The following is a 230,686-nucleotide window of genomic DNA, read 5'->3' on the forward strand; positions in this document are numbered from 1 at the left end:
AGTCGGTCCACATCGCCTTCACCGCCAGCGAGGTCGCCGCGCTTACCGCCCTCAATCAGCAGCTCGAAGCCAGAACCAAACGGCTGAAAAACCCACATCCCCCCGACAGCCTCGCCTGGGCCGCCTGGATCATCGGCCGCCTCGGCGGCTGGGATGGCTATCCATCATCCAAGCCGCCAGGCCCGATCACCTTCAAAACCGGCCTTGAATACTTCCATGCCGTCGCAGTCGGATGGAGCCTCAGAGATCCGTGCATGCCCTAGTGCGAAAGCAGGGACCCATAACCACAAGCGTTTGTAATGTGCTCCGCTGCAACCGCTTGCTTGCCCCACAACGATCGCCTGTGGTTATGGGTCCCGGGTCAAGCCCGGGACGACGGCCGTCATTGCGAGCGGCGGCACCCTCAAAGGATCGCGTGTGGCAAAAAACGCGACGTGTTGCCCGTGATCGGATTCTCGTCCTCGCGGATCGATAGCCCGCATGGGGTGTGATCGATCAGCCAACTCCCGATCACCGGATATTGGCCTGCGAAATTCGGCAGCGGCGCCAGCGCCTGGCGGATGAAGCCTTCGGCGCCGTAGGGCCCCTCCTGCTCGATCAGCGTGGTACCGGCGCGGACAAGCGCGACATTGGCGCCCTCGCGCGAATAGATCGGCTTGCGGACGAACGAGCTGCCGAGCGTTTGCGCGTTCGGATCATCCTCGAAATAGGCCGGCAGCAGATTGGGATGGTTCGGAAACATCTCCCACAGCAGCGGCAGGATGCCTTTGTTGGACAGGATTGCCTTCCACGGCGGCTCGATCCAGCGCGTCGCCGCGCTCGCGAGCCTGGTGCCGAAGGTGTCGTGAAACATCCATTCCCAAGGATAGAGCTTGAATGCGAGCTCGATTGCGCGGTTATCGAGGTCGACAAAGCGGCCGTCCTCGGTAAGGCCGATGCCCTCGATATCGAGCAGCGTGGTCGCAAGGCCGGCCTGCGAGGCGGTGTCCTCCAGATAGGCCAGCGTTGCGGCGTCCTCGGCATTGCCGGTCATGCCGGCAAGATGCAGGTGCTCGCCGGATGCCAATTTCTTCCAGGCGTCGATCAACCGCTCGTGGATCGAATTGTACTGGTCGGATCGCTTCGGGATGATGTTGCGCTCGATCGCCTGCTCGAGCCAGGTCCATTGGAACACCGCCGCCTCGAAGATCGAGGTCGGCGTGTCGGCATTGTACTCCAGCAGCTTGGCCGGTCCGCGCCCGTCGAAGCTGAGATCGAGCCGGCCATAGAGGCTTCCGTCGTCGCGGCGCCAGCTTTCCGCAATCAGCGGCCAGAACGCTTCCGGGGTCTTCAATCGGCGTAGATATTTTTCATCTTCGGTGGCGCGGCCGACGAGTTCGAGGCACATCGCGTGGATCTCGCCGGTCGGCTCCTCGATCCCACGCTCGATCTCGTCCAGCGTGAAGGCGTAGTAGGCGCGTTCGTCCCAATAGCGTTCGCCGCCTATGGTGTGGAAACTGAAGCCGGCGCGCTCGGCGGTCGCCGGCCAGTCGTCACGTTCCGAACAAGGAATGCGCCGCATGCGGATATCAGCTTCCGCCATACGAAGGGTCGAATTCAACGTCACCACGGGCGTTGAAGCGGCGGGGCGTCCCGCCGAAGCCGCCATAGACCGCGCGGCAACTGGGTTTGCCGCCGGGGCCGGGTGCGGCCGTGTTGCCGGGGCCGCAATCAGTGCGCGGTACCAGCCCCATCGAGACGGCGCCGACCGCAACGCTTCCCATCAGTTTCAGGACGACCCGGCGCGAGCGTTTCATGACGGCAGTCCCGTTCTTCCGCCATTTGCGGTGTGACACCAGTCTCCAACAGCGGCCGATGCCAAGGCAAGCAAAAGCAGTCATTTCACGGTGATGTGCGAAGGGTACGCTTCTCTCAACCACCGGAAAAGCCGAAGGCGTGCGCGAACGAGCCGAAGCCGCCGCGGCTGACATGGTTCGATCCGGAGTCGGATGTGCCTGAGGCGGAGTGGCTCGAGGAGGAGCCGCTGCTGGAGTAGCGCGAGCCGCCGCTGGAGCCGTGGCTGGAGGAGGACGATCCGCGCTGCCGGCATTCGGTGTCGCCCTGCGAAAACGACGGCGCCGGGTCGTTCGGCGGCCGCACGCATCAGCGAGTAGGCGGTGGAGCCAAATCTGAGCAATCGCGCCCCCGATTCGCCCGACAACAGAATTGCACGAGCGATTGGTCGGCGCATGACGATGGCGGGTTCAATCCCCGCTTATGGGTTCGTTTGGCCGATGCGAGCCCCGAAGCAGGCGGAATGCCAGCCAGAAAAACAGGATGACCAGCGCGAGCGCGGCGAGCGGCGCGGCCAGGGCCAGAAGTGCCATCAGCGAGGCGCTCCCGAGTTCGGCCGTTGCGACGGCCGAATTCCCAAGGCCGCCGGTGAAGATGGATGATTTTGCCCGGAGTATCGCGGTCAAACCTTGCGTGATGCCGGCAACGCCTCCTCCCGCGATAATGGCCGCCGTCCATTTCACCATCGGCGGCAAGTCGGTCATGACAGCGGCGGAAACGATTGTCCCCGCGACGACAGCAGCGGGCGTCGCCACCGTATCGAGCAGGTTGTCCACACCGGGAATGTAGAACGCGGCGATCTCGGCTATGGCCGCGGTGCCAAGCATGATGATCGCGGCAGGTGTGCCGAGCCATGCAAAGCCCTCATTCAGATTCGCGTGTCCGGTGTAGGCGGCCACGCTCAGGACCAGCAGCGGCAGGAACAGCCGGAAGCCGGTTGCGGCGGCCAAGCCGATGCCAAGCCCAACCGACAGTGCCAGATCGAAGTTCGACATGTGCCGCAAACTCCATCAGCCCGGTTCGGCTGATCGTAACAGCTTTTGCGAAGTTTCGATTGGCCCCGCCAGGTTGAAGATCGCCATGGCGAACAATATTGCCGACCGGTTTGAGGCTGGCGCAAAATAGAAACCCCGCCGTTTCGGCGGGGTTTTCGTCGGAGCAGCGAGATCGGGGCGATTAGGCCGGGATGCGTTCGTCCGCCTCGTGCGGCTCGCGCAGCACGTAGCCGCGGCCCCACACGGTCTCGATGAAGTTGCGGCCTTCGGAGGCGTTGGCGAGCTTCTTGCGCAGCTTGCAGATGAAGACGTCGATGATCTTCAATTCCGGCTCGTCCATGCCGCCATAGAGATGGTTCAGGAACATTTCCTTGGTCAACGTGGTGCCCTTGCGCAGCGAGAGCAGCTCCAGCATCTGATATTCCTTGCCGGTCAGATGCACGCGCTGGCCGCCGACTTCCACCGTCTTGGTGTCGAGATTGACCACGAGATCGCCGGTCTGGATGACGGACTGGGCATGGCCCTTGGAGCGGCGCACGATAGCGTGGATACGCGCGACCAGCTCGTCCTTGTGGAAGGGTTTGGTCATGTAGTCGTCGGCGCCGACGCCGAGACCCTTGACCTTGTCCTCGATGCCGGCGAGGCCGGATAGGATCAGAATGGGGGTTTTGATCTTGGAGACCCGGAGCTGCTTCAGCACGTCGTAGCCGGACATGTCGGGCAGGTTCAGGTCGAGAAGGATAATGTCGTAGTCATAGAGTTTGCCGAGATCGACGCCTTCTTCTCCGAGGTCCGTCGTATAGACGTTGAAACTCTCGGATTTGAGCATCAATTCGATCGACTGCGCGACGGCGCTGTCATCTTCTATCAGCAAAACGCGCATGCCAGTCCCCTTTAGTCGCCGCTCCTGGGCGTCAGGTCGGCCGCACTTGCGGCACTCACAAAACGCCTTTGCACAACTGATTCGGATCCTGACGAGACATGGTTAACAAAAACTGATTCCCATTCGCAAGGTCCGCGGTGCAATTTTTTTCGAATCGCCCTAAGATGTTGCGCAGAAGCAGCTTTTCTCATCCGTTCTCGTTCAAGCTCCACTTTAAGAGGCCGGACTAACCGACTCTTGCGACTCGCCCTTCTTCTGAACAGGCAAGCGACCTCAGTCACCCAAAGACAGTGACGCAATGATTAATGATGCGGGTAAACACGAAGTTAAGCGGATGCGGAGAAATCGGCGAAACTTAAGGTTTTCGCAATGAAAGCGCTCGCGGAACAGATCGGCGACATCGACGGCGTCAATATTTATGGCCGCGTGGTCGGCGTTCGCGGGCTCATGGTTGAGATCGCCGGCCCCATCCATGCGATGTCGGTCGGCGCCCGCATCGTGATCGACGTTGGCGGCAATCGCTTCATCCCGGCGGAGGTCATCGGCTTCTCCGGCAGCAACGCGGTGGTGATGCCGTTCGGTGGTCTCGAAGGCGTCAGGCGTGGCTGCCGTGCTGTCATCGCCAACGCCGCCGGCTTCGTGCGGCCGTCGGCGGCCTGGCTCGGCCGCGTCGTCAACGCGATGGGCGAGCCGATCGACGGAAAGGGTCCGCTGCCGCAGGGCGCCTCTCCCGTTCCCTTCCGCAACGCACCGCCGCCGGCGCATTCGCGCAAGCGGGTCGGCAGCCCGCTCGATCTCGGCATCCGCGCGCTCAACACGTTCCTGACCTGCTGCCGAGGCCAACGGCTCGGCATCTTCGCCGGCTCCGGCGTCGGCAAGTCGGTGCTGCTCTCGATGCTGGCGCGCAATGTCGATGCCGACATCTCGGTGATCGGGCTGATCGGCGAACGCGGCCGCGAGGTGCAGGAATTCCTCCAGGAAGACCTCGGCGAGGAGGGCCTCGCGCGCTCGGTGGTCGTGGTCGCGACCTCCGACGAGCCGGCCTTGATGCGGCGGCAGGCCGCTTACCTCACGCTCGCGATCGCGGAGTATTTTCGCGATGAGGACAAGGAGGTGCTGTGCCTGATGGATTCGGTGACGCGCTTTGCCATGGCGCAGCGCGAGATCGGGCTGTCCGCCGGCGAGCCGCCGACCGCCAAGGGCTATACGCCGACGGTGTTCACCGAACTGCCGAAGCTTCTGGAGCGGGCAGGGCCGGGGACCGGGGTCGGCGCCATCACCGCGATCTTCACGGTGCTGGTCGATGGCGACGACCACAATGAGCCGATCGCCGATGCCGTGCGCGGCATCCTCGATGGTCACATCGTGATGCAGCGCTCGATCGCCGAGCGCGGGCGCTATCCTGCGATCAACATCCTCAAATCGGTCTCCCGCACGATGCCGCGCTCGGCCGACCCGGCATTTCTCCCCGTTATCACCAGGGCGCGGCAGGTGATGGCGACATATGCTGATATGGAAGAGTTGATCCGGCTCGGCGCCTACCGGGCCGGTTCCAGCCCGGAAGTGGACGAGGCGATCCGCCTGCACGAGCCTTTGGAGGCCTTCCTGCGCCAGGGCAAGGGCGAGTCTGTCAGTTTGGCCGACGGCTATCGGCAACTGGCGCAAATCCTCTCGAATTTGGAAACGGAACGCTAACTTTGTCGGGCCATCATCCGCGGCATGTCATTAGCTGCGCCGGCGGGGTCCAGGGGGAGCCGGCCTTGTCCCGCGTTCGAAATCGGGACTTCTGGGGAGTATGAGTCGATGAAGTCACGTGACACGCTGATCCGCCTGAAGAAATTTCAGGTCGACGAGAAGCGCCGCAGGGTCACCCAGATCGAAGGCATGATCGCCGATTTCCATCGCATGTCGGTGGAGCTTGAACGCGAGATTCAGGTCGAGCAGGAGCGAGCCGGGATCAACGATCCCGCTCACTTTGCCTATCCGACCTATGCCAAGGCTGCGATCCAGCGCCGCGAAAACCTGACCCGCTCCGCTGACGAGCTACGCATCCAGCTCGAGGAGGCCAAGGCGCAGCTCGGCGAAGCCTTCGAGGAACTCAAGAAGGTCGAGCTCCTGGACGAGCGCGACCAGGCCCGCGAGCGCGCTGAAGAGAGCGCCCGGGAGCAGGCCGACATGGACTCGATCGGCTTGATGCGGGCGCGTCTCGGCGTTGCCTGAATCCTGAACCTCTCCACGTTGGATGGGAACCGAACCCGGGCTGCGAAGCCCGGGTTTTGCTTTGGAAAGGTCCCGAATCCATCGGCTGGTGGACCGCGGCCTGCCGAACTATGCTACGAGAAGATAGGATTAATTCCCGGCATCAGGCGAACAGGGATCGCGATTTGGGGGATGCTGAATGCTGACGCCGGCTGAACTGGTCTGGCTGATCGCTGCCGTTGCGAAGGGGGATGAGGCCGCTTTCGAGCGATTGTACGTGGCCACGCGGGCGAAACTCTTCGGCGTCGTCCTGCGTATCTTGCGGCGACAGGATCTTGCCGAGGAGGTCATTCAGGATACTTACGTCAAGATCTGGAACAGCGCGGGACAATTCGACCCGGCGCTGGCGTCGCCGATCACCTGGATGGCATCCATTGCCCGCAACCGCGCCATCGACATGGTCCGCAAGAAGAGCGAAATCTCGCTGGAGGAAGAGCCTGCGGCGATGGAGGTCGCGGCCGAGACGCCCGATCCGCTGGCGCGACGCGAGATGACGGAGGAACTGCGCCGCTTGTTGGAATGCGTCGGCCGTCTGGAGCCGGACCGGCAGAAGCTCGTGCTGCTTGCCTATTACAACGGCTGGAGCCGCGAGCAGCTCGCCGTCAAATTCGAGACGCCGGTGAACACGGTGAAGACATGGCTGCGCCGTAGCCTATTGGAGATCAGGGAGTGTCTTGGGTTTTGAAGGCTTGGATTTTGAAGGCCTGGGTTTTGAAGGCTTGGGTTTTGACGTCGTGTGATGGCTCATAACGAGGACCATATCGCGCTCGCCGCCGAGTACGCGCTCGGCTCGCTCGATGCGGAGGAGCGCGCGCAGGTCGAGACCATGATGGCGATGGACAAGGAGTTCACCGCCCTCGTGCAGGCCTGGGAATTCAGGCTCGGCCCGCTCAACCAGATGGTGGGCCTGGTCGAGCCGCGGCCGATCGTGTGGGAGAACATCAAGAGCGCGATCGCGCAATCCTCCGCACCGGAGGCGCCCTTGGCCCTGCCGCCGGAAGCCCCGTCATCTTCGCCACCGCCGGTCGAGCCGAGAGTCGTCGCCGGGCCCCCCGTCCAACGGGCGCCGGTCGTCGACAACGACCGCGTCGTCCAGCTCACAAGCCGGCTCAGACGCTGGCGCGGCGTGGCGTCGGCGGTGAGCGCGATCGCGGCGGCGCTCCTGGTGGTGCTGGGGCTTCAGGTCTACCGCCCCGATGCCCTGCCTGACGCCATCCGTCCGAAGCCCCGTACAGAGATCGTGGAGGTCAAGACACCGCCCCCGCCGCCCTCGGGACAATTTGTCGCCGTGCTGCAGCAGGACGGCAACTCGCCAGCCTTCATCCTGACCGTCGATGCCGCCACCAGGAACTTCACGGTGCGCCGGGTCGGTGCGACGCCGGAGCCCGGCAAGAGCTTCGAGCTGTGGCTGATCTCGGACAAGCTGCCGCAGCCGCGCTCGCTCGGCGTGATCGGCGCTGATGATTTCACCGAGCGCCCGGTGCTGTCGTCCATCGATGCCGCCACGATCAATGATGCGACCTACGCAGTCACCGTCGAGCCGGAGGGCGGGTCGCCGACGGGCATGCCGACCTCGGCACCGATCTTCTCCGGCAGGCTGATCGAGAGCGTGCCGCCCGGAACCGCTGATTCAAAATAAAAAGAAAACGCCCGTGGGGAGCGGGCGTTTTCGATAGTCAACTTGGGGGTAGTTGGGGGTCTTAATATCCACGTGGCCTTTGGGGGGCTGTAAAGAACCACGTGAATTCCGTAAATTCCTCTCTTGCTCTAGCGTACGAGCGAATTGTTCGATGAGGTGATGGCCACCGGCTTGCCGGCCTTCATCACCCGCGCGGTCTGGTACTCGTCCACGCTGTTACGCGCCATGATGCCAAGGCCGGCCACAACCACACCCGCTACGAGTGCAACGACCACAATCTTCAGATGGGTCGTCCGATCCGCGCTGTAGATCGAGTGGTTCATGGAAGTCTCCTGCCGCCTTCCCTGTCGCTTACTTTTTGTCGGTCGCCTCTTCCGACAGGTTCAACATCCTTGCGCCCTTCCAACATAGGAATCGCCGATTCCGTTCCGTAGAGGCGATCACAAGCCCGTGAACAGACGTGATCCGACGCGATCGAAATCCGCGTTGGCGGGAATATTATTCAGTTATTGCAATGCGTTAGATCGAGAGTGGGGCGCGGCGACGATAAGCTGTTGAAATTAAGCCATTTTCTACAAACAAGTTGCATGTGACGAAAATGCTGCGTCGCTTTGCGACTGATTTGCGGGCCGGTCACACGCTCCCGACGGTCTTCAAGCGTGCCCGCGGATGGATTTCCGCCTGCGACAAAACGGTCGTCTGCGAGCGGAAGCGTTCAACCAGCGAGCGAACGAAGGGCCGGATCGCGGCCGAGGTCACCAGCACCGGCGCTTCGCCTTCGCGCGCGGCCTGCTCGAAGGCGTTGCGGGTCGCGGTCATGAATTCCGACAATTTGGACGGCTGCATCGCAAGGCTCCTGTCCTCGCCCGTGCCCACGATCGATTCCGCGAACGCCTGCTCCCAGCGCGCCGACAGCGCAATCAGCGGCAGGTAGCCGTTGTAGGAAGTGTTCTGCGCGCAGATCTGCCGCGCCAGGCGGGCGCGAACATGCTCGACCATGGTCGCCGGATTGCGCGAGAAGGCGAGCGCGTCGGCAATGCCTTCGAGGATGGTCGAGAGGTCGCGGATCGAGACGCGCTCGGCCAGCAGCAGTTGCAGCACGCGCTGGATGCCGGAGATCGTGACCTGGCTCGGCACGATATCCTTGATCAGCTCGCCCTGTTCCTTCGGCAGTTCCTTGAGCAGCTTCTGCACCTCGCCGTAGGACAACAGGTCCGACATGTTGTTCTTGAGCAGCTCGGTCAGGTGCGTCGACAGCACGGTGGCGGCATCGACCACGGTGTAGCCCTTCAGCGAGGCCTCTTCCTTCAGCGCGGCGTCGACCCAGGTCGCAGGCAGACCAAACGTCGGCTCGACGGTATGGATGCCGGGGATCGCAACCTGGTTGCCGCCGGGGTCCATCACCATGAACTGGTTCGGCCAGATCCGCCCCGTGCCGGCATCGACCTCCTTGATCTTGATGACATAGGTGTTGGCCTCGAGCTGGACGTTGTCGAGGATGCGCACCGCCGGCATCACGAAGCCCATCTCGACCGCGAGCGAGCGGCGCAGTGCCTTGATCTGCTCGGTCAATCGGTCGGTGCCGTCGGGGCCGTTGACGAGCGGCAGCAGCGCATAGCCGAGCTCGATCTTGAGGTCGTCGATCTTGAGCGCGCTCGAGATCGGCTCCTCGGCGGCTGCTGCGGCTGCCGCTGCCGCAGCAGTAGGGGCGGCCGCAGCGGCGGCCTGGACGGCCTTGGCGGCATGCTTCTGCTTGCGCGCGGTCCAGGCTAGCGCGGCGGCGCCGGAGCCCAGCGCCAGGAACGGGATCATCGGAATGCCCGGCAGCAGCGACAGCACGATCATGACGCCGGCCGACATGCCGAGCGCCTGCGGGTAGCCCGAGAGCTGTTTCATCAGCGCCTTGTCGGCGGCGCCGGAGACGCCAGCTTTCGAGACCAGGAGGCCCGCGGCGGTCGAGACGATCAGCGCCGGGACCTGCGTCACCAAGCCATCGCCGACGGTCAGCACGGTGTAGGTGCGCGCGGCTTCGGCAAAGCCGAGGCCCTGCTGGGCGACGCCGATGATGATGCCGCCGACGACGTTGATGAAGACCACGAGCAGGCCGGCGATCGCGTCGCCACGGACGAATTTCGAGGCACCGTCCATGGCGCCGAAGAAGCCGCTTTCGTCCTCCAGCTCCTTGCGCCGTTCCTTGGCGACCTTCTCGTCGATCAAGCCGGCGGAGAGGTCGGCGTCGATGGCCATCTGCTTGCCCGGCATCGAATCCAGATGGAAGCGTGCCGCGACTTCGGCGATGCGGCCCGAACCCTTGGTGATGACGACGAAGTTGACGATGACCAGGATCGCGAACACGATGATCCCGATCACGAAATTGCCGCCCATCACGAAATTGCCGAAGGCCTCGATGACGTGGCCGGCGGCTGCCGTGCCCTCATGCCCGCGCGACAGGATCAACCGGGTCGAGGCCAGGTTGAGCGACAGCCGCAGCATGGTCGAGATCAACAGGATGGTCGGGAACGAGGAGAATTCCAGCGGCGCCTGGATGAACAGGGCGGTCATCAGGATCAGGACCGACAGCGTGATCGAGATCGCCAGGAACAGATCGAGGACGATCGAGGGCAGCGGCAGGATCAGCACCACCAGGATGGTGAGGATGCCGAAGGCGAGCGCGATGTCGCCGCGCTTCAGGATGTTGGTGATGTCGGCGAAAGAGAAGCCGCCGGATGCCGTGCCCTGACCCGCCGTCACGTCGACCATGGTAGCCCGATCCCCCCGCGCCTGCCGGGCGCGGCCGCCAAATGTCTGCGCGGCGGCTTGCGGGCCGCCGCTCCGAAAGTGAGGCACCGCGCTGGCGTCCACGGGGGATCCCCTCCCGTCATCCGCGACCGACGACACTCGACTTCACCCGGCAATTTTTGCCCAGCGTATGGTTAGTAAAGGGTTAACGACACTGTCCTTTCGGGAGGCTGGGGGAGGATGAGGCCGCCCGTGGCCTCGCCCTTCGAGACGACCGCTGCGCGATCTCCTCAGGGTGAGAGGATGGAGCGGAGTGCGTGGCTCTCCACCTCATTCTCGGTGTCGTCCCCCACGAAAGCGGGGACCCATAACCACAGGGAAGTGCGGTGACGCGAGCAAGCGGTTGCAGCGGAGCACACCACAAAGGCCTGTGGTTATGGGTCCCGGGTCAAGCCCGGGACGACGTGGGGATGGGTTCGGATTCAAATGTCAAACAGCGGAGAGAATGTGAGTTCGCGTTCTCGCGGCGCATTGCGTCCGAGGTTTGCGTCTCGTTTCACCCTCCTCGATATCAGAGGGCGCAGGGAAAGCCGGGTGCTGGTTGCACCCGTGGGTCCCGTGCAACAAAAAGCACGGGGGTAGGACCACAGGTTCAACCGAAGCATTCCGGCTTTCCCTGCGCGATGGTGTTACGGTTTCCTTCGTGCTCTCCTCGGTGACCGGGCTTTCTTGCCACCGTCGCTCTGTTCAACGAACAAAACTTAGCGCCAGCGTCGGGGCGCCAGGACCACACGACTTCGCCGTCCGCTGATGCTGCGTTCGTCTATCGCAACATCCGCGTCCACCGCATCTCACCGCAACGTTCGTGACGATCGCGACCCGCCCCTCATTCGGGTGAGACGCGCGGAGTTAAAGCACTGATTTGCCCGACGGCGGAAGCGGAATGTTTTTCGCTACAGGGCTGGACGGGGCAAATCAGGTTGAAATCGCAGGTGAATTTTTCTTCGTCATTCCGGGGCGATGCGACAGCGTCGAGCTATGATGTGCAATTGCACATCAGAGAATCCATTTCTCCGCTCGTGCATGCGGCTAGATGGATTCCGGGCTCGCGCTGCGCGCGCCCCGGAATGACGGAGAGTGAGGCGCGCGGCATCACGAAAACCGGCGCACGGGCCGAGATGCAGACAAACGGATTTGATTCGTGCTCATCAAGCACTCCGCAGAAGATCAGACGCTCCGCACAAGAAAAAGGAAACGACCGACGAGGAGCCGGCCATGCACAGGACACTCGATCCCACTCAAGACGGCCGATACGACAGCGCTCGCGACCGGGCTCTCTCCCTGCCGCTGGAAGGGCTCGATCCCGCAGATCCCGAGCTGTTCCGCTCCAACACCCATTGGCCCTACTTCGATCGGCTGCGCAAGGAAGATCCGGTCCACTACACCAGCGACAGCATGTTCGGCGCGTATTGGTCCATCACCAGATACGAGGACATCATCGATGTTGAAGCCAATCATGCGGTGTTCTCCTCGGCGTCGGCGCTTGGCGGCATCACCCTGGTCGACGTGACACCCGACCTGCGCCGCGAGAGCTTCATCAGCATGGATCCTCCGCGCCATGCCGCTCAGCGCAAGACGATAGCTCCAGTATTCACGTCAACACATCTCGAACAGTTGGCAATCGGCATCCGTGAGCGCTCTGTCGAATGCTTCGACAATCTGCCGACGAGCGAGGTGTTCGACTGGGTCGGCCGGGTCTCGATCGAGCTGACCACGCAGATGCTGGCCGTCCTGTTTGATTTCCCCTTCGAGGATCGCCGAAAGCTGACGCGCTGGTCTGATCTGGCAACGACCATTCCGGGCCCCGGAGGTGTCGTTGCGACCGAGGACGAGCGGCAGGCTGAACTTGAAGAATGCGCGCGATATTTCAGCCGGCTCTGGGACGCGCGCATCAACCAGCCGCCGAAAAGCGATCTGTTGTCGCTGATGGCGCACAGCCCGGCCGCGCGCGACGTGGATCCGAAAAATTTCCTCGGTAATCTGCTGCTTTTGATCGTCGGCGGGAACGAGACTACTCGCAATACCTTGTCGGGCAGCATCTATGCGGTCAATCGGCATTGGGATCAGTATCAGAAGCTCAGGAAGAGTCCTGCCCTGATCGATAGTTTCGTGCAGGAGGTGATCCGCTGGCAGACGCCAGTTGCCCATATGCGGCGGACGGCACTTTCCGACATCGAGTTCCGCGGCAAGCTGATCAGGAAGGGCGATAAAGTCGCGATGTGGTATGTCTCGGGCAACCGCGACGAAGAGGTCATCGAGAAGCCTTACGAGTTCATCATCGATCGGCAGCGACCGCGCCAGCATCTGTCGTTCGGCTTTGGTATTCACCGCTGCGTCGGGCTTAGGCTCGCCGAGCTGCAGCTCAAGATCATCTGGGAAGAAATCCTGAAGCGTTTCGAGCGTATAGAAGTGGTCGACGAACCGAGGCGAGTGTATTCGAATTTCGTCAATGGCTACGAGACCCTGCCTGTTCGGATTGCCAGATAGCGAACACCGGAGTCCGCTCATGGCCCGAGGCGGTGAGTGGCCTTCAGGAACTCGCCAGCACGCTCGCCGATGACGACGCATGGGGCCATGGTATTGCCGGTCGTCACCCGCGGCAGGACCGATCCGTCGGCGATCCGCAAATGATCGAGACCGTAAACGCGCAAGTCGTGGTCGACCACCGACATGGCATCGCGCCCCATCTTGGCAGTGCAGGTTTGGTGCGAGTGGCTGACCGTCGCATTACGGATGAACGTTTCCAGCCCGGAATCGTCGACCGGTCCCGGCACGAGTTCTCTTTTCATGAAAGGTCGCAAGGCCGGTGAATTGCCGATAGCCCTGCAGAACTCGACACAGGTCTTCAGCGCCTTCAGATCGGCGGGATCGTCGAGGCAGTTTGCATCGATCTCGACCGGGTCGTCTGGATTGGGTCCGGTCAGTCGGAGGCAGCCCCGGCTGGCGGTGCGCAGTACCGCATTTGTCAGTGACCAACTATCGGGCGGCAGCGGATCCTTGGCGGCCTGCGGACTGGCATAGGGTGCCTCGACCATGAGCGTCTGCAGGTCCGGCACCTCGAGCGCGGAGTCACTGCGCCAAAGTGCGGTCGCTTCCGTCAAATTGTTGCGGCGTTCAATAGGCCCACACGACTCCCAGACGCATGGTGCCATGAAGTGATCCTGGAAGTTCTGGCCGACGCCGGGCAGATGCTGGACAAGAGGAATGCCGAAGCGTTTCAGCTCGGCCTCATCGCCGATACCGGACTGCATGAGCAGCTTGGGCGTGTGAATGGCGCCCAGCGACAGCACGACTTCGCCAGCACCGATGCGACGCATCTTGCCCTCATACGCGACCTCCACGCCGGTCACTCGCTTGCCGGCCAACGTTAGACGAGTGACGAGTGCGCCTGTCAGGACCGTGAGGTTTGAACGATCCATGATAGGATAGACATAGGAACGAAAGATGGATTGCCGTCGGCCATCGCGGACGCACAGGTTGGTGAGGGCGGCGCCACCATGGCCCTCCATCATCACGCCGTTCTGGTCATCGAACGTCGGAACGCCGACGGTGGCAAAGGCCTCGATCATCGCGGCGGCGAGAGGATGCGGATCAGGCGCCGGTTGCACGAAGACCATCCCCCCGGAGCCGCGGCGGACTGCATCCGGTGCGCCGTGCCAGTCCTCGATGCGCCGATAGATCTGCAGCACGGATTGATAGTTCCAGCCGTCATCACCGGCTTCCGCCGCGAAGCCATCCCAATCCGCTTTGTGGCCGCGCGACCAAACCATCACGTTGATACTGGATCCGCCGCCGAGCACCTTGCCCATGGACATGGGAATGGCGCGATCGTTCAGCCGAGGATTTGGCATCGCGTTGAAGGACCAGTCGTGTTCGCCACGGCGAAGGGCGGGCCAACGCGACGCGCTCATGATGTCAGGCACGTCATCGCTGCCGCCGGCCTCGAGCAGGAGAACGCTGACGTCGGCATTCTCCGCCAAACGCCGCGCCACTACTGAACCCGATGACCCCGACCCGCAAATGATGAAGTCATAGTGGGACTTCAACTCAGCTCTCAGCTTCTGCTGATTGGCCTGAACACGAGCGGCAAGGTCGTCGGCCATGATTTTCCTCTTGCACGATCGCCATCATGGGACGGCGCTTGCCTGATATTCCTCGGCGAATTCTATCAGGAGTCCGAAGCGCCGCTGTTATCGATGAGCGGCATCACCGAAGTGTGTCCCGCCCAGGCAAAGGTTACAGCCGCAACACTTGGTGTCTGAGGACGCGAGAATCCCGGGGTGGGTTGGTCGAGCCACACGCATCGTAACTTCCACGCGTGAGAGTGATGGCGTAACGCACGGGTCAGAGGCGCAACGGATGGCGGATTACGTTTTTGGCTGCACTCGTTGAAGCAACGGAGAACGGGACGCTGGATCATGAACCGATTAGACGGAATCGGATCATGATCTCATCTTTGTTCAAGCATGAGTTCCGTGCAAACGGTTCCCGTTCGTCGGATGCGGAGCGCTCGCCGCTTTAACAAGTTGTAAACTTCTCCCGATCAATTTGACGGACTTCGCCCACATAGCAAGGAGCTCCAAATGTTGCGCCGCGAGCGTAAAGAGTTGGAACAAAAGCTTGCGCAAACCCGAAGGCTGGCACAGGAACCGACCGATCTGTTTACGCTTGAACGGTTGGCACAGCTTATCGAGGACTTGGAGTTTCGGTTGGAGGCCGGTCGCGTCGCCGCCTAGGCATTTTCGGTTCTGATGGAATCAGAACCGAAGCTCTAGATTCTTGTTTTGACGCGTTTTCTTCACGCGAACCGGTGTCCACTTCGCTTGAAAACGCTCTCGGCTCGCGTATCGGAGCGCGATCTTCCGTCCGCAGATGATGCGCTCATCGGTGGCAAAAGCGTTTACCGTATTTCTCAGTCGGCGGCCGTGACGGTGTAGTCGGCGAATTGTACGTGGCTATCGGCCTTCGACCACAGGCCGACGCGACCCGAGACGGGCTGCGCCAATGTGTGCTCGAGATAGAGCTTGCCATCGAGATAGCCCTCGACCTTTGTACCGATGATGCGAACCTTGAGGTCGTGCCATTGGCGCGTGGCGGTCGGCGTGTTGCGCACCCATTTGACCGACGAGCGCTTGCCGTTCTCGAACTTCCAGAGCACGAGGTTGTTTTCCAGACAATTGGCGCGGACGGTCAGGTAGTTGCCGTTCGGCTTCAGGTTGAACAGGATTCCGGCACCCTGATCGATGCGGCCGGACAATCCCTGGAAGCGCACGGTGATCTCGCCGTTGGTGAAGTTTTCGATGTTGGGCGCGATCACGTAGGGGAAGTAGGCATAGGCCTGGACCCGATCGAGGAATTCGGCGTAGCGCTCGCCATAAAGCGCGCGCGCCTTGTCGGCGAGCCCGGCAGACGATTGTCCCTCCTTCCACTGCCGGCCGTCCACCGCAAGCACCTTCTTGCCGCTATCGCTCTCGATGTGCCAGATGCCGACGACCGGCACGAGCGATTTCGGCTCAGTGCCCACGGTTTCGTCGACAAAGTCGATTTTTGTCGGCTGCCCGGCGAGTGCCGGCAGCGCCAGCGCTGCGAGAACCATCGCAGCAGCGATGGGCTTGATGCTTCCTCCTGCGGTCATGATTGGGCTCCTTTGCAGGTGAACAGGGATTTGGCCGGCGGGCGCCGGCTCCACCACCAGGCGCCCGCGATCAACAGCGGGAGTCCGCCGACGAACCAGAACAGTGCAGCATCTGCCGTGGCGACCAGCGGATAGCCCGGATATTCGTCACTGGGTGCGGGCGCGGGCGGTTGCTTGCCGGCGAGGGCATACAGCAGCGGCAGGACTTCGCGCGGACTGGTCGAGCGGCTGACATCCGATCGGGCGCCGTATGAGTATTCGATTTCGCCATAAGCATCATTGGCCGGTTGGCTGGCGGCATCGCGATGGCTGCCGGCGACAATAATCGAGACGTTCGGCATCGCGCGATCGAGCTTTGCCAGCACGTTGCGTTGCAGATCGGCGTAGCGTGGATCCTCGGGGGCGAGATTCACCTTGATGATCAGAGGCAGTCGGAGCGTGGCGAGCAGCCGCTGATCGGCAGCCGGGAAGGAGTTTCGCCGGTCCTCGGTGACATCGACCGATTGCCTGATCTGCGTCGCCAGACCGAGCGCCAGCAAGATGGCGAGCACGCATGGGACAGAACGCATGCACTTGGTTTGCGTTGGGACGCCGGGCGGCAACCAGATGGACGCGAGGGCGGACAGGCCTGCGATTGCGCCGGTCACGCCGAGCACCAGCCCGGCGGAGAGCAAGCCTTGTTCGAACGGGCGCAGCGCCTGCGTCAGTGATAGTTGCGCGACAAAGGCCGCGAGGCCGGAATGGCCGGCGAGGGTGAAGTCGAGCACCCATGATCCGATCGTCACTGCCAGCGCGATGATGGCTGAAGTGGCCGCGCTATCGGCAATGGTCGCGGCGAATAATGCAATCGCGCCCACGAGCAGGCCGTAGAGCAGATGGCCGAACAAGAGGTTCACGGTCTCGGACGCCGCAAGATGCCCGCCCATCGTCGCCCAGATCGCGAGTGCTGAAAGGGCGGGAATGCTTACCAGAATCCAGGCCGCGAGCACGGCGGCGAGCTTGGCAAGAATGAGCGTCGAGGATCGATAGGGCAACTGGACCAACAGGCGCAGCGCGCCCGATTCCTTTTCCTGGCCCAGCGCGCGGATCGCCACGAATGGGAACAGCAGCGTGACCGCGACGTAGAACGCGCCGAATGTCGGCACCAGGACGCCGTCGAGCGGCGACAGGCTTGCCGCCAGTACCGGAGATTGCTGCGCCGACGCGCTCGCTTCGCCATAGAGCGAGACGGCTTGAACGAAGCTGTAGCCGATCAATGGACAGACCAGGAGCAGCATTGTCCAGAGCGCCCGGCCGCAGACAATCTCGGCCAATTCCTTTGCAAGCAGCGGAGCAAGCGGCGCCTCGCGAGCGCGATGTGGTTCAGGTGAGCGCAAGAAAAATCTCCTCCAGCGAGCCGTTCGCCAGCGCGGTTGTCGCGCGCAATTCGCCGAGAGTGCCGATACCGCGTACCTTTCCCCCGGCGAGCAGCAGAAAGCGGTCGCAGGCACGCTCGGCATCCGCGAGCTGGTGGATGGCGAGGATGAAGGTGCGTCCCCGCGCCGCTTCCTGGCGGATCACGTCGATGATGGTGCGCGTCTGCCTGATGTCGAAGCCATCGAACGGTTCGTCCATCACCAGCACGTCATGAGGCGTCAGCAGACCGAGCCCAAGCAGCAGCCGGCGGTTGTAGCCCTTGGACAGCGCATGCACACGCTTGCCGAGGGCCGGCGTCAATCCGACGGCAGCGATCGTTGCGGCCGTCTGCGCTGCCGTTCGCTTGTAGACCCGCGCAAAGAAAGTCATGACGTCGATCGCGAACCGGTCCTGATAGGGCCGTATGCCATCGGGCAGATAGAACAGCGCTTCCTTTCTCCGCGGTGGGGGCAATTCCTCGCCGCACCAGAAAACAGTGCCTTGCTCCGTCGCGAGCAGGCCCACAAGCGATTCCAGCAAGGTCGTCTTCCCGGCCCCGTTCGGACCGACAATGCCAAGGATTTCACCGGCCGCGACGGAAAATGAGACATGCGCGACCGCCGCCTCCTGGCCGTACCGCTTAACGAGGTCTTCCACGCGAAGGAGCTCGCGGGACGTATCGTGAGCAGTAGCAGCCGCGGAGATCATGGACCCGGCCCAATCGCGGCGGGCGTACCCATGGGCGGCCCTCTCACTTCTGCGCCACCGCCGTTTTATCGAGCGCGGCGCGGATGCCTCGGGCGAGCTTTTGCGCGTCGTCGTTGGCCCAGAAATGGATGAAGAACATCCGCGGCTGCTCGTCGAGCATGTGGCTGTGGATCGCGGTCACCTCGATATCGCCGGCGCGCAGGGCTCGGATCAGCGGATTGACCTCGTCGCCGGTGACGAGGAAGTCGCCCGTGATGGCGGCTTTGCCGCCGCCGGTCGGCTGGAAGTTGATCCCGTTGGCACCGCCCATCGCGGGGGTGACCGTCATGCCCGCTTCGGTCGCCGGCTCGCGGCGCGGGATCGTGAACTGATCGACGCCGCCGGTGACGTTCCCTTTGGCGTGCATGATCTCGTCGAGCTTCGCGGTGTCGAGGTCGACGGTGGGCGCAGGGCCGGCGGTGGTCGCCGGCGGCTCGAACGGCGTCTTGCTGCCGGTCGACAGCGCCTCGTGGATCGCGCTAGCCAGCTTCACCGGATCGCCATGTCCGGCGACATGCATGTAGAACGTTGCCGGCGAGGCGCGCAGGATGTGGTTGTGGATCGCCGTGATGTCCAGTCCGCTGTTCAAGAGCTTCGTCATGACTGGCGTGATCTCGGATTCGAGCAGGACGAGATCGCCCATCACCATCGCCTGACCATCCATGGGAGTGAAGGCCACCCAGCCGCCGAGCGCGAGCGCGGGCTTGATCGTTACGCCGTCGAGCGTGACATGCAGATCGGACCGCGGCAGGCCGTAGCGATGGACCTCTCCGCTGACGGTAGCGGTCTTGCCGAGCGCTGTGTCCACCTTTTTCCAATCGATCGACTGCGCGTGAGCTTCCGAGATGAACGGCTCCGCAAAGATGTTCCAATCGACGGGCTGCGCCGATGCGAGGCTCGGTAACAGCAAGGCTGCGGCGATGGCGGCAAAACGAGTTTTCATGGTCATGGGGATTGGCTCCTCTTGTTGGCGTTCGTGTATTCGAGATGCTTGTGCTTGCGACCGCGGCGCGCAGCTCTAGCGCCGCTCCTTGATTTGACCGCTGCTGTCGACGACGATCTGGACCTCCTTGCCGTCTTTGACGGCCTTCACGACGATGCCTTCGGCGGTCGATTTCATCTCACCGACCTGCGAGTAGCCGGCCGACTCGAGCTTCGCGACGAGTTCCTGTTGCGTCAGGGCATAGGCAGGCGACAGCACGCCCGCCATCGTCAGGCAAAGGGCTGCGCCAGAGATCAGTCGCATCATGGTCATTGCTCCCAGCTTGTGCCTCCAGCCCATTGTTTACTGCTATCGTCATTCGGCTCGCCGCCACGTGCGCTTCGGTCAGATGATGCCAGTCAGGCGCCACAGGACGCCGGTGATGCAGGACGCTGCGAGGACGACAAGCATTCCTACATTGAAGCGAAAAATCGCAATCGCCGCCGCGAGCGACAGCGCAAGCGCCGGCCAATCCACGCTGCGCAGTACCGGCGCATCGAAGAAGAGACCGAAGCCTTGCACCGGAAAAGTCTGCCGGAAGATCGTGTGCAGCGCGAACCAGATGGAGAGATTGAGAATGACGCCAACGACCGCGGCGGTGATCGCCGAGAGTGCGCCGGCGAGCGCCTTGTTGCCGCGTAACGCCTCGATGTAGGGCGCCCCGACGAAGATCCAGAGAAAGCAGGGCGTGAAAGTGACCCAGGTCGCGAGCAATCCGCCGAGTGTGCCGGCCAGCATCGGGGACAGCCCGCTCGCCTCACGGAACGCGGCCATGAAGCCCACGAACTGGACCACCATGATGAGCGGCCCCGGCGTGGTCTCTGCCATTCCGAGGCCGTCGAGCATCTCGCGCGGGGTTACCCAGTGATAGTATTCGGCGGCCTGTTGCGCGACGTAGGCCAGCACGGCGTAAGCCCCGCCGAACGTCACCATCGCCATCTTGCTGAAGAAGATCGCTATCTGGCTGAACACATCGCTCGGTCCCAGGGCGATAAGCAAGGCGAAGACAGGAACAAGCCAGAGCGCAAGCCAAGCCGCGCCCACACGCAGGGTGCGCGCGGCATTCGGCCGGACGTGATCCGGCACAGCTTCGCCGAGCATGCTGTCGATCACGGCAGAACTCTTTCCGCCGTGTTCGAGGGCTGCGAACTCCGGCCTTCCGAGCCGCGCGCCAACGAAGCCGGTGATGGCGGCGGCAACGATGATGACCGGAAACGGCACCCCGAAGAAGAAGATTGCGATGAAGGCGATCGCCGCCAACGCAACCATGACCGGATTGCGGAGCGCACGCCTGCCGACGCGGACCACCGCCTGGATCACGATGGCGAGCACCGCCGCCTTCAGGCCGAAGAACAGCGCCTCGACGAAGCCGACATTGCCGTAGGCGGCGTAGATGTAGCTCAGCGCCATGATGGCGAAAACGCCAGGCAGGATGAACAGGCCTCCCGCCACGATGCCGCCGACGGTCCGGTGCAGGAGCCAGCCGATATAGGTCGCAAGCTGCTGCGCTTCGGGTCCGGGCAGCAGCATGCAGTAGTTGAGCGCGTGCAGGAAGCGCGCTTCCGAAATCCAGTTCTTCTCTTCGACGAGGATGCGATGCATCACCGCGATCTGCCCGGCCGGGCCGCCGAAGCTCAGGATCGCGACGCGCAGCCAGACGACGAGCGCATCGGCAAAAGAGATGCCGTGCACCTCGTTGTGCGAAGTGGCCTTCGATTCGGCGGTGAGCGCGGTCATGACTTCACCTTGCTGGTCGGCCAGTTGTGGGTCTCCTTGGTCGCGTCGCGGCACCAGCGGTAGAAGGCATCGTAGAGAAGCATGCCGGCGTTGAGCTGCTCGAGGTCGTCGTCGTACATGCGCGACAGGCCGAGCGAGACCGCGAGCAGGCCCGGCGCCTCCGGAGAAAGATCGAGACGCGCGGTGTCGGCCCCGCGCACCATGACGGCCAGCCGCTCCAGTGCAGGCGTCGACAGGCCGAATTCCTGCACCATCACGTCGAACGTGCAGAGTTCGCCGCGGTGGCTCCAGAACACATTCTCGATGTCGAACGGCGTTGCCGCGAAGCGCTCGCCGACCGCGACGACTTCCGCAGGCGCGACGAACAGGAAGACCGCGGCGGGATCGACGAAACGGCGGATCAGCCAGGGACAGGCGATGCGATCGATCTTAGGCCGCGATCGCGTCACCCAGACAGTGCGCCCGCGTCCGTCACGCTGCGGAATCCTGTTGGCGGGCACGGTGGGCAGTTCCGCCTGCTTCCAGCCGAGATGGCCGCCTTCCAGGATCTCCGCCGCGATGCCGTTGTGACGGAGCCAGGCAGCGGCGCCTTCTGAGAGCTTCTCGCCCTTGTTGCAGATGACGATGGCCGACCGTCCGGCCAGCTCTCGTGCCCAGTCGTTGATGTCGAGATGCGATCGGCGCGTCGCGCCCGGGATCAGGCGCGGGTCCGCGGCGAAGTCCTCATCGAGGCGGACATCGATCAGGACAGGCGCACCGGCGGTGCCGATCAGTCGTGAAAGCTTGTCAGGGGAAATGGATGTGTATGAAGACATGCTGCGTCCCTCATAAGTTAAGGACGCGATGCTTGGGCATGTCGCCTCGCGGGGAGATCGCTTAATCCCCGGAAGACAAAATAAACCCCTTGCGGCCGGCCATGTCAATCGATGGCGCGATGCGTCGGTAGTCCTGACGAATCCTTGATCTGATGGTTCCGACCGGTTCCGCGCCACTCGACGCTCGCGCGGCCAATCTGGCGGTGGCCTGATGCAGCGAACCGGCTCGCCATGCGGTGTCGGCAATACTCTCAATTGTCGGCAGTGTGAGCTAGATCAAAGATACCTCCCTGCCGATCTGCGACACGTAGATTCGCGACGAGGAAATGCGGTGGCCGAAATGCCTTATCTCGACTCTGAAACCCTCGGGTGTTAGGAACTTGATGGGGTGGGGCTGATGCGGCAGCGGTTGCAAAGATTTCTTCCGATCGTTCTGATCGCGCTGGCGGTTCAGGTTCTGGCGCCGATCGCCACCTGCTGGGCCGCGGCCATCGCCATTTCCGATCCGGTCGGCTTTGCTGAAATTTGTCACAGCGATTCAGTCGCGTCGGCAGCGAACGCCAATCGAGATGCCAGCCAGCGCGCGCATGGCATCGCCTGTCTGATTTGCTGCGCGGCCCAGGCAAATGCGTCATTTGATGCGCCGCAGGCCATCGTGTTCGCGACGCCATATCGGCAACCGGTCCGGATGGTCTGGCACGCGCGCAGACAGACCGATGTAGCCTCCCGCGCAGGCTCCAACACGCAGGCGCGCGCACCGCCTTCGATGTCGTAAGGCGAGCCGGCGCCACCGCTTCGACAATTCGTCGAAGCGCGACGCCTTTTCCTTCAATCAACATGCATCGCTCGATCGCTGTCCTCGACGGCGCGCGAAGGCATGTCCCGATTTCGTTTGCCTGTCCGGCCCGATCCGCCGGGCAGGGGCGTCACCCCTATGCGCGGCGATGCCGCGCCACACCCGAGTCCTTTTCATCATGAGCAAGCCTTCGTCCGGCCTTGGCCGATCCACTCTCTACCTGTCCAGCGCCCTCATCTCATCGGCGCTGACCGCCACCATCACGCTGGCGCCGCCGGCCGTGACGAGCGTCGCGGCACAGTCGGCCCAAACGCTTCCCCCGGTCGACGTTGCCGCACCGCATCGACGACATTCCGCGCATCAACGATCGAACGCCCGTCGTCCGACGAGTCCCGCGGCGGGCCATCTCGCGGAGGCATCCCAGCGCCCGGCCGAGTATCCGGTGCAGCCTGCGGGCAACGCGACCGTGACGGCGCGGACCGCGTTCGATCGGGGTCTGTCGACCAGCGATTCAGCTTCGCTCGTCACGGAATTGCCGGGAGGCGCAGTGTGGGGCGCCGGCGGCGTATCGAGCCTGCCCGCGATCAACGGGTCCGGCGCCGACCGGGTCCAGGTCGCGATCAACAGCATGTTGATCAGCCCCGCATGTCCGAACGAAATGAATCCGCCGCTGTCCTTCGTCAATCCCACCATGATCGCGAAGATGCGGGCCTATCTCGGTATCGCGCCGGTCAGCACCGGCGGCGACTACATCGGGGCGCGCATCGATGTCACGACCGCGCCTCCCGTGTTCGCCAACGACCCGTCCGGGTGGCTATCGACCGCAACCGTCTCAGGCTTCTTCCGCAGCAACGGCAACGCCTATGGCGTCGATGCCACCGCAACGCTCGCTGGTCGTGACACCAGCGTCACCTACACCGGCGGCTGGGTGCGCGCCGGCAACTACAAGGCGGGCGACGGCAGCACGATCAAGTCGACGCTCTACGAGACCCAGAACCACGCGCTCAGCATTTCCAAGCGCACCGTCGGCAACCTGTTCACGTTCCAGGTCGGCGGCCAGTTCATCCCCTATCAGGGATACGTCAACCAATACATGGACATGGTCTACAACCGCGGCCTGTACGCGAACGGCCGCTACGAAGGTGACTTCGACTGGGGCAAGTTAGAGGCCAGCGCCTTCGTCCATCAGATCCGGCACACGATGGGCTTCATTGCGCCGGACAAGACCGGCAACATGCCGATGGACACCGACGGGATCGATGGCGGATACGCCGTCAAAGCCACGTTCGCGGCGTCCAACATCGACCTGCTGCGGGTCGGCAACGAGCTGACGCTCAACCGGATTGACGACTGGTGGGATCCGGTTGCGGGCTCGATGATGATGGGGCCGAACAGCTTCATCAATCTCAATGGCGGCCAGCGCGACCGCGTCGGCACCTTCGCCGAATGGGAACGGCACTGGGACCGCAACTGGACCACCATCGTCGGCTTGCGCAACGACGTGGTGTGGATGAACACCGGCGACGTCCATGGCTACAATGCGATGATGTATGGCGCGGATGCCGCCGCCTTCAACGCCCAGGACCGGGCCCGGACCGACGTTCATTTCGACGGCTCCGCTCTGGTGCGCTACGAGCCTGATCAGTCCAGCCATTACGAACTCGGCTTTGCGCGCAAGACGCGTTCGCCGAATCTCTACGAACGCTATGCCTGGTCGACCAACGCCATGGCCATGAACATGATCGGTTGGTTCGGCGACGGCAATGGCTATGTCGGCAATCTCGACCTGGAGCCGGAAAAGGCGCACACCGTCAGCTTCACCGCCGGTTGGCACGATCCGGCGCACAAGATCTGGAGCTTCAGCGTCACCCCTTATGCCAGCTACGTCCAGGACTATATCGACGTCGATCGCTGCGCGACCGGCAGTTGCCTTGCCAACAATCCGGACAACCTCACCGCCACCACTGGCTTCGTCTATCTGCGTTTCGCCAACCACGACGCTACGCTGTATGGCGTGAACCTCGAAGGCCGTCTCGCTTTGTGGGACAATGCGAGCTACGGCCGGGGTGAGCTGCGCGGAACGCTCGGCTATGTGCGCGGCCAGCGGCAGGACGGGATCGACCTCTATCACGTGATGCCGATCAACGCGAAGCTTGCGTTCGAGCACGCAATTGGCGGCTGGACCAACGGCATCGAACTGCAGCTCGTCGGCTCCAAGGAGCAGGTCAGCCAGGTTCACAACGAACTGACGACGCCTTCCTACGCGCTGGTCAATCTGCGCACCGGCTACCAGTGGCAGCACGTCCGGATCGATCTCGGTATCGACAATTTGTTCGATCAGAATTACTACCTGCCGCTCGGCGGCGCCGATCTGGTCGACTACAAGGTGGTCTCGATGATGGGATCGTCGGCAGCCTATGGCTACAATGTCAAAGGGCCGGGGCGCTCGATCAACGGCCGGCTGACGGTTAGTTTCTGAATCCTTGGCGAGGCGATCGGCGACGCGGTTTTCCGCGTCGCCGACACGCATTTCGCGGACGAACCGCTAGAGCATTTTCGGTTCTGATTGCATCAGAACCGAAGCTCTAGATTCTTGTTTTGACGCGTTTTCTTCACGCGAACCGGTTTCCACTTCGCTCGAAAACGCTCTCACGCACGTCTTGTTGACCGCCTCTCCCGATTGACGCCCCAGATTTGTGGTTCGATGTTGGTCTTGAACCTGGCAATGGGGCCGCGATGGAGGTGTTGTGATGAGTCCGGCGAACGAAGTTTCTGGTCCCGTCGTAACTGCTGTTGCGCCCGCCGATATCGAGCGGGCCATTTCCGTTTTGGTGCTTGCCTTCAGCGCCGATCCGGTGACGCGTTGGGCCTATCCGGATCCGGATCAGTATCTCGCATCTTTCCCGGCCCTGGTGCGCGCATTCGGCGGCCGCGCCTTTGAGCAGGACACGGCGCGCTGTGTCGACGATTATGCAGGCGCGGCACTGTGGCTGCCGCCGGGCATCGAACCCGACGAGGCGGCGCTCGCAGCAACCTTGCCGGCCGGGCGAGAGTCCGAGATGGCTGCGGTTTTCGAAGGGATGGCGGCCTATCATCCCAAGGAAACTCATTGGTATCTGCCGCTGATCGGCGTCGATCCGGCGCATCGCCGCAAAGGCCGTGGTGGGGCATTGCTGGGGGACGCCGTTCGGCTGTTCGATCGGGATCATGTCGCGGCCTATCTCGAATCCACCAACCCGGCCAACATCCCGCTGTATCAGCGACACGGCTTCGAGGTCCTCGGCACGATCCAGGTAGGGGCATCGCCGCCGCTGTTTCCAATGCTGCGCCGGGCTCGCTGACGGCGCCGGTTCACCAACGTTAAGTCCAATCCGGGCCACGGCTTCTACCTCATCCCGAGGAGGCCGCACTGCGGCCGTCTCGAGGGATGAATTCCGGGCGAGATCGGGGCCTCATGGTTCTCAAGGCGATGCGAAGCATCGTCCGGAGACGCGCGAAGACACGCTCCTCACCATGAGGGTCTGTCATCGCGCTCGACTGTTTCCCAACAAGAACAAAGAGTAGCTGCAGCGCACCAACCAAAGATTGAATTGTCCGATGACAAGCCGAGGGAAGCAGATGTAGCCTCACGAAAAATCAAATGCACGGGAGGATGGCATGCCAGACGCAATGGTTGCAGCACGTGCTTCTGAGGCGACAAACGGCACGGCGCAACAGGTCGACGTCGCAGTGGTAGGGGCCGGCTTTGCGGGCCTCTATCTCTTACACCGGCTGGCCAAGGCCGGCTTCACGACGGTGGCATTGGAGGAGGCGGGCGACGTCGGCGGCACCTGGTACTGGAACCGCTATCCCGGCGCACGATGCGACATTCAGACCATCGACTACAGCTACACGTTCGATCCGGAGCTGGAACGCGCGTGGCAATGGTCGGAGAAATACGCGACGCAGCCTGAAATCCTGCGCTATCTCGGCTTCGTCGCTGATCGTTATGATCTCAGGCGCCATATCCGCTTTGGCACCAAAGTCACGGCGGCGATGTGGGATGAGTCCATCGAACGCTGGCTGCTCACGACAGACAATGGCGCAGCCGTCTCCTGCCGCTACTACATCATGGCCACGGGCTGTCTCTCGTCGCCCAAGCCGCCGGAGATCGATGGCGTCAAGGAGTTCAAGGGCGACGTCTATTTCACCAGCCGCTGGCCGCATGACGGCGTCGATCTTGCCGGCAAGCGCGTCGCGGTCATCGGCACGGGATCGTCGGGGATCCAGTCGATCCCGTTGATCGCGGAGCAGGCGGCGCATCTCACGGTTTTCCAGCGCACGCCGAATTTCGCACTGCCGGCGCACAACGGCCCTCGGCCGGCTGATCGGCTTTCCATGCTGGAGGGCGATCGCGCCGGCTACCGCGAGCAGGCGCGCTGGTCGCTCACGGGCGTGCCATATCCGCAGCAAACTGTCGTCAGCTGGCAGTTGAGCGATGCCGAGCGGCGCGAGCGCTTCGAAAAGGCATGGGCGGCCGGCGATCTCGTTCACGTGCTCACGCAACTCTGGGCCGACCAGGGCGTGGACGTCGATGGGAACGCGCTGGTCAGCGAACTGATTCACGAGAAGATCCGCGCAGTCGTGAAGGATCCTGATACGGCCGAGGCGCTCACTCCGCACGATCATCCGTTCGGCGCCAAGCGTCCCTGCCTCGATACCAACTATTACGCCACCTATAACCGTCCCAACGTCACGCTAGTGAATTTGAGGCAGGAGCCGATCAAGGAGATCACCGCGACCGGCATCACGACCGACAAGCGCAGCTTCGATCTCGATGTGATCGTGTTCGCCACCGGCTTCGACGCCATGACCGGCGCCATCAAGGCCGTGCATCCGATCACGGGGCGTGATGGAAAATCGCTGTCCGACGTCTGGGCTCAGGGACCGCAGACCTATCTCGGGCTCACCGTTGCCGGATTTCCCAATTTGTTCATGATCACGGGGCCGGGCAGCCCGTCGGTGCTGTCGAACATGGCGGTGTCGATCGAGCAGCACATCGACTGGGTGGTCGATCGATTGACCGCATTGCGCGAAGCGGGCTTCACCACGATGGAAGCCACCGAGACGGCGCAGGCCGGCTGGGCGCGGCACATGGCCGACTGCGCGACGGTCACGCTGCACCGGCTCGCCAACACCTGGTACACGGGCGCGAACGTTCCGGGCAAGGCGCGCGGCGTGATGCCCTATACCGGCGGCGTCGGCCCGTATCGCAGCATCTGCAACGAGATCGTCAGCCGCGGCATGCTCGGCTTCAGGCTCACGGGTCCGAACGTTGCCGAGCAATGCAATGACGGCGAGGTCGTTCGCCTGCAGCCGGATGTGCGGCTGGTGCTGAACATGCTGGCGGATATGAAGTTGCCGCCGATCGAGTCCCTCGGCGCCCAGGGCGCGCGCGACTTCCTTGACGAGTTCAACAAGGGCCGTCCCGCGGGCCGGCCGGTCGGCGAGATCGTCGACGGCACGCTTCCCGGCAATGACGGTCCGCTGCCTTATCGGCTCTATCGGCCGGCGACGCCGGGACCGCATCCGATCGTGGTCTATTTCCACGGCGGCGGCTGGGTGCTCGGCGACGAGCAATCGGACGAACCGTTCTGCCGCGACATGTGCCGGCGCAGCGGAATGATCTTCGTCAGCGTCGGCTATCGGCATGCGCCCTGGCATCGCTTCCCGACGGCAGCGGAGGACGGCTTTGCCGCGACGCGCTGGATTGCTGAGCATGCGGCCGAGCTCGGCGGTGCGACAGGACCGGTGCTGGTCGCCGGCTGGAGTGCCGGTGCCAACATCGCGGCGGTCACCTGCCAATTGGCGCGCGATCGCGGCGGCCCCGAGATTGCGGGCCAGCTCCTGCTGACCCCGGTCACCGACTGCACGTTCGAAAGGCCGTCGTATGCCGAGAATGCGACGGACTATTTCGTGACGCGTTCGCTGATGTATTGGTTCTGGGATCTCTACTGCTCGCCCGGCGACCGCACCGATCCGCGCGCCTCGCCGCTACGCGGCAAGCTGGAGGGCTTGCCCCCGGCCTTCGTGGTGACCTGCGAGTTCGATCCGCTGCGTGACGAGGGCATGGCGTATGCCGAAGCGCTCGCCGCTGCCGGCGTGCCGGTCGAGCAGCTCAACGCGCGAGGTCACTTCCACTGTTCCTTCACCATGGTCGACGTGATCATCACCGGTGTGAGCGGGCGCGTGCGGATGGCCGAAGCCTTGCGACGGTTCGCCGGGCTGGGTGACGAGGGGGCGGTGCCTATCGCTGTGGCCGCGGAGTAGCGGGACAAGGTAGGGCACTTACCTTCTCCCCTTGTGGGAGAAGGTGGTGCGCATGCAATGCGCGACGGATGAGGGGTTGTCTTCGCGAGCGACGGTGCGTGTGGGGAGAACCCCTCACCCAAGCGAGTTCCTGGTTGGCGCCGGAGTAGCCCTCTCCCACAAGGGGAGAGGGCACAACAACTGGCATCGCGCAAGATGGGCACAGTGTGAGCCGCGGATGCCTCCGCTCTTCGAGCTCCGGCGAAAAGCTAATCCGCCTACGGCTCCGTCGTCCGCCTCGATGTGGCGAAGATTTCCCAGCTCACCATGAAGATGGCGGCGATCAACGGGCCGATGACGAAGCCGTTCAGACCGAAGACTTCGATTCCGCCGAGCGTGGAGATCAGCACGACGTAATCGGGCAGCTTGGTGCCCTTGCCGACCAGGAAGGGACGCAGCAGATTGTCCACCAGGCCGATGACGAGCACGCCATAGGCAATAAGACCGAGGCCCTGCCATATGGCGCCGGTGGCCAGGAAATAGATGGCAACAGGAATCCAGACCAGTCCGGCGCCGATCGCCGGCAATAGCGACAGGAAGGCCATCAGCACGGCCCACAAGATCGGCGCGTGAACGCCCAAGAACCAGAACGCCAGTCCGCCGAGCGCGCCCTGGGCCATCGCGACCAGCACGCCACCCTTGACGGTGGCGCGGACGACATCGGCGAAGCGCGTGAACAGCGCGGACTTCCGATCGGCCTCGAGTGGAACGGCCTCCCTGATCCTATCAGCCACTGCCTTGCCGTCGCGCAACAGGAAAAACAGAAGATACAGCATGATGCCCAGGCTGATCACGAAGTCGAATGTGTTCATCCCGATGCTGAGCGCCTGAGGCGCCAGGACCTGTCCGCCCTTCATGAGGCCGGACGTCAACGCTTCGCGCAGGGCCGAAAGATCGCCCAGATTGAAGCGATCCAGCCAGCCGGTCGCCCACGCAGGCAGCGCATCGAAAACCCGCTGGACGTAGGCGGAGAAGTTGTACTCCCCGGACTGGATCTTTGCGTAAAGACCGGCAGCTTCTCGAGCCAGGGAGGTCGCGATGATCGCGAGCGGCAGCAGCACCATCGCGATGATAAGCAGGACCGTGATCGAGGCGGCGAGGGTCTCCCTTCCGCCCACCGATCTCAATATCCTCCGGTTGGCCGGCGCAAAGATGACGGCCACGACGATGGCCCAGAGCACCGCGCCATAGAACGGCTGCAGGATCCAGGCGAACGCCAGGGTGACGACGAACAGCAGCAGCAGGAAACCCTGGTCTTCAATCCTTCGCACGGCCGTCTCGCTTTCACCTTTGCTGCGCCGCTGTCGATACAACGAACCCGGCGCCGACTTTGTTCACGGCCTGTATATTGCTTTATTGCGTCCCGGTCCCCTCGAAAAAATCGCGCTCGCTTGCGCACGGCGTCGCAGCCCGCTGCCATTCTCCCACAAGATGCCTCCGTCCCATTTGCCGGAGATGTCGCATCGTACAAACGCGGTCATAGTCCGCCCGAAAAAGAAACGTGGAGGAAACATGACCGAGAGTGCCGTTGAGACGATAGCGTCGGAGGTCGCGGAGGGCGGGGCGGTATCGCCCAGGAAAGTGTTCTGGGCGACCTGGTTCGGATGGATGCTCGATGGCTTCGACTCCTCCATGTACAGCTACATCCTGGTCGGCGCGCTCTCGGAATTGTTGCCGGCGAGCGGGATCGAGGCGAATCACGCCAATATCGGCATTTATGGCGGCCTCCTGTTCTCGATCTTCATGCTCGGCTGGGCTTGCTCGATGGTGTGGGGCTGGGCGGCTGACCGCTATGGCCGGGTCCGGATCATGTGCTGGACGGTGCTGGTCTATTCGTTGTTCACGGCACTGTGCGGCCTTGCGACCGGCGTCGTCATGTTCGCCCTGTTTCGCTTCATGGCCGGTTTCGGTGTCGGCGGCGAATGGGCGGCGGGCACGCCGCTACTGCAGGAATCCGTGCCCGAACACACAAGGGTGCGGCTCGCCGGCTGGCTGCACACGGCAACGCCGACCGGACTGTTTCTCGCCGCAGCCGTCACGCTGATCGGGGGAAGCCTGCTCGGCTGGCGCGGCATGTTCATGCTCGGCATCTTGCCTGCGCTCTTGATCGCGTACTTGCGCAGAAATATTCCTGAGCCGGCGCACAGCCGCGCATCCAAGACGAAGACCTCGCTTGCGGCGCTGTTCTCGGGCGCGCAAGCGCGCACCACATGGGCGGCAGCGCTGATGATGGCCTGCATCATCTTCGGCCTATGGTCATCCAACTTCTGGGCGCCGACGGTCATCATCACCAAGCTCACCGCGGCGGGCGCAACGCCAGCCCATGCGCAGCAGATGGGCGCGGTGGCCGGTCTCATCACCAATGTCGGCACGCTGGCCGGTTGCCTGCTGATGCCCTGGATCACCGGCTGTCTCGCGAGCCGCCGCCGGACGGCGGTGCTGTTCTTCATGGGCTCGCTGATCTCGGTGGTGGTGAGCTACGAGATCGCCATCGCGCGTCTCGACAATCTCGCGCTGTTCCTGGTCCTGCTTCCCGTGCTCGGCTTCTTCACCAACGGCGTGTTCGGCCTGTTCACGATCTGGCTGCCGGAGATGTTCCCGACCGCCTTGCGGGGATCCGGCTCCGGCTTCGCCTTCAGCATGGGACGCGTATTGGGCGCGGCCGGCCCGACCCTGATCGGCGCGCTCGCCGCAAAGACCGGGAGCTATCCGCTCGCGATCTCGCTGCTGTCGCTGATCTACGTGGTCGGCCTGCCCTTCATCGCGATGGCGCCCGAGACGGCGGGGAAGCCGCTGGCAAGATGAGGTCAGGCGCGCGCTTCGGCTCGCATCATTCGGCCGGCTCCGGAACGGGCGCCTTGCTCACCGTCGCCGGTGCTGCGGCCGGCGGACGTGATTGGTCCGGATCGTCGGAAGGCAGGCCGAAGCCTTTGACGATGCCGAAGATCGCGGGGATCACGATCAGCGTCAGCAGCGTCGAGGAGACCATGCCACCGATCATGGGCACCGCGATCCGCTGCATGATCTCCGAGCCCGTGCCGGTGCTCCACATGATCGGCAGCAGTCCGGCCATGATCGCAACCACCGTCATCATCTTCGGCCGCACGCGCTCGACCGCGCCTTCCATGATGGCATCGCGCAGGTCGGCCCTAGTCAACGCGCGTCCCTCGACGGCGCGACGCTCCCTGATTTCGGCCAGCGCCTGGTTGAGATAGATCAGCATCACGACGCCGGTCTCGGCGGCAACGCCCGCGAGCGCAATGAAGCCGACCGCGACGGCAACCGAAAGGTTGAAGCCGAGCCACCACATCAGCCAGAGACCGCCGACCAGCGCGAAAGGCAGCGACAGCATGACAACGCCCGTTTCGGTGACCGAGCGGAAATTGAGGTAGAGCAGGAGGAAGATGATCAGGAGCGTTGCCGGCACGACGATCTTCAGGCGCGCCATCGCACGCTCGAGATATTCGTACTGGCCGCTCCAGATCACATAATAGCCGGGCGGAAACTGGATGCTTGCCTGCACCGCTTGCTGCGCCTCAGTGACGTAGCCGCCGAGGTCGCGGTCGCGGATGTCGACATAGATGTAGGTCGCAAGCTGCCCGTTCTCGGTGCGGATCGAGGTCGGACCGCGCGCCGGCTGGATCGTCGCGACCTCGCCGAGCGGCACCGCGCCTCCCGCCGGCATCGGCACCAGGATGTCGCTCCCGATCGCCTTCGGATTGTCACGGAGGTCGCGCGGATAGCGCATATTGACGGTGAAGCGCTGCCGGCCTTCAACTGTCGTCGTCACCGTCTGTCCGCCGAGCGCGGTTGCGATCGTATCCTGTACGTCCTGGACCGACATGCCGTAGCGCGCCAGCGCCGTGCGGTCCGGAGTGATCTCGAGATAATAGCCGCCGATGCCGCGCTCGGCATAAGCCGATGATGTTCCCGGGAGTGCCTTCAGAACCTGCTCGATCTGCTTGGCGAGACGATCGATCTCGACCAGGTCGGTACCAACGACTTTCAAGCCGATCGGCGTGCGGATGCCGGTCGAAAGCATGTCGATGCGCGCCTTGATCGGCATGGTCCAGGCGTTGGAGACACCTGGGAACTGCAGCGCCTTGTCCATCTCCGCGATCAGGCTGTCTACGGTGACTCCCGCCCGCCATTGCTCCTTGGGCTTGAGGTTGACGATGGTCTCGAACATCTCGGTCGGCGCGGGATCGGTCGCGGTCGCCGCCCGTCCGGCCTTGCCGTAGACTGAGGCAACTTCGGGGAACGAGCGGATGATGCGATCCTGCATCTGCATCAGCTCGGCGGCTTTTGTCACGGAGATGCCGGGCAGCGTGGTCGGCATGTAGAGCAGGGTGCCTTCATTCAGGTTCGGCATAAATTCCGTGCCGAGCTGTCGCGCCGGCCAGACCGTCACGGCGAGGACGACGAGCGCGAGCAGCACCACCAGCGTCTTGGCACGCAATACGCTCTTGATGATGGGCCGATAGATCCAGATCAGGAAGCGGTTGATCGGATTCTTGTGCTCCGGAACGATCTTGCCGCGGACGAAGATCACCATCAGCGCCGGCACCAGCGTGACCGAGAGCAGCGCGGCGGCCGCCATCGCAAACGTCTTGGTGAAGGCAAGCGGGCTGAACAGACGGCCCTCCTGCGATTCCAGCGTGAAGATCGGCATGAAGGAAACGGTGATGATCAACAGGCTGAAGAACAGCGCCGGCCCGACTTCGGCGGCGGCGTCGATCAGGATCGAGACGCGGGACTGGCCGGGCCTGGCCCGCTCGAGATGCTTGTGGGCGTTCTCGATCATGACGATGGCGGCGTCCACCATGGCGCCGATCGCAATGGCGATGCCGCCGAGACTCATGATGTTGGAGCCGATGCCGAGCAGCTTCATCGCGCCGAACGCCATCAGCACGCCGACCGGCAGCATCAGGATCGCGACCAGCGCGCTGCGGACATGGAGCAGGAACACGATGCAGACGACGGCGACGACGATGCTCTCCTCGACCAGCGTGTGCTTCAAGGTATCGATGGCGGCATTGATCAGGTTCGAGCGGTCGTAGACCGGCACGATCTCGACCGATTTCGGCAGGCTGGTTGCGATCTCCTTGAAACGCTTCTTGACGTTCTCGATGACGTCGAGCGCATTGACGCCGAAGCGCTGCAGTACGATGCCGCTGGCGACCTCGCCTTCGCCATTGAGCTCGGCGATGCCGCGCCGCTCGTCGGGGCCGAGCTCGACGCGGGCGACATCGCGCAGCAGCACCGGCGTGCCGTTGGTGCTCTTGAGCACGATATTGCCAAGGTCGTTGACATCCTTGATGTAGCCCTTGCCGCGGATGACGTATTCGAATTCGGACAATTCGACGGTGCGGCCGCCGACATCGGCGTTGCTGGCGCGGATCGCCTCGCGCATCCTTTGCATGGTGATGCCGCGGTCGCGCATCCGCTGCGGATCGAGGATTACGTTGTACTGCTTCACGAAGCCGCCGATGCTGGCGACCTCCGCGACGCCCTCGGCCTTGGCGAGCGCGAATTTCAGATTCCAGTCCTGGATCGTGCGGGTGTCGGCGAGGTTCAGCTCTTTCGAGATCACGGCGTATTGGTAGACCCAGCCGACACCTGTCGCGTCGGGTCCGATCGTCGGCGTTACGCCGGCCGGCAGGCGCGAGGATGCGCCATTGAGGAATTCGAGCACGCGCGAGCGCGCCCAATAGATATCGGTGCCGTCTTCGAAGATCACATAGACGAAGGAGACGCCGAAGAACGAGAAGCCGCGTACGACCTTCGACTTCGGCACCGTCAGCATTGCTGATGTCAAGGGATAGGTGACCTGGTCCTCGATCACCTGCGGCGCCTGGCCCGGATATTCGGTGTAGACGATCACCTGCGTGTCGGAGAGATCTGGGATCGCATCGAGCGGCAGATGAAGGAGCGCATAGAGCCCGGCCGCCGCGGCGAAGCCGGTGCCGAACAGCACCAGCAGGAGGTTACGTGCCGACCAGGCGATGAGACGGGCGATCATGGTCGTCCTCCCATGCCGCTGGTCGACGATGTCTCCTGCGCGCTGCCACCTTGCGAAAAGCCCTTCAGCGCCGCCTTGAGGTTGCTCTCGGCGTCGATCAGGAAATTGGCCGAGGTCACGACGATGTCGTCTTCGCTGACACCCTCCGTGATCTCGACATAGCCGCCGCCGCGATGTCCGACCTTGACCTCGCGCGGCTCGAACCGGCCGCCGCCCTTGTCGATGATGACGGTCTGCCGGTTGCCGGTGTCGAGCACAGAGCTGTCGGGTACGGCGATCACGGGGTTCTGGCTGCCGACTTCGATCTCGGCATCGACATACATGTCGGGAAGCAGCGCGAGGTCGGCATTGTCGAGTTCGATCCGGAGGCGGACGGTGCGCGTCTCCCGGTTGACCTGCGGATAGATCACGCTGACCTTGCCGGCGAAAGCGCGGCCCGGAAAGCTGCGGGCACGCACGGTGACGGGCTGGCCGACCGCGACGCCGCCGACATCGCGTTCCGCCACGTCGACCACCGCCCAGACCAGCGAGGTGTCGGCAACACGAAACAGCACGTCGCCGGGCTGCGCACGCATGCCCTCGATCGCATTGCGTTCCAGCACGATGCCGTCGCGCGGCGCCGACCATTCGATCACGATCGGGACGGCCTTGGTCTTTTCCATCGTCGCGATGGCGGCTTCCGGCACGTCGAGATTCATCAGCCGCTGCCGCGAGCCGCGGCCATAGCTTTCGATCGTCGCCGTGGTCTTCGAGGTGATGGTGGCGAGATATTCGGCGGCGGCCGATGAGACCGCCGGGCTATAGATCTCCATCAGCGGCTGGCCTTTTGTCACCCGGCTGCCGGTGGTCACATTGGCGACCTTCTGCACATAGCTTTCGGCGCGCATGGCGATGACGGAGACGCGGCGCTCGTCGAGCTGGATCGTGCCGGGCGCGCGCACCAATGTGCTGACGATATGGAGCATCACCGGCTCGGACTTGACGCCGGTGCGCTGGATCCGGCCCGGCGACAGCCTGATCGAGCCGTCGTCGGTCTCCTCGCCGTCGTAGACGGGGATGTAGTCCATCCCCATCGAGTCCTTCTTCGGCGTCGGCGAGGTATCCGGCAGCCCCATCGGGTTGCGGTAGTATTTGATCTTGCGGGCGTTCGCAGGCGCGCCGCTTTCGGCGGCGACCGCGTGCGAGACGGTGTAAGGCGCGAGCTTCGACGGAAGTCCGCCGGCGAAAATGGCAAGACCCGCCGCTGCGAAGGTCGCAGCGGCGGCGCCGATCAGAATCGCGCGGGTCATTTCTGCGCCGTGACGACGAGCTTGTTTTCGACCGCGCCGGTTTCGCCCTGCACCTTGGCGCCGAGCGAAAGCTGCCAGCGGCCGGCCATGCCCAGGGTGGCCTTGAACTTGTACAGTCCTGGCTCGCCGCCGGGCACGGCGGTGACCTTGGTCGCCATCTCCTGCATGCCGTCAGGCGCCATATCCAGCCGTGTGGCGAAGATCACGGCATCCGGCACCGGCTTGCCGGTCTTCTTGTTGACCAGCCGAACCGTGATGATCTTGTCTGCTCCCGCCTGGACGGTCTGATCGACCAGCTGGAATTCGTAATCCTTGATCTCGGCCCGCGCGGTGCCGGCCGTGCCCAGCATGGCCATGCCGATGAGCGCTGCCGAGACGGCGCGCCTGGTGTTGAACGATTTCATTTTTCCATTCCTCGAAGTGCTTTGGTGTTGCTGCTCGCGCAGCACGTGTCATCCGCGCGGCGTCTCAAGCCACGCGGCAGCGCTCGGCGCCGTGACGCCGGTCAGGCCAAAGTTCGAGGGGGCTGGTCGGGAGGCGGGCGCGCCAGCCCGTCTGCGATGATGTCGTTGAGCGGACGGAGCTGTTCGCCCGGCCGTCGGATCACGTCCACCATGCTGGTCGATGGGCCGGCCAGCATGACCTGCATCATGCAGATCGCAACCAGCGGACAATCCTGGCAAGCCGGACTCTTCTCTTTGTCCGGGCAGCAGGGCATGTCCGCCATGTCCTGATCGTCCGCCATCTGCATGCCAGCGGACGACAGCATATGCTCCGCCGCTGCCGGGGTGGCGAGCGGCGCCAGGGTCAGGCTTGCCGTCACCAGCAGCGCGACCAGGAGCTTGAGCAGTTGGCGGATATCCATAAGCCTAGTTTCTCACAAGTGGCCTGTCGCTGGAAGGTCCCGTCCTTCAAAAATTGCGGCGCCGCTTCCGGCCTGTTACGTTCATTTCACTTTCTGCAACTTCGTCACCGTATAGCCTGATGCGGCTTCTTCGGCCTCGAACTGCACCTTCTCGCCAACCTTCACCTGCTTCAGCATGGCGGCGTCCTTGACGCGGTAGACCATGGTCATTGGTTCATCCATGCCAAGGCTTTTGGCCGGGCCGTGCTTGAGGGTGATCTTGCCGGCGCCCTCGTCGATCTTCTTGACCTCGCCGTTGATTGCACCGCTCTGCGCGGAGGCCGCCTGCGCCAGCAGGCTGGTCGCGAATGCCGCCGCTGCGGCCATGCGGATGATCCCGTTCATTGTTGTTCTCCTCTCGTTGCTCATTTCACGGTGATGCGGCCGACCATGCCGTAGTCGCGGTGATCGGGGATCAGGCAGGCATATTCGAAGCTGCCGGCATGAGTGAATTTCCAGACGATCTCGGCCGATTTCTTCGGTGCGAGGCGGACGCCGTTGGGATCATCGTGCTCCATGTGCGGGTGCTTCTTCATCACCTCGGCGTGCTTCAAATTCTCCGTCGTGGTGGCGAGGAGGAATTCGTGATCCTCCTTGCCGACGTTGCGGATCACGAAACGGACCTGCTCGCCGCGCTTGACCTCGATGTTGGCCGGCTTGAACGCCATCTCGCTCATCTCGACCTCGATCGTGCGCGACGGCTTGTTCGGATTGCCAGGTTCGCCGGCTGCATAGGATGAGTGGCCGTGCTGTTCATGGGCGAACGCGGCGGCAGCAGCGGTTGCAAGCGCGATCAGCGCGAGACCAGTCGTGGTGATCTTCTTCATCGGAATTTCCTTCAAGGGTTTCTTCTGGGTGAGACGCCGGCGCATCGTTACATCTTCATGTTCATGCCCTTCATCGGTTTGTTGCCGCCGCGGCGGCCAGTCGGCGCTGCCGTCGCCGGCGATGTCTGCCGTGCGGGCGCGGCGTCGGGCATCTCCACCTCATAGGCGACGGTGCCGGGCGGATGCTGGTAGGGACCGGGATCGCGATAATCGTCGCGCGCGAGCCCCTCGCGGATCTTCATCACCGTGAACATGCCCCCATTTCCAGCGGGCCGAACGGGCCGTTGCCGGTCATCATCGGGAGCGTGTTGTCCGGCGCGGGCATCTCCATGTTGCCCATCGCCATGCCGGTCGAGCCCATCACCATCGCATCTGGCGCGAGCCTGCCGACGGCCTTCGCGAGATCCTTGCGCGACACGCCGATGAAGTTGCGCATGTCGTGGCCCATCGCGTTCATGGTGTGGTGCGACTTGTGGCAATGGAACGCCCAGTCGCCAGGATTGTCGGCGAGCACATCGAATACGCGCACCGCCCCGACGGGTACATCGGTGGTCGTCTCCGGATATTGCGCGCTCTCCGGAATCCATCCACCATCGGTGGAGGTCACGTAAAACTTGTGGCCGTGCAGATGGATCGGGTGATTGGTCATCGAGAGATTGCCGATCCGCACCCGCACCTTGTCGCCAAGTCGCACCGGCAGCGGATCGATACCGGGGAAGACGCGGCTGTTCCAGGTCCACATGTTGAAGTCGGTCATCTCGTTGACCTTCGGCAGGTAGGTGCCGGGGTCGATGAGATAGGTGCTCATGACGAAGACGAAGTCGCGGTCGACGGGACGGAAGGCGGGATCGCGCGGGTGCACCACGATCATGCCCATCATGCCCATTGCCATCTGCACCATCTCGTCGGAATGCGGGTGGTACATGAAGGTGCCGCTGTGCTTCAGCTCGAACTCGTAAACGAAGGTTTTTCCCGGTTTGATGTGCGGCTGCGATAGCCCGCCGACGCCGTCCATGCCCGAGGGCAGGATCATGCCGTGCCAGTGCACGGAGGTATGCTCCGGCAATCTGTTGGTGACGAAGATGCGGACCTTGTCGCCCTCGACGGCCTCGATGGTCGGGCCCGGCGACTGGCCGTTATAGCCCCAGAGATTGGCCTTCATGCCGTCGGCGAATTCGCGCACCACCGGCTCGGCGACGAGATGGAATTCCTTCCATTCGCCGTTCATGCGCCAGGGAAGCGACCAACCGTTCAGCGTTACGACGGGCCGGTAGTCCGGTCCCGAAGTTGGATGGAGTGGCGGCTGCGAGGTCGCTTTGTCCATGGTCGGTGCCTCGGGAATGGCGGCGGCCTGCACGCGGCCAGCAACGGCGCCGGCGCCGACGAGAGCTGCGGTGCCCAGGAATCCTCTGCGTGAAAACATCATTTCCCTCCAGTCAGTGAGCGCCGGCCGTCGGTGCGGCTGCGGAAGCTGTCGTCGTTGGGCTTTCCCTTAATCCCGATCCGCCGCCGTTGATGGCGGTCTGCAGGTCGGATTGCGCCAGAAAGAATGCCCTTTTGGCGTCGATCGCAGCGCGGAGCGAGGCGAGGCGCTGGCGCGCCTCGGTGAGCAGCGCGAACACGTCGACCTGCATGCTGGAGAAGCGCAACTGCATTTCTTCCGTGATGATCTGGCGCAGTGGCAAAATCTCACGCTGATAGTGGGTGGCGATGTCGTAGCTCGAGCGGTAGGTGCGATAGGCATCGCGAGCTTCCGAGCGAACATTGACCGCCCTCTCGGTCAGCCGATTGAAGGCGAAATTGTAGGTCTCCGCCGCCTGGCGGACACGCACCTCGCCGCCGTCGAACACCGGGATCTGGAATTGAACGTCAAAGCCGCGCTCCCGGAACGGCGGATTTTCCGGGTCGCGGGTGCGCTTCTCGATGCCGGCGAGGTCGAGCAGCGTGACGAATCGCGTCGCCTCGGTGAGGTCGAGTGCCTTTGCCAAGGCAATAAGCTCCATGCGCGCGATCTGCAGGTCGATGCGGTGCGCAACCGCGTCGGCTTCGATCGAGGGCAAGGTTTGTGGACGTCGCGGCAAGGCCGGAAGCTTGTCCGGAATCTTGAAGTTGAGATCGTCGTCCCACAGTCCCATCAGGCGCGAAAGCCGTTCGCGGTCGCTTCCCGCCTCCTGCCGTGCGGTGGCAAGGTCTGCCGTGGTCTCCGCGTAAAATACCTGCTCGCGCGCCTGATCGAGCTTGTTGAGCGCGCCGGTCTCGCCGAGTCTTCTCGCTAGTTGCGCGGTTGATTCCGCCGTCGATTTTGCATCGGTAAGCAGGCCGACCATCTCGTTGGCGGCTAGGCTGCGGAAGTAGGCGCGCCGGACATCGGCGGCGAGTCGAAGCGTTTCAAGCGCGGCGCGCAATTGTGCTTGCCGAAAACGCTCACGCGCGATGTCGGAGCGGAATGGCAATGTAGCCAGTGCCAGGATGTCGCCGACCACCTGGCGTTCGACCTCGCTCGCACCGTTGCCGCTGATACGCGAGATCGAGAAGACGGGATTGGGCGGCAGGCTCTGCTCGACGAGGTCGGCCTCGGCGAGTGCCAACTCGTTATAGGCGGCCTGCAGCCCCTTGTTGCTGAGCAAGGCGACCTGCACTGCGGCATCGGTCGTCAATGGGCGCGAAAGCAGGCGGCGGATCGTGCCGCGAATCCGTTCGGCATCATCGGCGGAGCGCAGGGATGCGATATCCTTGCCGATGGTCTGTTCCGTCGCGGTGGCGACGACCGTCATGCCGCTGTCGGGCGAGAAAGAGGCGCAGGCGGAAAGGACGGCCCCGGCCATCAGCAACAGGCCAATCGCAGGACCACGGATGGCAACCTGAATCATCGTTGCGGTTCCTGCCGTTGTCGCGGGGCGACATCCTCGTTGCGCTCGCGCCAGGGCGCCGGCGTCGCGGGACGCAGGCTCGTATAAGGTGCGATCGTCGAGCGGTAGCTGACGCTTGCGACGCGCGCGGCGGGATCGGCCGGGTCGGGGGTAGCAAGCCGCGTTGTCGCAGGCTGGCAGCCCGCGGCTGTAACGGCGATGGCGGCGATGAGCGTGCCGACCGCGAGAGTCGACGGGAAATGGCGTCCGTCCGTCGTACCAACGGCTGCGGACTTCGCCCCTGATAGCGAAGACATCAATGGATTCCTGATCTGTGCATGAATCACGGGCGCGCGCGCGATTCCGCGCGGCGCCTACGTCGTCACGTCAGCTCAGGCGTTGGGTGGACGATAGGGCAGAGGGGGCGCCGTATCGTGCAGGCGCTGGTAGATTTCCGAGACGGAGGTCGATATCGGCTGCGTGGGCTTCGCGATGCTGGGCAAATCGGCCGTCATCGCGGAAAGGCATAGCATGGCGCAACACGGTCCTGGCGAGGTCTTGCCGTCATGCTTGTGCTTGAAGTCGCCGCTGTCGGCCTGATGGGCGGCGTGCGCGCCGCCATGTTCGTGCGAGCCTTGCTCGTGAAAGCCTTGCTCATGAAAGCCTTGCTCATGAAAGCCTTGGCCGGCACCGGCATGCGCGTCGGCGACCGCCAGCGCCACCTCGGCCGGCAGCCCACATGCGGGATTGCCCACCGCAAGTGCGGCCCCCGGCGCAAGCACGCAAAACAGGTAGAGCAGGGCGATCAACCACCCTGCCTTGGCCCGTTGCGGTTTCGTCAAGCGTACGAACATCGTCGGCAAAGTATCGCCAATCGCCGGCTTCGCCAAGGTGCCGGCAACATCATTCTGCGCTGAGCGACGATCCCGATCGCGGTTAAACGCGCTAGATGCCGGTTCGTTGGCTATCCCGGCGGTTTCCGCATGCCCAATATTTCGCCAAAGCGCTTGACCGGGAGGCAATTCGCGACGAAGTTTGGCCTCGCCGTGGAAATTCCTTCTCAGATCAGCCCAAATCCGGACCAGTTCATTCCCGATTCGCGCCAGTCGTGGCTGCGGCTCGCTGTCGCCGTGGTGATCGGAGCGCTCGGCAGCGTCGGCATGTGGTCCGTGGTGGTGGCGCTGCCGGTGGTGCAGGGGGATTTCGCCGCCACGCGAGGGACCGCCTCGCTCGCATTCACCCTCGTCATGATCGGCTTCGGCTCGGGCGGGGTTTTGACCGGCAAGATCACCGATCGCTACGGCATCGTCACCGCGATCGGGCTCGGGATCGGCATCCTCGGGCTCGGCTATATTGGCGCCGGCTACTCGCCGTCGATCTGGTCGTTCATCCTGTTTCATTTCGCGATCGGACTGTCGTCATCGGCGACCTTCGGGCCGTTGATGGCGGAAGCCTCGCACTGGTTCGACCGCTACCGCGGGCTAGCGGTCGCGATCGCCGCCAGCGGCAACTATATCGGCGGCACGATCTGGCCGCCGCTGGTGAATCTCGGCATGCAGCAGTTCGGCTGGCGCGCCACGCATGTCGCGATCGGCATCTTCACCGCGGTCGCGATGACAGTCGCGCTGTTGGTGCTGCGGCGCCTGACGGGCGCGGCGAGCCGGCGCAGCCATCTCAACGCGGCGCCGCCGCGCGTCAATGTGCGGCTCTCCACCAACGCGCTGACGGCGATCCTGTCGCTGGCGGCGATCGCCTGCTGCGTGGCGATGGCGATGCCGCAGGTGCATATCGTCGCCTATTGCGGCGATCTCGGCTATGGTGTGGCGCGCGGCGCCGAGATGCTGTCGCTGATGCTCGGCTTCGGCATCATCAGCCGCATCGGCTCGGGCTTCCTCGCCGACCGGATCGGCGGCATCCGTACGCTGCTGATCGGCTCGGTCGCTCAGGGCACGGCGCTGCTGTTCTATTTGTTCTTCGACAGCCTGACCTCGCTCTACATCATCTCGGCGATGTTCGGCCTGTTCCAGGGCGGCATCGTGCCGAGCTACGCCATCATCATCCGCGAGGCGATGCCGGCCGCGGAGGCCGCCACCCGCGTAGGCATCGTGATCTTCGCCTCCGTACTCGGCATGTCGCTGGGCGGCTATATTTCCGGCGTGATCTTCGATGCCGCCGGCTCCTACGCCGCCGCCTTCGCCAACGGGCTCGCCTGGAACGCGCTCAACGTCACCATCATGCTGATGCTGCTGATCCGCTCGCGGCAGCGGCTGGCGATGGCCTAGGCCTACCATCCTTTCGGATTTGATCGAGCGCAAAGCGCTGTGGCGGCAATCCGCTAGCTTTTCTCCATCAGCCACGGAGAGAAGCCATGACCCTCGATACCATCCTGGTCGTTATTGGCGTGACGGCGATATTCGTGACGATCGCTGCGGCCATCGCCTGGGGCGACAAGCAGACCCGGAATCTGTGAGGCGCCGCGCGGCGTCCGCCAGGTTCAGAATGTCTCAGAATGTCGGTGGGGTGCAGGCGCTGATCACCTCGCAGGGCTTGTCGCCGATGCAGCGGAAGCGATGCGGGCGGCGGCTTTCGAAATAATAGGCGTCGCCGGGATTGAGGATGCGGCGCTCGTCATCGACGGTGACCTCGAGCTTGCCGGAGACCACGATGCCGCCTTCCTCCCCGTCATGCACCAGCGGCACGCGGCCGGTGTCGCTGCCGGGCTCGTAGCGCTCTTTCAGGATCTGCAGGCTGCGGCCGAACAGATTGTCGCCGACCTGGCGATAGGAGATCGGCTTCTTGCCGATCTCGGTCAGTTCGTCGGAGCGGTAGAACACCTTGCGGCGGCGCTCCGGCTCAAGCGCGAAGAATTCCGCCAGTCCCATCGGAATTCCATCGAGGATGCGCTTCAGCGCCCCGACGGATGGGTTCATCTGGTTGGACTCGATCAGCGAGATCGTCGAATTGGTGACGCCGGACCGCTTGGCGAGTTCGCGCTGCGACAGCTTCTGCTGCGCGCGAATGAATCGCAGCCGGCCACCGATATCGACGCTCATGGAGAGAATCCCTGTTGCAGGTGTTGCGCATCGCGCAAATATGCCGCGTCCGCCCCAATGAGATCAATGGGTTGCGGCGGCACAGAAAAGGGCTTGTTGCGCGTTTAGGAGCGTGTTCGGTTCGCGGCGTCAGCAGTGGAGCGACGCCGTGACCGTTCATCAGATTCCGAACACCATCAAGCTCGATTCGTTCTGGATGCCGTTCACGGCCAACCGGCAGTTCAAGGAGACGCCGCGGCTGTTCGCCTCCGCCGAGGGCATGTATTACACCAGCGTCGATGGGCGGAAGGTGATCGACGGCTCGGCCGGGCTCTGGTGCGTCAATGCCGGCCACGGCCGCAAGCAGATTGCTGCAGCGGTCGAGCGGCAGTTGATGACGCTGGACTTCGCGCCGTCGTTCCAGATGGGCCATCCGATCGCGTTCGATTTCGCCGAACGCCTCGCCGCGCTGGCGCCCACGGGATTGGACCGCGTCTTCTTCACCAATTCGGGATCGGAATCGGTCGATACCGCGCTGAAAATCGCGCTCGCCTATCACCGCGCCGCCGGCCAGCCGACCCGCACGCGCCTGATTGGCCGGGAGCGCGGCTATCACGGCGTCGGTTTTGGCGGCATGTCGGTCGGCGGCATGGTGGCCAACCGCCGCGCCTTCGCGACTCATCTGCCCGGCGTCGACCATATCCGCCACACCTATGATCTCGCCCGCAACGCGTTTGCAAAGGATCAGCCGGAGCATGGCGCCGAACTCGCCGACGACGTCGAGCGACTGGTGGCGCTGCATGGCGCCGAGACCATTGCTGCCGTGATCGTCGAGCCGGTGCCGGGCTCGACCGCGGTGCTGCCGCCGCCGAAGGGCTATCTGCAGCGGCTGCGCGAATTGTGCGACAAGCACGGCATTCTCCTGATTTTCGACGAAGTCATCACCGGTTTCGGCCGGCTCGGCACGCCGTTCGCGTCGCAGTTCTTCGGTGTGACGCCCGATCTGATGACGACCGCCAAGGGCATCACCAACGGCACCGTTCCCTGCGGCGCGGTGTTCGCCAGCCGCAAGATCTATGACGGGCTGATGACCGGGCCGGAAAGCCAGATCGAGCTGTTCCACGGCTACACCTATTCGGCGCATCCGGTGGCCTGCGCCGCCGGCCTTGCGACGCTCGACATCTACAAGGACGAAGGCCTGCTGACGCGCGGCGCCTCGCTTGCCGCGTACTGGCGCGATGCGCTGCATCAGCTCAAGGGCTTGCCGAACGTGATCGACATCCGCAATGTCGGCCTGATGGGCGCCATCGAAGTGGCACCGCGCAAGGACGGGGTGGGCGCGCGCGGCTACGACCTGATGGTCGATTGTTTCAATCACGGCCTCTACCTTCGCCAGAGCGGCGACGCCTTAGCGATGTCGCCGCCCTTGATCGTCGAGCGCAGCCATATCGACGAGATGGTGTCGATCCTCGGCGACGCCATCAAGCGCGTGGCCTGACCTTGCTCCAGCCGTTGCGGAGATTATTTGCAGCGGCAAGTCATGCCGCGGCGGGAGCCTGAAAAGCGTGAAAGTCATTATCCTCGGCAGCGGCGTCATCGGCGTCACGTCAGCCTATTATCTCGCGCGTGCCGGGCATGAGGTGACGGTTGTCGACCGCCAGCCCAAGCCTGCGCTGGAAACCTCTTTTGCCAATGCCGGCGAAGTCTCGCCCGGCTACTCTTCGCCATGGGCCGGTCCCGGCGTGCCGATCAAGGCCATCAAATGGCTGTTGATGAAGCACGGCCCGCTGGTGGTTCGCCCGAAGCCCGATCCCGCGATGTGGATCTGGCTGCTCAAGATGCTGCGCAACTGCACCGCGGAGCGGTACGCGGTCAACAAGAGCCGGATGATCCCGATCGCGGAATATAGCCGCGACTGCCTGCGCGCGTTGCGCAGCGAGATCGGCATCCACTATGACGAGCGTTCCCGCGGCACGCTGCAATTGTTCCGCTACGCCGCCCAGCTCGACCACACCGCCGATGACATTGCGGTGCTCAAGCAATATGGCGTTCCGTTCGAGGTGCTCGATCGCGAGGGCTGCATTGCCGCCGAACCGGCGCTCGCCGCGGTGAAGGAGAAGGTCGCCGGCGGACTGCGGCTGCCGCAGGACGAGACCGGCGATTGCCACATGTTTACGCAGGCTCTGGCGCTCGAGGCCGAAAAGCTCGGCGTGCGCTTCGAATTCAACGTCGCCATCGATGGCTTGATCGCCGACGCCTCGCGCGTCACCGGCGTTGCGACCAGCAAGGGCGTGCTGCAGGCCGACGCCTATGTCGTCGCGCTCGGAAGCTGGTCGCCGCGACTGCTCAGGCCGCTCGGCATTTCGCTGCCGGTGTATCCGGTGAAAGGCTATTCGATCACGGTGCCGATCGTAGATGCCAGCGGCGCGCCGGAATCGACCGTCATGGACGAGAGCTACAAGGTCGCGATCACGCGGCTCGGCGACCGCATCCGCGTCGGCGGCACCGCGGAGATTTCAGGCTATTCCGACAAGCTTTATGCGGCGCGTCGGGCGACGCTCGATCATTCGCTGACGGATCTGTTTCCGCGTGGCGGCGATCTTGCCAAGGCGACGTTCTGGAGCGGCCTGCGCCCGATGACGCCGGATGGACCTCCGGTGATCGGCGCGACAAAATACGGCAACCTCCATCTCAACACCGGCCATGGCACGCTTGGCTGGACCATGGCCTGCGGCTCGGGCAGGGTGCTGGCAGACCTCTTGTCCGGACGCAAGCCGGAGATCGATGTGAGCGAGCTGTCGATCACGCGCTACGATCACCGGTTCGGCTGATTTCCCTCCCTCATTGCGAGGAGCGAAGCGACGAAGCAATGCACCTCTTCGCTTTCGGCGCGATGGATTGATTCGCTTCGCTCAATGACGGTGTGCGCGGTCAACGCTTTCGTTTGACTGCCTTCTTCGCCGGCTTCGGCGCCGCCACCGTCGCCTTCTGCGCCGGTTGCAGGCGCAGGCCGTCGATGAACACATCCAATAGCCGCAGCACGGTCGATTGCCAGCCTGCCTGGTCGTGCATGTAGCACAGGCCGATCAGCGCGCGCAGGACGTCCTCGGCGCTGATATCGGCCCGGATCTCGCCGGCGGCGACGGCGCGGGCGAGCAGCGCGGCGATCGCCTTGGTCAGTCGGTCGAGCGAATAGGCGTGAAGCTCAGGCGAGCCGTGCGCGACCAGCGCCAGCGCCGCCGCCATGCCCTTCTTGGTGGCGACGAATTGCACGTTGGCATGCAGCCAATGCCGCAGCGCTTCGACCGGATCGGTCTCCGCATGCAACTGCTCCGCGAGGTCGCCGAGCTGATCCACCTCGCGCCGATACACTGCTTCATACAGTGCTTCGCGCGTCGGAAAGTGACGGTAGAGCGTTCCGATGCCGACGCCGGCGTGCCGTGCCACAGCCTCCAGGCTGGCCTCGGGACCGCCGGCGCTGAACACGGCTTTCGCCGCTTCCAGCACGCGCTCCCGGTTGCGCACGGCATCCGCGCGTGGCTTGCGAACTATTCCTGCGAACTGACTGGCCATCAGATTTGTGATTTCCCCTCCCTTGTAAAACGGAGGATGCCTCCGTATATGCGATGAGTACCCGGCCTGCAAAGGTCCGCCGATCAACACATTGGCGGACGCCGGCGGCGCATTACCACTGTAACAATTCCAGCATAGCACTGATCGGAGCCCTGCATGAATTTCTCCATCAGCCTCACCGTGAACGGTGTGCGGCGGGAGATCGAGCTCGACGACCCCCGCGTCACCCTGCTCGATCTGTTGCGCGAGCGTCTTGATCTGACCGGCACCAAGAAGGGGTGCGACCGCGGCCAGTGCGGCGCCTGCACTGTCCTGGTCAACGGGCGGCGCATCAATTCCTGCCTTGCTTTGGCGGTGAGCCAGGACGGCGCCGACATCCTCACCATCGAAGGTGTCGCGCATGGCGACCAGCTCCATCCGGTGCAGGCCGCCTTCATCGCGCATGACGCCTTTCAATGCGGCTTCTGCACGCCCGGACAGGTCATGAGCGGAATCGGACTGATCACCGAAGGCCAGGCCGGCGATGATCCCGAGCGCGTCCGCGAAGGCATGAGTGGCAATCTGTGCCGCTGCGGCGCCTATGCCGGCATCACCGAAGCCGTGCTTGAGGCCCAACAAACTCTCGCGAACTCCGAACAGAGGCGCTCCGCATGATGAAGTTCGATTACGTCAGGCCCGCCACCATCGCCGAGGCGGTCGCGGCCGCGTCCGAGAAGGGCGCCACTTATCTTGCTTCCGGCACCAATCTGCTCGACCTCATGAAGGGCGGCGTCTGCCATCCGAGCCGGCTGGTCGACATCACGCGCCTGCCGGGGCTGGACCGCGTCGAATATCTTGCCGACGGCGGCGTCCGGATCGGCACGCTGGTCCGCAATGCAGATCTCGCGCATGATGCGGAGTTCGCCCGCGCCTTTCCGTCGGTGGCCGAGGCGCTGCTGTCGGGCGCGTCCGCGCAGCTTCGCAATGCCGCGACTGTCGGCGGCAACGTGCTGCAGCGGACGCGCTGTGCCTATTTCTACGACGCCCCCAGTGCCTGCAACAAGCGCTGGCCCGGCGCCGGCTGCGATGCACGCCATGGCGAAAACCGGCTGCATGCCGTGCTCGGCTGGAGCGAAGCCTGCATCGCCACGCATCCTTCCGATTTTTGCGTCTCGCTGGTTGCGCTGGATGCAGTCGTCGAGATCGAGGGCAAGAGCGGGCGGCGCGAGGTCGCGCTCGAGGCACTGCACCGCCTGCCCGGCGACACGCCGCAGCGGGAGACTTTGCTCGATCGCGGCGACCTGATCGTCGCGCTGCGGCTGCCGGCGGAGGCGCGCGGTTTCGCCGCACATGCGCGCTATATCAAGGTTCGCGAACGCACCTCCTATGCATTCGCGGTTGTGTCGGCCGCCGCAAGCCTGCGGCTGGAGCAAGGTGTAATCCGTGAAGCACGGCTCGCGCTCGGCGGCGTCGCGGCAAAACCCTGGCGTGCGCGGGAAGCAGAGCAGAGTCTTGCCGGCGTCGCGCCCGATGCTGCGGGCTTCCGCGAGGCTGCGCGCATCGCGCTTGCCGACGCAAAGCCGTCCGGCGACAACGCGTTCAAGATCGAACTCGCAGAGCGTATCGTGGTGCGGGCGCTGACGCTCGCCACCGCGGGCACGCCGGCGCGCGTTCCCGCGCTTCCCGGCTCTCCCTTCTCATCAGGAGTGCGCCATGTCGCTTGAGCTCACCCGCGATCCTGCCCATCTCAGGCACGGCTCGAATATCGGCCAGCCGCTGACCCGCCGCGACGGCGTCCTGAAGGTCAAGGGCCAAGCCCGCTATGCCGCCGATAATCACCCGGCGGGCATGCTCTATGCCGTGATCGCCGTCTCCACCATCGCGCGCGGCCGCGTGACCTCCCTCGATGTCGATGCCGCCAAGCGCTATCCCGGCGTCGTCGACGTGATGACGCCCTCGCACAAGCCGCCGCTTGCCGAAGATCCGGACGGCAAGCCCAATCCTTTCGCATTCAAGATGGAGCTCCTGCAGAACGACGAGGTGCGCTATGCGAACCAGGCGATCGCGGTCGTGATCGCCGAGACGCTGGAAGCCGCGACCGAAGGCGCGGCACTGCTGTCGCCGCAATATCACATCGAGTCCGCGCGGGTCGGCCTTGATGGTGCCGAGAGCTATGTGCCGCCGGTGGTCGGTATCGGCAATCCGGCCGAGGTCCGGCATGGCGATGTCGATGCTGCGCTCGCCGGCGCATCGAACCGCATCGAGGCGACGTATGAAACGCCGGCGCAGTATCACAATGCGATGGAGCCGCACGCGATGGTCGCGGCCTGGGACGGCGACAAGCTCTCGATCGATACGCCGAGCCAGGGCATGGCGATGGCACAGATGCGGCTCGGGGGATTGCTCGGCATTCCGCCTGGCAATGTTCATATCCGCAGCCCGTTCCTCGGCGGTGGTTTCGGCTCGAAGGGACTGGTCTCCGGGCCACAAGTGCTGGGCATCATGGCGGCCAAGCTGGTGGGACGTCCGGTCAAGCTCGTGCTGCGCCGTGACCAGATGTACGGCCCGGTCGGCCATCGTCCGCCGACCCGGCAGACGCTGCGCATCGGCGCCGACGGCGAAGGTCGCCTGACCGCGATCGATCATCACGCCAAGGTCACGACCAGCACGTTCGATGATTTCTACGAGCCGGCCGCCGACGCCTCGCACACGCTCTATGCAAGCCCCGCGATCAAGACCTCGCATGAAGCGGTGCGCGTCAATACCGGCACGCCACTGTTCATGCGCGCGCCGGGAGAGGCGACCGGCTCGATCGCGCTCGAGAGTGCCATCGACGAGATCGCGGTGGCGTGCGGAATGGACCCGCTCGATTTTCGCCTGAAGAACTACGCCGAGGTCGAGCCGATCTCCGGAAAGCCGTTCTCCTCGAAGGCGCTGCGGCAGTGTTATGCCAAGGGTGCCGAACGCTTCGGTTGGGCAGGGCGTCCGCTCGCGCCGCGGCAGATGCGCGACGATGATGGTTTCCTGGTCGGGTGGGGCATGGGCACCGCGACCTTTCCGGCGCTGATGTTCCAGGCGCAGGCGCGCGCCGTGATCCGCAGCGACGGCTCCGGCGTGATGGAGACCGGCGCGCATGACATGGGGCAGGGCGCGTGGACCGCGCTCGCCCAGATCGCGGCGGACGGACTCGGGCTCGGCATCGACCAGGTCGAATTCAGGTCGGGCACGTCGGATCTGCCGGACGCGGGCATTGCCGGCGGCTCGGCCCATACCGCGACCGCCGGTGCTGCGATCCACAGTGCCGGCGCGGCCGTGATCACAAAGCTCGCCGATCTCGCGACCAATGACCAGCGCTCGCCGCTGTTCGGCGCCGGCAATGCCGGCGTGATCGCGCGGGAAGGGCGGCTGTTCCGCCGCGACGACGAAGCGCGCAGCGAGAGCTATGCCGACATCCTCACGCGCGCCGGCGTCGCCGAGATCGAAGCCAGCGGTGGCGGCGCGGCCGATCCTGCGGCGCAGTCGAACTATGCCATGCATGCGCATGGCGCTGTGTTCGCGGAGGTGAAGGTCGATCCCGAACTCGGTCAGGTCCGCGTCACGCGCCTGGTCGGCGCCTTTGCCGCCGGCCGCATTATCAATCCGCGCCTGGTCCAGAGCCAGCTCTTCGGCGGCATGATCTGGGGCGTATCGTTCGCGCTGCACGAGGAAGCCGTCATGGACCACCGTTCCGGCCGCATCCTGAACGCGAACCTCGCCGAGTACCATATCCCTGTGAATGCCGATGTGCCGTCGCTCGATGTGCTGACCGTCGACGAGCACGATCCGCATGTGAATGCGCTCGGCATCAAGGGCGTCGGCGAGATCGGCGTCACCGGCAGCGCCGGTGCGGTCGCCAATGCGGTCTGGCACGCCACAGGCGTTCGCCCACGCCGCTTCCCGATCCGGATCGATGATCTTCTGACGCGGCTTTAGAGTACAGCCGCGTCAGCGTCCCTGGAACACCGCAGCCCGCCGCTCGATGAAGGATTGAATGCCTTCGCGGGCGTCGGCGCTGTTCAGGACGCGTTCGCGGATCGACGGGATAAAGGCGATCGCAGCGGCCTCGCCGCCCTCGATATATTTCGCGGCTGCTTCCTTGGTCGCCTGGATGCCGAGCGGCGCGTTGCGCGCGATCGCAGCGGCAAGCTCCATGGCGCGGGCGACCTGCTGGCCCGCTGGCACCACCTCCTGCACCAGGCCGATCTCGCGGGCGCGCTGCGCCGTGAATTCGTCGCACAGGAACAGGTGATACATCGCATTGCCCCATCCGGTGCGCGACAGGAAGCGGAAATGTGCGCCGCCGAGGGGCGCGATTCCGCGCTTTGCCTCCATCTGGCAGAACCGGCTGTCATCGGCGGCAACGACGATGTCGCCTGCCAGCATCAGCTCTATGCCGATCGTGAACACGATGCCTTGGACTGCCGTGACGATCGGTTTCCTGCAGCGCTTGGAAAGGCCGAACGCGTCGACATTGCCCTCCTTGATGTTGCGCTTCTCGGCGGTGGGACCGAAGAATTTCGGCATGTCGAGACCGGCGGTGAAATCCTTGCCTTCGGCGCAGATGACGCCGACCCAATAGGTCTCGTTGTTGTGCAACTCGGTCACCGCGTCGGAGAGCTGCTCCATCATCGCGGGCGAGAAGGCGTTCTTCTTGGCCGGGTTGTCGATGACGATCTTGAAGATGTGGTCGTGTGCTTCAGTCCGGATGCTGCCTGGCGTGGTCATGTACCCTCCCTTTCGTTGTTAGCATTTGTCATCGCGCCACTCTCGTCCGGTCGCCTATGACGCCTGACATAGCTGCATATCGGGGCTGGCTATGTCAAGTGTCATAGTCTAGTCTGGATCGACGAATCCGAGAGGCAAGGATGACTTCCAGTACGAGAGCAAAGATGGTGGCGGGAGCGGCCGACCTCTTGAGCCGCCGTGGCGTCAACGCCACCAGCATGCGCGAAGTGGTGCGCCATACCGGCACGCCGCGCGGCTCGATCAGCCATCATTTTCCACGCGGCAAGCAGCAATTGATCGAAGATGCGATCGTCTATGCCGGCGCACAGGTGAGCAAGCCGCTGGAGCAGTTCACGCGCGAGCGCGGCACGATCGATGGCTTGCGCGCCTTCATCGCATTGTGGCGAAAAATTCTCGAGCGCAGCAGGTTTCAGGCCGGCTGCCCGGTGCTCGCCGTGGCGGTCGAGCGATATGTCTCCGACGCCATGGACAATGCGGGAGCGCCGGACGAAGCCGCGCAGCGCCACTTGCTCGATCTCGCCGACGGCGTGTTCGCGGACTGGCAGCAGATCATGATCGCCGCGCTGCGCCGCGACGGCGTGACGCCGGCCCGCGCGCGGCGGCTGGCCGCGCTGGTCGTCGCCTCGATCGAGGGCGCGCTCGCGCTGTGCCGCGCCGCCCGCAACGCGCAACCGCTCGACGATGTCAGGCAGGAACTCGAAGCGGTACTGTCGGCGGCGATATCGGCTTGAATTGAGCCGATGAGATGAGATCGAGTTGGTGCTATGCGGGAGGTGCAAAACCTCTCCCCATCGGGGAGAGGTCGGATCGCATCGCAAGATGCGATCCGGGTGAGGGGCTCGAGTGCCCATGAGAAACCGTAACCCCTCACCCGGCGCTGCGCGCCGACCTCTCCCGATGGGAGAGGTGAAGAGAGAGACATCAACCTTCCGCCACCGCTTCGCTCCAGGCGTGGAACGGCTCCGCGGCGCCGCTGTTGCTGGCGCCGTCGCGCAGCACGACGCTGGGGCAAGCGAATTTCAGCGGCATCGTCTGCATCCGCGCTTCTTCATAGTCGAACCGTGCGCGCAGCGCCTCGCGCGCCGCTGGTGGCAGCCGCGCATCGCCGATCACGATTGCGCCTTCGCTGGCGTCGATCCTCGGCTGATGGATCGCGGCATCGAGGTTCATGCCGAAATCCATCACGAAGGAGAGAAGCTGCGTCACCGCCGGAAGAATCCGCCGGCCACCTGAGGCGCCGACGGCGAGGCGCCGGCCGTCAGCAGCCTGCGCCACGACCGGCGTATAGTTGGTCAGGCAGCGCTTGCCCGGCGCCAGCGAATTCGGCGTGCCCGGCGTCGGATCGAACCACATGATGCCGTTGTTCATGGTGATGCCGGTCTGTGGCGTCACGAATTTGGAGCCGAAGGTCGACAGCAGCGTTTGCGTCACCGCCGCCATGTTGCCATCGCGGTCGACGACGGAGAAATGCGTGGTGCAGGCGGGCGCGACCGCTTCCGCGCCGAGCGAGCGGCGGCCGTCGGCATCGCCCATGCCTTCCAGGCGTTCGCGATAGGCGGTCTGCAGCGCCTGTGCGTAAGCTGTGTAGGCGGCGGCCTCCGGGGAGGGCGAGGGCTGTACGCTCTGCTGCAGCAGGCGCAGCGTATGCGCGAGCGTCGGCCCTGCGGTCAGTTCGGGCGTCGCATAGACGTAGCCGCCGCGATAGGGGATGCGCAGCGGCTCGCGCACATGGGCGCGGAACGCAGCCAGATCCTCGACCGACAGTGCGCCGCCATTCTCACGGATGTCGGCGGCGATGCTGCGCGCCAGGCCGCCCTCATAGAAGTCGCGCGGTCCTTCGGCCGCGAGCTGCGCCATGGTTGCCTTCAGCCGGTCCTGCGGCAGTCGCAGCACGGACTTGATGCCCCATTGCGCATTCGGCGGCAGGCCGTCCTGCAGATAGGCAGCCGCGCTCGCCGGATAGCGGCGGAGATCGGCGGCTGAGCTTGCGATCATCAGCGTGGTCCACCAGTCGACCAGCAGGCCTTCGCTGGCGAGATCGACGCTCGGCTTGAGCAAGTCCTTCCACGGCAATTTGGCATGGCGGCGATGCGCCTCCTCCATGCCTGCCACCACGCCGGGCACCGCGACCGAGCCGGGGCCATGCAGGTTGCGGTCGTCCTTCACCCGCGCCCAGGGAAACAGGTCGGAAGCGGTGCCGTCGCCGGTCAGCGGATAGTCCTCGATGCGAAGGCTGTTCGGGGCCCGCATGCCGTAGTCGATCACCTCATAGCGGTTTTCGCGGGCGCGATAGAGCACCATCGCGCCGCCCCCGCCGATCCCGCTCATCCACGGCTCCACCACGCCGAGCGCAAAGGTGGTCGCGACCACGGCATCGACGCAATCGCCGCCCGCCGCCAGCACGGCCGCGCCGACCTCGGCAGCCCTTCGCGATTGCGCGGCGACGATGCCGCGCTTGGAGGTGACGGCCGGTTTGCGGATCTGCTGGGTGTTGGAGAACTGGTCGGACATTGCGGTGTTCAGGCCTTCGCAGGGAGGGATCGAGGAGGCCTAGCATGCCGGGCACCGCAGGGTTAGGCAACCAGCCGCCAGATCGGAGGTTCAGGCCGAATCCGCATAGGTGGTGAGCTGTCAATCCTTCTCGGTTCAATCGGTTCGCATCGAGGAGATGCTTTCGTTATTCCGGCCACTTCGAGTTCAGGATGACGTCGCAGAAATTGATCCGGTGGTAGGTCGGGTCGCGCAGCGCCAGCACGTCCGCCTTGACGTTGCCGAAAGTCGTCTGCGGCTTCTTGATCGTGCCGGCCGCAAACGCATCGATGATGCCGTTCTTGAAGTCGTGGCCGCGCGGATGGTGGGCGCAGACCTCATGGCGCTGTGCGGCCGTGAAGGAGTCGAAATCCAGCCCCAACACGTCCATCTCGACGCCGGCCGTCACCAGCGCGACCACAGGCCGCTTGTGCTGCGGAATGCCCGGCGTGGTATGCAGCGCGATCGCGTCCCAGACGTCCTCGACATCGCGCTCATTGATGCGATGGGCGCGGAGGAAGCTTGCGGCGGCATCGGCGCCATCGACCTCGAAACGCTCGCTGGCGCTGGCATAGGGCGCCTGCAAGCCCATGTCGTGGAACATCGCGCCGACATAGAGCAGTTCATGGTCGACCTTCAGCCCGCGGCGCTGCCCGGCCAGAGCGCCGAACAGGAAGACGCGATTGGAATGGTGGTAGAGCAGTTCGGATTCGGTGTCGCGAACCAGTTCGTCGACCTCGCGCGCCAGCTTGCTGTCGGGAACGGTGATACCGGCAATGATCCTGGTCATGATCTGATGTCCTTATGGTCTTGCTGAATTCCTTGCCGACTAACTGATGCTTTGCGCTGGCGCGAACAACGCCGCCGATCCCTGTGAAACGGTCAAAACACCGCGCTTTTCTGCCGATGGCGTTCGTGCAGGAAGCACTTGTCCGAAATGCATGGCTGGCTGGCAGGATTCCATGCATAGTCATGCCCCCATGACACGCGCAGCAACTGGATTGTTGGTCGATGAAGGCGGTCGCGCTGGCGATCTTTCCGGGAGTGCAGGCGCTCGATGTCGCTGGCCCGCTTGACGTGTTCGCGGAGACTAATGCGTTCGTCGGAACGGATCGCGGCTACGTCCTCACGCTGATCGGTGCCGAACGGCAGCCGTACCGCGCGTCGAACGGGATGTCGATCACGCCGGAGATGACGTTTGCCGATGCGGAGCAGGCGTTCGATCTCGCGCTGGTCGCCGGCGGACCGGCGCTTCCGACCACGCCGCCGGATCCGCGGCTTGTCGACTGGCTTGGCGAGAGGGCCTCGCGCTGTCAGCAATATGGCTCAATCTGCACCGGCGCGTTCGCGCTCGGCCATGCCGGCCTGATCGACGGCAAGACGGTAACGACGCATTGGCAGAATGCGCCCAGCCTTGCCCGGCAATTCCCGAAGGCGAAGGTCGAGTTCGACCGCATCTATCTGCGCGACGGGCCGCTGCTCACCTCGGCCGGCGTCACGGCAGGAATCGATCTCGCGCTCGCGATCGTGCAGGATGATCACGGGCCGGAAGTCACTCTCGCGGTCGCCAAGCGGCTCGTCGTGGTGGCGCAGCGGCAGGGCGGGCAATCCCAGTTCAGTCCCTATCTCGTGCCGCCGGCCGACAAGGATTCGCCGATCGCGCGCGTCCATACCCATGTGATGGCGCATTTGCGTGAGCGGAACGGTGTTGAGGTGCTGGCGCAGGTCGCCGGAATGAGCGCACGCAGTTTTGCGCGCGCGTTCAAGCGCGAGACCAATGTGACGCCGGCCGAATTCGTCGAAAGCGCGCGCGTCGATGCCGCGCGCAACCGCCTCGAAGGCTCCGACCTTGCGCTGAAAGTGGTCGCGCATGAAAGCGGCTTTGGCAGCGCCGAGCATATGCGCGTCGTGTTCGTCAAGCGCCTCGGGATCACGCCGAGCCAGTACCGCGCAAGCTTTCGCAAAGTCTGACCCGCCCCGTTCTGCGCGGGTTTCGCAGCCAATTCGGAAGAATGTCCCGAAATCCGTGCGAATCCGAAAGAGTCCGCAGGCTCTGGAAAGATACGCTCTGAGATGCACGGTATCGCAACCGTCGAGGACGGCCCGGAAACGCTGCGGCCGCCGACCAAGAAACAAGGATGGCACGAATGCTCAAGTCCACGCGCCCCGAATTGCAGAGCCCGACCGACCTCAAGGCCGAGGCGACTCGCGATATCTCAGCCGCGCTCAGCGCCCTGCTGGCCGATGTGTTCGCGCTCTATGTCAAGACCAAGAACTTCCACTGGCATATGTCGGGCAGGCACTTCCGCGATTACCATCTTCTGCTCGACGAGCAATCCGACCAGATCTTCGCGATGACCGACCCGATCGCCGAACGCGCGCGCAAGATCGGCGGCACCACGATCCGCTCGATCGGTCAGATCGCACGCCAGCAGCGCATCCTCGACAACGACGCCGACTATGTCGATCCGCAGGACATGCTCGCCGAACTGGGCAGCGACAACCAACAGCTCACGCGGGAGATGCGCCAGGTTCACAATGTCTGTGACGAATATGGCGACGTCGCCACCGCGAGCTTGCTGGAAAACTGGATCGACGAGACCGAGCGCCGGACCTGGTTCCTCTATGAGGCGACGCGGAACAGGAACTCTTGACCTGAGCCGTGTAGCCCGCCGCGAATTCGATGCCGAACCCGAGCTGAGGTGATCATGGCCGCCGATGGTGCTTTCATCGAACGAACCGGCCTAAACTGGCGGGGCGGCCGCGCGAGCTCTTCGTCGCGAGCGGTGGCGGAAGAGACCGCCATCGCGCTGACCTTCGACGGATCGACCTATGCCGTGATGATGGCGACGCCTGCCGATCTGAAGGATTTCGGCGTCGGCTTCGCCGTGACGGAGGGCATCGTTGCCCGCGCTGAGGAGATCAGGAGTCTCGATCTGATCGAGACTGATCTCGGCATCGAGGTCCGGATCTGGCTTGCAGAAAATCGGACCGCGGCCTTGTTCGCGCGGCGCCGTGCCTCGGTGGGCCCCGTCGGTTGCGGTCTTTGCGGCATCGAAAGCCTGGTGCAGGCGAGGCGCGCGGTTCCCAGGGTGAAGAAGGACGCGACGTTCGATGCCCGCGATCTCCTGGAAGCCATGGGTGCGCTTCCCTCGCTGCAGGACCTCAACCAGAAAACCCGCGCCGTGCATGCGGCCGGTTTCTGGCAGGCCGATGGCGGCGTCGGCCCGGTGCGCGAGGATGTCGGCCGCCACAACGCGCTCGACAAGCTCGCCGGCGCACTGATCCGCCACAACAGGTCGGTCTCGAACGGCGCCATTCTGCTCACGAGCCGCATCTCGGTCGAGATGGTGCAGAAGACCGCCATGATCGGGGCGCCCGTCATCGTCGCCGTTTCCGCGCCGACGACGCTCGCGATCAAGACCGCTGACGAAGCGGGGATCACCTTGATCGCCATTGCGCGCGACGACGGCTACGAAGTGTTCACGCATCCCGACCGTGTTGTCTTCGCGCCGGGAATGCGTCGCCGTTCCGTTGAGACAGGCGATGGCTTTGCGACGGCGTGAATGCTTTCGCGGCCTCGGCCAAAGTGAACGTTATCGGCGATAGCGGCAATCGTAGCCGTTTGTACTGATGTGCTTGCGTGCGGTCTTCCGCGCTGGCGCGTCGGTCTTGCTCGTGACGACGGAAATTCGCGTAGATTGTGGCAGCGCGGTGCTGACATGCAATTCCGTAAAAGACGTTCCTTTCAGGAAGCCTGTACGCGACCCTGCAGGTAGGCTTGCCGCAACGCCGATGCTTGCTTTTCGAACCGCGCATAAAGAGAGGCGACCATGAGTGACTTCCGCAAGGAAACCGACAGTCTTGGCGAAGTCGATGTCCCCGCCGATAAGCTCTGGGGCGCCCAGACCCAGCGCTCGCTCGAGCACTTCAGCATCGGCAAGGATCTGATGCCGCGCGAGATGATCCATTCCTATGCGATCCTGAAGAAGGCCGCCGCGAACGCCAACCATGCCGGCAAGCGGCTCGATGCCAAGGTCCACAAGCTGATCGTCCATGTCTGCGACGAAATCCTGCAGGGCCAGCATCACGACATGTTTCCGCTGCACGTCTGGATGACCGGCAGCGGCACGCAATTCAATATGAACGTCAACGAGGTGATCTCGAACCGATGCTGCCAGCTTGCGGGCACGCCGCTCGGCAGCAAGCATCCGGTTCATCCGAACGATCACGTGAACATGTCGCAATCCTCGAACGACAGTTTTCCGTCCGCCATGTACATCGCAGCCGCGGTCAACGTGACGCAGCGCCTTGTTCCGGCAGTGAAGGCCCTGCACGACGCAATCGACGCCAAGGCCAAGCAGTGGGACGACGTGGTCAAGATCGGCCGCACCCACATGCAGGATGCGACGCCGCTGACGCTCGGCCAGGAATGGTCGGGCTACGCCGGCATGCTCGCCGATGACCTTGCGCGGATCGAGGACGCGCTCAAGGGCGTGTTTCGGCTGGCGCTTGGCGGCACTGCCGTGGGCACCGGCATCAATGCGGCGCCGGGCTTTGCCGAGGCCGTCGCCGCCGAGATCGCGCGCCTGAGCGGGTTGCCGTTCGTCAGTGCGCCCAACAAGTTCACCGTGCAGGGCGCGCATGATGCGCTGGTGCAGCTTTCCGGCACGCTGCGCACGCTTGCGGTCTCGCTCTACAAGATCGGCAACGACATCCGCCTGATGTCCTGCGGTCCGCGCGCCGGCTTTGCCGAACTGATGATCCCGGAGAACGAGCCGGGCTCCTCGATCATGCCGGGCAAGGTCAACCCGACCCAGGCCGAGGCGCTGACGATGATCGCGGTGCAGGTGATGGCGAACGACGTCGCGGTCGGGTTCGGCGGCGCCAGCGGCTATCTGGAGATGAACGTCTACAAGCCGCTGATGATCCACAACATCGCTCAGTCGATCACGATCCTGACCGACGGCTGCACGAATTTCCGCAAGTTCCTGGTCGAGGGCACCAAGCCCAACGAGAAAAAGATCAAGGAATATGTCGAGCGCTCGCTGATGCTGGTCACCGCGCTCGCGCCTGTGATTGGCTACGACAAGGCGTCGGCGATCGCGCACTACGCGATGGACAACGATCTCACGCTGAAGGCGGCGGCGCTGAAGCTCGGCTTCGTCAGCGAGCCGGAATTCGACCGCGTCGTCGATCCCGCCAAGATGGTCAAGCCCTATGTGGCCCAAGGCAACGCGCCGGTCAAAGCCGGCACACCGACGAGCTGAAGGAGCGCAGCATGATCAGATGCGTCAGGTTATGGACCGGTGAGGACAGCAATTCGCATTTCGAGGATGGGCTCATCGAGCTCGAGCCGGGCCAGCGCGGCGATTGGCTCAGCAGCAAGGCCGACGCCGTCACCATCTCCTTCCAGGAGACGGCATCGGGCGGCGCGTTCGCCTGGCACACCGCGCCGATCCGCCAATTGGTGATCACGCTCTCCGGGACGCTGGAGTTCCAGACCCGCGATGGCGAGCACTTCCTGCTGCATCCCGGCGACATCCTGCTGGCGGAAGACACTGCCGGCTCCGGACATAGCTGGAAACTGACCGACAATTCATCCTGGCGCCGCGCCTATGTGGTGCTGCGGCCCGGTGCGCATGTGCCGTTCCGCTCCAAGGAGCAGCAGCCCGCCTCGGCGTGAGTCGTTCAGGACAGCGATATCAACCCGGAAGGAGATATCCATGCAGAGCACCCCCACTGGTGAGCCGGACGTCGTCCTCATCGGCGCAGGCATCATGAGCGCTACGGTAGGCGTTTTCCTCAAGGAACTGGAGCCGCAACTCACCATCTCGATGTTCGAGGTCTTGGAGGATTGCGGGCTGGAAAGCTCGGACGCCTGGAACAATGCCGGCACCGGGCACGCCGCCAATTGCGAGATGAACTACACGCCGGAGCGGCCCGACGGCAGCGTCGACATTTCCAAAGCGCTGCAGGTCAATGTCGAATTCGATCTGTCGCGGCAGTTCTGGTCCTTTCTTGTCGGCAAGGGCGCGATCTCGGATCCGCGCACCTTCATTCACCCGGTGCCGCATATGAGCTTCGTATCCGGCGCCGACAATGTCGAGTTCCTCAGGAAGCGGTTCAAGGCGATGTCGGCCCATCATTGCTATGAGGGCATGGAGTACACCGAGGATCCGAAGCAGATCGCCGACTGGGTGCCGCTGGTGATGGAAGGCCGTAGTGGCGACGATCCGGTCGCTGCAACGCGGATCATCACCGGCACCGATGTCGACTACGGCTCGCTGACCCATCATCTGGTTCATCATCTCGTCAGCCAGCCCGGCTGCGCTGTCCACTACAAGAGCGCCGTCACCGATCTCATTCGCGATCAGGACAGTCGTTGGCGGATCGAGGTCCGCGATACCGACACCGGCGAGAAACGGTCGGTCAAGGCAAAGTTCGTGTTCATCGGCGCCGGCGGCGGCGCGCTGCCGCTCTTGCAGAAATCCGGCATTCCGGAAGGGAATGGCTATGGCGGCTTTCCCGTCTCGGGAATCTGGCTGCGCTGCGACGATGCCGCGGTCAATAAGCGTCACCACGCCAAGGTCTATGGCAAGGCTGCGGTCGGCTCGCCGCCGATGTCGGTGCCGCATCTCGACACCCGCGTCATCGGAGGGCAGCACTCGCTGTTGTTCGGGCCTTATGCCGGCTTCTCGAGCAAGTTCCTCAAGCATGGCTCGCGGCTTGATTTATTCGAGTCGATCCGACCCGCCAACGTCGAACCGCTGCTTGCGGTGGCGCGCGACAATTTCGACCTGACCGAATATCTGATCGGGCAGGTGCTGCAGTCCGAGAGCCATCGGCTGGCGACGCTCGACCAGTATTATCCGAACGCTGATCCCAAGGACTGGCGGCTGCAGGTCGCAGGCCAGCGCGTCCAGATCATCAAGCCGGACGTCAAGCGCGGCGGACTGCTCGAATTCGGCACCGAACTGGTCGGCGCTGCTGATCATTCGCTGGTCGCGCTGCTTGGCGCGTCGCCGGGCGCCTCGACCGCGGCCTTCATCGCCATCAGCGTGCTGGAGAAGTGCTTTGCCGGCCAGCTCACGGCGAATGCCTGGCTGCCCAAGCTGAAAGAAATCATCCCCTCCTACGGCATATCGCTGATCGATGATGCGGATTTCTGCCGGCGCATCCGTGCGACCACCGCCAAAATTCTGAAGGTCGACAACATTCCACCGCCGGCCGCCACGCCGACCTCGGCAGCGCAACGGGCTTGAGAAGGCAGGAGACTTCCGATGGATGCCACAGCACTTCTCCTGTCACGATTGCAGTTTGCCTTCACCATCTCCTTTCACATCATCTTCCCGTCGTTCACGATCGGCCTGGCCGCGTGGCTGACCGTGCTCGAAGCGATGCACATGCGTACCGGCAAGCCGGTGTACCGGACACTGTTCGAGTTCTGGCTCAAGATCTTCGGCGTTGCCTTCGGCATGGGCGTGGTGTCGGGCGTGGTCATGGGATTCCAGTTCGGTACCAATTGGAGCGTGCTGGCCAAGATGTCGGGACCGATCCAGGGGCCGCTATTGTCGTACGAGACGTTCACCGCCTTCATGCTGGAGGCGAGCTTCTTCGGCATCCTGATCTTCGGCCGCAACCGCGTGCCGCCATGGTTCTATCTGTTCTCCACTGCCATGGTGGCGCTGGGAACGACGCTTTCGGCGTTTTGGATCATGGTCAACAATAGCTGGATGCAGGCGCCGGTCGGCTATGTCCTGGAGAAGGGACAGTTCGCGCCTGACGACTGGGTCGCGATCCTCTTCAATCGCGTGGTCTGGGTGCGCTTTCCGCACATGCTGATCGCCTCTTACCTGACCGGCGCGTTCTGCGTGGCGGCGACCGGCGCGTGGTACCTGCTGCGACGGACCTATTACGTAGAGGCGCGGGTGATGCTGCGCATGGGCCTTTCGCTTGCGGCGGTGCTGCTTCCGATCCAGCTCTTCATCGGACATCTCGTCGGCGACTACGTCCATGATTATCAGCCGGCCAAATTCGCCGCGATCGAGGCCCGTTGGCACGACGAGCAGCCCGCCTCCGAAGTGCTGATCGCGGTCCCCGATTCGAGCACGGAGTCCAACAAATACGCGATCAGCATTCCCGTGCTCGGCAGCATCATCGGCAGCATGAGCTTGACGTCAAAGGAAGTCGGTCTGACGACATTCCCGCCGCAGGACCGGCCGCCGGTGATCATCCCGTTCTTCACCTTCCGCATCATGGTCGGCTGCGGTCTCGTGATGCTGGGGCTGGCCTGGCTCGGGACCTATGTCAGCCTCAAGCATCGGCTCGAGCGGAACCGCATGCTGCTCTGGGGTATCTTTCTCAGCTTTCCGCTGCCGTGGATCGCGATCCTCACCGGCTGGTACACCGCGGAAGTCGGCCGTCAGCCCTGGGCCGTCTATGGCGTGCTGCGCACGGCTGATGCGATGACGCCGTTCCTCACCGCCTCCGCCGCGTTGACCACGCTGATCCTCTTCGTCCTGGTCTACGCCTTCATCTTTTCGTTTGGCACCTACTACATCTATCGCCTGCTGCGCGCCGGCCCGGCCGGAATTCCGACCACGGAGCCGCGCGAAGCGGCACCGAACCGGCCCATGTCGATGGCCGATCAGCCCCCGGTCGGCGCACGCAGCTACATCAGTGCAGGAGAATAGACATGGTGATGTTCTGGGTAGCGCTGCTCGCAATCAGTATCCTGATCTATCTCCTGCTCGACGGGTTTGACCTCGGCGTCGGCATGCTGTTCGGCTTGGCCAAGAACGAGAAGGATCGGGCCGAAATGCTGCACACGGTCGCGCCGGTCTGGGATGGCAACGAGACCTGGCTGGTCGTGGCTGGCGTGATCCTGTGGGGCGCGTTTTCCGCTGCCTATGCGATCCTGTTGTCGGCCTTCTACATCCCCGTCATCGTCATGCTGCTGGGATTGATCCTGCGCGGCGTGGCGTTCGAGTTCCGCAACAAGGCGCTGGCCTCGCGCTGGGTCTGGGATGTCGCCTTCTCCGGTGGCTCGCTTGTTGCGAGCTTCATGCAGGGCGCGATGGTCGGCGCGCTGGTCGAGGGACTTGAGTTCACCAATGGCGAATATTCCGGCGGCGCGCTCGGCTGGCTGACCGGCTTTGCCGTATTGTGCGGTATCGGCCTTTGCCTCGGATACGCGCTGCTCGGCGCCTGCTGGCTGGTGCGGAAGAGCGAAGGGGCGGTTCGCGCCACTGCGCGCCGCCAGATCCCGGTCCTTGCGATCGCCGTGCTGGTGTTCCTGATCGTCGTCTTCGCCCATGCACTCACCGAGAATCTTCCGATCCTGCAGCGGTGGACCGACAGGCCATATCTGTTCGCGTTCCCGGCGATCGGTGCGGCTGCGGCCCTGGTGCTTGCCACCAGCATCCTGCGCCATGACGATTACTGGCCGTTCCACATGGTGGCGACGATCTTCGTTACCGCCTTCGGGACACTGGCGCTGTCGTTCTGGCCCTATATGATCCCCTCTGTCATCACGATCGAGGAGGCGGCCGCGCCGCATTCCAGCCTCGCCTTCATGTTCTGGGGCGAGGGCTTGTTCGTGTTCCCGCTCATGCTGCTCTACATCGTGATCGGCTACCGCGTGTTCCGTGGTAAGGTCGGTCCCATGACCGATCATTACTGATGCGGCATGAGCTCGATTGAGATCAGCGCGCAGTCTGCCCGATGTGCATAGGTGAGGCAGATGACCAGGGCGGCGTCGCTTCTGCTTGATTGGACTGCGGGCCGGCTTCCCGAAGCAAGACGGCTTGCCGACCGGCTGCGCGTTCCGGCGTCGGCGCTGATGTTTGGGTTGCGCTTGTGGGCAAGCGTTTGCCTCGCCCTCTATCTCAGCTTCTGGCTTCAGCTCGAGATTCCGTCCTGGGCCGGTGCATCGGCCGCGATCGCCAGCCAGCCGCACCTCGGCGCTGCGCTGCGCAAGGGCTGGTTTCGCCTGATCGGGACGACGATCGGCGCTGTGGCGATCGTGGTGCTGGCAGCACTCTTTCCGCAACAACGGGTCGGATTCCTGCTTGGACTGGCGCTTTGGAGCGCGGGCTGCGCTTTCGTGGCAACGCTGCTGCGCAATTTCGCGTCCTATTCGGCAGCGCTCGCGGGCTTTACCGCCGCAATCGTCGCAAGCGACCTGCTTGGCGCCACCGGTGGCGCCAATGGCGAGGTCTTCACGCTTGCGGTGAACCGCGCCAGCGAGATCTGCGTCGGCATCGTGTGCTCGGGCCTGGTGATGGCGATGACGGATTTCGGCGATGCGCCAAGGCGGCTGGCGAAGGAGATGGCTGCGCTGGCGACGGAAATCCTGGCTCAGCTCGTCGCGACGTTGTCGGAAAGGCGAGAGGGATCCCGCCGGATCGGCTTCGGTCTGGCGCAGCGGATCGGTGCTCTCGATCCCCTCATGGATGAGGCAGGCGGCGAGTCCTATGACGTTCGCTATCACATGCTGGAATTAGAGTCGGCATCGACTGGTCTTCTCCGCGCAATGTCCGCATGGCGAAGGGTGGCCGTCCATCTCGATCTGCTGCCAAGCGAAGAGGGGCGGCATGAAATCGGCCAGATCGCCCGCAGCTTTCCAACGGACTTGACGGCGCAATCCGTCGGCGTTGCGACGATCGCACAAACCGATCCGGCGCGTTTGCGCAGGTCATGTGCTGCAGCCGTGCGTGAATTGCTCGCGATGCGATGTGCGACGCCGTCGATCAAGCTGATCGTCGATGAGGCGGCGCGGTCGCTGCTTGCGCTTCGAAGGGCGTTTGGCGGCTTGCTCGTGCTGACTGATCCCGCGCAGCCCGTTCGGGCGCGGCGGCATGAGAGGTTTCCGGTTCCGGACTATGCTCCCTCGCTTCTCAATGCGGCACGGGCATTCACCGCGATCGCCGCGGTCGAATTGTTCTGGGTCGTGACGGCGTGGCCGAATGGCGCGCTTGCCGTCGCCTTTGCGGCGATCGCGCTCACCCTGTTCTCAGCGCGGCCCGATCAGGCCTATGGCATCACCATGCTGTTCATGGTCGGCGCCGCCATCACCACTGTGCTCGCGGCTATCGCCAACTTCGCGCTTCTGCCGCAGATGACATCCTTCGCCGGCCTCTGCCTTGTGATCGGGCTTGTGCTCATTCCGGCCGGTGCGCTGATGACCCAACCCTGGCTGCCGCCGGTCTTCATCGCGCTGGTCGCGACTTTCATTCCGCTGCTCGGGCCGGCGAACCAGATGACCTACAATACGCTCGCCTTTTACAATGTCGCGCTGGCGATCTTCGTGGGACTCGGCGCGGCCGCGCTTGCGTTCCGCATGGTGCCGCCGCTGTCGGCGGAGCTCCGTGTCCGCCGTCTGCTGCGGCGGACGCTGCGGGAACTACGGCGGCTTGCCACCGACCGGCTGCAACTGACATCGGAGGCGTGGGAAGGACGGATCTACAATTACCTGCAGGCGCTCCCTGAAAAGACCGAGCCGACGGCACGCTCTGATCTCCTGTCGGCCCTGGTGGTGGGCAATGCCATCATCCGGCTTCGTCCCGTCGCCGGTCGCTTCGACCTTGATCAGGAGTTCTCCGTTGCACTGGATGCGGTTGCGCAAGCCGATATCGCGGCCGCGATCCAGCGCCTCGGAGACTTCGATGCGAAGCTTGCCGCGGTCGCGCCCACGACGCCGGGATTGCCGGTCAGGGAGCGGGCGCGCGGCAGCATCCTCGTGCTGTCGGAAACGCTCGCACAACATAAGACCTATTTCGAAACATCGCCGCCATGAGCTTCTCGGAAGTCAACCTGTTTGGCGTCTACGTCGCCCCGCTTTCGTTGCTGATGGTGGCGGCCTGGCTTATCCTGGTCGTGTTGCGACGGATGGTGGCGGGCTTCGGCTTGCTGCGCCATGTCTGGCATCCGGCGCTGTTCGTGCTCGCGATTTATATCATTCTGCTTTCATGCGTGGTTTTGGTGGTAGCTGAGGTATAGCGATGTCTGAAGTTCAGACGCGATTGGCGGGCGATGGGAAAGCTCTGCCGCGCTCTTCGGCAGGCGGGGCGAGCCGCAGGATATCGCTCAGTTCCGTGATCCCGGCACTGCTCACGCTGGGCGCTGTCGTGGTGGCGGCGTTATTGGGATGGTTCGCGTGGGACGTCTATATGGGGCGGCCGTGGACGCGCGACGGCATGGTGCGGGCCTATGTCGTGACCGTCGCGCCGGAGATTGCCGGGCGGATCGTCAACCTGCCGGTCGCCGACAACCAGATGGTGCGCAAGGGCGACGTGCTGTTCGAGATCGAACCGAACGACTACCAGATCGCGTTGGACGCTGCCCGCGCCCAGGTTGCGCGCGACCAGGCCGCGCTCGACTACGCGCGCGCCAACGAAGGACGGCAGGCGAAGCTGCGCGGAGAAGGCTGGGTGTCGACGGACGTCTTTCAGCAATCGGCAAGCTCGCTGCATCAACTGCAAGCCGCTGTCGCCGCGGGTCAGGCCATGGTCTCCAAGGCGGAGCTCAATCTCAGCCGTGTCACCGTTCGCTCGCCCGTCAATGGCTATGTGACGAATCTGCTGGCCCAGCGCGGCGACTACGCCAATATCGGCCAAAACCTGGTCTCGCTGGTCGACGCCGATTCCTTCTGGGTCGACGGCTATTTTGAGGAGACGAGCCTCGGAAGGATTCGCGACAATGATCCGGCGACAGTCCGCTTGATGGGCTACAGCCAGCTCATCCGTGGCCATGTCGGCGGGGTCTCGCGCGGCATCACTGTCACCAATGCGCAGCCGGGCCAGGGCGGGCTCGCGTCGGTCAATCCGATCTTCACCTGGGTGCGGCTGGCGCAGCGGATCCCGGTGCATATTCACATCGATCATGTGCCTGACGGGGTGCGCCTCGTCGCCGGCACCACTGCCAGTGTGGAAGTCGGCCGCTAGGCCTTCGATCCCGGTTGGCTATTTTGTCGCAGGCATAGCAGCAGCGCCGCGGGAGCATGGTTGCGTCCTGTTCCGGGTACCCCCGTAGAATTGCGGAGGTTCCGCTGATGTGTTCTAACGTCAGATGTCAGGGATACCCGGAAAATCAGTTTTGAATCCGAAACATCCGTCTGCTGCCGTCCGCTGGAGTTTTTATTCGGCCATTGCATGCGGAGATGGCGCATGAATCCGTTTGCGTCGCCTCACGACCTGACGACGGGCCAGGAGTCAGTTGTCTTCGTCGTCGACGATGACGAGAGCGTGCGACGGGCGCTTGCCAACCTGTTCCAATCGGTGGGCCTGGAGGTGCAGGAGTTCGGCTCCGCCGCGGAATTGCTGCACAGCAAGTTGCCTGATGTCGCGAGTTGCCTGGTGCTGGACATCCGGCTGCCCGGGTTGAGTGGGCTCGACCTCCAGCTCGAATTGGCCAGGGCCGACGTCCACATTCCCATCATCTTCATGACCGGTCACGGCGACATTCCGATGAGCGTCCGCGCCATGAAGGGCGGGGCGATCGACTTCCTGACAAAGCCGTTCCGCGATCAGGATATGCTCGATTCCGTGATGACCGCGATCAAGCGCGATCGCGAAAGGCGCGAGGCTGAGAAAGCCGTTACGGGCTTGCGAGAACATTTCGAGACCCTGACCGACCGTGAACGCGAAGTGCTGGCTTTGGTGGCTGCGGGCCTCATGAACAAGCAGATTGCGGCGCAGATCGGGGTTGCCGAGATCACCGTCAAAATCCATCGCGGGCGCGTCATGAAGAAGATGGGCGCAAAATCGCTCGCCGATCTGGTCAGGATGGCCGAAATGATCGGAATTCGCCGCCGATAGCTGTGGGCGAGAAACCTAAGTATGATTCCCCGGTATCTTGATAGAGCGCATTTTAACGTTACGAGCGTGCGATCCGGGGAAGCGGTGCCGGCTTTTCCGCGCGACAAATGGGGAACGTTTGCGCGGCAGATCGTGTGCCGGACAAGAATCTAGGCGGGCTGACGATTCGAGGAAAAGTCATCGCGCGCTAGCGGATCCTTATTCCCGGTTTCCCCAAAAGGACAGCGATCTTGCCGACAACACCGATGATCTCCATCATCGACGACGATGCGTCCGTCCGTACCGCGACCGACAATCTGCTGAGGTCTTTTGGTTATGGCGTTCTCGCGTTTGGGTCGGCTGACGAATTTCTGCAGTCCGGCGTGCTCGACCAGACCGCCTGCGTGATCGCCGACGTCAATATGCCCGGCACTAACGGCGTCGAGCTCCTGCTTCGCCTGCGCGCCCGCGGCAACGAGATACCTTTCATCTTTATCACGGCTTTTCCCGAGGCGGCCGTGTCCGCCCACGCCGCAAGTGCCGGTGCAGTCTGTCTCTTGACCAAGCCGTTCGAGACCGACAATCTCATTCAAAACCTTGAACAGGCCCTGCAGGGGCGTGATGGGCAAGGTCCGACTGTCAAGATCTGAATTCTTCGGCAGGCGGGTTTTTCCGACCCCGGTCGGTCGCCAGACGGGACGGGTCCCGATGATCACCAAAACCGCATCGCGGCCGCCGTTCACGGCTGGTCCACTCCTGCTACACGGAAATTCAACGGCTCTTGAGTTGGAAGAACGAGTCTTGAGTTGGAAGAACTCTTGCGCGACCGTAAGCAGGGATTTCATGATCGGGCGGCACAAGGAGCATTTGGCATGTATCCGGGCCAGCGTAGCAGCGAAACAGGTGCGCCCGCTTTGTCCGTCGATGCCCCGCGGCCATCTTCAGATTGGCGCTTGGGACTGGCCGATATCGATCAAACGCCTTGGGCGACGTTCTCCCGTTATGCAGTTGCGATCTTGTCGGCCGCTGCAGCCCTGATCGCCTCCAAGGCCGCGGTCGAGTACCTGAACATCGAACCGTACGTTTCGCTGTTCCTCTGCGCGATCATGTTTGCGGCCTGGTTTGGTGGCCTCGGCCCCGGCTTGGTGTCGACTGCGCTTGCAGGTTTGGCGTTCGAGTATTTCGTGGCGACACCGATTGGTTCGTTCGAGATCGATGTTCATCAGATCCCGCGAGTGACTTTGTTCTTGATCACGGCGCTGTTCGTCAACTGGATCGCTTCAGCACAGCGAAAGGCGACGCGATCGCTGGAGCTTTCTCGCCGCGACCTGTTGGCTGCGCTCGAAGCGCAGAAGCGGACCGAGGCCTGGCTGCTGCGGAGCGAAATGTACCTGGCCGAAGCGCAGCGGCTGAGCCGCACCGGCAGTTTCGGCTGGAAGGTGGCGACCGGCGAGATCAGTTGGTCGGAGGAGACGTTTCGGATCTTCGAATGCGATCCGGCCACAACGCCGACACTGGAGTTCGTTCTGCGGCGCATGCATCCCGAAGATCGCGATTTTGTGCAGCAATTGCTCGAGGAGGCCTCGCAGAATGGCGTGGATTTCGGTCACGAAGCCAGGCTGGTGATGCCGAATGGCGCGCTAAAGCATATTCGCACTTTGGCCCATGCCGTGAAGGACGGTCCTGATGGCATCGAGTACATCGGCGCGGTGACCGATGTCACCGCCGCCAAGCAGGCCGAGGCCGCACTCAACGACGCGCAGGCGGACCTCGCGCACGCGACGCGCGTAATCACGCTCGGCGAGTTGACGTCCTCGATCGCCCACGAGGTGAACCAGCCGCTGGCCGCGATCATGTCAAACGGCGAGGCTTGCCTGCGCTGGCTCGACCGCGGCGCGGCAGGCATGGAGCATGCGCGGCGCTCGGTGGAATGGATCGTCAAGGATGTCAGCCGCGCGGCCGACGTGATCGGGCGCGTTAGGGCGCTGGCGCGCAAGACCGATACGGAGCGGGCGCTTCTCGACATCAACGAGGTCGTCAACGAGGCCCGCGTGCTGATGCGGCGCGAGCTCACGAGCAAGCAGATCACGCTGCGTACGGAGCTTGCGACCGATCCGCTGATCGTCCGCGCCGACCGGGTTCAATTGCAGCAGGTCGTCATGAACCTGGTGATGAATGGCATCGAGGCGATGCAGCCGGTTACGGATCGGCCGCGCGAATTGCTGATCCGGTCGCAGCGCAGTTTCGAGGCCGATCAGGCCATCCTGATCATGGCGGACTGCGGCGTCGGCTTTTCCGACGAGAACGCCGAGCGGCTGTTCAACGCGTTCTTCACCACCAAGTCGGCCGGCCTTGGCTTGGGATTATCGATCTGCCGCTCGATCGTTGAGGCCCATGGCGGAAAGCTGTCTGCATCCCGCAATGCCGGGCCGGGCGCGACCTTCCAGTTCACCCTGCCGCTCCATGAGGATGTCGGACGGGCGCAATGAGTCCGCCCGGCTGCGATCATGCCTTGGGCATGATACCCAGGTTCATGCCTTGGGCATGATACCCAGGTTCATGCCTTCGGCATGATACCCGGACTGTTGTCGGGCCACTTGGCAATCATCGCTTCGTCGATGTTGAGATGCTGCGCTACCAGCTTGGGCGGCGTATGCGTGAGCCAGTTCGTCAGCGAGACTTCCTCGTAGCGAGGGGCGCGGAACACGCCGACGAATTGCAGGTCGGTGTCACCGACGTTCTCGACATAGTGCCCGTAGTTCTTCTTGACGTAACCGATGTCGCCCGCGTTGAAGTCCATTGTCAGCGCATTGGGGCCGGTGTTGAACACCGTCATCCGGGCCTTGCCCTTGATGTAGTATTGCCACTCGTCGGCGTTCGGATGCCAGTGCATCTCGCGGACCGCGCCCGGCTTGAGGGTGACCAGCGCCGAGGCCACGGTCGTTGCGACATTGAAGTTGGTGCTGTCGGCAACGTGAATGGTGCCGGCCTCGGACTGCTTGAGCGGGCGCGAGCCTTCGAGCGAGAAGATGAAGGGATGCGGCGGCATCTCTGCGTTCCTGCTCATCGCGGCGCGGTCGCCGGCGAGGTCGCCTGGCACGGTGCCCTGGAATATCCAGAGGTTGTGCAGCGGAATGTTCGCGAAGCTTTCGACCGGAACTCCGAAGTTCTTGGCGAGCACTTCGGGCGGCGTGTGGGCAATCCAATCCGACAGCAGCAGCGTATTGAACTCGTCGGCGTGGCCGTCATCGAAGCAGATCACGAACTCGCAGCCGTCGGGTCCGAGGCCCTGCAGCGAGTGTGGCGTGCCGGCCGGAAAATACCAGAGGTCGCCCGCCTTGAGGTCGCCGACATAAGGACGCCCCTCTGCATCGAGAACAGTCACGCGGCAGGTGCCATAGGTCATAATGGCCCACTCGGCGGCCTGATGCCAATGCAGCTCGCGAATGCCGCCGGCGGCGAGGCGCATGTTCACGCCGGATATTTCCTTCGAGATCGCGAAATCGTCGACCGTGACCTGTCGCGCCCAGCCGCCGTTCTGAATGCGTCTTGCAGCATTATTGAAGGACGCCCAGGTCGTGGGCAGGCCGCCAACGTCGGTCGCGGGCGGAGTGAATGCGGATGGAAACTGTTTTGCAATGGCTGGATTCTGCGGACCGGGATCGGTCAGACTTCCAGGCGACTTGGCGTTGATGGCGCCCTGAGGCGGCTCGTCCGGATTACCGAAGCTTGCCGCATGCGCGGATGCGGTCATTGCGGCTCCGACAGCCGACGCTGCCATAAAATCTCGTCGCGAGAGCATGAGCTGAGACTCCAGAAAGAGATGATCGAACCGGCACAGATCCGCTCATCAGCGGCCCGTTCATCAAGACCTAGGCAGGCGCCGTTGGTTTTGCTTCCGTAATGACACGCTTTTTCTGGAACGCACTGCCGCGATAACAGATGACGCGCAGTTGCGTGAGCACGACGTGCAAGCTTCTCACGCGGCGAGCGGTGCGATTGTGCAAATCCCGCCTCGTTTTGGAAAGACATCGGTTGGACAGCTCTCCTTTACTCAACCGACCCTGGCATTCTAAATAAGGCCTTTGCCGATGACCGTTCGCAAATCCATCCGTCCCTATCATCAGCCGGCCGGCGGATGGGGAGCGCTCAAGGCGTTGAGCGAGCATCTGATCGAGCAGCGCGTTCCGATCAAGGGCGCGACGACGCTGAGCCGGATGAATCAGCCCGAAGGATTCGACTGTCCGGGCTGCGCCTGGCCTGATCCGAAGCATACGTCGTCGTTCGAGTTCTGCGAGAACGGCGCCAAGGCAGTTGCGTGGGAAGCGACGGCAAAGCGCTGCACGCCGGAGTTCTTCGCCGAGCACTCCGTCACCGAGTTGTCCGGCTGGAGCGATTACGATCTCGAAATGGTCGGTCGGCTCACCCATCCGATGGTCTATGACAGGACGTCCGATCATTACCGTCCGGTAAGCTGGGACGATGCCTTCGCGATCATCGGCCGCCACCTCAACGCACTGCCCGACCCTAATATGGCGGAGTTCTACACCTCGGGTCGCACGTCGAACGAAGCCGCGTTCCTCTATCAGCTTTTCGCCCGCGAATACGGCACCAACAATTTTCCTGATTGTTCGAACATGTGCCATGAGGCGACCAGCGTCGGCCTGCCGCAGTCGCTCGGGGTGGGCAAGGGCACCGTGCTGCTCGACGACTTCGACAAGGCGGACTGCATCTTCATCTTCGGCCAGAATCCCGGCACCAACAGCCCGCGCATGATGACGAGCCTGTGGAAGGCGTCGCGTCGGGGGGCCGCGATCATCTCCTTCAATCCGTTCCGCGAGCGGGCGCTGGAGCGCTTCCAGTATCCGCAGAATCCGATCGAGATGGCGACCTTTTCGGCCACCAAGATCAGCTCGCCGCTCTACCAGGTACGCGTCGGCGGCGACATTGCCGCGCTCAAAGGCATCATGAAGGTGATGGTCGAGGAAGATGAGGCTGCGCGCGCAAGCGACAAGCCCGAGCTCCTCGATTGGGATTTCTTCCGTGGCCATACAGCCGGCATCGAGGCATTCATCGCGGACCTGAAGGCGGCGCAATGGCCTGATATCGAGCGGCAGTCCGGTCTCTCGCGCGAGGATCTGGAGCATGCCGCCCACGTCTATCTGAAGGCCGAGCGCGCGATCATCGTCTATGGCATGGGCATCACCCAGCACAAGCGCGGCGCCTGCAATGTGCAGCAGCTTGCCAATCTCGCGCTCCTGCGCGGCCACATCGGACGCGAGGGCGCAGGCCTTTGTCCGGTGCGCGGCCACTCGAATGTGCAGGGCGATCGCACCGTCGGCATCACCGAAGTGCCGACCAAGGAATTCCTCGACCGGCTGGAGCATCGCTTCGGCTTCAAGCCGCCAGCCGCGCACGGCCACAACGTGGTGACGGCGCTCGAGGCGATGCTGCGCGGCGAGGTGAAGGTGTTCGTCGCCATGGGCGGCAATTTCGCCGCGGCGATACCGGACTGGCAGCAGACGCAGGCCGCGTTGCGCAATCTGGATCTCACGGTCCATGTCTCGACCAAGCTCAACCGCAGTCATCTGATCCATGGGCGCGATGCGCTGATCCTGCCGTGCCTCGGGCGCACCGAGATCGATATCCAGGCGACCGGACCGCAATCGATCACGGTCGAGGATTCGATGTCGATGGTTCATGCCTCCGGAGGCCGCAACAAGCCAGCTTCCGAGCATCTCCTGAGCGAGCCGGCGATCATCGCCGGAATCGCATGCGCCACCCTCGGCAACCGCAGCGTGGTGGATTGGGAGGCCTTGGTCGCCGATTACGACCGCATTCGCGATGCGATTGAGGACGTGTTCCCGATCTTCCAAGGCTACAACGCCCGCATCCGCGTGCCCGGCGGCTTCCATCTCACCTCGACGGCGCGCGAGCGCATCTGGATGACGCCGTCGGGAAAAGCCAATTTCCTGCTGTTCGAAGGATTGGGCGAAGATAGCTGTGAAAGCGATCCGGAGATGCTCTGGCTGAGCACCATCCGCAGCCATGATCAGTACAACACGACGCTCTATTCGATGTCCGACCGCTATCGCGGCGTGTACGGTCAGCGCGACGTGGTGTTCCTGAACGAGGCGGAAATGAAGAAGCGCGGCCTTGCGGACGGCGACCGGGTCGATCTCGTCACGCTCTCGACCGACGGAATGGAGCGCAGCGTGCACAATTTCCGCGTGGTCGGCTATTCCTTCCCGAACGGCTGCTGCGCCGCCTATTATCCCGAGACCAATCCGCTGGTGCCGCTCTATGCGCACGATCCCATGAGCTTCACCCCGTCGTCCAAGGGCATTCCGGTGCGGATCGTGCGCTCGGTGAGGGAGCAGAACTAAGCGGGCGCGCTCTCTCCTCCCTCTCCCCGCTCTTACGGGGAGAGGGTAGGGTGAGGGGCTGCTTCCACGGATACGGTGCGAGTTGCACTCGCGGAGGCTCCCCCTCACCCGGAATTCAAGCTTCGCTTGAATTCCGACCTCTCCCCGCAAGCGGGGGCGAGGTGGAGGTCCCGAGATCTGGTCTCGTGCTCCGCTAAAGAGGACTCACGCAGCCGCATTCTCATTCACGCCGAACCGCTTCTCGAATTCTGCGACGTTGACGATGCCGCGGCGGTGGGTGCCTTCGCCGATCTTGCGCTCCTCGTTCCAGGCTTCGACGGCGAACAGGATGTGCCTGGAATCGAGCTCGGTGACGCGGGCGGTCGCGCGTACGGTCTGGCCGATCGGAGTTGCCGCGAGATGGCGGACGTTCACCTCCATGCCGACGCTGACAAATCCCTTCGGCAGCGCCGCTGAGATGGCGGCACCTGCGGCGATCTCCATGTGCAGGATCATCATCGGCGTCGCATAGACCCGCGGCATGCCCGGAACGAAATGTCCGACCGTCAGTTCCGGCGTCACGATGATCATCGTTTCCGCGGTCATGTCGAGCTTCAATAATTCACGTGCATCCATATCCACTTCCTTATTCTGCGGCTGCCGCGACCGCTTTCTTGGCGGGCCGCTTGCCGATACTGCCGAGCCATTTGCCCAGCCTGTCGAGATAGAGATAGACCACCGGGGTCGTGTACAGGGTCAGGACCTGCGACAGCATCAGGCCGCCGACGATGGTGTAGCCGAGTGGCTGGCGCAGCTCCGACCCGGTGCCGGTTCCGACCATCAGCGGCACGCCGCCGAGCAGCGCCGCCATGGTCGTCATCAGGATCGGCCGGAACCGCATGGTGCAGGACCGATAGATCGCCTCTTCCGGGCTCAAGCCCTCATTGCGCTCGACCTCCAGCGCGAAGTCGACCAGCATGATGCCGTTCTTCTTCACGATGCCGATCAGCAGGATGATGCCGATGATGGCGATGACGGTGAGGTCCATGCGCACGGCCATCAGCAGCAATAGCGCGCCGATGCCCGCCGAAGGCAGCGTCGATAGGATCGTGATGGGATGGATGAAGCTCTCATAGAGCACGCCGAGAATAATGTAGATGACGATCAGCGCCACGCCGATCAACAGCGGGGTGCCCGACAGCGACGACTGGAAGGCTTGCGCGTTGCCCTGGAACGACGTCGCGAGCGACGCCGGCTTGCCGGTTTCCTTTTCGATATTCTGAATGCCGGCCACCGCCTCGCCGAGCGACGCGCCGGGCTTCAGGTTGAAAGAGATGGTGACCGACGGGAACATGCTCTGATGGTTGATCAAGATCGGCGCCGGCTTGATCTCGCTCTTGACGAGCTGGCTGAGCGGGACCTGCTGGCCGCTCGCGGAATTCACGTAGATGTCCTTCAGCGCCTCGGGCCCGTACTGGAAGCTCGGATAGACCTCCATCACGACGTGATACTGGTTCAGCGCGGTGAACATGGTCGAGACGATGCGCTGGCCGAAGGCGTCATCCAGCGTGTTGTCGATGGCGGAGGGAAGGATGCCGAAGCTCGACGCTATCTCGCGATTGACTGTGACGTCCAGCATCGGACCGGCGTTCGCCTGATCGCTGGCGACGTCGGTGACGAACGGCAGGCTCCTGATCCGTTCCAGGAAGATGGCCGACCAATGCGTCAGCTCGTTCGAATCCGCGTCGGTCAACGTGTACTGATATTGGGTCTTCGACAGCCGCGCGCCGATGGTGATGTCCTGCGCGGCCTGCATGTAGAGGGTGATGCCCTGGATGTGCGCGAGCTGCGGCCTCAGCCGATTGATGATCTCGTCCGCGCTCGCCTTGCGCTGTGGCTTGGGCTTCAGCATGATGAATATGCGGCCCTGATTGAGCGTTGCGGTCGGCCCGCCCGGTCCGATATAGCTCGCCACCGAATCGATCGCGGGGTCCTTCAGCAGCGTGTCGACCAGCACCTGCTGCCGCTCCGACATCGCCGGGAACGAGATGTCCTGCGCGGCTTCGGTGATGCCGACGATCTGGCCGGTGTCTTCCTGCGGGAAGAAGCCTTTCGGAATGACGACGTAGAGAAATCCCGTCAGCGCGATCGTACTCAGCATCACCATCAACGTAACGAACCGATGGCGCAGCACGACCTTCAGGCCGCGGGCATAAAGCGCGAGCAGGGAATCGAAACCCCACTCGAAGGCGAGGTAGATTCTGCCATGTTTCTTGTGGCTGTCGTCCTTCAGGAGCCGCGAGCACATCATCGGTGTCAGTGTCAGCGAGATCACGAGCGACAGTATCAGTGAGGCGGTGATCGTGATCGCGAACTCCTGGAACAGCTTGCCGACATAGCCGCCCATCAGGAACAGCGGGATGAACACCGCGATCAGCGACAGGGTGATGGAGACGATCGTGAATCCGATTTCAGCCGAACCCTTGAGTGCGGCCTGCATTGGGGTAAGGCCCTTCTCGAGATGGCGCACGATATTCTCAATGACGACGACGGCATCGTCGACGACGAAGCCGACCGCGATCGACAGCGCCATCAGCGACAAATTGTCGAGGCTGTAGCCGAGCACGTAGAGGACCGCGAAGGTGCCGATCAGCGATAGCGGAACGGTGACAGCGGGAATCACCGTTGCCCAGAGATTGCGCAGGAACAGGAAGATCACCATCACCACCAGAGCTACCGTCAGCATCAGCGTGAACTGGACGTCGGCGACGGCGGCGCGGATGGTGGTGGTGCGATCGGCCGCGATCGTCACCTTGATCGCGGGCGGAATGGATGCCTGAAGCGTTGGCAATAGCTTCTTGATGCGGTCCACGGTCTCGATGACATTGGCGCCGGGCACGCGCTGGACCGCGAGGATGATCGCCGGCTGCTTGTCATACCACCCGGCCAGCAGGTCGTTTTCCGGAGCCTCGATCGCCTTGCCGATATCCCGAATCCGCACGGGAGAGCCGTTGCGATAGGCGATGATTAACTCGTCATAGGCGGCGGGATTGAGTAACTGATCGTTGGTGTTGAGCGTGTAGGTCACGCGCGGGCTGTTGAGCGTCCCCTTCGCCAGGTCGACATTGGCGCCGGAGATAACGGTGCGGACGTCCTCAAGACTTATTCCCCTTGCGGCGAGCGCCTGCGGATTGACCTGAATGCGGATGGCGGGCTTCTGCTGCCCGCCGATGCCGACCAGGCCGACGCCGGGAATCTGCGAGATCTTCGGCAGCAGGATGTTCTCGGCATAGGCATCGACCGTGGTCATCGGCAGCGATTCCGAGGTCAGCGCGATCAGCATGATCGGCGTCTCGGCCGGATTCACTTTCCGGATCGTCGGTGGGTAGGGAATATTCTGCGGCAGATAGGGGCTCGCGGCATTGATTGCCGAGAGCACGTCGACGGCGGCGCTGTCGACAGTGCGCGAGAGCTCGAACTGGACGACAACCTGGGCCACGCCGAGCGCGCTCGATGACGTCAGTTGGGTGACGCCGGGGATCTGGCTCAATTGCTGCTCGAGGGGCGTCGCGACAGAAGATGCGATCGTCTGCGGGTCGGCGCCGGGCAATTGCGCCGAGATCTGGATCGTCGGGTAGTTGACGTTCGGCAGTGCGCCGACCGGCAACAGCGGATAGGCGGCAAGTCCACACAGCAACAGCCCGGCCATCAAGAGGACGGTCGCGATCGGCCGGGCGATGAAAGGCGCCGAGAGGTTCATGGAATGGCCTTTTGCACCGAGCTTTGCAGATCGGCTTCGGTTGCGGCCTTGCCGTGCAATTCCTTGACGCGGCTGCCCTGCTGCAATCTGTATTGGCCATCGACCACGACGGTCTCATTGGCCTTGAGGCCGTCATCGATCAGTGCCTGCCCCTGGCTGATCTGGCCGACCTTCACGGAGCGCAATTGCGCGGTCCCATCCGGCGTCACCACGTAGACATAGGAGCCGTTCTGGCCTTGCTGGACCGCGGAAGCGGCGATGGTCAGGCCGTCTTTGCGGGTTTCAAGCAGCAGGTTGACGTTGACGAGCTGGCCGGGCCAGAGCCGATGCGCGGCATTCGGGAATTTGGCCTTGAGCTGGATGCTGCCGGTCGTCTGCACGATCTCGTTGTCGACGAGGAGCAGCTTGCCTTCATCCAGCTTGATCTTGTTGTCCTGACTGTAGGCGATCACCTTCAGCGGACCCTTGGCCATCTCCTCTTGGATTCGCGGCAGATAGCTTTCCGGCAGCGTGAAGATCAGTGAAATCGGTTCGATCTGGGTGACGACCACGAGGCCGTTCGGATCGGTCGGGTGAATGATGTTGCCGACGTCGATCTGGCGCACGCCGGTCACGCCGGGAATTGGCGAAGTCAAGCGCGTGTAGCTGAGCTGGATCTTGGCCTCGTCGATCTGGGCCTGATCCGCCTTCACCGCGCTCTGCAACTGCGCTACCTGCGCCTGCTGGGTCTGGATCAGTTGCGGGGTGGCATAGCCCTTGTTACCGAGCTGGGTGTACCGCGACAGATTGGCCTGTGCGTTCTCGAGCTGCGCATTGTCGCGGGCGAGGTTCGCGGTCAACTGCTCGATCTGCGCCTGATAGGGCCGCGGATCGATCTGAGCCAACAGATCGCCGGCCTTGACGGTTTGTCCTTCGACGAAGGTGATTTGCGTGATCTGTCCCTGGATTTGGCTGCGCACCAGGTCTGTATTGTAGGCGATCACCGTGCCGACGCCGGTCAGATAGATCGGGACATCGCTGCTGGTGACGGTCGTCGCGACCACCGGGATCGGCGCCGGCTCCGGCACTGCGGCGGCTTGCTCTGACGTCAGCGGGCGCTTGAAGTACCAGAACCCGCCGCCCGCCAGCACCACGAGCAGAACGGCCACTGCGATCGCGATCTTTCGCTTCACGGCATGCCTCGTAAATGTGTTTGTCTCAACAGCCGCCTGGTGCCGCCGTCGTTGTTGTCGTGCCATCGGCCGGACAAGGCAGCGCTTCGGCCGGAGGCGAAGAACCTACTGGCGATGACGCAGGTGACGGGAACGACAGCGCCGGACTGAGACCCGCACTGCCCAGTTCAGTCGAGCCCAAGGGAACTCCGATCGGTCCCACGGATGACGATGTCGACGTCATGGGACGCACGATGCTCGTCGTGCCGTGCGCGCCGCAGCCGGCCGAGGAATGTCCCGACAGCCCGCCGCCATCGAAAACCGCTCCCGGTTTGCTGGCGGTGAAACAGTTTTCGTTTCCGAAACTCATAGCGGCGCCGGATTGCGGCAGCACCGGACTCGTGCCGGGTGTTGCAAGTTCGGTGGACCCCAGCGGAATGCCTGCCGGCCGGATGGCGGAACCCGTTGCCGAACCGAGCGGCAAGGCGAGGTTCGGAAATGGCTGCACGCCAGGCGTCGCTGCCTGCGCGGTCGCGGGTTCGAGCGAAATGGATTCGACGGCGAGCCACAGCGAAATGCAAGCAGCGAGTGCGGCGATTAGGGATCGTCGTCCGGACGTGCGCGAAAGCTGGTTTCGCCTCGACCGAAGCGGACCTGTCATAGGACAGCTCTCCGGAGGTTAAGCTCTCCGAAAAGTTACTTCCCGCCTTCCGCGACGGTATTTCAAGAACGCACGCCCCACCCGTCGAACGCACGCGGCAGATACCAAGGTATGATCGCCTTAGCCCCACAATATACGTACGTGAAAACGCCCGTAGAATGGAGCGAGCGGCGGTGCTAGATATTCTCCAAGGCACAAGTCGGAATGCGGCCGCTCCGAGGAGAGACGCTCAAGGAAGAGTGATCTCTCGATTGGTAACGTGTACAGGCCTTCCGGCGTACGGTCACCATGGCGACAGAGAGATGGTACCATGCCGCAGATTCAGCTTCGACGAGATGACAACGTTCACTTCAACGATGGTCTGCCGGTTCACGCGACTGTCCATGAAACACCATATCGCCGCAAGACAGCCGCAGCCGAACGTATCAATGAGCCGACGCAGGCGGGGCTGCTGCCCGGCCGTCCTGTCATCGATGACAGGATGGCGCTTGCCTTTGAACGCCTGCACCTCGTGCTCGCGATCGCAGCACAGGGTCACGCGGAGGGGAATGCCGCTGAGCGCGACGCGCTGCTGAACGCCGCCGGCAGCCTCGATCTCCTCCAGCACAAGGCTGCGATCGAACGGCTCAAGGATCCCGTCATCAAATGCCTGTCGGATGCGCTTGCCGACACCGGGCGGGCCTATGACCGCCATGCCGGAATTCGCGCCGATGCGCTGCGGCTCGCCGTGGCGATCAGGTTGCTTGGGTTGCAGGCCGAGAACGGGTCATTCGTCAATGATCGAGCTGTCACGACGGTTCCTGCCGAGCGACCGGTCGGGGGATTGCAGAAGTGGCGGCTGAAGCGTGTCGCCGAATATGTCGACAGCCATCTGTCGAAGAAGATCACGCTCTCGAATCTGGCGGTCGTTGCGGGATTGAGCCGGATGCATTTTGCTTCGCAATTCCGGATCGCGACTGGCCTTCGGCCGCACGAATATCTGCTGCGACAGCGCATCCGCCGCGCCGACGAACTGCTTCGGCACACGACGATGACGATCGTCGAGGTTGCCCTGAGCGTCGGATTCCAGACCCAGGCTCATTTCACCACGGTCTTCAAGCGGATCGCGGGAAGCACGCCGGCTCAGTGGCGAAACGCGCGCTCCGTTAACGGCTAGGCCTCCGGCTACGCTCGTTTGGCAGCCGCACGCCGTGCGGCCACCTGTGACGGCTCATCGCGCCGCCGCGAGCGCACGTGTGGCCTTGTCGACTTGGGCGTTGCATTGCGCGGCATCCCCTGCGCGATCGGCGGCACGTGCAAGATTGAGCGCATTGAGCACGCGTTGGAGACGCCGCCCATATTTGCCTTCGGTGGCAGCGATCGATCGCGGCGTCGGCTGGTAGTTGCGCGTCGCGTCGAGACTCTCCTTCTGCCAACCCCCGGCGCCGGCGCGTTTCTCGATCGCGGCATCGGCCTGGGCTTGAAGGCGCGCGATCGAGTCCTCGCAGGGACCGGCATGGCTTGGCGGAATCGTCAGAAGCAGGATGAGGATGGCGGCCCCGAACGGCGCGACCTTTTCCATGGGTTCGTCTCCTTGTGTGCGGCCAACTGTTACTTGGTTACCAAATGACAACGTTCGTGACGATGTCTTTCGCAATTGAACGTGCACGCGCAACCATAGGCTTTTCGAGATGACATCGCATCTGCGAAGGGAACAGGGCGTTGCTGCAGCGGTAGACTGTCTCTGACTGTCCGGTTATGTAGGGAGGCTAGGGAGGGGCCAGCCCGTGGAGACGGGCGGCCGAGACGATCATGTTCGAAGGACACGATCCCTATCTCGTCGCGCTGTCGGTGGCGATCGCGATCCTGGGTGGATATACGGGCTTCAGCCTGGCGGCGCGGATTCGCGGCACGCCGGGAGGCAGCAACCGCATCCTGCTCGCGGGCGCCGCCGCGTTTCTGGCTGTCGGCATCTGGACCATGCATTTCGTCGGCATGCTGGCGGCCCCGCTGCCGCCCGACACCGTCTATCTGGTCCTGCCCACGATCATCTCCTTTCTGATCTGCGCGCTGGTGGTCGGCATCTCCCTGTTCTTCGTCAGCATCGGCGAGCCGTCGCTCAGGCGCGTGGCCTCGTCCGCCGTGTTGCTCGGCGTAGGGATCGCCAGCATGCATTATGTCGGCATCCACGGTCTGTCCGGTCATTTCACGATCGAGCACGACGACGCATTCGTCCTGTTGTCGGTGATCGTCGCAATGGTGACGGCCTATGGCGGCCTGCGCGCCTTCCTCGCGCAGCAGGAAGGCTTTCGACTGGTTGTCAGCTCGATTGCCTTCGGTGTCGCCGTCTCCGGCATGCATTATACGGCGATGGCGGGGATGCATTTCGCACCGCTTGCGGCGGGGACGCATCAGCATCTCGGCGGCGGACTTGCTGCGTCGCAACAAATCCTTTCGATCATCGTTGCCGTGCTCTGCTTCGTGATCGCGGCTGGCTTCCTGCTGTCGCTGGTGCCGGATCCGCGCCGCCAGAATCTGGTTCCGGCGATGGCCGGCGAGGTCGCGTTGCCTGCCGATGCGCTCGTGCCCGAAACGGTCGCGGCTGCCGCTGTTGCACCGCGGCTGAGCGTGGCGCCGCTCGGCGGTATCGGCCGGCCGCCCCGTTCGGCGCCCGCGCCGCGGCTGCCGGTGGAAGGCGCCGACGGCACACACTTTATAGATATCGCTGACGTGCGCAGCGTCCGGGCCGATGCGCATTATACCCGGGTGCATGACGGGACCCGGGAGCGCATGTGTCCGTGGTCGATCTCCGAGGCCGAGGCGCAGCTCGATCCCGCTCTGTTCATGCGGGTCCATCGCAGCCACATCGTCGCGATCCCGCATGTCGCCTTCGTCCGCAGGGAGGGCGATGGCGCGATCATCGAGCTCGACGGCATCTCGCCGCATCGCGTCCCCGTCAGCCGCGCCAAGATCGCCGAGGTCAAGGCGCGACTCGGTCTCAGCCGTCGCCATGCCTAGGCCCGGCTCCGGCCAATAGGTCGCTGCGGTTGACGCAATTCGTGTCCCGCCATCCGCATTTCGTGCGAAAAACCCCATTCCGTGCCCGAACGATTGCGGTCGGGAAAAACCGGAGAGACCGTCCTGCCAACGTCCACGCGCCCGACCGGCGCCAAAGGACGATTGGAGGAAACGATGATCCCGGGACCTTTCAGCTATCACCGGCCGGCTACCCTGGCCGGCGCGGTCAAATTGCTGGCCGATCTGGGCGACGACGCCCGGCCACTGGCCGGCGGGCACAGCCTGGTGCCGATGATGAAGCTGCGGCTCGCCACGCCCACTCATCTGGTTGATCTTCACGGCGTCGCTGATCTCAAGGGCATCAGCCGCGACGGCGACACGATCGTGATCGGGGCAATGACAACCCAACACGAGCTGCTGACGTCCGGGGACATCCGGCAATCTCTGCCGATCCTGCAGGAGGCGGCAGCCCTGATCGCCGATCCCCAGGTGCGCTACCTCGGCACCATCGGCGGCAATGTCGCCAATGGCGATCCCGGGAACGACATGCCGGCGTTGATGATCGTGCTCGGCGCAAATTTCCGCCTGAGCGGACCCGGTGGTGAGCGCGAGGTCGCGGCGAGCGAATTCTATCAGGGCGCCTATTTCACCGCGCTCGAGCCCGGCGAAATCCTGACATCGATCTCCATTCCGGTGCCGCCGGCCGGTCACGGCTATGCCTACGAGAAGCTGAAGCGCAAGGTTGGCGATTACGCCACCGCTGCCGCAGCCGTCGTGCTGACCATGGCAGGCGGCAAGGTCGCGACCTGCGCGATCGGGCTGACCAATCTGCACGAGACGCCGCTGCTCGCGACGGACGCTGCGAACGCCGCGATCGGCAGCAATCTCGATGCGGCTACACTGAAGCAAGCCGCGTCCGCCGCGGAAGCGATCATGGCGCCGGCGGCCGACGCCCGAGGTCCGGTCGAATACCGCAAGCATGTCGGTGGCATCATGGTGATGCGCGCGCTGCAGCGCGCCGCTGGCCGTGCGGCATAGAGGGAGAGAACAGATGGCAAAGACGCATGTGACCATGAAAGTGAACGGCGCGGAGGTCGAAGGGCTGGTCGAGCCGCGGACGCTGCTCGTGCACTTCATTCGCGAGAATCTGCAGCTCACCGGCACCCATGTCGGCTGCGAGACCACCCATTGCGGCGCCTGCACCGTCGATCTCGACGGCATGTCGGTGAAGAGCTGCACGGTGTTCGCCGTGCAGGCCGACGGCTCCGAGATCACCACCGTCGAAGGGATGGCCAACCCCGACGGCTCGCTCTCGGCGCTGCAGGAAGGTTTCCGCATGATGCACGGCCTGCAATGCGGCTTCTGCACGCCCGGCATGATCATGCGCGCGCACCGGCTGCTACAGGAAAATCCGTCGCCGAGCGAGCAGGACATCCGCATGGGCATGTCAGGCAATCTCTGCCGCTGCACCGGGTACCAGAACATCGTTCGGGCGATCCAGTATGCCGCCGCCAAGCTCAACAATGTCGAATTCAAGGAGGCCGCGGAATGAACGACATGACTCCCACGCGGGAACAACGCACCGCCGCGCTCGAAGGCATGGGCTGCAAGCGCAAGCGTGTCGAGGACATCCGCTTCACGCAAGGCAAGGGCAACTATGTCGACGACGTCAAGCTGCCGGGCATGCTGCATGGCGATTTCGTCCGCTCGCCGCACGCACATGCGCGCGTCAAGGCGATCAAGACTGAAGAGGCCCTGAAGGTACCGGGCGTGCTCGCGGTGATCACCGCCGAGACGCTGAAGACCGTCAATCTCGCCTGGATGCCGACGCTCGCCGGCGACGTGCAGATGGTGCTGGCCGACGGCAAGGTGCTGTTCCAGAACCAGGAGGTGGCCTTCGTGGTCGCGACCGACCGCTACGCCGCCGACGATGGCATCAACAAGGTCGAGGTCGAATACGAGCCGCTCCCGCCGCTGGTCGATCCGTTCAAGGCGATGGACCATAATGCGCCAGTGCTGCGCGAGGACCTCGCCGGCAAGACCACGGGCGCGCATGGGCCGCGCAAGCATCACAACCACATCTTCGAGTGGACGGTCGGTGACAAGGATCTGACCGATGCGGCGTTCCGAAGGGCCGAGGTCACGATCAAGGAGATGATCTCCTATCACCGTACCCATCCGTCGCCGCTCGAGACCTGCCAGTGCGTGTGCTCCTTTGACAAGGTCAAGGGCGAGCTGACGATCTGGGGCACCTTCCAGGCCCCGCATGTGATCCGCACCGTGGTGTCGCTGATCGCCAAGCTGCCGGAGCAGAAGATCCACGTGATCGCGCCTGACATCGGCGGCGGCTTCGGCAACAAGGTCGGCGCCTATCCCGGCTATATCTGTGCGGCGGTCGCTTCCATCGTCACCGGCAAGCCGGTGAAATGGGTCGAGGACCGGATCGAGAATTTGACCGCGACATCCTTTGCGCGCGACTACCACATGACGACCGAGATCGCGGCGACGAAGGAGGGCAAGGTCACCGGCCTTCGCGTCCATGTGCTCGCCGATCACGGCGCGTTCGATGCCTGCGCTGACCCGTCGAAATGGCCCGCCGGTTTCTTCAACATTGTCACCGGCTCCTATGACTTCCCGACCGCGCATCTGACGGTCGACGGCGTCTACACCAACAAGGCGCCGGGCGGCGTCGCCTATCGCTGCTCCTTCCGCGTCACCGAGGCCGCCTATTGCATCGAGCGCGCGATGGACATTCTGGCGCAGAAGCTCGGCATGGACCCTGCTGAGCTGCGGTTGAAGAATTTCATCAAGCCGGAGCAGTTTCCTTATCACTCGGCGCTCGGCTGGGAGTACGACTCCGGCGACTATCACACCGCCATGCGCAAGATGATGGAGACAACCGACTACGCCGCGCTCCGCAAGGAGCAGGCGGACAAGCGCGCGGCCTTCAAGCGCGGCGAGACCCGCGAGATCATGGGGCTCGGCGTCTCCTTCTTCACCGAAATCGTCGGCGCCGGCCCGTCGAAGAACTGCGATATCCTGGGCATCGCGATGTTCGACTCCTGCGAGATCCGCATGCACCCGACCGGTGCGGGCATCGCGCGCATGGGGACCAAGAGCCAGGGCCAAGGGCACGAGACCACATGGGCTCAGATCATCGCCACCGAGATCGGTATTCCCGCCGACAACATCATGGTCGAGGAGGGTAACACCGACACCGCGCCATACGGGCTCGGCACCTACGGCTCGCGCTCGACGCCGGTCGCAGGCGCTGCGATCGCGATGGCGGCGCGCAAGATCAAGGCGAAGGCGCAGATGATCGCCGCCTACAAGCTCGAAGTCCATGAAGATGATCTCGAGTTCGATATCGACGGCTTCCGCGTCAAGGGCCTGCCGGAGAAGTTCATGTCGATGAAGGATATCTGCTGGGCCGCCTACAACTCCGTGCCGCCGGGCATGGAGCCGGGGCTGGAGGCGGTGAGCTATTACGATCCGCCAAACATGACCTATCCATTCGGCGCTTATCTCTGCGTGATGGACATCGACGTCGATACCGGCGTCTACAAGGTCCGGCGCTTCTATGCGCTCGACGATTGCGGCACGCGGATCAACCCGATGATCATCGAGGGCCAGGTGCATGGCGGGCTCACCGAAGCCTTCGCGATCGCGATGGGCCAGGAGATCCGCTACGACGACACCGGCAACGTCGTGACGGGCTCGTTCATGGACTTCTTCATGCCGACCATGGTCGAGACGCCACATTGGGAGACCGACTTCACGGTGACGCCGTCGCCGCATCATCCGATCGGCGCCAAGGGCGTCGGCGAGAGCCCGAATGTCGGCGGCGTGCCGGCGTTCTCCAACGCCGTTAACGATGCCTTCTCGTTCCTCGGCTCGACCCACATCCAGATGCCGCATGACTTCTGGCGCAACTGGAAGGCGGCGAAGACTCTCGGAGCGGTTGCCTAGATGAAAGGACGTGAGGAGATCACGCAAGCGCTGGCCGCATCGGGTTACATCGCCGATGCGGAGCTGGCGACCGCGATCTCGCTGATGCGATTGCTGCGGCGTCCGCTGCTGCTGGAAGGCGAGGCGGGCGTCGGCAAGACCGAGGTCGCGAAAGCGCTGGCGCAGGCGTATTCGACCGAGCTGATCCGCCTGCAATGCTATGAGGGGCTCGACCAGTCGGCCGCGCTCTACGAATGGAACTACCAGCGGCAGCTCCTGGCGATCCAGGCGCATCAAGGCGAGGATGCCGATGCAGTCGAGGACCGGATCTTCTCCGAGAAGTATCTTCTCGAACGGCCGCTGCTCGCTGCGATCCGCCGCGCGCAGGCGCCGGTGCTGCTGATCGACGAGATCGACCGCGCCGACGACGAGTTCGAGGCGTTCCTGCTCGAACTGCTGTCGGACTTTCAGGTCTCGATCCCCGAGCTCGGAACCGTCTCCGCCGTGACGATCCCGCATGTCGTGCTGACGTCCAACGGCACGCGCGAGCTTTCGGATGCGTTGCGGCGACGCTGTCTCTATCATTATGTCGACTACCCCGATGTCGATCGCGAGACGCGGATCATCCTGGCGCGGATTACGAACGCGAGCCCGTCGCTGTCGCTGCAGATCGCGCGCATGGTGCAGGCGATCCGCAAGGAGGATCTGCGCAAGGTCCCCGGCGTCGCCGAGACGCTGGACTGGGCCGCGGCGCTGGTCGGCCTCGATATCCGCGATCTCAACGACGCGCCGGAGACGGTGCATGAGACGTTGGTCTGCCTGCTGAAGACTCATGAGGATCGCGCCCGCTTTGCACCTGAGGTGACACAGCGCCTGCTAGGGAAAGTCGCATGAGCTGCTGTGGCACCAATCCGGGCTTTGAGGAGATCGACGAGGTCTCGCGGCTGGTCTCGGGTCGGCTTGCAGCCTTTCTCCGCACGCTGCGCGACAACGGCTTTCGCATCGGCCTTGCCGAGGGCCGCGATGCGGCGGCGCTGATGGCTGAAGGCTATGCGGCGCGGCCGGGATTGTTGCGGTCGGCGTTCAAGCATCTGTTCTCGGCGCGGAAGTCGGATTGGGAGAAATTCGACGGGCTGTTCGATGCATTCTGGCTCGGCAAGCGCGTGCGTTCGCGGTCGCGGACGATGGCGTCGGGACAGGCGGCGAACAGCCCGTCGCTGAAGAGCCTGGAGGGCCAACCCGAGCCGGGCGGCAGCCAGTCCCCGACCGACCAGGTCCCGTCGTCCGACGATTCGCCCGAGGGGCGCAACGGCGAGGGACGGATGGAAGGTGCCTCGCGCGCGGAAAATCTCGCCGAGGTCGATTTCCGTAAGCTCGCCGATCCCGAGCAGGTCGCGCAGGCGCATGACGCTGCGGCGCAACTTGCGAAGGTGATGCGCACGCGGCTGACGCGGCGGGATCTCGCGCGGCGGCGTGGCTATCGGCTCGATCTGCGCCGCACTATCCACCGCAATATCAATCATGGCGGGGTGCCGATCAGCCTGGTGAAGCGGCAGCGCAAGGACAAGTCGCTGCGGCTGATCGTGCTGCTCGATGCGTCCGGCTCGATGAGCATGTACACCAGCGTGTTCCTGCGCTTCATCCACGGCGTGCTCGACGAATTCCGCGAGGCCGAGGCATTCCTGTTTCATACTCGTCTGGCTTACGTCTCTGACGCCATGAAGGAGAAGGACGCCGGCCGCGCGCTCGACCGGCTCTCGATCATGGCGCAGGGCGCGGGCGGTGGGACCCGGATCGGCGAGAGCCTGCAGACCTTCAACCGCTGGCACGCTGCGCGCGTCATTCATTCGCGCAGTTGCGTGATGATCGTGTCCGATGGCTATGAGACCGGCGATGCGGCGCTGCTCGGCCGCGAGATGGCACAGCTTGCACGACGTTGCCGCCGCATCGTCTGGCTCAATCCGATGATGGCCTGGGACGGTTATGCGCCGGAGGCGCTTGGCATCAAGGCGGCGCTGCCGCATGTCGATCTCTATGCGCCCGCCAATACGCTGCAGAGCCTGCGCGCGCTCGAGCCCTATCTGGCGAAGCTCTGAAGGAGTCTTCCGATGACCGCTCATGTCGAGGTGATGGACCTGGTCGCGCAGATGAAGTCGGCCGAACGGGCTTTCGTGCTGGCCACCGTGGTGCGCACGGTCTCGGTAACGGCGGCGAAGGCCGGCGCGAAGGCAATCATCGCGCCTGACGGCACCATCGTTGCGGGGTGGATCGGCGGCGGCTGCGCGCGCAGTGCAGTACTGAAGGCAGCGCGTGAGGCGCTCGCCGATGGCGTGCCGCGGATGGTGTCGGTGCAGCCGCAGGACCTGCTCGCCGAGCTCGGCGTCAAGGCCGGCGAGAGCCGCGGCGGCATCCGCTTTGCCAGCAACATGTGCCCCAGCCAAGGTACGATGGATATTTTCGTCGAGCCGGTATTGCCGCATCCCTCGCTCATCATCCTTGGCGCGAGCCCGGTGGCGCTGTCGCTGGCCGCGCAGGCGCGGACGCTCGGCTATCACGTCACGCTCGCCGCGCCCGCCGCCGATGTTGCCGCGGTGCCCGATGCCGACGAGCGGATCGACGGCTTCCAGTTGGGCAAACTGAATGACGCGAAGCGCTTCATCGTGGTGTCGACGCAGGGAAAGGGCGATGAAGCCGCCTTGCGCACGGCGGTCGCGATCGATGCCTGCTATCACGCTTTCGTCGGCAGTCGACGCAAGATGGCTTCGCTGCGCGCCAAGCTGATCGGCGAGGGCGTGGACGCTTCGCTGGTTGACCGCGTCAAGGCTCCGGCCGGCCTCGACCTCGGCGCCATCACGCCGGAGGAGATCGCGATGTCAATCCTGGCCGAGATCACGATCGAGCGGCGGCGCGGCCAGCGCTTGCCGGTTTCCGCCTGATATCATTGAGGACCTACTCATGCAGATGAACGACAGCCAGCGTATCCCCGCATCGAAGGAAAGGGTGTGGGCGATGCTGAACGATCCCGCGGTGCTCAAGCAGTGCATTCCCGGCTGCGAGCGCCTTGAGATGACGTCGCCAACCGAGATGACCGCGACCGTCGTCATCAAGGTCGGACCGGTGAAGGCGTCGTTCGGCGGCAAGGTGACGCTGTCCGATCTCGATCCACCGAACAGTTATCGCATCTCGGGCGAAGGCTCCGGCGGCGTCGCCGGCTTCGCCAAGGGCGGCGCGACAGTGCGGCTGGAGGCGGAAAGCGCCGAGGTCACCGTGCTGCATTACGAGGTCGATGCGCAGATCGGCGGCAAGCTCGCGCAGCTCGGCTCGCGGCTCATCGATTCCACGGCCAAGAAGCTCGCCGGCGAATTCTTCACGCGCTTCGCCGCTGCAGCGGGCGCGACGACGGATGCGGCTCCGGCGGAAGCAGGCGAGAAGAAGGGCTGGATCGCAAGCCTGATGTCGTGAGGGTTTTGCTCACTTTACGGATTCTCTCGCGCCTCGCACCGGTGTCGTCCCCGCGAAGGCGGGGACCCATAACCACAGGGAGGGATTGTTGCGCGAGCAAGCGGTTGCAGCGGAGCACATTACAAAGGCCTGTGGTTATGGGTCCCGGGTCAAGCCCGGGACGACGTGGGGCGAGGTTCGGATTCAAATGTCAAACAGCGCTCCGCTGTCATCGTCCGGCTTGACCGGACGATCCAGTATTCCAGCGGCGGCAGTGCCTGAGCCGAGACGTCGCCGGATACTGGATGCCCCGCCTTCGCGGGGCATGACGGAGGAATTCGTGAGGGATACAAGTTCGCATTCTCGCGGCACGTTACGCCCGAGCTTTGCGTCTCGTTTCACCCTCTCGAAGAACAGAGGGCGCAGGGAAAGCCGGGTGCTGGTTGCACCCNTGGGTCCCGTGCAACAAAAAGCACGGGGGTAGGACCACAGGTTCAACCGAAGCATTCCGGCTTTCCCTGCGCAGGGGAAAATAAATATCCGCATGGGTTTGTAGAGACCCGTATGGAATCCCTAAGTCATTGATCCTCATGAACTTGCTCCCATATGATGCCATGCGCTTCCTTAAGCATTCGCAGACACCATCGCGACACTTCGCGAGAACGGGGCAAGCATCATGGCACGAAAAGTCAGCTTCAGCGCACTGGAGAGTCGCAGCGCTCGCCTGCGACTGAGAATCCGCCGACGGCCGTACAGCGGGCCTTCGCTCGCCCGCGGCATCATGCTGCTCTATCGCCGCAACAAGACGAATGGGACATGGGTGCTCAAGGCCAGCGACGGGCACGGCGCCTACTGGACGAAGGGATTCGCGCTCGCCGATGATTTCGAGGACAGCGACGGAAAGAGTATCCTGACGTTCTACGAGGCGCAGGACGCGGCAAAGCGATTGGCGCGCGGCGAGGACGGCAGCACCGACAACGCACCGATCACGATCGATAGCGCGCTGAAGGACTACAGGCGCGATCTGATCTCGCGCAACGCGAACCCTTACAACGCCGAGCATCCGCGCCTGCACCTCACCGGTGCGCTGTTGTCGAAGCCAGTGGCATTGCTCACGGCCGCCGATCTGAAGAAATGGCGCGACAGCCTGCTGGGCACGATGGCGCCGTCCACGATCAACAGAACCTGCCGTTGCCTGTGTGCCGCGCTGGCGCTGGCGGCGCAGCACGATGAGCGCATCCAGAACCGTCAGGCATGGGAAGTCGGGCTGGCCGGCTTGCCGGATGCGCAAGAGGCGCGCAATGTCGTCCTCTCCGACGACAAGGTGCGCGCATTCGTCCGTGTCGCCTACGGACTCGATCATCAGTTTGGGTTGCTCAGCGATGTGCTGGCGGTCACCGGCGCAAGGCCGTCGCAGGTCGTCCGCCTGCGCGTCGAGGATTTCCACGATCACCCGCTGCGGCCGAAATTGATGATGCCGAAGTCCGCCAAAGGCGGCGGCCGAAACCGCAGCCAGAAAAAGCACGAGCGCTATTCGGTGCCGATCACCGTCCAGTTGGCGGCGAAGCTGAGAGAGGCGGCCAGAGGCCGCGCCAGCGATGCACCGTTGCTCCTGCAGAGCGACGGCAGCTCGTGGGGCGATAATCCTGGCCTGAACTATCATCGTGACGTGGACAAGGTCGTCACCGCCATCGGGCTCGATCCTGCCGATGTGACGATGTACTGCCTTCGACACAGCAGCATCGTCAGGATGCTACTGCAGAACGTGCCGATCAGGCTGGTAGCGTCCCTGCACAACACGTCGGTCGCAATGGTAGAACGGAATTATAGCCGGTTCATCACCGAGCACAGCGACGACATCTCTCGCAGGGCACTGCTGCAGCATGAGGGGCCGCAGACAGCCGTTGCCAATAACGTCGTTGCCTTGGTGAGTTGATCAACCCCGTCAGCTAACCAACTTGCGCCGAGTTAGTTAGTCGGTGATCCGGCGTGATCGTTGATGTCGGACCGGAGATTCATGATATTGCGCGAGCAGATGACAACGCGCTGCGGCTCTCTACGTTGTTAGACCGCGTATTCGGAAATATCGGTGCCAGCTATGCCTAAAAGTGACAACGCATCCGCCGGTCGGCGGCCAGCACCCCCTGCATCGTCGGTCGGCGCGCCGCGAGTCAATTCCGCTGGCGCGACAAGCGTTGTGACATTTACTGCTCTCTCCGAAGCGCAGTGGCAGGCCATTCGCTCGACCCGCAACGGGTGGCCTGATGGAATCGATTGGCGCCATGAGATCGAGGGGATCGGGCGCGACTATTGGGAGGCGCAGGGCACCAGGGAGATGTGGCTTAAGAAACTGCGGGGGAAAAAACCGGCAAAGCAGCGGGAAAAAATCTACAAGGCGTGGATGTCCATGCGTCAGTCGCAAAAGGCGCTTGCAGGACTGGTCGATGATGGTCTGCTCGATGATGATTTCCCCCATCCTGATCTTGAGTCGCCAGAGCAACGACTTGAGTCGTGGCTCTCTGATTATGATGTTTGGGTTCGGCCGTTTGCCGGCCAGAGCAACCCTATCCAGACGGAACTGGAATGGCGATTGATAGACCTCTGGAAGAGGTCGGGCGGGAAAGTGGACTGGTCCAGAAAGAAGGACGATTCCGGTACGCCCTATGGGCCACTGATCAGCTTTCTCACGCTCACGATCAACGCCATCCTCGGCAAGGCACTCCGGCCGTCTGGGATTGCGAAAATGGTCGACCGCCATCGAGGCCGACGAAACAGATATGATCCCTTTCTGATGTACGTGATGAATGCCCGAATCACGGGGCTGATCTGATCGCTCGCGGATATCCGCCACCATGAGCCAGATAACGAAGTGACGCGGCCTTGGCGCAAGGGTTTGAAGTCACGTTGAGATTTAGCCACTTCCCCTATCAACCCTGAACCGACATCGATCGTCGCACTCTACGAAGCAGATCGACCGCGCTTTATTGCCTCCTACACGCAACCACACGAGTAGGAGCAGACAAACCCATGCCCCGTCCCGAAGTTACCGGCCGCAAGTTTGCATCGCTTGATGCCGTGGACGACGCTGATGCATTCACGGTGAATGAATTCTGCGCGCGCCATCGTATCTCGGTGCAGCTCTTCTACAAGATCCGCAAACAGATGCCCCGCACGTTCAACGTCGGTACGCGCGTCCTGATCAGCAGGGAAGCCGCCGCTGCTTGGCGTCGCGAGCGCGAGCGCGCAGCGCAAGCCGCTGAGCGCGCCGCCTAGTCACGGAAAGAAAAGGCGGCCCGCCAGCCGCCCTCTCCATTCTCTCTCATGGAATCCCTTAGAATGTTGGTCAGCAATACCAGCGCGCACACGGGCGTGCAAGCCGGCGACGATTTGTCTAAGCCGGAAACTGCCGGATGGTTCTTCGATCCGCTGTCCGCGCACAGCTACGATCTGATCGTTGTCGATCCGCCGTGGCCGTTCAAGACGTGGAGTCAGGCGGGGCAGCGTAAATCGGCGTCGATGCACTATCGAGTGATGACGTTGGCCGACATCATGGCGTTGCCGGTTCGTCAGCTGTTGAAGGACAATGCGGTTATCTTGCTCTGGGCGACCGGTGCGATGCTTGATCAGGCGGTCGCGGTCATGCAGGCGTGGGGTGTTACCTTCAAGACCGAGATTGCCTGGCGCAAGGTCACGCGCAACGGCAAGGTGCGTATGGGCTGCGGATTCTGGGCGCGGACCATGCACGAGCCCATCCTGCTGGGCACGCTCGGCAAGCCTGGCAAATTCACGCTGCCGTCCTGCTTTGACGGAATCGCTCGTGAGCACAGCCGTAAGCCCGACGAGTTCTATCGCATGATCACGGAGCGCACGCCGGACCTGCGGCGCGCGGACCTGTTCGCGCGTGAGCGGCGCGAAGGCTGGGATGCTTGGGGTGACGAGGTTGGGAAATTCTCCTCGCCTCGTATCGGCGCCGAGCGCGATACAACGCTGATTCGTGGCAGCGAGCCGCTCGGGGTGCTGTCATGAAGGCGCACCCGTTCCCGTTCAACGTTCGCCAGATCGTCGCAATCATTGGCGGCGATGTCACCGGCCGCGACTCCTGCAACGTGCCCGGCCCCGGGCACTCGCGCAGGGATCGCTCGCTTGCCATCCGCATCACGCCCAGCGGCTTCATGGTCCATAGCTTCGCCAACGACGACTGGAAGGATTGCCGCGAGTACGTGCGTAGCAAACTCGGCCTGAGCAACGACTGGCAGACCGACAGGGCACCTCCGCCTGATACGACCGGCGACGATGCGGAGCGCCGCAAAAAGCTGGCGTTGAAAATCTGGGCGGATTGCATTGATCCACGCGGGACGCTCGCGGAACGTTACCTGCGCGAATTTCGCGAGCTGGAGCTGCCCGACAGTGTCGCGTACACGGTGATCCGCTTTCACGCCGGGCTGCGGTATGAGATAGGGAAATATCTTCCGGCCATGGTGTGCCTGTTGCGCGACATTACGACGAACGAGCCGTGCGGCATCCACCGCACGTTTCTCGACCGCTACACCGGCAAGAAGATCGACCGGAAGATGCTTGGCGTCGCCAAGGGCGCGGCCATCAAGCTCGACGCCGAATTGTCATCGGCGCTCACGATTGGCGAAGGTGTCGAGACGGTGCTGGCGGCGCGTGCTGCGGGCTTTACGCCGGCATGGGCGTTGGGATCGAGCGGTGCCGTGCGGTGCTTTCCGGTGCTGCAGAGTCTGAGCGAGTTGACGATTCTGCAAGAGAACGATTCGACCAGCCGTCGGGACGTGAAGAGCTGCGCGCGCCGCTATATCGGATTGCGCCGTCCGGTCAATATCGTCGAGCCCAAGATCGGTAACGACTTCAACGATTGCTGGAGGGCGCGCGGATGAACGCTCCCTACGCCGTGCATCGGTTGATGCCGAACGATATCGTGACTGAGGATAGCGCCGCCCAGCAGTTCGTTGAGCTGCATGGCGACAAGCTCCGCTACTGCCACAATCATGGCAGGTGGTTCCGTTGGAATGGCTTCTACTGGGAGATCAACAACACCAGCCTTGCTTTTCACTATGCTCGCGAACTGGCCCGCCTGCTTGCCGAGAATCAGGAAGATCGCAAGCGATACAAGATCGAAGCCACCAGTTTCGCTGGCGGCGTTGAACGGTTCGCAAAGTCCGACCCCAGGGTCGCGGTCACCATGGAATATTGGAACCGCGATCCTTGGCTGCTTGGCACGCCGGGTGGCACTGTCGATCTACGCTCGGGCAAATTGCGACCCAGTTCGCAAGAGGATGGTATCACCAAAACCACGCTGGTGGTGCCGAGCGCCGACGGTTGCCCGCTCTGGCTGAAGTTTCTCAGCGAGGCGACAGGCAACGATGTCGAGCTGATTCGCTTTTTGCAGCAGTTCTGCGGCTACTGCCTCACTGGCGTAACGCGCGAACATGCTCTGGTGTTCGTGTATGGCCCGGGCGGCAACGGCAAGTCTGTGTTTCTCAACACGGTCACGACGATCTTGAAGGACTACTCGGTCACGTCGGCGATGGAAACGTTCACCGCCTCGACCAGCGACAAGCATCCGACAGATCTCGCGATGCTGGCCGGTGCACGCCTGGTCACCGCGAGCGAGACCGAGGAGGGCCGCGCGTGGGCCGAGGCCCGCATCAAGTCGTTGACCGGCGGCGATCCGATCACTGCCCGCTTTATGCGGCGCGACTTCTTCACGTACGTGCCGACGTTTAAGCTGATCGTGATCGGGAATCACAAGCCAGTCCTGCATAACGTCGATGAGGCGGCCAGGCGCCGCTTCAACATCGTACCGTTCATCCTCAAGCCTGCCGCACCGGATCGCCAGCTTGAGCAGAAGCTGATGCGGGAAGCGCCTGGAATCCTGCAGTGGATGATCGAAGGCTGTCTCGACTGGCAGCAGAACGGGCTGGTCCGTCCAAAATGCGTGATCGAAGCGACGGCCGAGTACTTCGGCGATCAAGACCTGTTTCGCCATTGGATGGAAGAGGAATGCATTTGCGAGCCCGGCAATATGGACAGGTCGGCGTCCAGCAGCTCGCTGTTCAGGTCGTGGTCTGACTACGCCAAGGCGGCGGGGCACAAGCCCGGCACGACCTCGACGTTCAAGGACAATCTGACGGCCGCCGGGTTCAAGTTTTACCGTGGCGCGAAGGCTCGGGAGTTCTTCGGGATTAGCCTCCGCCCGAAACAGGGGTTCGATGGAAGTTACGCATGAGGCGATGGATGGATGACGGCACTGACGGTGCTGACGCGTTTTCCGGTTTATCGCTTACGCGCGCGCGTGGGGCGTCAAAGCGAAAGTGGCGTCAGCCGCGTCAGCCGCGTCAGGGGTCGCCGCCTCATGGATAAGCCAGCTGCGGCGGGATTTCCCGTCGCGCCCGCAATGATGAAGGGACGCATCATGTGCGGGGCCACCCAGGTCCCAAGGATTGAGAACTCATGAGCGCAATGCTGAATAACGACCCGCATATCCTGCTTGAAATGCCGGACGAGGCCGACTGCCGCTTCGTCGGCTCCTGGCTTCTGAAGGTAGCAGAAGCGCAGACCTTCTGGTCCGAGACGTTGCGCGATCCTGCTTTCAAGAACTCGGCGTCCGCTCTGTGTTGGTGGTGTGAGCCGAATCTCGAATGCGCTGCGCTGGAGTCTTTGAGCGCATTGAGGCAGAGGGATCCGCCGTTCCATTCCTACAAGACAGAGCAGGTGCTGGCCGTCGATCTCGACTTTGCCGAGAGTGGCGTTTTCGCCACGGAATTTGCGATCATGGTCCAGCTCGGCTTTTTCGCCCTCGCCGGCGATAGCTATCGGATGACCGTTCCAGAATCCGTGACGCATGATCAGGTGCAGCACGCCCTGTTGAAGGTCGCGTCAACTGAAGTGGACGGCGAGCGCATTCAGCCGGAAAGCCTGCTGCATACACTGCCTCAAGCAGAAGCCGTGCAAGTGGTGGCGCCCAATTAACTGCGAGCTGGTGCCTCGGTTCGGGTCCTTCCCGGACCGGGGCATGCCACGGGTCGCGCCCCCGCGCCCCGTATGCCCAGCGACGAATTCTTTCCTAGGACTACAACAGCAAGGTTCGAAAGCATGAAAAGGCTTTTTTCGATCAACCGGGCCGCCGATCTGCTCGAAAGGGACCGGGCGACGTTGGTCCGCGCGCTGCGGCGCGTCAAACCTGACGGCCATGAGCGCGGCCAGCCCCGCTATACCCTGCGTACGATCACCGACGCGCTGGCCGCCCATGAGACCCGCGACAACGGCTCCTCAGGTGTCGGGCATGATCGCCTTCGATCGCGGCTTGGTGTCATCGCAGATGAGCTGGAGAGGGCGCACAAGGCACTCGACAAGAAGCGCGAGCTGATCAAGTCGCTGCCCACCCTCGACGTGAAGCAGCCGCATTCTCGGGCCGCGATGAAGCTGGTTGAACAGCTCAGTGCTCTCTATCGCGAGGCCAACGCGATCATGCGCGACATTGATCCCGCCACGCTGCTGCCCTTCGTTAGCGGGCCGATCATCGGCACCGAGTTCAGGGAGGTGCTCGCCGCGATCTGGGGGCGTGACGTGAAAATCGACGGCATGCCGCTGTTCCCGCCGGGGTACGATGGCAAGAAGGGGGCGGCCTGATGACTGATCCGAAGGCCCTCGCCGCCGAGCTTGTCCGGCTTGCGGAGCGTATCGAGCAGCTTGAAAACCATGGCGACGTGCTCGACCAGATCGCCAGAGGCGCCCTTCTGACCGTGCAACGGGTGGCCGTTGTCTGCGAGATCAGCGATCAGCAGGTCCTCAATTGGATCGAGGACAGTATCCGGCGAGGCCCCCGGCCGATTGGCGAGAAGTTGACGACGTGGTTGATCTGCACAGAGCGGCTATTCGACTACATCGAAAAGTTTCGTGGCGGTCTCTATGCGCGCAAGAAGGCCGAGAACCGGTTGAAGGAGCTTTGGCCGATCTGGTCGCAGCCACAGGAATTGAACCTGAAGACGCGCGCGGCGGGGTGAGACCTTACGCGAATACGACATCGCTAGGTTCGATGCCCGGTTTTGGGGGCAGACCGGTCTTGCGGACGGGGCGGGTTGAACTTCCGCCCGTGGACCCAAAGGCGACATCGCGGGGTGTATCTGGATTTAAGCGACGTGCCGCTAGCGGATCTGCTCGTGCCCGCTGAGGCCAGAACTATCCGGAGTTCGTTAGCCATTCAATCGATGTGAATTGATCAGATTGGGCGAGTCGATTCTTCACTTCTTCCCACAGGTTCCGCGCGAGAACCGGAACAATATGCGTCTTCGTCAATTACGCTCAACAACGTCGCTGGCACCGAGGTCGACTTTCCGGCCTAACGAGGCGGCGCGGTGCCTGACCGATCAATTGGGCTGACGAGGAGAGCAATCGATGTCGCGCAAGTTGATATGGCTTGCCGCGGCGGCGGCCGTCCTGGGGTCCGCCACGGCCGAGGCCCAAGTGACGAAAAGCCCGCCAGTGGACGCCGAGCAAGTGCTGAGAGTTCCTTCTGTCAATTACAGGACAGAGTGGGTGCAGCTCGGAACCTTCTCCGTGCTCGCCGAGAAGCCGCAGGACGGCGCTAAGGAACTGCACGCCGTCTACACCGAGCGAAAGAACGTGGAGGCCTATCTCAACGACGGCAAGTTCCCGGACGGCGCGGTGTTCGTGAAGGACCTCTGGAACGCCAAGACAGAAGCGCTGCCAACCGGAACTGCGAGCTTCGCCGGTGACCTCATTGGGCGTTTCGTCATGGTCAAGGACGCCGCGGGCAAGCTCGGTTCGGGGGCTCGCTTCGGGGACGGCTGGGGATGGGCGTTCTTCCTCGGCAACGAGACGGTGAAAACTGTCACTGGAGACTACAAGGTAGACTGCCTGAGCTGCCACGAGCCGGTCCGAAAGCAGGATCTTCAATTCCTGCAAGGCTACCCGATCCTGCGCAAGTGAAACGCGCGCCGCGGTATTCTCGCGGCGCGGCCTCCCTTCCCAACTACGCTGCGCTGGACCTCAACATCGCGAATCACGCGAGTGCCATTGTGACGACAAAAGAAGTCGTCGGTTCTATCTCTTCTCTCTGAGCCTTCGAAGCCGGTGCGCCGTACTGCTATTGCTGCAGTGCATGCGTCCGTTTGTGGCCCATCGCAGCCATGCCCGTGGGCGCATCCAACGCCCGCTTTCTGGGATGAAGCGGACATTGTGGTGTCCGAAGCCAAATCGATGGACTTGTGTCACACTTCTAGCCCGTCCCGGGATGCGCGCACGGATCGAACGCGCATCCATCCATCTCAAAAAAATGCAAAAACTTGGTCGCGCCCAAGAAAATCCACTCTGGATTTGGAGCTGACCAAGCGCCGCGCCTTCCGCGAAACCCGCGCGCTGCCATAGACTCCGCCGCATGAAACTATTCGGCAGAACCAGAGTGCAAAAACTTGAAGCAAACATCGCCTCGCTCGCCAAGCAGGCCGGGCAGCTCGCGGCCAAGCGGGCCACGGCGCAGCAGGCGCTCGACAAGGCCATCTCCGACCGCCGGGGAGCGCTGCTGTCGGTCAATCTCGATGACCGGCAGCTCAACAAGTTGCAAGCGGCTGTGGATACGGCCACATCGATACTGGAAGGCATCGACGACGCGATCTCCATTCTGAAGCAGCAGCAGGTGGAGGCCGAACGCCAGCTCGCGGCCGAACGCGATGCTGCCGAGCGGGCTGCCGCGGCCGAAAAGCTCGCCGCTCAGATCACGGCCATCGAGGCGGAGCTGCCGAAATATCTCAAGCAGTCCCGCGCCTTTGCCGATGCGCTGTCGGCGATCGGTCGCTTGCATTTTGAGACGGGGCAATTGATGCATTTTGTCCAGAACGTCGTGGGTCAGATCGAAATTGCTGCAAACTTCGCGCTAGCAGACTTGAAGACGATGCCGATCGCGATCCGCGCGGGACAACAGGCGATCCCCCGCGATGAGCCGAAGCCCGAAGCAGTGCCTGACATCGTCGACCGTGACGACGAGAAGGTGACCCCGCCGTCGGACCTCGCCCCCGTTGTGGCGAGCGAACCGACCGAAAACTTCATTGTGCTCGATCGCTCCTCGGAGAGCCGCACGATCAAGGTCGCAGGGCCGGACTTTTAGCCATGAGCAAAGGACCGCCCGGCTTCGCACCGCACATGATTGTCCATCGACTGGATGGTTGGGTCGGCGACACCGGTCGCGCGCCCCGCGCTGTTGCGGAAATGATCTTCGATGCTATGCCGCCGCTCGGCCGTCGCAGCGCCATTGATCGCATTCGCGCACGCATGATCGCGCGGCAGCACGAATATGACCTCGCTAAAAAGGTGCGCCTTGCGCGTCGACGCGCCTTTAGGCTTGCGAAAGCGCGAGAATGAAGATGACGAACTCAATCTCCCGGCTGCGTTGCGCGGCTCGTAGCAGTGGGCGTGGTTCGTCGGAACGCGGCCAGCTCATTTCGTCTCCAAGGGGGGCTAACCGCAGGGGCTTCACAATGAATGACCGAGCTGAAGAAGAACGCGACGAATATGACCAATTGCTCGTCACGATCGGCCGCTCGGCGGATGACGATTTGAGGATCAGCGTTCACGAAGCCGCGCACGCGATCTGCGCGCGACTGCTCGGTCATCCGGTCGACGGCGTGACGATCAACCCTGGAAGCGGATATGAAGGTCTTTGCTGGGGGGCTTCGCACAAGGAAGCGTTCGCCGATGGTCGTGGCGACGCTTCGAGCGTTCGCGAAACGCTCGCGCCGATGATGCCTGGACTGGGCGAAGATCGCAGTGTGGTCTCCGATATTTTCGTGAATGTGTACGACAAGTGCATTGAGTTGATGGCTGGTCGAGCCGCCGAACGCATGCTGCTAGACGGCGAGCCTGTGGTGCCCACTGACGATCTCCGTCAGGCGCGTGAGCTGGCGATGCTATTCTGTAGTAGCGAAGAAGCGATCGAGGCCTTCATCGGGCACTGCGATATCGCCGCGCGCGATCTATTGTTGCCGCACGGTGATACCGTGATGGCGTTGTCGATTGCGTTGCGGATCAAGCGGACGCTGGACGGCGCCGAGATCGACAAGACGATCAGGATCGCTCTCGCACATAGGGACATTGCCATCGAACGCGCTCGACGTGTGCAATGGCAGCGTACAGTCGAGAATGCTGCAGCCTTCGAAGGGCAATTCTGCCGCTAGGAGCGCTCCCGATTTCGGCGGCGTCTCGCAATGTCCGCTATTCGCCGCTTAGCTGGCCTAAGCCGGACGCTGCGCCTAGTCCGAGTTGGCCCACAAGGCCACTTCAGCATGCGGGCGGTTGTGGGGCAAAAGCGGACGTGGATCATCCATCTGTCCGCTGCGCACGGGACGGGGGCAACCCCAGATGTTGAGATAAGGACTGGATTGCCATCTACTCAGGACGCTGATTTCGCAAGGATTTTTGGCGGTCCGGTGCTTGCCTTGTGTATGGGTCTGTGGACCGGCCGCAACCCCGACTGCGCCTCAAGGCAGATCTTAACCTCACCGGTCAACTCCCTCGTGGATCACCTCGCGGACGGCAGGCAGCGCCCTTTTCCGCAGGGCGATATTCTGTCAGACATAGGCGACCGATAGAATGAGTACCTTCCACTGGGAGCGCCCCTTGGCCGTTGTAGAAAAATCTGATCCTCGCGCGATGTTGCACGGTTTCGATCCGCTCGAAGTGAATTTGGACCAGAGCGGCCTCGAACGGAACATCGCCCAAGACGCGGTGAAGCGAGAGGTCCTCAATATTCTGAAAAGCTACACTGGCTACTTCGATTGTTTTTCGGAGATGCTCCAGAACGCCCTGGATGCCCTGGATGCCCGAGCCGCCGTTGAGAACTTTGAGCCTAAGCTCTGGATCAAGATCGACGTCGGCGGTGGCCGCGTTGCTGTGATCGACAACGGCATCGGCATGAATCTAAACCAGGTCAAGTTCTGCTTCCGACCGAACGTCTCGTTCAAAGCCAGGAAGGTCTCACGTGGTCACAAGGGGGTCGGGGCGACCTTCTTGGCATACGGGTTCTCAGCGATCCGGGTGTTCACCAAGACCGCAGCCGGGTCGATCTCCGGCCAGATGCGCAATGGCCGACAATGGGCTGAAGACCACACGGACTCATATCCTCGGCCCGTGTTCGAGTCATCTGAGTTTAACCCGGCCGAACTCGCGAACGAGAAATCGGGGACGTGCGTTGAGATCTTGATCGGAGATCAAAGACCCCAATTGCCGTGGCTTCTCGCGACAAGTGCAACGCAGTGGTATGACGTGTTGCGTATCAAGACCCCACTTGGTGGGATCTACCTGAGTGCTCCGGGGCGCGAGCAGAAGACGGCCGTGGTGGTTGAAGTCCTTGACCTGGCTGGTACCGCGACCCACTACGTCGGAAAGAATCCTGAGTACTATTACCCACACGAGATGCCGGTTCTTCAGAAGGTGGCCGGCATTTCAGAGATAGAAGCCGCTGTCGCCGAAATCAAAGGTGATCCCAGTACACGTCTCAATCGGCTCAACGACAAGTTCCGCAGACTCGACGCTATGTATGAGGTGTGGTCAGGCAAGGAAGTTCTCGCCGATCCCGTCCTCAGCCGCAATCTCGATGACGATCAGCGAGTGCTCGTCGAAAAGCACAACATCACTGTGTATGGTTGCTTTGTGAGCACCGCCAAGAGCTGGTCTGTTTTCCAGAAAGACTCTCTGAAGGTCCGAGCGAATGCTGTGCTCCTCAGGGGCGGTTTGCAGCTCGCTTCCGATTTCATGCCTCAAGGCGATCTCGCGGTAATCCCGCTGACAAGCACGATCGGCTACCAAGCGAACACACACGTCATCATTCACCTGACGGACGGTAATCCGGACATGGGCCGGAAGGTCTTCCAGCCGGAGATCAAGACTCTCGGCGACGAACTGGCCAGACGAGCGGTCGACGTATTCAAGCGGTATCTCGCACTAATGCGCGAGGACACCGGCATATCAAACATCCAGTCGTCGCGCGTACTCTGGGAGTTCAAGAAACAGCAAGAGGAGCATCTGGCGAAGCACCCGCTCCAGTACAGGAGCGGCGACCGCAAGCTTTCGATCATGTCGGAGCCGCAGAGCGAACAGGACGTCGTGGCATTGTTCCACGAGCTTCTCGGCCTGGGCCTGCTGCAGGGCCTCGGCATCTATGCGACGTCCGAAAGCGAGAAGTACGACTGCATCTTTCAGGCGGACGTTTCATCGAGAGAACAATTGTACTCGGAGAAGCAGCCACTCGGGGTCTCCGAACGCGCGCTTGAGGAGGGCCAGTCTCCGCCCTGGGTGCTAGAGTACAAGTTCGACTCGGATAGCCTTATCGCCGACTTTAGCAAAGAATTGAAACATATTTCGGATGTCAGGTTGCTTGTTTGCTGGGCGATCGGAGCGAAGACGCGGGCGGAGTTCACCTTGAGACCGTATCTTGCGGGGGACGAAGGGTCGACGCGGCAGATTTTTGGCACCACCCATGCGGCGTATCAAGACAGAGAGCTTCGGTTCGACATCATCGCACTCCAGGACCTCCTCGCCTTTGTTCGGGACCCGGACGGTGAATCTGCGCGACAACGGCAGCTCTATCTGTCATGAGCAAAGTCGAACGCATTCGGTTCTTGAAGCAGCAGTTCAAAATTTGAGTGCGTGCCACTTTGGTACTGATTTGTCCGGACGCCCGGTCAGCAGAAGATGAAGCCTGATATCTGTAATGGAGTTCGGCTCACGTGGATGCGGCTTTTGATCACCGGCACTAAAGCTCTTATTTATAATAATGGTCCACACGCCACGGGGATTCAAATTGTTGATGTTTGCCCCCCGATACATCCTCACTGCCATACCGGGATCATCCAGCGCAATCGCCGACAAAATTACAGGCGACCGCGCTGCGTCGTTCCGGGGGTCAAAGAGGTCTTTTGTTGGAGGCGGAAATACCTCGCCTGTCGCCCGAAACACCCTTCGATAAGTATCTCCCGGATTGTCAACGCCCAACGAAAGCGCGACGCCTCTAACCCAAAGCTTTCCAAAAAGGGCGTCGAAGTAATTCGTAAGGTCCACAGTTAAGATCCCGCTCCCAGCGGTCTGCATCGCAGCCGAGTATTCTCCCGTAGATATCAGACGGCTACCGTCCCAAGCAGGGTCAGTTAGAGGGATGATGTGTTCGAAATCAACATCTCCCAGCTGATCGATCTCCAATCGCCTAAGCACCTTTCGAGTCCAAGAAAGCAAATCATCAAGAAAGGACAATACACCCGGCGCCGGCAGAGGTTCATCGATGTCGTAGACGGCCTTGAGGCCCAGATTCGCAGCTATAGCCTTTTGATGGCACTCGAATACGTCCTCACTCAACAGCTTCTGGAGCCTGTTGAGGCGATCTCCAAAGTTCAACGACCCGCCTGGCATCGCGTGTCGTGCTTGCAGATCGTCTTGGTGTTGAGAAAGTCTATTCCATTTCGCCTGGACTTTGTCGCGCCTATCTTCTTCGCCCATTAGGGCAACTTCGCTAGATTGACGACTTCCTTCGGCTGCTTCCTTAAATCCAGGCCCTAGAGGATCGCCTGAGCTACCGAATGCATCACGCGCCTTTTCTTGAGCATCGCGCTCTATCTTCTTCTGGTCGCCAATATAGGCCAGCTGCTCGAGAGCTATTTGACCGTCTAATTGATCTTTAAAGAGCTGATAATCGAGTGCCCAAGTGGTTGCAGCAATATCGAGATCGTACCCTTCTTTTCTATATGAAAAAATTCGGTCTAGCAGTCGACTTACGTCACCAAGTAATTGTTCCACTCTGTATGGGTCGTACGGATTTGCAGAGATCCGAGCCTTCTCAGCAACAGTATCGATCAGGACGTCGAGCGTGACAGCACCGTCAGACAAAACTGGGAGCCAGGCATACCCCTTCGCGCACAGCTCGGCTTTTTTGGTCGTCCATCGTCGGTAACTAATCTCGTGGGCCACAATTAACCCTCCCTGCTGCTTGCGAATCCTTTACGCGTCAAACTCGCTATCTTCACTAGGGCTGGGGAGATCCCTTGCACCACTGTCTCCATCGCCGCGGTCCAAATCTCCATTCGGACGCTCATCATATTTTGGATAGTCCAACTCCGTTGGGGGCGGCTCGATTCTTTGCGGCGGCTCAGCCTCGCCATCCTTAAACATGCTATTCCCAAGCTCTTCACTGGCCTTCATGGCGTCATACATTTTTTTATAAAACTCCGCCAAGTCCTGAGAAAGCTTTAGCCAAGATTCCTTATCCTCGCCCAGGGCGAGACCTGCCTCTATTGCACCAAAGGCTTTGTCGACCGCTTCATACAAAGCTTTTAATTCTGGTGGTTGGACCGACCTAGAAAAGTCTCCGGACAGATTCAATCGCTCCTTCAACGAAGACAGCGCGCTCATAGTCTGAGAGAGCTGATACTTTGCGAGCCCTATCATTGCATAATACGTATAGGTCATTGATGTTGGTTGCTCAAAACCACCTGAATAATACGTGAAAGGCGGTTTGAGGACGTCGGGAGTAATTGAAGGAATAAAGAAAGCCGCATTGACTAATGGAAGCAGTCCAGGGGCAACTCCCTGAGCTATTTCAGCCGCAAGCTGGGCGGTAGTCGTGACGTCTTTAGCGAACAAGAACTTGCTTGCTAAGTCATTCGCGACGCTGGAAAGCGGAGGAACAGCCTTTGGCTCCCAAATGCGAGCGCCTAACAATGTCGGAGGCAACACGGTCCGAGGCAACAGGGTCGGAGGCTGCGTGTACCAATTGTATGATGTGCTGTCCGCCATGGCGGGCCTTTGAAGTTTAATCGAGCGATGAGCGCGCGGAGTCGGCTGGACCCGAGGGACCAGTCTGTTCCCGCTTAATGATCAAGTGCTGAAAAAAACGCCTATACGCTTTGCACGAGTCGTCAACGTGGGTGCGAAGAAGCTCTCCTTCCATCTCAGCCCCATCATCTGATACAGTCAAATAGAGGTGCGTTGGATGATAGAAATTTGCGGCACACGCCGGAGTTTCATCGCTAGAAAAGCGCTGATAAAACACCCCAGAGAGGATGTTTCCGATTACCGTCCCTGAAAAGGCGATGTCCCCAGGCTTGATACCTGACGCAAGCTGCTCGTCGTCGGGCAAGTCATATACCGCCGAAATGTTTTGATCGATCTGCGAGAAGGAATAGATTGCCCCGCTATCGCTCTCCCATTTACCGGAAAGATCAGCAGGAGATCCTTCTGCGCGTGATGTCGCACAACTCAATCCAATTGTGAGCAACCAGAGGACAACGACAACAAATTTTGTCATGATCATCTCCTCGGCTACAGGTTTGAAATCCCTCGAGGGGCCTGACCGAAACCAGTCCAGAATAGAACTGTAGGGAGCGGAGCGTGCGCCGTTCAATCCGGCGACACGCTACCGGAGGAGTAAACTTTCTTCCTATTCAGGAGGCTTTCTAAAGGCCGATGGTGATGCGGCTTTCGGATTGTCACAAACTATCATGTAATGGCTGTAACCACATTTGTTGCCACCATATGTGCTATAATTCTGAATTACGGATGAGCCGCAATGCGCGTTGGCCCATGCTTGAACGTCGTAATAGCAATACTCATAGATGTCGTGGGCTTGGCAATTGCGTTCGTATTCGCCGAGGCACATTCTGTAGTTCACTGACGCCGCGTTCGCCGGACTGGAAATCTGTGAGGCCATTAGGATAGCACTCAACGCTAGCATCAGCCGGAAGCGATTGCTCCTACTCATGACGTCTCTCCCATTGACTAAGAATTAATTTGTTCGAAAAATCGATCCGCTCATCATATTCAAGCAAGGGTTGTAACCCTATTATGAACTCTGAGGTTGTCAAGGGGCTTAAGATCAACTAAGGGGCTTAAGACCAACTAATGCTGAAGCTACACCGTTAGAGGTGTTGCACGCTCGGCGGCCCCGATGAGCCGAAAGTCACCGATTTGCGAAAGCGCGGTATCAGGCAACCGTGCATGACGTTGCCGATTTGGCATGAATGAGGTCGTCGAGTCCTTCGGTGCTCCGTAAGATCGAGCTTGCCCCTCCCGTAACCGCAACCATGGATTTTCTAGCACCAAATATCCTCCAATCCTGGCGGGTTCGTCGGTGGTCTGCAGGACCCAGTGACCCCAGCGGATGGTCATCATCGTTAGAGGTCGAGGGCGACCGCTGGACGATAATGGCGGCTTGGTTGGTGGTGATGTTGTAGATTGCACATGGATCGGACGCCGTCAGATCGATGGGTGCCGCTTCGGCATCACTGTTTCGACCACTCCGTTCGGCGAATGCAACCGTAATCCATACGCTTGCGATGACATCCAACGTAAAAACGTGATCGGCAACGTTCTTGCTCGGCGACCAAAGGCGCTGACTATTGAGATAGTCGTCGGAGAAACCGCATTCGATAGTCGCGCTGCAATTCGTCACGGACCTCGACGATCCTATCAAGAACGGCCGCAAGTTTATGGACTACGTGCCGCTGACGCTCACTAATACATGTTGAGAGGAGCGTTAGGAGCTGGTCGGGAAATTGAGTTGCGACCTGGAATGTCTCGGGATCAGCTGGGTCGATATTGAAAGCTGTCCGAACATCCCAAACCTCGAACGGCTGAAGAAGGCGTAGAACAATATTTACCGCTTCGGAAAAGTGCTCTGTCCCAACACTCGCTGGTATGCGAGCAAAGCTGGTAGCGGATCTTACAGACTGCAGGGCGGGCTCTAAGGGCCATACATCCTCAAAAAACGACAGACCGTGTCTCAACCAGACTTGGCTTGCCCACAAATCGCTATCGTCCCCTTTGTTCTTTGCTTGAAAAATCCTTGCAAATTGTCCTGCCGCTGCGCCTCGAACGTCGTCATTCGCTAGCGACAGAGCTGTGCGCATGCCCGCCGTGTCGACCCGAAAGCGATTCTCTCTCTCCCTGGACCAAATCCAAATCATAACATTCATCTCCGCCAGCCGCCGTTTGGCGTCGGGCGATAGTCTACCTGAGGAGAGTCGCTCAAAGGCGGTCGATTGCAGTTCTCGCCAAAGTTCCGGCGAAGGAGCACGGCTGTACTTTGCAAAGGCCTCCCAAATTCTGTCGCTCTCAGCCCCCTCGGTTGTCATCGGACCGATCACAACGTCGTCAAGCCAGTTCCGGTCAGCGATTGCAAAATAATTCATCTGAATGGCCATGCGATTTGCGAGCAACTCGCCCGCGCGGCCATTGAGCTCCATCAGTTGCCCAATCATGTCGGTTGGTAGCGAGGGTGGCTCCGCCCCTCGCTTGACAGTTGGGCAGCGCCGCAAGAATAGTGTCAACAAGTGGCCAAGCGGCTCATTTAGCGCGGCCGACGTAAGATCAAGTGAGCTATCACCATCGCCAGGAGCCAAGCTATTGGAGTTAGCCTCCGCAGCCGCGAAGGGTAGCAACTTACTCCACAACGGATCGGAGCCCTCGAACCTTGGACTTATTTCATCGCAAGCATCAATCCAATAACTCAGCCGTCCTGCAATGCGTTTGAACAGAGAAGCTGAGAGCTGGAGAGCCAAGGCAGCAACTTGCTCGATAAGCTTTCGATGAATGTCGGGACTATCGCCCTTTATATGGCTGTGGGACAGCAAGAGATTCCAGCCCATTTCCGCCATATCTTCTTCAAGCGAAGGTGCGGATAGCGCTTCCAACAGACGAAACTTTCCCTGCAGGGTTTCGGCGAAAGCTTCAGCGTCGCTGGGAAATGTAAACCGATCCGCTGAGCTTGCGAGATGTTCTAGCAATCCACTTGTCAGAACGTCATTAAACTTTTCCGGACTTCCCACTGGCACGGAAAACGTACCCGATGACGCGAGGCCGACCTCGAACGTGGGCACCAGAGAGGGGAATTCTGGCTCAGCAAGCCGGCGCTTTTCAACCAATTCTCGGAAGAGAGTTGGCACATCAACCCCTGCGTCGACTATGCGAGCCAGCTCGCGATCTCTAATGTAGAGATTAACTCGACTTTCTTCTTCCGCATTTTCGAAATCGTCCCTGCCTGTTGGCGGGCCCGCGATCATTCTAATTCCAAGGGCTTCGCGCTCTACTGGGGGGATATCTCGCCAACGCCTACCGCGCAGTGTCGCAATTTCCGGAAAACGGATGACGCGCCAGAAAGCATCGTCGCCCAGCTCCGAAAGGAACATTCCCACCCTGTTTCCGGTTGCAATTTCGGTGCGCCACATTGCCGTTGCCTGCAAGCGAACAAAGAGCCCGCTTGGTTGCCCTGCCCAAGACTCGAAGACCTTCTTCGCTGCATGCACGTCTCTATCAATTAAGGTCTCAAACGCAGCGGACATAAGCCTGACTATCGGAACGAAGTCATTGTTTGAGTCGTCAGTATCAAAATCCCGCTCGTCCTCATCCATCGCATTCCTGCTCTCCGGCTTTAAAGAAAATACGCGGAGAACAGAGTCGTTGGGAGAGTCCCGGTCCGCACTAAGCCAGCCCACTTCACGCGCCAAGCTCAAGGCATCGAAAAGCGCTTCGGTCGCTCGCGACAAAAGTCTCACCAGCAGGTCGACCGACCATGGCGCCATGTCATTCGAACTAAGTCGCGAGTCGGTGGTACGGTCTGGATACTGTAGCGAAGTCTCAAAAGCCCAGTGAACCCATTGAACGGGATCCTCGCTACGGTACTCGGCTGGGTGTTCCGAGGACGGAGGCGACTTAGCTCTGAGCCGTGGACGCAGGAGATCAAGATACAGTTCAACATCCTGGGCACGAACACCTGGGGCAACGAGCCTAGACCTTAGACTATGAATTGACGCGATGCTGTCCTGATAGACACTTTCCCTCGCCACTATTGCAAGCAGACGCCACAATGACTTGAATTGCTCTGTCAGATCATCCTTTTCGCGCGCGTGCGAGTCTAAGAATTCAAACAGAGAAACGGTGTCCGCACCGAAGCTTCCATGAATGCTTTCTAGTGCGTTGATAGCCCATGTGACCGTATCCGGCTCAGTCAGCCGATCCTGTACCCATAATGAGAGCAAATGCTCTCGATGCGGTAAGTTCCGGTGTAGCATGCTCAAGCCGCACTCAAATCCGTTTTCGTTGCTTCAATCGCCGCGTACACAGCGTTAATCCAACTGAAGTCAACTTTTTGCTTATTTAAGTAAGCTATGGCGCGGGCCAACTCTTCGCGATCTAAAACTGACAGCAGATCTTGAACAAACGCCTGTTGAAACGGCGTTGCGTCCTGATACTTACCCGCAGTGTGCGTTTCGAGTTGCGTTTCGATCCAGTTTGTTGGATCTCTCGCCCAATCGGCCCACATATGGATCGACTCCCATAGTGGAGCGAACGGTGCGGGACCGGCTCGGCGGTGGTAGAAGACGGCGCTTATTTCTTTTGACCGCCAAACAGCCTGCTCTATTCCTTCAATTGAGCCCGAACCAAGATCTGTTATCGCGTAAGGAGTTTTCATGTCATCGAATAAGGATGCATCTTCACCTATCGCATCCATCAAGTAGCGCATCGGAGGATCGTCGGCCGAGTAACCGATCAGCACGAGTGTGTACCGTCTTATCAGGTCATAGATGTAATTGCCGATGACGCCTGAGCGAAGGTAGACTCGGGCGAAATCGCGGCTCGAAAGAATATAGTTCGAGGCGATAGCGCCGCTATCGCTAAGCGCGCCATGTAAATGGATAACTCCTTCAAAATTGTGCGCGCCCGGCCTAGGAGCCATCCGTGCGTCAAAGGAAACTGGGGCTGTTCCGAACTCAAGCCGCCAAGCGTCCTCAAACAGCAAATCAAAGTTCGTAGTAACGATCCGACAGGTTAAGGGGTGAGATGGATCGCGCGATGGGTTTGGCGCAAGCGAGAGTCTAAGTAGGTCAAGATGGCTGCCGCTGTGGGGTTTGCCGCCCAGGGCTTTTTCGACCTTCTCACGAATATGACGAGTCTTTACTCGACCTTTGATGTCCGGATCGTAGCGTTTCTCCAGTGTTGAAAAAAAAACGGTCAAATTGCTTGTCGAGGAACAAATTTGCTTCGACACGTCGATCTGGCGATAGCCGCGCGGCATCCAGCACATTGGCGCGGCCCCTCGCGCTCGTTCGTTTTTTCGCCTCCTTCAGAGTCCCGAACAGAGACTCGTTGAGGAGCTCGTAAACGGTAAGTGCGAGCCCCTCGAAGAGTGGAAGTTGCGGAGCGGAGACGCCCGCCCCAGCTAGAAAAAGAACGCTCCCGTCTCTCCATTTTTGAATTAGTGGATTGGGGATGTCGGGGCCGTCAGGTACGAAACGCATTTATTGCTCTAGAACACTAGCCCTGCATTTAGCGGTGGGAGTCCCGCTGACCTCCTGCTGGTCGGTGCATCGCAAATAGCAATTGCACCACCCAGCCCCCCAATACGTGAGTCGCAGGATGGCACAAGCTTACACTCAGGGGATACCGGAACAGGGGAGTCATCGCGCATTGATGGGGAAAAAATCATTCGAAGGCGTACAAAATTATCGGGTGACGGGCCGCAGCGGATTGAGACACAAACAAAGACACAAAAGCCCCACCCAATTGATTTCTTTAGAGTTTTAGCGCCAATCCGTTCCCTGCGCAGTGGTTTTAACGGTTTCCTTCGCGCTCTCCCCGGTGACCGGGCTTTCTTGCCACCGTCATCTCTCGCGCAAACGTGTTCACGCGAAAAACTTAGCGCCAGCGTCGGGGCGCCAGGACCACACGACTTCGCCGTCCGCGTTACCTGCGCTCGTCAGTCGCACGCATCGCGTCCACCGCATCTCACCGCAACGTTCGTGACGATCGCGACCCGCCCCTCATTCGCGCTGAGACGCGCGGAGTTAAATCACTGATTTGCCCGACGGGTTAAGCGATTTATTTTTGTGCGAAGGTCTGGACGCGGCAAATCACGTTGAAATCGTTAGGAAAAATCGCGGATAGCCGCATCGGTATCTGACGACCAGTCAACACTCGATCGACCAATTCGTGATCGAGATCAAGGCGGCATCGCTCGAAGTCCCGATAAATGGGCCAATGGACAAGGTTACTTTCGTCGCGGCCACGCTGTCGCTGCTGGCAACGCCAGGCCCAACCAATACGTTGCTTGCTACATCGGGAGCCGGCGTCGGACCATATCGCTCGGCCCATCTGCTGGCGGCGGAGCTGAGCGGTTACCTGCTCGCCATCGTTTTGCTGCGATCCATCCTGGGCCCGGTCATCGCGACGGTACCCGAGTTCGGGATCGGCCTTCGGATCGCCGTCGTGATCTATCTCATCTATCTGGCTGCGATGCTCTGGCGTCATGGAGCCCGTCAGGTGGGCGACGCCGCGCCGGTGACCTTTGGCCGGGTCTTCGTCACCACCTTGCTGAATCCCAAGGCGATCATCTTTGCCTTCACGATCCTGCCATCGGCGATCGGTCCGGTCGAGCTGCTGCCCTGGCTTGCAGCGTTGGCGACCCAGATTGTCACGGTTGGCGCCGGCTGGATTCTGCTCGGCACTTCGCTACGCCATGGGTTTGGCGGCAGGGTAGGCCCTGCGATCGGCTACAGGCTCAGCGCGATCGCGCTCGTTGTGCTGGCGGGAATGATCGGCGTGCATTCCCTCGGGATCGCCTGATCAGAAATTCACCGCCATCTCGGTGAGGCGGCGATGGGCATGCTCGCGCGCGATTCGGATTGGTTCGGCCGGGCCGGAGGTGGGTCCGATCGGCACGAAACGCACGCTGCTGATGCCGATGAAGCGGAGCGCCTCGCGCAAATAGGGCGTGGCCATATCGATGCGTCCGCGATTCATGCCGGTGATGAAGTCGCTGCCGCTGGCGAGGATCACGAGCGTCGGCCGGTCTTTGAGCAGCGGCAGATAACCTTGCGACGGATCGAAACGGAACGTCAGCCCGGGCTGGATGATGACGTCGAGCCAATGCTTGAGCTTGTAAGGAATGCCAAAGTTCCACATCGGTGTCGAGATCAGCACGCGGTCGGCGAGAGCGAGACGCAAGGCGATGCGCTCGGCGGCGGCGAAGCCGTCACGCTCGGCATCAGTGAAAGCCTGGCCTTTCAGGCGGGCGTATTTGGCATCGAGGATCGCGCCGGAGAATTCGGGCAGATGATCTCGCCAGAGGTCCATCAGGTCGATGTCCCAGTCCGGCCGCACTTTCCGAAAATAGTCGAGGAAGGCGCGCGCGCCGGCAGCCGATTCCGAATCGGCGCGCGGCGAGCAGGCGAGATGAAGGAGCTTTGGCACGTACTTGCGCCTCTCACTCCAGGGCCTTGATAACGGTGTCGGCGTTGGTCACGACGGAAACGTTCTGCAGCGCGAAGTTGATCGAGGCATTGTGCCAATCCGCATTCATGGTCGAGCAGCAATCCTCCGGCACGATGATGAAATAGCCCTTGTCGGCGCCGGTGCGGGCGGTGTGCTCGACCGACATGTTGGTCCAGGCGCCGGTATTGATGATCATGTCGCGGCCGGTGGCTTTGAGGATGGTTTCCAGCCGCGTGCCCTCCCAGGCGCTCATGCGCATCTTCTCGACGACGAAATCGCCCGCGCGTGGCTCGAGTCCGGACACCGGCGCCGCGCCCCAACTGCCGCGCACCATCGCCTTGCTGTCGACCAGGCCTTCGAACAGCGGCGCATTCAGCGTGACGCCCGGCCCGCCCGGCTCGACGATGAACCAGACGTGGATGATGACGACGCCGCGCGAGCGCGCGACTTCCGCAAGGCGACGAACATTGTCGACGACGCGCTGTTGCCGCGCGTGCGCCGGCGCGCCTGATTCCGCGAACGCGCCGCCGTCCATGATGACATCGTTCTGCAGATCCTGGATGATCATCGCGCAGCGCTGCGGATCAAGCCGCATCTCGCCATCGGTCAGGTGAGGGGCGGGCGCCGAAGAAGCCGCAGCAGCGCTACCGCGCCGGCCGCTCATATAGGGCTCGTGGCGCGGGCCGACCTTGGTCGGGATCGCGTAGACCGAATGGGTCGCGGTCAGATAAAGCGTGCGGAAGTCTGCGCCGCCCCAGGCGAGATTGGCGACAAGCTCGGGCAGGCGCACCTTGCCGAGCAATTCGCCGCTGCGCGAATAGACCCAGACGCCGCCGGGCGCGGTGACCCAGACATTGCCGTGCTGGTCGCACTTCATGCCGTCGGGCACGCCGGGCTCGAACTCGGAACGGATGTTGCTGGCAAAGACGCGCGGATTGGCGAGCGCGCCGTCGGCCTCGACGTCGAAGGCGCGGATCAGCGCCTGCACGGTGTCGTTGACGTAGAGCACACGCTCGTCCGGCGAGAAACAGAGTCCGTTCGGTTGCTCGAACAAATTGCGGTCGACGAGCAGGCGGGGTGCGCCGCCACCAGGCGGCACGCGATAGACGCCCTGGAAGCCGAGCTGGCGTGGCCGCTCGACGCCATAGATCGGCATGCGGCCATACCATGGATCGGAGAAATAGATCGCGCCGCTCGAATGGACACAGACGTCGTTCGGGCTGTTGAGCTCCTGGTTCTCGAAATGCGAAGCGAGCACGTCGCGCCGTCCATCCGGCCGCTCGCGGATCAGCGAGGAGGTGGCATGCTCGCAGACGATCAGGTTCAGCTCCGCGTCATAGGTCATGCCGTTGCATTTGTTCGAGGGGCGCCTGACCTCGACCACGCCGCGCCGCGCATCCCAGCGCCGGCGCACGTCGGCCGGCATATCCGAGAACAGGAGATAATGATCGGTCGGATGCCAGATCGGGCCCTCCGTGAACTCGAAGCCGGTGCCCACCTGGCCGACCGGCGCATAGGGATCGATCAGGTTCTCGAATTCCGGCCGCAGGGTGACGTGCGTCATCGGCTAAAGTCCTCTTGAGCTCACGCCGGGAACCAGTGGCGCTCCGGCAGGCTCTGCACGATCGGGCCGGGGACCTGGTCGTGCAATCGGCCGACCACTGCGCCGCCTTCGATCTTGGCGGGCCGGTCATGCACCGGCAGCAGATAGCGCGAGCTGCTGAGGAGTTTCTTGATCGCGGCCTTCTCGGCACGCTTGGTCGTGCCATGGTTACCGGTGGTGCGCGGCTCCCAGTCATGGATCTCGTTGAAGGGCGTTACGATCTGGTCGTTGAAATCATAGATCACGTCGCCGCAGATCGTGGCGATGCCATCGGCGGTGTGGACGTGGATGTTCATCGAGCCCTCGGTGTGGGCATTGGCGGCGTCGCAATAGACGCCGGGCATCAGTTCGATCGGGCCGGTGATCTCGAGATCGAGGAAGCGCAGCGCGCCTTTGGTGTGCAAGCGGTCGACCAGGTGCTTGATGTCTGGCGCCGGGTATTGCGGATGCATCAGGCCGGACACGGAATATTCCAGCTCGCGGCGGTTGAGAACGACGGTCGTGTTCATCGGAAACAGATCGTCCTTGCCGGCGTGGTCGATATGGAGATGAGTGTGGCAGACGAAGCGCACGTCGCCCATGCGTACGCCGTGACGCGCAAGCTGGTTCTCGATCATGTTCTCGTGGAATTGCAGGCCGCGCATGCCCAGCGTCTCCATGATCTGGTTGGAGCGATAGCCGGTGTCGACCACGACAGGATAGGGGCCGCCGAGGATCAGGAAACCGAGCGTCAGCACGCGCCGGGTGCGGCCGCAGTCGCGCCCGAGCACGAGGAAGCTCGACTCCAGTTCGATATCACCATAGTCCAGGATCTTGATTTCCAGCGGCATCCATTCCCTCCCGATTGATCTTGCTTTGTGCGACTTCGTGCGCCTTCATCCCATACGATAGACGCGCATCGCGGTGGCCCTGAAGATGGCGTCGCGCTGCTCACCTCGAAGCTGCACGGTGGCCGCGCGATAGGTGGCGATCAGTTCGCGGTAGCTGGTCCAGAGTTTCTCGATCGGAAAGTTTGAGCCGAACAGGCAGCGCTCGGCGCCGAAGAGTTTGACGGTGTCTTCAATGATCCCACGGATATGTGCGAGGTCGTTGCGATGGATGAAGGTGCCGAGCCCCGAAAGTTTCGAGACCACGTTCGGGCAGCGTGCGAGCCTTGCCATGCCGGCGCGCCAGGCGGCGCGGCCTTCCGGCGACAGGTCTTCCAGCATGCCGGCGTGCTGCAGGATGAAGGTCACGTCGGGGCAGGATTCGGCGAGGCCGGCGGCATCCGCCATCTGCGGTGCGAACACCTGCAGGTCAAAACTCCAGCCATAATCAGCAAGGTGGCCGACGTTGCGGCGGATCACGGGATCGGCGCAGAGATCGGCGCGCGCGGCGAAACGGTAGAGCGGATTTTCATGCCAGTGCAGTTGCATGCGCACGCCACGCACCAGCGGATAGCGCGCGAGGCGGTCGAGTTGCGGGCGCACGTCGCTGTCGGAGAAGTCGGCATAGGCGACCATGGCATGCGGCCAGCCATGCTCGCCCGCCGTCTGCTGCACCCAGGCCGCCTCGTCCTCGAAGCGCTCAGTGGGCCAGTTGGTCTGGACATAGACCGAGCGGATCACGCCGGTGCCGACGAGGTCGTCGAGATATTCGCGGATCGGATAGTCGCGGCGGATCGGCTCATAGGGGCCGAAGATGCGCGGCTGCATCGGGCCGGACAGCCAGGCGAGATCCGCCTGCCGCCAGATGTGGTGGTGGGCGTCGACAATGTCGGTCATGCGGCTCTCCTTCCTCCGAGCGACAACAGATGCGATATGACGGCGGCGCTCGACCCGCCGTCGGAGAGGTCATCGACGAAACGCTCGATCGCGATCAGCGCTTCGGTCTGCGGCCGGAAGCCGGGCCCGCTCGCCAGCGGCGTCAGCCAGCTCAGCGACCAGGCGCGCCGCGACAATTTGGCGACCGCGTCGCACAAGGCTGAGATGTCGCCGCGCTCCAATCCGTCGGAGACCACGACCACGGCGGCGCCGCGCGCGTAGCCGCCGAACCGCGGCACGGCGAGAAATGCCTGCAAGGCGTCGCCGATGCGGGTGCCGCCGTCCCAGTCGCTGACGAGATGTGCGGCTGCGTTCAGCGCCTGCTCGCGACGCTTCAGGCGCAGCGCGCGGGTGACGCGCGTCAACCGGGTGCCAAAGGTGAACACCTCGACATTGCGGGCGGCCTGCATCAGCCCATGCGCGAGCTTCATGTTCTCCTCGGTGCGCGCCTTCATCGAGCCCGAGACGTCGATCAGGAGCAGAATCTTGCGCGGGCGCAGGCGGCGTTTCAGATGTCCGAGACGCAGCACCTCGCCGTCATTGCGCACGCTGTCGCGCAAGGTGCGGCGAATATCGGCGAAGGGGCCGCGGCGCGCCCGCATCCGCCGGTGGCCACGGCGGCGCGGCAGCCGCCGCGACGCTTCGCGCGCGAGCCGGCGCAATGGGTCGCTGGTGGTGCCGTGCACGAAGCGGCGCTCGACCAGCGCCTCGGTGCGGGCGGCGGCGAGGCCGGATTCGTTGGCCTCGTCGGCGAGCGGCGGTTCGTCCTCGCCGCGGCTTTCCTCCTGCAGGCGGACGATGTCTTCGTCTTCGCCCTCGGCCCGCTCGATGGCCTCAGCACCGCGGAAATGGATATCGAACAGCCGGTCATAGGTCGCGCGCCGTTCCCGCGGCGGCGCGAGTGTCGCGAGACCCGCGCGGCGGATGTGCTCGAGGCTGCGCGGCCCGAGCAATTCGATCGCGGCGAGGAAGGCGGTGGTTTGTTCCGGCGCGACGGCGAAGCCGTTGTGGCGCAGCAGCGCGACGAAGGAGATGAACACTTGTGCGGCGCGCGGCAGTAGCAATTCGTCGGTCACGCTGCAGCCTCCGCTATCAGCGCGTCGAGTCGGGGTGAGATGAAGTGCAGGTCCTCCTCGTCCTTTAGCGCGACGCCGATCGAGCGCTTGAATGCGTCCGGCCAACGCGCGCCGCCCTTATGCAAGAGCGTCGCCGCCTCGGCCCAGTCGACGGCTTCAGCGATGCCGGGCGCCTTGCTCAGCGGTTCGCGCCTGAGTTTTTCGACCGCGGCAACGACGGCACGGGCGGTGGATTCGGCGACGCTGGAGGCCCGCATCATGACGATGCGCGCCTCGCGCTCGGCCGTCGGGTAGTCGATCCAGTGATAGACGCAGCGGCGGCGCAGCGCCTCGTGCAGGTCGCGCGTCCGGTTCGATGTCAGCACCACGACTGGATGTTCTGCCGCGCGCACCGTGCCGCGCTCGGGAATCGAGATCTGGAAGTCGGAGAGGAATTCGAGCAGGAAAGCCTCGAACTCCTGGTCGGCGCGATCGATCTCGTCGATCAAGAGCACGGTCGAGTCAGGCGCGCGCAGTGCAGCGAGCATCGGCCGTTCGATCAGGAAGCTCTCGCCATAGATGTCGATGGTCTCGTCGCCGGCCTGCCGGATCGCCAGCATCTGGCGCGGATAGTTCCACTCATAGAGCGCGGCCGCGGCATCGATGCCCTCATAGCATTGCAGGCGGATCAATCTGCGCCCCAGCACGGCGGCGATCGCCTTGGCCGCCTCGGTCTTGCCGACACCGGGCGCACCCTCGAGCAGCAGCGGCTTGCCGAGCGCGAGCGAGAGATAGGCTGATGTCGCGATGCCGTCGTCGGCAAGGTAGTAGGCTGCGCGCAGCGCCTTCTCCAGCGCCTCTGGCGAGTCGATGCCGACGATGTTGCTGCGAACCGGCATGTGTCCTGACCTTAGCGCCGCGCCTGCGGCCGCGCGCCGCCCTGCGCCTTGATCGCGCGTAGAACCTTTTCCGGCGTAATCGGCAGTTCATCGATGCGGACGCCGACGGCGTTGAAGATCGCGTTCGCCACAGCCGGCAGCACCGGGTTGGCGCACATCTCGCCCGGGCCCTTGGCGCCGAACGGTCCGTCGGCGGCGGGGCGTTCCAGGACCGCGATGTCATGCGGACAGATGTCGCCGGGCCCCGGCATCAGATATTCGACGAAGTCGCGCGGCCCGTGGCTCGGGTCGGGATAATAGGGCTCGGGAGTCTCATAAAGCGCGTGGCTGATGCCCATCCAGGCGCCGCCGACCAGTTGCTGCTCGACCAGCCGCGGATTGAGCGCACGCCCGAGCTCATAGGCGCTGTCCATGCGGACCATCGCGACTTCGCCGGTCTCGTCGTCGACCTCGACCTCGGCGACCAGGCAGGCATGCGCGTAGCATGTGGCGGGCGACATCTCGCCGGTTTCAGGATCGACGTCGGACAGCGGCACCAGGAAGATGCCGCGGCCGGAGATCGTCTTGCCCTGCTTGAACTGCGCGGCGATCGCCACGTCCTTGGTCGAGATGGATCGATGCGGCGCGCCCTTGACGTGGATGTTACCGCGGCCGTCGGTCTCGAGATCGGCGGCGTTGACTTCCAGCTCTTCGGCGGCCGCTTCCATCATCACGCCACGAGCCTCGCGTGCGGCCATCATTACCGCATTGCCGACGCGATGCGTGCCGCGCGAGGCAAACGAGCCCATGCAGTGCGGCCCGGTATCGGAATCGGCGGTGTCGACATAGACGTCCTCGACCGGCACGCCCAGCGTCTCCGCGCAGATCTGCCGCGTCACCGACTTCATGCCCTGACCGAGATCGATCGAGGACAGCGCCACCGTGAACTTGCCGCTGGGATTGGAATGAACCAGCGCCTGGCTCGGATCGCCGCCGAGATTCATTCCGATCGGGTAGTTGATCGACGCGATGCCGCGTCCGCGATGTCTGGTCATGGTCAGCGCCTCCTGGTGCCGAAGACGGAGGAGAAGCGGGCGGCGCCATGCGACGGCGCCTGCGGCCGCGGAGGAGGGGGCGGCGGAGGTGGTGGTGGTTCGCGCGAGGCGGCCGGCGCGCGGTCATAGGTCGTCCGTTGTTGCGACGGCGTCGCGACCGGCGCGTAGGAATCGCGTGGCGTCGGCGGGATCGCGGCGCGGCTGCCGCCGCCCTCCTTGCGCGAGGAGGCGCGCTTGAAGTCCTCGCGGATCGGCCATTTGGCCTTCTCGGCGGCGACCTGGACGCATTCGATCAGCGCGCAGTTCTTGGCCTCGCGGCGATGCGCCTTCATGTCGCCGTCGCGATAGGCGTTGAGGATGCGGAACTCCATCGGGTCCATACCGACGAGATGCGCGAGCTTGTCCATCTGGCATTCGATCGCGAAATCCATCGCGGTGACGCCGAAGCCGCGCATCGCGGTCGCTGGCGTGCGATTGGTGAAGACGCAATAGACGTCGCCGTAAACGTTGGGGATCGTGTAAGGGCCGGGCAGATGCGCGGCGCATTTGACGGCGGCGTAGCTGGAGAGGCGCGTATAGGCGCCGCTGTCGAAGTAGGCGCGGATCTTGCGCGCCACGATCCGCCCGTCGCGCATCACGCCATCCTTGATGTAGATGCGCTCGGCGCCGCGCGGCGGGCCATATTGCATCTCTTCCTCGCGCCCGAACACGTAGCGCACCGGACGCCCGGTCAGCATGGCGCCGAGGATGGAGAGCGGCTCGGTGAGCGTATCGACCTTGCCGCCGAACCCGCCGCCCACGGTGCCGCCGATGAAATGGAAGGTGTTCGAGGGCACGTCGAGGATCTTGGCGCAGGTGTCGAGCGAGAAGAACAGCGCCTGGGTCGAGGTGTAGACGATGTAGCGGCCATTGGTGTCGGGGGCGGCGATCGAGCCGTTGGTCTCGGTCGGCGCGTGCTCGATCGGCGACATCTGGTAGCGCTGCTCCAGCACATGGTCGGCCGCGGCGAGGCCGCGCTCGACGTCGCCGAAGCGCAGCTTCTGGTGATCGTAGATATCGTGATAGATGAACGCGTTCTTCGGATAGGTCTCGTTGACAACGGGCGCGCCCGGCTTCAGCGCATCCTCGACGTCGAGCACGGCCGATAGCGGCTCGTAGTCGATGCGGACCTTCGCGATTGCCTCATAGGCCTCGCGCGGGCTGTCGGCGACGATGGCGACGATCGGCTCGCCCTTGTAGCGCACCTTGTCGACCGCGAGCGACGGCTCGTCGTCCTTGCCGAAATTGATCAGGCTGAGCAGGGTGTTGAGATTGCGCGGCACGTCGCTGCCGCGGATGATCCGGCGCACGCCCGCCGCGCGCTCGGCCTCGCTGGTGTCGATGCGGCGCAGCCGCGCATGGGCATGGGTGCTGCGAACCACCTTCAAATGCAGCATGCCCTGCAGCTTGTGATCGTCGAAATAGGTCGAGGTGCCCGTGACATGCCCGAGCATATCCTGCCGCTGCGTGCCCTTGCCGATTTCCTTCAGATTGTCGTCGCGTTCGTCGGCGAAGATGTCCTTGCGCAATTCCAGCATGGCTCAAGTCCTTCAAGCGCGGGCACGGCCGACCGAGGCGGCGGCGAGCACGGCATTGATGATGGGTTCGTAACCGGTGCAGCGGCAGATATTGCCCGAGATCGCTTCGACGACCTCGGCGCGGCTCGGCTGCGGGTTGCGGTCGAGCAAGGCCTTGGCGGCCATCAGGATGCCTGGCGTGCAATAGCCGCACTGGGCGGCAAAATTGTCGGCGAATGCGCGCTGCAGCGGATGCAGGCTCGGGCCATCCTTGATGCCATCAAGCGTTTCCACCGAGCGGCCGGCGACCGTCTCGGCCAGCGTCAGGCAGGAGAGATGCAATTCGCCGTCGATCAGGACGCTGCAGGCGCCGCAGCCGCCCTGGCCGCAGCCGAATTTCGGCGTCATGTCGCCGATCAACTCGCGCAGCGCGACCAGGAGGTTGGTGCCGCCGTCGACGAAGATCGCGACGTCGCGGCCGTTGTGTCGGAATTGCAGGGCGGTCTTGGCCATGATGATCCTATTCCTGACCGGACAGCAAACGTCTGAGATGAACGCCGACGATCTCGCGCCGGTACCAGCCGGAGGCGAGCGCATTGTCGGCGGGCGAAGTGCCCTCAATGGCGGCCGCGGCGGCGGCGCTGATCGTTGCCCCATCGAGCGTGCGCCCCTCCAGCGCCCGCTCGGCGGCACGGGCGCGAATCTGTGTCGGCGCCATCGAGCCGAGCGCGATGCGTGCGCCGACGATGCGGCCGCTGCTGACAGGCAGATGCGCTGCGAGCGTGATCACGGCGCCGCCCTTCGGCTTGATGCGGGCGATCTTGCGGTAGCGGAACGCGTCCGCGCTCGCAGGCTTCTGAAAGGAGACCGCGAGCACGAGCGTGCCGGTCTGCCGCTCGCGTGTCTGCAAAAATTCCTCGATCGGCACGTCGCGGCTGCCGAGGCCGCCCTGCACGGAAACCATAGCGTCGAGCGCGAGCAGCGCGACGGTGAAGTCGCCATATGGGGTCGCGGCGAACAGATTGCCGCCGACCGTGCCCATGTTGCGTACCGCCGGGCCGCCGATCGAGCGGGCTGCGGCGTGCAGGAAGCTGAGACCGCACTCGGCGAGGATGCGGGCGAAGGTGACACCGGCGCCGATGGTGACGCGGGAGCCGGTCGCATCGATCCGCGTCAGCGCATGGTCGCTGGCGCGCACGATGGTGGAGATCGAGATGTCGCCCTCGTTCAGCGCGCGCATCACCAGCGTGCCGCCGCCGAAATACCGTGCGCCGCGATCGGATGACAGCGCCGCCGCGGCCTCGCCGGTGCTGGCAAACGTCCTTACCGTGACGGCCATGGGCATTCCTCCGCACTCATGCAGCCTCCTTCAGGTGCCGGCGAATGGCGTCGAAGCCGGCCTGGTAGATCTCTTCGGAAACCATCTGCGTGATGCTGGCGCTGTCCTCCAGCCGCGTCGTGAACCGCGATTCCCAGTGCCAGAAGGTGCGGTCGCCGTCGGTGACGGGCAGCAGGCGGACATGCGCCACATAGTTGAACATCGGGATCGGCGTATCGAGCAGGCAGTAGCTGAAGGACTGCTCGAGGTCGGACAGCGCCAGCAACTGCTCGCGCAGCTCCGAGCCGTCCTTGAGCTTGAAGCGCCTGATGCAGCCGATCTTGTCGGCGCCATGCGCGCGCTCGATCGTGCTGGTCGCGACTGCCGGATGCCAGCGGTCGTGGCCGTTGAAATCGCGGAGCACGCCCCACACCGCCTCGGTCGGCGCATCGATGATCGTGCTCTTGACGATATGCGGCACGCTAGCCTCCGATCCATGTCACCTCTCCCCACAGGGGAGAGGTCGGCGCGAAGCGCCGGGTGAGGGGGCTCACGTCCCTCGAGAGAGCGCTCCCCCTCACCCGGATCGCATCTTGCGATGCGATCCGACCTCTTCCCGATGGGGAGAGGTGGGTGATCGTCGCGACAGCGGGCGGACTCAATCGCATCGCGCTAGCCTCCGAAGGCGCGCTTGAGGGCATCGAAGCCGCCCTGAAAGACGCCGCCACCGATATTGCCGACGAGTTCGGCCTCGCGCTCGGGCATGCAGTCGAACTCGGCGGTCCATTCGAGGAAGGTCTGGTCGCCATCGGTGACCGGCGTCAGCCGCAGCGTCGCGACATAGTTCTCCACCCCCATCGGCGATTCCAGGATCGAGTAGGTGCAGAACATGTCGTAGTCCGATAGTCCGAGCAGCTTCTCGCGGATGCGGTCGCCGTTGCGCAGGCGGAAATCACGCACACATCCGATCTTGTCGGCGGGCTCGCCGCCTTCGATGCGGCTCTCGGCGATCGCCGGATGCCAGTTCGGCAGGCCGTTGAAGTCGCGCACGCGGGCCCAGACGCGATCGTTGCGGGCGTTGACGACGGTGGAGACATAGACCCTGGCCATGGCGCGTGCTCACTCCTTCTTGCGCGGCGGGCGTGGCTCGCCCGTGGCGGGACTTGCGGGCGGCTTGGCTTCACCGCTCTTGCGGGTCGTGGAATCCTTGATGCCCTGCATGTCGCGGGCCTCGCGGATCAGGCCGGGCATCTTGGCAAGGCTGCCGCCCTCGACGCCGATGTCGGAAAGGATGGAGTCGATCAGGGGCGCCTGCACCCGGTAGCGCAGCGCGGAGTCGATCACCTCGTCGGTAGCGCTGCGCGACGAGCCATTGCCATTGCCGTTGCCGTTCAGCCCATCGACCTGGAGGATGCGGATGCCCTCGATCTTCTCCATCGGCTTGACGCTCTCGCGCACGATGCCCTCGATGCGGTCAAGCAGTTTTCGGCGGAACAGCGAGTAGCGAGCCTGATCGGTGAGCACGTTCTCGGCCTCGTTGAGCAGCCGCTGCGCTTCTGCTTCCACGGCGGCGCGCACCCGCTCGGCCTCGGCCGCGATGCGCGTCTCCTCGGCCTGCTTCTCGGCGAGCAGCACCTCCACCGTCTTGCGGCGGCGTGCGATCTCACTCTCACGCGCGGTGACGACGCGCTCGGCGGCTTCGGTGGCGCGCACCCGCGCGTCCTCGGCCGCCACCTTGGCCGCCGACTCTTCCAGAGATTTCTGATAAAGGGCGATCGCCTTCTCCATCAAAGCGGTCTCGACGTCCTTCTCGCGATTGACTTCGAGCCGCCGTAGATCGCGCTCGCGGCCGATGCGGGCCTCGTCGAGGCCGCGGTCGGAGGCAATGCGGGCCCGCTCGACCTCCTCGCGGGAGGCGATCTCGGCCTCCTGCAGCGACTGGACGCGCGCGACCTCGAGCTGCTCGATGGCGCGGCGGCGTTCGAGCCGTGCCGCCTCCAGCGCCTGCTCGCGCGAGACGTCGGTGGTTTCGACCTCCTTCCGCGCCACAATCTCCGCCTGCCTGACCTGGCGGTCGGCATCGATGCGCTCGGAGCGTTTGGCCGCAAGCGCGATCACGCGCTCCTCGTCGGCGATCTCGATCGTCTTCTTCTGGTCGATATTGAGCACCTCGCGGGTCCTGGAGGAGGCGATCCGCTCGGATTCCAGCGCAAGCTCCACCCCAATCCGCTGGCGCTCGATTGCGTCGCGCCGCTTGAGGTCGGCTGCCTCGATCGCTTCGGTGCGCGCAATCTCGAGGGCGCGCGTCTCTCGCTCGGCCTGAATGCGCTCGGCGGCAACGGCCTTCTCCTGCGCGATGCGCGCGGCCTCGATGGCCTCGCGCGAGGCGATGTCGGCTTCTTCCACGGCGCGGTTGCGCGCAATCTCCAGCGAACGGATGCGTTCTTCCTGGGCGATACGGGAGGCCTCGGTGGTTTCGCGCGCGGCGATGCCGGCGACATCAAGCGCTCGGTTGCGTTCGATCTCCAATTGCCGCGTATTCTGCTCGGCGGCGATCCGCTCGGCGGCAAGGGTGCGCTCGCGGGCAATGCGCGCGGCTTCCACGGCGCGCTGCGCTTCGATCTCGGCTTCCTGGATGGTGCGGACCTGCTGGATCTCCAGCGCGCGGGTACGTTCGTCGGAGGCGATGCGCTCGACATTGACGGTCATGGTCTGGGTGATGCGCGCCTTCTCGGTCGCCTCCTTCGCAGCGATCTCGGCTTCCTCGACCGTGCGCGTGCGCTCGATTTCGCGGCGCCGGGTCTCTTCCTCATTGGCGATACGGGCATCGGTGACGACGCGATCCTGCTGGATGCGGGCCTTCTCGATCGCTTCGCGCGCCGCGATCTCGGCCTCCTCCACGGTGCGCATGCGCTCGATCTCACGCTGGCGCACCTCGCGCTCGGAGGCGATCCGCGCGGTGTCGACCGAGCGCTGATTGGCGATCCGGGCTTTCTCGATCTCCTCGCGGGCCAAAAGCTCCCGTTCCTCGACCGCGCGCGTACGTTCGATCTCCTTCTGCCGGGTCTCGCGTTCGGAGGCGATGCGGGCCTCCGTGATCGCCTGCTCGTTGGCGATCCGGGCCTTTTCGATCGCCTCGCGCGCGGTGATCTGGGCCTGCTCGGCCTCGGTCTCGCGCAGCGCGCGTTCGCGCGCCACTTCGGTGCGCTGCAGGGCGCGGCGCATCTCGATGTCGCGCTCCTGTTCCAGCCGCGCGGTCTCGCTCTCGCGCTCGATCTCGAGAGCCTGCCTCTCGGCCTCCAGATTGCGGGAGCGGATCTTGATCATCGAGTCCTGCTCGATGTCGTTACGCAGTTTGCGCTTGGCCTCGATGTCCTCCATCAGGCGGGTGAGACCTTCGGCATCGAAACGGTTGGAGGGATTGAAGAACTCGAGGTCGGTCTGGTCGAGATCGGTGATCGCGACGGATTCGAGCTCGAGGCCGTTCTGGGCGAGCGCTTCGGCAGCGGCAGCCTTGACGCGGGCGACATAGTCGCCGCGCTGCTCGTGCATCTGCTCCATGGTCATTTCGGAGGCGACCGAGCGGATGGCGGAGACGAACTTGCCGGAGAGCAGCGTATGGAGCTGTTCCGGCTCCATGGTGCGGCGGCCGAGCGTGGCGGCCGCGATCGAGACAGCTTCGCGGGTCGGCTGCACGCGGACGTAAAAGTCCGCCTCGATATCGACGCGCATGCGGTCGCGGGTGATAACGGCGTCCTGTCTGGAGCGTACGATCCCCATCGGCAGCACGTTCATGTTGACGGGCGTGTAGTCGTGGATGAAGGGCAGCACGAAGGCGCCACCATTGATCACGACGCGTTCGCCGAGGAAGCCGGTGCGGACAAAGGACACTTCCTTCGACGAGCGGTGATAGAGCCAGTTGACGATGTAGACGATGACGACGATCGCGATGATCGCCACGATGAGCCAGAGGATCAATTCGCCGATGAGAATCCCTGACATCCTAACCTCCCTTGCTCGGCGCTACCGGGCGCCGATCGCCTTGAACTTGCGTACCTGATCCGTGAGCGCCCGCTCGACCGGCAGGCGCTCCATCGAGGAGGCGCCATAGAAGCCGTGGCATTTGCGGGTCTTCTTCATGATGAAATCGGCGTCGGCGGGGTCCGCGATCGGACCGCCATGCGCGAGCACCAGGATGTGCGGATTGACGCTGAGGGCGGCCTCGGCCCAGGCATCGATGCGGGCCGGGCAGTCCTCGAGCTTGAGCGCGGTCTGCGCCCCGATCGAGCCGCCGGTGGTCAGGCCGAGATGGCAGACGATGATATCGGCGCCGGCAATCGCCATCGCCGCCGCTTCGGTCTCGCTGAAGACGTAAGGCGTCGTCAGCATGTCCTTGTCATGCGCCTTGGCAATCATCTCGATCTCCAGCGCATAGGACATGCCGGTTTCCTCGAGATTGGCGCGGAATATCCCATCGATCAGGCCGACGGTCGGAAAGTTCTGCACGCCGGAGAATCCAAGCGCTTTGAGCTGGTCCAGGAACAGGTCAATGTCGCGGAACGGGTCGGTGCCGTTGACGCCGGCGAGCACCGGCGTGTTGGTCACGACTGGCAGCACTTCGCCCGCCATCTCCAGCACTATTGCGTTGGCGTCGCCGTAAGGCATTAGCCCGGCGAGCGAGCCGCGGCCGGCCATGCGGTAGCGCCCGGAATTGTAGATCACGATCAGGTCGACCCCGCCGGCTTCCTCGCATTTGGCGGAAAGGCCAGTGCCGGCGCCGCCGCCGACGATCGGCTCGCCCCTGGCCGCCATGTCGCGAAACCTCTTCAACAGCGCCGCGCGTTCAAACCTGGCCATGGGTCACCTCGCCACTCTCCGCCGTCCACCGGCGCGTCCGAGCAGAGGACGGAACGCGGCTACGATCGCAGCCGCAAATTCGGGATCGTTGATGTTGCGCCTGATGCGAATGAGCTGGCGGTTGCCGGTCTGGCGCACCGTCCGCTCCAGTGCGCGGAACAGCGCCGCGTCGGCGTCAGGATCCCAGAACGGCTGGCCCGACGCATCGAGCGCGGAGACGCCGCCCTCGGGCAGGAAGAAGCGCACGGGCCCATCCATCTGGTTCAGCCGTTCGCCGATCCAGCGGCCCATGCGCTCGTTCTCTTCCACTGTCGTCCGCATCAACGTGACCTGCGGGTTGTGGACGTGGAATTTGCGCCGGCGGTAGCGCTCCGGAATGGTGTCGGGCGCGCCGAAATTGACCATGTCGAGCGCGCCGACCGAACCGACATAGGGCACGCGGCTGCGGATGATCGCCCCGAAGCGATCGTCGGTGGCTGGGAAGACGCCGCCCATCAGGAGATCGCAAATCTCTGTGGTTGTCAGATCGATGACGGCGGCGAGCTGTCCGGAATCGACGAGCTTCTCCATCGAGCGGCCGCCGACGCCTGTGGCGTGGAACACCAGACACTCGAAATCGTCCTTCAACGCGGCCGCGATCTTCTGCACCGCAGGCGTGGTCACGCCGAACATGGTGATGCCGACGGCGGGAAGACTGCTGCCGGTGTCGCGCTGGCGGGCGCTGCGCTCGTCGAGACGCGCTTTGACCATGCCGGCCAGCGCATTGGCGCCGTTGGACAGCACCGCGCGCGAGATCGAGTTGAGACCTTGGACGTCGGTCACCGAATACATCATCATGATGTCGGCCGGCCCGACATAGGGGCCGACGTCGCCCGAGGCGACGGAGGAGATGATGATCTTGGGCACGCCGATGGGCAGGGCGCGCATCGCGGGTGCGACCAGCGAGGCGCCGCCGGAGCCGCCGGCCGAGATGATGCCGGCGACGTTGCCCTGCCGGCGCAGCCATTTCGCGAAAGCGTCCGCCATCGCGTTGACCGAGGCGCCGCGATCGGCGCCGAACACGCCCGATCCGCCGCGGCCATGGTTCAGCGCGATCTCCTGGGCGGAGACGTCGCAGGTCGTGTGCTTGCCGCTGGTGGAGACGTCGACCAGGCGGGTGCGCAGCCCGCTTGCCGCGATGATGTCGCGGATGAAGCGGAGCTCCGGTCCCTTGGTGTCGAGCGTACCGACGACCAGCACGGCCGGCGGGCCCGCGGTCTGCACGGTGGCCGCAGGTTCGCGTCGCTGCCGGGTGCTCTCTTCGAGCCGTGTGACGCCGGCCGAATGCGTTCGCGCGGCGGCCTCGATGCGGGCGATCGGCACCGGCTGCGACCAGCGCGTCGGCGGCGTGGGGTTGGAGATGTAGATGCGGACCGGGCCCTTGGCACGTGCAGGCTGCGGCGCGGCGTCCGGCTCGGGCTTTGCGGGGCCGGCGTCGATATCGGCTGCAACATCGCCATGGAGCCCGACGCCGAGCAGGCGCTGCTGCAACTCGCGGTCGGCGGCGAGCCGCACGGAATCGATGATGCGGTTGATGCGGCCGTTGACCATGATGGCGACGTTCTTGGAGACCGCCGTCGCCACGCCGATGTTCTGCTCGATCACCAGCACCGACATGTCGCCGTCTTCGCCGAGCCGGACCAGCATCTCCTCGACCTGCGCGACGATCACCGGCGCCAAGCCCTCGGTTGGCTCGTCCATGATCAACAGATGCGGATTGGTCAGCAGCGCGCGCGAGATCGCGAGCATCTGCTGCTCGCCGCCGGAGAGCTGGCTGCCGCCATGATCCTTGCGCTCGGCTAGGCGGGGGAAGGTGTCGTAGATCCGCTCGATCGTCCACGGGCCGCGGCGCATCCCGCCGGCGAGCTGCAAATGCTCGTCGACGCTGAGCGAGCGCCACAGACGCCGGCCCTGCGGCACATAGCCGACGCCGAGCCGCGCGATCCGGGCCGGGCTCATGTGCGTGACGTCCTCGCCGCGAACGCGCACCGAGCCGCCGCTGGCTCGCACCAGGCCCATGATGGTCTTGCACAGCGTGGTCTTGCCCATGCCGTTGCGGCCGACCACCGAGAACACGCCGGAATCCAGCGTGAGGTCGACGCCCTGCAGCGCATGCGAATGGCCGTAATAGACGTCGAGGCCTCTGACCTCCAAGGCGGGCGCGGCGCGGCGGGCATTATTCATGGCCGCCTCCGAGATAGAGCTCCTGCACTTCGGGATCGGACTCGATCTCGCGCGGCAGGCCCTCCTTGAAGATGCGGCCGTTGTGCATCATCGTGACGCTTTCGACGACGCGCAGCGCGACATCCATGTCGTGCTCGATGATGATGTAGCCGATATGCGCAGGCAACGAGGTCAGGATCTCGATCAGTTCGAGCCGTTCCGCCGGCGACAGGCCCGCCGCCGGCTCGTCGAACAGGATGAAGCGCGGCGCGCCGGCGAGTGCGAGCGCGATTTCGAGCTGGCGCTGCTGGCCATGGGCGAGCTCGGCGACGCGCTGGTCTTTCACGGCGGTGAGGTGGACCGCCTGCACCAGCGTCTCCGTCGCATGCATCAGCGCATCGTTCGCTCCCGGACGCAGGAAGGAGAAGCGTCCGCGCGAGACGCCGCGGCAGGCGAGGTAGACATTGTCCTGCACGGTGAGGCCCGGGAACAGCGCCGATATCTGGTAGGTACGGCGCAGGCCGCGGCGGATCCGCTCATAGGGCGGAAAGCGGGTGACGTCCTCGCCGAAGAAGCGGATGGTGCCGGACGAGGGCGGGAAATCGCCAGTGATGCAGTTGAACAGCGTGGTCTTGCCGGCGCCGTTGGATCCGAGCACCGCGCGCCGCTCGCCGGGGCGCACCGTCATCGTCACGTCGGTGAGTGCGGCCAGCGCACCGAACAATCGCGTCACGCCGCGCAATTCCAGCGCGGCGCCGGCGCCGACCGCGGAGAGGCGATGGGCGACGCTATCCATGGCGGCGTCCAGCGGTGCTGCTTGAGGTTCGTGTCTGGCGGCGGCGCCAGCGCTCCCAAAGGCCGATCACGCCATCCGACGACCAGAACACGATGGCGAGGAAGCCGAGCCCGATCAGAAGGCGGAAGCGATTGCCGTCGAGTCCGAATTTGATCAGGACATCGAGCGCGAAGGTGCGCAGGATGACGAAGATGAGCGCGCCGATGAAGGGGCCGACCGGCCGGGTGATGCCGCCGACCACGGCGATGATCAGGATGTCGATGCAGCGTTCGACGCCGACCGAGCCGGGCGAGATCTGCCGGTAGTTCCAGACCTGCAATACGCCGCCGAGCCCGGCAATGAAGGATGCGAACGCATAGGCCGCGACGCGGTGCGCGTTGACGTTGAAGCCGAGTGCCGCCATCCGTCGGGAATTGTCGCGCACGCCTTGCAGCGCCAGCCCGAATGGGGCGCGCGCGACATATTGGACCGCGAAATAGCAGAGCGCGGCGACGGCGAGGATCAGGTAGTAGAACGGGATATCGGAGCGCCAGTCGACGCCCCAGAACTGCGGCGTGGCGACCGTGTTGATGCCGGTGTGGCCGTTGAAGATGGCCCAGTTCTGGTTGGTGAAATAGTAGAACGCCGCGCCGATCGCGAGCGTGATCATGATGGTGTAGATGCCCTCGGTCCGGACTGCGAGCGCGCCGCCGAGCGTGCCGAAGATCGTCGCCAGCACGAGCGCCATCGGCGTCGCCAGCCACCACGGCCAGCCGAGGCTGATATTGGCGTTGCCGCTGACGCCGAACACCGCGACCATGTAGCCGGCGAAGCCCGCAATGGTGAGCTGCATCAGGCTGACCATGCCGCCATAGCCGGCGAGGAACATCAGGCTGAGCGCGATGATGCCGAGGATCAGCGAGGTGCCGAAGATCTCGATCAGGAAGAAGCCGTTCGCGATCAGCGGCATGATCACGAGGATCAGCGCGACCAGCCAGGCAGCGGGGTTGTTGAGTTCGGGCCAGGCAGGGAACTTCGGACGTTCCACCACAGTCGCTGGTGCATGAAGCTGCGTCAACGACATGTCATCGCCTCGCCAGCAGGCCCTGCGGCCGCAGCGCCAGGACCAGGACCATGATCAGGAAGGTCACGACGATGGCGTAGGTCGGGATGTAGACGGAGCCGAGCTGCTCGGCGAGGCCGATGATGACAGCGCCGAGCGCTGCGCCCGGGATCGATCCCATGCCGCCGACGATCACGACCACGAGCGAGGCGAGCAGGAAGCGCGTATCCTCGCCCGGCGAGATCGACTGGAAGGTGCCGCCGACCACGCCGGCAATGCCGGCAAGTCCAGCGCCGAGCGCGAACACCAGCACGAACACGGCCTGGATCTGGACGCCTGTCGCGGCCAATATGTCGCGATCATCGACTCCCGCCCGCACGATCATGCCGATCCGCGTGCGGTTCAGCGCCAGCCACATCGCGATGCCGATCGCGACGGAAGCGGCGAAGATCGCGAGCCGCACCATCGGATATTGCAGATAGACCGGCTCGCCGGAGGATTTGACCGCGGTGATGAACGGAAGCTGCACCGGGCCGATCAGCCAGCTCGGCGTCGGGATCTGGTAGAAATCGCCGCCGAACACCCACAGCATCAAATCCGCGAACACGATCGCAAGCCCGATCGTCACCATGGTTTGCCGCAGGTCCTGCCCCTCCATGCGGCGGAACACCAGGATCTGCAGGAGCACGCCGACGAGGCCGACCGCGAGGAAAGCAACGGCGAAGCTCAATATCCAGGAGCCGGTCCAGGCGCTGATGGCGTAGCCGACATAGCCGCCGAACAGGTAGAGCGAGCCATGCGCGAGGTTGACGTTGCGCATCAAGCCGAAGATCAGCGTGAAGCCGCTCGCCACCAGGAAATAAAGCCCGCCGAGCGTGATGCCGTTGAAGATGGCGTTGAGGAAGACGCGCTTGCGGCCGATCGCCTGCTCCAGGCCCGGCGGCCAGACCGCGAAGACCAGCCACAGCAGGAGCGCGACCGCGATGATCGCGATCAGCGCCCATGCCGGATGGCGTTCGATGAACCGTGCCATCGACGTGCGTTCCCTCAAGGCTCGCGATCGTCTTTTTCGGATCGCGTTGTCCGCATCCTAGTGCGGGCCGAGCGGGCGGATTTGACCGGGAGTATCTTTTATCAGGGGCGCAGCACCTTGGCGGCGCGGCGGTAGTCGGTCGGGGCCATGCCGACATTGGCGGCGAAGAAGCGGGTGAAGCCGCTTTGCGAGGAGAAGCCGAGATCGTAGCCGATATCGGCGATCGGCGCTTCGGTGGCGACCAGCGCGTCCAGCGCCTGCTCCATCATCACCGTATTGCGATAGAGGTGCGGCGTGACGCCGGTCTGGGTGCGGAACAAGCGATAGAAGTGCGGCCGCGACAGGCCGGAGGCGCGGGCGATCGAATCCAATTCGATCTCGGCGCCGGGGCTTTCGGACAATAGTTTGACGGATTTGCGGATGCGAAAATCGGTGATCGCCGCAGTCGTGCGAATTTCCTGCCGGGCTTCGGTTTGCCGCCAGCTTTCCTCGTAGCTGAGATCGATCAGGCGCCGCAATTCGCCATCGAGGCTCTTGAGCGAGGGGGCACCGCACACAAGCGCCGCGGTGTGGCGGATCAGCCGGTCGAGCGTGTCGCTGCGCTTGAAATGAGTGCGGCCGAAGCGCAGGCCCTGCGTGCACGGCGTGTCGGGCGCAAACCATTCCGCGTTGACATAAAGCACGAAGAAGATCGCGCCCCTGTCCATGTCCGCCGGCAGGAAGTTGTGCGGCTCCCACGGGTTGACTGCGACGACGGAATCCTCGGTGAGGAGCCGGCGCTGATCGCAGACGTCGATCTGCGCCGGTGTGCCGCCGACATGGAAGATCAGATGTCCTTCGCGGTGCGCATGCACGTTGAAGGGACGGTTCAACTGATAGACCGTCGCGCGACCGAACCGGCCGTGGAAGACGGCAAGCGCTTTGCTCATGCCCTCCCTCCCGCGGGATGTTCTTGTCTTTTGCAACCAGCGTTCAACATCCGGGAAGAGAACGCAAGCGCAACGACGCCTCGCTCCCGTCGCCGACGGTCAGTTCGCACCTGCAAAAATTAGGTCAGTACTTCTTGCATTCCGGAATGGTGCGGCTCGGCAGGCCGATCTTGGCGAACACCGCCGGATCGTAACCGAGCGTCTGGTTCACGTTCGGGATCACCTTCACGACCTTGCTGAACAGGGCGCCCTTGCCGTCATCCACCACCTCGGTCACGAAATTGGTGCCGATTGCCTGCCGGTTGGAATCGAGCTTGATCTTGCCGTTGGGCGCGTCGAGCTCGATCTTGGCCAGCGCGTCCTTGAGCTTTGCCTGGTTATTGCTGAGGTCGCCATTGACCTCACGCAGCGCCAGGATCAGCGCCATGGTCGAGCCGTAATAATTGGTGGCGAGCAGCGAAGGGCTCGGGAAGCGCTTGTTCGGCGGGAAGGAGTCCTGATAGGCTTTCACGAATTTCTGCCAGCCGGGATCCTCCCAGGTGTCGGCTTGGCCGCTCGCGGCGATGGTGCCGATCAACGCGTTCTTGGCGTTGCCCTTGGAGGACAGGATGGTCTGGTCGATCATGATCGAGCCGCCCATCAGATGCGCCTTGCCGCCGGCCTGCTGATACTGGTTGAGGAAGTTGACGGCATCGGCACCGCCGAGGCCGAGATAGATCGCATCGACATCGTCGGGCAGAGCGGCGATCACCGAGGCGAAGTCCTTGGTGCCGAGCGGCACCCATTGCCGGTTCGTGACCTGTCCCCCGGCGCCGCAGAATTCAAGCACGAGACCGAACACCTGAGTGTAGATGAAGGAGTAATCCTCACCGACGGTCGCGATCTTGCGATAGCCCTTGGTGTCATAGGCGTATTTGCCGAGACCGACCTGCCACTGCGCGCCGTCCATGTTGTAGCGGAAGAAGTTCGGAGCCGGATCGACATAGGTCGTCTCCTGCGCACCGGACGCGGCGTTGACGAAGGTCAGCTCGGGACGTGACTTGGCAAAATTCTTCACCGCGATGCCTTCGTCGCCGGAGAGCGGCGAGAGCAGGATCTGCACCTTGTCCTGCTCGATCAGCTTGCGCACGGCGCGCACCGCGGAATCGGGCGTCGCATCCGTCGAGGCGATGACGAATTCGAGCTCCTTGTCGCCGACCTTCTTGCCGAGCGTGTTGAGCGCGGTCTGGAAACCGCGGATGCCGTCCTCGCCGAGCACGGTGTAGGTGCCTTCGAGGGTTGCGGTGACGCCGACCTTGATCTTCTCCTGCGCGACTGCGGCGCCTGAAAGCAACAGGCTGCCTAGCGCGATCAGTCCCACACTGCCTCTCAACATCGCTCTCCTCCTCTCATTTTGCAGCGTCTTGCATGCGGCCCGCGTGTTTGCGACGGCCGCGACGTCTGGTTGTTGGGTGAAGGCTAACCGATGGCGGACGCAGCGCGGACGTCTCCGTGCCGCGCGGCTTGACGGGCAGTCTCATTTTGCATGCTGCGCCGCAGCGAGCTCTGGTGTGGGATTGCTGTGCGGACGGTGAACGCAAAGAGGGCGGCGTTTCAATCGCTTTGAAACGCCGCCCTCTCCGATTTCTAATTTATCGCTTGTGACAGCCTTTAAGGCCTCAAGCGGCCGCTCTGAGGTCGTAGCGATCGAGGTTCATCACCTTGGTCCAGGCCGCCACGAAGTCCTTCACGAACTTCTCCTTCGAGTCGGTGCAGGCATAGACTTCGCCGATCGCGCGGAGCTGCGAGTGCGAACCGAAGATCAGGTCGACGCGGGTCCCGGTCCACTTCAGCTCGTTGCTCTTGCGGTCGCGGCCCTCGTAGACGCCATTCCCGACGTCACTCCACTGCGTGCGCATGTCGAGCAAGTTGAGGAAGAAGTCGTTGGTCAGCGTGCCGGGCTTGGTGGTGAGGACACCATGCTTCGACTGGCCGACATTGGCGCCGAGGACGCGCAGTCCACCGAGCAGGACCGTCATCTCCGGCGCGGTGAGCCGCAGCAGTTGCGCGCGGTCCACCAGGGCTTCCTCGGGCTGCATGAACTGATGCTTTTTGCCGATGTAGTTGCGGAAGCCATCGGCCCGCGGCTCGAGCGGGGCGAAGGAGGCGACATCGGTCTGCTCCTGCGAGGCGTCCATGCGTCCGGGCGCGAAGGGGACCTTCACGTCGGTGCCGCCGTCCTTGGCGGCCTTCTCCACCGCGGCGCTGCCGGCGAGCACGATCAGGTCGGCGAGCGAGACCTTCTTGCCGCCCTTCTGCGATCCGTTGAACTCGCTCTGGATGGCTTCGAGCTTCTGCAGCACGCTCTTGAGCTGCGCCGGCTCGTTCGCCTCCCAGTCCTTCTGCGGGCTCAAGCGGATGCGCGCGCCGTTGGCGCCGCCGCGCTTGTCCGAGCCGCGGAAAGTGGACGCCGAGGCCCATGCGGTCGAGACCAGCTGCTGCACCGACAGGCCGGAGGCGAGGATCTTCGCCTTCAGCGCTTCGACATCCTTGTCGTCGATCAGCGGATGATCCACGGCCGGGATCGGGTCCTGCCAGATCAGCGTTTCCTTCGGCACCAGCGGGCCGAGATAGCGCACGATCGGACCCATGTCGCGGTGGGTGAGCTTGAACCAGGCGCGGGCGAAGGCGTCCGCGAACTGGTCCGGGTTCTCATAGAAGCGGCGCGAGATCTTCTCGTAGGCCGGATCCATGCGCAGCGACAGGTCGGTGGTCAGCATAGTCGGCAGACGCTTCTTCGACTTGTCGAAGGGATCTGGAATGATAGCTTCGGCTCCCTTGGCCTGCCACTGCCAGGCACCGGCCGGGCTTTTCACCAACTCCCATTCGTACTTGAACAGGTTCTCGAAGAAGTAGTTGCTCCACTGCACCGGGGTCTGGCTCCAGATCACCTCGGGGCCTCCGGTGATCGCATCAGCGCCGATACCAGTGCCGAATTTGCTCTTCCAGCCGAGGCCTTGATCCTCCAGCGCACCAGCTTCCGGCTCCGAACCGACGAGCGACGGATCGCCGGCGCCGTGGGTCTTTCCGAAGGTGTGGCCACCGGCGATCAGCGCAACGGTTTCCTCGTCGTTCATCGCCATCCGGAAGAAGGTCTCGCGGATGTCGTGCGCCGCGGCGACCGGGTCCGGCTTGCCGTTCGGGCCTTCCGGATTGACGTAGATGAGGCCCATCTGCACCGCGCCGAGCGGCTCGGCCAGCTGGCGCTCGCCGCTGTAGCGCTCGTCGCCGAGCCAGGTGCCTTCCGGACCCCAGTACAGTTCTTCCGGCTCCCAGACGTCGACGCGGCCACCCGCGAAACCAAACGTCTTGAAGCCCATCGATTCCAGCGCGACGTTGCCGGCAAGAACCATCAGGTCGGCCCAGGAGATCTTGCGGCCGTATTTCTGCTTGATCGGCCAGAGCAGGCGGCGGGCCTTGTCGAGGTTGGCGTTATCTGGCCAGCTGTTGAGCGGGGCGAAACGCTGCTGACCGGCGCCGGCGCCGCCGCGGCCGTCTGTAATGCGGTAAGTGCCCGCGCTGTGCCAGGCCATGCGGATCATCAGGCCGCCGTAGTGGCCGAAGTCGGCGGGCCACCATTCCTGGGAGTCCGTCATCAGGGCGGTCAGGTCCTTGATGACCGCGTTCAGGTCGAGCGTCTTGAATTCCTTGGCATAGTCGAACTCCGCGTCCATCGGATCGGACAGGTCGGAATTCCGGTGCAGGACCTGGACGTCCAAGTGGCCTGGCCACCAGTCACGGTTGGTAAATCCGTGTTTTCCGCCCGCGACCGGGCATTTTGTCTTGTCATCCATCATCGCCTCCTTCGGCAGTTTGTGGTCGGGTCTGGTTGGCAGTTTCTGGTCGGTCTCAAACGACTCTAAACGACCGTTATCATCAGGTGAAATTGACTTTCGTGATTGTACCGATAAGATATTCTGATGATCCAGTTTACCCTGCGACAGCTTCGTTATTTTGACGCGCTGGCGCGTCACGGCCATTTCGGGCGTGCGGCGGAGGCATGCGCCATCACGCAGCCGGCGCTCTCCATGCAGATCAAGGAATTGGAAGAGGCGCTCGGCGGCGTGCTGCTCGAGCGCAGCGCCCGGCAGGTCGTGCTGACGAAGTTCGGCGAAGAACTCGCCCAGCGCGTCCGCGAAATCCTGCGCTCGGTCGATGAACTCGGGGACTTCGCACGGGCGTCGCGGGACCAGCTCGTCGGGCGCTTGCGCATCGGCATGATTCCCACGATTGCTCCCTATCTGCTGCCCAAGGTGATCGGCAATCTCACGCAGATGCATCCCGAGCTCGACATTCACGTCCGCGAAACGGTGACGCCGAAGCTGATCAAGGAGCTGGCGGAAGGCCGGCTCGACACGGCCATTGTCGCCCTGCCGGTGTCGGAACCTTCGTTGACCGAGGTCGCGCTGTTCACGGAAAATTTCCTGCTGGTGCGGCCGGGCGAGGATGAGGGAACGCCGGTGCCGAGCAGCGAAGCGCTGCGCGAAATGAAGCTTCTCCTGCTGGAAGAGGGACATTGCTTTCGCGAACAGGCGCTGTCGTTCTGCAACATGAAATCATCGCCGCCACGCGAGGTGCTGGAAGCAAGCTCGCTGTCCACGCTCGTTCAGATGGTCGGCGCCGGCATCGGCGTCACCTTGATTCCGGAAATGGCCGTGGGGGTGGAGACACGCTCGGCATCGGTGTCGATCGCCCGTTTCAAGGACCCGCAACCCTCGCGAACCATCGGAATGGTCTGGCGCAAGACCAGTCCTCTCGCCAGACAGCTCATGCAGATTTCCGAAGTGGTTTGTCTGTCAGCCGATGCGTTGCGCGAGCAGCGCATTCCAAAGTCTTCAGCGCGATCACGATCGCGGATCGCGCGTTAGCCGCTGTCGCGCAGCACGAGCTCGAAGCCGAGATCGATCCGGCGCTCGCCGCCGCGCTCGAGCGTCAGTGTCGCCGCGGTGCGGCCGATCGCATCGCCATGGACGCTGATGGTGCTCAGACTCGGCGAGATCAGCCGTCCCATCTCGAGATCGCCGAGGCCGACGACCGCGACCGGCTGCGCCGCGGCCGGGCCGTCGCGCAGCAGCCCGGCCTTGCGCAGGCCGGCCATGAAGCCGATGGCATGGGCGTCGTTGGCCGCGAACACGGCATCGACACCAGGCAAGTTCGCATGCGCGGCGACACTGCCGGACGCGTTGCGTTCGAGGATCAGCCGGCGCGGCGGTTGTAACCCGTGCGCCAGTGCGTGGTCCTCAAAGCCGAGCCATCGCCGCGTGCCGCGCGGGTCGTCGCCGCCGATGAAGGCGAGATGCTGACGGCCCTGCGCGATGAAGTGCCGCGCGACCGCGACGCCGGCCTCGTAATTGTCGAAACCGGCAACGGCATCGATCGGATCGATCGGCAGCTCCCAGGTTTCGACGATCGGAATCCGCGCGTGACGCAGCAGGCGCTTGCCGTCCTCGGTTGCGGGCGAGCCGACCATGATGATTGCTTCCGGCCGCCGCGACAGCAGCGCCGCGAGCATGCGGTCCTCGCGCGCGGCGTCGTAGCGCGACTGCGCGAGGATCACGGAATAGTCGAGCGGTTCGAGCTTGTCGGAGAGGCCCTGCACGGTGTCGGCAAAGATCGAGTTCGCGATCGTCGGCACCAGCACGCCGACCGAATTGGTCTTCGCGCTCGCAAGCGCTCCGGCGACCAGGTTGGGCACGTAGCCGAGTTCCCGCATCGCCTTCTCGACCCGGGCGCGGGTTTCCGGGGCGACCAAGTCCGGCAATCGGACCACCCGGCTCACCGTGATCGATGAGACGCCGGCGCGTTTCGCCACCGCCGACAGCGTCGGAGCCGCCTCGTCGGAACTGATTTCGGTCTCGGTCAGGTTGGAACCCATGGTGGCGGTGAATCTGCACGATTCCGGATTGCGCATCCATAGTGACAGCGCTAGCATTGCATATGATAGCGCTAACATTCGGCCATGGTAGCGCTAGCATAACAAAAGGAGGAACCGCCGTATGATTTCAGACGAAGTGGTCCAGGCCTACCGGCGCGACGGGGTGATCGTCGTCCCCGAGGTGCTCGATAAGGATACTCTGGCGCGGGTCCGCACCGTGCTGGCTGAACTGGTCGCCGGTGCCGCTGATGTCACCGAGCACACCGACGTCTATGACCTCGAACCCGGCCACACCCAAGAGAACCCGAGGGTCCGCCGCATCAAGGCGCCGCACAAGGTGCACCCGATCTTCGATCAGATCGTGCGCAGCGAGCCGGTCATCTCCATCCTTACCAAGCTGATCGGCCCTGGCCTGCGCCTGCATGGCTCCAAGCTCAACATGAAATCCGCGCAGTACGGCTCGCCGGTCGAGTGGCATCAGGACTGGGCGTTCTATCCCCACACCAATGACGACATCCTTGCGATCGGCGTGCTGCTCGACGACTGCGATCTGGAGAACGGTCCCATGCTGGTGACGCCCGGGTCGCATGTCGGCGACACCATGTGGGATCATCATGGTGAGGACGGTTGCTTCGCCGGCCTGATCGACCCTGATGTGATTCAGGACGAGATCAAGCGTGCGGTGCCCTGCATCGGCAAGGCCGGCAGCATGTCGTTCCATCACGTGCGCGCGCTGCACGGCTCGGCGACCAACACCTCGAACCGCCCGCGCAACCTGCTGCTCTATGAGGTTGCGGCAAGCGATGCCTGGCCGCTGGCCGGCGTGAAGGACTTTGCCGAGTTCGACAGCCGTCTGCTCGCCGGCGGCTCGGTGGTCGCGCCGCGCATGACCAGCGTTCCCGTGCGCATGCCGCTGCCGCCGCCGAAGCGCCAAGGCTCGATCTACGAAACGCAGTCCGCGTCGAAAAAGAGCTACTTCACGCGCGCTGCCTGAAAGAAATCTGACGAAGCCCGCGGGGAGCAACTCCCGTGGGCTTCGCGCTTGCGACGACCAAAAACAAATCAACAGGGATGGAAACCAATGACCGAGCTCAAGGCCGGCGGCGCCGGCCAATCGCGTTTACGTGTGATCCTTGCTGCGAGCGTCGGCTCCGCGCTCGAATGGTATGACTTCTTCCTCTATGGCACGGCGGCTGCGCTGGTGTTCGGCGAGCTGTTCTTTCCCAAGAGCGATCCCGTCGTCGGAACGCTGCTGGCATTCCTGACCTTCGGTGTCGGCTTCGTGGTGCGCCCGTTGGGCGGCATCATTTTCGGCATCATGGGTGATCGCTATGGCCGCAAGCCGGTGCTGGTCGCGACGCTGCTGATGATCGGCGTCGGCACTACCGCGATCGGGCTGCTGCCGACCTACAATCAGATCGGGATCTGGGCGCCATTGCTGCTGGTCGCAATGCGCGTGGTGCAGGGCCTTGGCGCCGGCGCTGAATATGGCGGGGCGGTGATCTATCTGGTGGAGAACGCGCCGGCGAGGCATCGCGGCTTCTGGGGCGGCTTCGCGCCGCTTGGCGTATCCGTCGGCAATCTGCTTGCCGCAGGCGCCTTTGCGCTGGTGACCATGCTGCCGCGCGAGGCGATGTTGAGCTGGGGCTGGCGCCTGCCGTTCCTGGCGAGCTTCCTGTTGATCCTGGTCGGCATCTTCGTGCGCCTGCGCGTGACGGAAACGCCTGTCTATACCGAGGCCGTCGTCGCGCGCGGCAAGGTCGAGCGCAACCCGGCCATGGAGGCGCTGCGCCAGCATCCGCGCAACTTCCTGGTCGTGCTCGGCGCGCGGATGGCCGAGAACGGGCTCGGCTATTTCTTCCCGGTGTTCGGCCTCAGCTACGTCATCACCACCGTGGGCGTCCCGAAATCGGAGGCGCTGAGCGCGCTGATGCTCGCATTCACCGTCGAACTGTTCGCGATCCTCGGCTTTGCGGCGCTGTCCGATCGCATCGGACGGCGGCCGGTCTACATGTTTGGCGCGCTCGCCGGCGTGGCGCTGGCGTTCCCGTTCTTCTGGATGGTCGGCACCAAGGAGTGGATCTGGATCGCGGTGGCCTTCATCCTGGCACGGGCCGTGGTGACGGCCGCGATGTTCGGACCGCAAGCGGCTTACTTCGCCGAGCTGTTCCCGCCGCAGCGGCGCTTTGCCGGATTCGCGTTTGCGCGCGAGCTTGGCTCGCTGCTTGCGGGCGGTCCGGCGCCGTTCGTCGCAACGGCGCTGGTCGCGGCCTATGGCAGTTGGTGGCCGGTCGCCTGCTACGCGATGTTCCTGTCGCTGTGTACGGTGATCGCGGTGTGGATCGGGCCCGAGACCTATCGGGAGGATATCGCCGCCGACGAGCCCGTGGTGCAGCACGACTTGCCCGTGGCGATGCCGCAGCGGGCCTGAGGGCAGCGCAGCTACTCCGCGTCCAGTCGCCGCTCTGCTTCGTGAAGCGGCGACTGGCCGACGCGCTGCGGGCAACGCCGTTGCTATGACGGCAACGGCTTGCCGGCCTGTTCATTGACGATGTACTCGGCGTACCAGTCAGGCCAGTTCTCATCGCGCTGGCCGCCATTCCGCTTCTCGTGCTCGCCATGCGCGGCCGCCGCACGCCGGAGCGCGCTCGCGAGATCGGTACGCGAGGCGAATGTCGTGCCGTCCGTGTCCACGCGTCCCGGCAAACGCGCGGTTATTTCCTGGAGCAGCCAGCCGTTGCCATCAGGATCGCTGAAGGAGACAAACGACTGGTAGCTGCCACGCTCGGGATCGGGGCCGCTGACCCGCAGCCGACCAAATAGATAGGGTTCGTCAGTGCCAGTGTGCACGTCGCCGCCGCCGTGGAAGGCCTCGCTGACCTTGACGCCGCGACTGAGCAGATCGTTGCGGGCGGCCTCGATGTCGGAGACGACCAGATAGAGGCCTTGCGCGGAGCCGGGCGCCGCCGCGGTGACGTTCTTGCCGAAGATGACTGAACAGGGCGAGCCAGGCGGCGTGAACTGGATCACGCGCCAGTCACCCGCGGCGAAGTCGGCATCGAGCCTCCAGCCAAGGTTCGCGTAGAACTGCTTCGCGCGGTCGACATCCGAAACGGGAATGACGAGGATCTCCAGCTTCATGTCGACCCGCACGCTCGCGCCTTCGGTTGCACCCGTCATGGATATCTCCCTGATGTTGGTCGTCGGTTGGCGTGCCCGTTCATATATCGACTATCGCAGCGGCCTGAACGCGGCTCGGATCTCCGCGCTGAAGAGCTCCGGCTGCTCCCAGGCCGCGAAGTGGCCGCCCTTCTCGACCTCGTGGAAATAGATGAGGTTGCGATAGGCGCGTCGGGCCCAGGTCTCCGGGGCTTGATAGCTTTCCCCCGGAAATACCGTGATGGCAACCGGCAGCGAGATCTCGGAAGTCTTTTCTCCGGCCGCCAGCACAGGGCTGCGCCCACCGCCGTATTCCCAATAGATCCGCGCCGCCGACGTTGCGCTGTTCGTCAGCCAGTAAAGCGTGATGTCGTCGAGCACCTCGTCAGGCGACTTTTCTGGATCGCTGTTGTCGTAGGTCCAATTCGTGAAGCCGGGATGGCCGAGCATCCATGCTGCGAGACCTGTGGGAGAGTCCGCCAAGGCGTAGCCGATGGTCTGGGGCCGCGCGCCCATGATCACCGCGTACGACCTGTTGCCTTTTTTGGCTGCCGCGCTGAGCGCGTCGAACGCCGCGCGTTCCTTCTCGGACAGTCCCTCCGGCGCCGGCCCACCGGCGGCGATCACCGCGGCAATCTCTGATGGCACGACCGCCGGCAGGTTGATGTGGACGCCGAGCAGGCCTGCCGGCGCCAGGCGCGCCATCGCGCTCGACACGGGCGAGCCCCAGTCGCCGCCCTGCGCGACGTATTTCGTATAGCCAAGGCGCTGCATCAGTTCCGCCCAGCTTCGCGCGATGCGGTCGGGACCCCACCCGGTGTCGATCGGCTTGCCGGAGAAGCCGAAGCCCGGCATCGAAGGGATGATCACGTCGAAGGCGTCCTGCGCGCGTCCGCCGTGGGCAGTCGGATCCGTGAGCGGACCGATGACCTTGAGGTTCTCGAACACCGAGCCCGGCCAGCCATGGGTGATGATGACCGGTAGCGCATTGGGATGCCTGGAGCGGACGTGAATAAAATAAATATCGAGGCCGTCGATCTCGGTCATGAACTGGGGCAGAGAGTTCAGCTTCGCTTCCGCCTTTCGCCAGTCGTAGCCTTTGCCCCAATATTCGACGAGCGGCTTGAGGTTGCCGAGTTGGATGCCCTGCGACTGGTCATTGACCGTCTCCCGGTCGGGCCAGCGCGTCGCTACGATCCGCCGGCGAAGCTCAACGAGGTCTTCTTCGGGGACGTTGACGCGGAACGGCCGGATCGCATCGCTTGTGTCAGCCGGCGCCGGATAGGCGGGAAACAGGCTGGCCGCGCCTGCGACAGCGATTCCCATCGCGGTCGCAGTCAGCAACTTGCGCCTGTCCTGGTTGACGATCTCGGGATTCGTTTGCTCCGCCGCGACTGCGACGGGTGTCTCGATGCGAGCGGTCATTGAACTGTCTCCTTTGAATCAGAAGTCGTCGACAAAGCAGCGATCAGTTCGGCGGTCGTCACCGTTTCGAGGAAATGGTCGGGGACCTTCGGTTCCTTCTCTCACGCGATTTCACGATCATTTTATGCCCGCATCGGGACAGATGGGATGCGGATCCAGACAGGATTTACAATCTATTTGAAATGATAGTTGTCATCCAACGGGGAACTGCCCCAATCTGGCTTGGAGCCGCATATGGGTGAGGTCGTTCGATTTGTTCCAAAGTCTGAGCTCGAGCGGGCCCGGCTTATCCGGGAAGCGCGTGCGATCTACGACGCCATATTCCCGGCGGCGGATGAAGCCAGCTCACAGCAGGACGACGAAACGCCGCAACGCCGGTGATTTTACCGTTAGACGGCTGCCTTGGCGCGCATTGAGCGCTCCGGCCTCGATCGAAATATATCATTGGCGCCAGCAGCGACGGTCGACGCGCTTGCATTCGACGTCTTCCCGCGATCAACCGCGCTGACATCGCCGCCTCATTACAGAGAATCTCCCCGGCGCGTTAGGCGGGCACGGATCATCCCGCCGCCATTGTGGTGATGCCCGCGCTCCCTCGGATCGCGCGGAGAAGATACCTTTGGCGCTGGCTCGACTGCCAACCGCGGCCGAACCCCCTTGAGTTCAGCCAGGAAGTGCGTGTAAACGGGTTACAGAAAAATAGAACATCGTTCTGCTCCGCAGAACGAGCGGGCCCGGAGGAATCGAGCGTGAACCCTGATGCGGCATCGACCGACCGGCCAACTGTTGCGTTCGACAATCAGTTGGTCGATGCGTTCAAGACCATTCCAGAGTTGCTGTCGCGCGACGAGAAGCTGATCGGCCGCGGCCGGCTGCTTGACGTGGAGTGTCTGCTCGGACCCACGGTGCAGCCCTTTCATGTGACCATTTGCGGCGGGCGCATCCTCGATATGACTCCCGCGCCGGTGCTGATGCGGTCCTGGCGCTTCGCCTATCGCGCGACGCCGGCCGCGTATCGCGCCTATTGGCAGGCGGTGCCGACGCCGGGCTGGCACGATCTGCTCGCGCTTACCAAGCGCGGGGAGGCGACACTGGAAGGCGATCTGCATCCCTTCATGTCGCACCTGCAGTACTTCAAGGATCTCCTGGCGCTGCCACGTCGCAGCGGATTGGTGAGCGCGCCATGAGCGGCTTTGTCGAACCGATCGTCGGACGCTACGTCCATGTCGAGATCGATGGCGAGATCAACCGCATCTATTTCGAGGAGAATGGCACCGGTATTCCCCTGGTCTGCCTGCACACCGCCGGCTCCGATGCGCGGCAATGGCGCCATTTGCTGGTCGACGAAGAGTTCACGAAGCGATTCCGCATCATCGCGTTTGATATGCCCTGGCACGGCAAGTCGAACCCGCCGGACAGTCAATATGGCGACGAGTACAGGCTGACGACGGCGACCTACACCGCCACCATCCGCGCGTTCTGCAACGCGCTGAGGCTCGATCGGCCGGTGGTGATGGGCTGCTCGATCGGCGGGCGTATCGTCCTCAATCTTGCGATATCGCATGCCAGCGAGTTTCGCGCGCTGATCGGACTCGAAGCCGCCGACTTCCAGCAACCCTGGTACGACACGGCGTGGCTGAACCGGCCCGATGTCCATGGCGGCGAATTATGCGCTGCGCTGGTCTCGGGCCTGATCTCGCCGAACGGTCCAGTGGTCGCGCGCGACGAGACCCTTTGGGGCTACAAGCAGGGCGGTCCCGGCATCTTCAAGGGCGATCTCTATTTCTACCGGGTCGACGGCGATCTGCGCGGCCGCGTCGGACAGATCGATGTGCGGGAGTGCCCGCTCTATCTCTTGACCGGCGAATACGATTTTTCCTGCACGCCGGAGGACACGCTGCGCACGGCCGCGAGCATTCCTGGCGCAAAGGCCACGATCATGGAGCGGCTTGGCCATTTCCCGATGAGCGAGAATCCGGCGCAGTTCCGGGCCTATATCGCTCCAGTGCTGCAGGACATCGTGAGCAGGCAGAATACTTGAATTAGGTAGGGAGCGTATTGATGAAGTTGCGTTTGATAATCGCGGCCGTGCTGGCCGCACAGGTGAGTGTCGCGTCGGCAGCCGATAACGTCATTCGAATCGGCGTGCTCAACGACCAATCCGGTGTGTTCGCCGACAATGGCGGCCGCGGCTCGGTGGCCGCGGCGAAGCTCGCGGCGGAGGATTTCGGCAACGAAATCCTCGGCAAGAAGATCGAGATCATCACCGCCGATCACCAGAACAAGCCGGACATTGCCTCCGCTACCGCGCGCAAATGGTTCGACAATGAAGGCGTCGACATGATCGCCGATGGTGCCGCATCGTCCGCCGGCTTTGCCATCCTCGAAATCGCGCGGCAGAAGAACAAGATTTTCGTGATCAGCGGCCCAGGCTCGTCCGACTTCACCGGAAAGTCCTGCTCGCCGATCAGCTTTCACTTCAATTACGATACCTATGCGCTGTCGAAGCTGACCAGCGATGCGATCACGCGCGCCGGCGGCAAGACCTGGTATTTCGTCACGGCAGACTATGCGTTCGGCCATGCTTTGCAGCGCGACGCCACCAAGTTCATCGAGGCCGCCGGCGGCAAGGTGATCGGTTCGGCCGCGCACCCGCTCGGCACGGCGGATTTCGCCTCGTTCCTGCTGCAGGCGCAAGGCTCGAAGGCCGATGTCGTCGGGCTTGCGACCTCGGGCGCGGACGTGCAGACCGCGATCAAGCAGGCCGGCGAGTTCGGCATCGTCGAAGGCGGGCAGAAGCTGGCGGGTCTCCTTGTCTTCATTACCGACGTCAACTCGCTCGGGCTGAAGGCGACGCAAGGCCTGCAAGTGACGACCTCCTTCTACTGGGACCTCAACGATGACACCCGTGCCTGGTCGAAGCGCTATGCGGCGTTGATGGATGGCAAGGTCGCTAGCATGGTCCAGGCCGGCGTCTATAGCGGCGTCCACCACTATCTCGCCGCGGTGAAGGCGGCCGGAACGACGGATGCGACCGCCGTTGCCGCCAAGATGCACGAGATGAAGGTCAACGACATGTACAACAAGGATGTCGCGATTCGTCCTGATGGACGGGTGCTGCACACCATGTATCTCGTGCAGGTGAAGAAGCCGGAAGAATCGAAGTACAAGTACGATTACTACCGAATCGTCAGCTCGAGGCCTGGCGAAGAGGTGTTCCGGCCCATGAGCGAAGGCGGCTGTCCGCTGGTCAAGTGAAGTTATCGAGACGGGCGGGGCGCCGCCCCAAAGTGTGAGGAGAATGCCTGCATGACAGGGACAATCGGGTTCATCGGTCTTGGCGTCATGGGCGAGCCGATCTGCCGCAATCTGGTGCGCAAGAGTGGACGGAAGGTGCTGGCGTTCGACCTTTCGGCGGAGCCGCTGGCCCGGATCGTCGCCGATGGCGGTGTGGCCGCCGGGTCGATTGCCGATGTTGTCAGCGGCAGCGAGATCACCTTCATCTGCCTGCCGAGCGCGAAGCATGTGTCATCGGCTTTCGAGGGCGGCATCGCGCAATCGATCCGAAGCGGTCAGACCGTGATCGACCTCGGTACCTCCGAAGTCGGCATGACCCGCGAGTTTGCGCGGCGGCTGGCGGAGAAGAGCGCGCTGTGGATCGACGCGCCGATCGCGCGCACTCGCCAGGCAGCGCAGGACGGCACGCTCAGCGTGATGGTCGGCGCGACGGCCGACGCGTTTGCCAAGGTCGAGCCGCTGATCCGGCATTTCGCCACCGACGTCACGCTCTGCGGCGGCACCGGCGCCGGCCAGGTGACGAAGATCCTGAACAACATGGTGCTGTTCGAGACGGTCAATGCATTGGCAGAAGCTGTCGCCGTCGCGAGCCACAGCGGCGTCGAACCAAAGCTGCTGCTGGAAACCCTGTCCAAGGGGTCGGCGGACAGTTTTGCGCTCCGCAATCACGGCATGAAGGCGATCGTGGCGAAGGAATTCCCGCTGCGGGCATTCTCGACCGAATATGCACTGAAGGATCTGACCTATGCGCTTGAGCTGGGTGGCCAGGCCGGCCTGAACCTGCGGGGCGCAGCGCTCCTGCGCAGCATTTTCGAGGAGACGATCGACAAGGGGATGGGGGATGCGTATTTTCCAGTCATCGCAAAGCTGATCGATCCCGCCGGCTTCTCCAAATAGGAAGCACCATGCGTTCGCCCGGCGTTGCCGCCGTTGACCGTGCGCTCACCATCCTGGGGGCGTTCGAGGAAAAGCCGGAGCCGATGAGTCTCGCCGAGCTGTCGCGGCACACCGGAATGTACAAGAGCACGCTGCTGCGGCTGATGACCTCGCTGCAGGAATTCGGCTATCTCGTGCAGCTGACCGACGGCCGCTACCATCTCGGGCCGACGCCGTTCCGATTAGGCGCGATCTATCAGCGCGCCAATAATCTGCATGACCAGGTGATGCCGGTCCTGCGGCAACTGGTGGCCGCGGGCACGGAAAGTCCGTCGTTCCACGTCCGACATGACGGCAAGCGCCGCTTGTGCGTGTTTCGCATCGATTCCCAGCACTCGACGCTCGACCGCGTCGAGGCCGGCATGCTGCTGCCGCTCGACCGCGGCGCCGCAGGACGAGTCATCCTGGCGTTCGATGGCGAGAGCGGCGAGGCCTACGATCCCATCAGGAAGGGCGGCATTGCGGTTTCGTTCGGCGAGCGCGACCCGGACTGTGCCGGCATTGCCTGTCCCGTGTTCGGGCCGAACGGCAAGCTCGTCGGCGCGCTGTCGCTGTCCGGCCCCAAGCCGCGCTTCATCAAGGACAGTATCAAGACGATGTCATCGCTGCTGTCGCAAGCGGCGGCGCGGCTGACGCACTCGCTCGGCGGCCCGACCGAGCTCCTGGACCGCGCCACCCCACCGCTCGAGGGGACGGCGCGTACGCAGCGGCGGGCAAGGAAATAGCGCGCAGCGTGCGCTATTGCTTCTGCAGAAGTTTCAGGCGGCAGCGCAGCGCTTCCCGGATATGGGTGCGCGCCAGCTTCTCCGCCTTGTCGCCGTCGCGGGCCGCGATAGCGCTGATGATGGCGCGATGTTCCCTGCGGCTGGTCGATGGGCGGCCGGCCACGGAGAACGTGGTGGGGCCGAGCAGCGCAATCCAATCCTGCAGCTCCCTGGAGGCGTTATCGAGATAGCGATTGCGGGCAGCGCGGCAGATCGCTTCATGGAAGGCGCGGTTGAGCTCTGCCATCTCGACTGGATCGTCCAGGTGTTCCGCAAAGGCCTGCTCGATGTCGGTCAGGGCATCGATCTCGGGCTGCGAGGCGTGTTCGGCGGCGAGCCGGGCGGCCGAGCCTTCCAGGATCTCGCGCATGGTATAAAGCTCGAGCACCTCGCCGATATCGAGGCTGCGGACGATCAGCCCCCGTCCGCCCGCCGGCGCCACGAAACCGCGCGCCGCAAGCCGACCCAGTGCCTCGCGTACCGGCGTGCGGCTGACCTTCAGCCGCTGTGCCACCTCTTCTTCCCGCAGCCGGTCTCCGGCCCGATAGGCTCCCGCCTTCAGCGCCTCGCACAATGAGCGGAACACGGCTTCCCCGAGCTGAACGCCGGAACCGCGCGAAATCGATCCGATCGCCTTGTTTGGCCGCTTTGCCATCCTGTCTCCGGTCGCAAAGCGCATCAATCCCATGCAAAGACGGCGCTTGCGGTGCTTATGTATATCTTTGTATACAGAAATGGACAATGGTGCAGGCATCCCGGAAAGCGCCGAAAATGGCCTTTCGGTTGGGCAGAGGGAATGAGCAGCAAATACGACGTGCTGGTGATCGGTGGCGGCAACGCGGCCATGTGCGCGGCGATCAGCGCGCGCCGTGCGGGCGCTTCCGTGCTGGTGCTGGAGGGGGCGCCAAAGTTCTACCGCGGCGGCAATACCCGCCACACCCGCAACATGCGCTGCGCCCATGACGCGGCGACCGAAATCCTCACCGGTCCCTATACCGAGGAGGAGTTCTGGGACGATCTCTTGCGCGTGACCGGCGGGGAGACCGACGAGGACCTCGCCAGGTTCATGATCCGCGAGTCCAAGGACATCCTGAACTGGATCGTGGAACAGGGGGTGCGCTGGCAGCCCTCGCTCGGCGGCACGCTCAGCCTTGGCCGCACCAATTCGTTCTTCCTCGGCGGCGGACGCGCGATGCTGAACGCGCTCTATCTCACCGCGGAACGGCTTGGCGTCGACATCCGCTATGATGCCGAAGTCGTCGATATCAAGGTCGAGGACGGCATGTTCCTCTCGGCCGAACTGAGGCGGCCGATCGACGGCACAACGGAGGTAAGCGCCTCAACGCTGGTGGCCGCCGCCGGCGGTTTCGAGGCCAACATCGAATGGCTCAGGGAATATTGGGGCGAGGCCGCCGACAACTTCCTGATCCGCGGCACGCCCTATAATCGCGGCTCGATCCTGAAGATGCTGCTGGCCAAGGGCGTGCACCAGGTCGGCGATCCCACGCAGTGCCACGCGGTGGCGATCGACGCCCGCGCGCCGAAATTTGACGGCGGCATCATCACACGCCATGACTCCGTCGTGTTCGGCATCGTCGTCAACAAACACGCCGAGCGCTTCTACGACGAAGGCGAGGACATCTGGCCGAAGCGCTATGCGATCTGGGGCCGGCTGGTCGCCGCACAGCCCGACCAGATCGCCCACATCATTTTCGATTCGACAGTCGTGACCAGCTTCATGCCGACGCTGTTCCCGCCGATCGCGGGCGACACGATCGCCGAGCTTGCCGGCAAGCTCGAGCTTGATCCGGCGGCGCTGGAAAAGACCATCACCGAGTTCAACGCCGCGGTGCGGCCCGGCACCTTCGATCACACCATCCTCGATGATTGCCGCACCGAAGGCATCGTGCCGCCGAAGACGCATTGGGCGCGCCGGATCGAGACGCCGCCTTATCTCGCCTATCCGGTGCGGCCCGGCATCACCTTCACCTATCTCGGCACGCGCGTGAACAAGCAGGCGCGGATGCTGATGAAGGATGGCAAACCTTCCGCCAACATGTTCGCCGCCGGCGAGATCATGGCCGGCAATGTGCTGGGACGCGGCTATGCCGCCGGCATCGGCATGACCATAGGTAGCGTGTTCGGCCGGATCGCAGGACGGGAAGCGGCAAAGAATGCACGGAACTAGGATCTTGCAGGAAGCCGATCGTCTAATGACGGTCTGCAATTCGTGTCGCTATTGCGAGGGGCTGTGCGCGGTCTTCCCCGCGATGGAGATGCGCCGGTCGTTCTCCGACGGCGACCTCAACTATCTCGCCAATCTCTGTCACGCCTGCGGCGCCTGCTATGTCGACTGCCAGTTCTCGCCGCCGCATGAGTTCAACGTCAATGTGCCGAAGACGCTGGCGGCGGCGCGCGCCGAATCCTATGCTGCCTACGCCTGGCCCCGCGCGCTGTCCGGCGCATTCGAACGCAATGGGCTCGTCATCAGCCTGATTGCCGCCTTCAGCATGGCCGCCTTCATCCTCGGCTTTGCCGCCTTCAACGATCCGAATGTGCTTTTCGGCATCCATACCGGCCCTGGCGCCTTCTATAAACTGATGCCTCATAACACGATGGCGGCGCTGTTTAGCGCGGCTTTTCTCTATGCGATCCTGGCCCTCGTCATGGGCGTGCGCGCATTCTGGCGCAATATTGGCGAACCGATCGGTGGGCGCGCCGACGGCGGCTCGATCTTCCAGGCGATCCGCGATGCCGGCGAGCTGCGCTATCTCCATGGTGGCGGCGTCGGTTGCTACAATGAGGACGACCGTCCGACCGATCGGCGCAAGCTCTATCATCATTTCACTTTCTACGGCTTCCTGCTGTGCTTTGCTGCGACGTCGGTCGCCACGCTCTATCACTATCTTCTGGGACGCGAGGCGCCGTATGCGTGGTGGGACCTGCCGGTCGTGCTCGGCTCGCTCGGCGGCATCGGTCTGATCGTCGGGCCGATCGGGCTGCTGCTCGCGAAAGCTCAGCGTGATCCCGCGCTGCTTGATGATACCAGCTATGGCATGGATGTCGGATTCATTGCCATGCTGTTCCTGACGGGTATCACCGGCATGGCGCTCCTCTTGCTGCGCGCGACGCCGGCGATGGGGCCGCTGCTCGCGCTGCATCTCGGCGCCGTGTTCGCGCTGTTCATCACCATGCCCTATGGCAAGTTCGTCCACGGCATCTACCGCTTCGCCGCGCTGGTGCGCTATGCACAGGAGCGACGCCACGGCTTGAATGGTTAGGCGGGTTTCTATCCGGTCGCGCGGGGTAGGCTCCCGTTCGCGGCGATCTCAGCCGACATCTGCTCGATGGTTTTGCGCTGCTCCATGGCAGCTCGCCGGATCAGCGCAAAAGCGGCAGGTTCGGCAACGGAGTGCGTGTGCATCACCTGAAGGACGGCAGCCAATACGACGCGGCGCGAGCGCAGGCGTTCTTCCAGCTTGAGGACTTGTTGCTTCAATTCGTTGGTGCGCTCGGCCCGCTCGAACGCCATCACCAGTGCGGCGTAGATGCCGGCTGAGCGCAGCGGCTTGACCAGAAATGACGCCGGGTCGAGTTCCAGCACCAGCTTCAGCCGGCTTGGAGTCTCCGTGCCGAGCAGGGCGATGACAGGACATTGTCCGAGCAAGGCCCGCTGCGTCGGCGAGGTCAGCGGCAGGAATTCATCGTCGATCAGCGTCACATCCGACTGACACGCGAGAGCGCTTCCTTGCTCCCATGTCAGGACGTCGATTCCCAGACGTTCGAACTGGCGCCTGACGATCGACAGGTCGCGCTCGTCCTTGATGGCGACGAGGGCCTTGCGGCCGCGGAGGGAAAACGAAGACGGTTTGCTCATTTCACAACCCGCAAATGAAGCGCACTCGGCGACGTTCCGTCCCTTGACTTCTCACGCACGGGTCCGGCGGCGATGTCGAGCTGCGTCAAATAGGGATCCGGCTTAACCGGTGCGTCGGACTCCCAGAAGATGTCGAACTGTCCCTGCGCATTCGAGACGGCCAGGCGTGGTGTAAGGACGCAATGGTTATTGGCACCATCGATCCAGACCGGTCCCTGCGGCGAATTGTAGCGATAGCCGGCGGCCGCGCGCCGCACTTCACCAATGTTAGACGTCCCGGCCCGATGCAGCGCGCGCGCCAAGAGATACACCGCGACATAGGCGGATTGTCCATCGACGGAGGGGCTGCTGGCTTCGCCATGACGCGCCTTCCAGCGCTGCACGAAGGCGAGGTTCTCGGGCAGGCGGATGCTCTCGAAATAGGCTGACGACGTGATGCATCCGGCGGATGCGGGTCCGACTATCTTGAGCTCCGGCTCGCAGAGGCTGCAACTCAGCATCGGAATCTCGAGACCGGCAGCCGTGGTAGCGGCATGAAAGGCACGGATGAAATCGTAGCTCGAACTGCCGACGAGCGTATTGAAGACGACGGGCGGCTTGCGGCGGACGATTTCGTCGACGATGTGCCCGACTGCGCTTTCGCCGAGCTCGAGCAGCCGTTCGGCAAGGATGCTTCCCTGCGCCGCTGTTACCAGTTCGCGGGTGACGCGATTGGTCTCCCAGGTCCAGACATAGTTGGATCCGACGCAGAAGATGTGTCGTGACAAATTGTCGAGCACGTAGCGCACGAGCGGCAGCACATTATGGTTGGGCGACGCGCCGACATAGATGACGTTGTCGGAGCATTCGAACCCTTCGTAACGGGCAGGGTACCAGAGCAGGCGATCGGTTCGCTCGACGATCGGCAGCACTTGCTTGCGCGAGGCCGAGGTGTAGCAGCCGATGATATGCTCGACGCCGGCATTGCGAATGAGGTCATCGCAAACCGTGTGGTATTCCGAAATGACCCCGCGGGGATCGCGGACATGCGCGGTGAGCGAGAAATCAAAGTCAGGGTGATTGTTGATCTCGTCGACCGCCATCAGGGCGCTCTTCAATATCTCGCGCCCCATGGCCTGATAGGGCCCGGACTGCGAACATATGATGCCAACTGGAACCGACGGCTTTGTCATTAATGGCTTTCGACGAGACGGAGCCCTGAGGAAATCATCATCGCCGATATCGGTGCAAGAGGTCTTGCCGATTTACTGCGCATGACGCTCGCGAAATTTGTGCAACCTCCCTCGTTGACAATGCGCTAGGCGCGAACCTAGAATTTTTGACTGCCGGGCTTACTGTCGAACCTTAATTTGCTTCGGTCAGGCCGATGACGTCCTGATCCCAGCGGCGACTGCTCCGTTCGATCTTGAGCCCATGCGATAGACCATAGCAGCGGCATTTGAGCCATTCGTCACCTCATTCCGGAGGGGCGGATGGCTTTTTTCTTTTGCCGTACAAGAAACTGGCGAAACATGCGTGTCGCCAGGCCGATGGCGCGCGCGCGACGATCGGCCTGATGCGCCTGGGAAGCGACGAGCGAGGAACAAAAGGCGATGGCGACGACAGATATTTGCTATCTCGGGTTGGTCGAGGTTGGGCAGCAGATACAGGCGAAGAAGCTGTCGCCTGTCGAAGTGACAAAGGCGATGCTTGAACGGATTGATCGGCTCGATCCCAAGCTCAAGAGTTACGCCTATGTCATGGCTGATTCCGCGCTTGCGGAAGCGGCCGTTGCGGAAAAGGAAATTTCCTCCGGCAAGGTCAAGGGGCCGCTGCACGGCGTACCAGTTGCGATCAAGGATCTTTGCTGGGTCAAGGGCGCACCGGCCGCACACGGCATGACCATCCATCGCGACTTCCGTCCGAGCGAGGATGCCACGGTTGTCGCACGGCTGAAGGAGGCGGGCGCGATCATCCTCGGCAAGCTGCAGCAGACTGAAGGTGCCTACGCCGATCATCATCCGAAGATCGATCCGCCGAAAAATCCGTGGAATGCCGATTTGTGGTCGGGAGCGTCGTCGAGCGGTTCGGGTTCCGCCACCGCAGCCGGCCTCTGCTTCGGCTCGCTCGGCACCGACACCGGCGGCTCGATCCGCTTTCCATCCGCAGCCAATGGCATCACCGGGCTGAAGCCGACCTGGGGGCGCGTCAGTCGCTATGGCGCGTTCGAACTCGCGGCGACGCTGGATCATATCGGGCCAATGACGCGCAGCGCGGTCGATTGCGGTGCCATGCTCGGCGCGATCGCGGGCGAGGACGCCAAGGACACCACCGCCGTGCCGCTGGCCGTGCCGGACTATCTTGCCGGCCTGTCCGGCAGTCTGCGGGGCGTTGCGATCGGTGTCGATCGGCGCTGGACCAGCGAAGGCACCGATGAGGCCGCAAGCAAGGTCCTCAGTGAAGCTTTGCGGGTCGCGGTGGACCTCGGCGCAGAAATCAGCGAGATCGCCTTTCCGGATACCAAGGCCATTGTCGACGACTGGTTTCCGCTTTGCGGCATCGAGGCAGCGGTTGCGCACGAGGCGACCTACCCTTCGCGCAAGGGCGAATACGGTCCCGCGCTTGCGGGGCTGCTCGATCTCGGCCTGCAGCAGTCCGGCACCGACTATCAGAAGATCGTGCTGCGGCGCGAAGCGTTTCGCGGCGCGGTGCGACGGTTGTTTGAGACGGTCGATCTCATCGCTGTGCCGGCCCAAGCCTTTGCCGCACCCACGCTCGCGACGATGGCAACGCTCGGCGAAGACGCTTCCCTGATCGCCGGATTGCTGCGCTTCACCTGTCCGTTCGACATGACCGGAAGCCCGACCATTACGCTTCCGGGCGGCTTCGCCCCGAACGGCGGCCCAGTCGCCTTTCAGTTTGTCGGCCGCCACTTCGATGAAGCGGGTCTTGTCCATGCGGGTGACGCGTTCCAGCGCGTCACCGATTGGCACAAGCATCATCCCGCTCTCTGATCCAAGGAGCCGTTCGCATGACAGCAGAAGACTGGTTGCAGAGTTCCATCATGTCGAAGCGCGGCCTCGCCAAGGGAGTGGCCGGCACGAAACGTAGTTTGACGATCGAGCAGCAGGGGGGCTTTCACTACGTCTACGGACCCTATGCGAAGCCGACGCTGTCGATCGATCCGGGAGAGGTCGTTGTCGTCGAGACCGAGGACGCGTTCGGCGGCGTGCTTACGAGCGAGAGCGACAGTCCGACGGCGAAACTGAACTTTCCCTACCTCAACCCGCAATGCGGGCCGATCGCGGTGAAGGGCGCCAAGAAGGGCGATTGCCTTGCCGTCTATATCCACGACGTTGAGACTCGCGGCGAGCAGCCGGCCGGAACGACCTGCATCATCCCTGAGTTCGGCGGGCTTGTCGGGACGAGCTCGACAGCGATGCTCAATCCACCGCTGCCTGAGCGCGTCCGCAAGCTGCATGTCGACAGGAGCGGCGTGCGCTGGAACGACAAGATCACACTGCCCTATGAGCCGTTCATCGGCACGATTGGTGTCTCGCCCGAGATCGAGGCAATCTCCTCGTTGCAGCCGGACTATCATGGCGGCAACATGGACCTGCCCGATGTCGCACCCGGGGCCGTTCTTTATTTGCCCGTGCATGCCGAGGGCGGGCTTCTTTACGTCGGCGACTGCCATGCAACACAGGGCGATGGCGAACTCTCCGGCGTTGCGCTCGAACAGCGTGCGACGGTGACGCTCCAGATCGATCTGATCAAGAACTGGAGCTTTGCCTGGCCGCGTCTGGAGACGCGCGACTTCATCATGACCATCGGCAGCGCACGCCCGCTCGAGGATGCGGCCCGCATCGCCTATCGCGAACTCACGCGATGGATGAGCGCGGACTACGGCTTCGACGAGATCGACGCGTACATGCTGCTCAGCCAGGCCGGACGCATGCGGCTCGGCAACATGGTCGACCCGAAATACACGATGGGTGCATCGATCCTGAAAACCTACCTCAAGGCGTAAATTTCAGCCGCTTTTCAACAAGGGGACGTTTCAATGCAATCACGACATCTGCTCAGGACTGCTGTTCTCGGCGTCGCGCTTGGGGCGGCGGCGTTCGGTGCCGCGCAGGCAGCCGAGCCGCCGTTGAAGGTCGGTCTGCTCGAGGACGTCTCCGGCGATCTGGCATTCATGGGCATGCCGAAACTCCATGGCTCGCAGCTTGCGGTCGAGGAAATCAACAAGAGCGGCGGCATCCTCGGGCGGCAGATCGAACTCATCCATCTCGATCCACAGGGCGACAATGCCCGCTATCAGGAGTTCGCACGGCGTCTGCTCAGTCGCGACAAGGTCGATGTGCTGATCGGAGGCATCACGTCCGCTTCACGCGAGGCCGTCCGGCCGATCATCGATCGGACGACCACGCCGTATTTCTACACCAACCAGTACGAAGGCGGCGTCTGCGACGCGAGCATGATCAGCATGGGGGCGGTCCCCGAGCAGCAGTTCTCGACGCTGATCCCCTGGATGGTCGAGAAGTTCGGCAAGAAGGTCTACGTCATCGCCGCCGACTACAATTTCGGACAGATCTCGGCGGAGTGGAACCGCAAGATCATGAAGGATCTCGGCGGCGAAGTCGTCGGAGAGGAATTCATTCCGCTCGGCGTTTCCCAGTTCGCGCAGACAATCCAGAATATCCAGAAGGCGAAGCCGGATTGGCTCCTGACCATCAATGTCGGCGCCGCCCAGGACTCGTTCTTCGAGCAGGCCGCCGCGGCAAAGCTCAATTTGCCGATGGGCTCGTCGATCAAGGTCATGCTCGGCTTCGAGCACAAGCGGTTCAAGCCGCCGGCGCTCAACAACATGCATGCGACCGCGAACTGGTTCGAGGAGATCGATACGCCCGAAGCCAACGACTTCAAGAAGCGCTGGCACGCGAAGTTCCCCGATGAACTCTACATCAACGACATGGGCTACAACGCCTACAACGCGCTCTACATGTACAAGGCGCTGGTCGAAAAGGGGAAATCGACCAAGCTCGAGGACATGCGCAAGGTGATCGCAACTGGTGAGGCCTGCATCGATGCACCCGAAGGCAAGGTCTGCATCGACCCGAAGAGCCAGCACACTTCTCACCGCATGCGTCTGATCTCCGTCGGTCCTCAACATGAGGTGACCGTCGTGAAGGACTACGGAACGATCAAGCCGTACTGGCTTGGCGACATCGGATGCGACCTCACCAAGAAGAATGACAAGGACCAGTACACGCCGAGTCATTTGCCCAACAAGTCGTGACGCCACTCATCGGATCATGACTTTGGATTGCGCGGACGCCGCATCGCTGCGGCGTCCATGACGAAGGAGCGGGAGACCGACGATGTCGGCTGAACTATTCTCGGTATTTTACCAATTCGCCGACGTCTTCGCGTTTCTGATCCTCTCGGCGGCAGGACTTGCGATCGTGTTCGGCATGATGGGCGTCATCAACATGGCGCATGGCGAGTTCATCATGTGCGGGGCCTATGTGACGGTCGGACTTGTGAAGCTCGGCGTGCCGCTTGCCATTGCGCAGGGGCTTGCCGCGGTGACGGCTGGATTGATCGGGGTTGCCGTCGAATACCTCATTGTTCGTCGGCTATATAAGAGACCGCTGGATTCCTTGCTCGCCACCTGGGGACTCAGCCTGATCGTCACGCAATCGATGCTGCTGATCGTGGGATCGTCGGTCACGGGGATCGGCACGCCGGAGGGCAGCTTTGCGATCGGCGGCTACACATTCTCGACCTATCGACTCGTGCTGTTCGCGTGTGCGGTCGCTGTGCTGATCGGTCTCTATGTGATCTTCATGAAGACACGATTCGGCGTGATGGCGCGCGCGACGATGCAGAATGCCGCGATGGCAAAGGCGTTGGGTGCGCGCACCGGGCGGATCTACGCAATCAGTTTCGGCATCGGCGCCGGGCTCGCCGGCCTTTGCGGTGCGCTTTACGCGCCGACGATGACGCTGATTCCGACGATGGGTGCTACGTTCGTGGTGGAGAGTTTCGTCACCGTCGTGGTCGGCGGAGCAAATGTCCTGCTTGGTACCGCGCCGGCCGCCGTGTTCCTGGCGATGATTCGAATGGCCCTGAATGCAAGCTATGGGCAGATCATCGGCCAGATCGGCATGTTGTTTGCAGTGATCCTGATCATCCGTGTCTTGCCCGAAGGCCTTTCCAGCGTGCTGGTCCGTCGCGGACGCTAAGCGGGGGTGTGATGTTCAAACTGCTTGATGGTCCGCAGACCTTGGGACGTGGATGGACGTTCTGGTCCTGCTTTCTCGCCGTGCTGGCAGCCGCGTTGATCTATCCGGTCTTCGCGGACTCCTACGATGTCGGCAACTTCTCCTATTTCCTGATCTGGGTTTTCATGGCGCTCGGCCTCTGCCTGATGTGGGGCTATGGCGGCATGCTGTCGTTCGGCCAGACATTCTTCTTCGGCATCTCCGGTTATGCCTATGGCGTATTGGCCATCAACATGGGCGGAGGTTCGACGACGATCGCAGCGCTGATGCTGTCGGTGATCATCGCGATGATCGCGGCAGGAATCCTCGGTTACTTCATGATCTGGGGCGGCATCAGCGGCATCTTCTTCGGCATCGTGACGCTGTCGGCGACGCTGGTGCTGGCGTTCTTCCTTGGACAGACGGCCGGGCCGGAATGGCACATCGGCACTGCGCGGCTGAACGGCTTCAACGGCATGAAGGGCATGGATCCGCTCACAATCGGCGATTTCTACATCGAGGGATCCGCGCTGTACTACGTCATGGTCGCGCTGATCGTGATCGTCTACATCGCGCTGCGCATGCTGGTGAACTCGCGCATCGGCAACGTGATCGTTGCGACGCGCGAGAACCCGCAGCGCGCCGAGATGCTCGGCTACGACGTCCGCAAGTATCAATTGCTTACATTCGTCATCGGAAGCGGGCTCGCGGGCCTCAGCGGCGCCCTTTATACGTCCTGGGGGCAGTTCATCACCCCGTCGAGCATCGGGTTGCCGGCCGCCGCCATGCCGATCGTGTGGGTCGCATTCTCCGGACGAAGCGATCTGACGGCGACGCTGGTCGGCTCGTTCCTGCTGCTGTTCGGCTTCCAGACCATCACCGTCTATAGCCAGCAGGCCGCGCTCGTGCTGATGGGCACGCTTCTGCTCGCCACCGTGATGCTGGCGCCGCAGGGCTTCGTGCTCGGTGTCGGCAAGCTTGTAGTCGATCGCTGGACCGGGCGCCGGCGGCGTGACGCGAATTCCACTCTGGCGGACACCGGTCGCCTGCAATCGGATGAGGCCTGACATGGCGCTTGTCGATGTGAAGGGCGTGACCAAACGCTTTGGCGGATTGACGGCCGTCTCCGACGTCGATCTGACTATCAATGCCGGGGAGGTTCATTGCCTGATCGGCCCCAACGGCGCCGGCAAGAGCACGCTGTTCAAGCTGATCGTCGGCCTCTATCCGCCGACCAAAGGCAGCATCTTCTTCGACTCCATCGATATCACCGACGAACGCCCCTTTGCGCGTGTGCAGCGGGGCCTGAGCATCAAGATGCAGGCGCCGAGCGTGTTCAAGGAACTGCCGGTGCGGCAGAATATTCAGATCGCGCTGCAGGCGCGCTTCTCAGGCGCGGAACGCGACGTCGAGGAAGAGCGGCTGCTCGCGCTGCTCGATCTGGCGCCGGAGAGCGGCAAATTGGCCGGAACGCTTTCGCACGGCCAGCAGCAATGGCTCGAGATCGGCATGGCGCTGGCGCTGCAGCCGCAGCTATTATTGCTGGACGAGCCGACCGCCGGCATGTCGCCGGAGGAGACATTCAAGACCGGGGAGCTCATCAAGTCGTTCAATGCTGAGGGCATGACGATTCTCGTCGTCGAGCACGACATGGCATTTGTGCGGCAGATTGCGCAACGCGTGACCGTGCTGCATCTCGGCAAGATCTTCGCGCGAGGCGGTCTCGAGACGATCATTCAGGACGAGAAGGTCGCTGAAATCTACCTTGGTAAGACGCATGCCCACTGATCGGATTCTGGACGTATCGGAACTCTGGGCGGGCTACGGCGCCACGCCGATCCTGCAGGGCGTGAGCATGTCGGTGTCCCGCGGCGAGATCGTCGGCGTGATCGGCCGGAACGGCGTCGGCAAGTCGACGCTGATGCGGTGCCTGATCGGGCTTCTGGAGACGTGGCGCGGCACGATCACCTTCTTAGGTGAGGATGTGACCCAGTTGCAGGCCGACGCCCGGGCGCGCGCCGGCTTCGGTTACATCCCGCAGGGACGGGATGTGTTTCCGCAGATGAGCGTCGAGGAAAACCTGCAGGTCGGCGAACTGATCGGCGGACCAGAGGGCAAGAAGCTGCCGGAGCTCGTCTATGAGTATTTTCCACGATTGAAGGAGCGCCGGCGGCAGGTTGCCGGCACCATGTCCGGAGGCGAGCAACAGCAACTTGCGATCGGCCGGGCTCTGATCGGAAATCCGACCTTGATGATCCTAGACGAGCCGTCCGAGGGTATCCAGCCGTCGATCGTGCAGCACATTTGCGACGCGCTGAAATCGTTCCGGGCTGAGCTGGGAATGACGATCGTTTTCGTCGAGCAGAACCTGGATACGATCCTGGAGATCGCCGAGCGCTGCTACATCATGGAAAAAGGCAAGATCACGCGATCGCTGGCCGGCGAGGACGTCAACGCAGACAATGTCCGCGCGCAACTGCTGTTATGAGGCTGGCCGCTTTCTTCCAGCAACACGCCTTGTTGTTCATGAACGGGTCGTTTGAAATCAAAATGATCAGGGAAGGAGACGAACATGGATTTAGGTCTTAAAGGAGCCAACGTTCTCGTCACGGGCAGCACCAAGGGCATCGGCAGGGCGATCGCCGAGACCTTCGCCGCTGAGGGCGCCAATGTCGGAATTTGCGCGCGCAATCAGGCGGACGTGGACAGCACGGTCGCCGCCCTCAAGGCAAAGGGCGTTGCGGCGTTTGGCGGTTCGGTCGATGTATCCAATGGTGCGGCACTCAAGGCCTGGGTGAGCAACATGGCATCGAAGCTCGGCGGCATTGATGTCGTCGTCGCCAATGTCAGCGCCCTTTCCATAGGGCAGGACGAGGAAAGCTGGGAGAAGGAATTCTCCACCGACATGATGGGAACGGTCCGCCTAGTGAATGCCGCGATGCCATATCTGGAAAAGAGCGGCGCTCCTGCGATCGTGACGATCTCCAGCGTGTCGGGACGCGAGGTCGATTTTGCGAGCGGCCCCTACGGCACTTTCAAGGCGGCGATCATCCACTATACGCAGGGCTTGGCCTACCAACTTGCCGGGAAGGGCATACGGGCCAATTCTGTGTCTCCGGGCAACACCTATTTCGAGGGCGGTGTCTGGAACATGATCAAGGACAGCAATCCCGAACTGTACAAGAGTGCGCTGGCGCTCAATCCGACAGGACGGATGGGCACGCCGCAGGAGATGGCGAATGCCGCCGTGTTCCTTGCGAGCCGGGCCGCCAGCTTCATCACGGGAACGAACCTTGTCGTGGACGGTGCCTTGACACGAGGTGTCCAGTTCTAGGCGGAGTTTGAACGCGACATCCTTGCGCTCGATGACGAAGCATATAGCGCCGGCGCGAGCGCATTCCCGATGACAACAGGAACTCGACATGTCTGCGGATCAACTGCACTACAAGTCCATATCTGAACTGTCCGAACTGTTTCGCCGCAAGGAGCTGTTGCCTTCAGAGGTTACTGAAGCAACGTTGAACCGTATCGACAAGCTCGATGGAGGCTTGCACGGATATGCCGTCGTCCTCGCGGAGCGGGCCATGGCGCAGGCAAGGAAGCATGACAGCGAGATCGCCAAGGGCATTTGGCGCGGCCCGCTTCATGGCGTTCCGATCGGTCTGAAGGACCTGTGCTACACGACATTTGCGCCGACGGCGGGCGGCACCAAGGTTCATGCGACGTTCGTGCCGTCCTTCAATGCGACGATCGTTGATCGGCTCGAGCGCGCCGGCGCGGTCACGCTCGGAAAGCTCAAGATGACGGAAGGCGCCTATACGAGCCATCATCCTGATGATCAGGCCCCGCTCAATCCCTGGAATGCGGATTACTGGGTCGGCTCCTCGTCGACCGGATCGGGTGTCGCCACCTCTGCTGGGCTCTGCTACGGATCGATCGGAAGCGATACCGGCGGTTCGATCAGGTTTCCATCGGCGACCTGCGGATTGACCGGAATCAAGCCGACATGGGGTCGGGTCAGTCGATACGGCGTTTTCCCGCTGGCGGACTCGCTCGACCATGTCGGGCCGATGTGTCGAAGCGCTGCGGACGCCGCAGCGATGCTCGGCGTGATCGCAGGCGCGGATGTCAACGACCCGACGGCTCTGCAGGCTCCCGTTCCGAATTATCTGGCCCGAATCGGCGATGGCGTACGCGGCCTCAGGATTGGCGTGGATCGCAAATACACGCAGGACGGAATCGACCCGCAAGTGGTGGCGGCGTTGCTCGAAGCCGAACGCACGCTGGCGGAGCTCGGTGCCGAAATCCGTGGGGTTCGATTTCCCTCCTACGAGAAACTCGTCAGCCTATGGATCCCGATGTGCTCGGTCGAGACGGCGGAAGCGCACCTGGAGACCTATCCATCACGCAGATCGGAATACGGTCCGGACCTTGCGCAGTTGATCGAGCAGGGCAGGTCGGTCAGCGGTGTCGAAATCGCGGCTATTCATCATGAGCGCCTCAAGTTCTGCGGCAGCCTGGCAGCGTTGTTTGGGGATATCGATCTTTTGCTCATTCCGACGATGCCGGTGCCGATTCCGAGCCTTGCGAAGATGAGTGAATACGGCGCCGATCCGAACGTGCTCTTGAGCATCCTGCGCTTCACCGCGGTGTTCGACTTCAGCGGGAGTCCGACGATCACGCTCCCCATGGGTATGGCGTCGGATCGGATGCCGCTGAGCATGCAGTTGGTCGGCCCGCATCTTTCTGAGGATGTGCTTGCTCGCGCAGCCCATGCGTTCCAGTCGACGACTGACTGGCATACCCTGCGGCCGCCGATTGGATGACCGTTCGGAGACCGGCTACTGGGTCAAGAAAAGCAACGCGGCGATTGCGGCCGACAGTGCAATCGCTGAGACCGTTGCGGTGGTCGACAGGACGCCCATGACTCGCAGCGCGCCGGCGAAGATCATGATCAGAGGCGTCGCGGTGACGAGGCCGACCTGCGCGTCGCTCATGGTTCCAACTCCGATTACCTGCAATTTGACGCCGTCCGCCTTCGCGCGACCGTGCTGACCGGACCCTACGCGGCAGGCTGTCCCCGTCTTTGTCCGGGGACAAAGATCGCGGCTCCCGTCACCGATAGCGATCCGAGGCAGAACCCCGCCCGGAGGATCCATGTCGGCTCAAGATTGCGAAGTGCAGGAAAGCGGCCTGCTGGCTGAACTCCCCGGCGACCCCATGATCTGGGTGCTGATCTTCAGCGAGCTTGCGGTCTTCGGCCTGCTGCTCGGCGCATTCGCCGTCGCCCGCGCCGTCAATCCTGCCATCTTCGCCTCCGGCCAGGCCGTCCTTGATCCGGGCCTCGCGGCGCTCAACACCTTGGTTCTGGTGACCAGCGGGTGGGCCGCCGCACGTGGAGCGGCAGCTGCTCGCGCATGTGCAGCGGCGGCGTGCCGTCGCTGGCTGGGGCTTGCGATCGTGCTCGGAGGCGCATTCGTTGCGATCAAGCTGCTCGAATATGCAGGCGAGATCGCGGCCGGTGCGGGACTGGAGACCAGCACGTTCTTCACGCTGTACTTCCTGCTGACCGGCTTCCACCTGCTGCACGTCGTGCTCGGCATGGTGATCCTGGCAGTGGTTCAGCGCGGTGCGGAAGGGGGCGCGGTCGAGACCGGAACGTCGTTCTGGCACATGGTCGACCTGGTCTGGATCCTGATGTTTCCGATCATCTATCTGGTGCGCTGAAATGATGGCCCGTCATCCGCTCGAAACGACCCTGATCCTCCTGATCGGCCTCGCGATCGCGACGCTGATCGCTTCCCGAAGCGTGCCGATTGCATGGCTCGGCAATATCGTCGTGCTCGGGCTCGCGGCCCTGAAGGGGCGATGGATCCTGCTCGACTTCCTCGGACTTCGCTCCGTGCCCGCGATCTGGCGCGGACTGATCACCGCTTGGGTGCTCGCCGTCGCATCGTTCGCCTGGGCGGCCTCCGTCGCGAGATTGCTGATCTGAGGCGTCGAATGTGGCGCTGGTTGCTCCAGCACAAAGAACCGACGGGACTGCTGCGTAGATTGGCCGGGCGCTCGCACCACTCACAACGGGAAAGGATAGGTGATGGCTGAACGCCTCACGAAAACGGCTGCCCGGAACGTCTTCTACGGGGGATCCGCCTTCTTCTTTGCGATCTTTCTCGGCCTGACGGCCCACAGCCACTACTACATGGTGAACACCTCGACCAACGCCTCGACGCTGACGGATTCGGTCGCGCGCGGCAAACATGTCTGGGAGAAGAACTCTTGCATCAACTGCCACACGCTGCTCGGCGAGGGCGCCTATTTCGCGCCTGAGGTCGGCAACGTGTGGGATCGTTGGGGCGGCAAGGAAGATCCGGCCGCGGCAAGGGACATCCTGAAGTCGTGGATGCAGTCGCAGCCGTCAGGCGCGCCGGGCCGGCGGCAGATGCCGCAATTCAACCTGACCGATCAGGAGCTAAACGATCTCGCCGACTTCCTGCAATGGACCAGCACCATCAAGCGCCAGGACTGGCCACCCAACAAGGCCGGATGAGCACCGCGTCCCGACAGCCCTTCAACAAGAGAGCTTTTCGATGAAATACCAGACCCAAAAAGTCGCGATGCTGTATTTCTACGGCGCGCTGACGCTTTTCCTCGCCCAGGTCATCTTCGGCCTGCTCGCCGGCACGATTTACGTCCTGCCGAACACGCTTTCGGTCCTCCTGCCCTTCAATATCGTCAGGATGATACACACCAACGCGTTGATCGTGTGGTCGCTGATGGGGTTCATGGGCGCGACCTACTACCTGCTGCCGGAGGAGACCGAGACCGAGCTCTTCAGTCCGCTGCTCGCCAAGATCCAGTTCTGGATGTTCTTCGGCGCCGCGGGCGCCGCGGTCGTCGGCTATCTCTTCCACTACCATGAGGGGCGTGAATTCCTCGAGCAGCCCTTCATCATCAAGGTCGGCATCGTCGTCGTCTGCCTGATGTTCCTGTTCAACGTGACGATGACGGCGCTCAAGGGGCGCAAGACCACGGTGACGAACATCCTGTTGTTCGGCCTGTGGGGCGTTGCGATCTTCTTCCTGTTCGCATTCTACAATCCGGCAAATCTCGCGGTCGATAAGATGTACTGGTGGTACATCGTGCACCTGTGGGTCGAGGGCGTCTGGGAGCTGATCATGGCCTCCGTGCTCGCCTTCCTGATGATCAAGCTCAACGGCATCGACCGCGAGGTGGTCGAGAAGTGGCTCTACGTCATCATCGGCCTGGCGCTGTTCTCGGGCATCCTCGGCACCGGCCACCACTTCTACTGGATCGGCGCGCCGGGATACTGGCAGTGGATCGGCTCGCTGTTCTCGACGCTGGAGGTCGCGCCCTTCTTCACCATGGTGATCTTCACCGTGCAGATGACCTGGAAGGCCGGACGCAAGCATCCGAACCGCGCGGCGCTGTTGTGGTCCGTCGGCTGCTCGGTGATGGCGTTCCTCGGCGCCGGCGTGTGGGGCTTCCTGCACACCCTGTCCTCGGTGAACTATTACACGCACGGCACCCAGGTGACCGCCGCACACGGGCATCTCGCGTTCTTCGGCGCCTATGTGATGCTGAACCTCGCGGTGATGGCCTACGCGATCCCGGAGATACGCGGACGCGCGCCGTACAACCAGTGGCTCAGCATGGCAAGCTGCTGGATCATGTGCACGGCGATGCTGACGATGACCTTCGCGCTGACCTTCGCCGGCATCGTCCAGGTCCATCTGCAGCGCGTGCTCGGCCAGAGCTACATGGAAGTGCAGGACCAGCTCGCAATGTTCTACTGGATCCGTCTCGGCTCCGGCGTGTTCGTCGCGATCTCCGCGCTGATGTTCGTCTGGGCCGTGCTGGTGCCCGGACGTGAGAAGCGGTCCTTCGCCGGCGGAGCGCTGCAGCCCGCCGAGTAAAGCAACGCGGCGGCCGCGCGCGTCGCGGCCGCCATTCCCTCGATGTCCCGGAGAACCATCATGAAATCCGTCTTTCAGGCTGTGGCAGGCCCCGCTTCGGAGATTCCAGCTTATGTGCCGAGCGGAAACGAGTGCGCGCTGTTCGAGCACGCGTGGCGTCACCGCCTGCCGGTGCTGCTGAAAGGCCCGACCGGCTGCGGCAAGACCCGGTTCGTGGCCCACATGGCCGCACGCCTCGGGATCCCCTTGCATACCGTCGCCTGCCACGATGACCTCACCGCGGCCGATCTCACCGGCCGCTACCTGCTCAAGGGCGGCGACACGGTCTGGACGGACGGTCCCCTGACCCGGGCGATGCGCGAAGGCGGCATCTGCTATCTCGACGAGGTGGTGGAAGCCCGCAAGGACGTGACGGTGGTGCTGCATCCATTGACGGACGACCGCCGGATCCTTCCGCTGGAGCGCACCGGCGAGGAGCTTGTCGCGCCGCCAGGCTTCATGCTGGTCGTCTCCTACAATCCCGGCTACCAGAGTCTGCTGAAGGTATTGAAGCCGTCGACACGGCAACGCTTCGTTGCCATCGAGTTCGACTTTCTGCCGCCGGAGCAGGAGATCGCCGTCGTATCGGCGGAAAGCGGGCTTCCGCCGGATCGCGTGCGGGCGCTGGTGCAGCTCGCCGGACGTCTGCGCGCGCTCAAGGGACATGACCTGGAGGAGGGTGTCTCGACGCGCCTCATCGTCTACTCCGCCGCCCTCGTCGCGGCCGGTCTTTCCGTCACCGAGGCCGTCCTCGCCGGCATGATTGAGCCGTTGACTGATGATAGCGACGTCAAGGCCGCGCTGGTGGAGGTCGCACGGGCCGTCATTGGATAGGTGAGCGTCGATGCTGGATTTTCTCGAGCTGGAGGAGACCGTCGGCCGTGCGTGGCATCGCCTGGTCGGCGCGACCGCGTCCTATCCGGTTCACGCCGATCACGCGGTCGCACTCTCCGAGATGCAGGGACAGATCGCCGTCATGTTCCGCGCGCTCGGCGGCGAGGCGGGCGTCGCGCTCGCCGGCGCGGGCGCCCGCAAATCCGGGCACCGGCTCGCCTGGAGGCAGCGAATTGGCCTCGGTGACGAATCCCTTGCCCATCCCGGACGGGACGCGGCGACCGTGTTTCTGCCCGAGCGCATCGCTCTGTTTCCGGATCGCGACCTGAACGCGGCACTGTATCGTTGGCTCGCTGCCTGGTTTGCCACCGTGCCGCTGGCGCCGATAGACGAGACCGATCCGCTGCGGCGCGATCTCCTCATCCTACGTCGCGCCCGTGCCGCGGCCGCCATGATCGCCGCCCGTTTTCCGGGACTGGCCGGCTCCTACACACGACTTGCGGCGGCGGTGGCATCCGGTCGGCCGCAGCGGCCATTGCCTCGCGTGGAGCGCGAGGTCGAACAGATCGTGCTCGCGCTGCTGGGCGCCGCGGCGCCGCCACGAGGGGATCTGTGGTTTTCGCTGATCGGCGAGAACGCGCTGCCGGAACGGGCGCCGCCCGGATATCGTCCGGTGCTGCCATGCCCGTTGTGGGGCGATTGCTGGACCCGCGACCTCGCCCAGATATCTCAGGATCAGGATGATGTCTCGCACGACGCCCAGGCGGATGCGCCGGACTCGCGAAAGCGCTTTGCGACCCGCGAGCGGGAGAACGGAGCCGACAAGAGGGATCCGTTCATCCTCAACCGCTTCGAGAAGATCCTGGCCATGGCGGAGATGGTGAACGTTGATCGCCCCTCCGACGATACCGAGGACGAGAACGCGCGCAAGGCGGCCGACGATCTGGAAGAACTATCGATCGGGCGGCGTAGCGGAAAACCTGCGACGAAGCTGAGGTTCGATCTCGACCTGCCGCCGGAAGCGGTCGACCCCTCGCGGCTCGACGGCGAGCGGCTGTACCCGGAATGGGATTATCGCGGCCGCATCTATCTGCAGGACCACTGCCGCGTGTTGACGGCGCATGCGAGCCAGACCGGCGAAAGCTGGGCGGCCGACCAGGCCACGCGCCGCCGCATCCGCCAAGTGCGGCGCCAGTTCGATGCGCTGCGGCCTCGCCACGAGCTCGCGCGGGCACAGCCCGACGGGCACGATCTCGACATCGACGCGCTGGTCCGTGCGCGTTGCGATCTCCGCGCCGGCAGCGGCACGCTCGATCGCGTTCACCTCGCGATGCGGCCGCAAGGTCACGATCTGGCGGTGACGCTGCTCGTCGACGTATCGCTCTCGACCGACGCCTGGGTCGATGGGTACCGCGTTCTGGACGTGGAGAAGGAGGCGTTGCTTGTCCTGGCTCACGGATTGTCGGCCTGCGGCGATCACCACAGCATCCTGACCTTCACCTCGCGCCGTCGCTCCTGGGTGCGGCTCGAGACGGTCAAAGCGTTCGGAGAGCCGATGAGTGCGCAGGTCGAGCGGCGCATCGGGGCACTCAAGCCCGGATACTACACTCGCATCGGCGCGGCGGTGCGCCACGCCGCGTCGGAACTTGCGGCGCAGCCGCAGCGAAAGAAATTGCTGATCGTTCTCACCGACGGCAAGCCGAACGACGTCGACCATTATGAGGGGCGCTTCGCTATCGAAGACACCCGCAAGGCCGTCCAGGAGGCGCGCCGGCTCGGCGCCGCAGTCTTCGGCGTTACGATCGATGCGACCGCCCAGAGCTATTTTCCGACGCTGTTCGGGCGAAGCGGCTTTGCGATCGTCGGCAACATCCGACGCCTGCCAGCCGCCTTGCCGGCGCTCTACCGGCAGCTGACGCAATAACCGGAGCGTGATGATTTGTTCGAATCGGCGTGACCCAGTGCTTACCTCTCCCCATCGGGGAGAGGTCGGATCGCATCGTGAGATGCGATCCGGGTGAGGGGGATGAACTCCATCGAGGAACCGTAACCCCTCACCCGGCGCTGCGCCCTTCACCTCTCCCGTAGGGAGAGGTGAAGCACTTCCGACGTGGCGCCAACGCGACCTGATCTCAACACGCTCTTGCCTTGGCAATTCTAAACCGCGCGACTGTGTGTGGCCACAGATCGTGGAAGATGCGCGTCGAATGCTGAGGCGACGCTGCGGACCAGGAATTCGGCGCCATCGTTGACCGCGAGGCGGTCACCGAACATCGTCACAGCGCCATCGGCGATGAGGCTCTCGATCCGCGACCGATCGACGATAGCTGACTGTGGATCACGGCCGTGCAGCCGCGATACCTTGGGGAGGTCAACCGCAAGATCGCACATGATCCGCTCGATGATGTCGGCGCGGAAGCGGTCTTCCTCGGTGAAGGCGTAGCCCTTGACCGTGGCGAGCCGGTCCTCGACGATGCGCGCAAGATAGTCACGCGTCGGCACGGCGTTCTGCACGAAACCTTGCGGCATGCGGCCGATGGCGCTGGCGCCGAGGCCAATGAGGGTGTCGGCCGAATCGTCGGTGTAGCCCTGGAAATTCCGCCGCAACCTGCCTTCGCGTCTCGCCACGGCAAGATTGTCGGTGGGAAGGGCGAAGTGATCGAGGCCGATGCGCATGTAGCCCGCATCGAGCAACGCCTGCGCGATCGTTTCGGACTGAAGATGCCGCTCGATGCTGTCAGGCAAGGACTCCTCAGCAATCTTGCGCTGGTGCTTCTTGAAGGAGGGAATGTGCGCGTAGCCGAACACCGAGAAGCGATCCGGACGCAGCTCGACACATTTTGCAACCGTGTCCAGGCAGGAATCCACCGTCTGCAGCGGCAGGCCGTAGAGCAGGTCGAAGTTGAGCCTGCGAACACCGGCCCGGCGCAGCCGCTCGACGGACGCGGCGGTCTGCTCATGGCTCTGGTGCCGATTGATGGCGCGCTGCACGGCCGGATCGAAGCTTTGGACGCCAAGGCTTGCACGGTTGACGCCGCAATAGCCCAGCGCCTCCGCCATCGGCTCGGTCAGCGTGCGGGGATCGATCTCGACGGCGATCTCGGCTTCCGGCAGCACGAAGAACGAATAGCGCAAGGCACCGATGAGGTCCGCGAAGGTCTCCGGCGACATGATTGTCGGAGTGCCGCCGCCGAAGTGGATATGGGAGAGCGGCAGCCTTTGTCCAATCGTCTCGGCGACAAGGAGTGCCTCCGTGCGCAGGCCCGACGCGTAGATCGCAATCGGCTCGTCACGCTTGCTTACGGATGTATGACATCCGCAGTACCAGCACATGGCTCGGCAGAACGGGACGTGGAGATAGAGTGACGCCGGCTGGCGAATGGGTATCGATTTGAGCCACTGCCGATAATCGACTTCGCCGATCGCAGGTGAAAAATGCGGGGCCGTCGGATAGCTGGTGTAGCGCGGCAGCCGGTCCTGCCCGTAGGATTGCGCCAAGTCGGATCGCATCTGCCTTCCTCCTTCGTCTCCGCATGATCTATCGGACCCGTGGGGGAATGACTTTGTTCTAGCTCAATCGCATATCAGGTTGAGAGGTAGCCCCGGTAAGGCTGCGCTCCCTCTCCCGCAAGCGGAGAGGTGAAGATTCGGCCGCTCAGGTTCGCGGCAGCAGCTTCGCCACATTCCGGGAGATCGCAGCAGTGACCGAGCTGGAAGGCTCGACGACCAGCCTGAAGCCGAGATTGGTCGGCGGAATGCCGACGGCGCATCCGCCGGACTTGGGATCACGGATGAAGTCGGTCATGTAGGCGCGGTGGGCTCCCTCCACGACGCGGACCCCACAATTCGTGTTGGTGATCCGCTCGCCTCTGTCGTCGAGCGAGGCGCGGACGAAGCAGCTATCCGTCCACTCCCAAACATTGCCGGCCACGTCGTCCAGTCCGTTGCTGTTCGTGCCGAACGTGCCGCCGGGCTGCGCGGCCTTTTCGGCGGGCTTGGAGCGGGCGGATTCGGCTTCATATCGGGCGATCCAGGCCTGCGCCGGATCCGCGGGGTCGACCAGCGGCAACGCTTCGTCGCGCGCCTTCTCGGCGGCCGCGAATGTCCACTCCTCGTCGGTCGGCAGGCGATGGGTAACACCGGTCCTGCGCGACAGCCATGCGGCATAGGCCGAGGCGTCGTGCCAACTGACGCCGACGACGGGCACGTCCAGGGAGCCGTTGGGGACCGACACCTTTGGACAGGCTCCGTCGTCGACGCAGCGCACGTACTCGGCGACCGTGACCTGCCGCTTCATGACGATGAGATCAGCAGGCAGGCGGAGTTTGCGCAGGGGTCCTTCGACCGGTCTGTCATCCCGCGAGAAATCGCCGGCAGCCCGATAGCTGAAGGAAGCGGGAGAGAGGCGTACGGTTCCGTTGTCATCTTGCGGAGGCGCGGGCGAGAACACGGTCGCCAGGATCGGCGCGGTCAGCGCGCCGGCGAGCATGGCCGTCTTCATTTTCATCAGGATGAGCATGATGTCGCCTCCGATTGGTGAAACGGCCCGCGGGTAGGGACCGCGGGCCGTTCCTTCAGCTCCACCTACCGGCTTAGGGTTACCGGGTCGGCGGCGCCGAGCTTGTCGGCCGGGATCGGGCCGGGAGGAGAGACCTGCTTCATGAGGTCATCGCTCCATTTGCCTTCCACCTTGATGTGCGCGGCGGCTCCGAGTTCGAAGGCCTCGATCAAGTTGTGGTTGAGATAGGCGTACACGCCGGGCTGACGGAAGGTATACAGCGCGGCTGCCGCCGAACCGCCGCGCACCAGCCAGGTCTCGAGATCCTTCTCCGGCGGGTTGTTGAACTTGCCGGTCTCCCAGACATAGTCGCCGTGCCCGCCGATCAGGTGCGGACGAGTGTCGCGGTTGGCCTGCGAATGCACGATCATCACGGTTTCGCCGACCTTCGCGGTCAATGCATTCTTGCCGGTCAGCGCACCGACCCGCCCGTTGAAGACCACGTGCGTCGGGATCAGCTTGCGCATCACCTCCGTGGTATCAGCATAGGACTCGCCGACCGTGTCGTAGGTCTTGTACTTGCCGTTTGCGTCCTTCGGTATGTAGAGGTCGTTTTCGCCGATGTAGAAGATCTTGTCGTAGTGCAGCGGCTTGCCGTCACGGTCCTTCAATCCATCACGCGGCAGCACCATCACTGTGCCATGCATGCCGGAGACCACGTGCCATGGGACCATGCCCTCCGGAGCGCAGTGATAGACGAAGACGCCCGGACGGGTCGCCTTCCAGCGCAGTACCGCCTGTTCGCCCGGATTGACCTTGGTCAGCGCGCCACCGCCCAACGCTCCGGTCGACGAGTGAAGGTCGATGTTGTGCGGCATGGAATTGGTTGCGGGATTGACCAGCGTCAGCTCCATGTAGTCGCCTTCGTGCACCACCATCATCGGGCCCGGCATCGAGCCATTGAAGGTCATCGCATGAAACTTGGTGCCGGCGTCGTCGACCACGACTTCCTTCTCCTGGACCGTAAGCTTGAACTCCACGATCTTCGGTCCGGCCTTGGTCGCCTGTTCGTGCGGATGCACGAAGGGCGGCGCGACCAGCTCGACTCGTTCGCGCGGCAGCTTGAGGTCGTCGGCAGCCAACGCCGGCGCACTTATCATCAGCGCCGCGATCGCGGCTCCCATCAGGGCGGTCCTTCTCGTCAGCATGATGCACTCCATCGCTTCATTCGTCCTAATTCGATGCGTGCATCATGTGCGATCTGGTCGCCAAGCACGTTGCGCTGGAACAAGGAGATGTCGATTTGTTCGACGAAGCGATCTGCTTGAGAATTTGCGGATGATCAAAGAGAACTGAGGGCTGACACGTTAAGGTAGCGACATGAAATCGAACGCAGTGCCTACCGCGGATATGATGGTCGACGACGTGATGCGTCGATGGCCGCTCGCGATAGGTGTCTTTCTCGACTTCAGGATGCTCTGTGTCGGCTGTCCGATCGGCGCTTTCCACTCGATCGAAGAAGCATGCGGCGAACACGGCGTAGACACCGACGTCTTCGTGTCGAAGCTTACGGCGAGAGCGGCTTAAGGCGCGCGCTTGTTTGCCCGAACGGCTTCTTCGCCTTCGGCGAGACTATGCAGCCGATGTGTGTCGCGCAGAACGATGCGCTGCCTGCCACCCTCGACCAGGCCCTGCTGCTCCCATGCGCTGAGAATCCGGCTGACCGTATGCAGCGTCGTTCCGGTCATCTCGGCGACGTCCTGCCGGCTGATCGGGAAGTCGATCTCGACACCGGCATCGACTTTCTTGCCAGCCTGTTTGGCGAGGCGCAGCAGCGCATGGGCGACGCGCTGCTCGACCTGCTCGCTCGACATCTCCATGACGCGTGCCTGCGTATCTTGAAGACGGCTCCCCACAGTCTGAAGCGCGGTGCTGGCGAGGCTTGGATATTTGACGATCAGCCGGTGCCAGGACGATGAGGGCCAGGCGAGCGCGATGCTGTCCACGGCGGCGACGGCCGTTGCCGGATAGTGCGTCAGGTTCATGGCCTGCGCGACGCCGAAGAGCTCGCCGGCCGAGACGTAGCGGGCCACGGACTGCTGCCCCTGCGATGTGGTCTTCTCGACGCGAAGATGTCCATGAAGCAAAACGAAGAAGCGATCCGCTTCCGCGCCCTGGTCGAACACCGCGGCTCCCTTCGAGTATCGAATCGAGCGCGCCTCGCGCAGCAGTTCGTCCTGTTCGGTCGGCGTAAGCCCGGCGAACATCGGCAGGTTCGCGACCAGCGAGCGGTCGACTGCGGCCATGAATATCCTCGTTCCAATATGCCGCGGGGACTATCCGCGGCCGATGCAAGCCTCAACGGCTCGTCAGGTTCTTAGCCCGGGATTCTACGACGAAGTTGAGCTGGCGCAACCTGGGCGGGGCGAGGCGGGGATATCTGACACGCGGGAGCCCGGTGGAGTTCGGGCGCAAGTTTCAGGAAATGGAAAGCATGAGACAAATTGTGATATTGGCGGGCGCTGCGGCGGTTCTAATCCTGGCCGGAAGCGCCCAGGCGGCGGACGTGGAAGTCAAGCTCCTGAACAGGGGGGCCGAAGGTGTGATGGTATTCGAGCCGTCCTTCGTGAAGATCGCGCCCGGCGACACGGTGAAGTTTCTGTCCACCGACAAGGGCCACAACGCCGAGTCCATCAAGGGCATGCTTCCCGACGGCGCAACGCCCTTCGTCGGCAAGAACAGCGAAGATATCGCCGTCAAGTTCGACAAGGAGGGTGTCTACGGCGTGAAATGTCTGCCTCACTACGGCATGGGCATGGTCGCCATGATCGTGGTCGGAACGCCCGGCAACGTCGATCAGGCCAAGGCGGTCCCACAGAGCGGCAAGGCAAAGCAGGTGTTTGCGACGCTCTTCGACAAACTCGAAGCCGGCAAGACCGCGTCCAAGTGACGGTTGATCGGCCCCAGCTTCGCTTCTGAGCCGGATGGACGAGTACCGCCTCGTCCATCCAAACGTCGTAACAGACGCCGGACTCGCCGGCACGAGAAACGCAGCGCCAGAAACCCGTCCGTGCGTGCACGGTCGGGTTCAAGATCGCAATCCTCATTGCGAAAGGCCTCAGGCGCATTGATATAGCGCAAAGCCGGACCTACTGACGCACCTTCTCTTCGACCGGACAGCAGGCAGCCTTGCTTTCGGGGAAAATCAGGATCGACGTTCGGTCCTCGAGCTTCCGTAGAATATCGTCGGTGATGGCCTCGAAAAGTTTGCGTTCGATCACGCGATCTCTTCGGCTGCGTCGTCGCAATCTTTCGAAAATCCGCATCGCGTCCTCCGTTGATGACGCATCCAATATTGCAGATCAGGGGCGTTGCGATCTTTGTCGGGGATCAAACACCTACGTGAAGGACACTGCAATTTGTGCTCCGACAAAGAGCCTGTGATCGCGGCGACCTACGGTTACCGCCATCAAGCGACGATGCAGAGAAGTTTCCGAGATCACGATGATCGGCGCCAGCATATCACGATGGACGATGAGCTACTTCGCGATGGCGATCGCCTGGCTGTTCGTCGCGCTGGCGTTGATGGTTGCGGGCGTCGGTTTTCCCGCGGCCGATCTGGCATCGCCGGACACGCTCGTCCTCGTGCACGTGGTCTGCATCGGATGGCTGAGCCTCGCAATGTGTGGCGCGCTGTTCCAGTTCGTGCCTGTGCTCGTGGCGAAGCCGCTGTTCTCGGAGAAGTGGGCTTTGCCTGCTCTGGGTCTTCTGACCGCCGGTCTCGCCTCGCTGCTCGCGGGCTTCCTGGCATTGGGTGGTCGGCTGCCGGCCTGGCTGTGGCTGCTTCCGCTCGGCGCAGTCCTGCTGATCGCTGGATTCGGGCTGATCGTCGTCGATCTCGGGCTGACCGCATGGCTGCGGCCGGTGGGGCCGGCTCGCTTTGTCCTCGTTGGCTTGGCCTCGCTCTGTGTCACCGTCGCCTTCGGCGCGATGTTCGCGTTCGCGCTGGCGGGGTGGGCGGGATCGGCCGGGCAATCGATTCTGGCTGGCGGCGTGCCGTTGCACGCGATCGCCGGTCTTGGCGGCTGGCTGACGATGACGGCGATGGGCGTCAGTTACCGACTGTTGTCCATGTTCATGCTTTCGCCTGACGTCGACGACCGGAAAAGCGGCACGACGCTATTGGCCGGCGGGCTCGCGATCGCCGTCACAGTGGTCGGTGGTGTGCTCGCGATCGAGGTCTTTGCCGGACTGAATGTCGCGCTATCGATAGCTGCCGTCCTTGGCCTCGTGACTGCGGCCCTATACGGGCGCGACGTGTTCGCAATCTTCCGCGCTCGCAAGCGGCGCCAGCTCGAGCTCAACACGCGGATGGCGACGCTGTCTTTCGCGAGCCTGGCGGCAACTGCGCTTCTGGGTGCAGCGCTTGTCGTGACCGGCGACTTTACCGCGCATGTCGGAGCGTTCGTCTTCCTCGCTGTCTTCGGCTGGCTGTCGGGCCTGGTCCTCGCCAAACTCTACAAGATCGTAGCTTTCCTGACCTGGCTCGAGACCTATGGTCCGGTGATGGGACGAACTCCGACTCCCCGCGTTCAGGACCTCGTCGCAGAGCGGAGGGCATCGAAGTGGTTCGTGATCTACTACGCGGCCGTCTGGACCGGAACGCTGATGCTGCTGGTCGACCAACCGTCGGGATTCCAAGCGGCTGCGATGGCGATGACGGCCGGAGTTATCGGCATCGTTCGCGAAGTGATCCGGACACGGCAGCTCGCTGATGTCGCGAACCCGCTGCGCTTTCCGGGCGGCGCCCGCGCGCCCCATCTGCTGTTTGCAAGAACTAAAACGAAACGGAGGGAAGAAGCATGACCGAATACATCGACGTAGATGTCCGTCCGATCCTGCGCACCGGCGGCGAGCCGTTCTCGGTCATCATGGCCGCAATCGAACGCCTGGAGCCAGGGAAGGGGCTCCGCCTTTACGCCACGTTCAAGCCGATCCCGCTATTCGCCGTGATGGCAGAGAGAGGGTTCATGCATTCCGAGCGCGCGCTCGACGGCGGCGAATGGGAAGTTCTGTTCACGCCGGCGGAGGCGACGGAGAACACGGCCGCTCCGAGCGGAACGCCGAGCTTCGACAATTGGCCGGAGCCCGCCGTGAAGCTCGACAATCGCGATCTCGATCCTCCTGAGCCTATGGTCCGGATCCTTGCGGCCGCCGAGAAACTGGGTCCCGGCGAGACTCTTTCCGCGCTGCTGCGCCGCGAGCCCGTCTTTCTGTTCCCGCAGCTCGAGAAGCGTGGATATCGCTGGCTCGGCGGGTTCACGCCTGACGGCGCGACCTACGAACTGACGGTGAGGGCTCCGTCATGACAAGCGAACTCGCCAGCCGGATTCGGGACGCGCTGCGTGTCGTGATCGATCCCGAGCTCGGTCACAACATCGTCGATCTCGGCTTCGTCTATGACATCTCGGTCGTCGGAGACGCCGTCCGCATCACAATGACGGCGACCACCCCGGGATGCCCCGCGACCGGTTTCCTGCAAGAAGGCGTGACGAGCTGTGTCGCGGAGGTGCCGGGCGTCGGCTCGGTCGATGTCGAGATGACGTTCGATCCGCCGTGGACGCCAGAACGCATTGAGCCGGCCGTCCGCGACTCGCTCGGCTTCGCTACAGTCAATTGACCTCGGGAATATGACATCCCCGGCAAGGGACGTCGCATTCACGACACGCGAACAGGTCGGCAAAAGTTGCTCGGTCCGGCAATTTTGATCCGGCTTCGCCGGTATCTCGCAGATTTATCTATCTGACTTCATTGTGCTTTTTCGTTGGCAGGCGGCTTGCAACGATCGCAGCGGTTGCGGCCATGACACCCAAAACATCCCGGCGGCCGCCCGGATCCAATTGGAGATGATGTAATGGGTATCTTCGGCGCCCTGACCACGTCCGTCGCCGGACTGCGGGCAAACTCGTACGCGCTGGAAAACATTTCCGGTAACATCGCGAACTCGCAGACGACCGGCTTCAAGCGGATCGACACCAGCTTCCTTGATCTCATTCCAGACACTGGCACGAACGCACAGCTCGCCGGAAGCGTGGTTGCGAACTCGCGCAGCACCAACACGATTGCCGGCTCCGTTCAGTCGGCTTCGGTCTCCACCTACATGGCGATCAACGGCGACGGCTTCTTCGCCGTGCAAAAGCCGGGCAGCATGTCCGACAACCAGCCGATATTCGACGGCGTCAACCGGTACACAAGGCGCGGCGACTTTACGCTGGACCAAAACGGATACCTCGTTAACGGTGCCGGCTATTATCTCGAGGGCGTGAAGATTGATCCGACGACCGGAAATCCCGCCGGAAGTACGCCGGAAGTCCTGAGGTTCCAGAACGATTTCCTGCCGTCGCAAGCAACCACCAAGATCGACTATCGCGCCAATCTCGCCAGCACCCCGCTGACAGCCAAGCGCCAAGCGTCAGTGCCAGGCTCGGAATTGCTGAGGCCTGCCGATTTTATATCCAATCCACGAACCCTTGGAACGGCCGCGACGCCGTTTGCCAACACACCCGTGACCGGTAATGCGCGGAACAACCTCGAGACGATCGCGAAACCTATTTCCGCAGCAACGTCCCTCGTGAGTGCGGCGGGCACGGATTCGCTCACGGCGGGCTTTGCCAGCGGTAACACTCTGGTGCTGAAGACCACCACGGGCGGTGTCACGACAACCGACACCATCTCATTCTATACTGGAGCCGCGCCCGCGCCTGTCGCCGGCACTACCTTTGTCGATCTCTCCACCGCGACGGTTGGAAGCCTTTTAACCACAATTGACGGTCTCACAGGCAATGCTTCGCCATCACCGGCGTCCAGCGTGTCGAGCACCGGCGCAATCACCTTGAATACGGGTACGGCAAATGACTTCAGCCTGGCCGCAGGTTCATCCGCATCGGCTGTCGCAGCGTTTCAAGCGCTGGGCTTCTCGGGCACCGTTGTAGGGATGCGCGCCGGCGGCGGGACAGCCGGCACCGGCGTCGTCATTGGCAGCGACAAGCAAGCCTTTCTGGATGAGTCGATCAGCGGGGGCGCGAGGACCGTGTATGACGGCAATGGCGCTCCGGTGAACCTGCAGTTCCGATGGGCCAAAGTCGAATCGTCCACCATGGGTGGGACGGACACCTGGAATCTCTTCTACCAGGTCAATTCCAACGCGACCGGAAACACCGTTGCCTGGCAGAACGTCGGAACGGACTTCAAGTTTGGTCCGAACGGACAGATGCAGCCGGTGGTCAGTCAGATCACGCTGTCCGGGCTTACCGTGGATGGGACCAGCCTCGGTAACGTCACAATGGCATTTGGCACCGGCGGACTAACGTCGTTTGCGGACACCAATGGCAACGTGCAGGTGAACCAACTGCAGCAGGACGGTTACGCCGCGGGTCAACTGCAAAGCGTGTCGGTCAGCGACGAGGGACGTGTCGTCGGCACCTACTCGAACGGCCGCACCATCGATCTTGCGGAGGTCTCCATTGCTACCTTCAACGGCGCCAACTTCCTGAAGCGTGTCGACGGCGGCGCCTTTGAAGTGACCAACGAATCCGGAGACGCGCTCTATGGGAAAGGCGGGAGCATTTCGGGCTCGTCGCTGGAATCGTCGAACACGGATATCGCCGACGAATTCACGAAATTGATCGTGACGCAGCAGGCCTATTCGGCGAACACCAAGGTGATCACGACAACGAACACGATGGTCCAGGATCTCCTCAACGTGATGCGGTAATTGACACCGGGCGCGCACGTAACCGCTTGAGAGCAGTCTTGTCATGAGTCTGAATGACGCCCTCGCCATCGCCATGTCCGGCCTTCGCGCCAATCAGGCGGCGATTTCGCTGGTCTCGTCGAACGTCGCCAATGCGGAAACGCCCGGCTACGTTCGCAAGACGGTCGACCAGGTCACGTCCTATGCCGGTGCGCATGGCAGCAACGTTGTCGTCGCCGGGATCAATCGTGAACTGGATCAATATATCCAGGCGCAGTTGCGCACGGAAACGTCGGGCGCGTCGTACGCCTCGCTTCGCTCGAACGTTCTGCAGCAACTGCAAAGCCTCTATGGAGATCCGGGTTCAATCGGAACGCTGGAGAGCGCATTTAACAACCTCACGACGGCGCTGCAGGCGCTCAATACCAGCGCTGACAGCCAGTCGGCCCGAATAGGCGTTCTCAACGCGGCGTCGACGCTGACGCAACAACTGAACTCGATGACGCAAGGTATTCAAACCTTGCGCGGGACCGCAGAGACCGGCATCAAGGACTCGGTCACGACGGCGAACAATCTGCTCAAGCAGATAGCGTCAATCAACAACAAATTGATGGCTAATCCATCCGGCGGCACGTCTACCGATGCGTCGACCGCCGCATTGCTCGATCAACGCGATCAATATGTGAATCAGCTTTCAGAGCTGATGGACATCCGTGTCACGACCAATAGCGTCAACCAGGTCACGGTTTTTACCGGCTCCGGCATCCAGCTCGTGGGTAACGAAGCCGCGACCCTGTCGTTCAATGCTCAGGCCACCGTTGGTGCAAATACGACGTGGAGCAGCGATCCCAATCAGAGCCAGCTTGGCTCCGTCGTACTTGAGTTTCCGGGCAGCGGCGCATCGATCGATCTCACGGCTACCGGTGCGATCAAATCGGGCAAGATCGCGGCTTATACCGAGCTACGAGACAAGACGTTAGTCACGGCACAGAACCAGCTCGACCAGTTTGCTGCGTCGCTGTCGAGCGCGTTGTCCGATCAGACAACAGCGGGCACGCCGATAACGGGCTCGCCAGTCCCGGCCGGAACGCCTTCGGGGTTTGCGCTCGATATCTCGGGCATGAAATCCGGCAACGTCATCCATCTCACTTACACTGATGCGGCGACCAATCAGCAGCGCGAAATCTCCTTCGTGCGCGTTGATGACCCCGGCGTGCTGCCGTTGTCGAACGATACGACCGCGAATCCGAATGATCAGGTGATCGGGATCGATTTCTCCGGATCGTTCTCGTCGGTGCTCGATCAGCTCAATGCTGCACTGGGCGGCAGCGTCACATTCAGCGGAACAAGCACATCGCTGAGCGTTCTGAGCAATCCCGCTTTCGCCCGGATCGATAGCGCTTCGGTTACGGTCACCAAGAACCCGAATGCGTTGAACGATGGCAGCCCGCAGATCGCCCTCTTCACTGATAGCGGGGCACCTTACAGCGGTGCGATCAGCGCGTCCGGATCTCAGATAACGGGTCTTGCGGGACGCCTGACCGTCAACAGCGCGCTGATCAATGATCCTGCCAAGCTCGTGACGTACGGGAGTTCGACGCCCGCAGGAGACACCACACGGCCCTCGTTCATCCTCAATCAGCTAAGCAACGCGAGTTACACGTTCGGTGCGCAGAGCGGGGTTGGTAGTGCGAGCGCACCGTTCAAGGGCACGCTGCTCAGCTTCATGCGGCAATTCACCAGTCAGCAGGGGGCGGATGCCGACGCGGCGAAGCAGCTTGCCGATGGTCAGAACGTCGTGCTCAGCACGCTCCAGCAGAAGATGTCGACGTCCTCGGGCGTGAACATGGATGAAGAGATGGCGCATCTCTTGTCGTTACAGAATGCTTATTCGGCAAACGCGCGCGTGATGTCGGCGGTCAACGACATGTACAAAACTCTGATGCAGGTATTGTGAGGCAGCCATGACGATATCCGGGGTTAGTCAACGCACATCCTACATCGGCTCGGGCATTCTCGATTTGCGCAGTCAGCTTGATACGCTGACGCAGCAACTCGCGTCCGGCAAGATCTCCAATACTTACGCGGGGCAGGGTAGTGGTCGCAGTCTTGCGATCGCGCTACGCGCGCAGATCACAGGGATAGGAGCCTATTCCGATACTGCGACCAATCTGAACACGCGCATTGGTGTCACTAACCTTTCACTGCAGCAGTTGGTGAAGATCGGGTCGGAAGTGAAGGGCGCCGCCGTCAGCGCAAGCTCGGATCTCGACGATGCGGGTCATACCTCGGGGCAGAAGACCGCATTGCTCGACTTCACCGATTCAGTCGACATGCTCAACGCGAAGTCAGGCGATCGCTATCTGTTTTCCGGCCGTGCTACGGATACCGCCCCTGTGGCATCGGCCGATGAGATCATGAACGGTCGTGGCGCGCAGGTAGCCGGACTGAAGCAGGTCATCGCCGAGCGAAAGATCGCTGATCTCGGTGTCAATCAGAACGGTCGCGTCGGCAGTGCCGTCGGTGCGCCGGCAACTTCAGTTGTTCTCACCGAGGAGGATGCAACACCGGCGCCTCCGCAGCAGGCGCAGCCGTTCGGGATCAAGCTCACCGGCGTATCCACAAATATAACGGGCGCTACTGTCACCCAGCCCGTCGACCTGCCCGCGACTGTTCCGCCGGCGCCACCGGCGACACCGGTGCAGAAGTCCATGTCGGTCGATCTTGGCGCGACCAATCCGAAGCCGGGTGACCAGGTCAAGTTCACCTTCACCATGCCCGATGGCACCAAGGAAGATATCGTCATGACGGCATCGAACACCACGCCGCTTGCCGCCAACAGCTTCCTGATTGGTGCCGATACCACTGCGACCGCGGCCAACCTGAACACGGCGCTCGGGACCTCGATGAAGAATTTGGCGAACGGTCCGATGGTGGCGGCGTCGGCGATGGAAGCCGGTGAGAACTTTTTCGATCAACCTCCGCTGCGCGTCGGGACGACGCCGCTTGCGTCGGCCACCACGCTTGTGGCCGGCACTCCCGACAACACCGTGATCTGGTACAACGGCGAACAGAATACTGCGGCGAACGGACCGGCGCGCGGATCGGCGGTAGCCCAGATCGATACATCCATCACGGTGCAGTATGGCGCCAGAGCCGACGAACCGGCATTGCGGTCGCAACTGCAGACAGTGGCAGTGTTTGCGGCCGTAACCACGTCGGCAACGGATCCCTATGCGAATGCCCAGGTTACTGCGCTCAACCAGCGCGTCGCAAACAGTTTGGCGACGGTGCCGGGGACCACGATTGAAAATATCCAGGCCGACTTCGCCGGCGCGCAGGGCTCGATCAAAGCGGCTACCGATCGGCAGGTTCAGACCAAGGCGATGGCCCAAACGATGCTGGATTCGATCGAAGGCATCAATGACGACGAAGTCGCGACCAAAATCCTGGCACTGCAGACTGCACTGCAGGCGTCTTATCAAACGACATCGATGCTTTACCAGATGAGTCTGGTCAAGTTCCTCTAAGGGAGAGACTCAATTTTCTTCTCGATCGCGAGTGCCGCCTCCAGCAAAATCTCGGCGACTTCTTGCTCTCGGCGTGGTCCGAGTCTCGTGCGAACGGCTGATACGGTGATCGCCGCGGCCGGCTGGCGATCGGGGGTCTTGATCCAGGTGGACAGCGATTTCGTTCCCTGCACCAGACCGGCCTCGCGCAGATTATAGCCTCTGCGCTTGGCCAAGGCGATTTGTGAAAGCACCGTCGCCACGCTGGTGCGATACCCGGCAAACCGCACTTCATTGGCAGTCACGATCTTGCGTGCGTCGGGCATCGGCATCGCGGCAAGAATCGCAACACCTGCACTGCTGACGCCGAGCGGACGTCTGGCGCCGACTTCGATCGACAGCACCTGGATCGGATAGAAGCCGATCCTGCGATCGACGCATAGCGTATCATTGCCGGTACGTACCGTCAGGAACAATGTGTCGCCGACCCGCTGCGAGGTTCGCGCCAGGATATCGTCCGCTGCGGCAAGCAGGGGTGAACGCGAGGGGCGCGCCAGCGCCAATTCCGGCACCTGTCCGCCGATCGCATAGCGGCCGGTCTTCTCGTGCCGTTCGACGATGCCTTCCTCGATCAGCACGTGAACGATCCGGTGCACCGTCGGCCGCGTCAGCCCGGTCGCCTGCACCACTTCGGTAAGCGGTACTCCGCTCTCCCTGCCAGCGGCGAGGATGCGCAGCACCATCAGCGCTCGCCGGATCGCCTGGGCACCTTGCCTCGGTTCCGTGGTCATGGCTTGCTGTCCATAATGTGGACAGAATTGGCGCAAAGCCGTCGACAAGTAAAGCCCGCTCGCCGAATGATCTCGCATCGCATCGAGGCGTCGGCTAGACGATCCCGATCGGACACTCAACGAGAACAGGGTGGAGACCTCATCCGCCGCGGCTTTGGGAGGATGTCACATGAGGTTTCTCGCTGTTGTGGTCGCGGCCGTCGCGGCGATGGCCATTGGACCGGTCGCGGCCCAGACATGGCCGGAGCGCAATGTCCGCTTGATCGTGCCATATCCCGCCGGCGGCAATGTCGACAGCGCTGCCCGCATCGTGGCTGACAAGCTGCAGCAACGGCTCGGGCAGGCCTTCATCGTCGAGAACAAGTCCGGCGCCGGTGGCCTGATCGCGGGCGAGGCGTTCGCGAAATCGGCGAAGGATGGTTATACGCTGTTCATCGGCGCCAACGGCCCGGTGCTGTTCGCCCCCGAGATCAACAAGCGCGAGGCCTATGTCTGGAAACGGGATTTCCTCCCGATCACGACCATCTCGATGACGCCCTTGGTGCTCGAGGTTCATCCCTCCGTTCAGGCAAAGACGCTGAAGGAATTTCTTGACCTAGCGCGCCGCGAGCCGGGCAAGCTCACCATGGCCTCCCCGGGGGCGGGGACGACCAATCATTTGCTCAGCGAACTGGCGCAATCGGAGCTCGGCCTGCAATGGGTCACAGTGCATTACCGTGGCAACGCGCCGGCGACCAATGACTTGATCGGCGGGCAGGTGCAGTTTGCGTTCGACCAGGTTTCCGTCGCGCTGCCCTTCGTCAAGAGCGGCGCGGTCCGTGTGCTTGCAGTCACCAGCGCGCATCGCCTCGCCTCGATGCCCGACGTGCCGACCTTCGCCGAACTCGGCTACAAGGATTTCGATGCGCAGACCTTCACCGGCCTGTTCGCGCCGGCCGGTACGCCTGACGCGATCGTAACGAAGCTGCACGACACCATGGCGGAGATCCTGAAGGATCCCGCGGTCGTCGAGAAATTCGACAAGCTCGGCGCCGAGGCCGTCGCGATGTCACCTGTGGAGTTCACGGCCTATTTGACACGCGAAGACGCCAAGTGGATTCCCATCGTCCGCAAGGCGAACATCCGGGCCGATTGAGGCCGGCGCGCATACGCCAGTCAAGCTTCGAGGCAGCATGCAGATTGACCCCTCAGAACTCGGCGCGGAACGCATCTACCGGCTGATGACCGGCATCGTCGTGCCGCGGCCGATCGCCTGGGTGACCAGCATGTCGCGCAAAGGTGTGCTCAATCTCGCCCCCTTCAGCGCCTTCACCTTTGTCTCGCAGAAGCCGCCGATGCTCGCCATCAGCATCGGCCGCAAGGCCGGCGTCTACAAGGACACCGCGCATAATATTCTCGATGCCGAAGAATACGTCATTCACATCGCCGACTCGCCGCTGATGACGGCATTGCATGAGAGTTCGGTCGAGCATCCGCCCGAGGTGAGCGAAGTCGAATTGCTCAAGCTCGAGACCGTGCCGAGCGAACGCATCAAGGTGCCGCGGCTCGCCGCGCCGCCGGTCGCCATGGAATGCCGGTTTCACCAATGTCTCGAATTCGGCGAGGCTCGCAGCCGGCTGATTGTCGGCGAGGTCCTGATGTTCCATCTCCGGGATGGGCTCGTGAACAACGGCAAGGTGGAAACCGAGGCGCTTGATCCGATCGCGCGTATCGCAGGCCCACGTTATGCCCGGCTCGGAGAGATCGTCACCCTGCGCGCCGTGTTCCAGGCACCGAAGTCGACCGATTGAGATCGTATACCAGTAAGACAGATATGACCGAACAATCCTCGCTTTCCGCAATCGGCAGCTACACGACCGGCGAGCGCGCCGCGATCATCTTCTCCTGCATGCTGGGCTTTGCGCTCGATCTCTACGACGTGCTCATCATGCCGTTCCTGATGAGCTCGATACAGTCGTCGCTAGGCATTTCGCTGACCCAGGTCGCGAGCGTGACGAGCCTGACCTTGATCGGGTCGGTGATCGGCGGAGCGCTATTCGGCTGGCTCGGCGACCGCATTGGTCGCAAGCAGGCACTGCAGCTCACGCTCGGCGTGTTCGCCGCCGGGTCGATCGCATCGGCGTTCGCCTGGGACTATTGGAGCCTGGCATTGCTCCGCTTCATCACCGGCATCGGGCTCGGCGGCGAATGGGGCGCCGGCATGGTGCTGTTCAATGAGGCCTGGAACAAGGATCGCCGCGGCATCGGCAGCGCCTTCATCCAGGGCAGCGCGGTCGTCGCGAGCGCCGGCGCCTCGATCATCGGGGTCTGGGCCACCACGTCGTTCAGCGTGGAATGGGGATGGCGTATTGCGCTCCTGACCGGTGGCTCGCCGATCCTGCTGATGATCTTCATCCGCTTCTTCATGCCGGAATCCAAGGCGTGGCTGCAGTTCGATCGCGCGCGCAAGAGCGGCTTGGTCGAGCGAAAGGTCAAGACCACCAATACGATGCTGCTGATGTTCCGGGGCCGGTTGCTGCCGATCTCGCTGATGTGCCTGGCGTGGATGATGGCCTACATGTTCTGCTACTACGGGATCGTCGTCTTCATGCCGACACTGATGCAGAAGTCGCTCGGTGCACCGCCTGAAGTCGTGCGCAACATCTCGGTGATCGCCTCCGTCGTCGGCGGCTGCTCGTATATCAGCATGGGCCTGCTCAACGACGCCTTCGGCCGGCGGTTCGGCGCGCTGTTGCCGGGTCTTGCGTGGGGCGCGATGGCCTGCGGCCTCTATGTCTTTGCGCATGACAGGTTCGCCGGCAGTCTGTTTGGCTTCCCGATGTTCTGGGTTTACATCGCCTTCGTGATCGGCAACTCGGCGCTCGGCGTGGTCGGCACCTGGCTGTCGGAAATCTATCCGATCGAAGTGCGCTCGACCGCGGTATCCTTCATCTACATGGCGGGCCGCGGCATCGGCAGCTTTGCGCCGATCGTCGTTCCGCTGGCGGCCGGTTGGTTCGGTGGCCAGCTTGCGTTCGGCATGATGATCGCCGTGCCCGCCATCGTCATCTTCCTGGCGATGACCCTGTCCTTGCCCGAGACGCGCGGGCGCGAACTGGCGGCCGCCGGTGCCCAGCGTAGCGGTCAGACCGCGTGAAACTCTCGCCGAAGGAAAGCATGCGATGCGACTATTGAGCTATCTCGTGAATGGCCAGCCACATTATGGTGTGGCTGATGACAGTGGGGTCGTCGATCTGACGGTACGGATCGGCGCAGAATTTCCCGATCTGAAGACGCTGATCGCGCGCGATGGCCTTTCGTCGGCCCGACAGGCTTCGGCCGGCCAGCGTCCCGATCATGCGCTGGACGAATTGACGCTGCTGCCGCCAGTATTGGCGCCGGAAAAGTTCTGGTGCATTGGCGTGAACTACAAGGACCGCAACGCCGAATACAAGGACAACTCGGACCTGCCGAAATATCCGAGCCTGTTCGTACGCAATTCCTCGTCGGTGGTCGGATCGGGGCAGGGGATCGAGAAGCCGAAAGTCTCCGACCAACTCGACTATGAGGGCGAACTGGTCATCGTGATCGGCAAGCAGGGTCGGCACATCGCGCGTGAAGACGCCTTCTCGCATATCTTCGGCATGACGCTGTGCAACGAGGGCAGTGTGCGAGACTGGCTGCATCATGGCAAGTTCAACGTCACGCAGGGCAAGAATTTCGATCGCTCCGGCAGCATCGGCCCCTGGATTGTGACGTCGGATGAATGCGATCCGCGAGGACCGCACGACATTATCACCCGCGTCAATGGCGAGGTCAGGCAGCAGGACAGTACCGAGCGGCTGATGTTCCCGTTCGATTTCCTGATCGCCTATCTCTCCACATTTGCGACCCTGAAGCCCGGCGACATGATCGCGACCGGTACGCCGACCGGCGCCGGCGCCCGGTTCGATCCGCCGCGTTGGCTCAAACCCGGTGATGTGGTCGAGGTGGAGTCGTCGCGGATCGGCGTGCTGCGCAACGCGGTGGTTGCGGAGCAATAGCGCCATGCTCGATCCCTCCATCATCCGGCACCTCGCAGAGCGGCTTGACGAGGCCGAACGGACCAAGACACTCATCACCATGTTCACGCGCGAGCATCCGGATCTCACGATCGAGGATGCCTATGCGATCCAGCGCGCCTGGACGCGTCTGCAGCTCGATCGTGGCCGCGTCATCAAGGGCCACAAGATCGGCCTGACCTCGAAAGCGATGCAGAATGCGGTCGGCATCGCCGAACCCGATTATGGCGTGCTGTTCGCCGACATGTTCTATCCGGATGCGAGCGCGATTCCGTTCGATCGCTTCCATGCGCCGCGGATCGAGGTCGAGCTTGCCTTCGTGCTGAAGGCGCCGCTGCGCGGCCCGGACTGCTCCATCTTCGACGTGCTCAACGCCACCGATTACGTGACGCCCGCGCTCGAAATCCTCGAGACCCGCATGCATCGCGTCGATCCCCAGACCGGCCAGACCCGTAAGGTCATGGACACGATTTCGGACAATGCCGCCAATGCCGCTCTCGTGCTCGGCGGCCGTCCGTTCCGGCCGCTCGAGGCGGATCTACGCTGGATCGGCGCGCTGCTGTTCCGCAATGGACAGGTCGAGGAGACCGGACTTGCCGCCGGCGTGCTCAACCATCCGGCCAACGGCATCGCCTGGCTCGCCAATCGCCTGGCACCGCATGACGAGCAATTGGGTGCCGGCGAAGTCGTGCTCGCCGGATCGTTCACGCGACCGGTCGATATCCGCCGCGGAGATACCTTCCACGCCGATTACGGACCATTCGGCTCGGTGTCCTGCCAATTTGTCTGAACCAGACCAGCAGAGGGAAAGCGATGACCGGTCAAGCACGGCGCAGAAGCGTCCACATCGGCGGCTTTAAGCACGCCAATCCGATCCCGAACGCCTCTCGCATCGGCAATCTCGTGATGTCCGGCGTTATCCTCGGCCGCGATCCCGCGACCGGAGCGATGCCGGAGAGCCTGGAGGCGCAATGCGCCAACATGTTCGCGCATATGAAGGCGACCGTCGAGGCCGCCGGTGGCAGCACCGACGACATCATCAAGATGACGGTCTGGCTCAAGGACCGTTCGCAGCGCGGGCCTGTCAACGCCGAGTGGCTGAAGATGTTTCCCGACGAGCACTCACGCCCCGCGCGTCATGCGCTGCCGATGGACATGGAAGGCGGTGCGCTGGTTCAGTGCGATTTCACCGCCGTGATTGACTAAGGAGTTTGCCGTGCCGACCTACTTGCCCTTCGATCCAAATCCGCGCCGGCCTTCGAAACTGCCGCCGCCAAAGACTGTCGACAGCCAGTTTCACGTGCTGGGGCCGCTGGAGAAATATCCGGTACGTCCGGGCGCTGCCTATCAGATGCCGACCGCAACGTGGGAGGCGGCGCTGCGGGTGCACAAGGCGCTCGGGATCGAGCGCGGCGTGATCGTGCAGACCACGACCTATGGCGCGGACCACACTGTCGTGCTCGATGGTCTCGCGGCAATGGGCCCGAACTATCGCGGCTGTGCCAACGCGCTGGTGTTCGCCGAAGCCGATGATGCCTACCTCGCCAAGTTGCATGAGGCAGGGGTCCGCGGCGCGCGCTTCAGTTTCCGGCAGGAACTAGGGGCCGTGCTGTCGGACAAGGATTTTGCGCGGGCGATCGCGCGCATCCGCGAGCTCGGCTGGTACGTCAAGATCCAGCCGGAGAAGGACGGCATCATCTCCAGCGTCGAGAAGTACCAATCGCTCGACGTGCCGGTGCTGATCGATCACATGGCGCGTCCCGACCCGACCCGCGGCAAGAACGATCCGAATCTGCAGAAGATGCTTGAGCTGCTGTCGAAGGGCAATTTCTGGGTCATGCTGTCGCTCGGGGAGAAGACCTCGAAGGCCGGTCCGCCCTGGGAAGATGTCATTCCCATCGCGCGCACCTATATCGAGGCCGCGCCGGACCGCTGCATCTGGGCCACCGACTGGCCGCATCCGGTTTCGGTCGTGCAGCCGCCCAACGACGCCGATCTTCTCGAACTCATGTACAAGTATGCGCCTGACGAGACGACCTTGGAAAAGATCCTTGTTCACAATCCGGCAAAACTATTCGGATTCTAGAGCTCGGCCTCGGGGTATCCTGCTTACGATCTGCCACGCGTGGTTGCGCCCGCCGATCTGGCGGTCGCCGCGCTCCTGGCGTTGTGCTTCACAGTCAACGGCGCGGTAAGCGAGTCACGTGCGCTTTGGGGTAACAGGGCAAGTCGAGCAGGGTTTGCGAAAAGGATCCGGCTGCTTGAACTCTATCCCGGAGCGGACACATTGCTGTGCCGCCTCAGATGGATCGTTGGGCTATTGCTCAACTGATGAGCATATGATCCTATTGTGGGATGAAACCCAGCCTCCTGCAGCCTGATCTGGTCATCTTCGACTGCGACGGCGTCCTCGTGGATAGCGAGATATTGAGCTGTCAGTGCCTGTCAGAGGTCCTTGGCGAATTCGGCATCGAGCTCAGCAGGGACGATGCCCTCGAACTGTTTCTTGGCCGCAGCACGACGGCCATCCTGCAACACTACCAGGCGGACCAACGCCTCGTTCCCGAGAACTTTCTGGTCGCGTTGAAGGCGCGGGTGCTGCAACGGTTCAGGCGTTCGCTGCGGCCTGTCCTTGGAGTGGGGTCATTGATCTCCAGCCTGCAAATGCCGTTTTGTGTTGCATCGTCCAGCGATCTCGACCGGGTATCGCTTTCGCTGGCATTGACCGGTCTGGCGCCGCATTTCGGCGACAGGGTGTACACGGCGCAGATGGTGGCGCGCGGCAAGCCGGCCCCCGACCTTTTTCTCTATGCGGCTGCGCAGATGCGCGCCGCGCCCCAGCGCACGCTTGTCATCGAAGACAGTGTAAGCGGCGTGACCGCAGCAAAGGCCGCCGGCATGACCGTATGGGGCTTTATCGGTGGCAGTCACTACCAGTCTGGCGATCAGCATAGCAAGCTGCGCGATGCCGGCGCAGATCGTGTCTTTGACCGGATGGCGGACTTCTGGGACGAAAGATAGCGGGCTTTCATGGCAGCACTGGAGAACGAGAAATCCCGTCTTGACGACGCCGCGCGCGCCGGCTGGCTCTATTTCATCGCCGGCCATACGCAGGATGAGATCGCCAAGATGCTGCAGGTCTCGCGCGCGTCCGCGCAGCGTCTGGTATCGCTTTGCCTCGCAGAACGCCTGATCACCTTCCGCCTCGAACATCCTATCGCCGCATGCATGGAACTGGCGTCGAAGCTCAAGGATCGCTTCGATCTCGTTCACTGCGAGGTGGTGCCGTCGGACCCGGCATCGCCGCATTCCACTGCCGGCATCGCGGAACGTTGCGCCAACCTGCTGGACTCGACCCTGCGCCTGGAAACCCCGGTCATTGTCGCATTGGGCACCGGGCGCGCGGTGCGCGCTGCAGTGGAGCGAGTCACGCCGATCGAGCGGCCGAATCACCAGATCGTCTCGCTGGTCGGAAACATCTCGGCGGACGGCTCGGCGAGTTTCTTCGATACGGTGGGACGCCTTGCCGATCGCACCGGTGCCCGCCACTATCCGATGCCTCTGCCATTCCTGATGTCGACGGAAGACGAGCGCAACCGCATGAACCGGATCGAGCCAATCGCCAAGATCCAGGCGATTGCTGCGAGAGCCGACCTGCGTCTCATCGGCATCGGTCAGATGGACCAGAAGGCCCAGGTGCATGTTGACGGCTTCGTCAGCCGCGAAGAGCTGTTCGAGATGATGCGGCTTGGCGCCATCGGCGAAGTCACGGGTTGGGCCTATGACGCCAAGGGCCGGCTCATCAAGGGGGGCACGAACAAGCGGTTGACCAGTATCCCCCCGCAGGTGCCGGCGCGGACCACTACGATCGCCGCGGCGATCGGGCAGGCCAAGGTTCCGGCGATTAGCGCCGCGCTGATTGGGCGCCTCGTCAACGGTCTCATCACCGACGAAGCAACGGCCCGGGCTATCCTCGATCGATAGCGGCGGCACGATCGTCGTGCCTTCCTGAACAAAACGGATTTTCTCTCCGGCGCTGCGGGCAGCCGGATCGCGTGCGTCAGCTTGACAAGCTGAAACGTTGATGTGAACATACGCCCAACGCGTGGGCATATGCTCAAACGCGATGATGGGAGGTTACCGTGAAAAACGTCCATGGCGCCCTTCTGGGCGCGGCTGCGCTCTTGCTCTCAACTCCCTCACTCGCCCAGACCGCCCTGACGATTGCCACCGTCAACAACGGCGACATGATCCGCATGCAGGGATTGACGAGCGACTTCACCAGCAAGAATCCGGACATCACGGTCAAATGGGTGACGCTTGAGGAGAACGTGCTGCGCCAGCGCGTCACCACCGATATCGCGACCAAGGGCGGCCAGTTCGACGTCCTGACCATCGGCACCTATGAGGTGCCGATCTGGGCCAAGAAGAACTGGCTGGTGCCGCTCGACAAGCTCGGTGCCGATTACGACGTCGCCGATCTCTTGCCGAGGATCAAGGACGCGGTGTCCGTCTCCGGCAAGCTTTATGCGGCGCCGTTCTATGGCGAAAGCTCGATGACCATGTATCGCACCGACCTGTTCCAGAAGGCCGGGCTTACCATGCCGGAAAATCCGAGCTGGGATTTCGTGATCAGTGCGGCCAAGAAGCTGACCGATAAGGAGGCCGGCGTTTACGGCATCTGCCTGCGTGGCAAGGCCGGCTGGGGTGAGAACATGGCGTTTCTCACCGCCATGGCCAATTCCTACGGTGCACGCTGGTTCGACGAGAAGTGGGTGCCGCAGTTCGACAAGCCCGAATGGAAGAAGACACTGGCAACCTATGTCGATCTGATGAAGGAGGCGGGGCCTCCCGGCGCCAGTTCGAACGGCTTCAACGAAAACCTGGCGCTGTTCAATGCCGGCAAATGCGCGATGTGGATCGACGCAACGGTTGCGGCGTCGTTTGTGACCAATCCAAAGGACTCCACGGTCGCCGACAAGGTCGGCTTTGCGCTCGCGCCGAACGCCGGGCTTGGCAAGAACGCGAACTGGCTGTGGGCCTGGAACCTCGCGATTCCCGCCGGCTCCAAGAAGGTCGAGGCCGCAGAAAAGTTCATCGCCTGGGCGACCGGCAAGGACTACGCAAAACTGGTTGCGTCGAAGGAGGGGTGGGCCAACGTGCCGCCGGGTACGCGAACGTCGCTATACCAGAACCCTGACTACCTGAAAGTCGCGCCGTTCGCCAAATTGACGCTGGCGTCGATCGATGCCGCCGATCCGAACAAGCCGACGGTGCAACCGGTGCCTTACGTTGGCGTGCAGTATGCGGCGATCCCGGAATTCCAGGGCATCGGCACCTCGGTCGGCCAGCAGTTCTCCGCGGCGCTGTCGGGCTCGACCAGCGTGGACGCGGCGTTGTCGGCGGCGCAGGCGTCGACGGAGCGGGAAATGAAGCGCGCCGGCTACATCAAATAGGTGGCTCCCTTGGCTCAGACTCCCGAGCTAAGCCCTTCGCAGCCATCCGGCAGCTTGCACCGGATGGCTGCACCGGCTTTGCAGTCGACGGAAACGGGAACCGGGACCCGACAAACGCAACTGCTCGCACGGATGCTGCTGACGCCAGCGGTCGCGCTGCTGTTCATCTGGATGATCGTCCCCTTGGCGCTGACGATCTATTTCTCGCTGCTGCGTTACAATCTGCTCGACTCCGAATCCGCGCAGTTCGTCGGCTTTGAGAATTTTCGCTATTTCCTGACCGATCCGGCTTTCCTCGCTTCGCTGCAGAACACACTGGTTCTGGTCGGGTCCGTGCTTGGACTGACCATCCTGCTTGGAATTCCGCTCGCGCTGTTGCTCGACCAGCCGGTCATCGGCCGCAACATCGTGCGGCTGATGGTGATCGCGCCATTCTTCGTGATGCCGACGGTCAGCGCCCTGATCTGGAAGAACCTTCTGATGCATCCGGTGTCTGGCCTGTTCGCCTGGATCGCAAAGCTGTTCGGCGCGCCATCGATCGACTGGTTCAACGACGTGCCGCTATTCGCAATCATCCTGATCGTCTCCTGGCAATGGCTGCCGTTTGCAACGCTGATCCTTCTGACAGCGCTGCAATCTCTCGATGAGGAGCAGAAGGAGGCGGCTGAGATGGACGGCGCCGGCGCGCTGTCGACCTTCATCTACATCACGCTGCCGCATCTGGCCCGACCGATCACTGTCGTGATCCTGATCGAGACGATTTTCCTTCTGACCGTGTTCGCCGAGATCTTCGTCACCACCGGCGGAGGGCCGGGATTGCAGACCACCAACATCGCCTTCCTGATCTATTCGCAGGCGCTGATCCAGTATGATGTCGGCGGTGCCTCGGCGGGCGGGTTGGTGGCAGTGGTAATCGCCAACATCGTGGCTTTCTTCCTGGTCAGGATCGTCGGCCGGAATTTGGAGGCCTGACGCATGGCGCGGATGGCAACAAGCAGGCATGTGGCGGTCTCGACCATTGCGGCGTGGCTGGTCGGCTTCCTGATCTTCTTCCCGATCCTGTGGATGGTGTTGGCGAGCTTCAAGACCGAACTCGACGCCTTCGCCATACCGCCAAAATTCCTGTTCTTTCACTGGACCACGGAAAATTATGCCGCCGTGCAGGAGCGCAGCGACTATGTCCATCATGCGCTCAACTCCATCATTGTGGCAGGCGGCTCGACGCTGATCGCGCTGCTGATTGCGATTCCCGCCGCGTGGTCGATGGCGTTCTCGCCGACCAAACGCACCAAGGATGTGCTGCTCTGGATGCTATCGACAAAGATGATGCCGCCGGTCGGCGTGCTGGTGCCGATCTATCTGATCTACCGCGATTTCGGCTTGCTCGATACTTTGACTGGTCTCGTCTTCATCCTCTGCCTCGGCAATCTGCCGATCGTGATCTGGATGCTGTTTACCTATTTCAAGGAAATCCCGAAGGACATCCTCGAAGCCGCACGCATGGACGGAGCAACGATCAGCCGCGAACTCGTCTATGTGCTGACGCCGATGGCCGTACCGGGGCTTGCATCAACGTTGCTCTTGAATTTGATCCTCGCCTGGAACGAGGCGTTCTGGACGTTGAACCTCTCGACGCTGCAGGCCGCGCCGCTGACCGTGTTCATCGCGTCCTATTCGAGTCCCGAGGGGCTGTTCTGGGCCAAGCTCTCGGCCGCTTCCACGCTCGCGATCGCGCCGATCCTGGTGCTCGGCTGGTTCAGCCAGCGCCAGCTCGTCCGCGGCCTGACTTTTGGCGCGGTCAAGTAAAACGGAAAGGCTGGAGCCATGGGTCAGATCACGCTTCAGAATGTCCAGAAATCGTTCGGGCCCGTTCACATCATCAAGGGCGCCGATCTGGATATCTCGGATGGTTCCTTTGTCGTTTTCGTCGGCCCCTCCGGCTGCGGCAAGACCACTCTTCTCCGCCTGATCGCCGGGCTCGAGGACGTCAGCGGCGGCAATATCCTGATCGACGGCAAGAACGTCGTTGACGTTCCGCCTGCCAAGCGCGGCTTGTCGATGGTCTTCCAATCCTATGCGCTCTATCCGCATATGAGCGTGCGCGGCAACATCGCCTTCGGCCTGAAGATGGCGGGTCTGCCGAAAGCCGAGATCAACCGGAAGGTGGAGGCCGCGGCAGCAACCCTTAATCTGACGCCGTATCTCGACAGGAAGCCGCGCGAATTGTCGGGGGGCCAGCGCCAGCGCGTCGCGATCGGGCGGGCCATCGTCCGTGAGCCGAAGGCGTTTCTGTTCGACGAGCCGCTGTCAAATCTCGACGCCGCGCTGCGCGTGCAGATGCGCCTGGAGGTCACGCGGCTGCAGAAGCAGCTTGGCACGACGGCCATCTATGTCACGCACGACCAGGTGGAGGCGATGACAATGGCGGACAAGATTGTGGTGCTCAATGGCGGCAAGATCGAGCAATACGGGACGCCGCTCGAACTCTACGAAAAGCCGGCCAATCTGTTCGTCGCCGGCTTCATCGGCTCGCCGAAAATGAACTTCATCTCCGGCGAGGTCGCAGGCCGCCATGACGCGGCCACCATTGGCGTTCGCCCCGAGCACCTGAAAATCGCGCGCGACGGCGAGGGATGGCCGGGAAGCATCATGGTCGCCGAGCATCTCGGCAGCGACACCTTTCTCTATGTCGACGCTGGCGCAATCGGAACACTCACCGCGCGCCACGTTGGCGAGCTCGATTTGAGCGCCGGCGACCGTGTCCTGCTGTCGCCGGATCCCGGCCGCCTGCATCGGTTCGATGAAAGCGGAAAATCGCTGCGGGCTTAACAGGAAGACCAAGATGTATCTGGAAAAATTCAAACTACCCGGCAAGACCGCAGTCGTAACCGGGGGCGGGCAGGGGATCGGCCTCGCCTGTGCCGAGGCGCTGGCCGAGGCCGGCGCGAGGGTTGTGATTGCCGATCGCGATGCGGCGGTAGCCGGCGAAGCGGGTGCCTATTTGAGCGGGAAGGGCTATCAGGCCGAGGTCGCGGTCGTGGACGTGACGGATTCACGGCGCGTTACCGAGATTGCCGACGAACTCGTCGCTCGCTACGGCCGGGTCGATGTCCTCGTCAACAATGCCGGCATCGCGCGCAGCGAGACTCCGGCCGAAACCGTGACCGACGAGCACTGGCTGAATGTCATCGACGTCAATCTCAACGGCACCTTCTGGTGCTGCCGCGCCTTCGGCAAGCACATGCTTCAGGCGCGGACGGGCAATATCGTCAATATCGGCTCGATGTCCGGTTTCATCGTCAATAAGCCGCAGGAGCAGTGCTACTACAACGCCTCCAAGGCTGCGGTGCACCATCTGACCAAATCGCTCGCAGCCGAATGGGGCGCGCGCGGCGTGCGCGTCAACGCGGTGGCGCCGACCTACATCGAGACGCCCCTGAACGCATTCGTGAAGGACAACCGCCGCATGTACGACGCCTGGATCGGCGGCACCCCGATGGCGCGGATGGGGCAGGTGGAGGAGATCGCCTCTGTGGTCCTGTTCCTGTCATCGGAAGCGGCCAGCCTCATGACCGGAAGCATCGTTCTTGTCGATGGTGGCTATACTTGCTGGTAAGCTTGCGTCAAAACTGACGGGAGCGAACATGCGGCAAGCCTTCATCGGCATCGACGTCGGAACCTCCAGCACGCGCGCGGGCATCTTCGACGAAAACGGAGTCCTGCTCGCAACTGCAAAACACCCGATCGCGGTCTGGCACGAGGCAGGCGACATTGTAGAGCAGTCGTCGTCAGACATCTGGGCGGCCAGCGTCTCGGCCGTCCGCAGCGCGATGGCAGTAGCCGCGATATCGCCGGAGCTCGTGAAGGGCATTGGCTTCGACGCGACCTGCTCGCTGGTCGCCCTCGATCGGCATGGCGGACCGCTGACGGTGAGTACATCCGGCGACAAGCAGCGCAATGTCATCGTCTGGATGGATCATCGCGCGATCGAGGAAGCGCGGCTGATCAACGATAAGCAGGATGAGGTGCTGCGCTATGTCGGCGGCTCCATCTCGCCCGAGATGGAGATGCCGAAGCTGCTCTGGCTGAAGCGGCACTTGCGCGACAGTTTTGATCGCGCCGGGCATTTCTTCGACCTGGCCGACTTCCTCTCGTGGCGCGCGACAGGGTCGCTCGCGCGCTCGACCTGCACGGTGACCTGCAAGTGGAACTACCTCGCGCATGAAGGGCGTTGGAGCGCGCCATATTTTCAGCGCGTGGGCTTGCAGGAATTCGTCGAGGACGAATATCGCAGGATCGGCACCGAGATCGTCGCTCCTGGAACGCGGCTGGGGCTTGGCCTGACCGAACAGGCGGCACGAGATTTCGGGCTGAGACCGGGGACGCCGGTCGGCGCCTCGTTGATCGATGCGCACGCCGGCGGGCTCGGCGCGATCGGCGGCCGGGACGCATCGGGTGCTGAAGTCGATGTCTGCGATCGCCTCGCCTACATCATGGGGACCTCCGCCTGCATCATGGCGACAACGGTCGATCCCTGTTTTGTACCCGGCGTGTGGGGACCGTATTACTCGGGCATGGTGCCCGGCTTCTGGCTCAACGAAGGCGGACAATCGGCGGCGGGTGCTGCGATCGATTATTTGATCCGCTCCCATCCCGCCTACATCGAGGCAAGCGACGCGGCAAGGCGCAACGGCGTGGAGATCATCCAGATCCTCGAGGAGCGGATCATGGCCCGTGCTGGGCAGGCGAGCAGGGCGGCGCTGCTGGCGCGCGACCTTCATGTGCTGCCGGAATTCCTCGGCAACCGCTCGCCTTATGCCGATCCCGATACACGCGCCGTCATTGCCGGCCTCGATCTCGATACGGATATCTGCGCGATGGAGCGTCTGTTCGTGGCGGGGTTGTGCGGGCTCGCCTATGGCCTCGCCGACGTCATCGATGCCTTCAAGGCGCAGGGGGTCAACAGCAAGCTGATCGTCATGGGCGGCGGCGCAGGAAGGAGCCCGCTGGTGCGGCAGATCATGGCCGATACGACCGGCCTCACGGTGGCACTACCGCAAACGGCGGAGCCGGTTCTGCTCGGCGCGGCCATGCTCGGCGCCGTCGCTGCCGGCGCCTATGCCTCGCTCGGCGAGACCATGGCCGCGATGTCGGCGCTCGGTCGCCTGACCGAGCCGGCCGCGCCGGGCATGGAAGAATTCCACCGCCGAAAGCGCGAGGTCTACAGGTTGTTGCGCGGGCTTGATCGCGGAAGCCGTGAGGCGATGCGCGGTTTTGAGATCATCTCGAAAGGTCGCGAACGATGCTGCTGAGCTGTGGCGATGCGCTGATCGATTTTGTGCCGGTTACGACCGCAGACGGTCACGAAGCGGTACGACCGGCAGTCGGCGGGTCTTGCCTCAACGTTGCGGTCGGACTGGCGCGGCTTGGCGCGCCGACCGGCTTTGTCGGTGGCGTCTCGACCGATCTGTTCGGCCGCATGATCGCCGACCACGCCGCCGCATCCGGCGTCGACCTTCGCTATGCCACCCGCAGCGATCGCCAGACCACGCTTGCTTTCGTCCGAATGGTCGCGGGCGAGTCGCAATATGCGTTTTATGACGCGGAGACGGCCACCCGGGAATGGACCTATTCGCACGGCAAAATTCCGTTCGAGACGATCGAGGCCGTCCACATCGGCTCAACGACGCTGGTCAACGAGAGGGGAGCCGCGGAAACCGCCGCGATGGTCGCCGATGCCAAATCATCGGCGACGATTTCGTTCGACCCGAACTGCAGGCCCAATCTGGTCAAGGACAAGACAGCCTATCTCGCGCGCATGGACGGGTTTGTCGACAGCGCGGACATCGTTCGCATGTCGGACGTTGACTTCGACTATCTCTACGGGAAAGAGGCTTACGCAGCGAAGGCGGAAGAGTTCCTGGCTGGAGGCGGCAGCCTGTTTGTCGTCACGCGCGGAACGAAGGGAGCCCAGGCCTGGCATTCGGCGGCCGGTGCCATCGAAGTCGGGTCACCCGCGATCACCGTCGTGGACACGATCGGCGCAGGCGACAGCTTTCAGGCCGCGCTGCTGTTTGCGCTGCATAAGCAGGGTAGACTCGGCAGGAGCGGACTGAGGGACACCAACGCGAACGAGCTTCGCTGCGCGCTGGCATTTGCCTGCAGTTGCGCTGCGCTGACCTGCACGCGGGTTGGGGCAGATCCGCCCCGCAGCAACGAAGTTGCTTGGACGTGTTAGAGGCGTTGGGCGCCTCTAGGTGCAAGGCGGCTTAGGCGACCGCAATAAACATCGCGACGCTCGAAAGATACGCGCGGCCAATAATCGACGTTATGCCACCGGTGAGCCAACCCTCATGGTTTTGTTAAATCGTTTCATTGACAGGCCGTCCATAACGGCACATAGTCTCTAACCAAGTGCTGAAAGAACAATCAGAGGGAAGGGACGCCGACGCTCGGGCTGGGTGCAGACTTCGCTCAAGCGGCCAAGCTGGAATAATTACAAAGCAAAATCAATATATTGTTTGAATGTTGCGTCCATCCTCTGGTGGGGTGACGCGACTGCGCGAAGCTAAGTGTCGCGCGCCTCGCAACACGCGCTGGCAGAAAAACAAGCAAAAATAAATGAAACGATCCATATCGGAGGGTGGAAATGAAGATAACGCGTCGTGACTTGCTGTTGGCCGGCGCCGCAATCAGCGCTTCGAGTGTCGTGTGCGGGCCGTCCGCGCTCGCCGCCGGACCGGAGCTCAAACTGGGCGTCGTCGGTGTGCTTTCCGGGCCGGCTGCGCAGTGGGGACTCGCCCTCAAGGGCGCGGCGGAGTTCGCCGCTGCGGAGGCCAATCGCGACGGCCTGGTCAAGATCGACGGCGCGCCCTGTCAAGTCAGTGTCGTTGCGATCGATAGCAAATACACCGCAGAGGGCGCCGCCGCGGCAGCAAATACGCTCGCGGGGCAGGGCGTAAAATTTATCATCGGTCCCATCGGTTCACCCGAACTCACCGGGCTGAAGCCCATCGCCAAACGCAATTCGATGCTGGTGATGGGCAATGGCTACGCCAAGGATGCGCTGGGTCCGCAATGGCCGTTGGTGTTCCATGTCGGCCCTGGTCCGTCGGGATGGGCCGATCCGATCATCAAGATCGCCAAGCAGAAATTCGGCATCAAGAGCGTTGTCCTCGTTGCTCCGAACGACCAGGGGGGCACGGATATCGCAAGCGTCGATGCGGACGCCTACAAGAAGAACGGTATCGCTGCGACTGAGGAGTACTACCAGCGCGGCACCACCAATTTTGCGCCGATCGTGACGCGCATCATGAACGCAAAACCGGAGGCCGTGGATCTCGCGTCCTCGCCGCCCGGCGACGCCGGCATCATGGTCAAGCAATTGCGCCAAGCCGGGTTCGAAGGACCGATCGGGCGCCTCGGTGGCCCAGGCTATGGCGAGATCTCGCGGGTTGCCGGCGGCGACCCCGTGCTGAAGGACTTCTATTGGTACGAGCCGGTTCTGGTCGACGAGAAGGTCCAACTGATCGCCGACGAATACAAGAAGCTGTTCGGCACCGAGCGGCCTGAGAACAATTTGTTTTTCCAGTGGGTGTCCGGCACTCGCATGGTCCTAAAGGCGATCGCGAAAGCGGGTACGATCACCGACACCGAAAAGGTGGCTCAGGCTCTCCGTGCATTGCCCGTGGACGATCCAAATGTCGGTTCAGGACATTGGATCGGCAAGGAATTCTTCGGCATCAACCATGAGCTATCGTTCCCCTTCGGCGTGGGATTGGTCACTGACGGAAAATTGCAGCCGATCGTTCCGGTCGAAGCGGCCACGGGCAAGTAGCGGAGTTCCTGTGGAAGGCATCGTCGCCACCGGCCTCATCGGCATCAGCCTGGGCGCGCAGTATGCGCTGCTCGCCCTCGGCTTCACCCTGATCTTCGGCATTCTCGGCGTGGTCAATTTCGCCCATGGCGGATTCTACGTGCTCGGAGGCTATCTCGCTTATTCGGCGGTGACCTATCTTGGTCTGCCCTATGCGCTGGCAGTGATCGCCGCCGCGCTCGGCACGACGGCGCTGGGTTATCTCTTCGAGCGTTTCGTCCTCGATCACGTGATCGACGATCACTTGGCGACACTGATGCTGACGCTCGGTCTCTATTTGATGATGTCGAGCGGCCTTCTGGTGATCTTTGGACCGCAGTCGCCTGCATTCAGCTTTCCCCTGACGGGCGTCCTGCGCGGGCACGGCTTCTACGTCCCGATCGAGAATCTCGTGGTCCTTGCCGTCTGCCTGGTGGGTATCCTGTCGATCTATGCCCTGATTTACTACACCGACTTCGGCCGCGCCTTGCGTGCGCTCGCTGACGACCGCTCCGTCGCCACGGCGCAGGGACTGCGTCCAAAGCTTTTGTTTCCGACAGCGTTCGCGCTGGCCACCGGGCTTGCGGGTCTCACCGGCGCGCTGGTCACGCCTATCCTCTCGCTTGCACCGCATGTCGGCGATCCCGTGCTGGCGACATCGTTCCTCATTGTCATTCTTGGTGGTCTCGGAAGCATTGGCGGTGCAACGGTTGCGGCCTTTCTCGTCGGCATGGTGGAAGCGTTCTCGGCGGTCTATCTCGGAGGATCGAAGGGCGCTCTCGCATTGTTCGTGCTCGTCCTCATCATGTTGGTGGTCAGGCCGTCCGGCCTGTTCGGCCATCGAGTACGTGGAGCGTGAGCCATGGCAAGCATTGATCTTGGCGCCGCGCGCAGCGGCTCCATTGCCGAGACGGCAAGCGTTGTCATCATCGCCGCTGCCTTCATCCCCTGGATCAGCCAGAACCCCGCAGTCTACTCGCTGGCCAATCAGATCCTGATTGGGGTCACCGCTGCGCTCAGCGTTTACATCATGCTGCGCATGAACCTGATGACCTTTGCAGTGCCCACGTTCATGGCGATCGGAGGCTATACCGCGGCGATCCTCGGTCTCCGCCATGGCGTCACGGATGTTCTGCTGCTCGGCATTGCCAGTTTCGTGGTGCCGGCGCTGTTTGCTTTGCCGCTGGGTGCGCTGGTGCTCCGTCTCACAGGCGTCTACTTCGTGCTGGTCACCTTCGTCCTCACCGAGATCACACAGCTCGTGCTGTTCGAGATGCCGGGCTGGACTGGAGGAGCCAACGGTCTGGTCGGCATGCCCGCCGTGACCTTCTTCGGGATCGAACTCGGCGATAATCGTGCGGTGCTCTTGGTCACGACCGGCCTGGCGCTCGCCGGTGCGCTGATCACGGCCGCGGTCACTCGCCGCTTGCGTCAGCATTTTGCGGCGATCGAAGAGAACGAGTTGCTGGCGCAATCTCTCGGGCTCGTCGTCTGGCACCACAAGGCATTCGGCTTTGCGATCGCGGGCGGTGTCTCCGGGCTCGCTGGCTTTGCGTTGGTCAACATGCTGCTCACCGCGCATCCGACCTCGTTCAGTCCACTCTCATCGGTGAACTACATCGCCTACACGATCATCGGTGGCAAGAGCACCATGCTCGGGCCGCTCGTCGGCGGGGCCTTGCTGATCTGGGCAGGAGAAATCTTTGCGCTGCGCGGTGAATTTTCCCAGCTCCTGTTCGGATTCCTCATCGTGGTCGTGGTGCTGGCGGCGCGAGAGGGCATCGTTGGCACCGTGTCTCGGTTTCTCCTGTTCTTAAGTTCGCGCGTTCTCCGCCGATCCACCATCAACCCTGGCTCCGGCGCCCTGGGGGCCCCGGCCGCCACGGAGTCGCAGCCATGACGAGGAGCAGAGAGCCGCTTCCCAGAGAAGCGGCACGAACCGAGAGCCGTTTCGGCGAAGGGTTTGTAATGCCCCCGGGCGATGTCCTTGGTGTCATGGGACCGCGGCTCGACCGACGCGAATCTGTCGTTGGCATCGCGAACTCATCGATGCGTCTCGAGGTCACCGACATCTGCAAGCGTTTCGGCGGACTGCACGTCTTCAACGACGTGAGCTTCTCGATCTCGCCCGGAGAGGTGCTCGGCGTGATTGGCCCCAACGGTGCCGGCAAGACCACCTTGATCAACGTGATCTGCGGCATGCTTCCGCCAACCAGCGGCCGCGTCCTGCTCGGCGGCCGCGACATGACTGGAAAGCCACTCCATGCCGTGAGCCGCGCGGGGATCGTGCGCAGCTTTCAGCAGACCAATACGTTCCGCACGGCCACGGTGCGCGAGAATATCTCGCGCGCGGTGCGCTTCAGCAATGGCGGAGAGCACGCGTGGCAAGCCATCACGCCGCTGATCGATGAATTCGAGCTTGCCGCACACCTCGACGAGCAAAGCGACAAGCTGCCTTACGGATTGCAGAAGATGCTCGGCCTCGTGCTTGCCTGCGCGGTGCGGCCGAAAGTGCTGCTGCTGGATGAACCGGCCGCCGGTCTTGAACGGCGCGAGCGCCTGCGTATCGATGCCTTCGTCCGTCATGCCGTAACGGAGTTGGGGTGCGGCGTTCTGATCGTCGAGCACGACATGGATCTGGTGCGCAGGCTCTGCCCGAAGATCCTGGTGCTGGATTCCGGCCGCGTGCTGGCCGAGGGCTCGCCAACAGAAGTGCTGTCGCGCAAGGACGTCATCGACGCTTATCTCGGGACGATGGACGAGGCAGAAGCATGATGCTCGCGGTACAAAATCTCGAAGTCCGCTATGGCGGCATCACGGCGCTGCGGGGGGTCTCGATCGAAGTTGCGGAGGGCGAAACAGTCCTGCTGGTGGGTGCCAACGGAGCAGGCAAATCAAGCCTGATCAATGCCGTCATCGGTCTTGCCGGCGCTGCGCGCGGCACGGTGCGTTTTGCAGGCCGGGACATCAGCGCGCTCGCATGCGATGGCAGGGCGCGGGCCGGCATGGGTTATTCGCCGGAAGGCCGCCGCGTATTTCCGACCATGTCGGTCGCCGACAACGTTCTGAGCGGTGCCTGCGGGCGAGGCCGTGCCGCACAACGCGAAGCCTGGGACTGGCTCTGCGGCCTCTTTCCGATGCTGCGGGAACGCGCGGCCCAGCCGGCGGGACAGTTGTCCGGCGGCCAGCAGCAGATCGTGGCTCTGGCCCGGGCGATGAGTTCGTTTCCCAAGCTGCTGCTGCTGGATGAGCCTTTCCTCGGCCTTGCGCCGGTGTGGATCGCGCGGATCAGCGAGGCGATCCGCCACATGCAGGCGCGTGGCACCACGATCCTCATGACCGAGCAAATGGCGCGGCCGGCGCTCAAGCTTGCGACGCGCGGCTATGTGATGCGCGGCGGCGAGATCAGGCGAAGTGGCTCGGTGGCCGAAATACGCGATGTCGCGTTGGCCGAGGAGTATCTGTAATGGCTCAAATCAATGCAACAACGCGTCTTGGCGCCTTTGTCGCGTCGGCGGCTGAAGCAGAACTCGCGGCCGAGATCGCGGTGAAGGCGGCGATCTGCCTGCTCGATTCACTTGGACTTGCTTTGGCGTCACGGGACGAACCGACGGCCACGGCAGCGCGGGCGATGACGACGGATGTCGCACCTAGCTCGCGAAGTGCGCGGATCTGGGCCAGCGGCAAACACGTACCACTGTCCGAAGCGGTGCTTGCCAATGGCATTGCCGTCCATGCGCATTTCCAGGACGATACCAACCACGATTCATGGACCCATCCAGGATCGTTGATCTCGCCGGTCGTCGTGTGCTTGGGCGAGGCGCGCGACGCGCCGTTGCGGGTCGTCCTCAATGCGCTCACGGCCGGATATGCCACGCTGAAATGGCTCGGCGCCGGCGAGAGCGTTGCGCGCGGTCTGATCGGGCGAGGCGTGCGCACCAGTCCGACCTTTGGCACCATAGCCGCGGCCGCCGCCGGTGCCGCAGCGCTTGGTCTCGACCCGTCGAAAGCCACGAGCGCGGTCGCGATTGCGGCTTCCACGACAGGAGGTACGCTTGAGCCGGTGCGCTGCGGATCCGACGAATGGCGTGTGCAGAATGGGCGCGCCGCTCACGGCGGGTTCATCGCCGCTGGCCTCGCCGCGCGCGGCGTGCAGGGTGCACCCGATGCGCTGGAAGGGCCGAAGGGTTTTCTGCGCTCACTTGGTGGCCTCGACCGCACGCCCGAGACCTGGCTGAAAAATCCCGATCCCGCGACGATGATCGGCGTCATGGCCAAACCGTTCGCCACGCTCGGCGATAACATGTCCGCTGTGATTGCAGCCAGCCTGCTAAACCGCGACGGCATCGACCTTGCGCTCACCAGGCGGATCACGGTGACGATCTGGCGTCCCTACACCGAGTATCCCGGAACATCGTTCAAGGGACCATTTACGAGCATCGTTCAGACGCAGGCCAGCACCGCCTTCGCGGTCGCCGCCATGCTCCGCTACGGCCGGCTCGACTACGAGATGGGCGCCGAACACCAGCGGGATCCGGAGATCCTGGCACTGGTCGAGAAGACGACAGTGCTGCCTGACGATGTCGGGACACATCTTGATGCAACCGTCGAGGTCGAGACGGATGACGGCGGCCGCTATCGCCGCACCGCGCGCGAAGCGCCCAGGACATTGGTCTTCCAGGATGAGGCGCGCGCTACCGAAGTGTTCGAAGCCCGCATGGCGCGATCGGGATTTCCATCCGGCGCCGCAAGCCGGCTGGCCGCGGAGGTCTTCGCCTCTGCGCGCAATGGCGGAGCGATGCCGATCCGCGCGTTGCTCGATCGTGTCACCTCGTTTCAGGGAGAAAACAGATGAAACTCGGATTGGAAGGCAAGACAGCCATCGTCACCGGCGGCAGCAAGGGTATCGGACTCGAGACGTGCCGGCTGCTGGCCGAAGAGGGCGTCAAGGTGCTCATCTGCGCACGGCGCGAGGACGCGCTCGCCGAGGCGCGCGCCGACATTGAGAAGACCACGGGCGCGAAGGTCGAGACCTTGTCGCTCGACGTGACTGATTTGAAGCAGATCGAGCAACTGCCGATGGTCGCCCGCGACCGTCTCGGCCGCATCGATATCCTCGTCAACAATGCCGGCACCGGCACCTACAAGCCCTTCCTCGAAGTGACCGACGAGGAATTGCAATACGGCATGGCGATCAACTTCTTCGCCCAGTTCCGCATCTGCCAGCGCATCATTCCCGTCATGATCCAGCAGAAAGGCGGCAGCATCGTCAACGTCTCGGGCGAGACCGGCATCATGGTGACGATGCCGCCTTTCCTGTCGTCCTGTACCGGGCCGGCCAAGTCGGCCGAGATCAGGTTCTCCAAGATTATGGCCAACGAATTCGGGCCACACAATATCCGCATCAACTGCGTGGTTCCGGGCTTCGTCAACACGCCGGAACGGTTCGCGAAATGGGAGCGCGAGCTCGCCAAGCGCAATCTCAGCGCCGAGGAAGGGGAGGCCGAACGGCGGCGCTGGTCGGAGAACAATTCGATGCGCAACACGCGCTGGGGCACGCCACAAGAGCTCGCCAATCTGATCGTGTTCGCGCTGTCGGACCGGGCGAGCTTCGTCAACGGCGCGGTGCTCGTGGCGGACAACGCGATGGACAAGTCCTGAGGCGTGGGGGCGGAAAGCTTGGACGGAATGATGATGGCGAAACGGGGATGCTGCATCCCATCGAGGAGAACGCAATGGCCGAGATCGACAAGCCGCTGAAAGGCATCACCGTCGTGGAGCTCGGTCACAGCGTGGCCGCGCCTTACGCCGGGCTGATCCTGGCCGATCTCGGCGCGCGCGTGATCAAAGTCGAGAACCCGAAGAGCGGCGACTATGCGCGCGGCTGGGGGCCTCCGTTCTGGAACGAGACCGCCAGCGCCTTCCATTGCCTCAACCGCGGCAAGGAGGACGTCACGATCGACTTCAGCGATGCGCGTGAATGCCGCGAGTTGAAGTCACTCATTCTGTCGCAAGCCGACGCCGTGATCCAGAATCTGCGGCCCGGCATTCTCAGCAAGTTCGGGCTCACGGCCGAGGCGTTGCGTGCCGAGAAGCCTGCGCTGATCTGGTGTGACATTGGGGCGTTCGGCAGCAAGGGGCCGCTCGCGAGCAAGCCGGGTTACGATCCGCTCGCGCAGGCCAGCACGGGGATCATGAGTGTCACGGGCGAGGGCGGTCGGCCACCGGTGCGGGTCGGCGTTTCCCTGATCGACATGGGCTCGGGCATGTGGGCCGTGATCGGCTTGCTCGCCTCGCTGGTTGCGCGCAAGAGCGGCGCCGAAGGACGGATTGTCTCGACGTCGCTGTACGAGACCGGCCTTGCCTGGATGACCGTGCCGCTCGCCGGTTACGCGGCATCCGGCGAAGTGCGCAAGCCCTACGGCTCGGGCACGGCGGAGATCGTGCCCTATCAGGCTTTCGAGGCATCCGATGGCTGGCTGATGATTGCCGCCGGCAATGACAATCTGTTCCGCAAGCTCTGCAGTGCATTGGGGCTCGATGCGCTTGCGTCCGATCCGGCCTTCGCCACGAATGCGGCGCGCGTCGTCAACCGCGAGCGGCTCTTGCCGCAGATTGGAGCCGCGGTTCAGCGATATTCGGGTGAGGCGCTCGGCAAGCTGCTTGACGACGCCGGGGTGCCCAATGCGCCGCTGCTTGGCATTGATGAGGTCGCCAAGCATCCGCAGACCCGCGCGCTCGACATGACGGTGCGTTGCGATGACGACGACATCGACCTGGTCGGCATTCCCCTCGCGTTCAACGGGGCCCGCCCTCGGGCGCGCACGCCGGCTCCGACACTCGGTCAGCACAACGCTATCCTTCGGACATCCGCCAGCAGGGAGACCGCCAATGCGAAGTGATTTCGAAACCATCACGGCGGAACGGCGGGACAATCACATCCTGCTGGTTACCTTGAACCGGCCCGACGCCGCCAATGCCATGAACACCCAGATGGGCCTCGACCTGACGGAGCTGTTCGAAGGGCTGACCGTCGATCTCGAAGGACTCCGCGTCGCGGTTCTGACCGGCAGCGGCGCGAAGGCGTTTTGCGCCGGCGGTGATCTCAAGCAGCGTAACGGCATGACGGATGATGCATGGCAGGCCCAGCATCTCGTGTTCGAGCGCATGCTGCGCGCGATCCTGGCTTGCCCGATTCCGGTCATTGCAGCGGTGAACGGCGCCGCATATGGCGGGGGTTGCGAGATCGCAGCCGCAGCCGATTTCGTCTACGCCGCGACCAACGCACGCTTTGCGCTGACGGAGGTGACGCTCGGCATCATGCCCGGGGCAGGCGGCACGCAGAACCTGCCGCGCGCTGTCGGCGAACGTCGCGCCAAGGAAGTCATCCTCTCCGGCCTGCCGTTCTCGGCCGAGGAGGCGGAGCGCTGGGGACTGGTCAATCGCGTGCTGCCGCCCGACGAATTGCTGACAGCAACGCTGGCCATCGCCGAGCGGATCGCCGGCAATGGTCCGATCTCGGTGCGCCAGGCCAAGCAGGCGATCCACCGCGGCCTGCAGATGTCGCTTGCGGACGGTCTTGCTTTCGAAATCGAGGCCTACAACCGGCTGGTTCCGACGTCGGACCGTCGCGAAGGCGTCCTCGCGTTCAACGAGCGTCGCAAGCCGAACTTTCACGGCAAGTAATGGAGGCGCGAGATGCGTGAGAGAGCTCATGTTCGCGAGGTTGGGCCGAGGGATGGATTGCAGCTCGTGAAGGCGATCCTGCCAAGTGCGCGCAAGCTCGCCTGGTGTCGGGGCATGGTCGAGGCGGGCATCAACGATATCGAGGTGACGTCCTTCGTGCCGCCAAAGGTGATCCCTCAGTTTGCCGATGCGGAGGAGGTGGCGCGCGGCGCGACCGCGATTACCGGCTGCCGGCCTTCGGTGCTGGTGCCGAACCTGCGCGGTGCGGAGCGCGCATTGGCGCTGGATCTGGCGCAGGTCAACTATGTGCTGTCCGCGAGCGAGGAGCACAACCTCGCCAATGTCCGTCGCAGCACCGAGGAGTCGCTGCAGGATTTTGCCCGCATCGTCGCAGCGCGTGATCAACACGCCGGCGCGCGCATTGCGCTCGGCGCCGGGATTGCCACGGCCTTCGGTTGCACCATTTCCGGATCGGTGTCGGAGGCGCGGGTCGTCGAGATCGCGGTGCGGCTTGCCGAAATGGGAGCCGATGAGATCATCGTCGCCGACACCGTCGGCTACGGTGATCCGGGCCAGGTCCGCCGGTTGATGAAGGCGGTGATCGCCGCTATCGGCCGCGTTCCGGTTGCCTGTCATTTCCACGATACCCGGGGCCTCGGCCTCGCCAACGTCACCGCCGCGCTCGAAGCCGGCGTTCGTGCCTTCGATGCATCGCTCGCGGGACTTGGCGGCTGTCCCTTCGCGCCCGGCGCGACCGGCAACATCGATACCGAAGACACCGTGTTCCTGCTGGAGCAACTCGGCTTCGATACCGGCGCCGATGTCGAAGCGCTGATTGCATTGCGCAGGGAGGTCGAAAGCTGGTTGCCGGGCGAACGGTTCTCCGGCGCCATCGCTCGCGCTGGATTGCCGAAGACCTATCGCACGCCTGCCAGGGTTGCCGTCTGAAAGGATACTGCATGAACTATCACGACACTTCCCATCAGGCTGAGGCCGAAGTCACCGTTGTCGTGGGCGAGGATTTTCCGGAGCTGCGCAGCACGGTCCGAAAAATCTGCGAAAGATTCCCCGGCGAATACTGGCGCGCGCTCGATGAGCGCAGCGGCTATCCGGCCGAATTCGTCGCCGCTCTGACCGAGGCCGGCTTCCTCGGCGCCCTCATTCCGGAGGAATACGGCGGCTCGGGCCTGCCGCTGCGCGCGGCTGCTGTGATCCTCGAAGAGATCAATGCCAATGGCTGTACGGCGAGCCCAGCGCATGCGCAGATGTACATCATGGGCACGCTGTTGCGTCACGGCAGCGAGAAGCAAAAGCGCAGCTATCTTCCGGATATTGCCGCTGGAAAGTTGCGGCTGCAGGCCTTTGGCGTCACCGAGCCCAATACCGGCTCCGACACCACCCAGCTCAAGACACGGGCGGAGCGCCAGGGCGACGTCTACGTCATCAATGGCCAGAAGATCTGGACCTCGCGCGCGCTCTATTCCGACCTCATGCTGCTGCTTGCACGCACCACGCCGCTCGATCAGGCGAAGCGTCGTACCGAGGGACTTTCGGTGTTCCTCGTTGATTTGCGCGAGGCCAAGGGCAATGGCGTCGAGATCCGCCCGATCAAGGCGATGATCAACCACAACACCACCGAAGTCTTTATCGAGAACCTGCGAGTCCCGGTGGAGAATTTGATCGGCGAGGAGGGACAGGGCTTTCGCTACATCCTCGACGGCATGAACGCCGAGCGCATCCTGGTCGCTTCCGAATGCGTCGGCGATGGGCGCTGGCTGCTCAACAAGGGCGTCGCCTACGCCAATCAGCGCAGCGTGTTCGGCCGCCCCATCGGACAGAACCAGGGTGTTCAGTTTCCGCTGGCGCGCGCCTACGCCGAGCTTGAGGCGGCCGACATGATGTGCCGCCGCGCCGCGGCGCTCTTCCAGGCCGGCCGCCCCTGCGGTGCCGATGCCAATATCGCCAAGCTGCTTGCCTCCGAAGCGACGTGGAAGGCGGCCGATACGACGTTCCAGACCCATGGCGGCTTCGCCTTTGCGCAGGAATACGACGTCGAGCGCAAGTGGCGCGAGGTTAGACTTTACCAGACGGCCCCGATCTCGACCAACATGGTGCTCGCCTATGTGGCGCAGCACGTGCTCGGTCTTCCCCGATCCTATTGAGGAGGCGACCATGCTTGATATCACACGCGAGACAGCAAATTTCGTCGCGGGCCTGAGGCCGGCAGACTTGCCCGATCGGTGCAAGGAGGCCGCTCGCACCGGCATCATCGATTGTGTCGGCGTTATGATTGCAGGCGCCGCCGAGCAACCCGTCCGCATCGTCTCGGCCATGCTCGCACCGTCCACACAGAACGACGGGGTGCCTGAACTTCCCTCGGGCCGCAACCTCGCGGCGTCAGATGCCGCACTCGTCAATGGCGTCGCGGCGCATGTGCTCGACTATGACGATGTGGCGCTTGCCGGTCATCCGAGCGCGGTGCTCGTTCCAGCCATACTTGCCGAAGGCTGGTCGCTTGATTCGAGTGGTGCCGATGCGGTCGCCGCCTATGTCGCGGGCTATGAGCTATGGGCCCAGCTCGCAGATCTCGAACCGGGGCACCTGCACGAACGCGGCTTCCATCCGACCGCGGTGATGGGCGCGCTCGCAACTGCCGCAGCATGCGCCCGGCTGCGCGGGCTTGGTCCCGAGAAAACAGCGCACGCCGTGGCCATCGCCGCCTCGCTGGCCTCAGGCCTTGTCGCCAATTTCGGCACGATGACGAAATCGCTGCACGCCGGCCGCACCGCGCAATCGGGCGTGCTCGCTGCACGGCTGGCGGACCAGGGATTCACCGCTTCGCTGGATGTGCTGGAACACCGAACCGGGTTCCTGCGCGCCCATTCTCCGTCCGGCACCCCAAGGATCGAGGACGGCACGCTCGACATCGGCAGGTGCTGGCGGCTGGCCGAGCTTGGAATCAATGTGAAGCGCTATCCGACCTGCTACGCCACGCATCGCTCGATCGACGCGATGCTCGGCCTCGTCGACCTGCACAAGCTGAACCCATCCGAAGTCAGCGAGATCCGGGTTCATACCGGCGTCACGCAAAAGCTGATGTTGCGCAACAGCAATCCGCAGACGGGGCTGGAAGCAAAGTTCAGCATGGAATTCGCGATGGCCGCCGCACTCATCGCGCGCCGGGTCGGTCTTGCCGAATTGACCGATGAATTCGTCACACGGCCGGATGTCGGTGCCACCTTCGCAAAGGTGCGCTGCACGACGACCGATGAGATCATGCCCGGCGACCAGCCTTTTGCGCCATCGGACCAGGTGAGCGTTGTGCTCACTTCAGGCGAGGTGTTGGAACACACGCCGGTCGTGCATGCCAAGGGCAGTTGGCAGATGCCGCTCACGCGCGAGGAGCTGAGGGAAAAGTTCCTGGATTGTACGACGCGCGTGTTCAGCCGCGCCCACGCGAGCGACTTGTTCGAGCAGCTCTGGCGCCTGGAAGAGATCGGCTCGTTGCGCTCGCTGCGCCTGACAGGCGACCGGACCGACGCATGACAACAGCAGGATCCGGCGGAGGCACCAAGCCCCGCATCTGGCATCAGTCGGTCAACGAACTCGACCATTTGGCGGTCTACAAGCGGGCGCTGGAAGCGCATGCGGCGGAAATCCTCGGTGACGATGCGGAGCTTGTCGTGCATGGCCTTCCCTCGGGGAGCTATCGCGGAGCGTCGGCCACGGCGGTGCTCGGCAATGCCTATGCCTATCACCGCATTCTCGGCCAAGTGATCGATAATGCAATCAAGGCGGAGCGGGAGGGTTACGCGGCGTTCGTGATCGGCTCTTTCAGCGAGCCGTTCTTGCGTGAGATCCGTTCCGCCGTCGACATTCCTGTCGCCTCGCTCACGGAGAGCGGCCTTCTCGTCGGTTGCTCGCTCGGACGCTACTTGGCGCTGGTGTCAAATGCGCCGGCCGTGCAATGGATGACGAAGGTTGCGGTCGACAAGCATGGGCTTGCCGCACGTGTGCTCGATGTCGTCGCTCTTGATCCGCCGCTTGATGAGCCGGCGCTGGCCGCCGCCTATGCCGACCCTGCGCCTGTGATCGGCAATTTTGCTGCCGCAGCCGAACGCCTGGTCGCGCGCGGCGCCGATGTGATCATTCCGGCCGAAGGCGTGCTTGCCGAGCTTCTCGTTCGTCATGGCCTGCGCGAGATCGCCGGCGCACCGGTGATTGACGTTTTCGCGGTCACCTGGGCTTACGCGCTCATGGAAGTTCGACTTTGGTCGAAGGCCGGGCTTCGCGTCGGCCGAAGCTGGCATCACAGACGCGACGATCCTGCCGTGATCGCGCGACTTTGGCAGGAGAGTGTCCGATGAGCAGGTTTCCCGAGACGCAAGTCGCTGGCGTCTACCACCGCAGACTGGGAGAGGTACTAGTCACGGGCTTAAGTGACGGTTACGTCGACATGGGGTACTCGATCTTCCGCAACATTCCGGAGCAGGAGACCAAGGCCATTCTCGCCCGCGATCACCGGATCTCGCCGCCGCGCATTTCAGTGAATGCTTTCGCGTTGCGAGTGAACGGCCGGACCTACCTGATCGATTGCGGCTCCGCCGATCTGATGGGACCGACCTGCGGTCGCCTGCCCGACAACCTCGTGGCTGCGGGCATCGAGCCGGCCTCCGTCGATGGCGTGCTGCTCACACATGTTCATCCCGACCATTCCAACGGCCTGACCGATGCGGCGACTGGCACGAGACTGTTCCCCAATGCCGAGGTCATCGTGCATGAAAATGAGATCAATCACTGGTTCAACGACGAGGCGATGGCGAAGGCCGCGGAGCGACCCCGCCGCCGCTATTTTGAGGCCGGCCGGACTCAACTCAAGCCCTATATGGCTGCCGATCGCGTCCGCACTTTCCGCAATGGCGAGGTGCTGCCGGGCGTCACCGCAATTCCGATCCCCGGTCATACGCCCGGCCACACCGCTTACGTCGTCTCCTCCGGCGGCCGGTCGATGGTTGTGTGGGGCGACACCGTACATGTGCCCGAAATCCAGGTGGCGCTTCCGCACGTCACCATGGAGTTCGACACCGACCCCGACTCCGCGGCCAAGGCGCGCCAAATGATTTTCGACATGGTGGTGACTGACGACATGCTGATCGGCGGAATGCATTTGCATTTTCCCGGCTTTGGCCATATGCGACGCGAGGGCGGACAATATACTTTGGCCGCGGAGCAGTGGGCCTTCGAGATCTGATCGGTGCGTCCGATGGTTGAGGCCGCGGAATTCACTTCAGCGCCGCATGCGCTAAAATGGGTTCCGACCTCAGGTGGACACGATGACAAATCGGCAGATGGTGGGCCGCGGAAGTAAGCTGACGATCCGCGATGTCGCGACCGCGGCCGGCGTTTCGACGGGCACTGTTTCGCGTGTCCTGAATGCCAATGCCACGGTTCGTCCCGATGTCCGCCGAAAGGTCCAGCGCGCGATCGACGAACTCGGCTATGCGCCGAATGCGGTGGCGCGCAGCATGCGGATACGCTCGACGCACACGATCGGCTGCATCCTGCGTGAGATCAATATCCCGCAGCTCGCCGGCTTCGTGAAGGCCGCGCACGACGTGCTCGACGACGAGGGGTTCTCGTTGGTGATCTCCAACTCGGAAGGCCGGGAGGAGCGCGAGCGCGAACTGCTCAGCCGCCTGTCAAGCCGACAGGCCGACGGTGTCATGATGGGCCCTTACACGCCGATCGAAGGCGAGTTTGAAGCATTCCTGCGCGGGCTCGATATCCCCATCGTGCTGATCGATCGTGCCCAACAGCCGTGGGCGGACGCGGTCATGGCGGATCACGCAGGCGGCATGCGTGCCGCTGTCAGTCATTTGCTCGATCTGGGCCATCGCCGCGTGGCACTGATTACAGGTGAGCGCGGGCTGTATCCGGCAAGTGAACGCATCCGCGGTTATCAGGAGGCTTATGCGGCGCGCGGCCTGCAACCAGATCTGTCTCTGATCCAGGCAGGCAGTTTCTTGCCCGGTGCAGGATTCCGTATCACCTCGGCGCTGCTCGGCCAACGCAATCCGCCGACCGCGGTGATCTCCGGCGGCATCGACATGCTCTCGGGCGTGCTGCGCGCGGTGCGGGGAAGGGGCTTAAGGATTCCCGAGGATGTCTCGGTCATCGCGTCCGGCCATTCCGAGCTCGCGGAGCTCGTCACGCCGCCGACTGCCGTCATCGGATGGGATCAAGGAGAAATCGGCCGGATTGCCGCCGGCATGCTTCTCGATCGAATCCGGAACCGCGACGTGCAGGAGGCCCATCAAGTGCTGGTGCCAAGCGAATTCATTCCCCGCGCGTCGGTCGGGCCGCCAAGACGGGCGCCGTAGTGTCCTGAACCAGAAGTTCAAGGCATTTTGGCCTTGGCTGGCACATTGTAAGCGCAGAAGCGTTCGTCCTCCTCAAACAATAAGGACAGTCCGCCGTCTTCGAGTTGATTTGGAGGCCGTAGAACTTCAGATTCGGGACACTATAGCCCAGCCGTACGGCCGACCGAGCTTCATCAGCGGCGATCAAGTCGCTGGGCTGGTGGCCCAACTCTTGCTTCTGACAGGTGGCAACAAAGGCTATAGAGAGAGTTGGATTTGAAGAAAGTCCTGATTCGGAATGTCAGCAATTGGTGCGCGAAGATCTGGCGCGGGATCAAGGATTCCGTCAAGCACGCCCCAATGCACTAGCCGAAGGCGAACCAAAGCTGGCAGCTCGAGGCCGCGAGCGCCGTCAATTGGTCGTCTCGTGCTGCGCCGCGGCAGTATTGGTGTTTGGTGACGGCTTCGCCGTCAGCTGGTCGCTGCGAAGAAGATCAATCCTGGTGCCATACTGAAATCCGTCGAAGCGCATAGTTTCTTTTGATTTCTGCTGCGAGGAAAGGCTCTCTAAGCTTTTGCTCGCGCGCGGCGGCCGGCGTCATGTTTGCCCTGAGCGATACCGATCTCCCTGCGACAGATGAGAAAGCGCGGTTATGACCTCTGCCACGGTTTATTTCCTGAATGGTCCCAATGCGAATCTCTACGGGCTCGATAAAAATGGAACCTATGGCCGGGAGAGTTTCGTCGCCATCAAGAAGCGCTGTGAAGATCACGCGGCATCACTTGGCCTGACCGTCGATTTCCGTCAGTCAAATCACGAGGGCGTTTTGGTGGACTGGATCCAGGAGGCGAGGGAGAAGGCCGAGGGCATCGTCATCAATGCCGCTGGGCTGACTTATTCCTCCGTCCCGATCCTCGATGCCTTGCTCGCTTTCGAGGGCCCGATCATCGAGGCGCATATGAGCAATATCTGGAAGCGCGAGCCGTTTCGTCACCACTCCTACGTTTCGCGAGCGGCGACGGGCGTGATCGCAGGGTTGGGCGCGCTTGGCTATGAACTGGCATTGACGGCGGTGTCGCGCCTGATCGCCGAAAAGGCCGCCCGATGACATCGGAAGTCATGGCGTTCTACAGCGCCTTCGATGACTTCGAGATGTGGCGTGATGCGCTTGCCGCAGAGGGTATCGATCTGCGCCAGGCAGACGACATCGCAGATCCCCTCAAGGTCAGGCAGGCGCTGGTGTGGAAGCCGCCGCATGGCTTTTTCGCCCGCTACCCAAATCTCGGGCTCGTGGTCAATCTCGGCGCCGGCGTGGATGCGCTGGTCGGGCGCGATGATCTGCCGGATGTGCCGATCACCCGCTTGTCCGATCCGAAGATGGCGCGGATGATGGCCGGCTATGTGCTATTCGCCGTGACGCGTCATGCGCGCGATATCCCGGCCTTCGAGCGCGCTCAACGCGAGCATCGTTGGCACTACATTCATCCGCGCGATCCTGAGACCATCACGGTCGGCGTGCTTGGTCTCGGTGAGCTCGGGCTGACGGCGGCGTTGGAATGCGCGCGGCAGGGTTATCGGGTGCGCGGCTGGTCCAACACGCTGAAGTCGGTGGATGGCATCGAGACCTCTGCCGGCCTGGCCGCATTGCCGGACATTCTGGGCGATAGCGACATCCTGGTCTGCATGCTGCCCCAGACGCCGCAGACCCGCGGCCTTCTCGATGCCGAACGGCTGGCGCAGATGAAGCCGGGCGCCGTCTTCATCAATGTCTCGCGCGGCAGCATCGTCGATGAGCCGGCTTTGATCGAAGCGCTTCGTTCGGCTCATATCGCGGAAGCGACGCTGGACGTCTTTGCCTCCGAACCATTGTCACCGGAGAGTCCTTTGTGGGCAATGGACAATGTTCTGGTGACGCCGCATCTTGCATCGGTGGCGCTGCCGCGGTCGGCTGCACGGCAGATCGGCGAGAATGTGCGCCGGCTTCGGGCCGGGCAGGAACTGCTAAGCCGTGTCGATCCTCGACGGGGCTATTGAGCCCGGCGCGAACTGGCCGCCAACGGCAAAGGCCTCGCGCGCGTAGTCGGCAAATGTCTGCACCGCCGGCCGCAGCGCGTGGCGCTTCAGGCGGAGCGCCATGACATGCGTCGGCGGAAGTTTCTCGGTGATGGGCACCACCGCGACGCGGCTGCCATCATAGCCGATGGTGGTGCGCGGAACGGCGTTATGAATCGAATATCCTTGGCCATGCCCGATCAGTCCGCGGATCAATTCGAATGACCGGGTCCGGAACGAGATGCGCGGTTCGATCCCCGATGCCGTGAACAGGCTGGAGAAGTAATCGCGGGAATGCGGCAGATCCAGCAGGATGAACGGTTCGTCGCACATCTCGGTCAGGCTGATCGAAGACCGGGTCGCCAAAGGATGACTGGCCGACAGGACGATATAAGGCGGCAATTCGCAGAACTTTTCGCCGACGATTTCATCGGGGACGGCAAAGGAATAGGACAGCGCTAATTCCGTCCGCCCAGAGATCAGACCGTCGATGATCTCCTGCTGGTCGCCTTCCTCCAGTTTCACCGAGATGCCTGGCTGGCGCGTGCGAAAGCCGGCCAGCAGCCCAGGCATGAAGCGCGTCGCAAGCGTCAGGAAGCTGCCGACCACGATCTCGCCATGCAGGGTACTGCCAAGCGATTGGGCACTTTTGGCAAAATCGCGAGCATGGTTGAGCAGCAGCCTCGCGTCATTCACCAGCCGCTGGCCGGCCGGTGAGAGCGTCACACCCTTCGCGAGGTGACGGATGAAGATCTGGATACCGAGTTCCGCCTCCATCTGGCTCAGCGCAGCGGAGATCGAGGGCTGAGAGACGTTCAGGCGCTTGGCCGCCTCCGTCACGCTGCCCGCGTCGGCTGTCTCAACAACGTAACTCAGCGCCCGGAGCGAAAACCTCATCGCATTTTCCTATGCATCTCCAAACATAAAAATATTTTTCTTATGATAGGGCCTCCGGCACCTTGTCGTCCAGTCGAACAGGAGCCGATTAATGATCCGAACGGGTGAAGAGTACAAACAGGGCATTCGCGATGGTCGCGAGGTCTGGGTCGATGGCGAGCGCGTCAACGATGTGACCACTCATCCCGCGCTGAAGCCGATCATCGATATCAAGGCCCGCATGTACGACATGGCGCGGGAAGAGCGCTACAGCGGCGATCTGACCTATGTCGAAGGCAACGAGAAGTATTCGATCTTCTACCGGCCGCCGACGGAACAGAAAGACTGGCACGACAAGATCAGGGCTGTCGACCATGTCATGAAGGACATCGGTGGCGTCGTTACTCGCGTCGGCGACGAGACGATCGGCGAGATGTGGTCGCTCACCGACGGGCGCGACGTGCTGGCCGAGATTGATTCGCGCTTCGCCCCCAATATCGACCGGCATATCCGCGCCGTGATCGAGAAGGACATCTTCCACGTCTCGGCCAATACCGACCCGAAGGGCGATCGCTCGCTGCCGCCGCAGCAGCAGGATCCCGACCTGATGGTTCACGTTACCCGCGAGACCGATGCGGGCATCATCATTCGCGGCGCGAAATATGAAACCGCGGCCCCCTATGCCGATCAGGCCTATCTGAAGCCGACCGTCGGTGCCTGGGCGAATGAAAAGTTGTCCGACTACGCGGTGGGCTGCATCGTCAAGATGGGCGCGCCGGGCGTCAAGCATATTTGCCGCTCCGGCTTCGCCAATCGCAGCAGCGCCAAGGATTATCCGCTCTCCAACCGCTTCGACGAAGTCGAGGCGCTGGTTGTGTTCGACGACGTTCTGATCCCGTGGGAGGACGTATTCTTCTATCGTCATACCCGTGCGGCGCAGTTCGTGCGCTCGACACTGCACCGTTATTCGGCATTCCCCTATGTGCTGCGGCTGCTCTACACGGCTGACATGATGATCGGCGCGGCGATGTGGAATGCCAAGCAGACCGGTCTGGACAAACTGCAATCGGTGCGTGAGAAGCTCGCCGATCTCGTTTGCTATCGCGAAGGCATCAACGCGCATCTCACCGCCTCGATCGCTATGGCGGAGAAGAGCCCCGGCGGTCTTCTGATGCCGCAGCAATCGATGCTCTATGCCGGCCGCGTGTTCGCCTGTTCGCAGCTTCCGGCGATGATGCACATCGCCCGCGAGCTGTGCGGCGGCCAGATCTGCATCACGCCGAATGCCGATGCGTTTGAGGCCGAGGGTAGCGGTAAGTGGCTGAACAAGTTCTATTCGCTCAATGAGCAGTGGCAGGCCGACGATCGCCGCAAGCTGCTCGCTTTCGCGCGCGATCTGCTGAACTCCGACTATGCCGGACACCGCCTGACCTTCGTGCAGTTCGCGCAGGCGCCGCACTTCAATCACCTGGCGGCCGTCTACAACAGCTTCGACTTCGCCGGACCGCTCGACTTCGTGAAGAAGTCGGCGGGTCTCTCGGACCGTATCGACGGGGGACAATCGTGAGCCGCGCGTCGCACGACGTCGTCGCCGTCGATGAATTTCGCGACGCGATGCGGACGACCGCGTCGGGCGTCGCGGTGGTGACGACGGATGGTGAGGCGGGCCGGGCCGGCGTCACGGTCTCGTCGTTGTGCTCGCTATCGATGGAGCCGCCGTCGGTGGTGTTCAGCGTTCACCGCGACAATCGCGGCCTCGCTCTGCTGCTCGCCAACGGCGTGTTCGTCGCCAATGTTTTGTCCGATGCGCAGGAGCGTGTCGCCAACAGCTTCGCCGGGCTGATCCCCGAATTGCGTGACAACCGCTTTCTCGCCGGCGAATGGTCAGAACTGCTCACCGGAGCGCCAGCGCTTGATGGCGCGTTATGCAATTTCGATTGCCGCGTGGCCAGCCTATTCGATTTCGGCTCGCACCGCATCGTCACCGGCGAGGTGCTGAATGTCCGCAAGCAAGCTGCGCGTCCTTTGCTCTTCTGCGATCGCACATTCCGTCGTCTCGCTGCCGCCTGAGGATTTGGTTCATGACCCATCAGCGTTTCCGCAAATTCAATACCAAAGATGCCTATCCCGAGCAGAGCCTCGACAACGATGTCTGCATGGTGGTGCGTGCCAACAACACCGTTTATGTGCGTGGCCAGACGGCGATGGATCTCGACGGCAAGATCATCGGCATCGGCGATGCCGCTGCGCAGACTGAAAATGCCATGTTTTGCGCCAAGGTGCTGCTTGAAGAGGCAGGTTCGAGTCTGCAGGACGTGGTGAAGATCGTCATCTACATCACCGATCGCGCCTATCGCGAGCCGGTCTACCGGGTCGTCGGCAAGTGGTTGAAGGGCGTCTATCCGGTTTCGACCGGAATTATCGTTCAGGGGCTAGCCAAGCCCGAATACCTGATGGAAATCGACATCATTGCGGAAATTCCGACCTAGATCTTCGACGCCGAAGTATAGCTACGATCATTCTGAAATCAGATCTTTCGAATGAAAGGTCAATGGAGCTTCTTGCGCTGGAAATACTTGAAAATATTGCTGAATTCGCTCGTTTGGCATGGCGTTTGCTTTTCTCTTGGGGTCATAATTCTTGTGAGGTTCCGAGATGAAGCGCGCCTTGAAGTTTACTGCATTGATGTTGCTGTCGACGCTCGCGATCGGCGCGCAGGCATCCGCCCAGGAGAAGCTGGTCGTCAGCACCTGGGGCGGAAGTTTCCGCGATTTGATCGATGAGGCGATCGCGCAGAAGTTTACCGCCGAGACCGGCGTCAAGGTCGAATACATCACCGGCGGCACGATCGACCGGCTGAATCAGGCCAAGCTTGCCGCAGCCAAGCCAGAGAGCGACGTCACCTTCACGACGGCCCATGTCGGCTGGCTCTATGCCAACGACAATCTGTTCGAGAAGCTCGACATGGCGAAGATTCCGAATGCCGGCCATCTGGTCGAGCAGGCCAGGATCAGCCCGTACCACATCGGCGCCTGGGCCTATGTCTACACCATCGGCTATTTGCCTGACCGGCTACCCAAGGGCGTCAGCTTCGAGAGCTGGGAAGGCCTGTGGAATCCTGCACTCAAGGGCATGATCTCGTCGCCCGATTTCGACCCGAGCCATGTGATAGTCGTTGCGGCCAAGCTGTCGGGCGGTGATGCAGCGAATTGGGAAGTCGGCGAAGCCAAGATGAAGGCGCTGAAGCCGAACTACAAGGCATTCTACACCAATGACGCCAACAGCCAGCAGCTATTCGCCACCGGTGAGACGCCAGTCCAGGTCGTGCTGTCGATGAATGCCTATTACATGCAGAACCAGGGCGTGCCGATCAAGCTCGTGATCCCGAAGGAAGGCGCGGTGCTCGGTGTCGACACCATGGCCATCACCAAGGGTTCGACCAAGGCGGAGCTGGCCTACAAGTTCATGAACATCGCCCTCGATCCAGAAATTCAGGCCAAGATCGCCGAACTGAAGAAGGGCAGCCCGGTGGTCGACAATGCCAAGCTCAAGCCCGAGATCGCCTCTCTGACCGGCGTTTTCTCCACGCCGGATCAGTGGGCGAAACAGACCCTGGTGATCGACGCCAAGCTGCGCGCCGAAAAGACCGGTACCTGGCGCAAGTGGTTCACCGAGAACATTATGGCTCCATAACATGGTCCTGGTCGCGATCCGGCTGATACCGCCGGATCGCGGTCCATCGCTTTGAGTTTGCCCGCATCGAGTTTGTCCATGAACACACGTCCGTTTCTGGGTTGGTTCGTTTCGCCGGCCGGCCTCGTCGCTGTGGGCCTGATTGCGGCGATGCTGGCCGTCTTTCAGTATAGCGTCCGGGCCTATATTCCCGGCTCGCTCGAGGTCGGTGGGTTCACGTTGCAGAATTTCGCGGCCATGCTGCGGCCGCTCTATGCTTTGGCATTCTGGAATACAGTGTTGTTGTGTTTCGAGACTGCGGTGTTCACGCTGATTCTGGCCTATCCGCTGGCTTATGCGCTGGTGCGCACCAATAGTTCGGCGCTGCGCTCCTTCATTCTGGTCGTATCGGTCACGCCGCTGTTTCTCGGCGAGGTGGTACGGACCTATTCGTGGATGATCGTGCTCGGTAACAAGGGCTTTCTGAATACGCTGCTGCTCCAGCTTGGCCTGCTGGATCGTCCGATGCAGATGATGTTCACCGCTGGCGGCGTGGTCGCTGCGCTGGTCCATGTGACCATGCCGATCATGGTGATCATGCTGGCCGCAGCGCTCTCGCACATCGACCGCAACTACGAGAAGGCCGCCGAAAGTCTCGGCGCCGGTCCGGTCCGCGTTTTCCTCACCATTACCCTGCCGCTGTCGATGCCCGGAATCGTCGCTGGTTTCTCCACGGCCTTCGCGTGGACGTTCAGTGCTTTCGCGACTCCGCAACTGATCGGCGGCGGGCGTGTCAGTACGGTGTCGACGCTGATCTATCAGCTCGGCTTCTCGTCCTTCAATTTCCCCTTCGCTGCCAGTCTCTCCATCATTGGCCTCGCATTGTCGCTGGCCGTGATCGCCTTGCTGAAGAAAGCCGCGAGCCCACTCGAACGTATGGCAGGCACGACATGAAGCGCTCTCCCGGCACCCTGCTGCTTCGATGGTCGGGACGCATCCTCATCGCCGCCATTCTCCTGTTCGTGCTGCTGCCAGGCATCGTAGTGGCGGTTTCGGCCTTCAACGACCGTGCGATCTTGTTGTTTCCCCCGCAATCATGGTCGCTGCGTTGGTTCTGGCGCGCGTTCTCTTATCCCGATTTCGCCAAGGGCTTCTGGAATGGCTTGACGGTGACGGTGTGGGCGTCGAGCATCGCGCTGGTGGTCGGCTCGGCCTTCGCCTTCGCCATTCACCGCTACAAATTCAGACTCAGGAATCTTCTCGAAGGCATTTTGCTGTCGCCGCTGATCATCCCGCACTACACGATCGGCCTCGGCGTTCTCATCCTAGCCTCGCAGACCAATGTCGGGCGCGGCTTTCCACTTGTCATCTTCGCCCATGTGGTCATGGTGCTGCCTTTCGTGATGCGTAGCACTTACATCTCGCTGGAGAATCTCGACATCCGGCTCGAACTGGCGGCATCCAGCCTTGGCGCCACGCCGCTGCGGATCCTGTTCACCGTGACGATCCCGCTTTTGATTCCGGGCTTGCTAAGCGGCTGGCTATTCGCAGCAATTCTATCGTTCAACGAATTCACGGCGACTCTGTTCGTCAGCAGTCAGGCCACGCAGACGCTGCCGGTCGCCATGTACAATTACGTCCGCGAATTCGCGGATCCCACACTGGCCGCCCTGTCGGTCATCTACATCGTCGTGACCGCGACCTTGCTCACGATCGCCAATTCCTTCCTGGGCCTCGGAAAAATCCTGAATGTTGATGCGCACTAATCAGATGGCTGCCAATACGTCAGTCGCCGGAAACGACAAAATCCGTCCGGCCGTGCAGCTCGACGGCGTCACCAAGCGCTTCGGCGATTCCATCGCGTTGCATGAGGCCTGGCTGAAGATCGGGTCGAGCGAGTTCATGACCTTGCTGGGACCGTCCGGTTGCGGAAAGACCACGCTGCTCAATCTTGTTGCGGGCTTCCTCGAAGCGGACAGCGGCGAGATCTTTATTGAGGACGCCCTGGTCACCGAAACGCCGGCGCACATGCGCGAGATCGGCATCGTGTTTCAAAATTATGCGCTGTTTCCGCATATGAGCGTCGCGATGAACGTCGCTTATGGACTGAAGACCCGCGGCGTCGACAAGAAGGAGATGGCGCGCCGTGTCGACGAAGCGCTGGCGCTGGTCAAGCTCTCGGGTTTCTCAGACCGCAAGCCCCGGCAATTGTCGGGCGGTCAGCAGCAGCGTGTTGCGCTCGCGCGTGCGCTCGTGATCAGGCCGAAGGTGTTGCTGCTGGATGAGCCGTTCTCGGCGCTCGACAAGAATCTGCGTGGTTCGATGCAGGTCGAGCTCAAGCAGATTCAGCGTGAGCTCGGCGTCACCACGATCTTTGTTACCCATGACCAGGGCGAGGCCCTGTCGATGTCGGATCGCATCGCGGTGATGTCGGCCGGACGCATCCGCCAGATCGCCGCGCCTGACGATATCTATCGTCGTCCGGCCGACCGCTTCGTCGCGTCCTTCGTGGGTGATGCCAACGTACTCAACGGTCGGCTCGTCGAGCGGAACGGCGATGCCGCGGTGGTTTCGATTGGTGATGTGCGCGCGAGCGTTCCTGCAGCATCACTTGCGGAAGTATCGATTGGCGGTTCTGTGGATGTCTTCGTACGGCCGGAACATCTTTCCGTGACGTCGCGAGGGGCATCGGGATCGCTGCCTGGCACTGTGACGACGCAGGTGTTCCAGGGCGGCCATGTCGATCTCTATATCGACGCGCCAGGTAGCGCGCGCGATCATATTTTGCTGCGGTCGCCGGGTATTGCGGCGCTGTCGTCCTGTCCGGTCGGAGCCGAGATCGGATTGTCGATCGGCTCCGACGACATCGTGGCGTTTCCGCCCGGCGAGGCGCCGTGAGGCTTCTGGGTCTAGAACGACGGCGACGCGCCCGGATTCTTCGCGCGTGCGACATAGTCTTTCTGCTGCGGCCGATAGCGTTCCCACAGCGCGCGCAACTCGCCGATCGGCGCGTCGTGCCAGTCGATACGCAGGTCGACGACCGGCCAGTCGAAGATGTGAGCGACATGCAGACCCGCCGCATGCTCGTCGTCAGTCTCACCGCCGGCGTCGAGGCCGGCTTCCAGCGCCGACATCAACCGCTCCGCCAGTGGCTGGCCAGCGGTCGCCTCGAACCGCGCAATCATTGTGCTGGGCACCTTGTCGTCGGCGAGCAGATTGCCGAGCGCGAGGCAGCCAGCGCCTTCGGCAACTGCCGCCGTGGCCAATGCCTGAGCGCCGGAATGCCAGGCCACCTGACCGTAACGATCGATCACGCCGACCTGTCGCCATGCTGGCTGCGGTGTGCCGAGTGTGAGGCTGTTGAGAACGGCAGCGGCACCGAGGCCCTGACGCAGCAGCGCAAGACCGGTCGGGCCGAGCGCCGGGTCGGTCACATTCTGCGACACCACGAGGCCCAGAGGCCCGACCCACGCGCAGCGCGCCGGCACCGCGATACTGGACGACGTGATGGCGATGCCGAATGCGCCGGTCTCCGGACAACGCGCCGAGATAGAATAGGTCATCGTGATGCTCCCGTATTCGTAAAAGTAATGGTAGTATAGATGATCGAAGAGATAGCTCAAATACTTTGCGAGCTAATCAGTATTGAAAGTATAAGCTCGAATTCCAATCTCGATATCATCAATTATATCGAGCGGATACTTACGTCATCGGACGTGCCGGCGTGTCGCGTGCCGTCGCCTGACGGACGCAAGGCGTCGCTGCTCGCGACCATTGGTCCGGCGGACCGAGCTGGTGTCGTTCTGTCGGCACATACGGACGTTGTGCCGGTGGAGGGGCAGGCCTGGACCGTGCCGCCATTTGCCGGGGTCATCCGTGATCAGCGCGTCTATGGTCGCGGCGCGACTGACATGAAGGGCTTTCTGGCTGTCGTTCTCTCCGCCGTGCCGCGTCTCAAGGCGGCGGCTCAGGCCGTTCCGGTGCATCTGGCGTTTTCCTATGACGAGGAAGTCGGATGTCGTGGCGCGCCGGATCTGGTGCGTGCGCTGATGCAGTCCGTCGCGCGGCCGGCGCTCGCCATCGTCGGAGAGCCGACCGCGATGCGCGTCGTTCGCGCGCACAAGGGCAAGGTGGCGCGTCGCTTGACGGTGATCGGGCGCACCGGCCACTCGGCGATGCCGCATCGCGCGGCCAATGCCGTCGATTCCGCGGTGGCGATCGCTCATGCGTTGCGCGGTTTCGCCGATCAGGAGATCGCACGCGGCGGCGATGCGGCCTTCGACCCGCCATTCACCACCATTCATGTTGGATCGCTGCATGGCGGCAGCATGGTCAATCTCGTGCCGGAACGCGCCACGCTGGAATATGAGATCCGCACCATGCCGGGCCGTGACACTGGCGAAATCCTTGCACGGATCGATGAGTTGGTTGCGCACGAGCGTGACCGACTTCGTGACAGCGCGCCAGAGGCCGACATTATCTCCGAAGAACTGTCGGCCTATCCCGGCCTGGATACCAGCGCCGATGCGCCTGCGGCACGTCTGGTTGCGCGACTTGCAAGCGATACGCGTCCCGCAACGACAGTGGCATTCGGCACCGAGGCTGGCCTCTACGCGGAAGCGGGCATCCCGACGCTGGTTTGCGGACCCGGCGATATGGCGCGCGGGCACAAGGCCGACGAATGGATCGGTTTTGATGAACTCGCAGCGGCGGGCGCGATGATCGACAGGCTGGCCATTCTGCTAGGCCGGCCGCGTGCAGACTGGATGCGGGAATGAACAACGGAGTTTTGACAATGACGTCCACCATGCAGGCCATCATCGCAACGCAGGCGGGTGGTCCCGACGTGCTGATGCAGGTCGCGCGACCCGTGCCCGTGCCCGGTGCCGGCGAAATCCTGATCGAGGTTGCCGCAGCCGGCGTCAATCGCCCCGATCTGATGCAGCGAAGCGGCGCCGTCCCGTTGCCGGCAGGTGTTACCGATGTGCTCGGGCTCGAAGTTGCAGGGCGCGTTGTCGATGGCGACGCCGGCTTGCGCGGTCAGGCGGTTATGGCGCTGGTCAAGGGCGGCGGTTATGCGCGCTATTGCCTTGCCAAGGCATCGCATTGTCTCGCTGTCCCCGAGGGCCTGACGATGGAAGAGGCGGCAGCCCTGCCCGAGGCGCTCTTCACCGTCTGGCACAATCTGTTCGAGCGCGGCCGGCTGTCGAAGGGGGAGGCCGTACTGGTGCACGGCGGCGCCAGCGGCGTCGGTACGATTGCGATACGCATGGCCATCGCTCGCGGCGCTACGGCCATCGCGACGGTCGGCAGCGACGCCAAGAAGAAGGCAGTCGAAGCGCTGGGCGCGACCGCGATCAATTATCGCACCGACGATTTCGTTTCCGCAGCGCGCGGTGTCACCGGCGAGCGCGGCGTCGATGTCGTGCTCGATATCGTCGGCGGTTCTTACGTTGCACGTAATCTCGACGTGCTGGCGCCGGATGGACGCCATATCAGCCTGTCCTTCATGCAGGGTGGCGTTGTCCCGATTGATCTCGGGCTGGTGATGCGGAAGGGGTTGTATCTGACATCGTCGACGCTGCGACCGAAGTCGGACGAGGAGAAGACGGCGATCGCCGCCGCGCTCCGCGCCGAGGTGCTGCCGCTGGTCGCGTCTGGCGTGGTGAGGCCGCTGATCTGGCGGCAATTGCCGCTCAGTGACGCCGCACAAGCCCATCGCATTCTGGAAGCCAACGAGAACATCGGCAAGGTGTTGCTTCTGCCGACGGGAGACGGTCATGAGTGATGCCATCGAACTGCTTTATGCGCCGACATCGCCTTATGTCCGCAAGGTCATGGCCTGCGCGATCGAACTCGGCATTGCTGATCGCATCGTGCGGTTGCCAAGCGCCGCGCATCCGTTGAAACGCGATGAGCGGATCGCCATTTTCAATCCGCTCGCCAAGGTCCCGGCCGCAAAACTGGCGGACGGAACGCTGCTATTCGACAGCCGGGTGATCTGCGAGTATCTCGATGACCTCGGAAATGGCTCGTTGTTTCCGCGCGGGCCGCAACGTTGGCAGGTCCTCACCGAACAGGCCCTCGGTGACGGCCTCCTCGATGCCGCTCTGCTGACACGCTACGAGAACACCTGCAGAAGTGATGAGCATCGATCGGCCGACTGGATAGACGGCCAGATGACCAAGATCGCCGCAGCACTCGACCAGATGGAAAACACGGTCGCTGAATTCGGCGCACGCATCAGCATCGGCAGCCTCACCATCGCCTGCGCGCTTGGCTATCTGGATTTCCGGTTCGCGTCATTCGACTGGCGCACAACGCGGCCGGCGCTGGCCGTTTGGTTCGAAACCATGTCGCTGCGTCCGTCTTTGCGAGACACGTTTCCAACGGATGGATGATTGAGACCTTCGTCTGGAGCATGCCTCCGCATGCTTCATCGAGCCGTATAAGGCATGATACCGGAGCTATCGAAAATGGCGATGACCAAACCCTCTCTCAAATTGACACATGACGGCGCGCTCAAGGCGTTGGCCGGTGCCATAGCCAAAGCGGAAGAGCTTAACGCACCGCAGAACATTTCGATCGTCGATGACGGCGGTAATCTTCTGGCCTTTGTCCGGATGGATGGCGCCAAACTGCTGTCTCGGGAGACCTCGATGTCCAAGGCCATCACCGCGGCTTCGCATCGTCAACCGACGTCGCGACTCGATCCGGCCAATGAGATCAAGCTTGCCATTGCAGGTGGGGGCCGGCTCACCAATCTCGAAGGTGGACTGCCAATCATTATAGCGGGCCAATGTCTCGGTGCGGTCGGCGTGGGATCAGGCACCGGTGCTCAAGACGTCGAAGTAGCCCGCGCCGCGTTGGCGGCGATCGGAGCGGAGGATCAGAAGCCATGAAACCGTGCGAGGCGAACCAGGTTCTGCCTCGCTCAAGGTAATAACAAAACCTGGCCACCTGAATGTTTTCGATACGGTCAGGCCGGACGCCTTGATCCTGTTGCTGCGCTGGTCGGCAAAGGCAGCGACGGGATATCGACCATATTCGTTGATTTTGGTCCGTTTTCATTCGCGCTCGTTGCGTTTTGGCGTCGTTGTTTCTGGTGCGAAACTGGTGCGGCCCGTGGACATTCGTCACAAAGGTCGTTGATGAGCGTTGAAGGGTTTCCGCCATTGCAGGAGAAGCGGAAGTGACCTGTTCAAGCTGTTTTTGCTCTATAGCGATGACGAATCCTGCTAGAGCCCGAAGGGAGGTCACGCCGGCAGGCCTGCCAGCCGCAGGCCGGTTTCGAACCGGACGAGATGCTCCGGCCGCCGGATCGGAAGCCAGTCTGTGAGGCAAGTGGCACGAAACGTGGGATCCAGCTTCTGCAAATGTTCGACCGCGATGTGCGCCTGCTCGGTCCGACCAGCGAGCGCGTGACTTGCAGCGATGATGGCCGCTGCCATCAAAAAGCTGGGCAATTGCCTGAAGGATTGTTCGGCCCAGGATGAGGCCATGTCAAACCGCCCTGCAA

The 230,686-nt window shown here is 62.9% G+C and carries 212 protein-coding genes and 2 pseudogenes (1 of these 214 cut by a window edge); 136 read left to right on the top strand and 78 right to left on the bottom strand.

Going from position 1 to position 230,686, the window contains the following annotated elements; all coding sequences use genetic code 11:
• Positions 1–263, top strand: a pseudogene (locus YY7_RS61765) (IS4 family transposase); the annotation flags it as partial.
• A 140-nt stretch (positions 264–403) separates the two neighbouring features.
• On the opposite strand, the gene YY7_RS0104035 reads toward YY7_RS61765, so the two are convergent.
• The 4 genes from YY7_RS0104035 to ctrA form a co-directional block, all read right to left on the bottom strand.
• Positions 404–1,561 (bottom strand): glutathionylspermidine synthase family protein, encoded by a 1,158-nt coding sequence (locus YY7_RS0104035; RefSeq protein WP_028162099.1) that lies wholly within the window; start codon positions 1,559–1,561, stop codon positions 404–406.
• A gap of 7 nt (positions 1,562–1,568) precedes the next feature.
• Complete coding sequence (locus YY7_RS50685) at positions 1,569–1,796, bottom strand: hypothetical protein (RefSeq protein ID WP_051396517.1); 228 nt, start codon at positions 1,794–1,796, stop codon at positions 1,569–1,571.
• 447 nt (positions 1,797–2,243) lie between these two features.
• Positions 2,244–2,828: a DUF4126 domain-containing protein gene (locus tag YY7_RS0104050; RefSeq protein WP_028162100.1), complete on the bottom strand. Its 585-nt coding sequence runs from the start codon at positions 2,826–2,828 to the stop codon at positions 2,244–2,246.
• 181 nt (positions 2,829–3,009) lie between these two features.
• Positions 3,010–3,711: a response regulator transcription factor CtrA gene (gene ctrA, locus YY7_RS0104055; protein WP_016848562.1), complete on the bottom strand. Its 702-nt coding sequence runs from the start codon at positions 3,709–3,711 to the stop codon at positions 3,010–3,012.
• Positions 3,712–4,080: 369 nt separating this feature from the next.
• Here ctrA and fliI point away from each other — a divergent pair, with 369 nt between their 5' ends.
• From fliI to YY7_RS0104075, 4 genes are all read left to right on the top strand, one after another.
• Positions 4,081–5,406 carry a flagellar protein export ATPase FliI gene (fliI, locus tag YY7_RS0104060; RefSeq protein WP_028162101.1) on the top strand — a complete coding sequence of 442 codons (1,326 nt, stop codon included), beginning with the start codon at positions 4,081–4,083 and terminating at the stop codon, positions 5,404–5,406.
• Between the two features lie 108 nt (positions 5,407–5,514).
• Entirely contained in the window at positions 5,515–5,931 is a 417-nt protein-coding gene (fliJ, locus tag YY7_RS0104065) for a flagellar export protein FliJ (protein WP_028162102.1), read from the top strand.
• A gap of 178 nt (positions 5,932–6,109) precedes the next feature.
• Positions 6,110–6,655, top strand: a complete 546-nt coding sequence (locus YY7_RS0104070) for a sigma-70 family RNA polymerase sigma factor (protein ID WP_028162103.1) — start codon at positions 6,110–6,112, stop codon at positions 6,653–6,655.
• 54 nt (positions 6,656–6,709) lie between these two features.
• Complete coding sequence (locus YY7_RS0104075) at positions 6,710–7,609, top strand: anti-sigma factor (RefSeq protein ID WP_028162104.1); 900 nt, start codon at positions 6,710–6,712, stop codon at positions 7,607–7,609.
• A gap of 128 nt (positions 7,610–7,737) precedes the next feature.
• On the opposite strand, the gene YY7_RS0104080 is transcribed toward YY7_RS0104075, so the two are convergent.
• Both YY7_RS0104080 and flhA read right to left on the bottom strand, forming a co-directional pair.
• Positions 7,738–7,932, bottom strand: coding sequence for a hypothetical protein (locus YY7_RS0104080; protein ID WP_028162105.1), 195 nt, complete (start codon positions 7,930–7,932; stop codon positions 7,738–7,740).
• 310 nt (positions 7,933–8,242) lie between these two features.
• Positions 8,243–10,471 carry a flagellar biosynthesis protein FlhA gene (gene flhA, locus YY7_RS0104085; protein WP_155255030.1) on the bottom strand — a complete coding sequence of 743 codons (2,229 nt, stop codon included), beginning with the start codon at positions 10,469–10,471 and terminating at the stop codon, positions 8,243–8,245.
• Between the two features lie 1,152 nt (positions 10,472–11,623).
• On the opposite strand from flhA, the gene YY7_RS0104095 reads away from it, so the two are divergent.
• On the top strand, positions 11,624–12,895 hold the full coding sequence (locus YY7_RS0104095) for a cytochrome P450 (protein ID WP_028162107.1): 1,272 nt from the start codon (positions 11,624–11,626) through the stop codon (positions 12,893–12,895).
• 17 nt (positions 12,896–12,912) lie between these two features.
• On the opposite strand, the gene YY7_RS0104100 is transcribed toward YY7_RS0104095, so the two are convergent.
• Positions 12,913–14,511, bottom strand: coding sequence for a GMC family oxidoreductase (locus YY7_RS0104100; RefSeq protein ID WP_051396519.1), 1,599 nt, complete (start codon positions 14,509–14,511; stop codon positions 12,913–12,915).
• Here YY7_RS0104100 and YY7_RS61770 point away from each other — a divergent pair.
• Together YY7_RS61770 and YY7_RS60060 are read left to right on the top strand one after the other, a co-directional pair.
• Positions 14,443–14,670 carry a hypothetical protein gene (locus YY7_RS61770; RefSeq protein ID WP_196237225.1) on the top strand — a complete coding sequence of 76 codons (228 nt, stop codon included), beginning with the start codon at positions 14,443–14,445 and terminating at the stop codon, positions 14,668–14,670. The two genes, YY7_RS0104100 and YY7_RS61770, sit on opposite strands and share 69 nt — an antisense overlap.
• A gap of 321 nt (positions 14,671–14,991) precedes the next feature.
• Positions 14,992–15,144 (top strand): hypothetical protein, encoded by a 153-nt coding sequence (locus YY7_RS60060; RefSeq protein ID WP_155255031.1) that lies wholly within the window; start codon positions 14,992–14,994, stop codon positions 15,142–15,144.
• 176 nt (positions 15,145–15,320) lie between these two features.
• Here the strand turns inward: YY7_RS60060 and YY7_RS50695 are convergent, their stop codons facing one another.
• The 7 genes from YY7_RS50695 to YY7_RS0104140 form a co-directional block, all read right to left on the bottom strand.
• Positions 15,321–16,043 (bottom strand): hypothetical protein, encoded by a 723-nt coding sequence (locus YY7_RS50695; protein WP_051396520.1) that lies wholly within the window; start codon positions 16,041–16,043, stop codon positions 15,321–15,323.
• Positions 16,040–17,419, bottom strand: a complete 1,380-nt coding sequence (locus YY7_RS0104115; RefSeq protein WP_035689231.1) for an ABC transporter permease — start codon at positions 17,417–17,419, stop codon at positions 16,040–16,042. The genes YY7_RS50695 and YY7_RS0104115 overlap by 4 nt, the downstream gene beginning before the upstream one ends.
• Positions 17,406–18,095 carry an ABC transporter ATP-binding protein gene (locus YY7_RS62950; RefSeq protein ID WP_028162111.1) on the bottom strand — a complete coding sequence of 230 codons (690 nt, stop codon included), beginning with the start codon at positions 18,093–18,095 and terminating at the stop codon, positions 17,406–17,408. The genes YY7_RS0104115 and YY7_RS62950 overlap by 14 nt, the downstream gene beginning before the upstream one ends.
• A gap of 94 nt (positions 18,096–18,189) precedes the next feature.
• On the bottom strand, positions 18,190–19,134 hold the full coding sequence (locus YY7_RS0104125; RefSeq protein ID WP_028162112.1) for a DUF1259 domain-containing protein: 945 nt from the start codon (positions 19,132–19,134) through the stop codon (positions 18,190–18,192).
• Positions 19,135–19,203: 69 nt separating this feature from the next.
• Positions 19,204–19,434, bottom strand: a complete 231-nt coding sequence (locus YY7_RS0104130; protein ID WP_409334847.1) for a PepSY domain-containing protein — start codon at positions 19,432–19,434, stop codon at positions 19,204–19,206.
• Positions 19,435–19,512: 78 nt separating this feature from the next.
• A complete protein-coding gene (gene chrA / locus YY7_RS0104135) occupies positions 19,513–20,904 on the bottom strand; it encodes a chromate efflux transporter (RefSeq protein ID WP_028162114.1) in 1,392 nt (463 codons plus the stop codon).
• Positions 20,901–21,719, bottom strand: a complete 819-nt coding sequence (locus YY7_RS0104140; protein WP_028162115.1) for a chromate resistance protein ChrB domain-containing protein — start codon at positions 21,717–21,719, stop codon at positions 20,901–20,903. The genes chrA and YY7_RS0104140 overlap by 4 nt, the downstream gene beginning before the upstream one ends.
• A gap of 397 nt (positions 21,720–22,116) precedes the next feature.
• On the opposite strand from YY7_RS0104140, the gene YY7_RS0104150 reads away from it, so the two are divergent.
• From YY7_RS0104150 to YY7_RS0104165, 4 genes are all read left to right on the top strand, one after another.
• Entirely contained in the window at positions 22,117–22,494 is a 378-nt protein-coding gene (locus YY7_RS0104150; protein ID WP_028162116.1) for a DUF2946 family protein, read from the top strand.
• A 199-nt stretch (positions 22,495–22,693) separates the two neighbouring features.
• Positions 22,694–24,994, top strand: a complete 2,301-nt coding sequence (locus YY7_RS0104155; protein ID WP_028162117.1) for a TonB-dependent receptor — start codon at positions 22,694–22,696, stop codon at positions 24,992–24,994.
• A gap of 271 nt (positions 24,995–25,265) precedes the next feature.
• A complete protein-coding gene (locus YY7_RS0104160; protein ID WP_035689234.1) occupies positions 25,266–25,856 on the top strand; it encodes a GNAT family N-acetyltransferase in 591 nt (196 codons plus the stop codon).
• A gap of 316 nt (positions 25,857–26,172) precedes the next feature.
• Positions 26,173–28,824 (top strand): flavin-containing monooxygenase, encoded by a 2,652-nt coding sequence (locus tag YY7_RS0104165; protein ID WP_028162119.1) that lies wholly within the window; start codon positions 26,173–26,175, stop codon positions 28,822–28,824.
• Between the two features lie 257 nt (positions 28,825–29,081).
• Here the strand turns inward: YY7_RS0104165 and YY7_RS0104170 are convergent, their stop codons facing one another.
• Entirely contained in the window at positions 29,082–30,134 is a 1,053-nt protein-coding gene (locus YY7_RS0104170) for an AI-2E family transporter (protein WP_028162120.1), read from the bottom strand.
• Positions 30,135–30,375: 241 nt separating this feature from the next.
• Here YY7_RS0104170 and YY7_RS0104175 point away from each other — a divergent pair, with 241 nt between their 5' ends.
• A complete protein-coding gene (locus YY7_RS0104175; RefSeq protein WP_028162121.1) occupies positions 30,376–31,668 on the top strand; it encodes an MFS transporter in 1,293 nt (430 codons plus the stop codon).
• A gap of 25 nt (positions 31,669–31,693) precedes the next feature.
• On the opposite strand, the gene YY7_RS0104180 is transcribed toward YY7_RS0104175, so the two are convergent.
• The 10 genes and pseudogenes from YY7_RS0104180 to YY7_RS0104225 form a co-directional block, all read right to left on the bottom strand.
• On the bottom strand, positions 31,694–34,885 hold the full coding sequence (locus tag YY7_RS0104180; protein ID WP_028162122.1) for an efflux RND transporter permease subunit: 3,192 nt from the start codon (positions 34,883–34,885) through the stop codon (positions 31,694–31,696).
• On the bottom strand, positions 34,882–36,174 hold the full coding sequence (locus YY7_RS50700; RefSeq protein ID WP_035689237.1) for an efflux RND transporter periplasmic adaptor subunit: 1,293 nt from the start codon (positions 36,172–36,174) through the stop codon (positions 34,882–34,884). The genes YY7_RS0104180 and YY7_RS50700 overlap by 4 nt, the downstream gene beginning before the upstream one ends.
• On the bottom strand, positions 36,171–36,578 hold the full coding sequence (locus YY7_RS0104190) for a FixH family protein (RefSeq protein WP_028162123.1): 408 nt from the start codon (positions 36,576–36,578) through the stop codon (positions 36,171–36,173). Before YY7_RS0104190 ends, YY7_RS50700 begins: the two co-directional genes overlap by 4 nt.
• 101 nt (positions 36,579–36,679) lie before the next feature.
• The gene (locus tag YY7_RS0104195; protein ID WP_028162124.1) at positions 36,680–37,039 is read right to left on the bottom strand and encodes a hypothetical protein; all 360 of its coding nucleotides are present in this window, start codon (positions 37,037–37,039) and stop codon (positions 36,680–36,682) included.
• A gap of 81 nt (positions 37,040–37,120) precedes the next feature.
• Positions 37,121–37,423, bottom strand: a complete 303-nt coding sequence (locus YY7_RS0104200; protein ID WP_028162125.1) for a copper-binding protein — start codon at positions 37,421–37,423, stop codon at positions 37,121–37,123.
• Between the two features lie 20 nt (positions 37,424–37,443).
• Entirely contained in the window at positions 37,444–37,905 is a 462-nt protein-coding gene (locus tag YY7_RS0104205; protein WP_028162126.1) for a cupredoxin domain-containing protein, read from the bottom strand.
• Between the two features lie 47 nt (positions 37,906–37,952).
• Positions 37,953–39,328 (bottom strand): annotated as a pseudogene (locus YY7_RS50705) (multicopper oxidase family protein).
• A gap of 13 nt (positions 39,329–39,341) precedes the next feature.
• A complete protein-coding gene (locus YY7_RS0104215; RefSeq protein WP_051396522.1) occupies positions 39,342–40,775 on the bottom strand; it encodes a TolC family protein in 1,434 nt (477 codons plus the stop codon).
• Positions 40,772–41,071, bottom strand: coding sequence for a hypothetical protein (locus YY7_RS0104220; RefSeq protein WP_028162128.1), 300 nt, complete (start codon positions 41,069–41,071; stop codon positions 40,772–40,774). Before YY7_RS0104220 ends, YY7_RS0104215 begins: the two co-directional genes overlap by 4 nt.
• Before the next feature lie 75 nt (positions 41,072–41,146).
• Entirely contained in the window at positions 41,147–41,596 is a 450-nt protein-coding gene (locus YY7_RS0104225) for a hypothetical protein (protein WP_245287194.1), read from the bottom strand.
• Between the two features lie 204 nt (positions 41,597–41,800).
• On the opposite strand from YY7_RS0104225, the gene YY7_RS0104230 reads away from it, so the two are divergent.
• Entirely contained in the window at positions 41,801–43,036 is a 1,236-nt protein-coding gene (locus YY7_RS0104230) for an MFS transporter (RefSeq protein ID WP_051396548.1), read from the top strand.
• Positions 43,037–43,258: 222 nt separating this feature from the next.
• Here the strand turns inward: YY7_RS0104230 and YY7_RS0104240 are convergent, their stop codons facing one another.
• Complete coding sequence (locus tag YY7_RS0104240; RefSeq protein WP_028162131.1) at positions 43,259–43,807, bottom strand: cupin domain-containing protein; 549 nt, start codon at positions 43,805–43,807, stop codon at positions 43,259–43,261.
• Positions 43,808–43,955: 148 nt separating this feature from the next.
• Here YY7_RS0104240 and YY7_RS0104245 point away from each other — a divergent pair, with 148 nt between their 5' ends.
• Complete coding sequence (locus YY7_RS0104245) at positions 43,956–45,284, top strand: aspartate aminotransferase family protein (RefSeq protein ID WP_028162132.1); 1,329 nt, start codon at positions 43,956–43,958, stop codon at positions 45,282–45,284.
• 67 nt (positions 45,285–45,351) lie between these two features.
• Positions 45,352–46,617: a D-amino acid dehydrogenase gene (locus YY7_RS0104250; RefSeq protein WP_028162133.1), complete on the top strand. Its 1,266-nt coding sequence runs from the start codon at positions 45,352–45,354 to the stop codon at positions 46,615–46,617.
• 100 nt (positions 46,618–46,717) lie between these two features.
• Here YY7_RS0104250 and YY7_RS0104255 read toward each other — a convergent pair whose 3' ends face one another.
• Positions 46,718–47,359, bottom strand: coding sequence for a TetR/AcrR family transcriptional regulator (locus YY7_RS0104255; RefSeq protein ID WP_028162134.1), 642 nt, complete (start codon positions 47,357–47,359; stop codon positions 46,718–46,720).
• Between the two features lie 156 nt (positions 47,360–47,515).
• On the opposite strand from YY7_RS0104255, the gene YY7_RS0104260 reads away from it, so the two are divergent.
• The 3 genes from YY7_RS0104260 to YY7_RS0104270 are packed head-to-tail and all read left to right on the top strand — an operon-like array spanning position 47,516 to position 51,310.
• Positions 47,516–48,013, top strand: coding sequence for a (2Fe-2S)-binding protein (locus tag YY7_RS0104260; protein WP_028162135.1), 498 nt, complete (start codon positions 47,516–47,518; stop codon positions 48,011–48,013).
• Positions 48,010–49,062: an FAD binding domain-containing protein gene (locus tag YY7_RS0104265; RefSeq protein WP_028162136.1), complete on the top strand. Its 1,053-nt coding sequence runs from the start codon at positions 48,010–48,012 to the stop codon at positions 49,060–49,062. Before YY7_RS0104260 ends, YY7_RS0104265 begins: the two co-directional genes overlap by 4 nt.
• On the top strand, positions 49,052–51,310 hold the full coding sequence (locus YY7_RS0104270) for a xanthine dehydrogenase family protein molybdopterin-binding subunit (protein ID WP_028162137.1): 2,259 nt from the start codon (positions 49,052–49,054) through the stop codon (positions 51,308–51,310). Before YY7_RS0104265 ends, YY7_RS0104270 begins: the two co-directional genes overlap by 11 nt.
• 12 nt (positions 51,311–51,322) lie before the next feature.
• Here the strand turns inward: YY7_RS0104270 and YY7_RS0104275 are convergent, their stop codons facing one another.
• Entirely contained in the window at positions 51,323–52,102 is a 780-nt protein-coding gene (locus YY7_RS0104275; RefSeq protein ID WP_051396523.1) for a crotonase/enoyl-CoA hydratase family protein, read from the bottom strand.
• Positions 52,103–52,242: 140 nt separating this feature from the next.
• On the opposite strand from YY7_RS0104275, the gene YY7_RS0104280 reads away from it, so the two are divergent.
• A complete protein-coding gene (locus YY7_RS0104280; RefSeq protein ID WP_028162139.1) occupies positions 52,243–52,854 on the top strand; it encodes a TetR/AcrR family transcriptional regulator in 612 nt (203 codons plus the stop codon).
• A gap of 190 nt (positions 52,855–53,044) precedes the next feature.
• Here YY7_RS0104280 and YY7_RS0104285 read toward each other — a convergent pair whose 3' ends face one another.
• The gene (locus YY7_RS0104285) at positions 53,045–54,634 is read right to left on the bottom strand and encodes a gamma-glutamyltransferase family protein (RefSeq protein ID WP_028162140.1); all 1,590 of its coding nucleotides are present in this window, start codon (positions 54,632–54,634) and stop codon (positions 53,045–53,047) included.
• A 166-nt stretch (positions 54,635–54,800) separates the two neighbouring features.
• Positions 54,801–55,442 (bottom strand): HD domain-containing protein, encoded by a 642-nt coding sequence (locus YY7_RS0104290; RefSeq protein ID WP_028162141.1) that lies wholly within the window; start codon positions 55,440–55,442, stop codon positions 54,801–54,803.
• Between the two features lie 221 nt (positions 55,443–55,663).
• Between YY7_RS0104290 and YY7_RS0104295 the strand changes: the two genes are divergently transcribed.
• The 14 genes from YY7_RS0104295 (at position 55,664) to YY7_RS50715 (ending at position 70,940) form a co-directional block, all read left to right on the top strand.
• Positions 55,664–56,623 (top strand): GlxA family transcriptional regulator, encoded by a 960-nt coding sequence (locus tag YY7_RS0104295; RefSeq protein WP_028162142.1) that lies wholly within the window; start codon positions 55,664–55,666, stop codon positions 56,621–56,623.
• 176 nt (positions 56,624–56,799) lie between these two features.
• Positions 56,800–57,306: a Dps family protein gene (locus YY7_RS0104300; RefSeq protein WP_028162143.1), complete on the top strand. Its 507-nt coding sequence runs from the start codon at positions 56,800–56,802 to the stop codon at positions 57,304–57,306.
• A 54-nt stretch (positions 57,307–57,360) separates the two neighbouring features.
• Positions 57,361–58,218 carry a formate dehydrogenase accessory sulfurtransferase FdhD gene (gene fdhD, locus YY7_RS50710; RefSeq protein ID WP_051396524.1) on the top strand — a complete coding sequence of 286 codons (858 nt, stop codon included), beginning with the start codon at positions 57,361–57,363 and terminating at the stop codon, positions 58,216–58,218.
• 267 nt (positions 58,219–58,485) lie between these two features.
• Complete coding sequence (gene fumC / locus YY7_RS0104310; RefSeq protein ID WP_028162144.1) at positions 58,486–59,922, top strand: class II fumarate hydratase; 1,437 nt, start codon at positions 58,486–58,488, stop codon at positions 59,920–59,922.
• An 11-nt stretch (positions 59,923–59,933) separates the two neighbouring features.
• On the top strand, positions 59,934–60,338 hold the full coding sequence (locus tag YY7_RS0104315; protein WP_028162145.1) for a hypothetical protein: 405 nt from the start codon (positions 59,934–59,936) through the stop codon (positions 60,336–60,338).
• 40 nt (positions 60,339–60,378) lie between these two features.
• Positions 60,379–61,917 (top strand): malate dehydrogenase (quinone), encoded by a 1,539-nt coding sequence (gene mqo, locus YY7_RS0104320; RefSeq protein ID WP_028162146.1) that lies wholly within the window; start codon positions 60,379–60,381, stop codon positions 61,915–61,917.
• Positions 61,918–61,935: 18 nt separating this feature from the next.
• Positions 61,936–63,348, top strand: coding sequence for a cytochrome ubiquinol oxidase subunit I (locus YY7_RS0104325; RefSeq protein ID WP_028162147.1), 1,413 nt, complete (start codon positions 61,936–61,938; stop codon positions 63,346–63,348).
• Between the two features lie 2 nt (positions 63,349–63,350).
• Positions 63,351–64,337 (top strand): cytochrome d ubiquinol oxidase subunit II, encoded by a 987-nt coding sequence (gene cydB, locus YY7_RS0104330; RefSeq protein ID WP_028162148.1) that lies wholly within the window; start codon positions 63,351–63,353, stop codon positions 64,335–64,337.
• A 60-nt stretch (positions 64,338–64,397) separates the two neighbouring features.
• Positions 64,398–66,452: an FUSC family protein gene (locus YY7_RS0104335; protein WP_155255032.1), complete on the top strand. Its 2,055-nt coding sequence runs from the start codon at positions 64,398–64,400 to the stop codon at positions 66,450–66,452.
• Positions 66,449–66,655: a DUF1656 domain-containing protein gene (locus YY7_RS0104340; RefSeq protein WP_028162150.1), complete on the top strand. Its 207-nt coding sequence runs from the start codon at positions 66,449–66,451 to the stop codon at positions 66,653–66,655. Before YY7_RS0104335 ends, YY7_RS0104340 begins: the two co-directional genes overlap by 4 nt.
• Positions 66,656–66,657: 2 nt before the next feature.
• Positions 66,658–67,599 carry an efflux RND transporter periplasmic adaptor subunit gene (locus tag YY7_RS0104345; protein ID WP_080663578.1) on the top strand — a complete coding sequence of 314 codons (942 nt, stop codon included), beginning with the start codon at positions 66,658–66,660 and terminating at the stop codon, positions 67,597–67,599.
• Positions 67,600–67,821: 222 nt separating this feature from the next.
• Complete coding sequence (locus YY7_RS0104350; protein ID WP_028162152.1) at positions 67,822–68,472, top strand: response regulator transcription factor; 651 nt, start codon at positions 67,822–67,824, stop codon at positions 68,470–68,472.
• A 230-nt stretch (positions 68,473–68,702) separates the two neighbouring features.
• Positions 68,703–69,101, top strand: a complete 399-nt coding sequence (locus YY7_RS0104355; RefSeq protein WP_028162153.1) for a response regulator transcription factor — start codon at positions 68,703–68,705, stop codon at positions 69,099–69,101.
• 303 nt (positions 69,102–69,404) lie between these two features.
• Positions 69,405–70,940, top strand: a complete 1,536-nt coding sequence (locus YY7_RS50715) for an ATP-binding protein (RefSeq protein WP_051396525.1) — start codon at positions 69,405–69,407, stop codon at positions 70,938–70,940.
• A gap of 68 nt (positions 70,941–71,008) precedes the next feature.
• Here the strand turns inward: YY7_RS50715 and YY7_RS0104365 are convergent, their stop codons facing one another.
• Positions 71,009–72,253 (bottom strand): oxalate decarboxylase family bicupin, encoded by a 1,245-nt coding sequence (locus YY7_RS0104365; protein ID WP_028162154.1) that lies wholly within the window; start codon positions 72,251–72,253, stop codon positions 71,009–71,011.
• 289 nt (positions 72,254–72,542) lie between these two features.
• Between YY7_RS0104365 and YY7_RS0104370 the strand changes: the two genes are divergently transcribed.
• A complete protein-coding gene (locus tag YY7_RS0104370) occupies positions 72,543–74,837 on the top strand; it encodes an FdhF/YdeP family oxidoreductase (RefSeq protein ID WP_028162155.1) in 2,295 nt (764 codons plus the stop codon).
• Positions 74,838–75,041: 204 nt separating this feature from the next.
• On the opposite strand, the gene YY7_RS0104375 is transcribed toward YY7_RS0104370, so the two are convergent.
• Genes YY7_RS0104375 through YY7_RS0104385 form a run of 3 tightly spaced genes read right to left on the bottom strand, consistent with a single transcriptional unit; the run spans position 75,042 to position 79,748 of the window.
• The gene (locus YY7_RS0104375) at positions 75,042–75,452 is read right to left on the bottom strand and encodes a thioesterase family protein (protein ID WP_028162156.1); all 411 of its coding nucleotides are present in this window, start codon (positions 75,450–75,452) and stop codon (positions 75,042–75,044) included.
• Positions 75,453–75,462: 10 nt separating this feature from the next.
• Positions 75,463–78,576: an efflux RND transporter permease subunit gene (locus YY7_RS50720; RefSeq protein WP_035689242.1), complete on the bottom strand. Its 3,114-nt coding sequence runs from the start codon at positions 78,574–78,576 to the stop codon at positions 75,463–75,465.
• The gene (locus tag YY7_RS0104385) at positions 78,573–79,748 is read right to left on the bottom strand and encodes an efflux RND transporter periplasmic adaptor subunit (RefSeq protein ID WP_028162157.1); all 1,176 of its coding nucleotides are present in this window, start codon (positions 79,746–79,748) and stop codon (positions 78,573–78,575) included. Before YY7_RS0104385 ends, YY7_RS50720 begins: the two co-directional genes overlap by 4 nt.
• A 950-nt stretch (positions 79,749–80,698) precedes the next feature.
• Here YY7_RS0104385 and YY7_RS50735 point away from each other — a divergent pair.
• The gene (locus tag YY7_RS50735; RefSeq protein WP_245287195.1) at positions 80,699–81,544 is read left to right on the top strand and encodes a helix-turn-helix transcriptional regulator; all 846 of its coding nucleotides are present in this window, start codon (positions 80,699–80,701) and stop codon (positions 81,542–81,544) included.
• Between the two features lie 54 nt (positions 81,545–81,598).
• On the opposite strand, the gene YY7_RS0104400 is transcribed toward YY7_RS50735, so the two are convergent.
• The gene (locus YY7_RS0104400) at positions 81,599–81,949 is read right to left on the bottom strand and encodes a hypothetical protein (RefSeq protein WP_028162158.1); all 351 of its coding nucleotides are present in this window, start codon (positions 81,947–81,949) and stop codon (positions 81,599–81,601) included.
• 230 nt (positions 81,950–82,179) lie between these two features.
• Between YY7_RS0104400 and YY7_RS0104405 the strand changes: the two genes are divergently transcribed.
• The 19 genes from YY7_RS0104405 to YY7_RS0104495 all read left to right on the top strand — a co-directional run bounded on the left by YY7_RS0104405 (position 82,180) and on the right by YY7_RS0104495 (position 100,921).
• Positions 82,180–83,385, top strand: a complete 1,206-nt coding sequence (locus YY7_RS0104405) for an MHYT domain-containing protein (RefSeq protein ID WP_028162159.1) — start codon at positions 82,180–82,182, stop codon at positions 83,383–83,385.
• Between the two features lie 174 nt (positions 83,386–83,559).
• Positions 83,560–84,423 (top strand): FAD binding domain-containing protein, encoded by an 864-nt coding sequence (locus tag YY7_RS0104410; protein WP_028162160.1) that lies wholly within the window; start codon positions 83,560–83,562, stop codon positions 84,421–84,423.
• A gap of 13 nt (positions 84,424–84,436) precedes the next feature.
• Positions 84,437–84,937: a (2Fe-2S)-binding protein gene (locus YY7_RS0104415; RefSeq protein ID WP_028162161.1), complete on the top strand. Its 501-nt coding sequence runs from the start codon at positions 84,437–84,439 to the stop codon at positions 84,935–84,937.
• The gene (locus tag YY7_RS0104420; protein WP_028162162.1) at positions 84,934–87,354 is read left to right on the top strand and encodes an aerobic carbon-monoxide dehydrogenase large subunit; all 2,421 of its coding nucleotides are present in this window, start codon (positions 84,934–84,936) and stop codon (positions 87,352–87,354) included. The genes YY7_RS0104415 and YY7_RS0104420 overlap by 4 nt, the downstream gene beginning before the upstream one ends.
• Entirely contained in the window at positions 87,355–88,227 is an 873-nt protein-coding gene (locus tag YY7_RS0104425; protein WP_028162163.1) for an AAA family ATPase, read from the top strand.
• Positions 88,224–89,429 carry a vWA domain-containing protein gene (locus YY7_RS0104430; RefSeq protein WP_028162164.1) on the top strand — a complete coding sequence of 402 codons (1,206 nt, stop codon included), beginning with the start codon at positions 88,224–88,226 and terminating at the stop codon, positions 89,427–89,429. The genes YY7_RS0104425 and YY7_RS0104430 overlap by 4 nt, the downstream gene beginning before the upstream one ends.
• A 12-nt stretch (positions 89,430–89,441) precedes the next feature.
• Entirely contained in the window at positions 89,442–90,269 is an 828-nt protein-coding gene (locus tag YY7_RS0104435; protein WP_028162165.1) for an XdhC family protein, read from the top strand.
• Positions 90,270–90,288: 19 nt separating this feature from the next.
• The gene (locus YY7_RS50740; RefSeq protein WP_051396528.1) at positions 90,289–90,795 is read left to right on the top strand and encodes an SRPBCC family protein; all 507 of its coding nucleotides are present in this window, start codon (positions 90,289–90,291) and stop codon (positions 90,793–90,795) included.
• Between the two features lie 655 nt (positions 90,796–91,450).
• Positions 91,451–92,710, top strand: coding sequence for a tyrosine-type recombinase/integrase (locus tag YY7_RS0104445; RefSeq protein WP_028162166.1), 1,260 nt, complete (start codon positions 91,451–91,453; stop codon positions 92,708–92,710).
• Between the two features lie 261 nt (positions 92,711–92,971).
• On the top strand, positions 92,972–93,604 hold the full coding sequence (locus YY7_RS0104450) for a hypothetical protein (RefSeq protein WP_028162167.1): 633 nt from the start codon (positions 92,972–92,974) through the stop codon (positions 93,602–93,604).
• Positions 93,605–93,801: 197 nt separating this feature from the next.
• Positions 93,802–94,047: a hypothetical protein gene (locus tag YY7_RS0104455; protein ID WP_028162168.1), complete on the top strand. Its 246-nt coding sequence runs from the start codon at positions 93,802–93,804 to the stop codon at positions 94,045–94,047.
• Positions 94,048–94,110: 63 nt separating this feature from the next.
• On the top strand, positions 94,111–94,800 hold the full coding sequence (locus tag YY7_RS50745; RefSeq protein ID WP_080663580.1) for an MT-A70 family methyltransferase: 690 nt from the start codon (positions 94,111–94,113) through the stop codon (positions 94,798–94,800).
• Positions 94,801–94,880: 80 nt separating this feature from the next.
• Entirely contained in the window at positions 94,881–95,672 is a 792-nt protein-coding gene (locus tag YY7_RS50750) for a DUF7146 domain-containing protein (RefSeq protein WP_245287196.1), read from the top strand.
• The gene (locus YY7_RS50755) at positions 95,651–97,024 is read left to right on the top strand and encodes a phage/plasmid primase, P4 family (protein WP_349642649.1); all 1,374 of its coding nucleotides are present in this window, start codon (positions 95,651–95,653) and stop codon (positions 97,022–97,024) included. The genes YY7_RS50750 and YY7_RS50755 overlap by 22 nt, the downstream gene beginning before the upstream one ends.
• 224 nt (positions 97,025–97,248) lie before the next feature.
• Entirely contained in the window at positions 97,249–97,767 is a 519-nt protein-coding gene (locus YY7_RS0104475) for a hypothetical protein (RefSeq protein WP_155255033.1), read from the top strand.
• 72 nt (positions 97,768–97,839) lie between these two features.
• The gene (locus tag YY7_RS0104480) at positions 97,840–98,427 is read left to right on the top strand and encodes a hypothetical protein (RefSeq protein ID WP_155255034.1); all 588 of its coding nucleotides are present in this window, start codon (positions 97,840–97,842) and stop codon (positions 98,425–98,427) included.
• Entirely contained in the window at positions 98,427–98,801 is a 375-nt protein-coding gene (locus YY7_RS0104485; RefSeq protein ID WP_028162171.1) for a hypothetical protein, read from the top strand. Before YY7_RS0104480 ends, YY7_RS0104485 begins: the two co-directional genes overlap by 1 nt.
• A 391-nt stretch (positions 98,802–99,192) precedes the next feature.
• Entirely contained in the window at positions 99,193–99,747 is a 555-nt protein-coding gene (locus YY7_RS0104490) for a cytochrome P460 family protein (RefSeq protein ID WP_051396531.1), read from the top strand.
• A gap of 472 nt (positions 99,748–100,219) precedes the next feature.
• Positions 100,220–100,921 carry a hypothetical protein gene (locus YY7_RS0104495; RefSeq protein ID WP_035689248.1) on the top strand — a complete coding sequence of 234 codons (702 nt, stop codon included), beginning with the start codon at positions 100,220–100,222 and terminating at the stop codon, positions 100,919–100,921.
• Here the strand turns inward: YY7_RS0104495 and YY7_RS60065 are convergent.
• Entirely contained in the window at positions 100,918–101,103 is a 186-nt protein-coding gene (locus YY7_RS60065; protein ID WP_155255035.1) for a hypothetical protein, read from the bottom strand. The genes YY7_RS0104495 and YY7_RS60065 overlap by 4 nt on opposite strands.
• A 68-nt stretch (positions 101,104–101,171) precedes the next feature.
• Here YY7_RS60065 and YY7_RS0104505 point away from each other — a divergent pair, with 68 nt between their 5' ends.
• Positions 101,172–101,987 carry a hypothetical protein gene (locus YY7_RS0104505; RefSeq protein ID WP_155255036.1) on the top strand — a complete coding sequence of 272 codons (816 nt, stop codon included), beginning with the start codon at positions 101,172–101,174 and terminating at the stop codon, positions 101,985–101,987.
• Positions 101,988–102,402: 415 nt separating this feature from the next.
• Positions 102,403–104,406, top strand: coding sequence for an ATP-binding protein (locus tag YY7_RS0104515; RefSeq protein ID WP_035689254.1), 2,004 nt, complete (start codon positions 102,403–102,405; stop codon positions 104,404–104,406).
• Between the two features lie 36 nt (positions 104,407–104,442).
• On the opposite strand, the gene YY7_RS0104520 is transcribed toward YY7_RS0104515, so the two are convergent.
• The 5 genes from YY7_RS0104520 to YY7_RS0104540 all read right to left on the bottom strand — a co-directional run bounded on the left by YY7_RS0104520 (position 104,443) and on the right by YY7_RS0104540 (position 111,877).
• The gene (locus YY7_RS0104520) at positions 104,443–105,768 is read right to left on the bottom strand and encodes a hypothetical protein (protein ID WP_028162178.1); all 1,326 of its coding nucleotides are present in this window, start codon (positions 105,766–105,768) and stop codon (positions 104,443–104,445) included.
• Between the two features lie 30 nt (positions 105,769–105,798).
• Entirely contained in the window at positions 105,799–106,440 is a 642-nt protein-coding gene (locus tag YY7_RS0104525; protein ID WP_155255037.1) for a hypothetical protein, read from the bottom strand.
• Positions 106,441–106,609: 169 nt separating this feature from the next.
• On the bottom strand, positions 106,610–107,104 hold the full coding sequence (locus tag YY7_RS0104530; RefSeq protein WP_155255038.1) for a hypothetical protein: 495 nt from the start codon (positions 107,102–107,104) through the stop codon (positions 106,610–106,612).
• Between the two features lie 1,087 nt (positions 107,105–108,191).
• Positions 108,192–110,375, bottom strand: coding sequence for a hypothetical protein (locus YY7_RS0104535; protein WP_155255040.1), 2,184 nt, complete (start codon positions 110,373–110,375; stop codon positions 108,192–108,194).
• Positions 110,376–110,866: 491 nt separating this feature from the next.
• Positions 110,867–111,877 carry an SIR2 family protein gene (locus tag YY7_RS0104540; RefSeq protein WP_080663581.1) on the bottom strand — a complete coding sequence of 337 codons (1,011 nt, stop codon included), beginning with the start codon at positions 111,875–111,877 and terminating at the stop codon, positions 110,867–110,869.
• A 953-nt stretch (positions 111,878–112,830) separates the two neighbouring features.
• On the opposite strand from YY7_RS0104540, the gene YY7_RS0104550 reads away from it, so the two are divergent.
• Complete coding sequence (locus YY7_RS0104550) at positions 112,831–113,415, top strand: LysE family translocator (protein WP_028162183.1); 585 nt, start codon at positions 112,831–112,833, stop codon at positions 113,413–113,415.
• Here YY7_RS0104550 and YY7_RS0104555 read toward each other — a convergent pair whose 3' ends face one another.
• The 21 genes from YY7_RS0104555 to katG form a co-directional block, all read right to left on the bottom strand.
• A complete protein-coding gene (locus tag YY7_RS0104555) occupies positions 113,416–114,042 on the bottom strand; it encodes an FMN-dependent NADH-azoreductase (protein ID WP_028162184.1) in 627 nt (208 codons plus the stop codon).
• Positions 114,043–114,055: 13 nt separating this feature from the next.
• Positions 114,056–115,627, bottom strand: a complete 1,572-nt coding sequence (locus YY7_RS0104560; RefSeq protein WP_028162185.1) for an isochorismatase family protein — start codon at positions 115,625–115,627, stop codon at positions 114,056–114,058.
• A gap of 20 nt (positions 115,628–115,647) precedes the next feature.
• On the bottom strand, positions 115,648–116,496 hold the full coding sequence (locus YY7_RS0104565; protein ID WP_028162186.1) for an MBL fold metallo-hydrolase: 849 nt from the start codon (positions 116,494–116,496) through the stop codon (positions 115,648–115,650).
• Positions 116,497–116,541: 45 nt separating this feature from the next.
• Positions 116,542–117,429: an amidohydrolase family protein gene (locus YY7_RS0104570; protein WP_028162187.1), complete on the bottom strand. Its 888-nt coding sequence runs from the start codon at positions 117,427–117,429 to the stop codon at positions 116,542–116,544.
• Positions 117,426–118,544 (bottom strand): vWA domain-containing protein, encoded by a 1,119-nt coding sequence (locus YY7_RS0104575; protein ID WP_028162188.1) that lies wholly within the window; start codon positions 118,542–118,544, stop codon positions 117,426–117,428. The genes YY7_RS0104570 and YY7_RS0104575 overlap by 4 nt, the downstream gene beginning before the upstream one ends.
• The gene (locus YY7_RS0104580) at positions 118,541–119,422 is read right to left on the bottom strand and encodes an AAA family ATPase (RefSeq protein ID WP_028162189.1); all 882 of its coding nucleotides are present in this window, start codon (positions 119,420–119,422) and stop codon (positions 118,541–118,543) included. The genes YY7_RS0104575 and YY7_RS0104580 overlap by 4 nt, the downstream gene beginning before the upstream one ends.
• Positions 119,423–119,433: 11 nt before the next feature.
• Entirely contained in the window at positions 119,434–120,456 is a 1,023-nt protein-coding gene (locus YY7_RS0104585) for a xanthine dehydrogenase family protein molybdopterin-binding subunit (RefSeq protein WP_028162190.1), read from the bottom strand.
• A 2-nt stretch (positions 120,457–120,458) separates the two neighbouring features.
• On the bottom strand, positions 120,459–122,033 hold the full coding sequence (locus YY7_RS0104590) for a xanthine dehydrogenase family protein molybdopterin-binding subunit (protein ID WP_028162191.1): 1,575 nt from the start codon (positions 122,031–122,033) through the stop codon (positions 120,459–120,461).
• 12 nt (positions 122,034–122,045) lie between these two features.
• On the bottom strand, positions 122,046–122,525 hold the full coding sequence (locus YY7_RS0104595; protein WP_028162192.1) for a (2Fe-2S)-binding protein: 480 nt from the start codon (positions 122,523–122,525) through the stop codon (positions 122,046–122,048).
• 7 nt (positions 122,526–122,532) lie between these two features.
• A complete protein-coding gene (locus YY7_RS0104600) occupies positions 122,533–123,351 on the bottom strand; it encodes an FAD binding domain-containing protein (protein ID WP_028162193.1) in 819 nt (272 codons plus the stop codon).
• A gap of 16 nt (positions 123,352–123,367) precedes the next feature.
• Complete coding sequence (locus tag YY7_RS0104605; RefSeq protein WP_028162194.1) at positions 123,368–123,811, bottom strand: SRPBCC family protein; 444 nt, start codon at positions 123,809–123,811, stop codon at positions 123,368–123,370.
• Positions 123,812–124,002: 191 nt separating this feature from the next.
• A complete protein-coding gene (locus YY7_RS0104610; RefSeq protein ID WP_028162195.1) occupies positions 124,003–124,440 on the bottom strand; it encodes an SRPBCC family protein in 438 nt (145 codons plus the stop codon).
• 9 nt (positions 124,441–124,449) lie between these two features.
• Entirely contained in the window at positions 124,450–127,332 is a 2,883-nt protein-coding gene (locus YY7_RS0104615) for a flotillin family protein (protein ID WP_028162196.1), read from the bottom strand.
• A 21-nt stretch (positions 127,333–127,353) separates the two neighbouring features.
• Positions 127,354–128,187 carry a phosphoenolpyruvate hydrolase family protein gene (locus YY7_RS0104620; RefSeq protein WP_028162197.1) on the bottom strand — a complete coding sequence of 278 codons (834 nt, stop codon included), beginning with the start codon at positions 128,185–128,187 and terminating at the stop codon, positions 127,354–127,356.
• A gap of 3 nt (positions 128,188–128,190) precedes the next feature.
• Entirely contained in the window at positions 128,191–130,410 is a 2,220-nt protein-coding gene (locus YY7_RS0104625) for an ABC transporter permease (RefSeq protein WP_028162198.1), read from the bottom strand.
• Positions 130,403–131,185 carry an ABC transporter ATP-binding protein gene (locus YY7_RS0104630; RefSeq protein WP_028162199.1) on the bottom strand — a complete coding sequence of 261 codons (783 nt, stop codon included), beginning with the start codon at positions 131,183–131,185 and terminating at the stop codon, positions 130,403–130,405. The genes YY7_RS0104625 and YY7_RS0104630 overlap by 8 nt, the downstream gene beginning before the upstream one ends.
• Positions 131,178–132,248, bottom strand: a complete 1,071-nt coding sequence (locus YY7_RS0104635; protein WP_028162200.1) for a branched-chain amino acid ABC transporter permease — start codon at positions 132,246–132,248, stop codon at positions 131,178–131,180. The genes YY7_RS0104630 and YY7_RS0104635 overlap by 8 nt, the downstream gene beginning before the upstream one ends.
• Position 132,249: 1 nt before the next feature.
• Entirely contained in the window at positions 132,250–133,260 is a 1,011-nt protein-coding gene (locus tag YY7_RS0104640) for a branched-chain amino acid ABC transporter permease (RefSeq protein ID WP_028162201.1), read from the bottom strand.
• Between the two features lie 101 nt (positions 133,261–133,361).
• The gene (locus YY7_RS0104645) at positions 133,362–134,189 is read right to left on the bottom strand and encodes a helix-turn-helix transcriptional regulator (protein ID WP_028162202.1); all 828 of its coding nucleotides are present in this window, start codon (positions 134,187–134,189) and stop codon (positions 133,362–133,364) included.
• A 124-nt stretch (positions 134,190–134,313) separates the two neighbouring features.
• Positions 134,314–135,564 (bottom strand): ABC transporter substrate-binding protein, encoded by a 1,251-nt coding sequence (locus YY7_RS0104650; protein WP_028162203.1) that lies wholly within the window; start codon positions 135,562–135,564, stop codon positions 134,314–134,316.
• A gap of 283 nt (positions 135,565–135,847) precedes the next feature.
• Positions 135,848–138,022, bottom strand: a complete 2,175-nt coding sequence (katG, locus tag YY7_RS0104655; protein WP_028162204.1) for a catalase/peroxidase HPI — start codon at positions 138,020–138,022, stop codon at positions 135,848–135,850.
• 126 nt (positions 138,023–138,148) lie between these two features.
• On the opposite strand from katG, the gene YY7_RS0104660 reads away from it, so the two are divergent.
• Positions 138,149–139,096: a hydrogen peroxide-inducible genes activator gene (locus tag YY7_RS0104660; RefSeq protein WP_028162205.1), complete on the top strand. Its 948-nt coding sequence runs from the start codon at positions 138,149–138,151 to the stop codon at positions 139,094–139,096.
• Here the strand turns inward: YY7_RS0104660 and YY7_RS0104665 are convergent.
• A complete protein-coding gene (locus YY7_RS0104665; RefSeq protein ID WP_035689323.1) occupies positions 139,093–140,103 on the bottom strand; it encodes a LacI family DNA-binding transcriptional regulator in 1,011 nt (336 codons plus the stop codon). The genes YY7_RS0104660 and YY7_RS0104665 overlap by 4 nt on opposite strands.
• A 121-nt stretch (positions 140,104–140,224) precedes the next feature.
• Between YY7_RS0104665 and YY7_RS0104670 the strand changes: the two genes are divergently transcribed.
• The gene (locus tag YY7_RS0104670; RefSeq protein ID WP_028162207.1) at positions 140,225–141,097 is read left to right on the top strand and encodes a phytanoyl-CoA dioxygenase family protein; all 873 of its coding nucleotides are present in this window, start codon (positions 140,225–140,227) and stop codon (positions 141,095–141,097) included.
• Between the two features lie 87 nt (positions 141,098–141,184).
• Complete coding sequence (locus YY7_RS0104675) at positions 141,185–142,534, top strand: MFS transporter (RefSeq protein ID WP_028162208.1); 1,350 nt, start codon at positions 141,185–141,187, stop codon at positions 142,532–142,534.
• A gap of 83 nt (positions 142,535–142,617) precedes the next feature.
• Here YY7_RS0104675 and YY7_RS0104680 read toward each other — a convergent pair whose 3' ends face one another.
• Both YY7_RS0104680 and YY7_RS0104685 read right to left on the bottom strand, forming a co-directional pair.
• A complete protein-coding gene (locus YY7_RS0104680; RefSeq protein WP_028162209.1) occupies positions 142,618–143,283 on the bottom strand; it encodes a VOC family protein in 666 nt (221 codons plus the stop codon).
• Between the two features lie 51 nt (positions 143,284–143,334).
• Positions 143,335–144,687: an epoxide hydrolase family protein gene (locus YY7_RS0104685; protein ID WP_051396533.1), complete on the bottom strand. Its 1,353-nt coding sequence runs from the start codon at positions 144,685–144,687 to the stop codon at positions 143,335–143,337.
• A gap of 234 nt (positions 144,688–144,921) precedes the next feature.
• Between YY7_RS0104685 and YY7_RS61775 the strand changes: the two genes are divergently transcribed.
• The 6 genes from YY7_RS61775 to YY7_RS50765 all read left to right on the top strand — a co-directional run bounded on the left by YY7_RS61775 (position 144,922) and on the right by YY7_RS50765 (position 149,645).
• The gene (locus YY7_RS61775; RefSeq protein ID WP_165435076.1) at positions 144,922–145,068 is read left to right on the top strand and encodes a hypothetical protein; all 147 of its coding nucleotides are present in this window, start codon (positions 144,922–144,924) and stop codon (positions 145,066–145,068) included.
• Positions 145,069–145,436: 368 nt separating this feature from the next.
• The gene (locus YY7_RS0104695; protein ID WP_051396534.1) at positions 145,437–145,874 is read left to right on the top strand and encodes a hypothetical protein; all 438 of its coding nucleotides are present in this window, start codon (positions 145,437–145,439) and stop codon (positions 145,872–145,874) included.
• Positions 145,871–146,728: an alpha/beta fold hydrolase gene (locus YY7_RS0104700; protein WP_028162212.1), complete on the top strand. Its 858-nt coding sequence runs from the start codon at positions 145,871–145,873 to the stop codon at positions 146,726–146,728. Before YY7_RS0104695 ends, YY7_RS0104700 begins: the two co-directional genes overlap by 4 nt.
• Positions 146,729–146,748: 20 nt before the next feature.
• Entirely contained in the window at positions 146,749–147,945 is a 1,197-nt protein-coding gene (locus YY7_RS0104705; RefSeq protein ID WP_028162213.1) for an ABC transporter substrate-binding protein, read from the top strand.
• A gap of 51 nt (positions 147,946–147,996) precedes the next feature.
• Positions 147,997–148,881: an NAD(P)-dependent oxidoreductase gene (locus YY7_RS0104710; RefSeq protein WP_028162214.1), complete on the top strand. Its 885-nt coding sequence runs from the start codon at positions 147,997–147,999 to the stop codon at positions 148,879–148,881.
• A gap of 8 nt (positions 148,882–148,889) precedes the next feature.
• The gene (locus YY7_RS50765) at positions 148,890–149,645 is read left to right on the top strand and encodes an IclR family transcriptional regulator (protein WP_035689259.1); all 756 of its coding nucleotides are present in this window, start codon (positions 148,890–148,892) and stop codon (positions 149,643–149,645) included.
• A 13-nt stretch (positions 149,646–149,658) separates the two neighbouring features.
• On the opposite strand, the gene YY7_RS0104720 is transcribed toward YY7_RS50765, so the two are convergent.
• Entirely contained in the window at positions 149,659–150,339 is a 681-nt protein-coding gene (locus YY7_RS0104720; RefSeq protein ID WP_028162215.1) for a GntR family transcriptional regulator, read from the bottom strand.
• A gap of 141 nt (positions 150,340–150,480) precedes the next feature.
• Here YY7_RS0104720 and tcuA point away from each other — a divergent pair, with 141 nt between their 5' ends.
• Complete coding sequence (tcuA, locus tag YY7_RS0104725; RefSeq protein WP_028162216.1) at positions 150,481–151,872, top strand: FAD-dependent tricarballylate dehydrogenase TcuA; 1,392 nt, start codon at positions 150,481–150,483, stop codon at positions 151,870–151,872.
• On the top strand, positions 151,859–152,965 hold the full coding sequence (tcuB, locus tag YY7_RS0104730; RefSeq protein WP_028162217.1) for a tricarballylate utilization 4Fe-4S protein TcuB: 1,107 nt from the start codon (positions 151,859–151,861) through the stop codon (positions 152,963–152,965). Before tcuA ends, tcuB begins: the two co-directional genes overlap by 14 nt.
• 8 nt (positions 152,966–152,973) lie before the next feature.
• Here the strand turns inward: tcuB and YY7_RS0104735 are convergent, their stop codons facing one another.
• Positions 152,974–153,561, bottom strand: coding sequence for an ANTAR domain-containing response regulator (locus tag YY7_RS0104735; RefSeq protein WP_028162218.1), 588 nt, complete (start codon positions 153,559–153,561; stop codon positions 152,974–152,976).
• A complete protein-coding gene (locus YY7_RS0104740; protein ID WP_028162219.1) occupies positions 153,558–154,733 on the bottom strand; it encodes a transporter substrate-binding domain-containing protein in 1,176 nt (391 codons plus the stop codon). The genes YY7_RS0104735 and YY7_RS0104740 overlap by 4 nt, the downstream gene beginning before the upstream one ends.
• Before the next feature lie 420 nt (positions 154,734–155,153).
• On the opposite strand from YY7_RS0104740, the gene YY7_RS0104745 reads away from it, so the two are divergent.
• From YY7_RS0104745 to YY7_RS0104785, 9 genes are all read left to right on the top strand, one after another.
• Positions 155,154–156,554 (top strand): amidase, encoded by a 1,401-nt coding sequence (locus tag YY7_RS0104745; protein WP_028162220.1) that lies wholly within the window; start codon positions 155,154–155,156, stop codon positions 156,552–156,554.
• 17 nt (positions 156,555–156,571) lie between these two features.
• Positions 156,572–157,570 carry an acetamidase/formamidase family protein gene (locus YY7_RS0104750; RefSeq protein ID WP_028162221.1) on the top strand — a complete coding sequence of 333 codons (999 nt, stop codon included), beginning with the start codon at positions 156,572–156,574 and terminating at the stop codon, positions 157,568–157,570.
• A 33-nt stretch (positions 157,571–157,603) separates the two neighbouring features.
• Positions 157,604–158,842, top strand: a complete 1,239-nt coding sequence (locus YY7_RS0104755; RefSeq protein ID WP_063623359.1) for an urea ABC transporter substrate-binding protein — start codon at positions 157,604–157,606, stop codon at positions 158,840–158,842.
• Between the two features lie 82 nt (positions 158,843–158,924).
• Positions 158,925–159,791: an ABC transporter permease subunit gene (locus YY7_RS0104760; RefSeq protein ID WP_028162223.1), complete on the top strand. Its 867-nt coding sequence runs from the start codon at positions 158,925–158,927 to the stop codon at positions 159,789–159,791.
• Positions 159,792–159,802: 11 nt separating this feature from the next.
• Entirely contained in the window at positions 159,803–160,876 is a 1,074-nt protein-coding gene (locus YY7_RS50770) for a branched-chain amino acid ABC transporter permease (protein ID WP_035689263.1), read from the top strand.
• 1 nt (position 160,877) lies between these two features.
• A complete protein-coding gene (locus YY7_RS0104770; RefSeq protein WP_028162224.1) occupies positions 160,878–161,597 on the top strand; it encodes an ABC transporter ATP-binding protein in 720 nt (239 codons plus the stop codon).
• Entirely contained in the window at positions 161,587–162,297 is a 711-nt protein-coding gene (locus tag YY7_RS0104775) for an ABC transporter ATP-binding protein (protein ID WP_080663583.1), read from the top strand. The genes YY7_RS0104770 and YY7_RS0104775 overlap by 11 nt, the downstream gene beginning before the upstream one ends.
• Positions 162,298–162,381: 84 nt before the next feature.
• Positions 162,382–163,143 carry an SDR family NAD(P)-dependent oxidoreductase gene (locus YY7_RS0104780; RefSeq protein WP_028162226.1) on the top strand — a complete coding sequence of 254 codons (762 nt, stop codon included), beginning with the start codon at positions 162,382–162,384 and terminating at the stop codon, positions 163,141–163,143.
• Positions 163,144–163,231: 88 nt separating this feature from the next.
• A complete protein-coding gene (locus YY7_RS0104785; RefSeq protein WP_028162227.1) occupies positions 163,232–164,635 on the top strand; it encodes an amidase in 1,404 nt (467 codons plus the stop codon).
• 15 nt (positions 164,636–164,650) lie between these two features.
• On the opposite strand, the gene YY7_RS61780 is transcribed toward YY7_RS0104785, so the two are convergent.
• Positions 164,651–164,806, bottom strand: a complete 156-nt coding sequence (locus YY7_RS61780) for a hypothetical protein (RefSeq protein WP_196237220.1) — start codon at positions 164,804–164,806, stop codon at positions 164,651–164,653.
• A 160-nt stretch (positions 164,807–164,966) separates the two neighbouring features.
• Here YY7_RS61780 and YY7_RS0104795 point away from each other — a divergent pair, with 160 nt between their 5' ends.
• The 6 genes from YY7_RS0104795 (at position 164,967) to YY7_RS0104820 (ending at position 170,543) form a co-directional block, all read left to right on the top strand.
• Positions 164,967–165,536 carry a cytochrome c oxidase subunit 3 gene (locus tag YY7_RS0104795; RefSeq protein ID WP_028162228.1) on the top strand — a complete coding sequence of 190 codons (570 nt, stop codon included), beginning with the start codon at positions 164,967–164,969 and terminating at the stop codon, positions 165,534–165,536.
• A 1-nt stretch (position 165,537) separates the two neighbouring features.
• The gene (locus tag YY7_RS0104800) at positions 165,538–165,804 is read left to right on the top strand and encodes a cytochrome C oxidase subunit IV family protein (protein ID WP_028162229.1); all 267 of its coding nucleotides are present in this window, start codon (positions 165,538–165,540) and stop codon (positions 165,802–165,804) included.
• Between the two features lie 102 nt (positions 165,805–165,906).
• Positions 165,907–166,359: a c-type cytochrome gene (locus YY7_RS0104805; RefSeq protein WP_028162230.1), complete on the top strand. Its 453-nt coding sequence runs from the start codon at positions 165,907–165,909 to the stop codon at positions 166,357–166,359.
• A gap of 40 nt (positions 166,360–166,399) precedes the next feature.
• The gene (locus YY7_RS0104810; protein WP_028162231.1) at positions 166,400–167,746 is read left to right on the top strand and encodes a cbb3-type cytochrome c oxidase subunit I; all 1,347 of its coding nucleotides are present in this window, start codon (positions 166,400–166,402) and stop codon (positions 167,744–167,746) included.
• Between the two features lie 60 nt (positions 167,747–167,806).
• Positions 167,807–168,619 (top strand): CbbQ/NirQ/NorQ/GpvN family protein, encoded by an 813-nt coding sequence (locus YY7_RS0104815; RefSeq protein ID WP_028162232.1) that lies wholly within the window; start codon positions 167,807–167,809, stop codon positions 168,617–168,619.
• 10 nt (positions 168,620–168,629) lie between these two features.
• On the top strand, positions 168,630–170,543 hold the full coding sequence (locus YY7_RS0104820) for a nitric oxide reductase activation protein NorD (RefSeq protein ID WP_028162233.1): 1,914 nt from the start codon (positions 168,630–168,632) through the stop codon (positions 170,541–170,543).
• 233 nt (positions 170,544–170,776) lie between these two features.
• On the opposite strand, the gene hemN is transcribed toward YY7_RS0104820, so the two are convergent.
• The 3 genes from hemN to nirK form a co-directional block, all read right to left on the bottom strand.
• Entirely contained in the window at positions 170,777–172,129 is a 1,353-nt protein-coding gene (hemN, locus tag YY7_RS0104825; protein ID WP_028162234.1) for an oxygen-independent coproporphyrinogen III oxidase, read from the bottom strand.
• Positions 172,130–172,274: 145 nt separating this feature from the next.
• A complete protein-coding gene (locus tag YY7_RS0104830) occupies positions 172,275–173,108 on the bottom strand; it encodes an SUMF1/EgtB/PvdO family nonheme iron enzyme (protein ID WP_245287197.1) in 834 nt (277 codons plus the stop codon).
• 95 nt (positions 173,109–173,203) lie between these two features.
• Positions 173,204–174,325 (bottom strand): copper-containing nitrite reductase, encoded by a 1,122-nt coding sequence (gene nirK / locus YY7_RS0104835; protein WP_028162236.1) that lies wholly within the window; start codon positions 174,323–174,325, stop codon positions 173,204–173,206.
• 205 nt (positions 174,326–174,530) lie between these two features.
• On the opposite strand from nirK, the gene YY7_RS0104840 reads away from it, so the two are divergent.
• Positions 174,531–174,704, top strand: coding sequence for a DUF1858 domain-containing protein (locus tag YY7_RS0104840; protein ID WP_433994488.1), 174 nt, complete (start codon positions 174,531–174,533; stop codon positions 174,702–174,704).
• On the opposite strand, the gene YY7_RS50775 is transcribed toward YY7_RS0104840, so the two are convergent.
• Positions 174,701–175,423, bottom strand: coding sequence for a Crp/Fnr family transcriptional regulator (locus tag YY7_RS50775; RefSeq protein WP_035689266.1), 723 nt, complete (start codon positions 175,421–175,423; stop codon positions 174,701–174,703). The two genes, YY7_RS0104840 and YY7_RS50775, sit on opposite strands and share 4 nt — an antisense overlap.
• A 188-nt stretch (positions 175,424–175,611) precedes the next feature.
• Between YY7_RS50775 and YY7_RS0104850 the strand changes: the two genes are divergently transcribed.
• Positions 175,612–176,067, top strand: a complete 456-nt coding sequence (locus YY7_RS0104850) for a pseudoazurin (RefSeq protein WP_028162238.1) — start codon at positions 175,612–175,614, stop codon at positions 176,065–176,067.
• Positions 176,068–176,266: 199 nt separating this feature from the next.
• Here the strand turns inward: YY7_RS0104850 and YY7_RS64340 are convergent, their stop codons facing one another.
• Positions 176,267–176,398 carry a hypothetical protein gene (locus tag YY7_RS64340; protein ID WP_283806988.1) on the bottom strand — a complete coding sequence of 44 codons (132 nt, stop codon included), beginning with the start codon at positions 176,396–176,398 and terminating at the stop codon, positions 176,267–176,269.
• Positions 176,399–176,621: 223 nt separating this feature from the next.
• Between YY7_RS64340 and YY7_RS0104860 the strand changes: the two genes are divergently transcribed.
• The 6 genes from YY7_RS0104860 to YY7_RS0104885 all read left to right on the top strand — a co-directional run bounded on the left by YY7_RS0104860 (position 176,622) and on the right by YY7_RS0104885 (position 184,400).
• On the top strand, positions 176,622–177,983 hold the full coding sequence (locus YY7_RS0104860; protein ID WP_028162239.1) for a hypothetical protein: 1,362 nt from the start codon (positions 176,622–176,624) through the stop codon (positions 177,981–177,983).
• Positions 177,980–178,486, top strand: a complete 507-nt coding sequence (locus tag YY7_RS0104865) for a DUF2249 domain-containing protein (RefSeq protein WP_028162240.1) — start codon at positions 177,980–177,982, stop codon at positions 178,484–178,486. Before YY7_RS0104860 ends, YY7_RS0104865 begins: the two co-directional genes overlap by 4 nt.
• Positions 178,483–178,797, top strand: coding sequence for a metal-sulfur cluster assembly factor (locus YY7_RS0104870; protein ID WP_028162241.1), 315 nt, complete (start codon positions 178,483–178,485; stop codon positions 178,795–178,797). The genes YY7_RS0104865 and YY7_RS0104870 overlap by 4 nt, the downstream gene beginning before the upstream one ends.
• Before the next feature lie 234 nt (positions 178,798–179,031).
• A complete protein-coding gene (locus tag YY7_RS0104875) occupies positions 179,032–180,891 on the top strand; it encodes a flagellar hook-basal body complex protein (RefSeq protein WP_028162242.1) in 1,860 nt (619 codons plus the stop codon).
• Between the two features lie 43 nt (positions 180,892–180,934).
• The gene (flgK, locus tag YY7_RS0104880) at positions 180,935–182,827 is read left to right on the top strand and encodes a flagellar hook-associated protein FlgK (protein ID WP_028162243.1); all 1,893 of its coding nucleotides are present in this window, start codon (positions 180,935–180,937) and stop codon (positions 182,825–182,827) included.
• Between the two features lie 7 nt (positions 182,828–182,834).
• Positions 182,835–184,400 carry a flagellar hook protein FlgL gene (locus tag YY7_RS0104885; RefSeq protein ID WP_028162244.1) on the top strand — a complete coding sequence of 522 codons (1,566 nt, stop codon included), beginning with the start codon at positions 182,835–182,837 and terminating at the stop codon, positions 184,398–184,400.
• Here the strand turns inward: YY7_RS0104885 and YY7_RS0104890 are convergent.
• Complete coding sequence (locus tag YY7_RS0104890) at positions 184,397–185,170, bottom strand: IclR family transcriptional regulator (protein ID WP_028162245.1); 774 nt, start codon at positions 185,168–185,170, stop codon at positions 184,397–184,399. The genes YY7_RS0104885 and YY7_RS0104890 overlap by 4 nt on opposite strands.
• A 169-nt stretch (positions 185,171–185,339) precedes the next feature.
• On the opposite strand from YY7_RS0104890, the gene YY7_RS0104895 reads away from it, so the two are divergent.
• The 33 genes from YY7_RS0104895 (at position 185,340) to YY7_RS0105060 (ending at position 218,601) form a co-directional block, all read left to right on the top strand.
• Positions 185,340–186,305 carry a Bug family tripartite tricarboxylate transporter substrate binding protein gene (locus YY7_RS0104895; RefSeq protein ID WP_028162246.1) on the top strand — a complete coding sequence of 322 codons (966 nt, stop codon included), beginning with the start codon at positions 185,340–185,342 and terminating at the stop codon, positions 186,303–186,305.
• Between the two features lie 37 nt (positions 186,306–186,342).
• On the top strand, positions 186,343–186,960 hold the full coding sequence (locus YY7_RS0104900; RefSeq protein ID WP_028162247.1) for a flavin reductase family protein: 618 nt from the start codon (positions 186,343–186,345) through the stop codon (positions 186,958–186,960).
• A gap of 23 nt (positions 186,961–186,983) precedes the next feature.
• Positions 186,984–188,306, top strand: a complete 1,323-nt coding sequence (locus tag YY7_RS0104905; RefSeq protein ID WP_035689269.1) for an MFS transporter — start codon at positions 186,984–186,986, stop codon at positions 188,304–188,306.
• A 25-nt stretch (positions 188,307–188,331) separates the two neighbouring features.
• On the top strand, positions 188,332–189,192 hold the full coding sequence (locus tag YY7_RS0104910; RefSeq protein WP_028162249.1) for a fumarylacetoacetate hydrolase family protein: 861 nt from the start codon (positions 188,332–188,334) through the stop codon (positions 189,190–189,192).
• Positions 189,193–189,196: 4 nt separating this feature from the next.
• On the top strand, positions 189,197–190,000 hold the full coding sequence (gene hpaH / locus YY7_RS0104915) for a 2-oxo-hept-4-ene-1,7-dioate hydratase (RefSeq protein ID WP_028162250.1): 804 nt from the start codon (positions 189,197–189,199) through the stop codon (positions 189,998–190,000).
• Between the two features lie 23 nt (positions 190,001–190,023).
• Entirely contained in the window at positions 190,024–190,416 is a 393-nt protein-coding gene (locus YY7_RS0104920; RefSeq protein WP_028162251.1) for a RidA family protein, read from the top strand.
• A 10-nt stretch (positions 190,417–190,426) separates the two neighbouring features.
• Entirely contained in the window at positions 190,427–191,296 is an 870-nt protein-coding gene (locus tag YY7_RS0104925; protein WP_028162252.1) for an amidohydrolase family protein, read from the top strand.
• Between the two features lie 269 nt (positions 191,297–191,565).
• Positions 191,566–192,231, top strand: coding sequence for an HAD family hydrolase (locus YY7_RS0104930; RefSeq protein WP_028162253.1), 666 nt, complete (start codon positions 191,566–191,568; stop codon positions 192,229–192,231).
• A gap of 9 nt (positions 192,232–192,240) precedes the next feature.
• Positions 192,241–193,194 (top strand): sugar-binding transcriptional regulator, encoded by a 954-nt coding sequence (locus YY7_RS0104935; RefSeq protein ID WP_028162254.1) that lies wholly within the window; start codon positions 192,241–192,243, stop codon positions 193,192–193,194.
• 158 nt (positions 193,195–193,352) lie between these two features.
• Positions 193,353–194,666 carry an ABC transporter substrate-binding protein gene (locus YY7_RS0104940; RefSeq protein WP_028162255.1) on the top strand — a complete coding sequence of 438 codons (1,314 nt, stop codon included), beginning with the start codon at positions 193,353–193,355 and terminating at the stop codon, positions 194,664–194,666.
• A 63-nt stretch (positions 194,667–194,729) separates the two neighbouring features.
• Positions 194,730–195,638: a carbohydrate ABC transporter permease gene (locus YY7_RS0104945; RefSeq protein WP_051396536.1), complete on the top strand. Its 909-nt coding sequence runs from the start codon at positions 194,730–194,732 to the stop codon at positions 195,636–195,638.
• Between the two features lie 3 nt (positions 195,639–195,641).
• Positions 195,642–196,472 carry a carbohydrate ABC transporter permease gene (locus tag YY7_RS0104950; RefSeq protein ID WP_028162257.1) on the top strand — a complete coding sequence of 277 codons (831 nt, stop codon included), beginning with the start codon at positions 195,642–195,644 and terminating at the stop codon, positions 196,470–196,472.
• Positions 196,473–196,490: 18 nt separating this feature from the next.
• Positions 196,491–197,495 (top strand): ABC transporter ATP-binding protein, encoded by a 1,005-nt coding sequence (locus YY7_RS0104955; protein WP_028162258.1) that lies wholly within the window; start codon positions 196,491–196,493, stop codon positions 197,493–197,495.
• Between the two features lie 13 nt (positions 197,496–197,508).
• Positions 197,509–198,282 carry an SDR family NAD(P)-dependent oxidoreductase gene (locus YY7_RS0104960; protein WP_028162259.1) on the top strand — a complete coding sequence of 258 codons (774 nt, stop codon included), beginning with the start codon at positions 197,509–197,511 and terminating at the stop codon, positions 198,280–198,282.
• Between the two features lie 28 nt (positions 198,283–198,310).
• Complete coding sequence (locus tag YY7_RS0104965; protein WP_028162260.1) at positions 198,311–199,978, top strand: FGGY-family carbohydrate kinase; 1,668 nt, start codon at positions 198,311–198,313, stop codon at positions 199,976–199,978.
• Entirely contained in the window at positions 199,969–200,904 is a 936-nt protein-coding gene (locus YY7_RS0104970) for a carbohydrate kinase family protein (RefSeq protein ID WP_028162261.1), read from the top strand. Before YY7_RS0104965 ends, YY7_RS0104970 begins: the two co-directional genes overlap by 10 nt.
• Positions 200,905–201,315: 411 nt before the next feature.
• Complete coding sequence (locus tag YY7_RS0104975; RefSeq protein WP_155255043.1) at positions 201,316–202,503, top strand: ABC transporter substrate-binding protein; 1,188 nt, start codon at positions 201,316–201,318, stop codon at positions 202,501–202,503.
• 10 nt (positions 202,504–202,513) lie between these two features.
• Positions 202,514–203,380 carry a branched-chain amino acid ABC transporter permease gene (locus YY7_RS0104980; protein ID WP_028162263.1) on the top strand — a complete coding sequence of 289 codons (867 nt, stop codon included), beginning with the start codon at positions 202,514–202,516 and terminating at the stop codon, positions 203,378–203,380.
• A 3-nt stretch (positions 203,381–203,383) separates the two neighbouring features.
• Positions 203,384–204,421, top strand: coding sequence for a branched-chain amino acid ABC transporter permease (locus YY7_RS50780; protein WP_051396537.1), 1,038 nt, complete (start codon positions 203,384–203,386; stop codon positions 204,419–204,421).
• Positions 204,422–204,570: 149 nt separating this feature from the next.
• Positions 204,571–205,296 carry an ABC transporter ATP-binding protein gene (locus YY7_RS0104990; RefSeq protein WP_051396552.1) on the top strand — a complete coding sequence of 242 codons (726 nt, stop codon included), beginning with the start codon at positions 204,571–204,573 and terminating at the stop codon, positions 205,294–205,296.
• The gene (locus YY7_RS0104995; RefSeq protein WP_245287198.1) at positions 205,293–205,988 is read left to right on the top strand and encodes an ABC transporter ATP-binding protein; all 696 of its coding nucleotides are present in this window, start codon (positions 205,293–205,295) and stop codon (positions 205,986–205,988) included. Before YY7_RS0104990 ends, YY7_RS0104995 begins: the two co-directional genes overlap by 4 nt.
• The gene (locus YY7_RS0105000) at positions 205,988–207,376 is read left to right on the top strand and encodes an MmgE/PrpD family protein (protein WP_028162266.1); all 1,389 of its coding nucleotides are present in this window, start codon (positions 205,988–205,990) and stop codon (positions 207,374–207,376) included. The genes YY7_RS0104995 and YY7_RS0105000 overlap by 1 nt, the downstream gene beginning before the upstream one ends.
• Entirely contained in the window at positions 207,373–208,182 is an 810-nt protein-coding gene (locus YY7_RS0105005) for an SDR family NAD(P)-dependent oxidoreductase (protein WP_028162267.1), read from the top strand. Before YY7_RS0105000 ends, YY7_RS0105005 begins: the two co-directional genes overlap by 4 nt.
• Before the next feature lie 74 nt (positions 208,183–208,256).
• Positions 208,257–209,423: a CaiB/BaiF CoA transferase family protein gene (locus YY7_RS0105010; RefSeq protein WP_035689334.1), complete on the top strand. Its 1,167-nt coding sequence runs from the start codon at positions 208,257–208,259 to the stop codon at positions 209,421–209,423.
• On the top strand, positions 209,413–210,207 hold the full coding sequence (locus YY7_RS0105015; RefSeq protein ID WP_028162269.1) for an enoyl-CoA hydratase/isomerase family protein: 795 nt from the start codon (positions 209,413–209,415) through the stop codon (positions 210,205–210,207). Before YY7_RS0105010 ends, YY7_RS0105015 begins: the two co-directional genes overlap by 11 nt.
• A gap of 12 nt (positions 210,208–210,219) precedes the next feature.
• Positions 210,220–211,155 carry a hydroxymethylglutaryl-CoA lyase gene (locus tag YY7_RS0105020; RefSeq protein WP_028162270.1) on the top strand — a complete coding sequence of 312 codons (936 nt, stop codon included), beginning with the start codon at positions 210,220–210,222 and terminating at the stop codon, positions 211,153–211,155.
• 11 nt (positions 211,156–211,166) lie between these two features.
• A complete protein-coding gene (locus YY7_RS0105025; protein WP_028162271.1) occupies positions 211,167–212,369 on the top strand; it encodes an acyl-CoA dehydrogenase family protein in 1,203 nt (400 codons plus the stop codon).
• A gap of 10 nt (positions 212,370–212,379) precedes the next feature.
• Positions 212,380–213,753, top strand: coding sequence for an MmgE/PrpD family protein (locus YY7_RS0105030; protein ID WP_028162272.1), 1,374 nt, complete (start codon positions 212,380–212,382; stop codon positions 213,751–213,753).
• The gene (locus YY7_RS56375; RefSeq protein ID WP_051396538.1) at positions 213,750–214,574 is read left to right on the top strand and encodes an aspartate/glutamate racemase family protein; all 825 of its coding nucleotides are present in this window, start codon (positions 213,750–213,752) and stop codon (positions 214,572–214,574) included. The genes YY7_RS0105030 and YY7_RS56375 overlap by 4 nt, the downstream gene beginning before the upstream one ends.
• Entirely contained in the window at positions 214,571–215,458 is an 888-nt protein-coding gene (locus YY7_RS0105040; RefSeq protein WP_028162273.1) for an MBL fold metallo-hydrolase, read from the top strand. The genes YY7_RS56375 and YY7_RS0105040 overlap by 4 nt, the downstream gene beginning before the upstream one ends.
• 82 nt (positions 215,459–215,540) lie before the next feature.
• Positions 215,541–216,587, top strand: a complete 1,047-nt coding sequence (locus YY7_RS0105045) for a LacI family DNA-binding transcriptional regulator (protein WP_028162274.1) — start codon at positions 215,541–215,543, stop codon at positions 216,585–216,587.
• A gap of 632 nt (positions 216,588–217,219) precedes the next feature.
• A complete protein-coding gene (locus YY7_RS0105055) occupies positions 217,220–217,675 on the top strand; it encodes a type II 3-dehydroquinate dehydratase (RefSeq protein WP_028162275.1) in 456 nt (151 codons plus the stop codon).
• Positions 217,672–218,601: a 2-hydroxyacid dehydrogenase gene (locus YY7_RS0105060; protein ID WP_028162276.1), complete on the top strand. Its 930-nt coding sequence runs from the start codon at positions 217,672–217,674 to the stop codon at positions 218,599–218,601. Before YY7_RS0105055 ends, YY7_RS0105060 begins: the two co-directional genes overlap by 4 nt.
• Here the strand turns inward: YY7_RS0105060 and YY7_RS0105065 are convergent.
• A complete protein-coding gene (locus YY7_RS0105065) occupies positions 218,569–219,516 on the bottom strand; it encodes a LysR family transcriptional regulator (RefSeq protein WP_028162277.1) in 948 nt (315 codons plus the stop codon). The two genes, YY7_RS0105060 and YY7_RS0105065, sit on opposite strands and share 33 nt — an antisense overlap.
• A 91-nt stretch (positions 219,517–219,607) precedes the next feature.
• Between YY7_RS0105065 and YY7_RS0105070 the strand changes: the two genes are divergently transcribed.
• From YY7_RS0105070 to YY7_RS0105100, 7 genes are all read left to right on the top strand, one after another.
• Positions 219,608–221,062, top strand: coding sequence for a 4-hydroxyphenylacetate 3-hydroxylase family protein (locus tag YY7_RS0105070; RefSeq protein WP_028162278.1), 1,455 nt, complete (start codon positions 219,608–219,610; stop codon positions 221,060–221,062).
• Positions 221,059–221,565: a flavin reductase family protein gene (locus YY7_RS0105075; RefSeq protein ID WP_245287199.1), complete on the top strand. Its 507-nt coding sequence runs from the start codon at positions 221,059–221,061 to the stop codon at positions 221,563–221,565. Before YY7_RS0105070 ends, YY7_RS0105075 begins: the two co-directional genes overlap by 4 nt.
• A gap of 11 nt (positions 221,566–221,576) precedes the next feature.
• On the top strand, positions 221,577–221,984 hold the full coding sequence (locus YY7_RS0105080; RefSeq protein WP_028162280.1) for a RidA family protein: 408 nt from the start codon (positions 221,577–221,579) through the stop codon (positions 221,982–221,984).
• Positions 221,985–222,150: 166 nt separating this feature from the next.
• On the top strand, positions 222,151–223,188 hold the full coding sequence (locus YY7_RS0105085; protein ID WP_080663585.1) for an ABC transporter substrate-binding protein: 1,038 nt from the start codon (positions 222,151–222,153) through the stop codon (positions 223,186–223,188).
• 78 nt (positions 223,189–223,266) lie between these two features.
• Positions 223,267–224,121: an ABC transporter permease gene (locus tag YY7_RS0105090; RefSeq protein WP_028162282.1), complete on the top strand. Its 855-nt coding sequence runs from the start codon at positions 223,267–223,269 to the stop codon at positions 224,119–224,121.
• Positions 224,118–224,933, top strand: a complete 816-nt coding sequence (locus tag YY7_RS0105095) for an ABC transporter permease (RefSeq protein WP_028162283.1) — start codon at positions 224,118–224,120, stop codon at positions 224,931–224,933. Before YY7_RS0105090 ends, YY7_RS0105095 begins: the two co-directional genes overlap by 4 nt.
• A complete protein-coding gene (locus YY7_RS0105100) occupies positions 224,917–226,065 on the top strand; it encodes an ABC transporter ATP-binding protein (protein ID WP_028162284.1) in 1,149 nt (382 codons plus the stop codon). Before YY7_RS0105095 ends, YY7_RS0105100 begins: the two co-directional genes overlap by 17 nt.
• A gap of 11 nt (positions 226,066–226,076) precedes the next feature.
• Here YY7_RS0105100 and YY7_RS0105105 read toward each other — a convergent pair whose 3' ends face one another.
• Positions 226,077–226,730, bottom strand: a complete 654-nt coding sequence (locus YY7_RS0105105; protein ID WP_028162285.1) for a DUF1028 domain-containing protein — start codon at positions 226,728–226,730, stop codon at positions 226,077–226,079.
• A gap of 39 nt (positions 226,731–226,769) precedes the next feature.
• Between YY7_RS0105105 and argE the strand changes: the two genes are divergently transcribed.
• The 4 genes from argE to YY7_RS0105125 all read left to right on the top strand — a co-directional run bounded on the left by argE (position 226,770) and on the right by YY7_RS0105125 (position 230,069).
• Entirely contained in the window at positions 226,770–227,945 is a 1,176-nt protein-coding gene (argE, locus tag YY7_RS50790) for an acetylornithine deacetylase (protein WP_035689277.1), read from the top strand.
• 17 nt (positions 227,946–227,962) lie between these two features.
• The gene (locus tag YY7_RS0105115) at positions 227,963–228,955 is read left to right on the top strand and encodes an NAD(P)H-quinone oxidoreductase (protein ID WP_035689280.1); all 993 of its coding nucleotides are present in this window, start codon (positions 227,963–227,965) and stop codon (positions 228,953–228,955) included.
• 4 nt (positions 228,956–228,959) lie between these two features.
• Entirely contained in the window at positions 228,960–229,568 is a 609-nt protein-coding gene (locus YY7_RS0105120; protein WP_028162287.1) for a glutathione S-transferase family protein, read from the top strand.
• Between the two features lie 75 nt (positions 229,569–229,643).
• Positions 229,644–230,069, top strand: coding sequence for a GlcG/HbpS family heme-binding protein (locus YY7_RS0105125; protein ID WP_028162288.1), 426 nt, complete (start codon positions 229,644–229,646; stop codon positions 230,067–230,069).
• 354 nt (positions 230,070–230,423) lie between these two features.
• Here YY7_RS0105125 and YY7_RS0105130 read toward each other — a convergent pair whose 3' ends face one another.
• On the bottom strand, positions 230,424–230,686 hold the 3' end of the coding sequence (locus YY7_RS0105130; protein ID WP_028162289.1) for a winged helix-turn-helix domain-containing tetratricopeptide repeat protein. Its footprint extends 1,315 nt past the window's final position; the window shows 263 of its 1,578 coding nt (coding positions 1,316–1,578); its start codon lies beyond the right edge, outside the window — the gene reads right to left on this strand; it ends in the stop codon at positions 230,424–230,426.

The sequence above is a fragment of the Bradyrhizobium elkanii WSM2783 genome (genome assembly GCF_000472865.1).
Classification (GTDB): domain Bacteria; phylum Pseudomonadota; class Alphaproteobacteria; order Rhizobiales; family Xanthobacteraceae; genus Bradyrhizobium; species Bradyrhizobium elkanii_A.

Coding starts and splice junctions, on each gene's coding strand:
- YY7_RS0104530 (WP_155255038.1), bottom strand. CDS start 107,104: ATGACAAAATTTGTTGTCGTTGTCCTCTGGTTGCTCACAATTGGATTG.
- YY7_RS0104800 (WP_028162229.1), top strand. CDS start 165,538: ATGATGGCCCGTCATCCGCTCGAAACGACCCTGATCCTCCTGATCGGC.
- YY7_RS0104745 (WP_028162220.1), top strand. CDS start 155,154: ATGGCGACGACAGATATTTGCTATCTCGGGTTGGTCGAGGTTGGGCAG.
- YY7_RS50700 (WP_035689237.1), bottom strand. CDS start 36,174: ATGACCCGCGCGATTCTGATCGGCGCCGCCGCTGCGACCTTCGCAGCG.
- YY7_RS0104945 (WP_051396536.1), top strand. CDS start 194,730: ATGGCTGCACCGGCTTTGCAGTCGACGGAAACGGGAACCGGGACCCGA.
- YY7_RS50745 (WP_080663580.1), top strand. CDS start 94,111: ATGTTGGTCAGCAATACCAGCGCGCACACGGGCGTGCAAGCCGGCGAC.
- YY7_RS50775 (WP_035689266.1), bottom strand. CDS start 175,423: ATGGCCGCAGTCGACCGCTCGCTGGTCGCGAACCTGCCGATGTTCGCC.
- YY7_RS0104650 (WP_028162203.1), bottom strand. CDS start 135,564: ATGTTGAGAGGCAGTGTGGGACTGATCGCGCTAGGCAGCCTGTTGCTT.
- YY7_RS0104295 (WP_028162142.1), top strand. CDS start 55,664: ATGAAGGCGGTCGCGCTGGCGATCTTTCCGGGAGTGCAGGCGCTCGAT.
- YY7_RS0104345 (WP_080663578.1), top strand. CDS start 66,658: ATGTCTGAAGTTCAGACGCGATTGGCGGGCGATGGGAAAGCTCTGCCG.
- YY7_RS0104095 (WP_028162107.1), top strand. CDS start 11,624: ATGCACAGGACACTCGATCCCACTCAAGACGGCCGATACGACAGCGCT.
- YY7_RS0104805 (WP_028162230.1), top strand. CDS start 165,907: ATGGCTGAACGCCTCACGAAAACGGCTGCCCGGAACGTCTTCTACGGG.
- YY7_RS0105040 (WP_028162273.1), top strand. CDS start 214,571: ATGAGCAGGTTTCCCGAGACGCAAGTCGCTGGCGTCTACCACCGCAGA.
- YY7_RS0104475 (WP_155255033.1), top strand. CDS start 97,249: ATGAGCGCAATGCTGAATAACGACCCGCATATCCTGCTTGAAATGCCG.
- YY7_RS0104760 (WP_028162223.1), top strand. CDS start 158,925: ATGTCGGCTGAACTATTCTCGGTATTTTACCAATTCGCCGACGTCTTC.
- YY7_RS0104300 (WP_028162143.1), top strand. CDS start 56,800: ATGCTCAAGTCCACGCGCCCCGAATTGCAGAGCCCGACCGACCTCAAG.
- YY7_RS0104965 (WP_028162260.1), top strand. CDS start 198,311: ATGCGGCAAGCCTTCATCGGCATCGACGTCGGAACCTCCAGCACGCGC.
- YY7_RS0105105 (WP_028162285.1), bottom strand. CDS start 226,730: ATGACCTATTCTATCTCGGCGCGTTGTCCGGAGACCGGCGCATTCGGC.
- YY7_RS0104100 (WP_051396519.1), bottom strand. CDS start 14,511: ATGGCCGACGACCTTGCCGCTCGTGTTCAGGCCAATCAGCAGAAGCTG.
- YY7_RS0104375 (WP_028162156.1), bottom strand. CDS start 75,452: ATGGATGCACGTGAATTATTGAAGCTCGACATGACCGCGGAAACGATG.
- fumC (WP_028162144.1), top strand. CDS start 58,486: ATGAGTGACTTCCGCAAGGAAACCGACAGTCTTGGCGAAGTCGATGTC.
- YY7_RS0104445 (WP_028162166.1), top strand. CDS start 91,451: ATGGCACGAAAAGTCAGCTTCAGCGCACTGGAGAGTCGCAGCGCTCGC.
- YY7_RS0104970 (WP_028162261.1), top strand. CDS start 199,969: ATGCTGCTGAGCTGTGGCGATGCGCTGATCGATTTTGTGCCGGTTACG.
- YY7_RS0104080 (WP_028162105.1), bottom strand. CDS start 7,932: ATGAACCACTCGATCTACAGCGCGGATCGGACGACCCATCTGAAGATT.
- YY7_RS0104580 (WP_028162189.1), bottom strand. CDS start 119,422: ATGCCGGTTCGCAGCAACATCGTCGGCATCGACTCGCCAGAGGCGCTG.
- YY7_RS0104365 (WP_028162154.1), bottom strand. CDS start 72,253: ATGCTCTCGCGACGAGATTTTATGGCAGCGTCGGCTGTCGGAGCCGCA.
- hemN (WP_028162234.1), bottom strand. CDS start 172,129: ATGCGATCCGACTTGGCGCAATCCTACGGGCAGGACCGGCTGCCGCGC.
- YY7_RS0105020 (WP_028162270.1), top strand. CDS start 210,220: ATGCGTGAGAGAGCTCATGTTCGCGAGGTTGGGCCGAGGGATGGATTG.
- YY7_RS0104870 (WP_028162241.1), top strand. CDS start 178,483: ATGACAAGCGAACTCGCCAGCCGGATTCGGGACGCGCTGCGTGTCGTG.
- YY7_RS0104770 (WP_028162224.1), top strand. CDS start 160,878: ATGGCGCTTGTCGATGTGAAGGGCGTGACCAAACGCTTTGGCGGATTG.
- YY7_RS0104810 (WP_028162231.1), top strand. CDS start 166,400: ATGAAATACCAGACCCAAAAAGTCGCGATGCTGTATTTCTACGGCGCG.
- YY7_RS0104850 (WP_028162238.1), top strand. CDS start 175,612: ATGAGACAAATTGTGATATTGGCGGGCGCTGCGGCGGTTCTAATCCTG.
- YY7_RS0105045 (WP_028162274.1), top strand. CDS start 215,541: ATGACAAATCGGCAGATGGTGGGCCGCGGAAGTAAGCTGACGATCCGC.
- YY7_RS0104785 (WP_028162227.1), top strand. CDS start 163,232: ATGTCTGCGGATCAACTGCACTACAAGTCCATATCTGAACTGTCCGAA.
- YY7_RS0104840 (WP_433994488.1), top strand. CDS start 174,531: ATGGTCGACGACGTGATGCGTCGATGGCCGCTCGCGATAGGTGTCTTT.
- YY7_RS0104415 (WP_028162161.1), top strand. CDS start 84,437: ATGGCAAAGACGCATGTGACCATGAAAGTGAACGGCGCGGAGGTCGAA.
- YY7_RS0104165 (WP_028162119.1), top strand. CDS start 26,173: ATGCCAGACGCAATGGTTGCAGCACGTGCTTCTGAGGCGACAAACGGC.
- hpaH (WP_028162250.1), top strand. CDS start 189,197: ATGCTCGATCCCTCCATCATCCGGCACCTCGCAGAGCGGCTTGACGAG.
- YY7_RS0104910 (WP_028162249.1), top strand. CDS start 188,332: ATGCGACTATTGAGCTATCTCGTGAATGGCCAGCCACATTATGGTGTG.
- YY7_RS0104565 (WP_028162186.1), bottom strand. CDS start 116,496: ATGCCGCTGGAAATCAAGATCCTGGACTATGGTGATATCGAACTGGAG.
- YY7_RS0104705 (WP_028162213.1), top strand. CDS start 146,749: ATGAAGTTGCGTTTGATAATCGCGGCCGTGCTGGCCGCACAGGTGAGT.
- YY7_RS0104735 (WP_028162218.1), bottom strand. CDS start 153,561: ATGAGCAAACCGTCTTCGTTTTCCCTCCGCGGCCGCAAGGCCCTCGTC.
- YY7_RS0104480 (WP_155255034.1), top strand. CDS start 97,840: ATGCCCAGCGACGAATTCTTTCCTAGGACTACAACAGCAAGGTTCGAA.
- YY7_RS0105000 (WP_028162266.1), top strand. CDS start 205,988: ATGGCTCAAATCAATGCAACAACGCGTCTTGGCGCCTTTGTCGCGTCG.
- YY7_RS0104905 (WP_035689269.1), top strand. CDS start 186,984: ATGACCGAACAATCCTCGCTTTCCGCAATCGGCAGCTACACGACCGGC.
- YY7_RS0104290 (WP_028162141.1), bottom strand. CDS start 55,442: ATGACCAGGATCATTGCCGGTATCACCGTTCCCGACAGCAAGCTGGCG.
- YY7_RS0104570 (WP_028162187.1), bottom strand. CDS start 117,429: ATGACCGACATTGTCGACGCCCACCACCACATCTGGCGGCAGGCGGAT.
- YY7_RS50695 (WP_051396520.1), bottom strand. CDS start 16,043: ATGACCGCAGGAGGAAGCATCAAGCCCATCGCTGCTGCGATGGTTCTC.
- YY7_RS60060 (WP_155255031.1), top strand. CDS start 14,992: ATGTTGCGCCGCGAGCGTAAAGAGTTGGAACAAAAGCTTGCGCAAACC.
- YY7_RS0104620 (WP_028162197.1), bottom strand. CDS start 128,187: ATGGCCAGGTTTGAACGCGCGGCGCTGTTGAAGAGGTTTCGCGACATG.
- YY7_RS0104665 (WP_035689323.1), bottom strand. CDS start 140,103: ATGGGTTCCAACCTGACCGAGACCGAAATCAGTTCCGACGAGGCGGCT.
- YY7_RS50740 (WP_051396528.1), top strand. CDS start 90,289: ATGCAGATGAACGACAGCCAGCGTATCCCCGCATCGAAGGAAAGGGTG.
- YY7_RS0104285 (WP_028162140.1), bottom strand. CDS start 54,634: ATGTCCGACCAGTTCTCCAACACCCAGCAGATCCGCAAACCGGCCGTC.
- YY7_RS0104640 (WP_028162201.1), bottom strand. CDS start 133,260: ATGGCACGGTTCATCGAACGCCATCCGGCATGGGCGCTGATCGCGATC.
- YY7_RS0104615 (WP_028162196.1), bottom strand. CDS start 127,332: ATGTCAGGGATTCTCATCGGCGAATTGATCCTCTGGCTCATCGTGGCG.
- YY7_RS0104325 (WP_028162147.1), top strand. CDS start 61,936: ATGGATGCCACAGCACTTCTCCTGTCACGATTGCAGTTTGCCTTCACC.
- YY7_RS0104075 (WP_028162104.1), top strand. CDS start 6,710: ATGGCTCATAACGAGGACCATATCGCGCTCGCCGCCGAGTACGCGCTC.
- YY7_RS0104590 (WP_028162191.1), bottom strand. CDS start 122,033: ATGCTGGAATTGCGCAAGGACATCTTCGCCGACGAACGCGACGACAAT.
- YY7_RS0105115 (WP_035689280.1), top strand. CDS start 227,963: ATGACGTCCACCATGCAGGCCATCATCGCAACGCAGGCGGGTGGTCCC.
- YY7_RS0104265 (WP_028162136.1), top strand. CDS start 48,010: ATGATGAAGTTCGATTACGTCAGGCCCGCCACCATCGCCGAGGCGGTC.
- YY7_RS0104685 (WP_051396533.1), bottom strand. CDS start 144,687: ATGACCGCTCGCATCGAGACACCCGTCGCAGTCGCGGCGGAGCAAACG.
- YY7_RS0104350 (WP_028162152.1), top strand. CDS start 67,822: ATGAATCCGTTTGCGTCGCCTCACGACCTGACGACGGGCCAGGAGTCA.
- fliJ (WP_028162102.1), top strand. CDS start 5,515: ATGAAGTCACGTGACACGCTGATCCGCCTGAAGAAATTTCAGGTCGAC.
- YY7_RS0104795 (WP_028162228.1), top strand. CDS start 164,967: ATGTCGGCTCAAGATTGCGAAGTGCAGGAAAGCGGCCTGCTGGCTGAA.
- cydB (WP_028162148.1), top strand. CDS start 63,351: ATGGTGATGTTCTGGGTAGCGCTGCTCGCAATCAGTATCCTGATCTAT.
- YY7_RS0104955 (WP_028162258.1), top strand. CDS start 196,491: ATGGGTCAGATCACGCTTCAGAATGTCCAGAAATCGTTCGGGCCCGTT.
- YY7_RS0105025 (WP_028162271.1), top strand. CDS start 211,167: ATGAACTATCACGACACTTCCCATCAGGCTGAGGCCGAAGTCACCGTT.
- YY7_RS0104280 (WP_028162139.1), top strand. CDS start 52,243: ATGACTTCCAGTACGAGAGCAAAGATGGTGGCGGGAGCGGCCGACCTC.
- YY7_RS0104200 (WP_028162125.1), bottom strand. CDS start 37,423: ATGAACGGGATCATCCGCATGGCCGCAGCGGCGGCATTCGCGACCAGC.
- YY7_RS0104585 (WP_028162190.1), bottom strand. CDS start 120,456: ATGACCAGACATCGCGGACGCGGCATCGCGTCGATCAACTACCCGATC.
- YY7_RS0104420 (WP_028162162.1), top strand. CDS start 84,934: ATGAACGACATGACTCCCACGCGGGAACAACGCACCGCCGCGCTCGAA.
- YY7_RS0104780 (WP_028162226.1), top strand. CDS start 162,382: ATGGATTTAGGTCTTAAAGGAGCCAACGTTCTCGTCACGGGCAGCACC.
- YY7_RS0104035 (WP_028162099.1), bottom strand. CDS start 1,561: ATGCGGCGCATTCCTTGTTCGGAACGTGACGACTGGCCGGCGACCGCC.
- YY7_RS61780 (WP_196237220.1), bottom strand. CDS start 164,806: ATGAGCGACGCGCAGGTCGGCCTCGTCACCGCGACGCCTCTGATCATG.
- YY7_RS61775 (WP_165435076.1), top strand. CDS start 144,922: ATGGGTGAGGTCGTTCGATTTGTTCCAAAGTCTGAGCTCGAGCGGGCC.
- YY7_RS0104410 (WP_028162160.1), top strand. CDS start 83,560: ATGATCCCGGGACCTTTCAGCTATCACCGGCCGGCTACCCTGGCCGGC.
- YY7_RS0104755 (WP_063623359.1), top strand. CDS start 157,604: ATGCAATCACGACATCTGCTCAGGACTGCTGTTCTCGGCGTCGCGCTT.
- YY7_RS0104675 (WP_028162208.1), top strand. CDS start 141,185: ATGACCGAGCTCAAGGCCGGCGGCGCCGGCCAATCGCGTTTACGTGTG.
- YY7_RS0105085 (WP_080663585.1), top strand. CDS start 222,151: ATGAAGCGCGCCTTGAAGTTTACTGCATTGATGTTGCTGTCGACGCTC.
- YY7_RS0104130 (WP_409334847.1), bottom strand. CDS start 19,434: ATGATGCGACTGATCTCTGGCGCAGCCCTTTGCCTGACGATGGCGGGC.
- YY7_RS0104935 (WP_028162254.1), top strand. CDS start 192,241: ATGGCAGCACTGGAGAACGAGAAATCCCGTCTTGACGACGCCGCGCGC.
- YY7_RS0104175 (WP_028162121.1), top strand. CDS start 30,376: ATGACCGAGAGTGCCGTTGAGACGATAGCGTCGGAGGTCGCGGAGGGC.
- YY7_RS0104990 (WP_051396552.1), top strand. CDS start 204,571: ATGCGTCTCGAGGTCACCGACATCTGCAAGCGTTTCGGCGGACTGCAC.
- YY7_RS0104205 (WP_028162126.1), bottom strand. CDS start 37,905: ATGAAGAAGATCACCACGACTGGTCTCGCGCTGATCGCGCTTGCAACC.
- YY7_RS0104240 (WP_028162131.1), bottom strand. CDS start 43,807: ATGAGCGTCGATATCGGTGGCCGGCTGCGATTCATTCGCGCGCAGCAG.
- YY7_RS0104890 (WP_028162245.1), bottom strand. CDS start 185,170: ATGACCACGGAACCGAGGCAAGGTGCCCAGGCGATCCGGCGAGCGCTG.
- YY7_RS0105125 (WP_028162288.1), top strand. CDS start 229,644: ATGGCGATGACCAAACCCTCTCTCAAATTGACACATGACGGCGCGCTC.
- YY7_RS0104995 (WP_245287198.1), top strand. CDS start 205,293: ATGATGCTCGCGGTACAAAATCTCGAAGTCCGCTATGGCGGCATCACG.
- YY7_RS0104270 (WP_028162137.1), top strand. CDS start 49,052: ATGTCGCTTGAGCTCACCCGCGATCCTGCCCATCTCAGGCACGGCTCG.
- YY7_RS0105060 (WP_028162276.1), top strand. CDS start 217,672: ATGACATCGGAAGTCATGGCGTTCTACAGCGCCTTCGATGACTTCGAG.
- YY7_RS0105080 (WP_028162280.1), top strand. CDS start 221,577: ATGACCCATCAGCGTTTCCGCAAATTCAATACCAAAGATGCCTATCCC.
- YY7_RS0104950 (WP_028162257.1), top strand. CDS start 195,642: ATGGCGCGGATGGCAACAAGCAGGCATGTGGCGGTCTCGACCATTGCG.
- YY7_RS0104895 (WP_028162246.1), top strand. CDS start 185,340: ATGAGGTTTCTCGCTGTTGTGGTCGCGGCCGTCGCGGCGATGGCCATT.
- YY7_RS0104610 (WP_028162195.1), bottom strand. CDS start 124,440: ATGGCCAGGGTCTATGTCTCCACCGTCGTCAACGCCCGCAACGATCGC.
- YY7_RS0105090 (WP_028162282.1), top strand. CDS start 223,267: ATGAACACACGTCCGTTTCTGGGTTGGTTCGTTTCGCCGGCCGGCCTC.
- mqo (WP_028162146.1), top strand. CDS start 60,379: ATGCAGAGCACCCCCACTGGTGAGCCGGACGTCGTCCTCATCGGCGCA.
- YY7_RS0104645 (WP_028162202.1), bottom strand. CDS start 134,189: ATGAGCAAAGCGCTTGCCGTCTTCCACGGCCGGTTCGGTCGCGCGACG.
- YY7_RS0104820 (WP_028162233.1), top strand. CDS start 168,630: ATGCTGGATTTTCTCGAGCTGGAGGAGACCGTCGGCCGTGCGTGGCAT.
- YY7_RS0104150 (WP_028162116.1), top strand. CDS start 22,117: ATGCGGCAGCGGTTGCAAAGATTTCTTCCGATCGTTCTGATCGCGCTG.
- YY7_RS0104700 (WP_028162212.1), top strand. CDS start 145,871: ATGAGCGGCTTTGTCGAACCGATCGTCGGACGCTACGTCCATGTCGAG.
- YY7_RS0104550 (WP_028162183.1), top strand. CDS start 112,831: ATGGACAAGGTTACTTTCGTCGCGGCCACGCTGTCGCTGCTGGCAACG.
- chrA (WP_028162114.1), bottom strand. CDS start 20,904: ATGACCGCGCTCACCGCCGAATCGAAGGCCACTTCGCACAACGAGGTG.
- tcuA (WP_028162216.1), top strand. CDS start 150,481: ATGAGCAGCAAATACGACGTGCTGGTGATCGGTGGCGGCAACGCGGCC.
- YY7_RS0104900 (WP_028162247.1), top strand. CDS start 186,343: ATGCAGATTGACCCCTCAGAACTCGGCGCGGAACGCATCTACCGGCTG.
- YY7_RS0104490 (WP_051396531.1), top strand. CDS start 99,193: ATGTCGCGCAAGTTGATATGGCTTGCCGCGGCGGCGGCCGTCCTGGGG.
- YY7_RS0104485 (WP_028162171.1), top strand. CDS start 98,427: ATGACTGATCCGAAGGCCCTCGCCGCCGAGCTTGTCCGGCTTGCGGAG.
- YY7_RS0104670 (WP_028162207.1), top strand. CDS start 140,225: ATGATTTCAGACGAAGTGGTCCAGGCCTACCGGCGCGACGGGGTGATC.
- YY7_RS0104455 (WP_028162168.1), top strand. CDS start 93,802: ATGCCCCGTCCCGAAGTTACCGGCCGCAAGTTTGCATCGCTTGATGCC.
- tcuB (WP_028162217.1), top strand. CDS start 151,859: ATGCACGGAACTAGGATCTTGCAGGAAGCCGATCGTCTAATGACGGTC.
- YY7_RS0104435 (WP_028162165.1), top strand. CDS start 89,442: ATGACCGCTCATGTCGAGGTGATGGACCTGGTCGCGCAGATGAAGTCG.
- YY7_RS0104600 (WP_028162193.1), bottom strand. CDS start 123,351: ATGGCCGTCACGGTAAGGACGTTTGCCAGCACCGGCGAGGCCGCGGCG.
- YY7_RS50735 (WP_245287195.1), top strand. CDS start 80,699: ATGCCGCAGATTCAGCTTCGACGAGATGACAACGTTCACTTCAACGAT.
- YY7_RS0104070 (WP_028162103.1), top strand. CDS start 6,110: ATGCTGACGCCGGCTGAACTGGTCTGGCTGATCGCTGCCGTTGCGAAG.
- YY7_RS0104635 (WP_028162200.1), bottom strand. CDS start 132,248: ATGTCGTTGACGCAGCTTCATGCACCAGCGACTGTGGTGGAACGTCCG.
- ctrA (WP_016848562.1), bottom strand. CDS start 3,711: ATGCGCGTTTTGCTGATAGAAGATGACAGCGCCGTCGCGCAGTCGATC.
- YY7_RS0104720 (WP_028162215.1), bottom strand. CDS start 150,339: ATGGCAAAGCGGCCAAACAAGGCGATCGGATCGATTTCGCGCGGTTCC.
- YY7_RS0104370 (WP_028162155.1), top strand. CDS start 72,543: ATGACCGTTCGCAAATCCATCCGTCCCTATCATCAGCCGGCCGGCGGA.
- YY7_RS0104505 (WP_155255036.1), top strand. CDS start 101,172: ATGAAGATGACGAACTCAATCTCCCGGCTGCGTTGCGCGGCTCGTAGC.
- YY7_RS0105005 (WP_028162267.1), top strand. CDS start 207,373: ATGAAACTCGGATTGGAAGGCAAGACAGCCATCGTCACCGGCGGCAGC.
- YY7_RS0105015 (WP_028162269.1), top strand. CDS start 209,413: ATGCGAAGTGATTTCGAAACCATCACGGCGGAACGGCGGGACAATCAC.
- YY7_RS0104930 (WP_028162253.1), top strand. CDS start 191,566: ATGAAACCCAGCCTCCTGCAGCCTGATCTGGTCATCTTCGACTGCGAC.
- YY7_RS0105030 (WP_028162272.1), top strand. CDS start 212,380: ATGCTTGATATCACACGCGAGACAGCAAATTTCGTCGCGGGCCTGAGG.
- YY7_RS0104885 (WP_028162244.1), top strand. CDS start 182,835: ATGACGATATCCGGGGTTAGTCAACGCACATCCTACATCGGCTCGGGC.
- YY7_RS0104625 (WP_028162198.1), bottom strand. CDS start 130,410: ATGAATAATGCCCGCCGCGCCGCGCCCGCCTTGGAGGTCAGAGGCCTC.
- YY7_RS0104340 (WP_028162150.1), top strand. CDS start 66,449: ATGAGCTTCTCGGAAGTCAACCTGTTTGGCGTCTACGTCGCCCCGCTT.
- YY7_RS0105065 (WP_028162277.1), bottom strand. CDS start 219,516: ATGAGGTTTTCGCTCCGGGCGCTGAGTTACGTTGTTGAGACAGCCGAC.
- YY7_RS0105070 (WP_028162278.1), top strand. CDS start 219,608: ATGATCCGAACGGGTGAAGAGTACAAACAGGGCATTCGCGATGGTCGC.
- YY7_RS0104050 (WP_028162100.1), bottom strand. CDS start 2,828: ATGTCGAACTTCGATCTGGCACTGTCGGTTGGGCTTGGCATCGGCTTG.
- YY7_RS0104400 (WP_028162158.1), bottom strand. CDS start 81,949: ATGGAAAAGGTCGCGCCGTTCGGGGCCGCCATCCTCATCCTGCTTCTG.
- YY7_RS0104710 (WP_028162214.1), top strand. CDS start 147,997: ATGACAGGGACAATCGGGTTCATCGGTCTTGGCGTCATGGGCGAGCCG.
- YY7_RS0104255 (WP_028162134.1), bottom strand. CDS start 47,359: ATGGCCAGTCAGTTCGCAGGAATAGTTCGCAAGCCACGCGCGGATGCC.
- YY7_RS0104275 (WP_051396523.1), bottom strand. CDS start 52,102: ATGACCACGCCAGGCAGCATCCGGACTGAAGCACACGACCACATCTTC.
- YY7_RS0104160 (WP_035689234.1), top strand. CDS start 25,266: ATGAGTCCGGCGAACGAAGTTTCTGGTCCCGTCGTAACTGCTGTTGCG.
- YY7_RS0105100 (WP_028162284.1), top strand. CDS start 224,917: ATGTTGATGCGCACTAATCAGATGGCTGCCAATACGTCAGTCGCCGGA.
- YY7_RS56375 (WP_051396538.1), top strand. CDS start 213,750: ATGACAACAGCAGGATCCGGCGGAGGCACCAAGCCCCGCATCTGGCAT.
- YY7_RS0104155 (WP_028162117.1), top strand. CDS start 22,694: ATGAGCAAGCCTTCGTCCGGCCTTGGCCGATCCACTCTCTACCTGTCC.
- YY7_RS0105095 (WP_028162283.1), top strand. CDS start 224,118: ATGAAGCGCTCTCCCGGCACCCTGCTGCTTCGATGGTCGGGACGCATC.
- YY7_RS0104515 (WP_035689254.1), top strand. CDS start 102,403: ATGAGTACCTTCCACTGGGAGCGCCCCTTGGCCGTTGTAGAAAAATCT.
- YY7_RS0104220 (WP_028162128.1), bottom strand. CDS start 41,071: ATGTCTTCGCTATCAGGGGCGAAGTCCGCAGCCGTTGGTACGACGGAC.
- argE (WP_035689277.1), top strand. CDS start 226,770: ATGATCGAAGAGATAGCTCAAATACTTTGCGAGCTAATCAGTATTGAA.
- YY7_RS0104815 (WP_028162232.1), top strand. CDS start 167,807: ATGAAATCCGTCTTTCAGGCTGTGGCAGGCCCCGCTTCGGAGATTCCA.
- YY7_RS0104195 (WP_028162124.1), bottom strand. CDS start 37,039: ATGGATATCCGCCAACTGCTCAAGCTCCTGGTCGCGCTGCTGGTGACG.
- YY7_RS0105055 (WP_028162275.1), top strand. CDS start 217,220: ATGACCTCTGCCACGGTTTATTTCCTGAATGGTCCCAATGCGAATCTC.
- YY7_RS0104860 (WP_028162239.1), top strand. CDS start 176,622: ATGATCGGCGCCAGCATATCACGATGGACGATGAGCTACTTCGCGATG.
- YY7_RS0104125 (WP_028162112.1), bottom strand. CDS start 19,134: ATGACCATGAAAACTCGTTTTGCCGCCATCGCCGCAGCCTTGCTGTTA.
- YY7_RS0104540 (WP_080663581.1), bottom strand. CDS start 111,877: ATGTGCTGGATGCCGCGCGGCTATCGCCAGATCGACGTGTCGAAGCAA.
- YY7_RS0104260 (WP_028162135.1), top strand. CDS start 47,516: ATGAATTTCTCCATCAGCCTCACCGTGAACGGTGTGCGGCGGGAGATC.
- YY7_RS0104140 (WP_028162115.1), bottom strand. CDS start 21,719: ATGTCTTCATACACATCCATTTCCCCTGACAAGCTTTCACGACTGATC.
- YY7_RS0104405 (WP_028162159.1), top strand. CDS start 82,180: ATGTTCGAAGGACACGATCCCTATCTCGTCGCGCTGTCGGTGGCGATC.
- YY7_RS0104180 (WP_028162122.1), bottom strand. CDS start 34,885: ATGATCGCCCGTCTCATCGCCTGGTCGGCACGTAACCTCCTGCTGGTG.
- YY7_RS50685 (WP_051396517.1), bottom strand. CDS start 1,796: ATGAAACGCTCGCGCCGGGTCGTCCTGAAACTGATGGGAAGCGTTGCG.
- YY7_RS0104750 (WP_028162221.1), top strand. CDS start 156,572: ATGACAGCAGAAGACTGGTTGCAGAGTTCCATCATGTCGAAGCGCGGC.
- YY7_RS50720 (WP_035689242.1), bottom strand. CDS start 78,576: ATGAACCTCTCGGCGCCTTTCATCGCCCGGCCGATCGCGACCGTCCTC.
- YY7_RS0104215 (WP_051396522.1), bottom strand. CDS start 40,775: ATGATTCAGGTTGCCATCCGTGGTCCTGCGATTGGCCTGTTGCTGATG.
- YY7_RS0104335 (WP_155255032.1), top strand. CDS start 64,398: ATGACCAGGGCGGCGTCGCTTCTGCTTGATTGGACTGCGGGCCGGCTT.
- YY7_RS0104430 (WP_028162164.1), top strand. CDS start 88,224: ATGAGCTGCTGTGGCACCAATCCGGGCTTTGAGGAGATCGACGAGGTC.
- flgK (WP_028162243.1), top strand. CDS start 180,935: ATGAGTCTGAATGACGCCCTCGCCATCGCCATGTCCGGCCTTCGCGCC.
- katG (WP_028162204.1), bottom strand. CDS start 138,022: ATGGATGACAAGACAAAATGCCCGGTCGCGGGCGGAAAACACGGATTT.
- YY7_RS0104630 (WP_028162199.1), bottom strand. CDS start 131,185: ATGGATAGCGTCGCCCATCGCCTCTCCGCGGTCGGCGCCGGCGCCGCG.
- YY7_RS0104595 (WP_028162192.1), bottom strand. CDS start 122,525: ATGGCCAAGACCGCCCTGCAATTCCGACACAACGGCCGCGACGTCGCG.
- YY7_RS0105010 (WP_035689334.1), top strand. CDS start 208,257: ATGGCCGAGATCGACAAGCCGCTGAAAGGCATCACCGTCGTGGAGCTC.
- YY7_RS0104875 (WP_028162242.1), top strand. CDS start 179,032: ATGGGTATCTTCGGCGCCCTGACCACGTCCGTCGCCGGACTGCGGGCA.
- YY7_RS0104190 (WP_028162123.1), bottom strand. CDS start 36,578: ATGAAATCGTTCAACACCAGGCGCGCCGTCTCGGCAGCGCTCATCGGC.
- YY7_RS0104960 (WP_028162259.1), top strand. CDS start 197,509: ATGTATCTGGAAAAATTCAAACTACCCGGCAAGACCGCAGTCGTAACC.
- nirK (WP_028162236.1), bottom strand. CDS start 174,325: ATGCTGACGAGAAGGACCGCCCTGATGGGAGCCGCGATCGCGGCGCTG.
- YY7_RS50780 (WP_051396537.1), top strand. CDS start 203,384: ATGGCAAGCATTGATCTTGGCGCCGCGCGCAGCGGCTCCATTGCCGAG.
- YY7_RS0104425 (WP_028162163.1), top strand. CDS start 87,355: ATGAAAGGACGTGAGGAGATCACGCAAGCGCTGGCCGCATCGGGTTAC.
- YY7_RS0104865 (WP_028162240.1), top strand. CDS start 177,980: ATGACCGAATACATCGACGTAGATGTCCGTCCGATCCTGCGCACCGGC.
- YY7_RS0104535 (WP_155255040.1), bottom strand. CDS start 110,375: ATGGCGCCATGGTCGGTCGACCTGCTGGTGAGACTTTTGTCGCGAGCG.
- YY7_RS0104775 (WP_080663583.1), top strand. CDS start 161,587: ATGCCCACTGATCGGATTCTGGACGTATCGGAACTCTGGGCGGGCTAC.
- YY7_RS0104830 (WP_245287197.1), bottom strand. CDS start 173,108: ATGCTCGCCGGCGCGCTGACCGCGCCGATCCTGGCGACCGTGTTCTCG.
- YY7_RS0104975 (WP_155255043.1), top strand. CDS start 201,316: ATGAAGATAACGCGTCGTGACTTGCTGTTGGCCGGCGCCGCAATCAGC.
- fliI (WP_028162101.1), top strand. CDS start 4,081: ATGAAAGCGCTCGCGGAACAGATCGGCGACATCGACGGCGTCAATATT.
- YY7_RS0104560 (WP_028162185.1), bottom strand. CDS start 115,627: ATGACGCACGTCACCCTGCGGCCGGAATTCGAGAACCTGATCGATCCC.
- YY7_RS0104680 (WP_028162209.1), bottom strand. CDS start 143,283: ATGACGGGTGCAACCGAAGGCGCGAGCGTGCGGGTCGACATGAAGCTG.
- YY7_RS50770 (WP_035689263.1), top strand. CDS start 159,803: ATGTTCAAACTGCTTGATGGTCCGCAGACCTTGGGACGTGGATGGACG.
- YY7_RS0104740 (WP_028162219.1), bottom strand. CDS start 154,733: ATGACAAAGCCGTCGGTTCCAGTTGGCATCATATGTTCGCAGTCCGGG.
- YY7_RS50765 (WP_035689259.1), top strand. CDS start 148,890: ATGCGTTCGCCCGGCGTTGCCGCCGTTGACCGTGCGCTCACCATCCTG.
- YY7_RS0104660 (WP_028162205.1), top strand. CDS start 138,149: ATGATCCAGTTTACCCTGCGACAGCTTCGTTATTTTGACGCGCTGGCG.
- YY7_RS0104920 (WP_028162251.1), top strand. CDS start 190,024: ATGACCGGTCAAGCACGGCGCAGAAGCGTCCACATCGGCGGCTTTAAG.
- fdhD (WP_051396524.1), top strand. CDS start 57,361: ATGGCCGCCGATGGTGCTTTCATCGAACGAACCGGCCTAAACTGGCGG.
- YY7_RS0104315 (WP_028162145.1), top strand. CDS start 59,934: ATGATCAGATGCGTCAGGTTATGGACCGGTGAGGACAGCAATTCGCAT.